This is a genomic window from Paraburkholderia sp. FW306-2-2C-D06C, assembly GCF_058781505.1.
Genome location: NZ_JBYSWU010000010.1, coordinates 1 through 173,485, shown reverse-complemented (window position 1 = coordinate 173,485; position 173,485 = coordinate 1). Strand labels below are relative to the sequence as shown.

Here is a 173,485-nt window from a genome sequence, read left to right as displayed (position 1 = left end):
CTGGAAAACTCGACTTCTCACGCTTTAATGAGCATGCCCGATGAGCCCCGTTACCCACTCCGTTTTCAAAAGAGCCTCTATTTTGTTTGTCTCTCGATCGAGTTGATGATCGATCGCCGGTTTTTATTGTTCGACGTACCACCTCGGTTTCGCACTTACCGCACGTAATTCCGCGAAGTCGAAACCCGTATGTCGCCCCTAATTTCTTTCGGTTTCCGTACCGAATTTGTGGATCAGGTATGCATCCGATTCTATGGCGTGGTTGCAGTCCCAATCTATCTCTCAGCTTTATTGAGTGCGTTAAATATCGTTGATGCAACGAGGTGGTGACAGCGCTGGGTCACGTCAGGCCGCGCGCGCAGGGGTGCGCGACGCGCATATAAATGTCAGGAATACCTGTGTATCAACCCACACGCATGGAGTCTTTCTCTCCTTCGTCAAACAATTGGTCCGAACTAGTGCGCTTGCGGCTCGGCATCGACACAGATTGATTCCGACGCTTCCGCAAAACGAAAACAATGGAGGATTGACATGAGTCGTGGTGGCCGTCTCGATGGAAAGGTTTGCATCATCACCGGAACGGGTGGAAGCATGGGGCGTGCTTCGGCGCTGGCATTTGCGCGTGAAGGCGCAAAGATTGTGGGCTGCGACACGGTTGCCGAGGCCGCTCGGCAAACCGTGAGCGCTGTTCACGACGTTGGGGGGGAGATGGTATCGATGCACCCCTGCAACCTCACGCGCAAGGAACATTGTCACGATCTGGTCCAACTCGCGATTGAAACGTTCGGAAGAGTCGACGTCCTATTCAACAACGCGGCGATGGCCTATTTCGGTTGGGTTGACGAGATCAGTGACGATGACTGGTACAGGACCATCGACAACGAACTGCATCTCGTCTTTCAGATGACCAGAGCAGCATGGCCGGAGCTAATCAGGCAGGCTGGCTCAATCATCAACACGGCATCGGTTTCTGCCTGGTCGACATACCGGGTCCTGCCGGGTATTGCGCATTCGGCGGCCAAAGGTGCGATCGTATCGATGACGCGCCAACTTGCGCTTGAGGGACGTAGTCACGGACTCAGGGCAAACACTATTTCGCCCGGACTGATCGAGACAAATCAAACACGCCCTTTGCTTGCTGATCCTGCATGGTCCGAAGCGATGCTCGGAAAAATCATGCTCGGACGAATGGGTCAACCCGAAGAAGTAGCGGCGACCGCCGTATTCCTCGCGTCTGACGAAAGCTCTTTTATTACAGGGACCGATATCAAGATCGATGGCGGTACAACCGCGTGGTAAGACCGGCGCGCAGCCTCTGCCAACACGGTGCCTGACGTTCAACAATTCTTAAGCAAACTTCACGATGATCATCGAACAACGAACTTATCAACTCAAACCCGGCTCTTTGCACGAATTCCTCAAGACCTACGAGGCAGAAGGCCTGGAAATTCAAACTGCAGCATTCGGCGAACTTGTCGGGTATTTTATTTCGGAGGTAGGCGAGCTCAATCGGATCATTCAGCTCTGGAAATTTGAATCCTTCGAGGATCGCCAGCAGAGGCGTGCTCGCCTCGCCTCCATGCCAGAATGGAGAGCATTGCTGGCGAAAATCGGGCCACTACTTGTTAGTCAGCGCAACGAGATTTTGACACCCGCAGCCTTCTCGCCGATCAAGTAAAGCATGATGTTTCTTTCGAAACAGCGTGAGCAGGCGCCGCCCCGCGCAGGGGCGGCTATCTCTCACCGAGGGGATTCCTCATAGTGCTCGCTAGTGCTTATGTAGTAGCCCAATGCGTGCACTACACAGGTAATGAACAGGCGGAATGCTCCCCTTCCAATTTCGCCCCTTCATGGTGGACTAACAGTCCGTCGAGGATCGCTTCGCTCGTTGCGTTTAAAAAGAGTTCATTGATGAGGCAGCGGAACCACATGTTGCTGGGCTCTTTGTGATATCGATCATGCCAATATAGAGCGATTTCGAACGGTTCAATGTGCAGCGGCTCAGGCTTGAACGTTAGCGGGTAGTATCGACTGAGTGTCATCGCCAGCATTTCCGGTACCGTCCAGATCAGGTCTGAGCCCAGCAGACAGTGCGGAGCGGCAAGATATTGCGGCACCCTGATTTTGATCTTCTCGCGCGCGCCGGCGTCAATCAGCGCACGCTCGAGTATCCGATGGCCGCTTCCACTATTTTCGACCAGCAGGTGGTCGTGTTCGAGGAAGGTCTTTTTGTCGATGCTTCGACCGTCCAGCGGGTGGCCCTTTCGCATCACGCATACGTAGCGTTGGGTGAACAGTACTTTGCGATGAATATCCTGCTCAAGTGCAGGAAGGTACCCAAGAGCGACATCGATCCGGCCGCTGGAAAGCCCCGCCACCGTTTCTTCAATAGGCTCGAATACAGTATGCAAAGAGGTATGCGGCGCCAATCTCTGCAATTCGCGATGAAGCGTCGGCAAGAAAGCAACCTCGCCGATATCACGCGTGCGGATCGTAAAGGTCCGTCGTGCTAGCGCGGGAGAAAACGGCGGCGGCGTGCCGGTCGTGCCTCGTACAAGATGCAACGACTCAATGAGTGCCGTCGCAATGCTGGCGGCGAGTGGAGTCGGCTCCATTCGTCGCCCGACCAGCATGAATAACTTGTCGCCATATGCGTTGCGCAACCTCTTCAACGCACTGCTCACCGCGGCTTGAGTCAGACCCAAATTCTCGGCGGCCACGGTAACTGATCTATCCCGCCACAGTGCTTCGAAAACATAGAGCAGGTTCAAGTCTTTCATGCTGTCTCCTCGACCGGCTTCGCAGCTTCCTGGAGTGCGCGCCGTGGCCCTCGAACGAGGAAACGACAACGCGCACAGCCAATTCCTGCATAACCAGTATTTATACTTGTAATGATGCCGGCTGGCACTTGGAGTTAACGCTATCGAATATTCGATAATCGGCGTGCACGCCGATTTTTCATGGAGGCAGGCTGAGCCCGGTCCTGCACGCCACGGTCAGCCACGTCGATTAAGCGCGTAGAACCGAGCGCTGCTCACGGTTCAAGCGACCGACTCATTCCGTTTCAATAGGTGCGCCGTGACGCATCACCGCGTCTCGAGCGGAGCAGAGGGGATTCGACGGTCTCCCGCTCGCTTGTTCGCCTGGGCGTTGTGGGTTTTATATTTCTACTTACACCCTGGCCCCAGGGAAGCCAGGCGCTGGCGAAGCTTGACGCAAAGCATCGTTCGATGCATTGCATCAAGCCGGCATGCGACACGACGACACTTTTCTAGATGGCCAGATAACCGCCATCTACTGCGATTTCCGCACCGTGAACAAACGAGGAGCTGTCGGAGAGCAGCCAGACCACCGCATCTGCCACTTCAGATGGCATGCCGAGCCGCCCAATTGGATGCCTTGCTTCCAATGCCGGCAGCAATGCTGAGAACTGCGGCTGTGCGATAAGTGACTCAATCATTGGCGTTCGAATCACGCCGGGCAGGACTGCGTTCACCCTGATATTGTTGACGCCGTAATCGAGCGCGGCGCCTTTGGTCAGACCGAGCACGCCCCCCTTTGAAGCGCAATACTCGGATGCGTTGGGAATACCGACACGCCCCAAAGACGACGAAGCGTTAACGATCGATCCGCCCCCACTCTGCAACATGGCTGCGATCTGGTGTTTCATGCAGAAAAACACGCCCTTCAGGTTGATATTGATTACGAAATCCCACTGTTCTTCCGAAAGCTCATGCAATGGCGTATTGCGTTGCTCTACACCCGCATTGTTAAACGCGCCGTCAAGGCGTCCATACCGCTCGACGGTGGTTCCTACGACTCGTGCAACGTCCTCCTCGCGCGCCACATCGCCCGGGATGCCGATCGCTCGCCCCCCAAAATTCACGACTTCGGCCGCAACTTCGAGCACCGCACCTTCATCTCGATCGGTCAGCGCCACCGATGCTCCCGCCTTCGCGACTGCCAAGGCCGCCGCTCGTCCAATTCCTCGCGCGGCGCCCGTCACGATAACAACCTTTCCGTCCAGCAAATGATCCATGGTCAGCTCCTCGCCGTTATGCCGCAGCCGTGGCGGGAGCCGCTACCGCGTTAGCAAAAACGGGCGCCAGATCAATGTAAATACGGTAATCGTCGACCAGGTCAGTCGTATCGTGGTGTAAGACCACTGCACAGGGGACGGATACTTCGATTCCATCGAGTCGTAGGTAATAGGTCATGAAGCGCCGAATAGAAAAGTCGCCGACGTCCCAACCACCTGTCGGGACGTGCCGCAGCCCCGCTATAACGTTAAAGAAGTCCGTCACGCCACCAGCGACCGCCTTGCGACCGCTCAATTCAGGGGCATTGCCGAACTGAAAGATTACGTTTTCAGAAAGGTGGGCGACGAATCCCTCAACGTCCTTCTTGTCGACCGCCGTAAACATCTGTTCAAGATTACGCATCTTTGTCTCCGTGTTATTAAGAATTGGGTGAACTCGGTTAATCTGAAACAGCAAACCTGGAGCACGTCGACGGCTCGCTGGAACTGAGCGGGGCCGGCCCGAAGGTGGCAAGATAAAGAAGGCCGCCGAGAATCGCCAGATTCTTGAGGAAGTGATTTAGGTGATTCTGGAAATCGTGGGGCGGAGACGCCCCTAATGGATAGGACAGAAACACGCCACCGATCATCAGCCATTCTGCAAGGGTGGAATGTTCTCCTGTTCTCGGTGACTTCTTCATTTCCTGCCTCCATCGCCTCTGCGCCCGCGGACGTTGCTTGCGCAAGTGACCCGAATCGGGGGCTCACCCCCCCTCTCGTCAGCGCTCGTCCGCTGGCATTGGCATCGACCATCTCGAAGTTCATTGTGTGTCGACCACCTTCGCCTGTCGATGCAGCCAGCGTTATGCCTTTCTATAAATGAAATTTATTCACAGGATTTATATTTCTGATTTATTACATAATTCATACAGAATTATCTGGATAAATGGGCTCGCTTCGTCTCCTCGTATATGGATCGCCCGGATCCGTGACATTGTTGCCGTAGCCGGAAACAGATCCGGCTGCGCTGCGCAGCTTCCAGCCGCGGCGATTGTTCCGACGTCTACATCAGCGGCGCCATACATCCACTGACATAGAGCATTCGGCCAGCTTCGGGCGAAGCCTGGCACAACGCACTACGAACGCTGACAGGCTTTCGTGTAGGCCGGATCCACCTATTCAGAAAAGTGATGCGCAGGAACAAACACGACTAATGGCGAACGCGCGCGGCAACTCCTAGAATTCAGATCCGCACCATATCGGGCACGCGGACCGCCAAACAAACTATCCAATAGGAGACAAACGTGATTAGTGTCAGCCGTAAACTTGAAGTCAATCCCAACGATGGCTCGGGACCCGTAAATCTCAACCGTCAGCAGGTATGGGAAGGACTGGTTCGCAAGGCGGAAAATGCCGTCCCTTTTGTCGCAGCGATCACTCGTTGTTCAATCGTTGAACAGCATCCGGATCGCTTGATCCGCGAGATCGTGCTGCATGGAGAGACGATGCGTGAAATGATTCTGTTCTTCCCTGAAGAGCGCGTCGAATTCATCCGTCTCTCTGGGAAAGCGAAAGGACAAATCAAGAACATCCTTGAAGAGGATGCGACCGGAAAGCTGTACCTGCGTTTTACGTTCGATCTGGTGCTTGATGGCGTGAAAGGCGGCAGCGCAGAAGAAGTCGAGTTTGCCGAAGGTATGGAAGTGGCTTATCTGGATGCCGTGAATACGACGTTACGCAGGATTCGCGAAGAAGCGGTAGCAAAGGCCTCGTGAGTTTGCGGAGGCGGCGGGCAAGGCGGAACTCATGTTCTCGCATGTGTCGCGATGGAGGCAAGAGCTACAGGTACTGCCCTCTTTGAACCGCTGGGCCGTTGAAAATGGCAGTTGGCAAAGCTGCCATTCGCGCAACGGCGGCGGACCTTGGAGGGACGGGAAGCAGCTTCCGGACTACCACGGCTCCAAAAAGGGGCGCACCTCAATCTCGAAGCTCCAACCGCGACGATCCTGAGTGGTGAGGCCATGCACCGCCTCAGCCAGCGCTGCGGGTGAAACGAAAGCATCTACGGGTCTGTCGGGCATCTGCTTGCGCGAATTCGGAAGGTCAACGACACCATCAACGATGACGAGAGCGACATGGATACCCTTTGGCCAGAGCTTCCGTGCCATCGATTCGGCCAGGCTGCGCTGCGCGGCTTTGGCTGGGGCGAATGCCGCTGTCTGGATGCCGCCTCGTCGCGACGCCGTCGCACCGATGAAAACGATACTGCCCCGTCCGCGCTGGACCATCGAAGGAATGACCTCTTTCGAACAGAGGAATGCGCCCAAAGCGTTCACCCGCCAGGCAGCTTCGAACTGCTCTGCCGTAATAGCCTCGATATCGGCAAACACGCCTGAACCCGCGTTAAACAGAAGCGCGTCAACCTCTCCGAGATCGGAGCGAATGCTCGAAAACGCGGCTGCCACTGATGCCGCATCGCCTACATCGCAAGCGTACGCACGAGAAGATGGAACCTGCGTCGCGAGCGCTTCGACCTTGCCAGCGTCGCGGCCCAAGAGAGCCACGGCGTAGCCAGCGGCAGCGAAGCGTTGTGCGAGCGCCAGACCATTACCGGGTCCGGCGCCCGCTACCACCGCGACAGGACGCGTGTTCAGAATCTCAGTCATTTGCCTGTTTTCCTAACAATGTTTTCGTATGCGAAGTTGACGCCGCACCCCAGCGACGCGGTCCACTGCGAGCACTGGATGGCGTATGCCGCCCCCCTCGACGCTGTGTTATCTCGTCGGCAAGCCGTGGCTGCGCCCACTCCAAAGTCTACCCCTCAGCTCCCCGGTAGACCCCGTCTCATTGCGCCATCAATGGAACATTGTTTTCCAAAATTGCGGGTATAACTCGCCAGGAAATTAATCGAAGATATCTTCAGCGCACTCGCTGAGTTCTTTTGCCCGTCTGCGTTTTGGTCGCCAGAATTGATGTGCGCTCTAGTCACAGCGGTCGAGCCGACGATTCTGTTCACTATCACCGCAACAGAGATTGCCAGCGGCGAAGCCGGTGACCAAGACGGAAGAATTCAAGTTGTTGCGTTTGCAGATGCCACCAACCGTCCGTTTCACAGTGCAGAGCTCGCCTTCTATCATTTGGCTGCTCGGTGGCTGGTCAACAAAGAGGTCGTCAATCAGTTGGCTCCTGTCGTTGGAGAAAGCACACAGGCGCTTCGCCTGTGAGAACTATTTTCGGATACTTCGGAGTGAATTCGCTCGAAGGTTCTGGCTATGAGCTCAACGAATCCACGGTTCGGCTCGTATAACCCGAAACAAGCCGTTCATAGACTCTTAAGCCCCGGCACAACTAACCAGGAGACAGTATGAACCCCTATCCGGAAACGACCATGTGGACCGCCAACGTGCGGCGACTCTCATTTGCCCAGCAAATAGAAGCGACCGTTGAAGCCGGGTTTGACACGCTCACGGTGACTCCTCTCCAATACACCCAGGCGTTGGCAGCAGGCATGTCAAGTGCCGACCTACTAGCTATGGCGTCCGATTCTGGAATTAGACTGACTCAGTTGGACCCGCTGGCTCGATGGTCGGAAAGATGGCGCCCACAAAACATTGACCCCGCTGTCTTTTCTATCGGGTACTTTGCATTCGCAGTCGAGGATTTTCTCAGCATAGCGCGCGCTTTGCGGCTCGAGTCGATTACTGCCATATCGATAGCTCCTCCCGAAGTAACCTCGGTTGAGCAGCTCACCGAAGACTTCGCAAAGCTATGCGATCGGGCAGCCGACGATGGTATTCGCTGCGACCTCGAGTTCATTCCCCTCGATTGGAGTATCCCAGACCTCGACGTCGCCTGGAGAATCGTGCGGGACGCAGATAAGCCTAATAGCGGGATTGCATTCGATGTGTGGCACTTCTGCAGAAGCGGGTCGTCGCTCGAGACCCTTCGAACGATTCCTGGAGACAAAATCTCCTACGTGCAATTGTGCGATGGTGTCGAGCGCGTACCTGCGCACCGTTCACTCTTCCAGGATTGTCTCGAGGATAGAAGGCTTCCTGGGGATGGCGATCTGCCAGTCCGCGACATCCTCGGCGTGTTAAAAGATATCAATGGTCTGACCCGAGTCGGGCCCGAGATTTTTTCGCGCACCTTCGACTCAATGTCTGCGAAAAATATTGGCCGCGCGTGCGGTCAGTCTTTGGCGACGACACTCGAGCAGTTGGGGATTGCTCGAGGCGCGCCCAGCCAGATGGGTACTACTCCCCGAGATGCTCTCGCAAAAATTCAATGAAGCGCTGTGTCTTCGCTGGCAACAACCGCGTCTCGGTGATGGCGTAGACAGGAACGGGCGGGGCCTGCCAGTCTGGCAACACCCGACGCAACAGCCCCGCGGCAACGTCATCGGCCACGATTTCTTCCGCCAGCACAGCGATGCCGAGATCGAGCGTCGCCAGTCGCCGGATCATGCCGACGCTGTTCAGCAGGAACCGGCCGCCTACATCGATCTCAACCGTTTCCTTTTCCTTGTGAAGGGTCCATCCATTGACTTCCGCCGGGCTGAGACGCATGCACTCGTGTCGCAAGAGGTCAGCCGGCTCGCCGGGCTCGCCATAGAGTTCGATATAACGCGGCGATGCATAGAGATACCGCGGCAAACGGGCAAGTTGTCGTGCGATCAGACTCGAGTCCGGCGGCTCGCCCATGCGGATCGCGACATCGACGTGCTCGGTGACCAGATCGACGCGGCGCGGTGTCAGGTCAAACTCGAAGCTGATGCCGGGATAGCGTCGAGCGAATTCCGCAAGCAAAGGTGCGAGAAAGATATTCGCAAAGTCCACCGGCAACGACGCATGTAAAACGCCAACCGGCTGGGCCAGCATCTCGCCGAGTTGCTCGTGCGCAAGGCGCGCCTCTTCCACGATGCGCCTCGATCGCTCGAAATAGAGCTGACCGGCTTCGGTCAGCTCGATCTTGCGCGTAGTGCGATGAAGGAGGCGCAATCCGATTGCCTTTTCCAGCGCACTGATCCGGCGCGACAGCGTCGAGTTCGGCACCCCAATCGCCTCGGCCGCGCGGCGGAAGCTTTTCGCCTTGACCACCTCGACGAACAACGCCATGTCGTTCAGAAACTCCATCTCACTGCTCCATAAATGGCCCAATGATTTCCATTTTGCCATCTTTATCCCGAATACGGTTTACCGGATGATGACCCCATCTGATAAGCACATCACCGCCGAGGAGCACAACATGAGTCAGCTTTTCACCCCTGTCCGCATTGGCAGCCTGTCCCTTCCAAACCGTATGGTCATGGCTCCGATGACCCGCTCGCGCGCTGACGACGCAGGCGTTCCCGACGATGTCGTCGTCACCTACTACGCCCAGCGCAGCAGCGCCGGTCTGATCATTACCGAGGGCGTGTTTCCGTCTGCGGCCGGTAAGGGCTACGTGCGTACGCCCGGCATCCACAGCGATGCCCAGGTGGCAGCATGGAAGCAGATCACCGAAGCCGTGCATGCCCGCGGCGGACGTATCTTCATGCAGCTGATGCACAGCGGGCGCATCTCGCACCCGTCGCTGCAGCCGGATGGCGCGCTGCCGGTGGCACCGTCGGCCATCAAGCCGGCGGGACAGACCTGGACCGGCAACGGCATGGAAGAATTCGTGACGCCGCGAGCGCTGCGTCTGGATGAGATCGCCGGTGTCGTCGACGAGTACCGTATGGCGACGCGTCGCGCTCTCGAAGCAGGCTTCGATGGCGTCGAGTTGCATGCTGCTTCGGGCTATCTGCCTGAACAGTTCCTCTCGTCCGGCAGCAACCAGCGTGAGGATGAATACGGCGGTTCCGTTGCGAACCGTGCCCGCTTCGTTCTCGAAGTGCTGGAGGCGATGGTGGCAGAGGCCGGTGGTGAGCGCGTCGGCATCAAGATCTCGCCGGAAATGAACTTCAACGACATTTCCGACGCTGCACCGCAGGAAACCTACACCTATCTCGTCGAGCACCTGCGCGGCCTCAATCTCGCGTACCTGCACGTCGCCCTGTTCGGTACGAGCGTCGATTACCACGCCATGTTGCGCCCGCGTTTCGATGGTGCCTATCTGGTCGGAGGAGGACTCGACCAGGCCGCTGCTGAAAACGTGCTGGCCGAGGGTCGCGCCGACGCCACGGTGTTCGGCGGCGCATTCCTCGCCAATCCGGACCTGCCTGAGCGGTTTCGCGTGGGTGCGCCGCTCAACGCCCCCGACAAGAACACGTTCTACTCGCCCGGCGCACAGGGCTATATCGATTACCCCGCGCTCAGTGCGTCCGGTAACGTTTAAGGAGTAAGCCATGTCAACAACCACCGTCCGCATGCAGCGCGCCAACCGCGGAAGCCAATTCCGCGCATACAGCCTGCATGGTTCCGATCCCTCGCAGCTCGATCCTTTTATGGGAGTCGACCATGCCTGGATGAGCGCGCCCACGTTCCCGCCGCATCCGCACGCCGGCTTCTCCGCGGTGACCTACCTGTTCCTCGACTCGGAGACGGGCATTGCCAACCGCGATTCGCAGGGCAACAGCACGCTGATCGAGCCGGGCGGCCTGCATTGGACCGCTGGAGGAAGGGGTGTGGTCCATGAAGAGAATCCCGCGGTGCCGGGAAGTACCACCCACCTGCTGCAAATCTTCGTCAATCTCCCCCGGGAAAAGCAGAATGCGGCGCCGTTCGCGCTGAGCCTGGCCCCGCAGGACGTGCCGGTGGTGCAGCGCCCCGGTGTCCGGGTCCGCGTCCCCCTGGGCAGCTTTGACGGCGTGCGCTCCCCGCTGACACCGCCGACCGAGGTCACCTTGCTGGACATCACACTGGAAGCCGGCGCTGAGCTGGTGCTGTCGGTGGCCGCAGGCAAGCGCGCCTTCTTCATGCCGATCTTCGGCAGCGCTGAGCTCGATGGCGAAGGCTTTGGTCTCGACGACCTGCGTGTCCCGATCCTGCCGACCGCGACCGATGCGGTGATGCACAAGCTCGCTGCCAAAGCCGGCGGTGCCAAGGTCGCCGTGTTCATCGGCGAACCGTTGCGCCAACCCGTGTTTTCAAACGGACCGATGACTTTTGCGAGCCAGGAAAGCCTGATCGCGGCAACCGCCGCTTACCACCGTGGCGAAATGGGAACGCTGTAACAGGCCGCCACACACCCCGGGGCGTGCGCCCCATCACTACTTAGGAGCCGCATCATGAAGGTTGAACGATTCACTGCCGACAACACCGCCTTGCTGCTGATTGACCATCAGGTTGGCACGATGCAGCTGATCAAGAATATTGACCAGAAACTTGCCGCAAGTCAGTCGATTGCGCTGGCCAAGATGGCGAAGATCCTGAATCTGCCGGTCGTGATCACGTCCAGTCAGGAAGATCGCGCCCAAGGCCCGATTCTTCCGGAAATTGCCGAGATCCTGCCCGAAGCGCACGCGGCGCGAATCAAGCGCCCCGGCGTCGTCAACGCCTGGGCCTATCCCGACTTCCGCAATGCGGTGCTCGCCACGGGGCGCAAGAACCTGATCATGGCGGGCGTGACCACCGACGTTTGCCTCATCTTCCCGGCCATTGACGCTGCCCTCGAAGGCTTTGCCGTCCAGGCAGTGATGGATGCGTCGGGATCGCCCAGCGATCTTTCCGAAGAGTTTTCGCGTCAACGGATGCACGATGCGGGCGTGGTGCTCACCGCCACCAACACGCTCATGGCGGAAATCGCGCAGGACTGGTCCACCCCGGCCGGACAACAGCTGATCACCTTGCTGTTCACCGATGTCTTCCCGGCCCTCGGCGCCGGCATCGCTTAAACCCGAAACCACATCCTGTTGACTGAAGCGCATGGCGCTTCGGTCAACAGATCAATTCATGTTGGCCGACCGTGTAGGGATCGGGCGCGCGCGACTCTGAGGCTGGAAAACTCCCGCTGGCTGGTCCCCCATCCGGCTCGCGCGTTCCGGGTCATGAACTTCACGGGTAACGAAACTCCATGAACGCTCGCACTCGATGAGTACCACACACCCACAGATCGTTATCGTCGGCGGTTCTCTGGCCGGGCTCACGCTAGCGCTGGCTTGTGTAACAAGAGACGTGCCCGTTCGTGTTGTTGAGCGCTCTGCCCGGCGTGTGCAAGGTGGCGACAGCCTGAGCATCGATCTCGCGGCACTTGCAGCGACTGTCGGTCACGATCCGCGCGCGCATCCGATACTGCCCGTAGTACCCGCTTATCGTGATTTGACAACCTGGCCAGCGCTGTACGCCTGGTTGCATGAGCGGGCTGCCGGGACACCCGGCATCATCCTCGATGAAGGCAAGACCGTCACATCGGTCAAGGACCTTGGCGATCGGGCACAACTCTCCTTTTCGGACGGAACGGAGAGGTTTGCCGATGCGGTGATCGGCGCAGACGGATATCAAAGCATTGTTCGCCGGACGATTGCGCCAGACGCTCCGTTTGCCAGCTATGCGGGCTATCTCGTGTGGCGCGGGCTGATTGACGAACAAACGCTGGAGCGTCCTGTCCCCTGGCCGTCAAACGGTGGGTTATGGATAGAGTTTGTTGACGGATATCGCCTGGTCGCCGCGGTGCTTCCCGGTCGCGATGGGTCGGTGGAAATCGGACGGCGCCAGGTCACATTCGCCTGGTTCGATGTGCACCGGGAGGGGTTACTTCGTCACACTAACCGTCTGACGGCGGACGGTCACGTAGTGGGAACACTCGGACGCGGCAAGATTGGCGCAGATGTCCGTGCAGAATTGCTTGCGCTCATTCCACAGCTTTGGCCGGATACATGGGCGGAGGCGGTGGCCGTCGGGGTGCGCTCGGCAGACGCACTGAGTGGCGCCCCAATCGCAGAATACAAACCGGAGCGCTTAGCGCGTGGCGCGTTGGCGATCGTGGGTGACGCTGCCCATGTCGTTTCCCCGATGACGGGACGAGGCTTCGCGACCGGGGTGGAGGATGCGGCGGTGTTGGCGCAAATGCTGGCAGACCGGCGCGCAAATGAAACCGTTTCTGCCACTCTGGCCCGCTACGAGGCGGCGCGATTGCCCTACATCCGCGCGCTGGTCACTCACTCGAGGCGGATCAGCGCCGACTATCTTCGTTATGCACTAGCCACCTGATCAGGTTTCGTGAAATTCCGTTTCCGAGGACGCCCTTCGACCTGTTTTATCTTAAGTCAGCGTTGCGCAAGAGATCAGGCACGAAAGTTCCAGAACGCGGGCTCGCTGCACCGCGTCCAGCGGCAAAAGACGTGGCGACGGATAACGCGCATCGAGATAGTCGATGATCGCAAACGACTGGCCGAGCTGGAAGTCACCGTCAACGAGCGCCGGAACCGCGGCCGACAGGTTGACGCGATTCATGAACACGTCGGCACGATGTTCGCCGGTGCGAATATTGACCGGCACATACTCGTACGCGACTCCCTTCAGCGCAAGCGCAATCCGCACACGATATGACGTTGAGCTATTGAAGAAATTGTGAAGTTGCATGACCATTCCTCCGTGTGTCCCGTCGCTCAGACCACCCGCACGGTCAGCTCACCGCGGCGCTCAACGCCGACGGTCATCAAATCGCCCGACTTCACCGCGCCGACTCCCTCAGGGGTGCCGGTATAGATCACGTCGCCCGGCTCGAGACGGAAGAACTTCGACAGGTCCGTGACCGTTTCCGCGACCGACCGGATCAAATGCGTCAGGTCGCTCTTCTGCTTCGTCTCGCCATTTACGGTGAGCTACACGCTTCCCTGGTCGAAATGACCCACATCGCTGACGCGATGGATCGGGCCGATCGGCGCGGAGCGGTCGAAGGCCTTGCCGATCTCCCACGGCCTCCCCATCTCGCGCATCTTCATCTGCAGATCGCGGCGCGTCATGTCGTGATCTCGGACCTTCAGGAGATCCCAGGTACCTGCCCGAACAGTTCGCGTCTCCTTCAATTAAGGCACCAGGTATCGCGACTGCCGTCGCGGGCCACCGCTCCGCAACGGAACCGGTCACAAGACTTTGTTCGCTGTCTCAAACGGCCGGTTGATCCGATCGCGGGGCTAGATCAGTGTTACTTTGCGGTCGGCATCGCGAATTCAGCGCCCTTTTCGGTGCTCTCGGGCCAACGTTGCATGACCGACTTCTGGCGCGTGTAGAAGCGAACGCCTTCTTCCCCGTACGCGTGCATGTCGCCGAAAAGACTGCGCTTCCAGCCACCGAAACCATGCCACGCCATCGGCACAGGAATCGGGACATTGATGCCGACCATCCCCACTTCGATACGACGGCCGAACTCGCGCGCGGTGTTGCCGTCCCGGGTGTAACACGCGACACCGTTCCCGAATTCGTGCGCGTTGATCAAGTCCACCGCCTCGCTGAAGTCCTTGGCGCGCACGCACGCAAGCACGGGGCCGAAGATCTCTTCCTTATAGATGCGCATGTCGCGCGTCACATTGTCGAACAGGGTGCCGCCGGTGAAATAGCCGTTTTCGTGCCCTTTCACTTTCAGTCCGCGCCCGTCGACCACCAGCGTGGCACCTTCCGCGGCGCCAACGGCGATATAGCCTTCGATGCGCTCCAGCGCTTCGCGGGTAACAACCGGCCCCATTTCGGAAGCCGGCTCCATGCCGTTACCGATCTTCAGCGCACGGGCGCGTTCCGCCAGCCGGGGCATCAGCTTGTCCGCGACGTCTCCGACGAGCACCGCAACGGAGATCGCCATACAACGCTCGCCTGCGGAACCATATCCGGCGCCGATCAGGGCGTCGACGGCCTGATCGATATCCGCATCCGGCATCACGACCATGTGATTCTTGGCTCCGCCCAATGCCTGAACGCGCTTGCCGTTCTTCGCGCCGGTTGCGTAGATGTAGTTCGCGATCGGTGTCGAGCCGACAAAGCTGATTGCCTTGACGTCGCGGTGCTCCAGCAAGGCGTCGACCACTTCCTTGTCGCCCTGGACAACGCTGAACACGCCATCCGGCAGACCCGCTTCCTGCAGCAATCCGGCCATGAAAAGCGCCGCCGACGGATCACGTTCGCTCGGCTTCAGGATGAACGAGTTGCCCGCTGCAATCGCGACAGGAAACATCCAGCAGGGCACCATGCACGGGAAATTGAACGGCGTGATGCCTGCAACGACGCCCAGTGCCTGGCGCGTGGTCCAGTTGTCGATACCGGTCGACACCTGCTCCGTATAGTCGCCCTTCAGCAGTTGCGGGATACCGCACGCAAATTCGATCACGTCGATGCCGCGCGAGACCTCGCCCTGGGCATCGCTGAACACCTTGCCGTGCTCCGCCGTGATGATTGCGGCAAGCTCGTCGCGATGCCGGTTCATCAACTCCAGGAAACGCAGCATCACACGTGCGCGACGGATCGGCGGCGTATTGCTCCAGTTCACGAAAGCTTTTTTTGCGCTGGCCACGGCACCATCGACATCGCTCGCGTCGCCAAGATGAAGCGTGCGAGTAGCCTCTCCCGTCGCGGGATTGAAAACCTGTTGCGTGCGCTTGCCGTTGCCGACGACCCGCTGGCCGTTGATGAAGTGTCCGACGTCCGCGCGATCCGTATAGCTTTTCATGTCATCTCCCGAATAAGTTGTCAGTGCGTGCAGTGTAGAAGGCGGACACTTCGCTGAATATGCCTTATCATTGAAATCATTGTTTAGTAATGTGAACAATCATTGGAATTCAATGCAAAATATAGAAAATCTCTGGTCTCATCTTCACTGGCTGACCGTGCTCGCGAGTCAGGGCAATTACACGCGCGCGGCCAACCGGCTCGGTGTCAGCAAGGCAGCTGTGAGCCAGAGAATCGCGGAACTGGAGCGCGCTGCGGGTGTCTCGCTCGTTCAGCGCACCACGCGCAGCGTGCGGCTGACCGAAGCCGGTGTGCAACTGGTCGAGGAAACGAGAAGTCACTATGATCAGATCGCGCAAAGTTTCGCCGGCGTGCGCGACTCCGCCGACGTCGTGCGAGGAAGTATCAGGGTGACGGCGCCGGTCGCGTTCGCACGTCAGCAGTTGGTGCCACGGCTGTCGGAGTTTCTCCGGCGTTATCCGGAAGTGCGGGTGCAACTCGATTTGTCCGATCGATTGGCGTCGCTTGCGACCGAAGGCTTCGATCTCGCGATCCGGCATACCGCGTCCGCGCCGGAAACGCACGTAGCATGGAAGCTTTGCAAGACCACCACGGTCATCGTGGCCACGCCGGCCTATCTGCGCAAGCACGGCACGCCGGCACATCCCGATGAACTGGGCACGCACGACTGCCTCTTCTATCCACGCGCGCACGACACGGCCGGGTGGTCCTTCGAGCGTACAGGCGCACGCCGAACGGGTACCACGCGCCTGACAGTCCCCATTTCAGGCCCGTTCTGCGCAAACAATAGTGAAGCCTTGCGGGACGCCGCGCTCGACGATCTCGGCATCGCGCTCCTCCCGGACTTTAGCGCGGCGTCTTCGTTGCGCTCGGGCAAGCTGGCGCGCGTGCTATCGGAATGGCAACCCGTTGGCGTTTTTGCGGATCAGCTATTTGCGGTCCGGCCGTATGCAACCCATGTGCCGCGCGCGGTGCACGAATTCGTCGCTTATCTTCGCGAGACTTTCAAGGGCGGCTTTCTGGAGTGAAGCGCCGGCCAACACCGGGTTGCTGGCCTCACGCTGACAGCAGTCGTATGCACGCGGGCCCAAACTAGAAGCAGGACGAAAAGCGCGGTGCGCCCAAACGTGCGCGCCGCGAGGAGATCACAAACGATCAGAACTGCGTCGCGATACCTGCGAACACGCCGAACTGGCCGTGTCCGTAGTTCGGATTAGAGTTTGACGAGCTGGCATTGACCGGATCGTTGTTGACGTTTGCGCCATACAGGCCGCTATCGAGGCCCAGATTCGACGTCGAACTGTTCCGAACGTAGCCCACCTCAGAGTACAGGCGGGTGCGCTTGGACAGCAGGTAGGCGCCGGAGACCGTGTACAGCGTCGCGTTACCATTACCCTTGTTCGCGTTTGCGTGATACACGGCGCCTGTCAGCGTCACATCCGGCCTAACGGTCCAATGTGCACCGGCCCATTCCTGATCGACCGCCGTGGGCAACGAAGCGCCCGCGGGCAAGGCCGTCGGCGTACTGCTGCCGAAGTAACCCGCATTGGACGCATCCGGCGCGCTCAGATGCTGGTAACCGGCGAACAGCTTGACCGGGCCGAGTGCGTAAGCCCCACCGGTAAAGATCGAGCGCGATGCCAGATAGACGTTGCTGAACTTGCCATTCGGATCACGGATCTCGTCATAGATCGCTTGCAGTTCGAGATTGCTCGCGTTGTATTGCAATTTCACGCCGTCCGCGCGGCCCTGCGCACTGCCGAGCCCCGTCGAGGTGCCGATCTGGCTCGGCGCGCTGCCCGGCTTACCCGCATTCCATGTGGACGAGTTCGTCAGGTTATATTGGCCCTTCACCGTGAACCCGCCGATGCGTGGCGACGTGTATTCGAGTCCGTTTGCCGCCTGAGTCCAGATGCGGCCGCGCACAAGCGTGCCGATCGAATATTTCTGAGCCTGCTGCGGATCGGAATCCCCAGCATCCTGCAGCAATTCGCTCGCCCCGAAATTGCCGGCCCGGAACGCACCGAACCTATCGTTCCTCATGCCCACGGTCGCCTGGCCTTCGAAGAACGAACCGTTCGCATAAGAGCCGTTCTGCGTATTGAGTCTGGCCTCAAGGTGAAAGGTAGCCTGGGTGCCACCGCCCAGATCCTCAGCACCGAGAAAACCGAGCCGCGATTCGGCCCAGTTGCCGGTCTCAGCCGAAAACCGGTTCCCTTTGGGGATACCCGTTTCGTATTGCAGGCCGTTGTCCACGATACCGTACATCGTTACGTTGCTCTGTGCGGCCGCTGCGGCCGAACTCGCCATCAGTACTGCCCCGACTATAGACATCTTCATTGTCGTCTCCGTTATGTAATATGTACAACTTATTTAATTTAATATGGTTTGAGAAATGATTCTGCGAGACAGCCAGGCTGCATACGCCCGACTTACGAGCGATGGGTTCGCGTTCCGAAGTCAACGCACTTCATATCCGATCGCCACCCGTCCGAGGTCCCGGCAACCTGGTTCCCGCCCGCGACGTGGCGGCTTGCGCAACAGGTTTCCGGACCTGCAGACATCCATTACTCGCCTGCTAACTACTTCAGGTAATTGCTGAGGTTGTCCTTCGTGATCGATGCGAACGGCACAATCACCTCGGGCGGAGGCGCGCTGCCACCCTTGATCGACTCGACAACCTGATAGGCCGCGGCAGCCTGTCCTTGGGCGTTCTGAAAGATCGTTTGTGACATCTCGCCAGCCTTGATCGCGTTCAACGCGTCAGCAGTGCCGTCGATCCCTGAAATCATCACTCCCTTCAGCCGTCCTGCCGTTTTCAGCGCCTCGAGTGCGCCCAAGGCCATCTGGTCATTCGCTGCGATGACGGCATCGAACTTCGGGAAGCGCTCTATCCAGTCCTCGGTGATTTGCATTCCCTGGCCGCGATCATAGTTACCTGGCAAACTGGCCAGCAACTTGACATCTGGCCGCTTGTCCAGACATGCCTTGGTAAATCCTTCGAGACGTTCCTTGGAATGGTAGAGACCGGGCGTGCCCTGCAGATACAGAATCTGCGCGTTCTTCGGTAGCTTCGCGGCCATCAGTTCGCCCTGGAGTCGGCCTGCATCGAAGTTCTTCGAACCGACGAAGGTGTACTTGCCGCCTGCCGATTGAATGCCGAGTGCGATCACGGGGATGCCCGCCTTGTTCGCTCGTTCCACGCCGGGCACGATCCCCTGGTAATCGACGGGAACGACCACGATCAGGTTAACCTTCTGGGCAATGAAGTTGTCGATCTGATCGAGTTGCTTGCTGATGTCCCCGTTGGCGTCTGCGAAGCGCACGTCGAGATTGGAGTCGGCCTTGGTCGCCTGACCAAATGCCGTTTTGACTCTATTCGGGAAAATATCTGAATCCAACATATTGGTGTAGCCGACGACGAACTTCTTGTCTGCAGCTTGCGCACCACCTGGAACGACCATCACGCCAATGAGCAACGTGACTAATAGATTTACAAATATTTTCATGTACTCCTCCTGTCGAACTGCGTTGTAAAAAAACCAGGGCAAACAAATGAACCACGAAGCGCACGGTCGTGTGCGCCTCATCAGTTCATTGCCGCCCCTTTTTCCCCTGCATTTTTCTTGTGCCGACGTTTTTTGTCTTCACGTCCAGAATGACCGCAGCGGCGATGATCAGCCCCTTCGCAATCTGTTGCCAGTACGAGCTCACGTTCAGCAGATTCAGAATGTTGTTGATTACGCCGATAATCATTGAGCCGATCATCGTGCCCATGATCGTTCCCGTGCCGCCCATGAGGCTCGTTCCACCGACCACCACCGCTGTGATCGCGTCGAACTCATAGCCGACGCCCCCCGCGGGTTGTCCTGAGTTTATGCGGGACATCAGGACGATCCCCCCAATGGCAGTCAGAATGCCGCTGTACACAAACGCCCTTGTCGTCACCTTTTTCGTGTCGATGCCGGAGGCGAGCGCCGCCTTACTGTTGCCGCCCACTGCATAAACGTAGCGGCCGAACCTGGTCCGGTTCAGCAGGACCCAAGAAACCAGCAGCGCAGCGAGCAGGATCAATACGGAGATCGGTACGGGTCCGATAGCGCCCTGCCCGATCACGCCGAAATTGCCCAGATTGCTGACTGGAATACCCCCTGTGTAGAGCAGCACTGCCCCGCGCGCTACGGTCGTCATCGCCAGAGTCGTGATGAAGGACGGAATGCCAAAGCGGGTCACTACAAAGCCGTTCACGAGACCGACCAGGATGCCAATTGCGACGCCGGCCAGCACGGCCAACGTGATGCTTCCCGTCATTGACATCACGCTCGCGGCGAGCGTGCCTGTCAGCGCGACGACTGCTCCAAGCGAGACATCGATCTGCCCGAGAATAATGATGAAGGTGACGCCGCAAGCAAGCAGGCTGACCACGACGACCTGGCGCAGCACGTTGGTCAAATTCGTCACGGTCAGGAATGCATCACTGACGAGCGATGCAAGCAGGACGATACCGACGAAAATCAGGATGGTTCCGTATTTTCTATAGATGGCGGCGAATCCCATGTTGCGGAACTTCGAGAGCGCACCTTCCTGTGTAGTGAGAGCCTTTTCAGGCATGCTGTTGAACATCATTTACCTCCTGTAGCCAGTTTCATGATCCCTTCCTGGGACGCGTCGAGACGACCGATTTCGCCGGTCACTTCTCCCTCGCGCATCACGATCACGCGATCGCTCATACCCAATATCTCCGGTAGCTCGGACGAAATCATGATGATGGCGAGACCCTGTTGTGCGAGTTGCGACATGAGCTTGTGAATTTCCGACTTGGATCCCACGTCGATGCCGCGGGTCGGTTCGTCGAGAATCAGCACCTTCAGATCGCCAAGAAGCCACTTCGCAATGACGATCTTTTGCTGGTTGCCACCGCTGAGATTGCCTGACGTCGTCTGGAGGTCCTTCGTCTTGATTTTCAACATCTCCTTCATCTGCAGCGCGGCGACGCGTTCGCGCTTGACGTCGAGAAAAATGCCCGAAGTGAACTTCTCGAGGTTGGCGAGCGCAATGTTTTCCTGAACGGACCGGCAGAGCACGAGTCCCTCGCTCTTGCGATCCTCGGACACCATTGCAATGCCGCGTTTGATCGCGCTCGCGCTGTCCTTCAAGCGCAGTGAAACCCCTTCCAGAACGATGCTCCCTTCGTCGAGCCGATCAAGTCCGAAGATGGCTCGTGCCACCTCAGTACGGCCGGCACCAATCAGGCCAGCAAGACCGAGTATCTCGCCGCGCCTGACCTTGAAACTGACGTTGTTGAACACGCCATAGCGCGTGGCATTTTTGACCTCCAGAACCGTTTCGCCAATTTGCGCTTCACCTTTGGGGAAGATGCTCGAAATCGTCCTGCCCACCATCAGCGAAATCAGTTTGCCTTCGTCGTAGGCGCTGGCCGGCCCAGCATCCACGTATTGCCCGTCCCGAATGATGGTGATGTCATCGGCGATCTGGAAGATCTCGTCCATCTTGTGCGTGATATAGATGATCGCCACGCCGCGTGTTTTCAGGTCCTGAATCTGCCTGAAAAGCATGGCGACCTCGGTATCGCTGATGGCGGAGGTCGGTTCATCCATGATGATGAGCGAGGCACCGCGGGAAATCGCCTTCGTGATCTCGATGAGCTGCATGCCGGCAATACTCAATTCCCGCATTTTCTGACGCGCGTCGTATTTCAGGCCGAGCGTGTCAAACAGCATCCGGGTGTCTTCATACATACGTCGGAAATCCACGAAACTGCCGAGGCAAGACAGCACACCGGGTGCCTCGATTACAGGCTCGCGGCCGAGGAAAATGTTCTCAGCCAGAGTCATGTCCAGCACGGGACTGAGTTCCTGGTGGATCATGGAAATACCGATCTCCAATGCCGACCTGGTATCCTGGTGCTTCAACCTCTCGCCCTTGAAATAGATCTCGCCAGCGTCGATGCTGTGCTCGCCGCTCAGGATCTTCATCAGCGTGGACTTGCCAGCGCCGTTCTCACCGACCAGTACGTGTACCGTGCCCTCGCGCACCTTCAGACTGACCTTGTCGAGAGCCAGGACGCCTGGAAATGCCTTGGTGACATTGCGCATTTCCAGAACATAGTTGCCTTGCATTGAAACCATAAACCAACTCCTTTCATGACAAGCCGAAACACGTCATGCGCGAGCACTCATCGTGTCGGCCCGCGGATCGCACCGGTGCTTGACAGATCGCTGGATTCCCAGCGGACGCATCGTGATGATGCGAACCGTCCGGATCCTGACTTGCAGCGTCAGGATGCTGATACTAGGAGGATGGGCGTGAAGCTGCGCTGGGTCGCGACAATGAGCAAAGCCGATAGCGCTGTTGTCGCTGCACCGAGGAATGGGGAGTCGTGCCGGATGCCACACGAACGCAGTTGATTTGCTCCAAGCAATTCATCGAATGTCTCCATTGATCTTTTATAGTTCTTCGTACGTGGGCGACTGCGTCGCCGGAACAGGTGCCTACCCATTGCCGGCGGTGCAGCCTCGCTACCATTTGCCGCGAGATACTTCAACTTCAACTCGTCACGTTTGACCAGTCGGCAGAGCGCTCCGTCACTGACTGATGCTCTGTTTCAAAGCATTGATCGAAGTCCTGATGCCAGCGTCAACAGGCATCGTCAGATCTTCCATTTCGAGCGAAACCCAGTCGTTGTAGCCCATCATCCGGACCACGGAGAAGAACTCCTTCCACCACTGGAGATCCTGGCCACATCCCACTGCTACGTAGTTCCAGGCGCGGTTGGCGACGTCCTCGACTGGCTTGGTTTCCAGCAGGCCGTTGACGTTGACCAGTCCACGTTCCAGACGAACGTCCTTGCCATGCACGTGATGAATCGCTTCGCCCAGCGCACGTGCTGAGGCGATCGGATCGGCACCCATCCAGATGAGATGGCTAGGATCCAGGTTCAAGCCGACCATGGGACCCACCGCATCGCGTAGCCGGAAGAGGGTTTCCGGATTCCACACCAGCATCGAACTGAAGTTTTCCAGGGCGAACTTCTCAACCCCGCACTCCTTGGCCTTGGCGACGAGCTGCCGCCAGTACGGGATCGCGACTTCGTTCCACTGATAGTCGAGGCAGTCCTTCAAGGTTGCCGGCCAGCTGACTGTGTACGTAATCCAGTTAGGGATCCGATCTTCAGGGCTTGCCGGCGGCAGACCGCTCATCATCACAATCTTCTTCACGCCGAGCAGGCCAGCCAACTGGATAGTCTTGTCCGTGTCGGCCTTGTGTTTTGCCCCCAACTGACCTGGATCCAGCGGGTTTCCCGAGACATTGAGTGCTGCGATCTCCATGCCGCGGCTCTCGAGCGCGGCCCTTAAGGCCTGACGTTTGCCCGCGTCAGCCAGAAGCTCGTCGGCTCGCAGGTGCGGTGCGGATGACCAGCCACCGGCGGTCATCTCAACACCGAAAACACCCATCTCACATAGTTTGTCCAGCATTTGCTCAAAGGGCAGATTGCCCAGGCTGTCAGTGAAGAATGAAAGTTTCATTTCTGTTTCCGGTCTCGATTGAATTTTCGCGAATTCGCGGGGTGTTGGCTTGTTACTCGAACGGGACCCAGGTCGCGCCGTTGTTGGCAGACCTCACGCAGTTTTCCAACCAGCGCACGCCCTCGAGGCCGGCATCAATGTCCGGATAAACCAGATTGGCGAGCGTCCTTTCGTCATTCCGGTTCTTCGCATCGATGGCAATCGCAAACTTGAGATAAATGTTCGCCCAGGATTCGGTCAGGCCTTCGGTGTGCAGGGCACCGAGACGCTCGTCTGCGTTGCAACTGTCGTCCAGATATGGCATGCCGCGATGCAGCGTCTGACTCGGCTGCCCCTGGACCTCATAACGCAACTCGCTGGGATTGGAGTCCGACCACACGAGGCTGGCCTTCGAACCGACGATGCGGATGCGCTGGCTGTCCATGCAGCCGGCATTGACCGATGAGGCCCACATTCTGCCGACTGCACCATTCTCGTAACGCATCAGGACAAAAGCGTTGTCCTCCAGCGGCGCGCGAGAGGGAATGAAGCTCTGGCGGTCGCACATCAATTCCTTGATCTTCATGTGCGGCATGATCAACTGGGACATGTAGTACGTATGGGTCGAAAGATCCCCAAGTACAAAAGTCGGCCCAGCTACCTTGGGGTCGACGCGCCATTTCTGCGCATCGCTGATTTTGTCGCCATCGTCAGTTGCGTTGAAACCATGGGTATATTGCAGATCCACCATCCGCACCTGACCGATCTCGCCGTTGGCAACCATGGCGCGCATCTGCAGCAGGAGCGGATGCCCCGAAAAGCCATAAGTGACGCCGACAATCCGGTTCTTTTCTTTGGCCAGCGCCTTGATTTCGCGTACTTCCTGCGTCGTGAAAAAGAGCGGCTTCTCGCAGATCACATGGAGACCCGCGTTCAGGGCTGCCCGAGTGATCTCAAAGTGTGTCCCATTGGGTGTCGCGATCGAGACAACCTCGATGCCGTCCTTGCGCTTCGCCTCTTCCTGGAACAGGGCGTCGTAGTTAGCGTAACAGCGCTGGGGATCAACACCGAGATTGGTGCCGAAGTCGCGGCCCCGCTCAGCATCGATATCGAAAGCGGCGGCGACCAGCTGAAACGCCGTGTTGTCCCGCAACGCGCCGCAGCGGTGCTTGTAGCCGACCTGGCCGAGACGGCCGCCGCCGACCATGGCCCAGCGCAATGGGCGCGCAATCTTTCTTTCACCGTTCAACAAGATTCAACCCTTCCTATTGTTCAGCCGTTGTCGTCGGAGACGTCAGTCCCATCAGACGATCACGGATGTCATTAATGTCGTGCAACCGGGTGCAAACCGGTGCAAAAAAGAGCCCAGCTCGAACTGGACTTGCAACCGGGTGCAAAGTTGCACTTAAAAAATGGCGTCTATGCACCCGGTTGCAAATAACAGTAGACTCCTGAACAGATGAAGTCAACATGGGAAATCCCGACATGGCAAAAAAAATAGCTGGGAGCGGCCAGCGCAAAGTTACTGCGAGCGATGTTGCTCGACGAATCGGTGTGTCCAAATGGACGGTGTCCCGGGCTTTCACAGAGGGTGCATCGATATCGCCCGATGCCCGTGAGCGCGTGCTTCAGGTAGCGGCGGAACTGGGCTACCGGCCGAATCTTCTCGCGCGTAGTCTGACAAAGCGGCGAACCGGAATTGTTGGCCTCGTGGTCGACGAGCTCGCGAACCCGAACCTGTTCCCGGTGCTCGACGAGGTAACCAGTCAATTGCAGCGCAAAGGCTATATGTCCTTGTTGCTCAACATCAGCTCAGAGCACAGTCATGGTCCGACGCTCTCATTGGCTGACCAGTTCCAGGTGGACGGTCTGATCTTTCTTGGCACGATCCTGACCGACGAACTGGTACGACTGGCGCAGGATATCCGCAACATCCCTCTGATCGTGCTTTATCGCAACAGCGACACGCCGAACATCCAGGTCGTGACAACCGACGGCTATCGGGCCGGCGGCGAAATAGCGACGCTTCTAGTCGAGCAGGGTTTTCAGCGGATTGGCTACATGGCGGGGCCGCCCTCGCAATCGACCCAGGTAAGGCGACTGGACGGATTCGCTGATGCTCTGGCTGCGCGGGGGTTAAAGGTCGAAACTATTCTTGAAGCCGGGCATTACGCGCGCGATCGCGGATTTCAGACGCTTACCCGCTATCTCGATGAGACGTCTTCCGACACCCGGATCGAGGCACTGTTTTGCGAGAACGATATTCTGGCGATAGGCGCACTGGATGCGTTGCGCGCACGGGACGAGGCAGTCCCCATGGCCATCGTCGGGTTTGACGATATCGAGTTGGCGGCGTCCCCCTGCTACGGGCTGACAAGCTATCGCCAACCGATGGAACTGCTGATCACCGAAGCTATCCGCCGTCTCACTATCGAGGGCGAACGCGAGCCCAATTTCCTCGCACCAGGTAGTCTGGTGAGACGATCGTCACACCTCAGGGAACGATAAGCACAGGGTCCACATGCCGGCATTCTCCTGAGAAGCATGCACACGACTCGCCCGCTCAGGTTCGCGGGTTGCCGGTAATGCTTCTCGGCAGACTTCCCAGGTTGACACGTCTCAGCCGGCGGTCTACTGTATTGCAACCGGGTGCACAGAAACCCGGTTTTTTTGACCCAGTTTTGCACCCGGTTGCAAAACTGGGCATAAACCTAACAGGATCGGACGCGGGCCATGGATTACGCCTCAACTTCCTATCGGAACGCAATGCACGGGCGGCGGCCTGTTTATTGTCGGTTTGAGGCCGCACGCGCAAGCACCCGAACGGCCTCGTGGGGCGCACTTTTCATCCGCAGGCACGCCTCGATATTCCGCAATGCAATCTGATGAGCTGTACTGAATCAAGCAAACGATCCTGATACAAAGTCCCCGAAAGAAAGGGCTGGGTCGTTCATAAAAGGAGGAGTCAACGATGCACAACGCTTACGAGACGCACGTCGTCCGCAATACGGCCGTCCCGGTTGGATCGGACAGCGGTGAACGGGCCACACGATACATCAGGCTCATCACGGTCATTTCAACCTTTGGCGGGCTGCTTTTTGGGTACGACACCGGTGTGATCAACGGTGCATTGACTTATATGAAGCAGGACCTCGGGCTGACCCCCGTCACAGAAGGGATGGTCACGAGCTTCCTGCTGCTTGGGGCTGCAATCGGCGCAGTGGCCGGCGGACGCTTGTCCGATCGTAACGGCAGGCGAAAAAACATCATGTTGCTCGCCCTGCTGTTCCTGATTGGCGCACTGGCATGCACGCTGGCACCCAACGTTCCTGTGATGGTGGCGTCGCGGTTCGTACTGGGTCTTGCAGTAGGTGGCGCGTCCGTATCGGTACCTACCTATCTTGCGGAGATAGCACCGTCCGATCGGCGTGGTCAGATCGTCACGCAAAACGAGCTGATGATCGTCTGCGGCCAGATGCTGGCGTTTGTTTTCAATGCGGTCATCGGGAATGCATGGGGCGCGGAGCACGGCGTCTGGCGGTGGATGCTGGCGCTTGCCACGCTGCCTGCGGTCGTGCTGTGGCTGGGCATGCTCGCAATGCCCGAAACACCCCGCTGGCTTGCGATGAAGGGACGCTTCGGCGACGCGCTGCGCGTCCTCAAGCAGGTGCGAGACGAACGTTTTGCGGCTGCAGAACTCGCCGACATCCGACTGATAAGTGAACAGGATGCCCGTACGACGCGCGGCGGCTGGTCCGATCTCTCTACTCCGTGGATGCGCCGCGTGTTCCTGATCGGCGTCGGCGTCGCAGTAGTGCAACAGGCAACCGGCGTGAACTCAATTATGTACTACGGCACCCAGATTCTGACCACGTCGGGATTCGGAAAGGAGACGGCCTTGTTCGCCAATATCGCGAACGGCGTGATATCAGTGGCTGCGGTGTTTTTCGGCATCTTTCTGCTCGGCAAGGTCGGCCGCAGACCCATGTTCCTCACCGGCTTGACGGGAACGACAGCATCGTTGCTGCTCATCGGCCTTTTTTCGGAACTGCTGCCGGTATCGGAAATGCGCGCATATCTGATCCTGTCGTCGATGGTGATGTTTCTTGGCTTCATGCAAGGGTTCATCGCGCCGGTGAGCTGGGTCATGCTCTCCGAAGTGTTTCCGCTCAGAATTCGGGGATTTGCGACAGGCTTCTCCGGCTTCGCGTTGTGGATGGTCAACTTCACTATCAGCCTGCTTTTCCCGTCACTAGTCGAATACGCTGGAATTTCCACGACGTTCTTTATCTTCTTCGCGCTTGGCCTGCTTTCACTCACGTTCGTGAATCGTTACTTGCCCGAAACGAAAGGGCGAAGCCTGGAAGCCATAGAGGCCGATTTCCGCCGGAAATACGCGAACACCTGATAGTCATCGCGCGAGGTACGAGCCTCGATTGGCCGACTGGCATTCTCTTCAACATCTGGATAAATTCATGGGTCACATCAGACTGACAATGGCGCAGGCGCTCGTCCGGTTTCTCGACAATCAGTATGTCGAGTTCGACGGTGTGCAGACGAAGTTCGTCAAGGGCGTGTTCACGATCTTCGGACACGGCAACGTGCTGGGTCTCGGGCAGGCGCTGGAACAGGATCCCGGCGAGTTGCTCGTGCATCAGGGCCGAAACGAACAGGGTATGGCGCACGCGGCAATCGGCTTCGCGAAGCAGAACCGTCGCAGGCAGATCTACGCCTGCACGTCATCGGTCGGACCTGGCTCGGCGAATATGGTGACCGCTGCGGCGACGGCCACGGCAAACCGCATCCCCGTGCTGTTCCTGCCAGGCGATGTACATGCAAGCCGTCAACCGGATCCGGTCCTGCAGCAGATCGAACAGGCGCACGACCTGACGATCAGCACGAACGATGCCTTCCGGCCAGTGAGTAAATATTGGGACCGCATTGTGCGGCCGGAACAATTGATGAGCGCGTGCATCAGTGCGATGCGTGTGCTGACCGATCCGGCCGACACGGGCGCGGTGACGCTCGCCTTGCCTCAGGACGTCCAGGCGCAGGCCTATGACTATCCCGACTATTTCTTCGCGAAACGGGTGCATTGTGTCGACCGGCGGCCGCCGGCCGCCAATGCGATCGCCCGGGCGGCTGCCTTGATCACGCGCAAGTCGAGGCCGTTGCTGATATGCGGCGGCGGGGTGAAATACTCCGACGCTGCAGCGGCGCTGAAGCAGTTTGCCGAGCAGTTCAACATTCCGTTCGCGGAGACACAGGCGGGCAAGGGGGTGATCACATGGGACCATTCGCTGAATCTTGGCGGTATCGGCGAAACGGGTTCGCTGGCTGCCAACACGATTGCTCCCGCAGCCGATCTCGTTATCGGCATCGGCACGCGGTATACCGACTTCACGACGTCGTCCAAGTGGCTGTTCCAGAATCCCGACGTTGAGTTCATCAATATCAATGTCAGCACGTTCGATGCCGGCAAGCTCGATGCAGTACCGATCGTCGCGGACGCAAGGGCTGCGCTGGAGCAACTGGGTGATGAACTGAAACGCATCGGCTTCAAGTCCGCCTGGACGAGCGAGGTGGAGATCGCGCGCGCCCGGTTGCACACGGAGGTGAGCCGCGTCTATGGCGTGGCGTACTCGCCGGACGACTTCGTCCCGGAGATCGATGACCGTCTGGACCGGGGCGTTCTCGACGAATTCATCCGCGTAACCGGCTCGTCCCTGACGCAAAGCCAAGTGCTCGGCTTCCTCAATTCGGCGCTAGCGGATGACGACGTGATCGTCGCGGCCGCAGGCAGTCTGCCCGGTGATCTGCAGCGCGTGTGGCGCGCAAAGGGCGTGGACAACTACCACGTCGAATACGGCTATTCATGCATGGGTTACGAAGTCAACGCGGCGCTGGGCGTGAAGCTCGCCCAGCCGGAGAAGGAAGTGTTTGCATTCGTCGGCGACGGCTCGTACATGATGCTGCACTCCGAGCTGGTGACGTCGATCCAGGAGCGCAAGAAGATCAACGTCGTGCTGTTCGACAACATGACGTTCGGTTGTATCAACAACCTGCAGATGGAACACGGCATGGGCAGCTTCGGCACCGAATTCAGATACCGTGACGATGCAACGGGCCGGCTCGCAGGCAGGTTCGTGCCGGTCGACTTCGCCGCGAACGCCGCGGCCTATGGTTGCAAGACATACACGGTCACGTCGATGGACGCGTTGCGCACAGCGCTCGACGATGCGAGAAAGCAGAGCGTCTCCACGCTCATCGACATCAAGGTCCTGCCGAAGACGATGGTTCACAAGTACGCGTCGTGGTGGCACGTGGGCGTGCCAGAAGTATCGGACAACCCGCGCGTCGACGAGGCCTCGAAACTGATGAAGCAGGCACTGTCCCACGCAAGGCGTTATTGAACGCTCCAGTACATCCAATAGATGGTACCCGCGCCGTCGCCGCTGCGCGAAGGCGGGCCCGACATCACGCACTTTAACGAAAACCTTATCAGGAGCAGACATGCGAATCGCCCTTGACCCCTACATGTATCGCCATCTTCCAATTCCGAAAATGGTCGAGAAGGTTGCCGAACTCGGTTACGAGTACATCGAACTGTCGCCGCGGGAAGACTTCCTGCCGTTCTACAAGTATCCGCGCGTCGACAAGGCTCGTGTGCACGAGTTCAAACAGGCACTGCGCGACAACGGCGTGAAGCTTTCGTCGTTGCTGCCGCTCTATCACTGGTCGCATCCCGACGAAGCGATGCGCGAAGCGGCCGTACGCAACTGGAAGCGCGCGATCGAGGTCGCCGTGGAGATGGAGTGCGATCTGATGAACACCGAGTTCAGCGGCCAGTCCGACAATGCGCTGGTGTGCGAGAACCAGTTCATGCGCTCGATGGAAGAACTGCTGCCGGTGTTCGAACGCGAGGGCATCAAGCTGGACATCCAGGCGCACCCGTACGACTTCTGCGAACGCAATAACGAGTCGGTAGACATCATCCGCGGCCTCGACAAGCCGTGGCTCAACTATCTATATGCGGTGCCACATACGTTCTTCTATGACGACGGCAAGGGCGATATCGCCGCGATGCTCGACTATGCGAAGCCCAAGCTGACCCACCTGATCATCGCCGATACGTACAACCACCGGGCATCCTCGAATCTTCGCTATATCGTGAACCCGCCTGGTGTGACGGCGACCGTGCATCAGCATCTCGATATCGGGCAAGGCGAAATCGACTGGGACACGTTCTTCAAATCGGTACGCGATATCGGCTTCGACGGTATCGCCACGGTCGCCGTATTCGCGTGGGAAGACCGGGCGGACGAGTCGAGCCGGATGATGCTCGAAGCCGTGAAAGAAGGGCTGTGCCTCACCTGACCTCCACGCGCGAAAAATACGCCCCGGCGGACTACGATCGCCGCCCGCCGGACGGACAGGAACCATGGAGACGAAGAGATGTTCATCAATCGATGAACGTCTTCAAACAACACAGGAATACATATCGTGCAAAAACTGAGAACCATGACCGAGCGCAAGTTCGATCTGATTTGCCTGGGTCGGCTCGCAGTCGACCTTTACGCGCAGCAGATCGGCGCACGCCTCGAAGACGTCACGAGCTTCGCCCGCTATCTGGGTGGGTCGTCGGCGAACATTGCTTTCGGTTGTGCCCGGCTGGGACTGAAATCCGCGATGCTCGCGCGGGTCGGCAACGATCACATGGGACGGTTTCTCGTCGATGCGCTCGAGCGTGAAGGATGCGACGTAAGCCACGTCAAGACCGATCTGCAACGGCTGACCGCGCTAGTGCTACTCGGACTGAAAGACCGCGATACATTTCCGCTGGTGTTCCACCGCGAGAATTGCGCGGACATGGCAATCGACGAAACGGATTTCGACGAATCGTTTATCGCATCCAGCCGGGCACTGCTGATCACCGGCACCCATTTCTCGACCGAGCAGGTACATCGCGCCAGCACGAAGGCGCTGGAGCATGCACGGCGTAACGACGTGCGCACCGTGCTCGATATCGACTACCGCCCGGTGCTGTGGGGCCTCACCGGCAAGGCTGACGGCGAGACCCGCTTCATCGCCGACGGCAGCGTCAGCGCTCACCTGCGCGGGATCTTGCCGCTGTTCGACCTCATCGTCGGAACCGAAGAAGAGTTTCGCATCGCAGGCGGCCGCGACGATCTGGCCGATGCGTTGCGATCCGTGCGCGACGTGACGTCCGCCACGCTTGTCGTCAAACGCGGGCCGCTCGGCTGTACCGTCATTGACGGTCCTATCCCGGACAGTCTCGATGGCGATCGTCACTATCGCGGCGTGCAGGTCGAGGTTCTCAATGTGCTGGGCGCGGGCGATGCGTTTATTTCCGGCTTTCTCAAAGGCTGGCTGACGGGCGCCGACTATGCAACCTGCTGCGCCTATGCAAACGCCTGTGGCGCGCTGGTCGTATCGAGGCACGCATGTGCGCCTGCGATGCCTACGCCCGCGGAACTCGATTATTTCCTCGCCAACGCGTCGCGCATGCAGCGCCCGGATCGCGACACCACCCTCGCCCGCCTGCATCGCGTAAGCACGCCGCGCCCGCAATGGGACGAAGTGCTCGGCTTTGCATTCGATCATCGCGACCAGTTCTTCGCGCTCGCGCAGCAGGCCGGCGCGGACGAAGACCGCATTGCGACACTCAAGCAACTGTTCGTCAAGGCGGTAGCGGAAACGGAAGAGCACGCGGACTACAAGGGGAAAATGGCCGTGCTGATCGACGACCGCTACGGCCAGGATGCGCTGAATGCCGCAACCGGGCGCGGCTGGTGGATCGGCCGCCCCGTCGAATTGCCGGGCTCGAACCCGCTCCAGTTCGAGCATGGCCGCTCGATCGGTACGGCGCTCGTCGCATGGCCGCGCGAACATATCGTCAAGTGTCTCGTGCAATATCACCCGGACGACGAGCCCGCCCATCGCATCGAACAGGAAAACCAGTTGCGCGCGCTGTACGACGCGGTTCAGGCGAGCGGCCACGAGCTGCTGCTCGAAGTCATTCCGCCGAAGGACCGTCCACAGACGCCTGATCTCATTCCCCGCGCACTCGACCGGCTGTATGACCTCGGCATCTATCCGGAATGGTGGAAGCTGGAAGCGATGAGCGCCAGCACGTGGCGTGAGGTCGACGCGTTGATCGAAAGGCGCGACCCGTATTGCCGTGGCGTGGTGCTGCTCGGCCTGAGCGCACCGATCGAGAAGCTGGCGGAAGGATTCGCCGCCGCAGGCGCCAGCAGGACCTGCCGCGGGTTCACCGTGGGGCGGACCATTTTTCATGAGCCGAGCCGTGCGTGGTTCGCCGGCGAGATCGACGATCGCGCACTCATCGACCAGGTGCGCAGCAGCTTCGAGACGCTGATCCGTATCTGGCGGCAAGCGCGCCAGCAAAAGGAGGCCGCATGACGAACCTGCTCGTCAAGGGACAATCCACCGGGCCCGACATCGCCACCGTGACGCCCGAGTCCGCCGGCTGGCGCTATGTGGGTTTCGCCGCGAAACGCCTTGGCCGCGGCGAACGGCTCACGTTCGACACGGGCGGGACCGAACTATGTCTCGTCGTATTGACCGGCGTCGTGACGGTATCGACACCATCGCAAACGTGGCGCGAGATCGGCGAGCGGCGCAGCGTATTCGAAGAACGCTCGCCGTATGCCGTCTACGCGCCGCCTCGTACTACCGTATCGATCGAAGCATGCGACGACGCCGAAGTGGCGCTGGCCACCGCCCCGGCGAGCGGCCAATATGAAGCGAGGCTGATCGAACCGTCGACGATTGCTCGCTCGGTGCGTGGCACTGGAACCAACACACGCTATGTGTGCGACATCCTTCCGCAAACCGAGCCGGCGGAGTCGCTTCTCGTCGTCGAAGTCCTGACGCCGGCCGGGCATGCATCGAGCTATCCGCCGCATAAACACGACGTCGACGACGCGCCCGTCGAGAGCATGCTCGAAGAGACTTACTACCACCGTCTCGATCCGCCGCAAGGGTTCGCGTTCCAGCGCGTCTATACGGATTCACGTGATATCGACGTTTCTCATGCGGTCGAAAATCACGACGTCGTAATGGTACCGCGCGGCTATCACCCGGTCGTCGTGCCGCACGGCTACAACAGCTACTACCTGAATGTGATGGCCGGTCCGAAGCGCGTATGGCACTTCAAGAACGATCCGGCGCACGAATGGATGCTGTCACGGTAGTCGAAACCACACGCGCGCGACGCGAGGCTGCCGGTATGCCATCGGCCATGCGCACGGACGTCCGGCGGCAGGACGAAGATCGCATCGACAGCGATCATTCAACCGGCGACGCGCCGGCCGTCGTCACTCGCGACATGCTGCTGCAGCGTATCGCCGCCGCATATCCGACTCTGTCGCACCAGTTGCAGCGGATTGCCCGCGACGTCGAGCGCCATGCTTCAACGCTCGCGTTCGACCGCGTACAGGACATCGCGACGCGGTGTGCGGTCCAGCCCTCAGCGGTGATCCGGTTTGCAGGGCAATTGGGCTTCAGCGGGTTTCGCGAACTGCGCGGGGTGTTTCGCGCACATGCGGGAGCCCGCACCTCAAACCCACCCGCGCGACAGGATCATTCGGACGGTACGTGCAAAGCACTGCTCGCCGAACGTATCGAGCACACGCGCGCGGCCTGGCTCACGTGGCAGGCAGACATCGACTACGACGCGTTGGCGCGTGCCGGACGACGGCTCGCCGAGGCCCGCAGCGTGCGCATCGCGTGTACGCCACGAGGGTACGCGGCGGCATGCTACTGCCTTCTCGCATTGCTTGAGACCGGCAAGCCGGCGGAGCTAACCACGTCCATGTGGCCTACACCGCTATTCGGACATGGGGACACTGCGCACGACGAGGCGTGGCTCCTGGTCGATCTCCAGGCCGACAGTTCCTTCTTGCAGCGTGTTGCGAACAAGGCCGTCCGAACGGGAACGTCCCTCGTCCTCATCACGGACGATGCGACGTATCCGTTGGCTCTCGGCGCATGCGACGTGCTAACCGTTGCGCCGGCCGGCGGGCTCGACTTCGATTCGGCGGCCAGCACGATGACGCTGTGCGCGGCGATGCTGAATGCGCTCGCGCCTTGACGCGTACCCTTGCCGACGGCGCCGAACTCCATGAGGGGCGCCTCGATACCGGCCGCCCCAAGCCTCAATAACCGCTGTTATAGATGCCGCCGAGATCGCCCTGCACTGACCGGCACATCCTGCGGTGCAACAGGGAAAACCCCTGGGTGACGAGGTCTTACCCTCTTGAACAGTCCAGTCACGGTCTTAGCTATCAGATCAAAAGATCATTACCCTTGGGATAACGGACTCGCCCCGAACGTGATTGAACCGATACCCCTCGCTCCATAGACTCATCTCATGTCCAGAGCGAGAGCACACATGTCCAGTCAGAGTCCGTCCCATTGGGCCACGCGGCGTGCGGAAAAACATCGCCGCCTCGCGCGCGTCGCATCGATCGCGGATGGCGTGGTATTGCCCACCGAGCGCATCGTCGACGTCCTTCAAAACCTGATCGCGCCGGGCGACCGGGTTGTCGTCGAGGGCAACAACCAGAAACAGGCCGATTTTCTGTCGCGCGCGCTCGCCAGGGTCGATCCGGGCATCGTCAACGGCCTGCACCTGATCATCCCGAGCGTGAGCCGCGCCGAACATCTGGATCTCTTCGAGCGCGGCATCGCCAGAAAGCTCGACTTCGCCTACGCCGGTACGCAAAGCCTGCGCATCTCGCAGTTCCTTCAGGACGGCATTCTCGAAATCGGCGCGATCCATACCTACATCGAACTGTACGCGCGGCTCTACGTTGATCTGACGCCCAACGTCGTACTCGTGGCCGGCTACAAGGCCGACCGGCAAGGCAATCTCTACACCGGCCCGAGCACCGAAGATACGCCCGCGCTCGTCGAAGCCGCCGCGTTTCGTGACGGCATCGTGATCGCGCAGGCCAATGAAATCGTCGACGACCCGAAGGACCTGCCGCGTGTGGATATCCCCGGTTCGTGGATCGACTACGTCGTCCAATCCGACAAGCCGTTTTTCATCGAGCCGCTTTTCACGCGCGATCCGCGTCTCATTACGCCTATCCACGTGCTGATGGCAATGATGGCGATTCGCGGCATCTACGAGCGGCATCAGGTGCAGTCACTCAATCACGGCATCGGTTTCAACACAGCGGCAATCGAACTGATCCTTCCGACCTACGGCGAAAAGCTCGGCCTCAAGGGCAAGATCTGCAAACACTGGACCTTGAACCCACATCCGACCTTGATTCCGGCAATCGAAACCGGCTGGGTCGAGAGCGTGCACTGCTTTGGCGGCGAACTGGGCATGGAAGCTTATGTCGCGGAACGCCCGGACATCTTCTTCACGGGCCGGGACGGGTCGATGCGCTCCAATCGCGCGCTGTGCCAGCTCGCGGGGCAATACGCAGTCGACATGTTCATCGGCTCAACCCTGCAGATGGATGGTCTCGGCAACTCATCGACGGTGACGCACGGTCGGCTGACCGGCTTCGGCGGCGCACCGAACATGGGACACGACCCGCACGGCCGCCGCCACGCGTCCCCCGCCTGGCTCGATCTGCTGCAAACCGACAGCCCGCTCGAACGTGGCCGCAAGCTGGTCGTCCAGATGGTCGAGACGTTCCAGGCGGGCGGGCAGCCGACCATCGTCGAATCAATCGATGCGGTCGAAGTGGGCCGCGAAGCCGGCATGCCACTCGCGCCGGTCATGATCTATGGCGACGACGTCACCCATGTGCTGACGGAAGAAGGCATCGCCTACCTCTATAAGGCTCGCTCCATTGAACACCGCAAGGAGATGATCGCCGCCGTCGCCGGTGTCACGCCGGTTGGCCTGACGAGCAACGCAGACAGTCTTGCAGCGCTGCGGCGCGATGGGTTTGTCGCGCTGCCCGAGGATCTCGGCATTCACCGCAATGAAGCCAATCGCTCGCTGCTGGCCGCAAAGAGCATGGCGGATCTCGTCGACTGGTCCGATGGGCTGTATGCCCCACCCGCACGCTTCAGGAGCTGGTGATGCGCGACAGTCTTGCAACGGCTTCGACTCCGAGCATCCTCCCGCAGCTGCAAACCGCCGGGAAGGAACGGCTCGCCGAACGCCTGGGTGGGCACGTGGTCGCGGCACTCATCGAGGAAGTCACGCTCGCGCCGAAGCCTGGTCTCGTCGATATTCGCAGCCGCGGCGCGCACGACGACCTCGACTGGCACCTGATGTGCGCGTCGGCCCATGCGTTGGAGCCGACCTTTGTGGAACTGGCCCACGCGGCCATCGAAACCCGGCCGATGCTGGCGCTTCGCGAGCGCATCGGTGCGATCGGACGCAACGGCGAAGTCCGGATGCTGCACGCGACCGGTGGCGTCAACACCCATCGCGGCGCGATCTGGGCGCTCGGGCTGCTCGTGACCGCTGCAGCGCGCGAGCCGACGGATCTCACGCCGCATGGCGTTACCTCGCGCGCCGGATCGATCGCGCGTCTGCCCGACCGCCACGCGCCCACGCTGACCGGTCACAAGGGCGAGCAGGCGTGTCTCGACTATGACGTCGGCGGCGCACGTGGTCAGGCGCAGGCAGGCTTTCCGCACGTGGTTGAGGTTGCCTTGCCGGAACTCGCGAGTTCGCGCCTTCGAGGCGACAGTGAAACGGCAGCCCGGCTGAACGCGTTGCTCGCCGTGATGGCGAGTCTCGACGACACCTGTGTGCTCGCACGAGGCGGACGCGGCGCCCTCGCCGAGACGCAAGGCGGAGCACGACGCGTACTGGAGCACGGCGGAGCCGCCATGCTTGCGGGCCGCCGTCACCTGAAGGCACTGGACCGGCGGCTCATCGAACTTCATGTGTCACCCGGCGGTGCCGCCGATCTGCTCGCCGCCGCACTCTTTCTCGACAGGCTTCAAAACGAAGCCCCTCACACGACGAAGGCATAGGAAAGCAAATGGAAACCATCGTCCTTGATTTCCCGGCGGGCGCCCCCGCCCGAGGCCGCGCACTTGCAGGCGTCGTCGCGTCCGGGGACCTCGAAGTACTGCTCGAAACGAACGACGGGAACCGCACTGTCGTGAACATCACCACTTCGGTGGATGGCATGAGCCGCGTCTGGGAAGCCGTACTCGAGCGCATCTTCAGTGACGGCTCGTTGCCTGCCGCAAAGCTCGAAATCAACGATTTCGGCGCGACGCCGGGCGTTGTGCGCATACGCGTCGGGCAGGTGTTCGAAGCACTGACTCAAACCGGTGGAGCGTGAAGAACATGGATGCACAGGAACTGCTCGCGCGTGAAAGCTTCATTGAACTCAATGCGCGCAGCCGCGCGAAGAAGCTGCTCGACGAAGGTACCTTCAGCGAATTGCTTGATCCATTCGAGCGCGTGAGCTCGCCATGGCTCGCGCGTCAGGGCATCGTGACCCAGGCCGACGACGGCACCGTAGTCGCCAGGGGAACCATCGACGGACTGCCCGCCGTCGTGCTAGGCATCGATGGCGGCTTCCAGGGCGGCAGCATGGGCGAAGTGTCGGCGGCGAAGATCGCCGGCAGCCTGGAACTCGCTGCCGAGGATAACCGCAACGGCATCCCGACGCGCGCCGTCATTCTCTTCGAAACCGGCGGCGTCCGGTTGCAGGAGGCGAACCTCGGGCTCGCGGCGATCGCGGAGATCCACGCGGCCATCGTCGATTTGCGGCGCTACCAGCCCGTAATAGGGATCACGGCGGGCCCGATCGGCTGCTATGGCGGCATGTCGATCGCAGCCGGCCTGTGCAGCTATCTGATCGCGACCCGCGAAGCGCGCCTCGGTCTTAACGGACCGGCCGTCATCGAGCAGGAAGCGGGGATCGCGGAATTCGACTCACGCGACCGTCCGATGATCTGGAGCTTCACGGGTGGCGAACAACGGTATCGCACGGGTCTGATCGATGTGTACGTCGACGACGCCGCCGATACGATCCGGACCGCTGTGATCGAACGCTTCCGCGCTGGGCGTCCCGAAGCGTGCCGCAGCGAACGTGTCGCGGGCTTTCTGCAGCGGCTTTCCGAAATCGATCCGAGCGAGCAGAGCAGCCCGGAAAATGCGGTCGCCATCTACGGCAAGGGGTTCCAGTCATGAACACAGGCGAGTTTTCGAAGCGCGGCGCCGTCTGGCTGGATGCGCTTACTTACAGCACGCCGTTGCAGCCGGGCTACCGGCCTTCGGTGCGTGTCGCCGACGCACGGCTGGGCGACCATCCGGCGCGCTTCATTGCCGTGGTGCCGGACCCCGATAATCTCTTTCCGCGTGCGCGCAGCGGCGAGATCGGTCTCGTCGAGGCATGGGAGGTCGCTCGGGCGGTGCGCGAAGTGGTCGACGCCGATGCGAAACAGGACGACAAGCGCCGCGAGAAGCGCGCGATTGTCGCGGTCATTGACGTCGCGAGCCAGGCGTATGGCCGACGAGAGGAAGCCTATGGCATCCATCAGGCCCTGGCCGGCGCCGCCGATGCCTACGCGAGCGCGCGCCTCGCCGGCCATCCGGTGATCGGTCTGATTGTGGGGCGTGCGATGTCGGGTGCATTTCTCGCGCATGGCTATCAGGCAAACCGCCTGGTAGCGCTTGCGGATTCACAGGTCATGGTTCACGCGATGGGCAAGGAATCCGCCGCGCGGGTCACGCTGCGCTCGGTTGCCGATCTCGAAGCATTCACGGCCCGCGTGCCGCCGATGGCCTATGACATCGACAGCTACGCCTCGCTCGGATTGCTGTGGAAGCTACTCAGCGTGAGCAACGCCGATGCACCGACGGGCGCCGATCAATCCATCGTAGAACAGACGCTGCAAGCCGCACTCGACGACATCCGCGCCGACCCGTCGCGCGGCCTGGGCGGTCGGCTCGGCAGCGTACACCGCGCGGCCTCGGTGAAGGTGCGTCGGAGGCTGCGCGAACAATGGCGCTGAACACGCAGCGATACCAGTGTTGATGCGCCCCCGCGGCGCAAACAAATCCGGCCGACTTCGAGCCGATAAAGCTACTACAGGAGACGCAACATGATCATCTATGGAACTGCACTGCTCGCGTTCTGCCATCTGGCGGGACTCTTTCTCGGCGACCTGCTCGGGGTCGCGATCGGCGTGAAGACGAATGTCGGCGGGGTCGGCATCGCCATGCTGCTGCTGATTTTCCTGCGCCTCTATCTGCACAAGAAGGGGCTGCTGCCGCAGGAAACTGAAGCGGGCGTGGGCTTCTGGGGTGCGATGTATATCCCCGTGGTGGTCGCCATGGCCGCCAACCAGAACGTCGTTGCCGCGCTCAAGGGCGGTCCGGTCGCGCTCCTTTCGGCATTGGGCGCCGCAGCCCTCTGCGCATGCTGCATCGCCGTTCTTTCCCGCACCGGTCACGACAGCACGTCGTTCGTGAACGCTCCGCAACTTGAAGAAATCTGAAGCAGGAGTGCGTCATGTTCCATATGCTCGATAAAGTATTGATCCAGAACGGCCTTGTTACCTCGTTTGCGCTGGTCGGCCTCATCATGTGGGTGTCGTCACTGATTTCACGCAAGCTGACGTTCGGGCGCGTGCACGGCTCGGCCATCGCTATCGTGATCGGCCTCGCACTGGCCTGGTTGGGCGGCGCCTTCACCGGCGGACAAAAAGGTCTCGCCGACCTGCCGCTCTTCACCGGCGTCGGTCTGATGGGCGGTGCGATGCTGCGGGACTTCGCCATCGTCGCGACAGCGTTCGAGGTGCAGGCCACCGAGGCGCGCAAGGCCGGGCTCATCGGCGTAGTGTCGCTGCTGCTCGGAACCGTGTTGCCGTTTATCGTCGGCGCGAGCATCGCGCATGCGTTCGGTTACACCGACGCGGTCAGTATGACGACCATCGGCGCGGGCGCGGTCACCTACATCGTGGGGCCGGTGACCGGCGCAGCGATTGGCGCAAGCTCCGACGTGATGGCGCTCAGCATCGCCGCAGGGCTGATCAAGGCGATCATCGTCATGATCGGCACGCCGCTCGCAGCCGGCTTCATGGGATTGAAGACGCCGCGCTCGGCGATGATCTTCGGCGGACTGGCGGGTACCGTCAGCGGCGTGAGCGCGGGGCTCGCCGCGACCGACCGGCGCCTCGTCCCCTACGGCGCGCTGATCGCAACGTTTCACACGGGCGTCGGCTGCCTGCTCGGACCGTCAGTCCTGTTCTTCGCGACGAAAGCGTTGATGGGCACCTAAAACGCTAAGCCCTGCATGTGCTGCGTGAAGGAGAATCGCTTGTCTATCCCTGAAACCATCGACGGCGTGCTCCAGCCGCACGATCTCCTGCTGGTAGCGGACCCGTGGGCCGCCGGTGCATCGTGAGCGTGCTATTCACGTTCCCTGGCCAGGGCGCGCAGCGCAGCGGCATGCTGCACGCGTTGCCGGATCACGCCGAGGTTGCTCACGCACTCGAAGAAGCCAGCGACGCGCTGGGCTACGACGCCCTGTCGCTTGACGACACGAACTCGCTGCGCTCCACCGTCGCGGTCCAACTTTGCCTGCTGATCGCGGGCGTCGCCCAGGCGCGCGTCATCAGCGCCTTCGGCCACAAACCCGACATGGTCACGGGCCTTTCGATCGGCGCCTATCCAGCCGCCGTGATCGCAGGCGCTCTGCGCTACGCCGACGCCGTCAGGCTCGTCGCATTGCGCGGCCAGTTGATGGAACGAGCCTTCCCGCACGGCTACGGCATGACCGCGATCATCGGCATGACACAGCGTGCGCTCGAACGATTGATCGCGGAAGTGAACAGCCCGGCCATGCCGGTCTTTCTGGCAAACATCAACGCCCAGACGCAGATGGTGGTCGCGGGCAGCGATGCCGCCATGCAACGCCTTGCAACACTTGCTGGTGAGCACGGAGCGCAACGCTATGAGCGTCTCGACGTGGCGGTCCCTTCGCATTGCGCCTTGCTCGACGCGTCCGCGACTGCGCTCGCCGATGCCTTCGGCCAGGTCTCCGTGCGCGCGCCTCGCCTTGTGTATCTGAGCAGCAGCATTGCACGCCCGCTTTTCGACGGCCCGCGCATCGCGGCCGATCTTGCCGGCAACATGGCGCGGCAGGTGCGATGGGACGATACAGTGAGGCTCGCGTGGGAGCGAGGCGCGCGCCTCGCGATCGAGATGCCGCCATCCAGCGTGCTGACCCGGCTGAGCAGCGCGATTTTCACGGAGGGGATCGCGGTATGCAGCGCGACCTCACTTCCGGACCTTGGCACGCTCATTGAGCGGGAACAGGCGCGCCAGTAATGGCAGCCTGAGGAGTGGCGGTCAGTCGACGCTTCTCGTGCGAAGGCGGCAGACGGCCATGAGCGCGAGCAGGTTCGGATCCCGTTCGCGTGCACGCAGAAAGCTCACGCCAATGGTCTGGCGCATCAGGTATCGCGGCTGCAGCGGAATGAATTGCACCTTGTCGCCGAATACACCGCGTACACGCCCCGGCAAAAGCGTATAACCGACCCCGCCGCTCACAAGGTTCATCAGCGAAAATATATCGCCGACTCTCATGGTGACGTTCGGCGTGAAGTCCGCGACGCGAAAGGCCTCCAGAAAGCCATGATACGTCGCGAAGCCCTCGCCTAACGAAACGAATGTCTCGTCGCGACAGTCCCTCAAATCGACGGCTTGCTGATTAGCGTAGGGCGATCCGGCGGGCGCTGCGAAAAAGATGTCATCTTCGAACAGCGGAATGGATTCAACTTCAGGCTCGGCGTCGGGCACCGCCATCAGGGCGGCATCGATGACGCCCAGCTTCAACTTCTCCAACAGTTCGGCATTCGGCCCAAGCACGAGCTCGACCTGAAGCGTCGGCCGCCGCACCTTGATATCGATGACGATGCCGGGCACGGTCTTGATGGTCAGCGAGTACAGGGAGCCAATCTTCAGACGATGCGACGAGTAACCCGCGGCCTCACGCGTCGCGCGAATGCCATCGGACATCAGCGTGATCACCTCCTGTGCTACATCGGCAAGCATCTGCGCGGCTTCCGTCGACTTCAGGTTGCGGCCCTCGTGCCGGAACAGCGCACACCGCACGCCTTGTTCGAGCGAATGCAGCGCCCGGTGCACGCTGACCGTGCTCACATTCAGAGCCTCCGCTGCCTTCGACAGATTGCCGGTGTCCATGAATGCGAGCAGCACTTCCAGCTTTCGAAAGGTGATTTCGTCGTCGATTCGGTCGCGCATCTTGAACTGTTAAATGATCTGATTCGACGATTATCGGCTCGCCTCCGCTTCTGACATATAGCGTTAATCCCGCATTCACTAGAACGCCTCTTCGTCAGAGCGCCCGCCTCACGAAAAGCTCGTTAGCCGTGAAGCACTGTGGTCCATTCCGGTCGCGCGTCGTCGACGCTCATGCAGAACCACTGCTCGCATTGTCGAGCGACGCCACTCTCAAAGGGCCCCGACTCCCGCCGCTGCACCCTGGCTTGAGCCGCCGACGCACACTGCGTTCCGGGCGACCTCAGGTGGCCGGGATCTGGACGCCCGATAGCGCTCCAGCCCCGGCTATATTGATCGCCCGCTTGCCGTGCTGCTATCGGGCGGCAAACACCGATACCCCTCCGTTGACAAACCCGTTCGATGCGCAGTCAGGACAACCCGCCGGTGCGGCAGCAGAAGAGTAGGGAACAAAGACGAGCCCAGTTGCGGGATCAATCGCGACCGAATGCGCATTGTTGCCGGTGTTCAGCCGCGCCGTAACGCTACGCGAGCCAGCGTCGACGATCGTGAGCATCGGTTTGCACGGCGACGCCGCGGTGCACGTTCCGTTCGTTGAAGCGTTGCCCGATGCAGTCCACCGGCTTGTCGCGTTGTAGTATCGGTTCGTCGCGGCGTCGTATTCGAGTTGATCGCCGCCGCCCGCGTTAAGTGAAGCGACGAGCGCGCCGCTTGCCCGGTTGAAGATTTGCATCAACAGTGGCGAGCCTGTAGTCGCCTCGCGGCACCCAACGGCGATGTCGGTGCCCGGCCCCAGCGCAAGACCGGTCGGATCGCAATTGCCTTCCGCGTACATCGCTACACCCGCAAGGGCCGTGTAATTCTGCGTCGTCCCGGACGGTATCGCGCGAATCGCTGCGCCGGGCAGCTTGACCAGTTCACCATGCGGATTTGCAGTGCTTCCATCGACGTTGACATAGAAGTTGTCACTCGCCGCGTCGTACACGCACGCCTCCAGCCCCGCAGTGGGTTGACCGGCCGCGTCCGTGAAGGTGACTTTCGCGATCACACTTTGAGTGGTTGTGCTGATGAACGTCGCGAAGGGCGTCGGCTCTTCGGGACTGGAGATCATGAAGATGCCGTGCGTCGAGTCGAGACAACCCTCGTCCGCCCGCACGCCGGTGGCGCTGACAGGGATGTTGGTGAGCACGGCGCCCGCAGCAGGATCGACGATTTTCACGGAGTTGACGTCACCGGTATAGATGAGGTTGCCGACCGGCGTTGCGCCATCGGGCCCGGACGTCGAATTCGAGCCCGACCTAAGACCTGCGAATGCGAGATTCCCGCTGCCCTGGATCGACTTGACAAAGGTCTTGGTCGGAATATCTATCACGTCCAGAGCGGCGTTATTGCGATCGGTGAAATAGTAGCGGTTGCCGTTCGTGGTGCCGATATCGAACGAAAAATTGCTCCCTGCTTTCACGTTCGGTACCGCAATGTCGGCGACAAAGTGTGGTCCTGTTTCCAACTTATCATTGCCGCCACAACCGGCCAGCGCAAACACCGCGCATACGACCGAAGCCTTTACCCATGCTGACCTGCGCATCTTATATCTCCTATATTCTCGTTACTCACTGGATGACCGCACGCGCGGTGCGCGTCCGGAGCAAGCGCGGAACCTTGCCTACGGATACGAGATATGCAACGTATCCATGTGCTCACTACTGTCGCTTTCCTGGGTCGGCGTTCGCGATAATGGCCGAAGCTGCCGACACGTATCCGCTTTTCGGCGACAAATTTCAACTTCCATATGTCTGCTATGGGTGCCCCGAAGCAGACACCGGCGAGGCGGCGTTAGAGAAGACCGGGGAGGCTGATGTAGCAAGAATTCGCTGGCATTTTGTGATCTGGCGAACTCCCATATCGCCCGGCGAAATCAGGTTTCGAACGACACCCACGATTCAGTCGATCGGCAATACCACGTCATCCGTGATCGAATCGATGGGCGGCAGTCGGCGATGTTTTTCCGCGAGGCGGGTGGCCGAGCCGGAATGGGACGGACTTTGATGGGACATACCACTCTCGCTGGAAACTTGAATCGAGTCTATGGTGCGAGCAGCATCGGTTCAATTACGCCCGGCGGGAATTCGTTATCTCCGAGCTAATGATCTTGTTAAGGTGAAGGAAGAAACCGTGACAGGATGGGCAAGACGGTCATCGGCGTGCGCCTTAGGGGTTATCCCGCGTTCGATCGCTGCGCCTTGTTCGACGGATCAATCACTTCATGGCGGTCCATCAGCGACTTGACCTGCGCATCGGTAACGGCGATCGATCTGAATGTCGGTTCGAGGCCGCTATCGAAATCGATGGCCACATCCTTTTTTGAGGTGGCGCCGGCCGCACATCCGCCGCCGGACAGTTCACCGTCCAGCGGCGGCATGCTGGCTTTACCGCGCCTGCACCTGCACCGGTGCACCCGGCTTGCCCGCCACTTGCGGGGCGATCACGAGGTAACGACGGGTGTCGCCCGTCGTGCTCATGCCCGTCCGGGTTTTCTCTTCGAAAGTCTTGCCGTCGAGACCTACGGTTTTCCATTAATCGCCGTCAGATACTGTGCGATCTGATCAATCTGATCGGCAGCCAGCGGCGCGCCGTAGACCGCGCGCATCTTGCTCACCTCCGCCTTCCACTCCTGAAACGACAGCGGTGGCTGCCGGGTGATCATTCCAGCGGAGTGACAGATCACGCATTGCGAGTTCGCGAGATCTGACCCATTGCCAGGCGGAAACGTCGCTGCCCCATTGGGCAGCCGGACGTCGACGGTCCGGATCGCCGTGCTGCCGACCGTGTCCGGCCCGGCCAAGGCGGACGCCCACGCACAACTTACCCATATCAGCAGGACCGCAGCAGACGCTTTCATGATGCCCTCCTCATGCGGCGACCACGGTCGCTGATTCGACGACATTGCGCATGTAGCCGCCGCCGTTCCAGTTGGGGGTGTCGGGCTGTTCGATTCCATCGCTGTTCACGGCCTTCACCTTCAGTACATACTGGCCAGCGCGACGCGGCGTAAACGGCGCGTCCCAGCGGCGGAAACTGTATTTTCCAAAGTTCTTTTCGAGGCGCGCCGACGCCCAGGAAGCACCGCCGTCGGCGGAAAACAGCACCCTCCGCACACCCGTGTCGCCGCCGAACGCGATGCCCCTGACCGTCGTCATTTGCGCCATAGGCAGCACTGAGCCGTCACCGAGATTGGTGAAGAATGACCGCGGCACCATCCGGTTGATGGGAACTGTCTTCACACCAGTCTGCCCGGGCTCGACATTCGCGTGAGGTGTATCGGGAATCTGGTAGGCCTTGGCCATCCAGAAGTTCTCGTCCGGCCGGTCAATGACCTCGATGTCGTTCAGCATCTTCATCCAGTATGTCGAATACCAGCCGGGCACCACGAGCCGCAGGGGAAATCCGTTCAGGAGCGGCAGCGGCTGGCCGTTCATCCCATACGCGACAATAACTTCGCCGTCGCGGGCATGGTCAACATTGAGTGTTTTGATGAAGTCGGGCGTCGCGGCGATCACCCCCTCGTCGAGACCGTTGAAGCGGACCTGAACGGCGCCCGCCTTGACCCCGGCCCGATCGAGGATATCCTTGAGCCGCACGCCGGTCCACAATGCATTGCCCATTGCGCCGTTGCCCCACTCTCCGCCTGCGACGCGCGGCTTGAAGAAGCCTCGGGAGTTGCCCGCGCACTGGTTCACCGCAGCCACTTCGACGCGCGGAAAGCCGCGCATGATGTCGCTGAGGCTCAGGCGGAGTTCGCGGCCGACCAATCCGTGGACCACCAGCCGGAAGGCCGCGCCATCGACGCGGGTCGGAATGCTGGACAGATGCCAGCGCACGAAGAACCGGTCGTTCGGCGTGAACACGCCGTCGTCGAACACGGAAAACGGTGTCTCGAGCAACGGCGGCCGGCTTCGCAGGAGCAGCATCTCGCCCTTCTGCGGAAAAGCGCTCGTCAACTCCCGCAAACCATTTTCGAATGGCAGCGTCACGGCGTTGGCGGCCCAGGAGCGGTACGCCCAGCTCCCGCCCAACCCCATCAGGCCGCTTGCCGACAGCGCACGCATCAACTGCCGGCGCTTCGCACCGTATTCGTCGCTCATTGTGGTCTCCTGCGCTACCTGTTGAAGCGCGCCCGCCCGGCCAGCATGCCCGTCACGCCACCCACTGCAGTGCCTCGTGCAAGCGCGGGCAGCAGGTCGCTGCGCTGCACAAGGGTCGCTTCCGGCAGGTCTTCGAGCGGTAAGCCGGGACGGGCAAGCACATGGATGTGTCGCCACTCGATCCGTTTGAGCAACAGTTCGTCGATGATGTCCTTCGCACTCTGCACGTTAGGCAACAGGAAATATATGCGCCGCATCTCGCGCCTCCTATCGGGGATACCCACAACGCTGGCCGCCGCGTCGCCGGTCACTGCGCATCACGTCCCCGCCAGCGAGGTGCGACGGCGTTGCGTTATTCAATATAGTCGCAATCCGGTCCGAATTCCTGAGGCGCGCCGACCCGGCTCGAACCCGCTGTCAGCCGTGGTACGGAAAAGCTGAGCGAGAGACGGGAGCGGGTAATGAGGATCTGCCTCCCGATCTATCAGGGGGTCTGTCTTGCGCTTCCTGGCGCAGCGAGCCTGACTACGTGCGCAGTGGACGTCAAACAATCCGACGCAGCAGCGCCGACTCCGCAGGATCCACGTTTTGCTGGGTCGGTCGAGGCAACTCGTGCGAAATGCCATGACTCGCCACATTCGATGTATGGCCAGACGGTCAACGGACAGGTGCTGGGAAGCCCGTAGACTATGCCGCCCGCCCCCAGCGGAATGATTTCGCGTAGGCGATCGCCGCGATGACAACAGCCCGACCACAAGCCTGATGGTGTCAGAGCGCGTTCAACGGAATCTTGAGGTAACTGACTTCGTTATCCTCCGGTGCGGGCATCGCCCCTGCCCGGATATTGATCTGGATTGCCGGCAGGATCAGCGTGGGCATTGCCAACGTGCGATCCCGTGCAGTGCGCATGGCGACGAAATCCGCTTCTGACACGCCATCGTGCAGATGAACGTTGCTGTGGCGCTGCTCCGCCACGGTAGTCTGCCATTGTGGGCCGCGCGATTCCGGCGGGTAATCGTGGCACATGAAAAGACGCGTGTCCGGCGCCAATGCAAGCAGCTTGCGAACCGACCCATAAAGCACATGCGCATCGCCGCCAGGAAAATCGCAGCGGGCCGAGCCAACGTCCGGCATGAACAGCGTGTCGCCGACGAATACCGCATCGCCGACCTGATAGGCCATATCGGCTGGCGTATGACCCGGCACGTGCAAGGCACGCGCGGTCAGCGCGCCGATGGAGAACGTTTCGCCGGCCGCAAACAGATGATCAAACTGTCGGCCGTCGGGAGGCAGCTCCACACCGATATTGAAGATCCGCTTGAATACACTCTGCACGAGCCGGATATTCTCTCCGATTGCGATCTTTCCACCGATTAGCCCTTTCAGATACGGTGCTGCCGACAGGTGATCGGCGTGCGCGTGCGTCTCAAGCAGCCATTCCGGCCGAAGTCCATGCGCCCTTACAAACGCAACCACGCGATCCGCAGACGCAGTGGATGTGTGTCCGGATCTCGGATCGTAGTCGAGCACCGGATCGATTACCGCGCAAGCCGAGCCCTCACCCGCGTGGACGACATAGCTCACGGTAGACGTGGCCGGATCAAAGAAGGGTTCTACGAGGGGTTGCATCACGGACTCCAATCCATATCTTGAAACACATATTATTTTTTTATATACTGTTTGTCAATGCATCGTTACCCTTAACATATGAGCGAATCTCTCACCCCTCGAGCCCGCGCCGCTTTGCGGGAATCTGCGACCAAAGCGTGCGCGCTTCTGAAGGCGCTCGCCCAGGAGGATCGCCTGCTGCTGTTGTGCCAACTGACTGAGGGCGAATGCAATGTCGGCGAACTTGAAGAACTGGTCGGCGTGCATCAACCAAGCCTGTCGCAACACCTTGGCGTGCTTCGGGAAGAAGGTCTGGTCGCGACCCGGCGCGAGGGCAAGTACATCTATTACAGCCTCGCCAGCGACGAAGTCATTCAGATCATGCAGACGCTCTCGGGTCTCTACTGCGGAAAGCTCAGGATGCGTGGCAAATGACCCTTGACCTCGCGCATTTCAGCCCGGCCACTGCATTGGCCGGCGGTCTCGTCATTGGCCTCGCTTCCGCGCTATTTGTACTCGGTAGCGGTCGCATTGCCGGGATCAGCGGGATCCTGGGTGGTCTGTTACACGCAGGCCGCGGCGAACGGGCATGGCGTGTTGCATTCACGGGCGGCATGTTTCTCGCCCCCTGGGCGTTCCGACTCGTGGCCCCCTTGCCGGCAGCCACCGTCAGTGCCTCACCGCCGATATTGGTACTTGCCGGACTGCTTGTCGGCATCGGCACGCGATACGCGTCGGGCTGCACGAGCGGTCATGGCGTATGTGGCATCTCCCGTGGCTCTGTGCGCTCCGTCGTCGCCACGATTGCATTTGTGGCCGCGGGATTCTTGACGGTGCTGGTCAGCCGTCATTTAGTGAAAATTTGACATGCTGATTGTTAACGCATTGATCACCGGTCTCTTGTTTGGTATCGGTCTGATTGTTTCCGGGATGTCGAACCCGGCGAAAGTATTGGGTTTTCTGGACCTCGCAGGCCGCTGGGACCCCTCCCTCGCCTTCGTGATGGCTGGGGCGATCCTCGTGGGCAGCATGGCATTTGGCATCGCTCGCCGCCGCAGGCACAGCGTGCTCGGCATGCCGATGCAATTGCCTGCGGTAAAGCAGATAGACCGCCGTCTGATCGGCGGCAGCCTGCTATTCGGCGCCGGTTGGGGGCTGGCGGGCTTCTGTCCCGGTCCCGCACTGGTCAGCGCCGGCAGCGGGCAGCCTGAGGCGTGGCTGTTTGTCGCCGCGATGCTGCTGGGCATGGCGATTTTCACGCTGCTAGAGCAGCGCAACCTCAAGCGAAACTGATCAGGAGACGCCAACGTCCGTTCAAATCGTGCGGCACGACGCGCAATGCTCAAGCGCGGGACAGGTGATGCCGGATGATCTGCCCGTAATAGCGGCGGCGGGTTACCGTTCGATTATGTTCAGGCAAAGCCACACCGCCCCGACCGACGCTGCGGCTTTGCCGTCGGCGAGACCGCCCTGTCACCTCAACCTCGAGCGCGGAAAACTCGACTGGACTGCACCGTGCGCGCGAGCCCCGACACTGTCCAGAGTCATGCGGACAGCGAACATATTGCGGTTAATTGACCAACATCAAGCGCATTGCGCCGGACAACCCCAGAATCAAGCATACATAGTGCGGTATTGATACAGGGATCCACGATGTCCACATCTTTCTCCAGCCTGTCGAGGGCCGCGCTGCTCGCACTCGCATGCGTTGCATCGACGGCGGTCTTTGACACACAGGCGCAGCCCGCTCCGGGAATGCGCGGCATGATGCCCTACCAGTTGTTCAGCGCCGACGAACGTGTCGAATTCTGCACGCAGATGCGCAGCGCCGCGACACCTGCGGAGCGCCAGGCCATCGCGCAACGCATGCACGATACGATGGTCAACCGTGCGAAGGAGCAAGGTATCGTGCTGCCGCACGGTATGCAAAACGGCAATCCAATGATGGGGCGCGGCGGCGCTGAAATGGGCATGCGCGGCATGGGTTGCGGACCGGGCAGCGCTGACCCGGACGGACGCGCCGCTGCGCCGGCCGGCGACGTGCCCGTTGGATACGACCACGGTATCGCATTCGTCACGGGCGGGGTCGGCGACGATGAAGCTGCTGCGCTGCGTGGCGCCGCATCCCGCTACAGCATGGCGGCAACCTTCGCTTCCAGTTCCGGTGAGTACCTGTCGGGTGTGGCCGTCCAGGTGCTAAAACCGGATGGTGCGCTCGTCTTCACCGCCGTTTCGGAAGGCCCTTATCTATTTGCGCAGATTCCGCCCGGTCACTATCGCCTGGTCGCAACCTCCGATGGCCTGAAACGCACGCGGACAATCGTCGTGCCGGCGCACCGCGGCGTCCGCCTCACACTGAATTGGCCGGCGGCACGGCCGGCCTCCTCCCAGTGACCTCGCGCATACTGGCCTGTACCGGTCCCGCATCGGCCCTGCGCACGCTCCCGGCCGATCTGGCCGTTATGCAACGTCCGGCTCGATGGCGGCTGCTGCTTGCCGCATGCTGCATGCTTGCTTCGACATCCGCTTGTGCCGAAGGGCTATCCACGGCCGTCGTTGAAACTGCGCCGGTCCATGACGAATTTGTCGCCGATGCAGTAGTCGAATCGATGCGGCAAACAGCGATTGCCGTCCAGGTTCTGGGCCGCATAACGGCTTTGAACGTGAAGGCAGGCGATCGCGTAAAGGCCGGACAAACGTTGCTCGCGATCGATCAGCGTGCGGCGGACCAACAGCTGCAGGCAGTTCGCGCACAGGTCGAGGCGGCGCGCGCCGAACGCGAGGTCGCGCAGCGAGATCTCGATCTCAAGCGCGCCGAACTGAGCGATCTGACGGGCGATCCCGACACCGCGTTACGGCACCTCTCCGCGTCATCCGCACTCGAATCCGTCGCGGCAGGCGATTTCGCCGACTGGCAGGAACGCGCGATGGCAACCAACCCGTTGATTGAACTGCGCAGGCTCGACGTCGAGATCGCGCATGAAGAGACTTCCCGCTATCGCCAGGGCGGCGGCACGACGGTCGAGGCGTTCGCGTCGTATATCGGCGACCGGATGAACGGCGCAGGTTACGGCGGCAACAGTTCAATGCGTAGCAACAGTGCAGTGATCGGCATCATGGTAACGATACCGCTCTATACAGGCGGGTTGCGCAGCGCGAAGCACGACGAAAGCATCGCGCTGCTCAGGAAGGCGGATCTCGACCAGGATGCCGCCCGTGTCATGGTCGCGCGCCAGGTTCAACAGGCATTCCTCGGTCTGCGCAGCACCCAGGCGCAGGTGATCGCGCTGACGCAGGCGGCCCATTCGGCCGACTTGCAACTGGATGCGAATCGGACCGGCTTCGAAGCGGGCGATCGGCCGTCGATCGACGTACTGAACGCACAGCAGGCGCTGTTCAGCACCCGGCGCGATCTCGCCGCGGCACGCTATCAGGTTGCGATGAGCCGATTGCGACTCGTAGCCGCGGCGGGCGAACTCGATGAACAGCAGTTGGCGCAGATCAATGCCTTTCTTCACTAGCGCTGCAGGCCACGTCCGGCATGCTATTCCACTGGCGATTCGGGCATGCGCAGCACTGGTTGCGATATCGATCGTTGGGGCCAGCGTGCGTCATCCTGCCAGCGCGGCAGACGCTTCGGCACAGCGCCGGGCGCAGGTCAGGCAGTTCGGCGCAACCGTAATGCCTTTCGATCTCGAGCGGGCATTGGGTCATGGATTGGCTTCTCCAGCCATTGAGCAACTGTCAGCACAAGCGATAGCTCAAACTGACGTTCACACTGTTGCGCCGGTTTTCGTTCGGGCCAGCGTCTCGCTCATACGTATCGCGGCAATCACGCCGGACAAGCCAGTGAGGCCGGCCACCAGCCATAGTGCCGACGCCAGGCCAAACAAGTCAGCGGTAATGCCGGCCAGTAGCGCGCCGATCGCGTAGCCGAGATCGCGCCATAGCCGGTAGACGCCCACGGCGGAAGCCCGCCAGTTCGGCTGGGCGATATCGCCGATGGCGGCCAGCAGGGTCGGATAGACCATCGCCGTACCGATGCCGAGCAGGACGCCTCCCAATCCGAAACCTACGAAACGCGCCGTCGATGCCGTGATGGCGATGCCTGCCGCCTGCACCCACATCCCGCCAGCGATAAGCCATTTGCGGCCGATCCGATCGGATAGCGCGCCGGTGAATATTTGTGTGCAGCCCCAGACGGCCGGATAGATCGCGGCGAGGATGCCGATCTGGGCGAGCGTCATGCCAGCGACGGCGAATACCAAGGGGAACAAGCCCCAAGCCATGCCATCATTCAGGTTGTTGACCAGCCCCGCCTGGCTGACGCTGGAGAGGTTGCGATCACTCAGCGACGTACGGCGGAAGATCTCCCCCTGGCTAAGGCGTTCCCCGTTCGCAGCAGCCTGATGCATGCGCAGTTCCTGCGCGACGTAATGCCGGGTCTCCCGAATGCTCAGCGCAGACAATAGAAGACCGGCCACGACATAGCCGACGCCGAGATAGAAGGGTTCCGGCCGGAGCCCGAAACGCGCGGCCATCCAGCCGGTTGCCAGGGCGCTGCCGGCAACAGCGACGTAGCCGGAGAATTCGTTGAGCCCCATTGCCAGCCCGCGCTGCTTCGGCCCCACCAGGTCGATTTTCATGATCACCGTGGTGGACCACGTCAACCCCTGGCTGATGCCCAGCAGCACGTTGGCGGCGACGACCCAATCCCACGCCGGAGCCCACATCAACACGAACGGCACCGGGATGGCGATCAACCACCCTGCCACCAGTATGTGCTTGCGACCGAAGCGGTCGGACAGACGTCCCGCCAGATAGTTGGTCAGTGCCTTGGTGACGCCGAAGACGACGATAAAGGACAGGATCGCCGCCTTCGCCGCAATGTGAAAATCGTGTTCCGCGATGGCCGGCAGGATGCTGCGCTCCAGCCCGACCATGGCGCCGACAAACGCATTGACGATGACCAGCAGCGAGAACTGGCCGAGATTCTCACGCAGCCCGAGATGGATCGATGCGGTGTCCACGCCTCAAGCCTCCGCGCCCAGATTGGCTCGCGCGCGAACTTCGTTGTGCTCCCGCTTCGCGAGCGCATTGGCGAGGCGCAATGCGTTGTAGGTCAGCTCGCTACCGTAGGGCGGGCCGTTCAGGATGAAGAGTGCTTTCATGGCTGATGCTCCGTCTGATAAAACAAAACGGTTTGCTGCCCGAGGACACGAAGGTTCGGTCCCCGAAGTGCCACAACAAACTAATCGGGCAAGGCCGACGTTTCAACAATGGCGCTCGCAAGCTCTGCAGCGCCAGCTCGGAGAACGCTCACGCACGAAGACTCGCGCCGATCTCATGCAGCGCCGGTCACCGGATCTCTATCGCGCGATGACGTGACATGCTGCTTGGCCGCTTCGTTGCTGTGGGACAACGCACGCAGCGCAAGGGAGAGCGCCAGTTGCGTCTCATGAGCGACTGCGCCACGGTCTTGATCGAAGTGCCTGGCGGCGCTGCGCAGATGCAGCGCCGCCTGCTCGTGCAGCTCCGCCGCCATTGCGTGATGCTGGGCCGCGGTCGTGCTGCTTTCGGCGGAACCCGGAGGTGGGGGCACTACCAGCGGCGCACTGGCGTTGTGTTTGGCGGCGTCGTTCGTCCGGTCGATGGCGTGCAACGCATGACCGTGCGCCATCATCGCCTGATGTGCGGCGTGGGCGAAGTCTTTGCCCGCCTCGAAATGCCGCGACGCCTCGCGGTGGAAGCGCCCTGCCTGCTCGTGATGCGACGCTGCGGCTTCGAGGTGTCCCTTTTTACTGTGCTTAGTGTTCATGGCTGCTCCAGACGAGTCACATGATTGATTGTTCGCGCGTCCGGCGGCGGCGGATTGATCTAACTCAACCGCGGATAGCATGCCCGGACGAGCGCCACCGAACGCGGTGTGTGGTGGCGCACGGGGCTGTTGCCATAACAGATCAGTTCCGCGTGGACTTTGCGCTGCAACACAAACGGCCGATCAATTCCCGAGTCGAGCGCGCCACCACTCAGGCTAGAGCTGGCGCCTGCACGATGGCCGCTCGTTGCCATTCTCCGGTAATGCGTCGAACCAATTGGAGACGTGGCTGAAGCCGTCAAGGGGGCCGGCGCCGCAGGCAATTCCGACCAGGCGAGCGCAGTTGTATGGGTCGACTGCGAGCGCCTGGTTTTTTGATAGCGGCCATTCGCTGCGACTAGGGTAGCAGTTCCTTGAGTGACTGTTCCAGCAGGATCTCCGCGCACTGATGCCGCAGTGGATTGACCTGTATCAGTCCTTCTCGGGTTGCAACCAGTAGCATTTCAATTGCACTGATCGCGCTGGGCGCTGTCGACCGCGCTACAAGGAATGCATTTGCGCTTTGGTCCAGACGGTCTATCGTGTACTTGATCCATTTCAATGGAGCACGCCATGGCCGACCCACTTGCCGTATGGCACACCGAGCACATTAATTTCGCCCGGCTACTCGACATTCTGGAAGAACAGGTAGCTGAGCTCCGCCGGGGCGAGAACCCGAATTACGCTCTCATCGGCGATATCCTTTACTACATGCGGAATTTTTCCGATCGCGTTCATCATCCGCGGGAGGATGTTGCGTACGCGCGGCTTGCTGAACGGGATCCCGGGACTCAAATGGTGGTGAACCGCCTTCTGCAGGAGCATCGCGTGATCGCCACGGCCGGCGATGAACTCCTGATTCGCATCAATGAAGCCGCGGGAGATGTTGTAATCCCGCGCACGGCTCTGGAGGCGGCCACGGCGACGTATCTTGTGTATTATCGTCAGCACATTTCCACTGAGGAGCGAGACCTGATGCCTCGCGCTGCGCAGGTGCTGACAGAACAGGACTGGGCTGCAGTCGATGCGGCCGTACCGGCTAGCCCCGATCCGCTTTTCGGAGACAATCTGCTGGAGCGCTTCGAGGCGCTTCGCAGGCAGATCGCTCTAGACGCGCAGGTGTCAAAGGACCTGGCCCAGCCACCGGACGCTCATTGATTGACGCCGGCCACAGGGTGCTGTTCACGCGCATCAGCGATGCAACAGCATCGGGCCCACCCGTCCGTGGAATAATGTTCTGGCGCAGGCCGTCGACTTGGAAGCTGTTGCGAAATCAGTTAAACCAGGGTTTTTGGCATCTCGTCATACGGAAGTATCGTACCCGTCGCGCAGGATCTGGATGGTTATCGCCGCATCCATGCCGTGATGGATGCGGCGGGATCGCCCAGCGATCTTTCCGAAGAGTTTTCGCGTCAACGGATGCACGATGCGGGCGTGGTGCTCACCGCCACCAACACGCTCATGGCGGAAATCGCGCAGGACTGGTCCACCCCGGCCGGACAACAGCTGATCACGTTGCTGTTCACCGATGTCTTCCCGGCCCTTGGCGCCGGCATCGCTTAAACCCGAAACCCCATCCTGTTGACTGAAGCGCATGACGCTTCAGTCAACAGTTCCGCTCATGTCTTCCGGGTCATGAACTTCACGGGTAACGAAACTCCATGAACGCTCGCACTCGATGAGTACCACACACCCGCAGATCGTTATCGTCGGCGGTTCTCTGGCCGGGCTCACGCTAGCGCTGGCTTGTGCAACAAGAGACGTGCCCGTTCGCGTTGTTGAGCGCTCTGCCCGGCCGCTCAAGCAGGAATTAGACCGTCCGCTTCGCGGTTGACAAGAGACGATTGCAGAACCTTCGATTTAGCGCCCCCTGTGCCCCATTCATATGAGCGACGAGCGATAACTCCCGGGAATCGCTTCATCCAAAATATTCAATGGCCGGTCATGCCGAATTTCCCGATACTTCGTTCAAGCTGTAGCGCAGTCATCGGGGAAGGTCTTCGACCTTCCCCGTTCCGCGCGCATTACAACAACATGCGAGCTGTATCAGGAGACAGACATGCAATCGCGACTCACGGCAGTTCTGGTGGAAAAATTCGGCCACGCGTTCAGTGGCTACGATCTCATCACAGGAGAACGGCGCTTTAGCGTCGCGTTGCCACACTATCCACACGAGTTCGTCGTGGATCGCGATGGACGTTTTGGCTACGTCGGCCACTACGGGGTTCAGACCTTCGCGCACGCCGGCGTTGGCGGCCACGAGGTGTTCGTGATCGACATCGAGCGCGGCGAGCACGTGCTGACGCTCGATTGCGAGCCTTATTCGCGCATCCATGGCTTACAGATCGACAGCCGGAACCGCGTATACGCTCTGAGCGAGCACGGCAATACGCTTCTGGTATTCGAAGACCCGCATACTCGGCAAGTACCGGACCGCGCCGTTCCGACGGGCGGTATCAAGAGCCATCTTTTCGTCGTCTCACGGGACGGCGAGCGTGCCTATATCAGCAACCTGCTCTCTCATACGGTGACACGCGTGCATCCCTACGATGCATGCGAGTCGCCCGTCGCTGTCAATGCGGGAGGCCGTCCGGAAGGCTGCTGTCTCAATCGCGATGAAACCGTTTTGTACATAGCGAGCCGCGACCACCACTGCCTGTCGACGATCGACACCGGGAGCATGAAGGTGATGCGAACGGTGCGCACCGGTGAAGATCCGACGCGCATCTACCTCACACCGGACAACCGGCTGCTGGTCGTCAATTACGGCGAGCGCAGCATCCGCGTTTTCGATCCCGATTCGCTCGAAGCGCTGGGGCGCGTCGATACAGTGGCGAAGCCCATCGCCGTCTCGATTCATCCGGATGGGCAGAGCGCCTACGTCGCGTTGAACGATAACAGCGTAGGAATACTGGATCTTTCGAGTTTGACTCTGCGGCACGGGTTTTCAACCGGCCAGGAGCCCGACGGACTCGCAATACTCGCGTTGTAATTCGACAGACAGCGTCGCCGGTGCCAAGACGAACAACAAGGACGGCGCAAAGAAGGAGACAAAATGGACACGTTGAGCAGTGCCGTACCGGTACAACACGCGCAGGCGAGCATCCCCAGCAAGCGCTGGTTGCGGATCATTCCGCCGATCCTCATGGCTTGCGTCATTTCGTATATGGACCGCGTCAACATCGGCTTCGCCATGCCTGGCGGGATGGGCGCCGAACTCGGGATGAGCGCGAGCATGGCCGGGCTGGCCGGAGGCATCTTCTTTATTGGCTACCTGTTTCTGCAGATTCCGGCTGGACGGCTCGCCGTGCATGGGAGCGGAAAGAAATTCATCGCCGGTTCGCTGGTGGCGTGGGCGGTGCTTTCCGTGCTGACCGGCTTCGTCAGGAACGACACGCAACTGCTGATCCTGCGCTTTTTGCTCGGCGTCTCTGAAGGCGGCATGCTGCCCGTTGTGCTGACCATGGTGAGCAACTGGTTCCCGGACAAGGAACGCGGACGCGCCAATGCACTCGTGATCCTTTTTGTGCCGATAGCGGGCATCATCACCGCGCCGCTGTCAGGCTTCCTGATCGCGGCGCTGAACTGGCGCTACCTGTTCATCATCGAGGGCGTTCTATCGCTGGTGTTTCTGCTCGCGTGGTGGACCCTCGCCAGCGATCGCCCCGCCGACGCGAAATGGATTTCCGGTGCAGAGCGCGAACATATCCTTCGTGAGCTTCGGGCCGAGCAGGAACAAGTGAGTTCCGCGAGGGTGAAAAGCGCGTCCCTGAGCCAGGTGCTCGCCGACAGCGTGATGTGGCGGCTGATCGGTCTGAATTTTTTCTATCAGATGGGCATCTACGGTTATACCCTCTGGCTACCCACGATTCTGAAAAACCTGACGCACGGCGGCATGGCCAAAGTCGGCATGCTCGCGGTTCTGCCGTATATTGGGACCATGATCGGCATGCTGGCGGTATCGAATCTCTCGGACAGGTTAGGCAGACGCAAGGTTTTTGTCGTCGGACCCATCGTCGCCTTTGCGCTTTGCATGTTCTGTTCCGTCTGGTTTCAGAGCAGTGCCTGGATTTCGTACTGTTTCCTGATCGGCAGCGGCGTCTTTCTGCAAGCAGCGGCTGGCGTATTCTGGACCATTCCGCCAAAGCTCTTCAGCGCGGAAGTGGCGGGCGGGGCGCGCGGCGTGATCAACGCGCTGGGTAATCTTGGCGGCTTCTGCGGCCCATATCTTGTTGGCGTGCTGATTCAGAAATACGACGCAAGCATTGGTGTCTATAGCCTTGCGGCCGCACTCCTGCTCGCGGGGGGAATCGCCGCCACGCTACCCCGAAAGTGCGACCTGTAGACGATCATGCATACCTTGCCCTCGCTGCATGACCGAACAAAGCTGGCCATCGTCGACGCGCACCATCATCTTTGGGATCTCGCGGCTGGCCATTACCCGTGGCTTCAGGACGAGTATCAAGGAGACGCATTCTTCGTTGGGGAATATCAGACCCTGCGTCGTGACTATCGGGTAACGGAATACCTGCGCGACACGTCGGGCTATAACGTGATCGCAAGCGTGCACATCGAGGCGGAGCGCTCGCGAAGTGAGCAGGTCGACGAAACACAGTGGCTGCATGAGGTACGGAACAGGACGGGGTTGCCGTCCGTTGCGGTACCGCACGTGTCGTTCATACAGGCTGACCGGGACGAAATTCTGGCATCCCACGCCAGCTATCCGGAGGTACGCGGCATTCGGTCGAAACCCGTGACCGCACGATCACCACAGGACAGCGTTCGGGGCCAGGTGGGTACGATGCAGGATCCCCAGTGGCTCGAAGGATTATCGGCGCTTGAACGATACGGCTACTCGTGGGATCTGCGCGTACCCTTCTGGCATCTGGCGGAAGCGGCGGAAGTCGCCGCCGCCTTCCCGCGCATCCGGATCGCTGTCAATCACACCGGTCTGCCGTGGGATCGCTCCGACGAGGGGCTAGCGCAGTGGCGATCGGGTCTCGAAGCGCTCGCCGCAAATCCGAACGTGTACATCAAGTTGTCCGAGTTCGGTCTGGCGGGCGGCCGATGGGACGACCGGAGCAACCGTCGCGTGATTCGCGATGCGGTTTCGATTTTCGGCCCGGATCGCGCGATGTTCGCGAGCAACTTGCCCGTTTCATCGATCAGCGCGAGTTTTGGCGTCATCGTCGAAACGGTGCTCGACGCGTTGGCGGACTACGACGATCCGGCGATCGCAAGAATTTTTTCGCAGAACGCTATTGCCTTCTACCGGATCGACGCCTGAGCGAATCGCTCGCGCACCGCACCGATAGAAGTCGGCATCTTTCGTCAGCCCAAGCGATCACTTGCCATTTGCGTGACGATGTCGAAAGCCTTCTGCGTGGCGCCGACATCTGCCTTACCCTGCCCTTGAATGTCGAAGGCGGTTCCGTGCGCCGGTGTCGCGATCGGAATCGGCAAACCACCGTGCACGGTCACGCCGCGCCAGAAACCCATTAACTTCATCGCAATCTGTCCTTGATCGTGATACATCGTGACGACGCCGTCGAACGCCTTCTGATCGCGGGCGCGCACGAAGATCGTATCGGCGGGGAACGGGCCTTGAGCGTCGTAACCGAGCTGACGTGCTACTTCCACGGCGGGCGCAATCACGTCGATCTCCTCCCTGCCGAACGCACCGTTGTCGCCGTTATGCGGGTTGAATCCACACACCGCGATGCGCGGGCTTGCAATGCCAGCACGCTTGAGACCGTCATGGATCAGTTGCACAGCGCCGACGATACGTTCCGACGTCAGCTTTTCGCTCACGTCTTTCAGCGCCATGTGCGAAGTCACCCGCGAGGTCCACAGTTCGTCCAGCACGTTGAACTCACAAAAGCTGCCTGTGTAGCCCAGTTGCTGGGCAAACCACTCCATTTCATCGCCTGTTTCCATGCCGGCCATGTGCAGTGACGTCTTGTTCACCGGCGCAAATAGCATGCCCTGCGTCCAGTTTTCCTGGGTCAACGCGAGCGCTTGCCGGAATACGTCGAGACTGTAGCGTCCCCCCCGCCCGGTCGAGGTTGCACGCTCGTAAGGTACGTCGTCCGGAAGCCGGAAGTCGATAAGCGACGGTACGCCGTGATTTGTGAACGCGGCTTCGACGTTGTCGACCACGTGGTAGTCGAAACGCTGACCGGCAATGTCCATCCCCGTTTCAAGCTCGCGACGGTCGCCGATGATAAGCAGATCCGCACGTGCACGGTTCTCGGCATTTGCGAGCAGACGTGCGATCAGTTCAGGACCAATGCCGGCGGGATCGCCAAGCAGGACTGCGATACGAGGTTTCATGATGTTCACCATTTTTTTCAGGCAGCTAATGTGTACGACGCAGATCGATGACGATCGATCCAATGATATAGACCAGCGCGCACGCGCTGTAAAAATACGGGACCACGTCGAACGACCTTGACTATTTACTCAATGATATTGAAATCGCCCAGATGCTTGTCGCTCAACTTGATGCCAAGACCGGGTGTTTCGTCGGACAGCTGCAGGAACCCATTTTGCGGCTGCGGCTCACCTTCGAAGATGTAATAAAACAGCTCATTGCCGACCTCTACGTCGAACACCGGGAAGAACTCGGACATCGGGCTTGCCGTGCTCGCCATCGTCAGGTGGTAGTTATGCATCTGGCCCGCGTGCGGAATCACCGGCACCGACCACGCTTCGGCCATCGCATTGATCTTGCGTGCCGCCGTCAGTCCGCCGACGCGATTCGTGTCGTACTGGATCACGTCGACCGCGCGGCGCTCGAGCAGATCCTTGAAGCCATAGCTGGTGAATTCATGCTCGCCACCCGACACCGGCACGATGTTCATCTTCTTCAGTTCCTGATATCCCTCGATGTCATCGCCGATCACCGGCTCTTCGATCCAGCGCGGGTTGAATTCAGCAAGCCGCGGAAGCATCCGTCGTGCGTATTCGAGCGTCCATCCCATGTAGCATTCGAGCATGATGTCGACCTCGTCGCCGACCAGTTCGCGCAGCAGCCGCACTTGCTCAATGTTCTTCGCCATTCCCTGCGGGCCATCCTTTGGGCCATATCCGAAGCGCATTTTCATCGCGGTGAAGCCCTCTTCCAGATAGCCCTTTGCCTCTCCTAGAAACGCTTCACGATCGTCGTTGTTGTAGAGCTTCGACGCATAGCACCAGATCTTCTCTTTCGTGCGGCCACCCAGCAGCTTGAACACGGGTTTGTTCACAGCCTTGCCCATGATGTCCCACAGCGCGATGTCGATGGCCGAGATCGCCGCCATGCCGATGCCCTTTCGCCCCCATGCGAGCGTGCGGCGATACATCTTCTGCCAGATGTATTCATTGTCGAATGGGTCTTCACCGATCGCGATCGGTGCGAGGTACTCATCGATGATCTGCTTGGCGACGCGCGGTGCGAGCGCGCAATTGCCGATCCCCACGGTGCCGTCATCGCACTCCACTTCAACGACGAGCCACCCGTGGAAGCGGAACGAACCCATTGCATCACCGCGCTCGTACAGAATGTCCACCGCGTTCGTGCAGAAATGCGCTTGCGGCGGTACGACCTTGCCTTTCCATTCAAAGACGCGCGTGCGGATGTGCTTGATCTTCATGATTCAAATCTCCTGGAAGAAGTTAGTGGCTCGGGCGGTTGCCGAGCGTTGCGGCAAAGTTGTCCGGTTTGCCGGATTGCAACGGATTGGGTCTGAAGGCAAGGAGCAGCGCGGCGCCAATGACACCGACCGCCGCGAGCATGAGCATGCCGGCCGACGGCCCGGCCATGCGTTCGGCGATTCCTTTGAGATTCGGCGCAACGAAGCCCCCCAGATTGCCGATGGAATTGATTAGCGCGATACCGCCTGCGGCGGCCACACCGCCGAGATAGTTGGTGGGCAGTGTCCAGAACAGCGGCTGCACGGAGACGAAGCCCGTTGCGGCAATGCAGAACGCGATGACAGCCAATGGAACTGACGCCGTGAGCGCGGACGCCGCTATCCCGGCTGCCGCGAGTGTGAGCATCGCGGCAGCCCAGATGCGATGGTGGCCAACGCGATCAGCCAGCCGCGTCACGACGAAGGTGCCGATGATTGCCGCGATCCAGGGGATAGCGGTAATGAGGCCGACTTTCGTCCCGACATGGCCGCCCGTCAGCCCGGCAATTCGCGTGGGAAGATAAAACACGACGCCATACACGCTCATCTGGACTGTGAAGTAGATCATGCTGCAGGCGAGGACGCGACGGTCGCGCAATGCACCGGGAACGGAGGCCGGCCCATGTGCCCGCTTGTGGTCGTCTTCAGCACGTAACGCGGCTACTAGCGCGGCTCTTTGTTCTTCAGGGAGCCAACGAGCTTGAGATGGACGATCCGTCAGATAAAACCATGCAATCACACCCACGATCGAAGCTGCCAGACCCTCGACCACAAACAGCCATTGCCACGAAAGGAGATGAAACGGGTTCGACATATCCAGCAGCATCCCTGATATCGGACTGCCCAGAAGCAGCGCGAGGGGAAAGCCGAAATAGAACGCACCCATGGTCTGCGAGCGCGTGCGTGCCGGAAACCAGCTGGAGAGAAACAGGATAATGCCGGGAAAAAAGCCGGCCTCTGCGATGCCGAGCAGAATGCGCAGCGTATAAAAACCTGTCGGACTGTGAACGAGAGCGGTACAGGCCGATACGATTCCCCATGTCACCATGATGCGGCTCATCCACGCGCGGGCGCCGAACCGGTACATCAAGAGATTGCTCGGAACCTCGAAGATGGCATAGCCGATGAAGAAGATGCCCGCGCCGAACGCGAATGCGGCGTCGCCGAGCCCGGTGTCTGCCTGAAGCACGTTCTTGGCAAAACCGACGTTCGCGCGGTCAATGAAGGCCAGCACGTACATCAGTATCAGAAACGGCAGCAGTCTGCCGCGCGCTTTCCTGATGGCGCCATGCAGCGCAGGGCTGGCGTTCACGTCCATGAAGTCGTCTCCTGAATATTTGTCCATACGTCGGCTCGTTTCACCCGTCTCGAGCATGTTTTTAAGTACCACTAGTGTGCGAAACTATGCGATAACTGACCATTGAATTAATCGTATCAGCCGATTCCCAGGAGTTATTGCTCAAATGATCGCCCCAGCATCCACCATCCGCAAACGTCTGCGCCTGCGTCACCTGCAACTGATGGTCGCGCTGTCGGAGACGGAGTCGCTCAGGCGTGCCGCCGACGAACTTGCGATGACACAGCCGGCGGCGACGAAGGCATTACAGGAACTCGAAGACACCGTCGGCGTTTCGCTTTTCGTCAGGCACGCTCGCGGCATGGAGCCGACCATCTACGGCGAGGCGGTGATGCGCTACGCGCGCGTGGTCTTCGAGGATCTGGATGAACTACGGGAAGAACTCGCCGCGATCGAGGCCGGCGATATCGGAAAGGTGCGCATCGGAGCCGTGATGGCGCCGTCGCCCGAGCTGCTGACGCAGACTATTGTGTCCCTCAAGGCCGCGCATCCGCGCCTTCAGATCACCGTTCAGATCGATACGAGTGATGTTCTGGTGCAGGCGCTGCAGCAAGACCAGCTGGATATCGTCATAGGCCGCATTCCAGACGGGTTTCCGGCGCTCGATTTAAGTTTCGAGACGTTGGCTGAAGAGGCACTGTCGATCGTCGCGCGGCCCGGCCATCCGGCTACCGGCGCGGCGCGCCCCCGCCTTGCGGAGCTTGCGCAATATCCGTGGATCGTGCAGCCGCATCCGAGTCCGATGCGGCAAATCATCGACCAGACCTTTCGTGAGTCGCGGGTCGCGCCACCCACGAGCACGGTGGAGACGTCGTCGATCCTCACGACGCTTTCTCTACTGCGCGACTCAGACATGCTGGCCGTGCTGCCGAGTTCAGTCGCTCAGTATTACGTCGCGCTCAGCGCGATTGCGTCGATCTCCACACCACTGCGAGGACGGCTTGCCCCTTATGGCCTGATCCTGCGGAAAAACCGTCGGATCAGGCCGGCAACCCAACTCGTGATCGATTCGATCCGCGGAGCATGACGGGCACCTATTGACCCGGGCGTTCGGCAAGCTGCAGATGCCCGTCGGTCGTTGTGCCTGCCGGTTCCAGACCGTCATCGAGCGGTATGTCCGGCCGCATGAAGAACGTCATGACAATACCTACCGCCAACAGCGCGAGCGAGCCTGCAAACGGTAGCGTCGATCAGAGGTCGGCCAGTTGAAGCTTGCCTTCAATGCGGCGGTTCAAGCCAAGGGGATTGGCTGTTTTCAATGCGTCGGGCAGCAAGGCTTCGGGCACGTCCTGGTAGCTCACAGGTCGAAGGAATCGCTCTATCGCGAGACTTCCAACTGAGGTGGATCGTCCATCCGCGGTTGACGGATAAGGGCCGCCATGCACCATCGCATGTCCAACTTCGACCCCGGTACCGAAGCCATTCACCAGAATGCGACCCGTACGACGCTCCAGAGCCGGCAAGAAGGCGCGAACGTCCGCATGATCGGCTTCGTCGATATGCAGCGACGAAGTCAGTTGGCCCTCCAGCGATTCGATCACTTCCAGCATCGTTGCAAGATCGGGACAGCGCACCACCATCGATGAGGCACCGAAGATTTCCTCCTGCAATTCGGCGTGCCGGAGAAACGCCTCGGCGGTGGTCGCAAACAGCGCTGATTGACCTTCGGTTGCGTCAACGGGTGCCTTGCCGCGTGCGAGCATCGCCACTTCCGGGTGATCAGCAGCCTTGGCAACCGCCCGCTGATACGCGTCGCGGATGTTTGGCGTGAGCATTGTCGCCGCCGGCATATCAAACAGCGCGGTTGAGGCGGCGTCGATAAAACGGTCGAGATGTGGACCGTCAATCCCGAGGATCAGCCCTGGATTCGTACAGAACTGGCCAGCCCCAAGTACGAGCGACGCGGCAAAAGCGCGGCCGACGGCCTCCGCACGGTTTTTTAGTGCTGCCGGAAACAGCAGCACCGGATTGATACTGCTCATTTCGGCATACACGGGAATGGGTTCCTTGCGGGCTGCCGCAAGCTTCATCAGCGCCGTGCCGCCGCCTCGCGAGCCAGTAAAGCCCGCCGCCTTGATCCGATGGTCGCTCACCAGTTTCTGGCCGATCTCGCGGCCACTGTCGAACAGCAACGAGAATGTCCCTTCGGGCATGCCACAATTCTTCACCGCTTTCTGCACGGCCATGCCCACCATCTCGGAGGTCCCTGGATGCGCCGAATGGGCTTTGACAATCACCGGGCACCCTGCGGCGAGCGCCGAAGCCGTATCGCCGCCTGCCACCGAGAATGCCAGCGGAAAGTTGCTCGCGCCGAATACCGCCACCGGGCCCACACCGACATACCTCAACCGCAAATCAACGCGAGGCAACGGTTTGCGCTCCGGCTGCGCGGGGTCGATGCGAACGCCCAGAAAATCGCCTGAGCGAACGACGCTTGCGAACATCCGCAACTGGCCCACCGTACGGCCGCGTTCGCCCTCGATACGGACACGCGGCAGGCCGCTCTCCATGACGCAACGCTCGATCAGATCATCGCCGAGGTCGAGGATATTTTGCCCGATCGCTTCGAGAAAGCGTGCTCGGGCTTCAAGCGCGCTCTCGCGATAGGAATCGAACGCGGCCCACGCGAGCGCGCATGCGGCGTCGAGGTCGGCTAAAGTCGCACCGCCAAACGAAGGCTCCAGCAAAGCGCCAGTGGACGCATTGACGGCCCTGATCGAACCATTCGAACCGCGCACGGTATGTTGGCCAATGAGTAGATTGCCCGAAATCTGCATGATGGAAGCAGTCTCCTTTATTCGAATTGAGCCAACTATACGTGCGCGATAGCCGGTTTGAATAATGAAACCTTTCCATGAGGTGATAACTTTTACGACTCACTGATAACCTCGCGGCGAGGCCGCACGCTCGAGATATGGTCGCCTGAAGACAAGGCGTTCTGGGCACGTGAAGGCGAGGCGATTGCCAGACTCAACCGCCTTCGTCTGGGTGCCATGGATCGCGCTGGCGCCATCACCTTTCACGCCGTTGACATGCGTGTGTTACACGGCCCCAGCGCGAACAGAAGCATCATTTCAATAATACTTGAAATATAGAAATGAATGACCTATCGTTCCGGACATGGACTCGAATCTCGTTGTACGCGCCCTGGGCGCGCTCGCCCATGAATCGCGCCTCGCGATCTTTCGCGCCCTTGTCGTGGCCGGACGTGGCGGTATGGCTGCCGGTGAAATCGCACAACAGTTGGGGCTGTCCCCTTCAAGCCTGTCGTTTCATCTCAAGGATCTGTCATACGCTGACCTGGTAAAGCCGCGACAGGAGGGGCGTTTCGTCGTCTACACGGCGAACTTCGATGCCATGACCGGCCTGATCGGCTTCTTGACGGAGAACTGCTGCGCTGGTGCCGCGTGTGCCGCGAGCGATCTCCCCAACTGCTGAGGAGACATACCATGAAGCGCATGCATATCCATGTCGCTGTTGAAAACCTGAGCGACAGCATCCAGTTCTACAGCGCCCTGTTCGGCAACGCCGAGCCCACCGTTCTCAAGAACGACTACTGCAAATGGGAACTGTCGGATCCTGCAGTGAATTTCGCGATCTCGCAGCGCGGCGCAAAACCAGGTGTCGATCACATCGGCATTCAGGTCGACACCGACGCGGAGCTGGCTGAGATGAATGCGCGTTTCAGCGCGGCACAACTGCCAGTCGCGGCGCAGATAGGCACGACCTGCTGCTATGCCAGGTCAAACAAGGCGTGGACGATTGATCCACAAGGCGTCGCCTGGGAAACTTTTCGAACACTCGATGCAGCGCCGGTCTATGGCCACTCGCGCGAGCAAACGCAAACGCACCAGCGATCGTCGGCTGCATGCTGCGCGCCGTCTGAACCTGCCGTGACTTTCTCGAGCCGCCCGTGAGCGACAAACCTTACTCGATTCTCATTCTCTGCACGGGCAACAGCGCGCGCAGCATCATGGCCGAAGCACTCTTCAACGTACTGGGAAAGGGGAAGTTCCGGGCGTATAGCGCGGGCGGTCATCCATCCGGCACCGTCAATCCGTTCGCGATTGAGCGGTGCGAAACGCTCGGCTATGACACGTCGCAATTACGGAGCAAGAGCTGGGATGAGTTCGCGACACCCGACGCTCCGCACATGGATTTCGTTATCACGGTTTGCGACCAGGCCGCGGGCGAAGTCTGTCCGATCTGGCCCGGCAAACCGATGACAGCTCATTGGGGGTTTGAAGATCCGGCCGCTTTCGAGGGCAGCGACGAAGATAAGCGCAAGGTCTTCAGCAAGGTCTATCGGCAGATCATGAACCGGGTGAGCCAGTTCGTGAACCTGCCGCTGCATGTGCTGGACCATAACGCGATCCAGCGAGAAATGCGCGCCATCGGCGAGAAGCCCGCAGAGGAATCAAATCAAGTGCGAGCGAGCATGCGGCCATGAAAATAAGAACGACCAGCGACGCTGATCTGAACGAAATCCGAAAGCTTCTACTCGTCAATGGCTTATTGGTGGAAGACGTTTCGGCGTCGCTCATCGAAGGATTTCTGGTCGCAGAAGATGCGAGCGGATCTGTCATCGGCAGCATCGGACTTGAGCGACTTGGCTCCAGTGTGCTGTTGAGATCGCTCGCTGTCGCGTCACACGTGCGCGGAACGGGCATTGCACGGCAACTGGTCGTACGGCTCGAAGAGATGGCGCGCTCGTGCGGCCAACTGGATGTCTGGTTACTGACAACAACCGCGGAGCGTTTTTTTGAGCGAGCCGGGTATAAGCAGGTAACCCGAAACGGAGTGCCGGGCGAAGTGCAGCTATGCAGGCAATTCGCCGCTCTGTGTCCTTCGACGGCTACCTGCATGCGAAAGCGGCTTTGCCCGATGCACTCCTGAAGCCTCGGCTTAGAGGATGCTGCTCGTTCAGAGGACCAGCAGAATCCGAGGGCCGCCACCGCGCCTGAGCGCGCGGCAGCCCAGCCAACGATGCGATCACCCTCGGTACCGCAACAACAGCACAGGGAGCGCAGAAGCTCAATGCGAGGCTCTGCTCCAGTCCCGCCAGTAGCGACGGTAATCCAGCTCTCTGAGCTGTCTCCGGCGCATTTGCTCCCGGTGATAGTGAGCGGCGACGAACACGGCTGCCATCGCCAGCACGAATGAACCTACGACAATTGTCACTGTTTCACTCATCGGAACCTCCATGGCTGCTCTCTCCGGTTCATTGCAGGTGCTGCCCTCCGTTGATCGCAATGTTGGCTCCAGTCACGAAGCCCGCTTCGCGCGAACACAGGTACAGCACAAGTGCGGCGACTTCGTCGGGCTGCCCGAGCCGGCCGACCGGAATCTGCGGAATGATCTTCGTCTCGCGGATTTCCTCGGGCACCGCCATCACCATCTTCGTCGCGATATAGCCAGGCGAGATCGTGTTGACGGTGACGCCTTTCTTTGCCACCTCGAGCGCCAGCGATTTCGTGAAGCCGTGCATGCCGGCCTTCGCCGCGGCATAGTTGGTCTGACCGAACCCGCCCTTGGAGCCGATGATCGACGACACGTTGATGATGCGGCCCCAGCCACGCTCGACCATGCTGTCGCACACCGGCTTAGTCATGTTGAACACCGAATCGAGGTTGGTCCGGATGACCGCGTCCCAATTGACCTTGTCGAGCTTCTTGAAGCTGGCGTCGCGCGTAATGCCGGCGTTGTTGATCAGGATGTCGACCGGCCCGACTTCCGCTTTGATCTGCGCCATGCATTTTTCGCACGAGTCGTAGTCGGCGACGTCGACCGCATACCCGCGGAACTGTCGTCCCTCGGCTTCCATGCGTGCGAGCCACTCGTTCGCACCGGTGTTGCCGGGCGAATGGGTGACTACGACCGCATAACCGGCGTCGTGCAGCTTGATGCTGATCGCTTCGCCAAGTCCGCCCATTCCCCCCGTCACCACCGCGATCTGCTTTGCCATCGAATCGTCCTCGCAAAAGCTGGCCTCATGCTCATCTGGAGCAATACGGCATTCAGTCCAGGAATTGGATGTGCTGGAAACTGGAATCCCTTACCCATAAGGAATCCTTCATACACCACATAAACCGCACCGTGGGCATCGCTGCCCACGTCAGTCCTATCGCTTCGCGCCCTCGGCTACGGGCGCCCGCTCGGAGTTGCCTCGCACGGCCTTTGACGCTGTGGCCGTGACTGCATCAAAATTACTCCCGGCAACCTGCACGGCCTGCTGCGCCGTTTTCTGCAGCGATTCGCACAGGGTCGTGGTGGCGGCAATCGCAGATTTCCACGCAGCGATCGCTGCTTCGGAACCTGCGGGAGCACTCTTCGCCGCTTCCTCGACGAGTGTCTGCACGCGACCGTTATACCGTTCGTAATGCGCCTGTGCGAGTTGTGTGACCTCAGCCTGCGTGGTCGACGCGATGTCGAACACTTGCCGGCCATATGACAGCGATTTTTCTGCGAAGGGCCCGGTGAAACCTGCTTGCAGCGCGAACCACTGCTGCGGGTCCGTCGTGCCGGGCGCCTTCGTCAATTTCTCCTGCGTCTCGGCCAGCGTGGACTTGACGACCTGCAGGTTCAACGCGACCAGTTTTTCGACGCCTTCAAAGACCTTCCCGCCCAACTCGAAGAATGCGTCGAGGTTGGCCTTCGCGGCAGCGACTTGCTCAGTGTTCGATAGAGCCATTATTGAATTCCTCAAAATTCGGTCCGGCGCGCGAAACCCCGTTCGGACGGGTGTGTTGCGGCGGATCGCGATGATAGATAAACCGAAGTGCAAGGACGCTTGCCATGCAGCACGCGTCGCGATGACTTCGGACGGTCGTTACATCAACAGGCACTACAAACCAAACCCCAACTGAGAACCCAACCCCAACAGCGACGCTTCGTTCATGACTGTTGCTTCGCCGCGCTCGCCGTGTGGTGCAGCAGCGCTCGCGTCGAACATGGGGACAGCAAACGCCGCAGTTTCATTCAGGACCGCGAGGTAGACGCCGCAGATGTCTAGCGCATCCGGGCGACGGCCTTGAGAATGGAATCGCCGTCGCTTGTGACATGAGGACGCGAGCGTCCCGACGCGAGGTTTTCCAGTGATATGAGTTGCCGCTCGAACAGCGTGTCGAGCTCGGCGCGGCCTAGATCAATCTGATCCGGCGCGGCCTTGATGAGCATTAAGGTAGCGAATTCATGGGGACTCAGCATATCGTCTCCTCGATTTAGTCTGTCTGTGCAGCGGGTATTAATTACGCTCTCCAGCGTTTTCCCGGCAAATATTCCTGCCGTCTCCGTAAAGCGATCATTCGAGAAATCGAATCACGGAGACGCCATCATAACCGCTCAATTTTCGAATGCAATATGTGAAATGCTTTTATTGGTTCAGCCATTATGTATGATGAATACATTTGCGCCGCATAGCTGCACATTGCCTCCCACAATGCAACTGTGGATGCCAGCGAGTGCCCGACTGGCAAGGCCCGCGAGTTGGTATGGACCACACGTCAATTTTTTAACAAGTTACTTAATTAATTATTCCAATTCATTCGACATAATTGAGTGAGTTCATATTTGAATATTGTATTTATAGGTCAGCGCCTTCTTGAAGGAGGCGGCAATCCATAGTCCGAAATTGCGAAATATTTATTACAGCGCGCGTGAATTTTCCTTGCCTCCCGAATTTCAATCAGCGCAAAGACTCGACAACCGTTGACTTCTGCCGCTGTAGCGAAGGAACGGGAGAAGAAAACTGTACGATCGGCAAAACCGCCGGGCATACCCAGGCATACGGCTCTCACCAGAAGGCCGGATAGATCCGGCCCGCCCATGCAAGGTGACGCAGCGATCCTTTATCGAACAGCCTTCACAATCGAGTTGACTTGATCGGCACACAGTCGTGTCAGCTTCGTGATGTACATGCGTGGAATCCTGAATGGTGCCGGTCGCAGCGTAGCGTGCCCAGCAGGATAGCGATATTCGTTCGCCCGCTCCTCGCTGGACAGAAGTCTTCGGTTTCGCTGAACGTAGTCAGATACCAGGCTTGGGGGCGGTACGTTCCGCGTCTCCGAGAGAGGTATGATGGTCGTTACTGGTCACGTCAGCGTAGGAGGAAATCATGCCCTCAAACCCGACCACACGACCGAGTCACCGGCCAGGACTTCCGAACCACCCCATCCACGGAGTGATGCCAGACACCGGGTCGCCGGCTCCTAAACCTGCGCCGGGCACTCCGGATGACGTTCCTGATGCCGCAGAAGCGGAGCCGGTCCCGCACGAGCATCTACCGAGCAGGTCAGACGACAATTGAACTACCCGCATGTTTAGCCTGACATGACACGGCCCGGCCGTGTTCCGTGCGGCCTGCCTGGACGAGCACGAGAAGCTCGACGGTATTTACAACGTGGCAAGTGAAACGAAGGACTGGCGGCGGCGCTGTGCAAACGCAACCTGAGCGCAACCTGACCGGCCGAATGTTTCGTTGCCGGTACGCTGCCTGGAATAACAGGCCGTACGACGCTTTGTTCTGGCTGGACCGTGCGAACGCTTCGGCCCATCTGTCTGGACGGGCATTTTTTTGATTGTCGATGTGCAGAAGCACCGGCGCGTCGCGCCGGAGGACCTATATATAACAATATGGCGGCACGAGGTCGACGTGCTGCCCGCTCGCCGACGCCGAAGTCGGCAACTCAACCTTGGAGGTTTAGCGAATACGACCTGACGAATCCATGCTTTGTCTGTTCGAAATCGCGACTAGCCAAGTATCGGAGGTAATCATGGAGTACGAGTACCGCGGCTGGGTCATTGACGCAACCCCGGATTTCTCGCTGGGTCAGTTCTTTGCGCACGCGCGGCTGATCCGCGCGTCATCTGACGATGACGCGGACGCTGAAATGCACATCGAGCGCAATCTTGCCTGGTTCGATAATGCAGACGAGGCAATCGAGGTTGCACGCGAATGGGCAATTGCGTGGATTGATGCGCGCAACGGCGACATCGCCGGCACGGACACTGATTCATCGACACGGCACAGCGATATGCCAGCCAGAACGCCGGCCAAATGACAGTCCGGGACCATCATCCTGGCACCGGACGACCGGCCCTGTGGCCATTCTGCAACGCCTGCGTCCACGATCGAAATAAGGCCGCCCCACAGCAGATGCGGCAGTCCGGCTTCTTGCGAATATTCAGACGAGATACCTGATTGCTTAAGAAACGCCGATGTGTAGGATGGAACCAACGTCAGCGCCCCTTGCGCGACGTGTGTGTTCAGGCCGCAGCCATGTCTGCGGCCTCTTTTTATATATTCGGAATCTCTCCAGCGTTGGCGCGAGCCATCCGGTGTCGCCGCACAAACAACCCGCGCAAACTCACCGAAGGGAGAACGGCGGCTTCGGGTGTCGCCGGCCGTCGATATGGGCCTTTGCGTATTCAACGGCAAACATGCACGCCGCGCTCTCGGAAGCGAAATAACCAAGAATGCCAAACGTTTCGCGTTTGCCGTTCCGGTGCGTGACTATCGCTGTTGCTGCATAGCCTGGCATCGAAATTGGGGCTAGGGGCATGATCGTCGATGTCTTGTACTCCACGGAATCAGCGTGCATGGCATGTCGCTCCTTGTGGTCGCTCGGCGCACCGGCAGTGGCGCCTCGAGATTTCTATCCTAGGACAATTGCGTGCCGATCAAAAGGTGCAGGGCCGAACTGACCACGAGGGCCGGCCTCGGCCGGACCGATAAGCTCAGGCAGTCGGACTGCCGCCGCTCTGGGGATGCATCAGCGCGGAAGATAAGCGTTGCCTCACGACAGTCTGTTCATCATCATGCAGTCGGGGTCGCGTGTCCGCTATCGCCCATCGCCCGCGGATCGTCGTATTCCCGCGAGATGTCCTTGTTCGTGTAATCGCCTAGCCGCGAAGCGGCGATCAGGCTGAGCACCGCGCACGCCAGGACATAGCCCGCGATTGCATAGCCCGAATGGTAGTAAGCGAAGAGCGCGGTCGCAATCAGCGGCGCAGGGCCGCCTGCAATGACCGAAGCCAACTGATAGCCCAGGGAGGCACCGCTGTAACGCAGCCGCCCCGTGAAGGATTCAGCGATCAAAGCGGCCTGGGGACCGTACATCATCGAATGCGGCACCAGCGAGAGCACGATGGCCGCAAAGATCCACATCGGATCCTTGGTGCCGACCATCGCAAAATAGAGGAAGCCGAATACGCCGACGGTGGCGGCACCGATCATGTACATCCGCCGCCGCCCAATCAGATCGGACACGTGACCAAAGAGCGGGATGGTGCCGAATTCCAGCACCGAAGCCGCCAGCACCGCCGTCAGCAACAGGTTGCGTGTCACGCCCAGCGTCGAGACGCCATAGGTGAAGACGAAGGCCGTGAAAATATAGAAAGGCGCCTGTTCGGCCATGCGCGCAAAAGCCGAGAGAAGGATGTCTTTCGGCTGGCGGCGCAACACCTCGAGCATCGGCGCCTTCTCGATCTTGCGCTCAGCCAGGAGCCGCGCGAAGATCGGCGTCTCGAGAATATTCAAGCGGATATAGAGGCCGATCGCGACCAGTACGATACTGAACAGGAACGGCACTCGCCAGCCCCACGTGAGGAAACCGCTGCCGGAGATCTCGCTCGTGGCCAGCACGGCCAGGTTGGCCATGAACAGTCCCGCCGGCACCCCGAACTGCGGCCAGGAGGCGACGAAGCCGCGATGCGCGTTGGTACGCGCCCATTCCATCGACATCAGGACCGAGCCACCCCATTCTCCGCCGACGCCCACACCCTGGATGAAGCGCAGCACCGTGAGCGCGACGGCGCCCCAGATGCCGATCGCCGCATAGGTGGGGACAAAGGCCACGGCAAACGTGGCGAGCCCCATCAGTAACAGCGTCACGATCAACGTGGCCTTGCGTCCGATGCGATCGCCGTAGTGGCCGAAAATGGCCGCGCCAACCGGCCTCGCTACAAAGCCGACGGCGTAGATCAGAAAAGCCTGCAGTGTGCCGACGAGCGGGTCCGACTCTGGAAAATACAGCTTCGCGAAAACCAGGCCGGTCACCGTACTGTAGAGGAAGAAGTCATACCATTCGATCGTGGTACCAATCGTGCTGGCGATGACAGCGCGGCGCAACTGGCGCCGAGCGTCCTCCTCGGTGAGGGGCATCGCCCCTGATTGCGTGGCAGCCATTTTGAATCCCCCGGAAAAAAGGGCGATGTCGTGTATAGACCATTGGCGCAATGAGAGGTTCCGGCGGCGCAAGGCCGGTTCCAGTCGACGATTTCCGTGGACCCGGCCGCGCAGTTGGGGGTGTCCGATCTCGCTTGATGCACATCTCGCCGGGGTCGGCGCGGCGCGCGCGCGATTCTTTCAAAGACTCGCACCGGGAAAACCATCGCTCTCGACGTCTAGTGCAACACGCAAAATGCGCCTGTCCGCACGTCGATCCACATCATTCGACCATCAGTTTTGTGGCTATACACAAGCGCGCGGGACTCGCGCTGACTATCGAGAAAACCCAATACGGCGTGCAAGGTATGTTTGCCGCGGTAACGCAAGGATCGCGTCGCGCCACCGCTCCCGCTAACGATCACAATTGGGTTGATACGCACCATACGGGCGATCTGATCCGGCGTTGCAGCTGACATTTCATCCTCCGTGTCGAGTGGTTACGTGAGGAATAACGTCGCGATTGCCGGGATCTTGAGACAAGGAAAGGTTACGTAAGATCATCGCGCTTCAGGACGCGCTAACCATTGGTAAGGACTCCGCGATGTACGTCCTTTTTTCCGGGTATTCGCCCGGTGTCGAATGAGGATAATTCGAAACGTACCACGGCTTGTCCCGCAGGAAAGCAGCGGTCCGCCTCCCTACAAACAACGGGCGCCTGAATATTCCATGCGGCGCCACACATCCGGCAAAGGAAACGATAAATGCGGCGAGTCATCATCCTGGCAGCACTGGCGGTGCTGTCCCAGCTTCAGGGTTGCGCGACGTCGTTGGAAACGTTCCTTGTAGGTACGCTGGCTGGAACGGCGGTCGGCATTGGCGCTGTCACCTGCCTGGTCGCCTGTCATTGAATCTGATCGTCGCGCGAGACTCAAGCAGCAAGGCTCGTTCAATCCAGGCGCCAGTGAGATCGTCGAGCCGGATTTCCGGCAGATCAAATCCGCAATCCCACATGGTGCTAAGCAGCGGTGATATATCCGGCAATTCGATCGCGCAAAATATCACGAAAATTCAATCGCTTATCAAAATCGATAGAACAATCGTCTTTTGCCAAAACTTCAGCGCTGCTGCACAGTCGTTTCGCGCCACGAGACTTCGTAGTTTTCAATCAGACGAATGCCCAGCACACTGCGAAAACTACGAGAGCCTCAATTGTCAGAGGATTTATTCGCTCCTAGAATTGACGCACTCCTTGGCGCTCGATTGCCCGCATCCGGCGCGAGCGCGAGCCGGTTCCGCTCAGGCCCACGAGGCGCCTCCTGAGCCGGCAAAAAAGGAACACGGCGTTCCAGCGGAAAATCAATCAATGAGCGAAACGGGCGAAGAGCAAACCGCTTTATTCACCTTCGGCGACACCCAGCTCGATCACGAGGGCACACAGCCGGCGCTCGACGCAACGCTGACTGCCGGGGGGCAGGGGTTGGCCGGCATCGGCCGCAGCCTGCTCGAAGCGCCCGGCAGCGAGGCACGGCAAGCCCTGATGCGCGAAGCGATCCAGCACGCGGGATTCGACACGCTCTGCTATTGCCGCGTCGTGCGGATCGGCGAATTCGTCAGCCGCGCCGCCTGGTTCGATACTTATTCGCCGCCGGGCTGGGCCGAGCGCTACGGGCGCGAGCAGTTCTTCGCGATCGATCCGCGCGTGACCTACGCATGCCGTTTCGAATGGCCGTTCGCGTGGGACATCGAGTCGATGTTTTCAACGCCGATGGCCGAGCGCTGCGAGACCTTCGCGCGCCGTTTCAGCACCGCCGCCAGGCAGGCGGGCTTGCATAGCGGCGTGAGTTTCGGCCTCGCCACAGGCAACGCGCTCGAGCACTGCATCATCACGCTGTCGAGCGCGCAAACAGGCCGCAGCTGGATCGCCGACACCACGCTCGGCGAAGCCTATGCGATCGGCGTGGGCCTGCATGCGTTCATCGAGGCACGCGGGCGCAGTCTGATGCCGTCGCTGACGGCGGCCAGTCTGAACGGCGTGCAGCGCTCGATCCTGCGTTTCGTGACTCAAGGCCTGAGCGACCGTGAAATGGCCGAATCCCTGTCGATGTCGGCGCACAACATCGGCTATCACTTGCGGCAACTGAAGAAAATCTATAACGCGCAGAACCGGGTACAGCTCGCGTATATCGCGGGCTGCATCCTCGGCGACTGACGCTGTACGCTCGCGGCCCCTGCCACGCAGACGGCCGCACCACCACCTGGCTACGGGAAATCCAGCGGTACGGTTCGCCGCGGCCGAGGTGTGTCCACAACGACAACAGGGGGGAGCGTATGACCTATGGAATGGACGTTTTAAACGAGCCTGCGGGCGTTGCGGTCTGCCGCATGGCGACGGGCGGCTACGACAGCAAGCGGTCGCCGGCCGCCGCGGCGCCGGCTTGCGAGACGGCCGACGCCGCGCAAGCCGCCGATACGCCGGACATCTGCTACTACGACGAAGCGGAGTTGCTGGGCACGATCCGCCGCGACGAGCTGGGCGGCGAAACCCATATCGCCGCCGATCTCGGCGCCGCCCGCAACACCGACGAACGGATGCGGCTCGTGCGCGGCATGCTGCGCCTCGTCGGCTTCAGCGAACTCGGCTATCTGACGGTGAAGCTCGATACGCAGGGCCGCCCGGAACGGCTGTACTTCCCGCGCAGCTATCTATCGTCGAATCTCGCGCCGCACTATTTCGAAGCCGGTTATCACCGGCACGATCCGCGTTTCGCCGCGGCGTTGGCGGGCAACACGCCGCATGTGTGGGATCTTCGGCGGCTCGTCGAAGCGTGGCGCCGCGCGGGCTCACCGCCAGGCATGCGCACCCTGTTCGACGAAATGCGCGACGGAGGCGCCGGCAGCGGCCTGATTTTTGGCCTGCCGATTCCGCACACGCGGCTGCGCTCGATCATCAGCTTCGCTGCGCCGAGCGAACAGGCGGGCTGGATCACCGACAGCGTGGTGGTGCAGTCGCTGACGCTGGGTTTGTCGATTCATCAGCGCTTTTCGGCGTATGTGCGGGCGATCAACCGGCGCGAGTCGGCGGCCGAATTGTCGGAGCTGCAAATGCGGATTCTCGGCTTTCTGGCGGCCGGCCTGTCGGACAAGGAAATCGCGTTGCGCATGCACACGACCGCGCACAACGTCGACTACCATCTGCGGCGTCTGCGTCAGAAGTGCGGCGTGACCAATCGCACCCAGCTGGCGTTTCTCGCGGGGCAGCTGCCGACCTCGTGATGTCGTGATGTCGTGATGTCGTGATGTCCGCGAGGTCCGCGAGGTCGTGCACCAGCAGCTCGGCCGGCGCTCCCCTTGCACACCGCTTACGCCGGTGACCGCCCCGCGCGCCACTCGTCACGTGTCGTCGCCGGTCGCCCACTTCAGCAGTTCCGCCACCTCGCGGAAGTGCGCGCGGTCGATGAAATGGCCGAGCGCCACCTGCTCGTACAACGTTTCAGCCAGCCCCGCATTCGCCACCGCCGGGCGCAGCAGTTCCTGCGCGAGCGCCCGAATTCTCTGCGCGGCTTCGCCCTCGCCGCGCGCCACCACCGTCGGCAGCGACGGCGCGCCGGTATAGCGCAGCGCCACCGCCACGCGCGCCGAATACACCACTGCCGACGCGCTGCCCACCACGTCCTGCAGCGAATTGAATTGCAACTCGCGCGCCAGTTGCGTGCGGCGCGAGCCCAGATGCGGATCGCCTTCGGTCTCGCGATATTCGCGGCGGATTTCGTCGGTGCTCATTCTGAGCTGGCGCATGTACTGCCAGCGCTGATGGGCGTAATCGAACGCGGCGAGCGCCGCATACACCACCGCGGCCCAGCCGAACAGCAGCGCGAGCAATTTACCGGCTACGCCGAGTATCCGTGCAGGCTCGGTAAAACCTGCCTCGATCACCGTGCCGAGCGAGCCGCGAATCACCACGTAGAGAATCGCGGCAAGCGCGAGCGTCTTGAGCGCCTGCTTCGCGAGGTCGATCAGATTGCGCAGCGAGAACATCCGCGCGAGTCCCGCCGCCGGATTGAGGCGGTTCAGGTCAGGCCTGATCCGTTCCCACGCCATCAGTCCGCCGACTTGCGCGAGCGCGGCCGCCGCTGCGGCGATCCCGGCTAGCGCGCTCACCGCGAGTATCAGCATCGCCAGCGCACGGACCGCCGCGCTCACCAGCGGTACGAGCAACGCGCCGGGATCACGCGCGGCAATCAACTGCGCGGCGGCATCGAGCAGCGAGTGCAGCACCCGCAGGCCGATCGGCCCCGCGCCGATCAGAAGCGCCAGCAGCGCGATGAACTGCACCGCCGCGACGACATCGGCGCTTCTCGCAACCTCGCCCTTGCGGCGCGCTTCGCGCAGCTTGCGCGCGGTGGGCTGATGGGATTTTTCGGCCATGATGGCGTGGCGGTCAGCTCATGCGGCGCCGCTACAAGGCCGCGCGCAATAGCGCAAAAAGCGGGCTATCCGGCGCGAGAAACGCCTGCAACGAGCCGTACACGAAATAGAGGAAGAGCGCCATCATCAACAGCGCCAGCGAACTCTTGACCGGCTGCGAGAGCATGAACACGTTCATCTGCGGCACCGCGCGGCCGATCAGCCCGATGCCGAGTTCGGCGAGCACCAGCACCAGAATCACCGGCGTGGCGAGCTTGACGGTCGCGCGCATCACCGAGTCGGTTGCGCGGATCGCGAACTGGTCGAGTAACCGGTGCGCGTTCGGCGTCAGCGAGTCGACCGGCCACAGCCGGTACGACTCCAGGAACAACGTCAGCATCAGATGCAAACCGCCCCCGGTGACGAACAGCGTGATCGCGAGGAAGTTCAGGAACGCGCCGGTCGGACCGCCCTCGCTGCCTGAGATCGGGTCGAAGAACGCCGCGTTGCCGGAGCCGGTCTGAAAGTCGATCAGGTGGCCAACGCTTTCGATCGCCCACAACACTGCACTGAACGTGAAGCCGAGCAGCACGCCGAGCAGCGCCTCCTTCGCGAGGATCAGCATCCACACGAGCGGCGCGATCGTGGCCAGCTCCGGCACGTCGACCATCGGCGACGCGAACAGCGCGATCACCACGATCAGCCCGTTGCGCACGAGGCCGGTCAGCACGCGTTCGCCGAATACCGGCACGATCAGCATCATCGGCAAGAGGCGCGGCATGACGAGCAGCAGCGGATGCAGCGCGGCCTGAATCGCCGCGAAGCTGTTATCGCCCATCGTCCAGCAAGCTCGCCGCCGACGCGCCATGCCGGCGCAATGCCGCCTCGTCCGCTTCGTCGTCCTCGCGCGCCTGCTGCGCGAGCCGCGCGCCGCGGCCCGCATCGCTCGCCACGCGCTCGAGCTTGTCGAGATTCGCCTGCGCGCGATTGAGCCGCGTCTGCAGTTCCGCGAGCCGCCCCTCTTCCTGCCGATGCTGCTCGCCCGCGCGCTCTGCATCCTCATGAGCGAGACCGGCCGCTCGCATCCGCGAGAGGTCCTCGAATACCGTGTCCTGCAACGCGCGCGGCGACATGCGCGCCGCGCCGGCGTCGTTCGTCACGCGCTGCGCGAGCGCATGACGGGCGGCGAGTTCATTCAGCATCCGCGCGCGGGCGTCGGCGACCGACTGCGCCGTCTGTTCGGTCACGCGATGCTGGCGCATCTTGTCGAGCGCCGCCTTGCGATGACGAACCTCGCGCACACGGCGCAACGCATCGAGCGTGGACTTAATGGCGTCGGGCGATGTCATGGAGCGTTGCCAGGGTTTCGTTGAACGGCGCAAGCGCGTCGGCACGCTGCGAGAAAAAAGCATCGAGCGGCGCCTTGGCGCGCAACGCGGCGTCGGCGAGCGGATCGGCGCCTTCGCGGTATTCGCCGATCTGCACCAGCAACTCGATGTCCTGATACTTCGACAGCAGCGCACGCACGCGCGCCGCCGCAGCCACATGCGCTGCGTCCGCCACCTGCGACATCACGCGCGACAGGCTCGCGAGCACGTCGATCGCCGGATAACGGTTAGCGGTCGCGACCTTGCGCGACAGCACGATATGGCCATCGAGAATCGAACGGACTTCTTCGGCAATCGGATCGGTTTCCTCGTCGCCTTCCACCAGCACCGTGTAGAACGCGGTGATCGAGCCGCGTTCGCCCTGCCCGGCGCGCTCGAGCAATTGCGGCAGCACCGAGAAAGTGGACGGCGGAAAACTGCGCCGCGTCGGCGGCTCGCCGGAGGCGAGACCGACTTCGCGCTGCGCGCGCGCAAAACGCGTCAGCGAATCGACCAGCAACAGCACGCGCTTGCCCTGATCGCGGAAGTACTCGGCGATCGCGGTCGCGACATGTGCGGACTTCACGCGCTCCATCGCCGGACGATCCGATGTCGACGCAACGATCACGGCCTTGCCGCGCGCCTCGGGCGACAGGCTGTGCTCGAGAAACTCGCGCACTTCACGGCCGCGTTCGCCGACCAGCGCGATCACGATCACGTCGCATTCGGTGCCGCGCGCGATCATGCCGAGCAGCGTGCTCTTGCCGACGCCGGACGGCGCGAACACGCCGATGCGCTGCCCGACGCCCACCGTCAACAGCGAATCGATCGCGCGCACGCCGGTGGCGAGCGGCGTGTCGATGTTTTGCCGCAGCAGCGGATTGACCGGCTCGTTATGCGCCGACACCAGCGTGCCGCCGGCAATCGCGCCGCGGCCGTCGAGCGGCGCGCCGAGGCCGTTCAGCACGCGCCCGCGCAAACTCGCGCCGACTGCGAAGCGATGGCCGCGTCCCGATGGAATCACTTCCGTCGAAGGCGACAAACCGTCGGTTGCACCGAGCGGCGTCAGCAAGGTGGTTTGACGCGCGAAGCCGACCACTTCCGCGAGCATGGGCGCGGCGCCCGGCGTGCGTAACTCGCAGATTTCGCCGAGCCTCGCATGCACGCCGGATGCGTTGACCAGCAGGCCGACAGCACGGCTCACACGGCCGCGCATGCGCACCGGGTTGAACTGATCGAGGCCGTGCTCGAGTTCGCTGGCGAGCGCGTTACGGTCGAGGCCGAGGTTCGAGCCGAAACCGTCGAGCGCGAGTTCGCCTAACGCGTCGGCGAAACTATCGAGCGACGGCGCCGCTTCGCTATCGGCGGCGCCGGCGCGTTCAAACGGAGCATCGCTCATGACGTACGCTGCCGGATCGCGGCGCGCAATGCGTCGATCTGCGCGTCGAGACCGACATCGAGCGTGCCGGACGGCGTTTCGACAATGCATTGCTCTTCGTTCAGGCGGCTATCGGTGACGATGCGAACAGGAAGCGCCGCGGCCGTGGCCATGACCGATGCCATCCGCTCCGGCCACACCTGCTGCAACGCCGCCGCCACCGCCTCACGGCACGCGGGCGCCACCCGCACCACCAGAAACGCCTCCTCGCGCACCAGCGCATCGATGCGCCGCAACGCCGTTTCGTACAGCGCGCGCGGATCGCTTTCGCCGACTATCGTGCGTACCGCCTTCACGACGATCCCGGCGATAGTCTCGCGCAAGCCGTCGAGCGTACGCGCCGCATCGAGCGCGGCGCCGCAGGCCTGCTGCGCGTATTCGCGCTTGCCCTGTTCGACGCCTTGCGCATGTCCCTCGCGCAATCTGCGTTCGTAGCCCTGCTGCGCTTCGTCGAGAATCCGCTGACGTTCGGTCTGCGCGGTCGACAGCAGCGAACCGGCGTCGAGCAGCGCCGCATACTCGCTCTGCTTGAGCACCTTGCGCTCGGAAAGGATCTGCAGGTTTTCGCTGGTGATCAGAAAAGCCAGTCCCATTGTGCGAGCCTCTCAGGTATCAGGCAAAGAAAGATCAGTTCGGCCAGATGCTGCCGGTGCACCGCGCTCAGTCCATACGCCGGCTGGCCGCTGACGCCGCGCGCGAATTTCAGGCGCATCCGCTCGACGATCGCATCGCCCTCCGGCGCGACGAAGTCCAGCAGCAGCCGCGCACCGCGCTGGCGGATCGCGTCGACCGCGGCGCGCGGCGTCTGGCGAAACGGTTCGAGGCTTTCGCCGATCGCGTCGAACGGCGGCGCACGCTCGAGCACGAAGGGCATCGCGTTGTAGCCGAACGCGTCGACGAGCGCCGTATGCGTGCGCCAGTTCGGCGCGTCCAGCAGCCACGCGCGATGCAGCATCAACCCGCAGTAAGCGGCCAGCGTCGTCAAGGCGCTGCGTTCGATCAGCGCGATGCGCGCCACCAGACTGCCGAAGCCGAACGCATAACGTTCCGCCAACCCGCTTCGCACCAGCAGATGGCGCGCGAGCACCGCACGGCCACGCGGGCCAAAACTCGCGAAATCGCGGTAACGGGTGGGCCAATCCTGCGGCAACCAGCTTGGATCGATATAACGGTCGGGCCGCAGATTGAACTCGACGGCGAGCCGGTAGCGCCGCGCCGCACGCGCCGGGTCTTCGGCGCGCGCTGCGTCGCGGGCGCCGCCATGGGCGCCATGGCCGTCGCGCGCGGCTTCGTGCGCCGAATCGTGCGACATCGCGGCCTCCATCTCACTCGCCTCGCGCCGACGCACCCGCCGCCAGCGACGAGCGCGCGCCCATTGCATTGGCGATGCGGGAACCGAACACGCCGCGCCGCGCGCCGATCAGCCCGACCACGCCGAGCGTGAGCAGAAGCAGTAACGACGCGAGCCACGCGAACGGCGTGCGCAGCATCAGCAGGTTCGCCAGACTGTCGCCGCCCAGGCCCGCCGCGCGCTGGCTCGCCGCGCTATCGGCTTGCAGGAACAGCGACACGTTGTCGTACGCGAGCCCTTCGATGCTATGCGCGACGAGGTCCTTGACCATCGGCGCGGTAGCGTGCAAATCGATGCCCGGCCGGTACTTGATGTACACCGCCGCCGACGACGGCTTGATCTTGTCCGACAGCGGATCGTTCTCCGGAATCACCACCTGCACATGCGCGACCACCACGCCGTCGACGTCCTCGAGCGTGCGCGCGAGTTCCTGCTGCACGCCGTAGATATAGCGCACGCGTTCTTCGGCGGGCGTCGCCACCAGCCCCTGCTGCTGGAACACCTGGCCGAGACTCGCGAGTCGCTGGCGCGGCAGGCCGTGCGCGCGCAGCACCTTCAGCGCGTCGCCCATCGCGCCGCCGTCCACGCTCACCTGCCACGCCGCCGCGCCGTCGCGGCTCTCCACGTTTTCCTTCGACGCGCCGATACCCGCGTCGGCCAGCACTGAGACGATCTGGTTGGCGTCTCTTTCGTCGAGGCCGGACACCAGTTCCTGCTCGCAGCCGGCCAGACACAGCAGCAACACGGCCGCGCCGAACCATCCGACAATTCTCGTCATCGCTTTCTCATCCTGTGCGCCTCGCGGGCGGTGGCGTGGGTGGCGGCGTAGGGGGCAGATTTCCGCTCGCCGCCGGCACGCGCCTGACCTCACGTTTAGCCGCTGCGATCAGCCTTTATCCGGCGTCAACACCGAGCGCGAGCAATTGTTCGCCGCCTGCGCGGCCGACAGCGCGAACTGGCAACCATTGGCCGTCATCGACAGGTCCCAGTTGTATTCCATCATCCGCGCCATATCCATGCCCCAGTCGCCGGTGGGGCGCAACGCCTCGTGACGAACGTTGGCGAGGTCGCTGAAATGCCGCCCGAGGCCGTCGAGGTAATTCACCACGCCGCTATTCGAGACCGGCGCCGATGCCGTCGTGGCCGCTTCGACACTGCGCGCGCCGCCCATCTGCGCGGCGAATTCCTGACCCTGTCCGGCGGGCGGCGGTCCGGCCTGCGGCTGCGTGGACGCGGTCCATTGCGCCTGCTGCACCGACTCGGCGGCCGACTTCTGCACTACGGCTTCTGCGCCGACCGGCGCTATCGCTGATCCAGTCATGATTCAGCTCCGTGCTTGAAAACTGCGCTTGAAAACTGCATTACAGGTCCTGCAAGTGCTGCGCCTGCATCACCGACACCACCGCGCGCGAGGGCGGCTTCGTCACAGCGGGCCCGCGACCCGCGTGAACGAAGCGCCGCCGCAAACCGCCGCCGCTTAGCCCAACCGGCCTGCGCTCGAATTGGCGCCCCCTTCTGCCGAACTCATGTTGTTCAACACGCTGACGGTCTGCGCATGCGACTGACCGACCATCCCGATCGACTGCATCTGCATCTGCTGCTCGAACAGTTTTTCTTCGAACGCCTGCATCTGCGCCGTGTTGTCCGGCAAATTCGACGAAGGGTTCGTTCCTGTGCTGGTTACGTTTGACGTGGTCATGATCGACTCCTTGGACTAATGAAATGCCGCTCACGCGGCGCCTTGCCCTCGCACGCCCGACTTGCGGCCTGCAAGACACTCCTTGAATTCCCTGTTCCCTGCACGGCTGCGGCTACGAACCCGGCATGGCGACGCCCGCCGCGGCGGGCGCCGCCGCAGGCGGTACTGAAGGCGCCGCCGACGCCGCCGCATCCGACGCCAGCGCCGGCGCAGCGCCGTGCGGCCCCAGCGCCACCACATAGCGCGCGCCGTTGCGCTCGAACGTGACGCTGCCCGAATCGATCGACGCGATCATCAAGCCGCCCGGCAAGGTCGCGCCTTCGAAGAAATGCCGTCCGTCGCGCGTCACCACGTAACGCGTGCCGCTGTCGTCGCCATACACGCCCGCGATATCCACCGGCACCGCGCCGCCGCCCGCCGCGATCAGCGGACCGCCGGCGTTGTCGTCATAGACAACCTTGTCGGTCACTTCGACCGCCGGCTTCGCGTCGCGCTTGAAGTTCTGCACGCGCTGCCACACCGCCCGCGTCGCGACGCCGCTGATCGTCACGCGGCCACGGCCCGTGTAGGCCACTTTCAGTGGCGTGTCGCTCAACGTCTGCTGCGCGGTCGCCAGCAATTCGTTGACGCTGTACACCTCGCCGAGCGTCACGCCGTCGAAACCGTTGACGATCGCCGCGACCCGCGCGCGTTCGTTGGCGTCGCGCACGTAACCGTCCACCACGATGCCGTTGCCCTGCCCCGGCTCGACCGTCAGCTCGGGAAACTGCCGCAACGCGCCTTCCACATCGCGCATCCGTTCGAAGCGGCTTTGATGCGACCACCAGAACGAACCGCGCGTCGCCACCGCCACATAGCTGCCCGCCGCGATCGCGAACGCGCTCCACAGCGCCAGCAGCGCGAACATCAGACGGCGGCTGCCGAGCCCGCCGAGCCACGCCGGCAACGCCACCGCGAGCCAGCGGTGCGATTCGCCGCGACGCTTCGCGCCGCTCGCGCTTGCCGCGCCCGCCGGCATGACCTGCACGCCTGCCAGCCGCTCGATGCCGAACTTCACGTGCGCGAGCGTCACCGTGTCGCCGGGCATCAACGCGCGGCGCATCTGCGCGAGCGGCGTGCCGTTCAGCAGCACCGGCGCGCCGCCCTGGTTCTGGATCGATACCGCAATCGAGCCGACATGCAGACACAGTTGCCGCGCGGCAATCTCGCGATCCGGCAGAATCACTTCGCAATCGGCGCCGGTGCCGACCCAATTCTCACCGAGCTTCAGCCACAGCGTGCGGCCCGACATCGGACCGTTCAAAAAACACAGTTGCCAGCCGGACGCATCAGGGCCGCTGCTGACCATTGCTGTCTCCTGCAGCGGGAGCGGCCGGCGGCGTCGCGGACGGAGTCGCAACCGGCGCGCTCGTCGCCGGCGCGGCATTCGCGGCAGCGGCCGAACTTGCCGGCGCCGGCGGCGGCGCGATCGTCTGCGCACGCGCGGTCAGCGAGTCGTTCGACGGCGGCACCACCACGTTCTGCATCAGATCCGACGTGTAGTTCTCCACGCCGCCTGTCGACGCATATTCCGCCGACGGCGTGACCACGCGCGGCGTGATCATGTAGAAGCGCTCCATGTGCTGCCCGTTCTTGTTGGTGTACTTGAACAGGTGGCCGATCCAGGGAATATCGGACAGAAGCGGAATGCCGGTCTTGTCGAAGCTCTGCGCATCGCTGTTGAAGCCCGCGATCAGGAGGCTCTTGCCTTCGTCGATCATCGCCTTGGTGACGATGTTCCGCTGCAGGATCACCGGCACGTTCGACACCTGCTGATTCGTGACCTCGCCGTCCTGAATGTCGAGCGACATCATCACGCGCTGCGTGCCGTCTTCGACGATCAGCGGCGTCACCTTCACGCTTTGCCCAGTCGTGATGCCGTACAGCGACGAGTCCTGGAAGCCCTGGACCTGCACGTAGAACTCGGTGAGGTTTTCGAGCACGGCTTCGGTGTTGTCGAGCGTCAGCACTTTCGGCTTCGAATACAGCTTGGCGTCGCCGGTGCGGGCGAGCGCGTTGATCCGCGCGAGCAGATAGTCGCGCAGCGACCCGCCGATCGACGCGGTCAGCGCGAGGCCCACCGGCGTGGTGGTGCCGGTCTGCCCGGCTTCGGTCGTGCCGGCCGCGAAGGTCAGCGGCGGATTCGCGCCGTTGCCGAACTGGAAGTCGCCGTGACTCGTATGCAGCCGCCAGTCCACGCCCAGCTGATCGAGCGACTGCAAGCTGATATCCATGATCGTCAGATTGATTTCGACGATGCGCGGCTTCACGTCGAGCTGCTGGATCAGCGATGCGTAGCGTCCCATGTGATCGGGCGTGTCGCGAATCAGCACGGCGTTGATCGCCGGGTCGGCTTCGATTTGCGGCAACGAGTCGGCGCCGCCGAACGCGTTCAGGTCGCCGCCCGGACCCTGGCCGCCGCCGTAACCACCGTAACCGCCACCATAGCCACCACCACCGCCGCCGGACGCGACGCCGTTGCCGCCGCTCGTGCCGGCCAGCGGAATCTCGATGCGCGGCACGTTGATCGTGTCGCCCGAACTGAGCTTGACTTCGCGGGTGGGGCCGCCGAGGCGCATCGCGCCCGCGCTCGGCGCGTTGTTGCTCGCGCCGCGCAGGTACAGCTTGCGCAGAATCGTCGCCACGCCGGGAATCGTCACCTCTTTGCCCGAGCGATTGATCACGAAGTCCGCGGCCCAGTTGTACTTGAGCCGGAATGCGCGGATATCCGCGTGGTCGGTGTTCGCCGCGCCGTTGCCGACCGAGTCGATCGCCTGGCGCACCAGTTCCACATAGCGGCGCGGCCCGGATACATAGGCCGTGCTGTCGCGGTCGCTGATCTGCAGCGGATAGCGCTTGTCGGTGATCTGCATCGACTGCAGCGCCTGAGCGAGATTCGACGCCGAACCGCGCGGAATCGGAAACACCTGGGTTTGCGCGTCGGCCGCGCGTTCGATGTACAGAAACGAGCCGTCGTAGTACCACGTCAAGCCGTAGGTCGAGCACACGCTATTGAGCGTACGCACCGGCGTGTCGTTGAAGCGCCCGCTGATGCTGCCTTCCACCTTGCCGTCGATTACCGCCGTGGTGCCCTGCGAAGCGGCCAGTTCGCGCAGGAAATCGGCCAGCGGCCGGCCGTTCGCGACGATTTCGAAACTGCGGTTGCGCCATTGCAATTCCGCCGCATGCGCGCGCGACAGCGGCACCAGCATGCAGAGCGCGAACATCAGCAGCAGCGTGCCGCGCATGCGTATCAACAGAACGGGATGAACTATTTTTTTCAAGTGAAAGCCCTGTGGCGAGTTGATCACGACATCCCTGGCAAGACGACGAACACCCGCTCGAGCGCCTGCCGCGCGAAGATCAGCAATTCGCGGCCGGCCCAGCCCGCCAGCACGATCACCGTCACCATCACGACGATCATTCGCACCGACGTGCCGATACTCGAGTCCTGCACCTGCGTGACGGCCTGCGCGATCGCAACGAACAGCGCCGTGCCGGTCGCCACCAGCACTACCGGCAACGACAGCATCAACACCAGCAACAACGCCTGGCGCGTGATGTCGAGAAGCGCGGCTGCGGTCATGCGGTTTCTCCATGGTTGGGGCGTGGGTTCGTCATGCGCTTCATGCCGGGTTCGTACCGGGTTCGTACCGGGTTCATGCAGGGTTTTTCACCCAGCCGATCGTATGCAGCCGCACGTCCTCCTCGATCTCCTGATACGACAGCACCGGCACATCGGGCAGCACCGGCTCGAGCACGGACTTCACATAGAAGCGCACCGCCATCGGCACCAGCACGCCGACGCGCCGTTCACGCCCCTCGCGCGCGCCGCTGCGCAGCGACTCCATCACCGCGCGGGTCTGTTCGCCGACGTTGTCCTTCACGTCGCGCGCGAGGCCGAGAAACACGCCTTGCGGCGTCTTCGTGATCGCCGCCTGCACGCGGTCCTGCAAGCTCTGCTCGAACAGCACGACATCGAGGCTGCGGCTCACGCCGCAATAGCGGTCGGTGATCATCCGTTTGAGGTCGACGCGCACCTGCTCGACCAGCGCGATGGTGTCGTCGGGTTCTTTCGGCGCCCACGTAATGAGGCTTTCGAAAATCACCCGCAGATTGCGGATCGGAATGTGTTCGAGCAACAAGCGCCGCAGCACTTCGGTAATCCGCTGCAAGGGCACGATGCGCGTGAGTTCGGCGATCAGTTCCGGATGGTCGCGGCGCGCCAGATGCACCAGTGCCTGCGTCTCCTGAATCCCGATCAGCGCGGCAGGATTCGCGCGTACGATCGACTCCAGATGCTGCGCGAGCACCTGTTCGTGCGTGAGATTCCCCCTGTGGGACACGTGCGCCGCGCGGCCGCCCGGTGGCGACCCGTGAGCGGCAATCCACACCGGCTGCGTGAACGGCCCGAACGGCTCACCCGCTTCGCGTTCGAGATCGGCCGGCAGCGGCGATGTGCCGTCCCATAACAGCAGACCGGGACGCAGATAGCCCGTCGACGCAATCACGTCCTGCAACAGAATCCGATAGCTGTGCTGCGCGAGCACCGGATCGAAACGCAGGTTCATGCGCGGAAACACCGGGCCCAGATCGACGTCGACGCGCGCTTTCGCTTCGGAGAGCGCCGCCTGCAATTGCACGAGATTCAGATGCGCGCGCAGATCGCGGGCGAACACCACCGCGAGCAGCGCCGTCATGCCGAGCGGATGCACCAGCGAGCCGCCCGCGCCAATGCCCGCTTCGCTGTCGGCGGGCGCATCCGCGAGCGTGATCAGATTCAGTGCGGGCACCGTCTTGCGCCGCCGCATCAGGAATACGCCGCCCGAGATCATGCCGCCCGCCAGCAGCAGAAACGACCACTTCGGAAAACCCGCCACCGGCACGAAGGCGAGAACGATCACACCGGCGATCAGCATCGCGCGCGGATGATTGGTGATCTGCGTGCCGATCTGTTCACCGAGGTGCCGCTCCTGCGCGTCGCGCGACGCAACCCGTGTGGTCACCACACCCGCTGCGATCGACACCAGCAGCGACGGAATTTGCGAAGCCATGCCGTCGCCGACGGTCAGCACCGCATACCGGTGCAAAGCCTGCGACACGCTCATGTCGTGCATCAGCGTGCCGACCGCGATGCCCGCCAGAATATTGATGAACGCGATGATGATGCCCGCGATCGCATCGCCCTTGACGAACTTCATCGCGCCGTCCATTGCGCCATGCAGTTGCGATTCCTGTTCGAGCAATTCGCGGCGCCGCTTCGCTTCGTCCGACGTGATGATGCCGGCGCGCAGATCGGCGTCGATACTCATCTGTTTGCCGGGCATCGCATCGAGCGAGAAACGCGCGCCCACTTCCGCGACGCGCTCGGAGCCCTTCGCGATCACGATGAACTGCACGATTGCGATCACCAGAAACACCACGCCGCCGACCACGAAGTTATTACCGACGATCAGACGCCCGAAGGTATCAATGACATGTCCTGCATTCGCCTGTAACAGAATCAGCTTGCACGAAGCGATGTTCAGTGCGAGCCGCAGCAGCGTGGTGAACAGCAGCAGCGCGGGAAACGATGAAAAGCTCACGGCGGACGGCAGGTACGTCGACACCGTCAGGAGCAGGATGCTCAACGCCAGGTTCAGCGAAATCAGGCCGTCGAGCACCACGGTCGGCAACGGCAGCACGAATAGCGCGACCACCGCCGCGACGAACAGCGCCAGCAGCAAGTCGTAGTTGCGCGCGAGCGAGAAGCGGGCGCCGCGTTCGCGCCACCCCACTCCCAGCGTGCCGCGCCAGAGCTTGTTGACCGTATCGAAAGGCATGAACGTGTGTCCTTCGCAGCCGCCTTCGGCGAGTTGCGGAACAGCGCTCCATGAAAGCCAATGGTGCAGTCAGTTTAGAGAAACCCTGTCGTGGCAGTGCCTGGAAAACTCGTGGGATCCGGTGGTTTGAACGCGTTCATTTCACGCCGCACTACGAAACGCTGTAGTGTTCCGCGTCCGCGTTCGACATTACATTGGGGTCACGCATCCGGACCTGGAGGAAAGCTTGAAATCGAGCCAACGCGCCGAAGATAGCTACGTGATGCTGGACGGCAGGCAGCGCTGTATCGCCGACCTCGCCAGCAAGCCGTTGCCGGCCGCACGCTCGGCAGTCGCCGACGAACTGAGCGGCGCGCGCAGCCCGGCGCAACGGCGCCTGCTGATCGGCACGATGCTCGGCGCGATCGGCTTCGACTGGCTGTGCTACTGGCGGCTCGCGCGAGCCGGCGACCTCATCACACGCGCGCTGTATGTACGCGAATACGCCGCGCCCGGCTGGCCCGACCGCTATGTCGCACAGCGCTATATCGAAGTGGATCCGCGCATCGCCTTCGCGTGCCGCTACGAATGGCCGCTGGTGTGGGACCTCACGTCGCTCGCGCAAGCGCCTTATGGCGATGCGCTGCAAACCGTCGAACCGCGTCTGCGGCATCTGCTCGACGACGCGCATGAAGCCGGATTGCGCAGCGGCATCACGTTCGGGCTCGCGAGTCCGTCGAGTCCGCACCAGAGCGTGATCAATTTCAGTTGCGCCAATCTGTCGAAGCACTGGATCGGCGACCGTGTCATTGGCCAGGCCTATGCGCTGGGCCTCGCGCTGCACGAATATCTGTTGAGCCATGCGGCCTCGCTCGACGAAGCACCGCCGCGCAACAAGCCGATTTCGCACGTGCAGCGCCGCATCCTGACCGCGCTGACCCAAGGCATGAGCGACAAACAGATCGCCGATCAATTGCAGATGTCGACGCATAACGTCGATTATCACTTGCGACTGCTGAAGAAACGCTATGGCGCGCAGAACCGCGTGCATCTCGCGTATCTGGCCGGTCAGCACGACGCGCGATGAACGGTCCCGCGACGATGCGCGAACCGCAGGCGTTCGATAGCGATGCCGCGCCGCTGCACACGCCGCTGCACGCGCCGTTGCACACGCCGTTATCCGCCGCTGTGCACGCGAAGACGCCCCCCGCTTCATCCGTCGGCGCGCTCGGCGATAGCACGCTGCTGCCGCGGCTCGCGCCCGAGGCCGCGCGCGCATTGCGGCGCGCCTATGCATGGCCGCGCCCGTTCGCACTCGAAGCCGGCGGCGCCGCTTACGCGCTGCGCTGGGACTTCAACGCGCGGCTCGCCGAAGGCGCGCCGCGCCGCTACCGCTTTCGCCTCGGCCCGGCATCCGGCTGGCTGCTGCTGGAGGCGCTCGCCGAGCCCGAGCTGATCGGCGACGCGGCCGATCCGGCCGTGCCCGAGGCAATTCGCTGCGCGCTGGTTGCCGATGCGTTGGCGCCCGTCTGCAACGCGCTCGCGCGGCTGACGCGGCACGACGCGGTGCTGTTCGCGCCCGAACACGGCGAAGCGCCCGGCGCAACCGACGCTGGCGCCGAACTCCGTTTTTCGGTCAGCAAGGTTAGCCCGGGCGCCGCCGACTGGCGCACGCACGGCGCACTGCAATTCGACGACGCCCGCTTTCTCGCGCTCGCCTGCCCCGCCGATCCGCCGCCGCCCGCGCTCGGCCCGCACGATTTCGACATGCTCCCGGTGCCGCTGTCGTTTTGCATCGGCACGACGCGCCTCGCGCAACAGGAACTGAACGGCTTGCAGCAAGGCGACATCATCGCGATCGAGCGCTGGAAGTCGGCCGGCACGGGTTTGACCTGCCACGCCAGAACACGCGGTTCGCCGGGCATCACGTTAAACGCACGCGTGCTGGGCGCCACCATCACCATCGAACAGATTCAGGGGAACGCCGTGACCGCAACCACGCCAACGCCGGATCAGCACGCCGCGCCGGCCGGCGCTACCAATGACACTAGCGGCACTAGCGGCACTAGCGGCGCCAAAGCCGCCGCCGCGCTGCCGCTCGACTCGCTCGAAGTCACCACGAGCTTCGAGCTCGAGCGGCGCACGCTGACGCTCGCGCAGCTCAAGGCGTTGCGGCCGGGCTTCGTGCTCGAGCTCGAGCAGCCGCTGAACCAGGGCGTGATCCGCATCCTCGCGAACGGCATGCTGGTCGGACACGGGCATCTGATCGCGGTCGGCAACAAGCTCGGCGTGCGGGTCGCGGAACTCGCGCCGGGGACCGCGCAAACGCCAACGCAAACGCCAACGCACGCACCAACGCATGCAAAAACGCCGGACCAGCGCCACGATGGGTAATCTGCCGAATCCCATCGCGATGGTGGCGCTGCTCGCCGCGCTCGGCATCGCTCCGTTCGCGGCGTTGATGGTGACGAGCTACACCAAGCTCGTCGTCGTGTTCGGCTTGTTGCGCAGCGCGCTCGGCATCCAGCAGGTGCCGCCGAATATCGTGCTGAACGGCATTGCGCTGATTCTGTCGGTGTACATCATGGCGCCGGTCGGCATGGATATCGGCGACAACCTGAAGCAGCAGAATTTCTCGGTCGGCAGCCAGATGAACGTGCAGGACGTGCTGCAATTGTTCGACGCCGCCGCGCCGCCCATCAAGACTTTCATGATGCAGCACACGCAGGAGCGCGAACGCAGCTTCTTCGTGCGCTCGGCCACTAGCGTATGGCCCGCGGCGCGCGCGAAGAATCTGCAACAGGACGACCTGCTGGTGCTGGTGCCGAGCTTCACGCTGAGCGAGTTGATGAAGGCGTTCCAGATCGGCTTCGTGCTGTATCTGGTGTTCGTGGTGGTGGATCTGGTGGTAGCCAATGTACTGCTCGCGCTCGGCATGCAGATGATCGCGCCGACCACCATTTCCGTGCCGTTCAAGCTGCTGCTGTTCGTCACGCTCGACGGCTGGTCCGTGCTGATTCACGGGCTGATCCTGTCGTATCGCTGAGGCCGCGATGAGTGCCGTGCGCGGGTTCGTGTGGCTAGCCGCAACGGTGCTCGCCGCCGCTGCGCTGCCGCTCGCCGCGGCCGCACAGCAGAACGGTGCGGCGTCGGCGAGCTTCGCCGAACTCGCGCGGACCTGCGCGCCGCATGTCGACACGCAGACGCTGGCGGCGATCGTGCGTGTCGAGTCGAGTTTCAATCCGTATGCGATCGGCGTGGTCGGCGGCCATCTGAAACGCCAGCCGCGCGACTACGACGAAGCCGTGGCGACCGCACATGCGCTCGCGGCGCGCGGCTTCGATTTCAGTCTCGGGCTCGCACAGATCAACGTGCGCAATTTGCAGCGCTTCGGCGAAACCATCGAAACGATTTTCGAGCCGTGCCGCAATCTGCGCGCGAGCGGCGCAATTCTGGCGCAATGCTTCGCGCGTTCGGCGGGGCAGACACGCGACGAGCAAGGCGCATTGCGCGGGGCGTTTTCCTGCTACTACAGCGGCAATTTTTCGACCGGGTATCGGGAAGGTTACGTGGCGCGCGTGATTGCCGGCGCTTATACGAATGCGCGGCAAGCGGCACGCGGGCCGGACTCGGCGGCGCAACCTGTCGAGGCGGTGCGCACCGCCGCGCCCGATGCAGCCGAAGCATCCATCGCGCAAGCCGCCCCGCCGCGCAAAACCGCCCAACGCGCACCGGTCCGGCAGCCATGCCGCACGCCGGACGCACGGCAGTTCATCACGGTACGTTGCGCCGACGATCCCAACCGCTGGTGCACGCGCTGCCTGAGCGAGACGACGCTTGCCGCGCATTAGATCGCGCCGGCAAGCGGCCACCGCATGCATCAATGCAGGCTGTCAATTCAGCCGCAGACGTCCCGCCAGATACGCAAGTTCCGCACGATTGCCGACACCGTACGTTTTGCGCAGCAGCCGCAAGTGATAGTCGACGTTGTGCACGCTCGTATGCAGCCGCAACGCGATCTGCTTGTCCGACAGGCCGGACGCGATGCACAGCAGAATCTCCCGCTGCCTTTCCGACACCGCCGTCGCCACGAACTGCTGCGCAAGCGTGCGCCGGTATCCGGCGGCAAGCTGATGAAGCGACAGGCCGAGCCCAAGCGTCTGAGCGAGAATGCTGCTGTCGATCCACGCGAGTTTCGGGTTCATCGACGTGAAACTGACGATCACCTGAAGATCGGTCGAGGGAACCGGCAGGCCGAGCATGATGCCCGAACGCATGCCGTCGGCGTCCATTTCCTGCAGAAAGCGATTCGCGCGCGGATCGCGTCCGCGGCTGCGGCATGCCTTGTTCAGCTGCGAAAGGTCCCACACGACCGGCGGCGTATGCACACGGCCGATAACGAGCCGCGGATCGACTTCGAAGTAGCGTTCGTGGAAGTAGTTGCCGCGAAATTGCGCCGGTACCAGCCCCTCCACCATGAAGGCGCGTGCCACGCGCTCATTGACGACCTGCAACGTCACGTAGGCCACCGTGTTGAAGCCGATGATGCGCAGCAAACCCGCGAACAGCCGGATGCGCTCCGCCGGCGTGGCCGCGGATGCGAGTTCGCGGATCAGATGCGACTGCGCGCCCGAGCGGCGCGCGGCGGAATCGGCCGCGAGATCGCGGTCCTTGTGCCAGATCAGCTCCGGCGGGTCGCCGGCGCCCGTTACGGCGGGCTGCTCGCCGGCCGGATAGCGTTCCATATCGATCGACGGTACCGAAAAGCCATGCATTTGACTGCTCCGGTGAACGTGAGAGAAAAGCGGCAACCGAAGGCGGCGTGAACATGACGCATGCCGACGAACCGCTATCGTTGCACGACTGCCTTGCGCCTTCATCGACCCGACGCTCTAGTCACACTATCTCAACATATTCTCGTCGATTTGAAAACAAAGTAATACCGTCGGACTCCCAAAGACCTCTTCGAACGAATTATGTTTGACACCATTCTGCTCCGATCTTTCGTTAGCGTCGCTCAAGAGGGCGGCTTTCACGCGCGCAGCGAGCCGTTTGCATCTGACTCAATTCGCGATCAGTGCGCACCTTCGGCGGCTTGAAAGGCGGGCCGGAAAGGATCTGGAGCCGGTGATTGGCGGCCGTTGCCACGACGAACGGCCCGCACGCCCAGATGTCGGGCGTCGGGCTGGGAAAGGAGACAGCATGCCTGCCTCAATACGTCACTTCGTTCGAACTTCGTCGCCGATCCCGATCATGTTGAAGTCCGCACGGAATTGCGGATTCAGATTGAGGATCTGGTCAAAGAGCAGATGATGGTCCGCACCGATGCTCGCCAGCGAGTCGCCCGGCTGCGCATCGACAAATTTCCATTCGCTCGGCGCGGTGTCCGGTGCCTGCCAGGGCAACAGCGAGCCCTGAGGGTCGGCATAGCCGACAGTCAGCGTGTCGCCAGTTACCGGATCCGTGTCCGGATTGGCCGGCACTGTCGAATTCAATTCGAGCAGCCGCATCAGGGCGAGATGTTCTTTCTGCCGCATCGACAGAGAGGTGTCCTTACCCTCCGCTCGAGTCAATAAGCCGCCCTGGTAACTATCGGCCACCATCGTCAATGTTTCACTGGCTCCGACCCGATGTGTGACGGCAGTCGGATGCGCCGGAGATTGCGAGGGCTGCGCGGACGGCCTGCCTGGCTTCGGGGTCGGGGTCGACGGCGGTGCAGATGCCGTTTGCGTAGGCGCTGGGCTCGCCGTCGGGTTGGGATTGGGCGTCGACGGCGGTGTGCCGCCCTGCCCCGGCTGCTGCTGATTATTCTGGTTCGTGCCCGGCGCCTGAGAAGGCTGCGCACTGGACGGCGCACCGCCGGATCCATACGCCAATTGCATGACCATCCGCGCGATCAGCGCGGCGGCGAACAGATATTGCGGCTTGGCGAGCGCGCCCGGACCCGCGACCGGACTGCGCCATGCGCCTTTGTTGCCGGTATTCTTCGCGGCGTCGTAGGTGAATTTGCCGAAGGCGAGATCGAGCGCCGCATCGAACGCGGCCACGGCGATATTCGGCAGAGTCGGGTTCATCAGGGCATGATTGATCACATCGTTGCCTGCCCAGAACGCCGAAGCCACTGGCAACCCCATCATCGACCCCGTCTGCAGCCAGCGCAGCGGCGCCTTCGTCGTCGTCATGTTGTCGCCGATGAAACCGCTGCCAAGCTCGGTGAAGTTATGCACGGCGAGGCCCGCATTGGCGAGGCCGAAGATCCCGTTGAAACCTAGCCCCGCAATCGCGGCCGCAGCGTGCGCAGGCGTATCGAAGTGCAGCGGCAGTGTTTCCAGCGAGTGGACGGTCGAGATCAGATTGCCGGTGAAGGTCGCGCCAATCGCGCCGCGATACAGCTTGCCGGGCCATGTGCGGCCGTCGGCGAGCGGACTCGCCGACGAGGCCTGGAAGCCGAGCGTGCGGTCAACGTTGATCTGATACAGGCCGACCGCGGCCATGATCGCGTTGAAGCGTTGCTGTTCGAGCCCGCTGCTCGTGGGTTGCTCACCGGGTTTGCTGCCGGGCGCGTCGAACCTGTCCGCGTCCAGGCTGTACAGATAAGCCAGGTTGGCGCGGAATTGTTCGGTGATCTCGGCGAGCTTGACCAATTGTTCGTCATTGATCTTGAGGCCGCCCGCGTACTGTTTGAAGTAGGTGGCGAAGCGGTTCAGGCTGGCGTCGCTGAAATGGCCCTGCTCGAAGCCGCTCTCCCAGTCGAGACGATCCAGTTCGCCCTTGTAGGTCTTGAGTGCCGTCAGGCCACCGCGCGTGATGAACGCCAGCGTGCTCGCAAGCGATGCATCGTAAGCCTGCTGATGGGCGAGATTTTCGCCGCCGACTACAGCGGCGCTTGCGCCCGTCGTGAACAGTCCTGAAAGCAAGCCACCGAGGATTTGCCCCTTCAGGTCGCCAGGCTTGCCATGCGAGGTGGACGAACCGCCCGGACTGCCGCCGGGCGCGGGGCGCGTCTTCGAACCTTCGATCGGCGACTGATACGCCGAATATCTCACCGGCTGATTGGCTCCGCCAGGCTGCGCTTGCGCATTCGCCTTCGACTGCAGTTTCGCGACCCATTCGTCGTAGCGCGCGCGTGCCTGCGCGAGGTTCTGCTCACGCAAGGGCCGCAGTGTGTCGTGCATAGCGCGCATCGCCTGCACGTCGGCGGCGCGGCCGTCGGCGATCAGTTGCCCTTCGGTCCAATCGGCGACTTGCGCTTGCGCCTGGTTGAAGAGCGTTTCGCTGGCGCCGCGCAGGAATTGCCAGGCGGCTTCCGGATCGCGCAGGGCAACCCGCGCGATCAGCGGCGAGGTGGTGGTCAGCGACTGGTTGTACTGCCCGGCGTTGACCGGCTTGACCGTATCCGAGCCGTTATGAACGCGTCCCGAGTAGTCGACCAGCAGATCCGCGGCTGCTTCGATCATGTCGGGATGCGTGATCGCCTCACCAACGTCGTTCCATGACAGGTCGATATGCGCGTTCGGCAGCGTGTCGAGAATGTAGCGGCAGACCGCCATATGGTTCGGCATCGGCTTGTCGCTGACGAACTCATGGCGCATGCCGCCGGGCACACTGTCGTCAGGGAACATCGCGTGAGTCGTCATGCGCATGTCGGGACGGACAAAGCGGCCAAGGCCCGAGTGCGCCAGCTCCAGATTCAGGTTGGGATAAGGACTGAACTGGTCCAGCAGCGGCTTGACGAATTCATAGCCGGTCTCTACCGGGGCCGGCCGCGCGTTCCCCGCGGCCTCGCCATGGTGACCCCAGTCGTTATGGATCAGCTCGATCAAGCCGATCTTTTCGGCCAGCTCGAAATTGGCGTGGGCTTCCGGTGTGCCGAGCTTGAACCGGTTCATTCCCATCATCTTCGAGACGGCTTCCTTGTTGAAGGTTTTTTCGCCCTCGGAGATGAAATAGCCGGGGTATTTCTTCAGCAACGTGGTGAGGAAGCCGATCGAACCCGGCTTCGACAAATCGATCCCGGTCGACGACAGATACGCGCGCGCGGCCTGGCCTCGCGTAGCTGGATTGTCGTACAGCTTCTTGAAATTCTCCGCAACACGTTCGTCCATCGCCGCCGCGTCGTGCATGGTCAGCGTCGGTGCATTCAGACTCGAATAATGGCTCTCGCCACAGAATTGCGGAATCGATCCAAACAGGATCGTTGCATGGTCACCGGCCACGTTCAGCAGCGATTCCAGCACGATACCGTCTCGATGGTCGTAGCCTCGCCAATGCGCATGAATGTCGGCGATCACATGTTCGAGGCCGCCCGGAATATCGACCAGACTCAACGTCAGCGGGTCGGCCGCGAACGTCTTAGGGCTCGTGATCGTGCCCGCCTTGACCAGCATCTGGTACAGGCTGCCGGGGTCGTGCCGCGCCATCAGGTCTAGCACCAACTGGTAAGGACGCGCCACGACCGGCCTGCCGGCCGGGTTCGGCCACTGCCCGTCTCCCAGGTTTTGCGGTTGCGCTGGTGCAGATTGCTCTGGCAGCAGCGGCTGAGCTGGCCGGGACGGAGCGCCGGCGTTCGCCGCGGCAGGCTGCGGCGCCAGATTCGCCGCTGGTTGCCCGGTCGGGCTGTTGGTCCGGGCCGAAGCCGGTGCGATAAGCTGCGGCGGCGCGGCCTGTGAACCTGTCCCGCCGGTTTGCAGCGAAGCCGGCAAGATCAGTTGCGGCAATGTGGGGCCGGCTTGCGGGTCAGGTGCGGTTGCCAGCGCTTGCGTCATGGAGGTCGCCACGATGATCCGCGGCGTAGGCGCCGGCGCCGGGGTATCGGGCACCAGCAAACCACTCGCGGTACGCGTGAAGCCCGGCACTTCGGGCACCGCAAGCGTGCCCGCTGGCGGCACCATCAGGTTCGCCGGCGTGAGGCGCCAGCCCTTGGGCAGTGCGGCACGGGCCGCGGCACGCTTCTGGACCGGCTCGTCGCCGATTCCCGCCCCCCGGCCGCGGCTCACACCGATACCGACGCCGGCCAGACCCGCCGACGTGACAAATTGCAGCCAGTCTGTCGCGCTTGCCTGGCCGTTCGAATTCAGCAACTGATAACCCTGATAGCCCAAGGAAGCCACGTTGGTGGTCACCGCGCCCATGCCGACAGCGCGCATCGGCATGCCCTCCGTGACCCGCGAGATCGCCCGCACGAGGCTCGCCGTGTCGGCCGCCGCCTCAGGCGAGCCGACCAGCGCACGGCGCGCCAGCAACTCCGGCAGCGTATGTTTGAACTCGCTGAGCGGTTTTGCGCCGCCGTTGACGATGCTCGCATACGCCTTGTCTTCGGCACTCGCGCCGCGCGCCACGCGTGTCAGCCCGGTTGCATCGGTGAACACCTTATCGGTCACACCGATCCGGCTGATCGCCGTCGTGGTGCGGCCGGCCAACCCGCCCACACCCGCCGCGCCACCCAGCACATTGGCGGCCAGACTGAGCCAGTTCCAGCCGTTGCGATATCCGTGGTCGGTATTCAACGCCTTGATCGACTGCATCGCGCCCTGCGCCGCGCTCACCGCGAAGTACGCGTCGGCCAGATCCGACAGCACCACGAGCCACAATGCCGCCGTTTCCGGTTGCACGAGGGTCGTCAGCAGACCGGCGGCGACCGTGCCGGCAATCTCCAGATCAGTCTTCAGATGGTCCCAGTCGTACCAGTGATCGTCGGGCTTGTAGGTGGTCCAGTAGGACTCGCCGGTCAGCAGCGAGCCGTTGCCGCCGAGCACCCAGTGCGGCTGCGCCATCAGGAGGCCCTTGTCGAGCCCGGTATGCGATTGCCAATCCGAATAGCCGTAACGCGCGGTCGTATCGGCCGGCCCGACTTCGATTTCGTTGCCCTTCGCGTCGATGCCTTCCATCACCGCGGCCTGGAGCGCCGGATTGCCCTGGCCTTCGCGGTTGTCCCACCACTGCATCGACAGCGACGTGAGCGCGATGGGTGCGTGTCCGCTCGGCTGGGTGACGCCCTCCCCCTTCATCAGACTGTCGACGATCTGGCCGAGCGTAGTCTTGCGGCCGTGGTCGTACACCACCTCGTTCGGGTCGTATTCGGCGAACTGGCCGAGCGCGAGCGCCTGCTCGTCCTGCAGCGAGCCTGGCGTGTAAGCGGGACCCTTGCTGCTTTCCGCCGCGCCGACCGCGTTGAGCACCGCGTCGTAACTGGTCACGACCTGCATGCCGTCCTGCGCGCCGAGACCGGCAACATGGCCGTCCGAGGTCACGACGGTGGTGATGTCCGGGCTGGACGGCCACGGCGCGTTGGGCTGCAGCTTCAGTTCCGGATGAGCCTTGATGTCGATCGGCGTGACCGGTTTGCCGGCGTCCTTGAAGCCGGTCTCGCGCGCGATTTCCTTGCCTACCTTGCTGTTCGGATCGTCGTCGAGCATGTCCTGCGCGAGCTGCGCCGAGCCGTCTTTCTTGTCCTTGACGTCGCCGAGCCCGAAACCCTGACCTCTGACAAGCGCGACTCTCCCCGTCGCGATCACGGTCTGGTTGTACTGCGACGAACTATCGACGGTGCCGAAGCCGCCCTTGCCGAGCGGCTTGCCCATCAGCCCCTCGATGCTTTTGCGCAACGCCGTCATCTGCGGATTGGCAGCGCCGCCGCCGGCCGCATAGATGCGCGACACCGCGTCGAGATCGTTGGCCCTGGCGGTCCATTGCAGCACGCCGTCCTGCTTGCCGTCGCCGGCGAACTTCGCCTGGTAGAGCGCCGCGGCGAGGTCGGCGCTCGTCGAAGCGTGCATGAAGTCGGCGATCGTGTTCAGCTTGTCTTTCGGATCGTTCTTGCCGCGCACCAGCGAATCGATCTCCGTGAAGAGCTGCTGGGTCTGCGGATCTTGCACCGCGCCGTCGAGCAGTTGCGGATAAAACACCGTGCCGGCGTACGCCGCCAGTTGCTTGCCTTCAGCAGCGAAGCGCGCCTTTGCGTCGTCGATGCCGTTGTGGCCGGCAATGCACGGGAGCAGCGCCCCCGCATCGACGATCGACTGCAGCGCTTCGCTTCGCAGGCCGGTAATCGTCGCGTCGCCCATCACCTGGTCGTAGAGCGGATCGCCCGGCTTCATGCCGCCGATCAGGCGGCTCAGTGCCTGAGCGGCAGCCGCATCGCCCGGACCCGCGCCGCCGTTCTGCTGCTGCGCATAGCGCGTCTGCTGGATCACCTGTTGCGCGCTGAGCGCGAGCTGCAACTGGTTGAACGCGTCATTGAGCGCCTTGCTTTCCGGCGAATCCTTGCCGGTGTTTTGCGCTGCCTGGATTTGCGGCGCCAGCACTTGGCCTTCGAGCGCGAACTGCGCTTTCCACATCGTGTCGACGTAGTTCGGATCCGTTTGCCACGCGCTGTCGTTGGGTTGGCGGCCGGCGGCGGCGTTCAGCGCGACTGTCAGGTCATCGTGATAGGTCTGCAACGCTTTCGCGACGGCTTGCTGCAAAGCCGGGTTCTTCGAGTCTTTGGCCAGGTCGGCCTGCGCCTGCTGGACCTTCTGGTAATCGTCGTTCACCTTGCCGGCGGCGCTCGCCAACGCCTTGTCGTCCGGCTTCGGATCCTGCGTCATCGCCTGGGTGGCCGTGTTGAGCGCATCGGGCTGCAGCACGCCGAGCGCCGCCAGATCCTTCGACGCCGCCTGGATCGGATCGTTGTCCTTGTTGGTGGGGTCCTGGTAGTAGGCCGACAGGTATTTCGGCGCATCCGCCGTAAGCGCCGCTTGCGCGAGCGCGTAATCGTCCTTGGCCTGACCGCCGAGATAGGCGCGCGTCGCGACGAGCGCCGCCTTCATGCTCATGCCTTCGCTGAGCAGTTGCGACAGGTAGTCGGACGCCGAGGTCGGACCGGGCGCCGGATCGCCCTTCGACGGCGGCGCATCGGCGGCGGCGGCCACCGTGCCGCCCTGCACCGCATCGGTCGCGCCGGCGAGCGTGCGGGCATCGAACAATTGCATCTTCGACAGTTCGTCTGACGCCTGCGCGACCGGGTCGATCGTATCGACCTTGGCGCCGGCCTTCAGCTGGGCGGCGTTAGCGGTGAGCCATTGCCGGCCGTCGGCCTGCGCTTTCTGCAGCAGCGCGGCCTGCGCCCAGGTGCCGTCGGTGATCGCCGGATTGTCCTTGCGTCCGGCCGCCAGTGCCTTGTCGAGGCTTTGCTGATCGACCGGACCGTTGCCGAGCTGAGCGCTCAATGCCTGCTGCGCTTTCGCCAGTTGCTGCGCGTCCTGCGGCGCGGCTTGCACCGGCGCGGGCGTCGGCTTCAGTTCGGTGGGGCCTTCGAGCGTTTTCGCCAGTTCGCTGTTGGGGTCCTGGTCGATGATCGCCTGATAGGGCGCGAGCGACGCGCCATCGATGCGCGCGAAGCCGAGCGTATCGAAGCGCGTTTGCCCGTACGCCACGTCCGCCTGGCGTTCGCGGTCGATCTCGTTCTGTTGCGCGGTCAGTTGCGTTTTCAGCGCCTGCATCACCGGCTGCGCGTCGGCGCTCTTCGGGCCGCCGAGCGCGTCGACGATCGTGCCGATCGGACCGTAGTAGTTGTCGCGATCCTTGATGGTCTGAGTGGTCGATGCATAGTCGAGCGGCGCGCCGTTCTTGATCAGGCCGTCGAGCTTGCCTTGCAGATTCTGCTTGTACAGCGCGACGGCGAGTTCGGGCGAAGCCTGCTTGACGGCGGCGAGCAGGTTGGCGATATCCGCGAGATTGCCGGGCGTGCCGACCTGCTGGAGGTTGTGCTGCGTGACCGGCGAACTGAGCGCCGCGCTGAGCAGATCCTTGTACAGGAAGGTGTTCCGGTAGCCGGACAACGCGTTGCCTTCGGCCTTCAGCGTGTCGGTCGCGTTGCCGCCATGCGCGCCTTCGATGTCCTGCAAGGCGGCGGCTTGCAGCGCCTGGGTGCGCGCGTCGCCGGTCACATCGGTGTACAGCGGATCGTCGGTCTTGAGACCCTGCAAACTTTGCGTCAGCGACTGAGCGGCCTTCAGGTTGCCGGCCGGATCGCCGGAACCGCGCGCCGCCTGGGCGGCGTCGAGGATCTCGGTCGCTTTCAACTCGCTGCGCACATCGGCAGATGGCGACGCATCGGCGACGCCCTTCGCCGTATTCGCATCCGTTACCGCCTGTTCGGCCTGCCAGCGCCGGTCGATCTGCAGCAGATCGCCGCGCCAGTCGTTGCCGGTCTCGCCGGCGGCCGCGTTCAGTTCGCCGGAGAGCGCCTGATGGTAGGCCTCTTCGTCCTGCGCGATCTGCTGGGCCGACGCATGGCTTGCCTTGTCCTTCTGCAAGGCCGCATAGGCGCTTTGCGCCTGCTGCGCGGCGGCGGGCAGATCGGCGGCCGGTTTGACGTCGACGGTCAGCGCCTTGAGCGCCGCGTCCTGCACCGGGCTCGCGAAAATCTTCAGGTCCGCCAGCTGCTGCGCGGCGGTTTTCAGCGGATCGTCACCGGCCTTGTGATTCGGATCGGCAACGATCTGGTCGCCCTTGATCGCCAGCGCCGCTTCGTCGAGCGCCGTTTCGTCCTGTTCGTTGCCGCCGAGCTGCACGCGCGCCGCGTTGACCGCTTCGGTCAGCGTCATGCCGCCGTCGAGCCCCTTCTGGATCGCCACCCGTGCGTTCGCCGCGGTGACCGGCGCGTTGCTGGTGCTGCTATCGATGACGAGCGGGCCGTCGCTGAGCGCTTTGGCCGCGGCATCGAGCGTGGCATTGTCGAATTGGTGCGTGAGACCGATCTGGCTGGCCGCCTCGGTGATCGCATCGACCTTCGGGTCCTGCGCATTCTGCGCCTGCTGATGCGCGGCGTTGTACTGCGCCTGCAGCAGGATCACGGCGCGCGCGAGCGCGTCGCGGGTCAATTGCGCGTCGGCTTGCTCTGCCTTCTTGACGGCGTCCTGCAAAGCGGAAGCATCGCTGGGCGACTTGTCGCCCAGCGCCTTTTGCACCGCCTGCTGGGCGGCGGACACGTCGTGAGCCGAAGGCGGGGGTGGCGGATTGGGCGAGACGCTGCCACCTCCATCTATTGCCATGAGCATCGTGGTTCTCCCGTGTCGATCGGAGTTGGCGCTTTAGCGCTTACTCCGGTCCCATGCAAAGCTGTCGATCGGAGTTGGCGCTTTAGCGCTTACTCCGGTCCCATGCAAAGCTGTCGAGCGGCCCTGCCGCGCCATGCCGGGCGCCCACGCAGCAGCCAGCTGCCGGACGGGCGCCTTCAGGAGTCTCAGGCTAGGGGATGCGTCAGGCGGCGTCCATACAGGAGATTCGTAGTTCCAGCGCGAAAGACCGGCGCGCGCTGAAAGCGGGTTGCGAGCCGGCACGGAGCGCGACGGCCGGCTCAAGCCTGCGTGCTCTCGCCCTTCGGCCCTTTGACCGGTAAGCCGAAGCCGATCGCGCGGCCCGCAAAGGTGGCCGGCGGCAGCGCGGCATGCGCGTCGGCCAGCTCCCGCACGCGCGCTTCGACGTCCGGGTCGAACGGCGCCGCGCGCGGTCCGCTCGTATCCACGTGCAGCAGCATCTGCTCGCCGGCGGCGACCGGCTCGGCGCCGTCATCGGCGAACATTTCCAGGTACAGATGCAAGCGCTTCGCATCGTGCGCGAGCACCCGCATGTCGACGCGCACCTGCGCGCCCTCCTTGATCTCGTGCAGATAGTTGATGTGCGCTTCGAGCGTATAGATCGAGCGGCTGCGCGCTTTACGCACCGCGTCGGGCAAACCGATCTGATCGATCAGCGCGTCGGTGGCGAAGCTGAAAACCAGCATGTAGAACGCGTCGCGCAAATGGCCGTTGTAGTCGACCCATTCGGCGCGCACCGTGTCGCGATAGCTGGGCAACGTGGCGGTGTTCGGCATGTGCAATGGTGTCCTTTATCTGTGCAGGCTGCATCGGCCTGCGGCGAGGCTCGGCCGATGCATGGTGCGCTTAGGTGCGCTCAAGTACGCTGACGTGTGTTTCTTGCCGCCACGCGACACGTGTAACGCGTCATTCATCCGGATGCAAACCGTGCCGCGCTTTCGCCTCATTGATCGCCGTCAGCACGCTCGTGATGCAGTCGTCGCGATAACGCTCGAGCTGCTTGATCGAGCGCGGACCGACCTGTTCGGCGGTGCCGTCCACGACGCGATCGATCAGTTCGTCGGTGAGCTTCGGCGCCACCAGTTTAGTCCATGGCAACGCCAGCGCCGGGCCAAACTGCTGCATGAAGTGACGCATGCCGGCGTCGCCGCCTGCCAGCGTGTAGGTCAGGAACGTGCCCATGAACGACCAGCGGATGCCCGCGCCGAAGCGGATCGCATCGTCGATTTCGCCGGTGGTCGCCACGCCCTCGTTGACCAGATGCAAGGCCTCGCGCCACAGCGCTTCGAGCAGACGGTCGGCGATAAAGCCGGGCACTTCCTTGCGCACCCGCAGCGGCCGCATCGAAAGCGAACGATAAATGTGCAGCGCGGCGTCGATCGTTTCCGGCGCCGTGCGCGCGCCGCCGAGCACTTCGACGAGCGGCAGCAAATACACCGGATTGAACGGATGTCCGACGATGCAGCGCTGCGGATCGACAGCGCGCGCATAGAAATCGCTCGGCAACAGCCCCGAGGTCGACGATGCAATGATCGCATCGGGTTTCGCCGCGCGGCTGATCTGCTCGTGCAACGTGAGCTTCAATTCTTCGCGCTCCGGCGCGCTCTCCTGAATAAAATCCGCCTCCGCCACACACGCTTCGATCGTGCTGACGCAACGCAGGCGCGCTTGCGAAGCGCCTTGCGCCAATCCCGCACGTTCGAGCGCCGGCCATGCATTCGCGACGTTCTCGCGCAACTGCTTCTCCGCGCCGGGCGCCGGGTCCCAGGCGAGCACATCGAGACCATGCGCGAGCGCGCGCGCCACCCAGCCGCTGCCGATCACGCCCGCCCCGATCGCTGCAAATGTTTTGATATCGACGATCACTGCCATTGCTGACGATCCTTTGCCTTACAGGTTTTCAGATTCAGGGTTTCAGATACTGAACACGCTGGACATTGCATTGCTTCAGGCGCATTGATTCAGGCGCACTGATTCAAGCGTACTGTTCGGCCGCGCGACGCTCCAGCTGCCGCTCGCCGCGTGCGGGCAGGCCGAGTTTCCTGCGTCCTTCCGCAGGCGTCAGCGGGCGTCCGCCGAGGCGTTCGATGATCTCTACCGCGCGCTGCACCAGCGTGCCGTTCGTCGCATGCACGCCTTTATCGAGCCAGATGTTGTCTTCGAGGCCGACGCGCACGTGGCCGCCGAGCAGCATCGCCTGCGCGACCATCGGCATCTGCATGCGGCCGATGCCGAAGCCGGCCCACTGCGCGCCGGGCGGCAGGTTGTCGGCCATCGCCTTCATCGTCGTCGTGTCGGCGGGCGCGCCCCATGGAATGCCGAGGCAGATCTGAAACAGCGGCGGAGCGTCGAGCAAGCCTTCCTTGAGAAGCTGCCTGGCGAACCACAGGTGTCCCGTGTCGAAGATTTCCAGCTCCGGCTTCACGCCGAGTTCCTGGATCCGTTTCGCACCGGCGCGCAATTGCGCCGGTGTCGATACATAGATGTAGTCGCCGTCGCCGAAATTGAGCGTGCCGCAATCGAGCGTGCAGATTTCCGGCAGCAGTTCCTCGACATGAGCGAGCCGCGTCAGGCCGCCCACCAGATCCGTGTTGGCGCCGAAGCGCATCGGCTCTTCGCCGGGGCCGATCTCCAGATCGCCGCCCATGCCGGCGGTTAGATTGATGATCACATCGGTGCCCGACGAGCGAATCCGGTCGACCACTTCGCGATACAGATGCGGATCGCGGCTGCCGCGCCCGGTCTTCGGGTCGCGTACGTGGCAATGGGCGACTGTGGCGCCGGCTTTGGCCGCTTCGATCGCGGCTTCGGCGATCTGCTTCGGCGTGACGGGAATGGCCGGGTGCTTGCCGACCGTATCGCCCGCGCCGGTGACCGCGCAGGTCACGATGACTTCATGATTCATGCGTGCTAAATCCTGTGAATTGAAAATGCGCGTTTCAAAGTGACCTGGTGACTTGGTGGCTGAGCGGCTCAGAGACCGAGATATGCCTTCACCGCGGGCAGGCCGTCCTTGTCGTCGTAGGTCTTCACACCGGCAAGCCATGCATCGAGTACTTGCGGGTTCTTCTTCAGATACGCTTTCGCGGCCTCGGTGGGCTTTTCCTTGTTCATCACCGACTGCATCACGACGTTTTCCAGTTGCGTCGTAAAGCGCAGATTGCTCACGAGCTTGCCCGCGTTCGGGCAACGCGTCAGAAAATCGGGGGACGTCAGCGTATAAACGCGCGCTTCGCCGTCGTTGGGACCGAACACGCCCTCGCTGCCGGTCAGATACTTCATGTCGACCTGGATGTTCATCGGATGCGGTTCCCAGCCGAAAAACACCACCCACTTCTTCTCGCGGATCGCGCGGTCCACCGACACCAGCATGCCGGCTTCACTCGATTCGATCAGCTTGAAACCGCCGAGGCCGAACTGATTGGTCGCGATCATTTTCTGAATCGCCGCATTCGCGCTGCTGCCCGGCTCGATACCGTAGATCTTGCCGTCGAGTTCCGCGCGGTGTTTGGCGATGTCGGCGAAGGTCTTGAGACCCGCGTCGTATTCATAGGTCGGCACCGCGAAGGTCGCCTTGGCGCCGGTCAGGTTCGGCGGTTGCAGCACCTGAATGGACTTCGAGTCGACGAACGGCGCGATGGCTTTTTCCTGCACGGGCCACCAGTAGCCGAGCGACACGTCGAGCTGCTTGCTCTTGAGCCCCGCGAACGAGATCGGCACCGAAGCGACGCTGGTGACCGGCTGATAGCCGAGCCCTTCGAAGACCGCCGAGGCGAGCGCCGTTGTCGACGTGATGTCGGTCCAGCCGATGTCGGCGAAGTGGACGGCCCGGCAGGCGGCCGGATCCTGTGCGAACGCCGGCGCAGCGGTGACGGCAGCGGCAGCCACGCAAGCAAGGCGGACAAAGCGGACAAAGCGGGCAAGCAAGGTTTTGACGCGTAACTTCATGACGTTCCCCCTAACGGACACGTTTTGCAGCGTGTTTCGAATCAGGCCGCGGACGGGCGGCCCACCAGACATGCGTGATACGGCTCGAGGTGCTGAATGAATCCAAGAGTGACCTAAAGGTAATGCCCCATTTTCCCGCCGAAGCGACCGCCAGCGACCCGTTCTTGTCCGCGTGCGACCATGAGGGAAACCCAGCATTGCGTGCGATGCGGCGCAACATCGGCGCCGCCGTGTTTTTTGGCGTGTCTTGCCGGTCCGCGCGCGGCTTGCTACGCTCGCCGGAGAACCGAGGAGGCCGGCCATCCGGAGTTCGGCCATCCGGCAGGCCGGTCATCCGGAGATGGCCATCCGGGTTTCCGGCCACCCGGGTCCGGCAACCCCGCGCCCGCCTGCGTCTTTCCTCTATCGAGTTCCCGCACGATGCCCGAAGATATTTCGTTTCTGCTGCTGCCGGGCTTTTCGGCGCTCGGCTTCATGTCGGCGGTCGAGCCTTTGCGGGTCGCGAACCGCTTTCGCGGCGATCTCTACCGCTGGCACATTTTGAGCCTCGACGGCGCGCCGGTGGCGGCCAGCAACGGCATTTCGATGAACGCCGAGGCGGCGATCGGCGACGTCAAGGACGTGCAGACGCTCTTCGTCGTGGCGGGCTTCGACCCGCTCGCCTGCTATGCGCGCACGCTGGGCGATTGCCTCAAGCGCCTCGACCGCGCCGGCGCGACGCTAGGCGGCATCGATACCGGCAGTTTCATTCTCGCGGAAGCCGGCCTCTTTAGCGGCTCGGACAGCCTGACCGTGCATTGGGAAGCGCTGTCGGCGTTCCATGAGCGTTATCCCGCGCTGGACGCGAGCCAGGAGTTGTTCGAAATCGGCGCGCGGCGCATCACCTGTGCGGGCGGCACCGCGTCGATCGACATGATGCTCGATCTGATCGGCCGCAAGCACGGCGCGGCGCTGGCCTCGGCGGTGTCGGAGCAGTTTGTCGTGAGCCGGATCCGGCAACGCTCGGATCATCAGCGGATGGAGATCGCGGCGCGCTACGGCGTGCACAACCGCAAGCTGATTCAGGTGATCGGCGTGATGGAACAGCATATGGAAGAGCCGCTCACGTCGGATCGGCTCGCGCAGGAAATCGGCGTGACACGGCGGCAACTGGAGCGGCTGTTCTGTGCGTCGCTCAAGGACACGCCAACGCATTTCTATCTCCAGTTGCGGCTCGACCGCGCGCGCGAGTTGCTGCAACAGACCGATATGTCGATCACGTCGATTTGCGTCGCCTGCGGATTCGAGTCGCCATCGCATTTCTCGCGGACTTATCGCGCGCGGTTCGGCGCGAGTCCGAGAAGCGACCGGCATCCGATGAGCGGCCGCGGCGGCGCGCCGTCAAACACTACGGCGAACCTGGCGGCTGCCGCATTTTCGGAAAACTGATACGAACCGACGCGCTAACGTCCCTCCGCCACCGCGCGGCAATGCAGCGCGTCGACCCGCTCACCGCAAGCCGCCCACACTTCGCCCGTTGAAACTGGGCAACGTGCTGTTCATCGGATTGACCGCGACGCGCGAGCGCCGGCCCGTAACCAAACGTTAAAGCGACATGCCCAGGTGCGTGATTTGGCCCCTTGTGAGGGGAGCCTATCCAAACGCCCGCATCGCCCCTTTCGCTGGCATACACGCGGTCCTTGGCGGGGCTAGAGGCTCACGATTAGTTACTAAAGTTAAATCTAGTTACAGAAACGCCAATTTTTCCCCGTTAAAGTCTCTTTCAATTTATTTCAAATTGTCTGATTTATATGGATTTCAAATTGTCTGATTTATATAGATTGATATGATTTAAGCAAAATCATACTTTCAATCGGATACATCGTTGCTGGCGCACCAAGCTGCCGCAGCGATGTGGACTTGGCGGAATCATGTGCGCCGTGCGTTAAACGGCGGTTGAGCAGACACCCCGTCGACAGTTTTCATTCCCTTGAGTTCAACGAAGGACATCCTCCGTCTATTGGCGGACAGCCTTTCATTGCCAGCGAACAACGAGTGGAAGATGGCAGCGCTATGGCAACAACCAACCTCTAACCTGGAACAACCGATGCGACGTATTTCCACACTTGCACTATCCCTGATCTTTCCCGTGATCCTTAGCGCCTGCGGCGGCGGAAGCGGTAGCGACGCCAGCACTCAGGCTGTCGCCAACAAATCGAGGGGCTCGTCGACGAGTTCCACGTCCACTACGACAACCAGCTCGACTACGTCCACGAGTTCGACCACGTCCACGGCGTCGAGCGGTCCCGGGTTCCCGGTCGCGGGGCCGTGGATGTCATATTACGGTGACGCCCCCAGCCTCGGCGATCTCTCGCGTGTCGCGAACACCTTTCGGGTAATGGATATCGACCTGGACCCCGACAGTGGCAATTTCACCCCGGACAATGTTGTCACGCTGAAGGCCAACGGCCAGAACAAGGTCCTGAGCTACCTCAACGTCGGTTCATGTGAGCACTGGCGCAACTACTGGAACCAGGCGCCTGCCGGCTTCGTATCGTGCGGCGCAAATCAAGCCGCTCAACTCGGCGCGTATCAAGGTTACTCGGACGAAACGTGGATGAACCCGTCCAACCCGGATTACCAGAACCTGATTCTCAACTACGTCGCGCCCAGGCTCGTTGCTCAAGGCGCGGATGGCTTCTACCTCGACAACCTGGAGATCGTGGAACATGGCACGTCCACGACTAACGGTCCCTGTGACGCAAAGTGCAGCCAAGGCGGACTCGACCTGGTCCGCATGTTGCGACAGAAGTATCCGAACCTCCTGATCGTGATGCAGAACGCGACGAGCGATGTGACCCGGCTCGGAACCACGGGCGGCGTGTCATTCAGCAGCCTGCTCGACGGCGTTGCCCACGAGGAGGTCTATCAACCGAGCTATGACAGCACCGCCGAGACTGAATTGCTGAACTGGCAAGGTCTTGGACTGCATCCGGGCGGAAACCCCTTCTGGATTGCGACGCTCGACTACGCCGGCTCATGCTCCAACACGACCGCCGCCTGGAGCGCATACAGCCAGAGCCGGTCGCATAAATTCTCGCCTTATGCGTCGGATGCCAGCTCGGGACAGAAAGTCGTGTGCTATTGGGGCTTCTAAGTACCCGTGTGACTAACAGCGGGGTACAGTGGCCGAGTGGCGGGGAGGCTTCCCGCCACTCCCATGGCTTCCGTATGCACGATGGCCGCACACACATGAACCGTCCGCATCATGACGATGATCTGTTCGATGCAGGTCCCACAACCGGTGCAAGCAACTGTTTCACGAGGTCCTGCGCGACCGCTGCGGCCGCGTCGCGACTCCAGCCTGTCTTGCTCGCCAGACCTGTCCAAATGACGGTGTCGGTGTCGAGGTCGATGACCTGCAACGCGATGCCGATTGCCGGTTCGCCGTCGACACCCACCTTGTAGCGCCACTCGTTCACCGCGCCGGCCAAAGCGTAGTGCAGCTTGTTGTGCTGCGCCCACTGCTTCGCTTTCGCCAACTCGTCTTCATTGCCGGCTTCGAATAGCGCGTCATCGCCGTTTGGGGCTGGATACTGCCGCACGTTCTTGAAGCCTTGGGAATAGAGAAAGCTCGTGACGATCGATGCGGCACGCTGACCGGCGTTCATCGTCTCAGTATGATTCTCGATTGGAAGCACAGCCCAAGGGGCATCGGCTTTGCGAAGCTCGCTATAGTTGCCGTTGCCTTCGAACCGCGAGGTCGGACCGCCATCGATCCTCGCGCACGCTGTCATCAGCATGCTCGATACGGCCAATGAGGCAAGCCAATAGCGGACGGTCAGGCGTGCCCGCCCGGACTGCGTCGACTTCCGTGCCTCATGTGGCGATGTGAACGCTTTCATCTCTTTCCCCTTCGATTCAGTTTCAATACATCCAGCGATAGCGAACCCCGACCTCCGTGACCGGTGTTGAGTGGTTTTGCGAGGCGCTAGAGTGGGTCACGTAAAAGCCTAGCTGGTCCGTTCCTAGCACACTGCCGACGATTCCGGCAGTCACACGCTCCCCCCACCCGGCGCGGGAATCACGCAATGGCCCGGCCTCGATGAACGGCCTCCATGCGCGGGAGTAGCCGTCCATGATGCCGTTGCCGAATCCGACGAGAAGCGCCGCCTGGGTGAATGTGTTCGGCACGAACTGCTGCGCAGAAAACGGCGAGCCGCCTGGCACCAGTTGTCGAAGGAGCGCGCCGGGCGCACCGTTTGCGCTGTACTGACCGTGCGTGAACGCAACCCGGATCGTGTAATCCGGATAGTCGCTACGCAGTTTGTACCCTGCATCTATGTCGAACACGGTCCCGTGGCCGAGGAACGAGCGATCCTGGCCGTAGAAGCGGTCGTACTCGACGCGAGCACGCGAGAATATGTGTGGATCCGGACGGAAAGATGCGGCAACGATCAGATTGTCCTTGACGCCGCCGACTTGCAGTTGTGCCGTTTCGGTAGCCTCCTGGTTGCGTCCCAACGCGAAACTGAAGCTCAGAGGATGCCTGTCGAAAAACGAGCCTTCGAAGCGCAAGCTCGTCACATCCGCAAGCGCGCTGCGGCGCCCCGCCACCAGCGTTTCGCGATCGTCGGCGCCAAAGCGACGCAATACCGCGTCGATCGTTCGATCGTGCCCAGGAACGCCCGGCAACGAATCGTCGCCGTGCTGAGCGCGATCGTTGTAGCGCAACGCAAACGATAGCGTGGGCGTAACCCGGATTCCTGCGGCGAGACTACCTTCGATGAACGACAGCGGTCCTTCACGTACGAACCGAAACCCCGGCGCGATCGCCTGTGCTGTCGGCAACATGGCGTCGACCAGCGTGGCATGCATCTGATCGTTATCGGGCAGCAAGTCCTGCGCGTAGAACGCATCCCGTTGCGCAGCCTCAATGCGGCCCGTCTGTAGCTCTGCGGCAATTCTGGTCTGCAGCGGCAGATGCTCAGACGGGTCGTCGAGGAGCCGCGATAATTCTGCGGTGTCGTTCTCCGCGAGCGCGATCGCGACGTTGGCATACGCCGGCTGCGAGAGACGTTGCGCGTATTGCCATTCGAGCCAGTCGCGCTCGAACCCGTATCCATTGTGAGATTGGGTCCAGGTAAGCACGGCCTCTCGCGCTGCGGCGGAATAGTGCCGTGTGCGTTGAGTCAACTGCGCGGCGGTCGCGGGCGGGAGCATCGAGAGATCACCCAGCTCCGAGGCGACCTGCTCGGATGAGGCCGAATTCGCTTGCGTATCTTCGCGTAAGAGTTCGATCAGCAGTTGCCTCGACGCATCACTGCCCGCAAAATGATCGGTCAGTCCAATGAAGCGCGCCCGCAGCATGGTGTATTCGTCAGGCGTATATTGGGACGGACTCGTCCGATTGATTTTTTGGCGATGTAGCGCGGTCCACACGCTGCGACGCACTCTCCATGCTTCGTCAATCTGTCCATTGAGTTCGAGGGCGTCAGCAACGGAAAGTCGCCACAGCGGATCACTGCGGCGTGATGGCGCGCTCAACCGGAGGTAATGCAAGGCTGCGCGCGCGTCGCCGAGCCTCAAGTAAGCGGCAGCAAACGCACCCGTCAGCGCCGAGTCGCTGGTTGCCTGAAAACGGTACGCACGCAACGCCGCGCGCAGCTCGGTATCGCTGCCCTGGTCGTTCAGTAACCACACGAAAGCCGTGCGCGCTTCGGTATTGTCCGGATCACGCCGTAATGCCGCGCGCACATCCTGCAGCGCTCGCGTTGGTTCGTCGACAGATCGCCAATACTGCGATCGCGCCAGCAGGAACGCCGGCTCGCGCTCCGCCGCAGCACGTTGCTCCGGCGTCAATGAATCGAGGAGCGCCGCGATTCGCCCGAAGGCATGCGCCCGCGTGTAGTGGTATACCGCCAGTTGCAATTCGCGCTGCTCGCCATTGCGCCGGAACGCGAATTCAGCAACGCGTCCGGCATCGAGCGGCTGTGCGTCCAATGCGTCGATCATCCGGTCAAGATCGCCCGATGTCTCGCGACCTCCCGCCAGCAAACGCCTGGAAGCCTCGACGACCACCGGCGGGCGTTGAACAATCCCGCCAAGTAGAGCATAGAAGCGCCAGAAGTCATCGTTGCCTTTTGGCTGGGCGGCGGCAACAGTTTTCGCTGATTCGAGCGTCGCCGTCGCTTCGTCAAAGCGACCTTGCCCGTATAGCGTTGTCGCAATCTTCAACGCATACGCGGGATCAGGGCCGAAGTCTTGCTCGAGCGTCTGCCAGGTCTGCAATGCGAGTCCATCGTCGCCCATTCGCCCTGCAAGCGTCGCATAGCGTTCCAACACCGGCCGCCGCAGCGCGCCGTGCGCACGCGCGGCGAGAAACTGCAGGCCGGCGCGCGGATCGGCCAGCCATTCTTCGGTGGCGACGAATTTGTCGACCCATTCGAGTTGCCGCTGCCTGTCTGCAGCGGTGCCACCATTTGCCTGTTCTGCTTCGTGGCGCAATGCGGCGAGCAACGCACGATCGTCATGCAGCGCGGGTGCGAACTTTAACACCTGCTGCCACGACGCTTCATCGTTGCGCGTTCGGGCAAGCCAGAAGTATGCGTCGAGCGCGACACGCGGTTGGTTGTTCCATATCGCCACCTGGGCCAACCTCTCATGCCACAGGATCGAATCCGGCTCGCGCGCCAACGCTGCCCGGGCAACGTCCGCTGCTTCACGCAAACGGCCGTTCGACACGAACACCCGGAACGCGAGGTCGTCATCCCCATTGCCAGCACGGCTCACGGCAGTCTCATCGCCAGATCCATCGCCTGGGGGCGTACCTGGGCTAACTATGTCGCCTTGTTGCGCGACTCGGATCAAGCTTGGTCGATCGCCGGCACGCCAGGTTGCGAAGCCGAAACCAAATTGCCTCTGGCTGCGCCAATGCGCGAACTCGAAGGCTGCCGCACCCTGCTTGTCAGCGACGCCCGAACGCGCCTTCAACAGCTGGTTTGCATACTCGGCAGCCAGATCCGGTCGGCCGGCGGCAAGCGCGAACTGGATCAGGAAGCGCAGCGTGCGCGAGTCGTTCGCGAGCGGGCCGATATGCGCGCGCGCGGCTTTCAGCGCATCGGCCAACAAGTTACCACCTTGCAATGCTCGCAGCCCGGCGAGAAAGAATTCGCGCTTGTCATTCAGTGAACGCGTGGCCGCCTCGGCGGCGAACGCCGCATCGGCCGCTTCGCGGTAATGGCCGCCGGCAAGCTGGATGGCCGACTCTTTGCCCAACCAGTAGGATGCGCGCGCGGGTTCGAGCATCGCGAGACGATGGTAGTAACGCCCGGCGAGCGCGCCATCGTTCAGCGCGGCGGCTTTTTTCGCAAGCATTTGGAGTTGTTCCGGTGACCAGGCACGACTGGCGGCGTCACTCAGCAACCCGTCCAGTTGCTCGATCCGGTGCGCGCGTTGCATGTCGCCGTCCGGCAGCGCGTAAACGCGCCGCTCGGCAATATCGATGTCGAGCAACAAGGCGTGTTGCCTGACGTCAGCATCCGGTGACGTACGTTGCTTGGCCACCAAGCGCTCAGCGTCGTCGAAGCGCTGCTCGCTCAGATACTCGCGCGTCAGGTGATAGACCACGTTGACGTTATTCGGGTCGGCCCGCAGCCATGCCTCCAGGTAGGCGACCGTCAACGCGTCACCTCCTCCCCCCTCGAGCAGCCGAAGTTCGAGTGTGCCGCGCGGAAACACGGCGACGAGAGCAAAAGCGACCACCGCGCCGAAGCCCAGGATGCGCAAGGGCGAAATGAGTCTTTGCCGGTCAGATTGCACAGTCGACATCCACATGGACGAGTTGCTCTGAACTGGTGGCCGCAACGGTGGACCGCCCAACGCCATAGCTGCTTAACTGCCCGCTTGTCTGGCCCGCCATCATCGCCGCGCGTTCACCGGTCGCCCGCAGGCCGGCTGGCGCGGATTGCTCCGCGTGGGCGGCGCGCGGGTTTGCACCGGCGGAATGGTCCGGCGTCAGCGAGTGCCCATCCGCGGTCACCCGACAGCTGCGCACATTCACCAGCCGAAACGCCGGCGCCACATGGGCGCGCAAATCAAATGACAGCCCCTGTGCAAAACGCGCGAACCTTTCTACGCGCCCGTTCGCGTCAGCGAGGTACGGCAGCGAAGCGTTTGCGTGCGTCGCTGCTGCACCATGCAGCACGTTGATGCGCGCCTCGCTGCCGACGAGGTGCACATAGACGCCGGCTGGACCCGGCGTATAGCCGGCAATGCCGGTGCTGGTTGCAAGATCCGGCACGTCTCCCGGTGCAAGCCGCACGGTGCGCAATTGACCGCTGTCGCGCACCACCCACGTATCGCCATCGCGGGCAATCGAAAAGTTGTAGAAGTCGAGCACCTTCTGCGCATACTCGGACGCGAACACCGGGTTGAGAGGCTGGCTAGCGAGCGCCGCATACACGTGGTCGAGTGCGACAAGCGACGCGTATTTGGTAACAGCGTACATGTGGTAGTGAACGTCGATCGGCTTGAAGCGCATCGGACGGTCCGTCATGTCGAACGTTTCAAGCACACGCTCGAATCCGTAGTACGGCCCCTGCCAGTAGTGGGTGTAGCGTTCTTCGCTCTGATCCGGTGCAAAGACCTGGTAGTAACCTTCTCTCGTCACGCCAAGTGGTGAGATCGCCGTCCAGCTCGGGTATCTTTTCGTGATCACAGTCTCTCCGCCGTTCATGTTCAGCAGGCGCGCGTCATACGTCGCCTTAAGCACCGCGGCAGGCACGGCGCAGTCGCCGCTCCACAGCAACATCTTGACTGGCTTTCCTGCCGGCGCGAGTTCACGGCCGATAAAGGCAGCGGAACCGGCGATCTCGCGATCGATGCTGAAGCGATAGCCGGGAATATTGACCGCTAGCCAGTTCGGCTTGGCACCGCTGCCGCTGCCGGGCTCGTTTGCTTCAGATACGGAACGCATCCATTGCGATGGCTGTGTATAGCTGTGGCTAGCGATCTCTACATTTGCCAATGCGAAGATCCGCCGCGCGATTGCACGCAAGGTTCGCGCATACGCACGATAGGGCCCGCCATCCGACAGCTCGCCCTCGGTGACGGACACAGTCGTCGGCCATCCGTACTTGCGCAGGATGCCGAGTACCAGGTCCCCCGCGTGTGCGCCCTGCTGCGCGCTGCCGGACTCGGCCGGCAGTCCGAATCCGTCGCCGTCGACATGGGTCATCAGAAGGCGCCGGCCGGCTTCCGTCGTCGTGTCCGGGACAGGCATCGCCGGCAGACGTAACGCCTGTTGCAGGAACGTGAGCGGCTGCACCACCCAGCGTGCCTGATTCGTTTCGGCCATCTGGACCACCACAAACGGCCGCATCACGTAGCCGCCCCATCGGGTGATCGCCGCCGCGTCGACCTCGAAATCGCCCGCGTTGAGCCGCAACAGCGATCGACCTGATGCACCGGCCCGAACCGCGACATAGTCGTGCGAGTCAGGCTGTGGCGCCATCTCGAATCCGATTAGCGACGGGTCGAATGCTCTGACCCGCAGCACGCCCTGCGGCGACCCGCCCACCTGCTGCAAGTCCAGCTTCTCGAGCAGCTTGCGATCAAGTGCCATGCCGAAGCGTGCGATTACAGCGACGTGCATACCTGCGTCGATCTGCTTCGCGAGCCAGGCACGCAGCTCTCGCGGCTGCGGATGATCTCGATTCATCCACAACACGATTCCGGCATATCGGTCGTTGAGCGGCTGTTGTGGCAGGGAATCGGCTACGTTGATGTAGTCGGCGTCGTAACCGAGATAGTTGATCGGCATGCCGAGATACCGAACACCATCGGATTGTGCAAGGTCGGCACGCGGATCGCTGTCTTGCAGCACCAGGATGCGCCGCGGCTCCACTTCGATCGCGCCGACGCCCACTATGTCGAGTGCAGGTCCCGTCACGTAAGGAATCACGCCCAGCGCGCGGATCTTCGCGGCAGTCTCTCGCGCACACTGCGTGTCGGCTGGCGGGCAGTAGTCGATCGACACAACGGGCAAACCATAGGCTTTCGTCGCCTGCACCTGCATAAGCAGCCACGAGCGGTCTGCCGGTGTGACTTCCTCATAGCGCTGTTGCACCTGATTCCAGCTTCGGTAAAGCGACTCGAATGCGACGGCGTACACCAGATCGTGAACTTGAGGCAGCAGCTCGAAGCCGCGATTCAGAATCAACTGGGCGGACGGGAAGCGTGACTTGATTGTCTTTATGACAGCGACGATGCCGGCTTGCTGACGGGCGCGCTCGACATCGGTTTTGGCTTCGAGCTGGTAGGAATCGAGCGTATCGAGAAAGAAGCCACGAAATCCGCGAGCCCAAAGCGGCGCGATCACGTGATCGACAAAGAATTCCGGCCATTGCGGTACGGCCTGGTCGACGATGACCGAGCCCCACGCTTTGTTTTCGCCGCGCAGCCACGCTTTCGGAATCTCTTTGAAGTAGGCTCGGTCCCGAGTCACCTCGGCGACGCTCACATACGCCAGCCATGCGGTGTGAGGCGTGTCCGCTGCTTTCGGATCGAAGCCGCTGCCCGGTTCGACCACGACGGCATCGAACGCGGACAACTCGGGTACCGGAACATGGGCACCGTAGTAAAACGCGATGTTGGGCCCATGCGATTCAGCCGGGGAGTTGCTCACGTCGGTTGGGCTTTTCATGGACGAATCCGGCAATGCGTTCGCCTGCTCGTGGAGCGGCGTACGGGACGTTGTGGAAGAAGGGGGGGCGACGGTGCCAGGGTCGACCGGTGCGGCGAGCGCGTCCGCCGAAAGCAGCGTGAGAGACGCTATGAAGGCACAACGGACCACCACGCTAGTTACGCGGCGCCTGCCCGCCCTCAAGACCATGCCTCCCGGGCCCGTCAACTGTAGGCTCTGCACGGCTTACCCCTTTTATGTCCTGACAAAACCACCCACTGGCTTCGACTCGCACGCCGCTGCCCATGCGGGATGACGGGCCGCGGTGGAAATCCGCGGACGATGTTTTGTTACGTCGACGACACTGAAAATACTGTGATGGCCGACCGATGTTTTTCTCAGCGGCGCATGCCACGTTTTTTTCTGACGATCGGCGACATCGGACTCTCTGCAGTACCAAATTACTTTCGCAGAGAATTCTCGCCTTCTCTGCATGAGAGCAATAACCGAAGACCCAACGAAAATCAAGCGAGTGACGACAAAAATTTAGCGGCTTGTTCGCTCGCGCACCATACCGATGATTAGTTATACATATATGGCGTTACATTTTTGATACGCCGCAGCATTACCGCTGCCAGCGGCGTCGATATGCTCCGCCACCATCAGGCGAAGGCACATCGCACCTTGCGGATGCCAGCAAATATTCGATGCCACACGATCTGACGTATCAGCGGTGAAACAATTTCCCTCTTTTTGACAGTCCATTTATGTTCGGATGCCGACACACCTAGTCTCATCAAGGAGCGAACAACACTGGTACGGTCCTTGCGAAAAGATGACACCGCCTGATGTCGACGCCGTCCGAGATCGGACGACCGGTGTCGGCAAAACGACTTCCTGGAGGGGGTATTCATTATGGCCTCAAGAGTTTCCCTAACGCCGGCGCAAAAATCGGCGCTCGTCCTTGGCACGGGTCTGATGCTATTGACCGGACAGGTGCACCTGTCCGCGCAGACCTCTCCCGCATCGCCTGCGAGCGGAACGAGCGCGACTAGCGCGATATTCAAGGTTCATCGCCCGGTGCTACATGGACCCGTGCGGCCTACCAGTTACCCGACGCGCCCCCAGCAAGAGGTACACAAGCTCAAATGAATGTGCCAACAGGCGCCATTGCTATATCGCTTTTCCCGTATTCCTTGCGTCGAGGTTCAAATCATGCGTTCTTTCCAGGCTTCGCGCTGTCTGCGTGTATTTCCCAAACCCGACTCGGTGTTCCCGGCCAAATTAGTGTGGCTCTCCCGGACTATGCCGCCCACCATGCATCGCGGCCCGCTGTCGCGATTTGCAATGTTCCTTGCAATGCTGATAGAAGTCATTGTTCTGTCGTTTGCGACGATGCCGGGGCAAGCATTCGCGGAAACTCCAGTCTCGATCAGCATGAAGCTTCTCGTCGTATCGGCAGACGGACACGAACCGAGTTTTGCCGCGATCAAGTCTGTGCTGAATCAAGTTGGCGTGCCGTACGACACCTTGATTGCGACGCAAACACCGCTTACGGCAAGCATGTTGTCGGATGGCGTTGGCAACGGGCATTATCAGGGGATTCTGCTTAGCACGGGTAACCTGGGCTACTTCGACTCCACCCTCGGCTCTTACCAGAGCGCCTTTAGCGCCGCGCAATGGCAGACGTTATGGAACTACGAGTTGTCCTTCCGCGTCCGCCAGTCGACGTTGTACACCTACCCCGCTGGACTTCCCGATAACTATGGATTGACGCTTATCAACGGCGTCGACACGACGACCAGCCAGATTGCGGCGAGCCTGACTTCGGCCGGCCGTGGCTTGTTCAACTACGTCAACGGCGCGTATCCGATCGTTATCACGAACGCGTGGACTTACCTCGCGACGCCAGCTGGAAGCAACGTGGTGCCGCTCCTGTCGACCCCGGACGGCTATGCGATCGCTTCGATCTATACAGCCTCGGACGGCCGCCAAAATCTGACGATAACGGCCGATGAAAACCCTGACCTGAGGCATTCGCTGCAACTGGCGTACGGCATCATTAACTGGGTATCCAAGGGCTTCTTTCTCGGCCAGCGTCACGTTTACATGAACCCGCAACCGGATGACGTTCTGATCGACGACGACATCTGGGACACGATTTCGCTGACCGATTCGACAGGGATCACCTATCGTATGACCGGCGCCGACTTCACAAACGCAGTCACGTGGCAGACCGCCTTGAATGCAACGGTGCCGAATGCTGGAAAAATCAAGCTCCAATGGCCTTTTGTCGGACAGGGTGCCACCGGAATCTATCCGAACGACACACTCACGCCTGCAGTAAAACTGTTGCAAGGTGCGTTCAAATGGACCAGTCACACCTACACCCACGCAAATCTCGACAATATCAGCTACTCCGATGCGAATACGGAGTTGCAGCAGAACAATAAGATTGCCAAGCAACTCGGTCTGACGCTCTATAGCAAGAACAACATGGTGCAGCCAGATGTATCAGGGCTCAACAATCCGAATTTCCTGAGCGCCGCGTATGATTTTGGCATCCGCTACCTGATTTCGGATACGTCTCAGCCAGTCTGGAACAATCCGAGTCCCAACGCTGGCTTCTACAGCAATGACCAACCGGCCATCCTCATCATTCCACGGCATCCGACAAACCTTTACTACAACGTGTCGACACCGGCGGAATGGGTCTCCGAATACAACCACTTCTATGCGCCGGGCGGTGTGTGGCCGACGTGGGATCACGCATTGAGCTACAAGGAGGTCCTCGACAAGGAGTCCGAGATCTGGTTGCGCTATCTGCTGAAATACGACATCGACCCGATCATGTTCCACCAGCCCAACCTGCGTGTGTATGCGACCGGGAGCACCGCAACCCTGCTCGGCGACCTGATCGCGGAGACGTTGAACAAGTACAACACGCTGTTCGCACTGCCGATCCTCAGCCCAAGCGAGGCGGATGCCGGGGTCGCGATGGCGGCGCGCATGGCCTATAACAACTCCGGCGTGGCAGGTACGCTGTTGCTCGGTTCGTCGAAGAACAGCATCAGGCTCACGACCACGAATGCTGTCACGGTTCCGCTCACCGGCATCAACTACGGCAACAGGCTAGAGACGTACGGCGGCCAGTCGATCTCGAGCATTACGATGTCAGCGGGCAGCACGGTGACAATCCCCGGCCCAGCGTGGTAAGCATCGCGAGGTACGGCTGCGAGAAAACGACGCGGTTGCCACATGCGAGGCAATCGCGTCGGGGAAAATTCACCAGGTCGCTTGAGGTTAAAGATGGCCACTGACACCAAGACACCGCAGTTCGACGCGCGGACCGGTACCAAACCCTCTGAGACCGAGCGTATTCAGCATGCCCGTTTTGGATCACGTCTTGCTCACCTGACCCAGTCGGCGCGCTTCGCATCGCTGCTGCCCCAGGAGCATTCCGCGCTTCACGTGGCACTGGAAACAATACTTTTATCAGCCATCGTGATCGCCGCATGCAGAGCAGCAGTGCCGTCCGATCCGTTGCTCCTGACGATGGAGTTTCCATGGCTGTGGCTGATGCCGATATTCGTCGCACTGCGCTATGGCACGGTTGGCGGGGTCGGCTGCAGCATGATCCTGCTCGGTGCATGGGTGACATTTTATGGCGCGTTGCCCGTGTCGCAATCATTCCCGCGTGGCTACTATTTCGGTGGATTGGTCGCCGTGCTGTTATCGGGCCAGTTCAGCGACACATGGACTAGCCGTCTTCGCCAGGCGCGCGTGTCGAACGATTACCTAAGCGAGCGGTTGTCGATACTGACGAACAATCAATTCCTCCTGCGACTGTCGCATGAGCGGCTCGAACAGGACCTTCTGGTCCGGCCTGTCACGCTGCGCGATACGCTGATCCGGTTGCGCGACCTCACACTGCAGGGATCCGCGTGGCCCGCGCACATCGTCGGCGACGTGTCGCTCGCCGGCGCGCAACGTTTCCTCGAAACCGTCGCACAGTCATGCCAAATCGAATCGGCTCAGGTCTATGAAGTTCGCCAGGGAAGGTTGTCTGACCAACCGGTGGCGAGCGTCGGGCTACCGTTCGAACTCGAAGCGAGCGATCCGTTGATTGCGCATGCACTCGACGAATCGGCACTCGCCCATCTGCAGTCCATAGACGTGCGTACGGGCGCGCCTTCGAGATATATCGTCTGCGCGCCGTTGGTCGCGGCCGGAAAGGAGACCGTTGGAATTTTGCTGGTATCGAAACTACCGTTTCTTGCACTGACCAACGACAACCTTCGGTTCATGTTCGCCTTGTGCAGTTACTATGCGAATGGCACCCGGCATGCTTCGATCACGTGCGACTTGCTGAGCGATTTTCCCGACTGTCCGTACGACTTCGCACTCGAATATGCCCGTCTTCTGTATTTGGAGCGCGAGGGCGGAATCGAGTCGTCGGTCGTCGCCCTGCTGTTCGACGCAAGCAGACAGGCACAAGCGCTGTTTGACTATATCGTGCAGGCAAACCGTGGACGTCATATGCAGTGGACCCTGCGCGGCGACGGCGCGTGGGCGCTGATATTCCTGATGCCACTGTCCGGTGACGTCGCCGTCGAAAGCCGATTGCAGCTGATCGAAAGCGACGTGCGCGCCCAGTTCGGCATCGACTTCGAACGCGCGCGCGTCGTCGCTCACTGGGCGCATCTGAGTGCCGGCGCGCCTGCCGACCCATTGAAACAGCTAATGGCGAACTGCGATGGGGCAACTTGATACTTCGTACGAACAACCGCAAGCGCTCGCGAATGGCGCGTGCGAGGCGCCTGCTTGTGGTGACCGTCGCGTCTCACCACAGAGACCTTCGCCAGTGCTTCGCGGCGCGCACAATGTATGCCGATCGATCGCAGCAACGATCGGCCGAAACATGGCGACGCTCCGCTCAGCTGCTCTTCCGAGACTCGACGAGCAAGCGCTTATCGCGTTTATCCGCGAACCGCAATTCTCGTCGCATCTGCTCTCGAACGTTTCCTATACGCAGGGAAGCCAAGTCAAGGAAGACCTGCTGAACCGTCGGGCCACCACATGGCGCCGGGTAACTGCACTGTTCGCCCTGCAGTCCATGCCTCCTCGGACGGCGAGTCCGATATTGCATGTAATGCTCAACGACCCGGTCGACGACATCCGGCTGCTCGCATACGGAATGCTCGACAGGCTGGAGAAAGCGCTGACGCAGCGCATCCTTCTCGAACGGCATAAGCTTGCATCGCCGCTGTCCGACGAAGAACGCTTCCGGATCGACAAGACGCTTGCGGAGCTCTACAGCGAACTGGTTTATGCCCGCCTCGTGGAAGGCGATGTCTATCGCAATGCGCTCGAGCAGGCCAATTGCCACGCGACAAATGCACTGCGAACGCATCCAGGCGACGCGGCACTGTGGCGACTACGCGGACGACTGGAATTCGAGATGCGATGCCTCGACGACGCCGAGGTCATGTTCGCGAAGTCGATCGACTGCGGCTTTCCGCGCAAGCGGATCCTTCCGTACCTCGCCGAGCTTGCTTATCTGCGCGGCGACTATGCACGAGTGCGGAGTTTGCTCAACGAGGTGACTGCGACTCCCCCACCTCTGCTCGATGCGGTTGTCGCGTACTGGATTACATGACGAGGGACACTAACTATGAAGCGCGATGCCGGCTTCAATCTGGCACATCACGGGACTTCTGCCAAAGCGACCGACGCACTCGGCAACGTGTTACCGCGCGCGGCATCGGCCGATGTGGCGCTGCTGCTCGAAGGGACATTTCCGTATGTCAGCGGCGGCGTGTCGACTTGGGTGAATCACATCATTCGAGCGTTTCCCGAGTATACGTTCGCATTGTGCTTCCTCGGCAGCAAACCCGAGGACTACGCGAAGATGTCGTACGAACTGCCGGATAACGTCGTTCATCTGGAAAATCACTATTTATACTCGTTCACACCGCCGCCCGCGGTCCGCGCAGTACGTGCCAAACGCGATGCCTTCGCGCGCATGGCGGAGCTGCACGAACAATTCCGTCATCCTGCCGGCGAGGGGCTCCCGGACACGCTGCTAAGAAGCGTTTTCGACGACCTGAAGCCAGGCCATCCTCTTAGCGAGGGTAAGTTCCTATACAGCCGCGAAGCCTGGGATTTTCTTACAGACCAATACCGCGCCCATTGCAGCGACCCGTCTTTCACTGATTACTTCTGGACTGTGCGCATCATGCACAAGCCGCTGTGGCAACTCGCGCGGATCGCCGAGCAGTTGATCCCGGTGCGCACCTACCATGCAATATCAACCGGGTACGCTGGTTTTCTCGGAGCGCTGCTGCACTATCGACGCGGCCGCCCATTGCTGATATCGGAACATGGCATCTATACGAAGGAGCGCAAGATTGATTTGTTCCAGAGCCGATGGATTCACGACAACCGTAGCCTGATCGAGTACGACGCGTCGCGCGTCGGCTACTTCCATGAGATGTGGGCGCGCTTCTTCGAAGCGCTGGGACGCGTGAGCTACTCCGCGGCCGAAGACATCGTCGCATTGTATGAAGACAACCGGCGTCGGCAAGTTATCGACGGCGCGCCCGCGCGGAAGACCCATACAATCCCGAACGGCGTCGACCTGCAACGCCTGGCGCCACTACGCGCGCAGCGCTCCGCCGGGGTGCCGAAGGTCCTGTGCCTGATAGGTCGTGTTGTGCCGATCAAGGATGTAAAGACTTTCATCCGCGCGATGCTCACGGTTGTCAAACAGATGCCGGAAGCCGAAGCCTGGATCGCGGGACCGGAAAGCGAGGACGAATCGTATGCAGCCGAGTGTCACGGTTTGGCTGAAAGCCTTGGCCTCGCCAACAAAGTGAAGCTTCTAGGCCTCCAACGGATCGAAGATGTGTTGCCAAAGATCGGCGTGCTGGTTCTGAGCTCCATCTCCGAAGCTCTGCCGCTAGTCATCCTCGAGGCCTTCGCTGCGGGAGTGCCGGCGGTCACGACTGATGTCGGAGCATGCCGCGAGTTGATTTATGGTCTCGATGGCGATGACGCAGCCTTAGGAGCCGCGGGCCGTGTCGTCCCGATCGCCGATCCTGCGGCACTGGCACACGAGGCGCTAGGCTTGATCTCCAACGAGAGCAATTGGCGCGCGGCGCAGCAGGCAGGCATTGCGCGCGTTGAACGCTATTACACCCAGGAGCGCATGATCAGTTCGTACCACGATCTCTACACAAGACTGATCGCACTGCCCGACGAACAGGACCCGAGCCGCGTTCCATTGTGGGGTGCGGGCCAGACATGCCCGCATGCCGCGCAAAGATAAGCGAGGAACCGTCGATGGCAGCAATCGGTATTAAACTGCGTAGGTTGATCCGGCGCAACACGGTGCTCGGGCTCATGCAGGCATATACCTACGCCGGACTCGCGGGCGCTGGGCCGTGGATATGGTCGATTGTGGGCATCTTGCTGGTAGGGTTGCTTTCTGCCTCGTCCATGCTGCCCAACGCGATCGTTTCGGAGTTTCAGGTATCCGCCACGTATCTGATTGCCGCGAGCCTGATCGCGACCGGGCCGATGCAACTTGCGCTCACCCGGTTCACCAGCGATCGTCTATTCGATAAACACGCTGAAGCGATATTGCCAAATTTCAGCGGTGTCGTGCTGGCGGTGACAACCGCCGCGATCGCCATCGGCGCCATGCTGATCGCCCGTTTTTTTCGCGATCAGAGCCCCCTCTACTGCATACTGATGCTTACCGGGTTTGTCGTGCTGTGCAACATTTGGCTTGCAACAACTTTTCTATCGGGCCTTAAGCAATATGGTGCGATTCTGTGGACTTTCTTCCTCGGCTATTTGCTGACCACTGTCGCAGCACTTGGCCTTAGGCGCTTCGGCATAGAAGGATTGGTCCTCGGCTTTGTAATCGGACAGAGTGTGCTCCTTGCCCTCCTGTTGTTACGTATCTACCGCGGTTTTTCCGCCAGACGAGTGATCGCATTCGATCTATTCAGGAGAGGCTACCGGTATCCATCGCTGATGCTGATCGGCATCCTGTACAACATCGCGGTTTGGACCGACAAGATTATGTTCTGGTATGCGCCTGGCACCGGACAGGTCGTGATCGGCCCGCTTCACGCTTCGATCATCTATGACATTCCGGTATTCCTGGCCTATCTCGCAATCACGCCCGGCATGGCGGTATTCATGCTTCGCATGGAGACGGAATTCGCGGGGCACTATGAAGCGTTTAACGCCGCGGTACGAGAAGGCGAGTCGCTGCAACAAATTGAATACGCGCGCGATGCAATGATCCACGCGCTCCGCAGTGCGCTATTCGACATTGTCAAGATCCAATCAGTCACTGCACTGGTGCTTTTTGCCGGCAGTGCAACGCTGCTCGCCCAATTGGGAATCTCAAAGATGTACCTGCCGCTTCTGTACGTGCAGGTCATCGCGACGAGTTTGCAAATGCTGTTCCTGGCGATGATGAACAGCTTTCTCTACCTTGACCGGCGGCGATCCGCGCTCGTTCTGATCGGAACATTCAGCATCCTTAACGGACTGTTAACAGCATTCACGCTGATGTCCGGTCCTGTCTTCTATGGCTATGGTTTTGCTCTGTCGCTGCTCGTCGCCGTGCTGCTCGGGCTATGGATGCTCGATCGCAAGCTCGAGTTGCTTGAATACGAAATGTTCATGTTGCAGTAATCCATCGGCTCATTGCGTCGTTACTACGGTCACCGGGCACCCGCTTTCCGTGGCGTATATTCGGCGGCGACTACGGCACGGGCGTGCGAGACTACATTCACGTCGTCGATCTTGCGCGCGGACACCTCGCCGCGCTCGACACGCTGTCCGCGAAGGGCGAGAGCTTCACGGTGAATCTCGGCACGGGCAAAGGCTATAGCGTGCTCGACGTGGTACGCGCATTCGAGCAGGCATCGGGCAGGCCGGTGCCGTACGAAATGGTCGCTCGGCGTCCTGGCGATATCGGCATCTGTTATGCGAATCCTTCGGCGGCCGAGCAGATTATCGGATGGCGCGCGCAATGCGGCATCGAGCGGATGTGCGACGACCACTGGTGCTGGCAATCGAACAATCCGGACGGCTTCACATCACTATCGCAGCAGGTTCGGATGGCAGCCGCCTGACTTCTTTCCAGCAGCAGAGATCATTTTCGTCGGGCGTTGGCGTTGGTGCACGTCGGTGTCTGAACGGTGTAGTTAAGACGGCGTCCCATTTCGTTTGACCGGTCGCCCCCGATGCTGCAAAAGTACAACGCTGATTGCCGTCACCACATTCCCAAGATGTCGTTCGAGGTGCGGAGCTGGCAGGAATGTGAGGCGGGGGTGCGCCGGCGGGGCCGCCTCACGTCGTGGATCGAGGATGGCGCGCTGGAGCGCTGGCAGTCCTCAGCCGGATGCGAGAACTGCAAACGCCCGCGGTACGTACTGCTGGCGGGCGTTCGTCGTGGCTCACGTAGACCGAAGCCACTCAAGCGGCTACTGCAAGGCGGGTGGCCATGCGGGTGCCGGTGTCACCTGGGTCGTATAGGCGGTCGCCGAAACGAGCGTTATGTAGGAAACATGCTGACCACCATACGTTTCGGTCGACGTGCCAAAGGTAATTCCTGTGACGGGAACCACGACGGACTGCCCATCGCTTCGCGTTGCACTCAGCACGATCGACTTGCCAGGTGTGAGCACGCCCGTAACACTGGACGTGCTGTAGATGAGGCGCTGTTTCGCGAGATCGCCAATGTTGGCCAGGTAGGGACTGACGATGGCAAGGCCCTTGTAGTACGTGTTGAACTTGACCAGCGTTTCAGTCAGCAGATCACCCAGAAGAAAACTTGTCCCACTGTAGGCGCGCAGGTTTGACTGATGGAACATCAGCGGCCGCAGGTCATAAGTGAGCAGGTAAGAAAGCAGCGTGTCCGACGTCTTGCCCACCACCTGCGCGTAGGTCAGGTCATAGCCCCACCGCGTGGGATCTGTTCCGTTAGCCCCATAGAAGAAGTTGTACTCGTTAACCCATTCCTGCTGCGTCGACACGTTGTAGAACAGTGCCGTCGGGTAGCGGGGAATCTCGAAGATGCCCGGGTTGACGCAGTTGTACTTGCCACTATTGAAAGTCGGCAGCTGCCAGTTGGTACCCTGGTTGGTTGTGGGGCATCCAGGCGTGCCGGACGGCGGTGTCGGCCTCGATACATCGGAAACCACATATTTCGTACCGAACGCGACCATCGCTTGCAACGGAGCCGTGGCGTAAAGTCCGGAGATCTCCGGCGTGACGAGGGGTACCTTGCTGTAATTTTCGAATCCGAAATTCCCGGCAACCGCGTCATTCGACTGCAGTTCGGTGAGCACCTGGCTGTATGTCAATGGATCCAGGAGTTCATGGTCATACGTGTGGCTGATCCACTTGAAATTAAACTCGTTTGCGTTGACCTGAGCGCTCAGGGTGTCCGTGCCGACGGTCGGGTATCCGCCCCGGCCCCCGTAAGCGGTGCCGAATCCCACACCATTGAAAGCCATGCTGAACTTCAGCGCGCCTGCGCCTGCGGTATTGGCGTTCACGTTGTCCTGCCAGGCCATCACGTTGTTGAAATCCGAGCCGATGATTCGGTATTCGCAAGCCGTGGTGCCCGTGTTCGGATCGACGGATCCCGGCGGATTGCCGAGAGGACATGTGCCAAGGAACGTCCACGGATTCGTTCTCACGTCATACCAGCCGTTTGGCAATTCCGCATAGGGAAAGATTTCGTCAGAGATACCGACGTCGTCCACCTGCGGGTCCATGTACACGTGCCGGTTGCCGAGAAAAATGCCTCTCGTGAGCCAATTGATCACGCCATAGGAGAGCGTCATCGAGTGGATCAGATATGGATTGTTATCGAACGTGAGCGCGAGGATCTCGCGCGACGTGCTGTCTCCCGCGAGCGGTGCGGTATTGCTGAACAGGCACGTAGCGGCTAACGAGTACGTCACATTGTCCGACGCCACCGCCTGAAGCACGGGTGTCACGCTAGCGCCTGTCGGCAGGGGACTCGCCGGGGACACAAAATAAGTCCAGGCATTTTGCACGGTCAACGGGTTTGCACTGCTGGTACCCGCATTCATGTAGGGGAACATCGCCTTGCCGGCCGTAGTCAGCGTAGAGGCCAGCGGGGAAGCGGTCGTATCCCGGTAACCGGAATATTGCAGGCAAGCTGTGTCACCCGGCCAGGTGTAAAAGCTTGCCACTCTGACGTTATATTTGAACTGATAGCGCGCGATGGTTTGGGCGATAGCGCCCCCCGAAAACGGATTCATGTACCTGTAGTCGCTCACGGGCAGGATGATGCCCTGGTACATGGCGTGATCGCCAGTTTCAAGGGTAGGCGGGATCGGGCTCGGACTGTTGCTGTCGTAACGATAAATGTCGTACGGCGTGCCGACTCGGTCGAGAATCGCCAGGGTCGCTTGCAACTCGGGCCGCTTTTCATCAAAGGCCTGCTGGCTGGTTATGACCAGGATTTTGAGGTCGATTTGCGCATCGGCTGGCACAGCCAGACTGACGTTCGCCGCGGCACAGAGCCATAGCACAGCCAGGCTGTGCGCAAAGAACCTCGGGAAACGAAACATTCGCATTGCACTCATGACAAGCCTCGCACGTCGGTTGTCTAATTGATTGACGTTCCCCCGGGGTGATGAAGTACAGCGCTATTTCTGTTCAGGCTTTACTTTGTTCTTGTCCATTGCCTCGCTCGGGTGAGGGCCCGTGGGAAGCGTCTGGAGCCTGATGGGTATCCGTTCGTATGGCGGAAGTACGTCATGGCCGGGCTTCTTCCCGCCCGCGAAAGCATTCGGCGCATTCGGCGTTGCGGCCACCCCAACCAGCGCCAGGCATAGGCAAGGGAGCACCGCACCCCATACCAACAAAGATCTGTACGATCTTCTCGCTTTCATGGTTGCCTCCTGAAGGGCTAGCGTCGTTCGAAACGTTACAAATTTGGCGCATTTACGTCCTGCGGGGAGCGCCTCCCCTTCAACCTTACCCATTGACCGGGTCACCTTCGGGTTCAAGGATGCTTTACTCTTACGCAAGCCGGGTTGCCTGATTCTTCGCGCCATGGCGGGAACAGCACCTTTCAGCAATAGATGGGTCGCAATATGATCAGGGTTCTGGCCGCGCCCGCGTGCGATCCCGGTTGTCGCTAAGAGAGTCACAGCAAATATCGAACCACAGCCCTGCGCTCGCCGTGGCGTGGGTGAGTGTCATTGCAACCGAAGGAGAGTGATGAGAGGCGCAAACAGAAAACGTTTCAGTTTTGTTCGTGCATGTATGGCATCTATTTGCGAGAATCGGCCATCGCCAGCCGCGCGCGGACCCGGAGACGTTCGACGCACACGATCGCAATGACATTGAGACGGTGTGTCAATTGACGGAGAAAGACATACCGATATAGAGGCATAGCGTTGAACCGTGCGGGTCTGCGCCTACTGTCTGGAGATTTCCGCGCAACAAGAGACTGGTTCCGTGCGGAGCTCATTGCGTGGAATACTTCTCGTCGCAAGTGATGCAATGAGCCACGATCTAGATTGCAGAGAAATGTAGCAGAAGTGAAACGCACGCGTCTCTGGGCCTGCTGGCGTGACGTATGAATGTATTTCACGTAGCGGCGCGCTGCATAAGTGAATCGCCATCACTTCGTTGACGGCTTGGCTGTCGTATCGTCGGGTGATTGTCCGCTGATGAGAAGCGAATATGTATACGTTTGCAATGCCAAATAAAGCACTTCGAGTCGCTAGCCCAACCCTGAAGTCAATCCGCATTACTGGCGGTGCAATGACTTTTCACGAATGTAACAAATCCGGCAGCCCGAAGCTGTCAGATCATTTCAGCGTTTCAGGTGACGCCTTGGGGCCCGACCTGAACCGCAGGAAGCGTACCGGAAAGGAAACGCTTGGGTCTATAGCTTTTCCGACGCGAGCGACGGATGTATTGCGCGACGCGGTGCTGCACAAACGGATCGGCATCGCTTCCTTGAAAACGTGGTTGTCGCATCGTTCGGTGATTTCCTGTTTGCAGTTCACGAATAGATAAATGTTTACCGCGCTAGATGACGCGCATCAGGTATTCAAGCCTGACTCTGGAGGCTATTTTGGACGCGGGCCGTGCGATGACGCGTTTCACGAATGAAACAGATCAGATCGCCTGAAGCCGTCATCCGCAACACGCGTTAAGGTAACCAAAATAAACAGGGCGACACGCGGTCATGGCGCAACACTTGCTGAATGCGATGGCAACAATGCGTCGTACTCTTTTTCTGACGTGTTGCAACTACTAAGCCCGGATAGAGGAGCGCCAATGGCGCTCCCGACGCCGTTATCGGACGTGAGATGGATGCTGTAGGACCACCTTTGTCGTCTGGGTCAGGTGTCTGGGGTGCAGGCTTCGTTACGAAACGTTTTGCTGCACCGATCCTGGGCCACGCACGTGCGTGGGCTGCAGACGCGAGGAGCAGGTGAGAAATATGCGTACCGCGCTAGCCATTGCCAAACGCGCGCTTTTGCTTCTCGAGCTCACGGTCGCGTTAAGCGGCCGAGATACCGTAAGTCTTGCCGCGGTTCTGGAGCCAGTTCACAAGACTGGCATCGGCCGGCGGTCCGAGAATGCAACGGTGTCGCAGAGGCAATCGTTCATGACCGGGTCAGGGCACCTGCTCGCCACGTGCGCTCCGGCTTCGCCGTAGCGCACATCATTCCGAGGGCTCACACCATGTGCGGCATTGTCGGCGCGATCGCGCAACGTAACATTATTCCGGTTCTGCTCGAGGGTCTGAGGCGCCTCGAATACAGGGGCTACGACTCGTGCGGCGTGGCGGCGCTGGTCGACGGACAGGCGAAGCGCGTGCGCAGCGTGTCGCGCGTTGCGGACCTCGATGCCCAGGTGCACAGCATGCGCTTCGAAGGCGTGACCGGCATTGCACATACGCGATGGGCGACGCATGGCGCGCCACTCGTGCACAACGCGCACCCGATCTTCTCGCGCGACGCGATCGTGCTGGTCCATAACGGAATCATCGAAAATCACGAATCGCTGCGAGGGCAGCTGCACGCGAATGGCTACGAGTTTGTCAGCGAGACCGACACTGAGGTCATCGCGCACCTGATCCACAGCGTGTACCAGGGCGATCTGTTCGCGGCGGTTCAGCAGGCGACGAGGCGACTGCACGGCGCGTATGCGATCGCGGTCTTCAGCAAGGACGAGCCGCATCGCGTCGTCGGCGCACGTGCTGGCTCGCCGCTGGTGGTCGGCATCGCCGAGGGCGAAAACTTCCTCGCGTCGGACGCGCTCGCGCTTGCCGGCAATACCGATCGATTCATGTTCCTCGAAGAAGGTGACGTGGTCGATTTAACGGTGGACGGCGTGAACGTCGTCGATCGGAGCGGCGCCGCTGTGCGGCGCGACGTGCGCACGGTTGCCGCATACGGAGGCGAGATCGAACTCGGGCCGTATCGTCACTTCATGCAGAAGGAAATCTTTGAGCAGCCGCAGGCAATTTCCGACACGATTGCGCCAACCGGGTCATTCGATGCCGCGCTGTTCGGCCAGCAAGCGCAAGCGGTATTCAACAGTATCGACAGCGTGCTCATGCTCGCGTGCGGCACGAGCCACCACGCGGGGCTCATTGCCAGATACTGGCTTGAATCGGTCGCAAGGATCCCCGCGCAAGTCGAGATTGCCAGTGAATACCGTTACCGTGAATCGGTACCGAATCCGCGCGCGCTTGTTGTCGTGGTCTCACAATCCGGCGAAACCGCTGACACGCTCGCCGCGCTCAGGCACGCGCAGGCGCTCGGCCACCAACACACCCTGGCGGTCTGCAACGTCGCCGCGAGCGCGATGGTGCGGCAGACCTCGCTGTCTTTCCTGACGAGCGCTGGCACCGAAATCGGCGTCGCGTCGACCAAGGCATTCACGACGCAACTGGTCGCTTTGTTCATGCTGGTCGTTACGCTAGGGCGTCTGCGTGGACGTGTCGACGCGCAACAGGAAAAGCAATATCTGGAACAACTGCACCACTTGCCGGCTGCGGTGAGCAGCGTGCTGGCGCTCGAGCCGCAGATCGTCGCGTGGGCCGAAGAGTTCTCGCGCCATGAAAACGCGCTGTTTCTCGGCCGCGGCCTGCATTACCCGATCGCGCTCGAAGGCGCGCTGAAGCTGAAGGAAATTTCGTATATCCACGCGGAAGCGTATCCGGCGGGCGAACTGAAGCATGGGCCGCTTGCGCTCGTCACCGACGCGATGCCGGTGGTGACCATTGCGCCGAATGATGCGTTGCTCGAGAAGCTGAAGTCGAACATGCAGGAAGTGCGCGCGCGCGGCGGCGAGCTATACGTCTTCGCGGATGCCGACACTCGCATCGTCACTGAGCCAGGCGTGCATGTGATCCGGATGCCAGGTCATTACGGCGTGCTGTCGCCCATTCTGCATGCGGTTTCGTTGCAGTTGCTGGCGTATCACACCGCGTGCGCGCGCGGCACGGACGTGGACAAGCCGCGCAACCTGGCCAAGTCGGTGACGGTCGAGTGATGGGCGGGGACGGTAACGCAGCGCCCCCGACAAGCCTGATCCGACGACGCTCATCGTCGCGACGTTTTCTGTGCTTATGCGGCGGCAGGCATGTTGGTCGATACGGCCGCAGTGCCACCGCTCTTCGGCGCGGCGTTATCGCCGCCACAACCTGCAAGCATCGCCGTCAGCGCCATCGCAGCCGCCAACAAAGCAGTCGATAAAATTTTGTACATGACTGGCTACCTTCCTTCTTTAACTTTATGTCGGCGTCACCCGGCACCGCACATTCCAGATACGAGTGACGCCATCCTCGAAAACTGTCGTTGCGACATCTGTTTGCAATTTATGCGCCACCTCCCGGCCCGCGTGGCAGAGGTGGCGAGAAAATGCGCCGAGGAGTTTGCGAACGCGGAGAATCGAGCAGAAGCGTTTCGACAATGAAACGCCGTGTTTGAATGGACCTTGCTTGCTGTCAAACGAATCGCGGTAGGAATGCTCATTGCTGAACACCCCTAAGGGGTTATCGTACTTTCAGTGCAAAATCTGGCCCTTTGATCCTGGAAATCCATATTGATCAAGAACTTGCGAAATCGCTGATTGCGCGGAAAACACCGCCTTGCTGCAAGCGGGTCTGCGCACGGCTACCGCCAGATTTTGCGCGGAAAGTACGATAACCCCAGTTACGCAGCCGCGACTTATGCCTGATCGGCCCGCTGGCGGATGTCGACAGCCGTCGCGATCGGCAACGCAATGAACGCACGCTCCGGCATTTCAGCGTAGGTGCGCAGGAACGGCAGATACAGTTCCACATTCCACTGTGTCCCGTCTTTCCGGCCCGCGTACGGATGGAGGATTTCGCCGTCTGGACGCCGCCGGTCAAACCGCAGGACGCCCTTGTGCGGGTAACGGGCTTCAGGGCCTTTCCACCGCGCGTCCATCATGTGCGTGACGACCTCGTGTGGGAAACCTGGATGTCCGGACGTTTCATGTTTATGGATGGCGGCCTTGATCGCCTCCTCCTCCGTCAGATGACAGGCAGCGATTTCGTGCTCGTCAAACACCACCTCCTTTGCGATATAGGGCGGCCCGCGAAACCAGTCAGGATCGTCGCGATCAAGCTGGATGGCAACAATGGTCCGCGTGCCGACATCGGTACAACGCCACCAGAAGCCGGCGATGCCAATGAATTCGAGGCCGATATGGAAATCCGAATGTTTCATGCTGAGTCCGGTGATGTACCCGGGCAGCGTATCGGCTTGTCGGGTTTTCATTGACATACGTCGCGGTCGCCGATGAGTGACCAGACCAGTGTGGCAATTCAGCCGAGGTCCGATGGCCGCTCAAAGCCCCTGACAGGAGGTTGTATTCGACTGCAACCTCCGCATCGCATGACTGAGGGGCACGTCGTGCTAATGTCGCATTCAACCGGGCCAATGCGCCGTTCGGAATCGCACATTTCGAACCACCATCCCACGGATCGACAGGGTGCAGAGCATGGGGTTCCCTCTGTTTTTCGTGTTCCAGGAGGTGAGCATCATGCTGCCAGATTTAAGGCTGACGAGCCGCGGATCAAACAGACAACCTCGACGGACAACCCCAACCCATCATCGTGGCGTGGACACGCGCCGCGTGTCCACGGCATCGCTGCCGGCCTCAGCCTAGCAGGCTATCGGGTGCGACGTACGCGTAGTTCAGATCCCTTGCGACCGCTTTGTAGGTCACCTGCCCTTCGCACACGTTCAAGCCGGCTTTCAGATGCGCATCGTCCTTGAGCGCGCGTTTCCAGCCCTTGTCCGCAAGCGCGATCGCGTGACGAATCGTCGCATTGTTCAGCGCGAAAGTAGAGGTTCTGGCCACTGCGCCGGGCATGTTCGCCACGCAATAGTGGATGACGCCGTCGACCAGATAGGTCGGCTTGGCGTGCGTAGTCGGATGCGAAGTTTCGAAGCAGCCGCCCTGATCGATCGCCACGTCGACGACAACCGCGCCCGCCTTCATCCCCGCAATCATGTTCCGCGTGACGAGCTTGGGCGCCGCCGCCCCCGGTATCAGCACGCCGCCTATCACGAGGTCGGCGTCGAGCACGGACTCTTCGATGCTCTGGCCATTCGAGTAGAGGGTCGTGATGCGATTGCCGAAAACCAGATCCAGTTGACGCAGGCGATCCACGTTGGTGTCGAGACTCGTGACCTTCGCGCCCATTCCCACCGCGATCTGCAGCGCATTGGTTCCGACGACGCCCGCGCCGATGATCACCACATGCGCCGGTGCAACACCCGGCACGCCGCCGAGCAACAAGCCGATGCCGCCCTTCGATTTTTCCAGATGCGCCGCTCCGGCCTGGATCGACATGCGGCCCGCCACTTCGCTCATGGGCGCAAGCAACGGCAGCCCGCCGCCCGGACCGGTGATCGTCTCGTAAGCGATGCAGACCGCGCCGGACTTCACCAATGCGGCGGTCTGCACAGGATCGGGCGCGAGATGCAGGTACGTATAGAGGATCTGTCCCGCCCGCAACATCGCGCACTCGGCAGGCTGCGGCTCCTTGACCTTGACGATCATGCCGGCCTGCGCAAAGATTTCCGCCGCAGTACTACACAACGTTGCTCCGGCCGCCGCGTAGGCCTCGTCGGATAGACCGATCTCGGCGCCCGCCCCGCACTGCACCATCACCTGATGACCACGGCTGGTCAATTCGCGCACGCTCGCCGGCGTCAAACCCACGCGATATTCATGGTTCTTGATTTCCTTCGGTACGCCGATCAACATGTGTCGCCTCCATATAGTTTGTTGTTATCGCACCGCGGCCGGCTTCATGCTTTGCTTCGCTCTTCGACGCGTAGCGCCGGCGTCACTGCGCAAGTCTCCGCGAGCGGTGGCTGGCCGCCCGCGAGAAGTCGTTTGTCACCAGCATACTCTGCTAATTGGCCGGAACGAGATTGGTGATCGCCATATCGCTGAATGCCGCCGTGCCGCCGTCGGCGAAGACCGAAACCCGGTTATCGTTTGCGGCCGGAAAGACGAGATCCGTGATGACGGTACGGCCGTGGTCGGCAAATACTTCCACGGAATTCCTGTCGACCACCACGGTGAGATGCAACTTCCCGTTCACGAGTGGCAGGTTGACAATGTGCTGCTTGCTGAAGGCATTCGAGAAACCGGTCTCGCCTGACTTCGAACGGTCGAGCGTCAACGTCTGATTCGCGGTGTCGTAGAAGATGCGGGTGCCGACATCGCCATTCGCCGAGCCTCGCACGATGAGACCGGCACGCTCAGCCGAATGCGGGCTCAACGTCACCTCGATATTCTGCACGACGCCTCGGGTGAGCCGGCCGAGCTCCTGTACGCGCGAGGACACACTGAGTTCTTTTATGCGCGTGGTCGAGCCTTCACCGACCAGCGACGCATATTGCTGCACCGGCTCGAATGTCAGTTGCGGTACGCCGTCGACGGTCTTCAGCGCGAGCACGCGAGGGAGCGCCGTTGCGCCCTTCCAGGGCGTGGTCGGTATGCGTTCGGCGTAGTCCCAGTTGCTCATCCAGCCGATCGTGACCGCCTTGCCGTCCGGCGCGTTGGCGAAGGTTCCGGCTGCGTAGTAATCGGCGCCGTGATCGAGCCACTGGTAGCGCGAAGGATCCGAACCTGGCGGCGCCACGTTCTCCGGTGTGAACGTCCTGCCGTCGAAGTGGCCGACGAAATACATCGCGCCGGATCCGCCGGCAATCGACCACGGATTGACGTTGACGATCATCACCCACTTCTGCTTGCGGCTGTCTCCATCGAGAGGCAGCGGGAACAGATCGGGCATCTCCCAGAGCGTCCCTTGATGAGGAACGCCGGGAAGACTGAAGTCGCTGAGGAAGTCCCAGTCGATGAGATTGTTCGAGCGGTACATCTTGACGACGTGCGCATCGGCGACGACGGTGGTCATCAGCCAATAACCTCCCGGCGCATACCATGACACCTTCGGATCGCGAAAATTTTGCGATTCCGGGTCGAGCGTCAGCACCGGATTGCGTGCGTATTGACGCCACGTCTTGCCCTCATCCGTGCTGTAGGCAAGCGATTGCGCCTGAGTGCCCGGCTGATGTCCAGAGCCGGCCTTGTATACGCTCGTATAGAGCGCGATCAGCGGCGGCGAATTCGCCGTTCCCAGGCCCGACGTATTGTGTGCGTCCACGACGATGGAGCCGGAAAAAATCTCCTCGGTTTCATTGACGTGCATGGCGACAGGCTGCTCGCTCCAGTGAAGAAGATCGTGGCTGGTGGCATGTCCCCACGACATGTTGCCCCACGTGTTTCCTTCCGGATTGTGTTGATAGAACAGGTGATACAGGCCCTTGTAGAAGACGAGCCCGTTGGGGTCGTTCATCCAGTTGCGTTGCGGCGTGTAGTGAAGCGCCGATCGCCATTGCGCTGTACCTGCATCGGCCTCGCCCGGCGATGCCGATGGCGCCGCGTATACCGTGCTCGAAACGCTCAGCAAGGCGAACAGCCAGGCCGTCAGCGAGCGCAGTTTGGACATGTTGGGACGTTGCGGGTCGTGCATGAATTGCCTTTTTCCTGCTTGCGCGCGCGTGAACGGGGAGGCCGCCACGCCCCGCGAGCGCAGTGAATGAATACTCGTCGGGTCGACCGACGATCAGGCGGAGAGCCTGAGAATGACCGTGCCTCTGCGCCGGCTGCCGACTGTCAAGCCAAGGCGCGACGTCTCGCGCATGGCGCGATTGACGGTGTTCACGTGCAAGCCGAGAAAGTCCGCCAGCATCCGCTGCGGAGGCAAGGTATCGCCGGGCTTGAGGTGGCCGGATCCCACTGCCGCTTCAATCGCATTCACCACCGCGCGGTACGCGGGACCGTCGTACGAAGACAAATCTGGAATCCAAGCTTTCATCGCTGCGTTCTCACTACTGGCGCTTGCCGTTCGGGCACGGCCATGACCGGACGCTCGTCCAGTGCCGTGCCATGGTCGAATGGCCGGTGCGGGCAACGAACTGACTCGTCACCCGCCCGGCCTTCGTCAGACTGCTTTACTGCATTGGACGTTATTGAGCGTTCCCGCCTGAATTGCCCGGGCTGGCGTCGGCGTTAGCCGGAATGTCGCCGTAGCCGCCCAGACCACCCTTGCCGTAGCTCCGGTCGAGGTCGGTCGAATCGCCGTGAATATTGAGCTTCACGGTCGGCGCCAGGGTGCCGCCGCGGCGCGGACCGACCGCGTCGATGAACGATTCGACGAGGCCGCCCGGCATCACGTAATGCGAGTACGACTGGAAGGCCCGCGGATTCTGATTCGGGTCCAGCGCGTACGGCGCACCGATCGGCTGATCGAGATCGGTCGGATTGCCGAGCACCAGGCCGCTGCCCTTGTTCAACGGCAGGAAGTCGCTGCGAATGCCGTTGCCGACGAAACCATACACGCCGTCAGGACCGGTGACGCCGGCTGCATAGGTCGGCCGGTGACTGATCGTGAACAGGTAGTACTTGCCGTCCTTGATGTAGATCTGCGGCCGCTCGGTCTGATCGTTGACGCAATTGGCCGACAGAAGCGGCGGCAGGAACTTCCACTGCGTGAGCTGCGGGTTGGTCGCCACAGCCAGACCGACGTTCGCCTTCTGATAGGTCGCGCCGGAATCCATCACCGCATTGAGGTCTTCCTTGTACGGATCGTTGGGCGCGTAACCCAGATCGGCCTCGGTACAGGTGCGGGCGCCGCGCGGGCCTGCCGTGTTGCCTTCGAACACCATGAAGGTCTTGCCCGGGTGCGCCGGGTCGACGAACACGAACGGATCGCGGAACGAGTAGTACACGTTCTGATCGCGCGACTGGTACAGCTTGCCGTCCGGTTCGAGCAGCGCGTTGTGCTGGTCGAAGCCGTCGAACCACACGTGCTTGTCATCCGCGTGAATGTGCCCGTCCGTGCGCGTGATGATCGCGATCGGCGGCGTGATGTCCTGACCGCCCTCAGCCGTACGGTTGAACGACAGCGCGGTGTAGTAGAGGCTGACGTTGTTGCCGTTCAGCATTCGCGCGGAGCCCGACCATTCCGCGTTCTGCGTCATCGGCGCGGTGCCGAAGACCTTCACGCTCGAGCCATCCGGGAACAGATGCCCACCGTAGGTCCATCCGCCGTTCGCCGGACGCTGCGCTGCCGGAATCCCGGCACGGCGATAGAAGAAACCGATGCGCGCGTGCACGTGACGGTCGTCGAACACATAGCCCGCGTGCGGATCGGCGGTCAGCGAGAAGATCACTTCCCAGCCCTTGAAGCTCAGATTGTTCGCCTTGACGTCGGACAACGGCCAGGTGTCCCACACCCAGACGTTCGAGTTGATCTGCGGGAAGTCCGCCGGAATGTCCGGCATGGTCAGCGCCGCCGGCAGCGAATTCTTGTCCGCCGCCGTCGCGGTATGCGATTGCGCCTTGATCTGCCGGGCATCCGCGCGCGTCCAGCGCATCGTGAAATTGCTCTCGGGGTCATACGCCTGCTGCGAGTGCGGGGTAGGCGCCGGAAATCCGTCTACCGCGTGAGCAAGCGTGGGCATCGCCGCGACGGCAAGCAGGGAACCGGAAACCAAGCCGGCGCGCAGGCGGGCGCGGGCTAACGTCGCTGGTGGAAGTGGGAGGCATTTCATTGTGACCGCGTCCTTATGGGTGAGGGGGAAACGTGTAAGATTTCGCAACAAAACCGGTTCGGATGCTAAGCCAAACCGGTTTGGAAGTCAAACGTTTGCGCGATCCATGTAACATGCCGTGTGTTTCGGCACGGGGCGGCCTGCCAGGCCTTGCTGGCAGCCGGAAACGCGGGGTCACGGGGGTGTCACGGGGGTGTCACGGTGAAGGTGAATTTAAAAACGCTATCCAGCTCGCTCGGTCTTTCGCGCACCACCGTCAGCCGGGCGCTGAACGGCTACGACGATGTCAGCGAAGCGACCCGCGAACGGGTCAGAAAGGCCGCCGAAGAGCTGGGCTATCACGCGGACCCGACGGCGCGCCGCCTCGCAACCGGCCGCGCGGAGGCCGTGGGCATCATCTATCCGTTTGGGGCGGGCGATCTCGGCGATCCCCGGTTTGGCGAAGTGGTCGCCGGCATGACGGAAAGTCTTGGCGCGAAGGGGCTCGATCTCTTCATCATCTCCGCACGGCCGAATGCGGAACTCGAGACGTACCGGCGCCTCGTCGAGGGCAAGCTGGTGGACGGCCTGATCGTGGCGCGCACGCTGATGGACGATCCGCGCATCCGCTTCCTCCAGGAACAGAATTTCCCGTTTATCGCGTACGGCCGCACCAACAGCCCGGTGCCCTACGGATGGTTCGACTTCGACAATGAAGCGGGCGCCCGTGCGGCGACCCAACGCCTGATCGATTTCGGGCACCGCAGAATCGCCATGGTCAGCGCGCCGCAGATCATCAGCTTTGCAGCGCAACGGCGCGCCGGTTTCCTGAGCGCGTTGCGCGGCGCGAATATCGAGCCGGAGGCCTCGCTGATCGTCGAATGCCCGTTTGACAGGACGGGAGGCTACGAAGCAACGCGCGCACTGCTGAGCCGCGCCGATCCGCCGTCAGCCGTGCTGATCGACAACAACATTGCGGGCACGGGTGCATTCCGCGCCATTGCCGACAGCGGCAGACAGATCGGCACGGACATCTCCCTGATCGTCTACGACGGCGTGCCGCCCGACGTTGCTTTCCCGTACACGGTGACCTCCGTCGTGCAGCCTACCGGGCATGCGTCGGGCAAGGTCATCGCCGAGCTGATCATGAGCGCGATTGCCGACAGGGAGCATTGCGAGCAGCGCCTCGCGCAACCCTTGATCGAGCCGGGCGACACAGACGGCCCGCCCCGCTGACAGCGCGAGTCGACCCACGACGCGACTGCAATCACTGCAATCAAAAGGCGCTCAAAGGTTCTCTTTGGTGACCAGTTGCAGCGGCGTTTCGATGAAGCGCGACAACTCGCTTTGTTTTTTCCCTTCGGCGATGGCCTTGAGCGCGACGTCGATGCCGAACACGGCCTGCCTGTCGGCGAACTGGTTCATCGTCGCGAGCACCCGGCCGTCGGCGAGCAGCGGTTTGACGGCGTCGATATTGTTGTAACCGGTGACGTAGACGCTGCCGGTTCTGCCCGCATCGCGCACGGCCTCGACCGCGCCTATCGCCATGTTGTCGTTGCCGCACAGCAGCGCGCGGAGCCGCGGATGTTCGCTCAACATCCTGGATGCCGCTGCTTTGCCTTTGCCGGTGTCCCAGTCGCCGGAACGGATGGCGACGATCTTCATGCCTGCCGCGCGCATCGCCTCTTTGCTGCCTGCTGTGCGCTGCTGCGCGTTGCGGTCGGCGGAAATGCCTTCGATGATCCCGACCTCGTCGCCCGCCTTGAGTCTGCGGGCCAGATAGTTTCCCACCTCCAACGCGCCTTTCCGGTTGTTCGGACCGACGAACGGCACGGAGATGCCCGCGGCATCCTGGGACGCTTCATCGAGTGAGTTGTCGATGGTGACCATGATGATGCCCGCTTTGACGCCCTGCGCGACGACGGGCGTCAGCGCTTTCGAATCAGTCGGTGCGATCACGATCGCGTTCATCCTGGCACGGATCATTTCGTCGACGATGCGGATCTGGGCTGACGTATCGGTTTCCGCTGCGGTTCCTCGAACCGTCAGATCGAACTGCGATGCGAAGTGCTTCTGGTAATTCTGCGCGGCGCGCGCCATCGCCACGGCGTACGGGTCAGCGAGAGACTTCAACACGAGCGCAACCGTCAACTTGCCGCCCTGCATCGCATCGGCGCGAGCCGCGCCTGCCAGGCCGGCCGCTGCAAGCGTGCCGGCAACCAGCACACGGCGGCGCATCCTCTGAGTCATGGGTTCTCTTTCCTCCTTGCCGAGGCGTGCGAACGATCGCCGCGCCTTCACATAAAAACTCCGCGTTATTGTACTGACTCAACTGAAGGAGCCATGCACTACAGCGTTTCGGTAGCACCCGCCAGTGCCGACAGACTGGAGGCGATCTCATCGAACAACGGCCGGCTGCCCACGTCCTCACCCAGGCACTCCGCCTTCAGCGTCTCGAGCTTCGATACGATGCCCTGCGCCTCCTCCCGCAAATCGCATCGATCGATCAATTCCTCGAGCAGACAGCCATACGCCCGCACTTCCAGCCGCTGAAGCGCAAGCCCAAGCGCCCGATCTTCAGGCGCATGGAAAGAGGCCGCGCCAAAATCGCCCAGCAATGCCCGGCCTTGCCCGCCATGCAGAACATTGTGGGCATACAGGTCTCCGTGCATGACGCCTTGCCGATGCAAGTGACAAGCTGCCGAAGCGATGCCATGTGCGATGCGTAACGCGGAAGTCAGATCGAAACGGGTGTCGGGACCGTAGACGTCGCGCGTACACGATTCCAGACTCGGCGGCCCGGCAAGGTTGCTGTATTGCGGATCGATCAATTCCATGACGAGCCCGTGCGCGCCCGCCGGATGGTCCTTCACCTTGCCCACCACCGGAATCAGATTCGGATGATCGCCGGCGCGGATGCAAGCCGCCATCTCGCAGTCCGGCAAACCATCGCTCGTCACCGCGCCTTTGAACAACTTGACGGCCACGGGTCGGGACGCGTCCCTCGCCGTCCGCAGAAGCGACGCACGGTAGATGACGCCGGAAGCGCCCTCGCCCAGTGGGTCCTCGAGCCTCAAGGTGTCCCAGTGAATATCGGCGATCGGCGTGCCGGTCAGCGCCGCGGTCTCCCGCGCTGCGCCGAAAGGATTGCCGGCATACGCGAGCCAGGAAAGCCGCGGCAGACGCAGCAGCCACGCGGGCAACTCGCTCAGCTGGTTGGCCGCGAGGCGCAGGAGTTCGAGCCGCGTGCAGGCGGCCAGCGTCTCGGGTAAGGTCTGCAACCGGTTGCCGGCAAGCATCAGCTTCTGTAGCTGCGTACAGTTGCCGATTTCGGCGGGCAGCGCTTCGATCTCGTTGTCGGTCAGGATCAGCCAGCGCAGTTGAGCGGGAAGCGATCTGCCGGACACCTCGCGTAGGCGGTTTGCCTTGAAGCCGATCATGCTCAATTGCGCGCATTGCCCGAGGACTTCCGGCAGTTCGGTGAACAGGTTGTCGGAGGCGAAGACGATGCGCAGCTTGCTCAGTCGCGGCAAATCCGCGGGCAGCGTCGAGAGCGCATTGCCGGACAGGTCGAGGATTTCCAGCGTGTCGGACAGATCGAAAATCTCGCGTGGAAATTCGGTCAGTCCGCAAGCCAGTTTGAGTCGCCTGGTACCCGCCAGTTGGCCGGCCCGCAGTTGTTCAAGTGTGGTTGTCACAATCGTAGAGAAGATATCCGGGTTGCCGGTGGGCATCGTGCCCTGGGTATCGATTCTAATCTGCGGCGCGCGCGGCCATGGCGACAACGCGAGGTGGCCAGCCGAGGTGACCAGGATCCGCTGGTCACCTCGGCTGGTCACCTCGCGTTAGTATCCGGACACGCGCTGAAGACAGACGCGAAGAATTGAATAGCAAGATCCGGAGCGCCTCCAGACAATCCGCAGGTTAAGTTATCGGCTATCGGCGCTATTCCATGGCGGGTTCACGAACCCGCGTGGGCGGCCCCGCCATCTGTGCCGCTAACCCGCCAGGAGTTGAGCAAAATGATCTACGCGTACAAGTTGATGGACTCGCCCGTCGGCAAGCTGAAGCTCGTTGCAAAAGGCGACCGGTTGACCGCGATTTTGTGGGAGAACGACAAGCCGAACCGGGTGCGTCTGCACGAGATGGTCGAAGCAGACGATCGTCCGATCCTGATCGACGCCGAGCGGCAACTGAACGAATATTTCGCCGGCACGAGAAACCAGTTCGACCTGGCACTCGATTTTGAAGGGACCGGTTTCCAGAAGAAGGTTTGGGACGCGTTGTTGACGATTCCGTTCGGCGAAACGCGCAGCTATAAGGACATCGCCGCGCAGATCGGGGACCTCAAAGCCGTGCGGGCGGTCGGTGCGGCAAACGGCAAAAATCCGCTCTCCATCGTCGCGCCCTGCCATCGCGTGATCGGCGCTTCCGGCGATCTGACGGGTTTCGCCGGCGGGTTGGCGACCAAGCAATTTCTGCTGTCGCTCGAATCCGCAAATGCGCCCATTTCTTCGCTAACCTGAACAGCCCGCGCGGTGCCGACGCCATGCGACGCAATTAACACCTCAGCGCCTCGTTTACAACCTCTTCCAGCCCCAGAAACAAAAATGCCGTTCGGCTCTTAACTGAACGGCATTAGGCGCTATGCGCCCTTGTCAGACGGTACAGAAAACGGTCGTTTTGTTTACGGCTTTGCCAGTTCGGCAAGGCAGGCTTTTTTAACCTCCTGCAACGAGGAGTCACGGACCTTGGTTAAGGCCACCTTGGCGCGCTTGATGTAGGCGGGAATGTCTTTCACTGTATCTTCGATGAAGGGCGCAGAGCAAACGCGACTAACCCCCAGCACCGGCCCATTGTTCGGATCGATGGCCAACAGAACAGCCTTGGCATTTTTGGGGAGCGCGTAGGCCAATCCAATTCCGAGGTCTTCCGAATTTCCGCCGTCCGTCCCTTCTGCCAGCTTTGGCACAAGCGCGACCCATGCAGCATTCCCCGAGTCGATATGGGTAAGAACGCTGTCCCATTCTGACTCTGACATTTTATTTACCGTCGCCTTCGCGCCTTCATCGTCAATTTGTTTGGCTAAGGCGGAAGGATTTAACGGTGCGCTTGCATTTGCCGTCGAGCAAGCCAAGGCGAGTACAAGGGCGAAACCGGATGCGCGTTTCATTGAATAACCTCTAACCGACGATCACGTGCTTCATGATGTCTTTCTGGATTAGCGTCACGGGCCTCACTCCGGCTGGCGCAGGTTGCACATGACCAGTGTGTTGAGCATCAGCGAGATCTGTTGCAGATCGAATGCGTAATCCTGCAGTTGCGTATCGCTGGGCGCCGGCCCGCCATGCGCGGCATCGCCACGCTCCGACGCGGCCAGCAGCAGTGCGTCGGTTGCAATCGACACGTAACCCGCTGCCGCATTCGCACTGTCCGCAAGCATCAGTGCGCGAAGCGCCGGCGACGTAACGGCAGGGATGGTGCCGATCTGCCGCGTCGCGCGGTCAAGATACCGCCCCGCCAGCCAGACGTGGTAGAGCGGCCTGCGAACGGTCGCGATGGCATCGGGCATCGCTGCGGCGTTCTCCCGCTCAAAGGCAGCGGCATCCCGCACTGGCACCCTGGGCAGTTTCGCCGTGAGCGTGAGCACGGCTTTCGCGATGTCGGTCGGACCGGTGGCCCGGAGGTGCTGACACAGGCGAGTCCCGTCATCGGGTGCGCCTGCTGTCTGTCCCATGGCCGCCACTGCTGCCTGCGCAGCCAGCAGCGCAACGGCCACGATGCGTAGGTACGGGATGTTCATCGGTGCTCCGAATCGATTTCCAGATTGCGGTCTGCCGCCACCAGCCTCACCGGGTCGGTCTTCTTCCACTGCGATTTCGGCACCAGCACGGACCATTCGGCGTTGGCGGTGTCACGGAAGAACGCCGCCACGCCCACTTAGTTCGCCTCGTCGCCGATGGGTTCGGATATCTTCCGCGTCTGGTCCGGCCCCAGCGTGATGTCCTTGCGCCAGACGGTCGCAGCCTTGAGCGCATCGTTACCATCGAGCAGTTGCGCGTAGGTCGCCGTCACAAAGGGCCGGTCATCCCTGAGCTGCCAGATGCGCAGCACGACCGGCAGCGACGCGCCGCGCGCGTCCTGGTTCAGCGCGCTGCGCGCCGTGACGACGAGATTCATCTGCTTGACCTTCGTCTCGAATACCGCCCGCGTGGCATCCAGGGTTCCGTCCTTCACCGACTGCCACATACCGCACGCAGAAAGCGCCAGCACGAGGCCAATGCCGACCGTGCATCGCATGATCCATGTTGTCATCAGAAAGGCGCCCCCTCGTGCTCCATGCGTGGATACACCGTCTCCTTGCCGTCGACGCTCAGCACCAGCCGCATCGAATGGTGGAAGCTCGCGTAACGGCCCACGAAGCGGCTGAGCACATCGCCGAACAGCATTGCGTCGCCCGGCCCGTCAAATGCCGTCGCATCGAGCTGGACGTGCACGCGAATCTCACGATGCACATACGCCCGCTCCACCGTCCGATGCTCGGCCAGCCGCACGTGTTCGATCGCATCGATGCGCCGCTCGATCGCGTCGTCAGCCGCCCAGTCGTAGAGCTCGAGTACCTCGCGCAGCGCTGGCGCACCGGCCATCCGGATCGAGTTCAGTTCGTTCGCACCGCCTGCCGTAAAGTGGCCCAGCACACGCCAGTCGTATTCCGGGTGGTAGCGCGGCGGATAGAGCGGCAGGGTGGGACCCGTCAGGTTGCGCACGGATGCGATGCCGGTGAAGCCCGACACCGTTTCGGTGATCGTCGCCTCGGCGAGCGCCATGCGCGGCAGGCGGCCATTGTTCGCGAGCGCACGCACCGTCAGGTAGCGATCCGGCTCGGCAGCCCCGTCCTCCGTGGCGTCGTAATCCACGCCTCGCTGCTCCCACAGCTGGCCCGCCAGCGTCACCCAGAGTTCCCGCCCCAGCGCGCCGAAGCGCATCGAGTTATGGAAATACCGCTCCGGCTTCTCATAGCGCAGCGTCCAGCCGCGATGCCGGAAACTCGTGAATGCGCGGTAGGCATGGCGAGCGCTGTCCTCCGGATCGGCGGCGGTCACCGCGAGCACGTCATACGGCTCGACATGACCGGCCACGCCGGGCTGCGCGCGGATGCAGTGCTCCCGGTCATGCCAGTCCGTGGGCTGCAGCGGCAGCGCGTCCACTTCGAACAGGTTGATCACGGGCGTGCAGAAAAGACGGAAGCTCTCGCGGCTGACCGGATGATCGCCCGGCACCCGCCCATCCAGTTCGATCTCGAAGGTCATCTGCGATTCACCCGCCGGCAGCACCGAGGCATCGAAGCCGCACAGGTCGACGAAATGGCATTTCTGCGGGAACACGAAATATTCCAGCAGCGTCTGCTCGCGGTCCAGGCTCCGGTCACGCTCGGGTTCCATGACCCGCCACAGCCGCGTCGACTGCCCGAAGCCCGCCGCCTCAAAGCGCACATCTTCGAGCGGCTGCAGCGCGCCATTGCGCATCGACGGCAGGCGCAGGCTGATTGACGCGACCTGGTGCGTGAGCGCCGCATACAGCGCGGCCGCAGCGGGCCGGTCGCCGTGCAGATACAGGCGGATGCGCGACAGGTCCGTGCGCTCGCGTTGTTCGGCCAGCCAGAGCCTGAGCGTGAGACGGATGACCGTGCGCCCGTCGGCGCGTACTGCGACCACCGCATCCTCCACCGAGAGCGGCAGCAGCTGGACTGCCTGCGTCGTCCGGTAGAGACACCGCACCTCGTCGGGACCGACCGGCGCCGAGCGCACCACGGCGCCTGCGGGGATCTGTGCGCCGGTCGTGGCCGCGCTGCTGATGGGCAGGCATTCGATGATCGAAAGGGAGGGAATCGCTCGCCCCGCATGTTCGTACAGGTTGTCGACCAGCGGCTCGGTGATCTCCGGCCCACCGTCGTCGAGCTTCATGCGCAGGCGCGCCGCAAGCAGCGCGAAGCCCTCGAAGGTCGCACGAACGCTATCGCCCACATCGCCATAGAGCATCCCCATGCGGCGCACGGCGTCGGGATGGGCCTTTGCAAACTCGCCGCCTGCGGCGCGCAGATAGCGCATTTCCTCATCGAAATATTTGAGGAACGGATTCTCGTGCCCGAGCGGGAACTTCTTCCACGGTGCCGTCATGGCTGTATCTCCGGTGGCAACGGTGGCAGGGATGGCAGTCCGGACAGCACGCCCGCGCGCCCCGTCACGAAGATGCGCTGCGGCATCCGGAAGCCGCGCAGCTTCAGCAGGTCCAGCGGCCCGGCCCCCGCCTGCACGCGCAGCACGTAGTGCAGCGGCGCCACCGTGTCGCCATTCGTGTCGCCGGTCGTGGCGGAGGCTGCCTTCGTATCGTTGCTGGCCGCGCCGCCATTCCAGACCAGTTCATAGCGCGTATCGTCGAGCGGCTTCACCTGGACTTTCTCCAGCATCCGCAGGAACGCCCAGTCGCCCGTGGCATCGAATGCGACACGCAACCCGGCGTTCAGGGTCTGCCAGGTCAGCGACGCATGACCGTTCAGACCATTGCCTGGCCACGCAAGCGGCGTCCAGGTGTCCTGCTGGTTGAAGTAGACGACCTGACGTCCGTCCACCGTCATTTCCGTGCGAGTCACGTCCGACGTCGGCAGCGGCATCATCTCGAAGTGATAGCCGGCTTCGCCCTGCGCATAGAGGTGCGCACCCATCGGCCCGATGAGCCGCAGCATGGCAAGGAACTTCGGATCGAACTGCAGCGACTGCGGTGCGAGTTCGTTCGGCACCCACTGGTCGCCCTGACGCTTGAGCACGCCGGACAGCTCGCTTTCGATGAAGCGGTTGACCAGCCCCGTGTCGGGCCGCACATAACGACCGAACTCGGCGAAGGACGCGTCAGCCGTCGTCGGCGAAAACGGATACCGTGAGGCGAACAACGACTGGAAGGGTGCCGCCACGCCCGCGCGCCACGCATCGTTCAGGCTGGCAGCGGCGGGCTGGAGGACGGCCTGCCAGGCTGCGTCGAGCGGCTGCACGAACAGGGTCTGTCCGAAACCCGCCCACTGTGCGCCCAGGCTTGCAGCGGTCAGCGCCGCGTCGTCACGTGCCTGCGACAGATCCGAAAGCTTGCCCTGGAACACCGCCTGCGCGAGGGCGCGCGCCATCGACTGCGCGTCCGGACTGGACTGGATCTGCCGCAGCTTCAGACGCACGGTCGTATCGGCAGTCAGCACACGTGAAAGGCTGACGCCGTTGAGCGCGGCGGCATTCGCCGGATTGCCATTGCCCGCCTTGCTGCTGCCCGCAGCCGGGTTTGCGTCACCGAGCAGCGCCAGCAGCGGGCCGAACGACTTGTCCAGCGGGTTGACCGCAAGCGTCTGGGCCGGGTCACTGTCGCCGCCCCCGAGCAGCCCCTGCGCCTTGCGCACCAGCGTGTCGGTCAGTGCCTGTGAGGGGCGGCCTGCCTCGCCCTGGTACTGAACGGACTTCATGACCGCCAGCAGCGGCGAAGTCTGCGCATCGGTCAGGCGCGTAAGCTGGTCGATCACGCCGGAGAAACTGGTCGCCGGAATCCACTGGAAGCTGTTGAGCATGCTCGCCCAGGCGGCTGTGTAACCGGTGAAGTAACGTGTGCGCAACCGCTCCCTGAGATCGTCGATGTCGTGCTGCGTATCGAGGGCGGCATGCGCTGCACCGATCGCCCCTTGAACCGTGGTCGCGTTCACCTGTACAGCCGGTCCGTCATCGCTCAGCACCCAGTCACCTTCGACGTGCCGCGCCTTCGCGGCGTCATCGATGGCATGCTCGATGACGCCTTCCCACGCAGCACGGGTGAAGATGCCCGGCACCGTCTGCGTGGTCGTGAAAAGACCATGCGCATCAGCACCGGCGAGCAGCGTGGCCAGCGACACGTCTGCGTATTTGCCGCGCGCCGCATCGAGAACCCGCTGGTACAGCACATCGTCGCTGCCCGCCAGCCCGATCTGATTAACGAGCGTCGAACGCATCTGGGTGACAAGCGGCATCGATGCGTTGATCCGCCAGGCAGGATGCGCCTTGAGGTGGCCGGCCCAGAAGCCCGCCAGTTGCTGCGAAGTGTCGAGCCACTCCCCGGCGCGCATGCCGGCGGGCGCGGGCCACACATCCAGCAGCTGGGTCTTGAGAAAAGGCGCTTCGGCTCGCCATGGGGCAGCCAGCATCAGGTACGCCTTGAGGCGGTTGTAGGCCTGCTGCTGCGCGTCGTGGCTCTGCTGTTCGTCGGCGCGAACCTGCGAGAGCTGGGCGAGCTGGCCTTCCAGCGCCTGCACGACCGGTTGCCGCAGGTTACGTGCGGCCACAGTCTGGTACGGCTGCCGCAACGTATCGAGCAGTTCATCATTGCGCGACAGGCCCGCACGCAGGTACCACGGCACACCGCGCTGCTGGCGGTATTCGAGCACGTCGATCTGTTTCTGCAGCACGAGCTGCGCGCGCAGGGCCTGCGGTGAGCCGGGCGTGGCGGCAAGCGCCGCACCGGCTGCCGTTTGTGCGTCCTGAACCAGGGCGCGGTTGCCGAGGCCGGAGTTCACCAGCATCGCTGTCCACCCGATCGCCGTAACCAGGGCGCACACCGCAAGCACATTTGGCCAGTAAAGACCCATCCGGCGGCCACGATAATGGAGAGCGGCTGCCGCAATCTTCTGCCAGACAGGCAGCAGTGCGGGTGGCTGTTCACGCGCGACCACGTTCAGCGCCGCCGCCGGGGCAGGCTGGCCCTGTGTCTCATCCCCGCTGGCGACCGGCACCGGCACGGTGGGCGCGCCCGGAAAGACCGGCGCGAACATGACGCCCGCCAGCGGTGCGCGCAGCCAGTTCGACGAAGCGAGCGAGCGCACGCTCACGGTCATCCGTTCGCAATGGTCGCCAACGTACTTCGAGATTTCCAGCAGCCAGGTCATCCAGTGTGGCTCACCGCACTGGCGCACGCCCGCGTCCGCCGTCCTCTGTTCCAGCTCGTTCAGCATGTCCGGCAGCATGGCTGCGGTAGCCTGCGCCTCCTCGCGCGAACCGTCCGGCATGAATGCGCCAACCGGTCCGAAACGTTCGGACTGGCGGCCTTTCGCCGCGACCGGATGCAGAAAGGCAATGGGTGCAGCCCAGCCCAGCGCGGTAGCAATTCCCGAGAGCGTGCGCGGCAGATCGGGATCGGGATCGTCAGCGCGGGCAACCTGCACCAGGCCATCGACCGGGCGGCGGCGGCGCAGCTGCCGGATCTGGCCCAGCCACTTCGCCGCTTCGATCCCGTCCGGCGACGCATGGACCAGAACGGTTTCGCCCACGTGCATGACGCCCGCCTGTTTCAGACCGGGCGCGACCTGATCGACGCGTTCGTCCGTGCCGTTCACCAGCAGCCAGCGCAGGCGGCGGCGCCAGAACCAGCCATGCGAGATGCGCAGCTCCTCGTACATGCGCTGCAGCCGCGCGTCGCGCCTGAGCGGTTTCGCGGCCTTCGTACGGTCGCCGGTTTCCCTGCGAAACAACCGCCCGGCGAATGCGTAGGCACCCGTGGCAATCAGGATGAGGTGGACAGTTACCAACAGTACCAAGGTGACGAGTATCGCAATCACCGCCCACATACGCGCCTCGCCGGGCGGCAGCCGCACCAGGTCGCCCCGGATCGACACAATGCCAATCGCGAGAAGGGCCAGGACCAGCAGCACGACCGGCAGCCCCCATATCGCAAGACGGCTGGATGAACCGGATTCCGCCGGGGTTGTAGTGGGCTCAAGCGAGCGCAGGGTGAGCCTGGGATCTGTCATCTGAAACCGTATGGTTATCTGTTTGATTATTCGCTGTCACGGATGTCACGCGCAGGATCGCGGACTGTACGCCGTCGATGATGAGTTGCGGGCCATCTGCCGCGCCTGATTCAATGGCCGCTGCAACGGACAGCCAGCCGCTTGCGTCCCCCAGGTCACCGACGATGAGATCCGCCCGCCGCTGGGCGCTGTCTTTCGCAATCGTGTCCATATGGGCCGCACGCAGTGCCTTGCTGCATCCTTCGCCGGCGCGTGTAATCCACGCGCGCACAATGGATGCAAAGTCAGCCTTTCCCCAGATCGCGGCGTTGGCAAAACCGTATTCGACTTCGGTTGCGACGCCTGCGACCGGCCTGTGCAGCAATGCAGCCACATGCACGGATTCGGGCAACCGGAAGAAGCCCGGCGCGAGTAACACGGCGACGCAACCTTCGGCGCTCCCTTCGGGTGGGCCGTCTTCATGCCAGGCTGTCGCAACCACGAGCAGTGGACGCTGCTCCCTGGCATCGAGCCATGCATCGGCCACCAGCAACCCGTCCGATGTGGATGTGGCCTGCACAGTGAGGGGTGGCAGGCCCGCAATACGCAGGGCATCGCCGACCTGCGCCACGTAGGCCTGCTCCTTGCCGGGCGCGGCCAGCACGCGAACCTGCGGCCACCAGACACGCTCGTAGCGCGTGAATGCGCGCAGGTTCTCTGCAAGCGGCTCAAGCGCCTCGGCAATCTTGAGAGTAAGCAGCGAAACCTGCTTCGTCGCCTTTTCTGCAGCAATCTCCCCTTCGCTGCCCTCAAGAGGATCGCCGATACCGGGTTCGTCGACCATCCAGTCTGCATCCTCAAAGCGGGCGTGCCCGACGAGACCCGAGCCTGCGCGTGGCACCTGTGAAGCGGGCAGACGCGCACCGGCAGCGATCGCGCTGGAAAGCGACTGGCCGCCAAGCGGCAGACAGTATCCGATGCCGAGCACCTGCAAGGGTTTCCGGGCCTCGTGCAGGCGCTCCGCCAGCCATCCGCCGCGATGCTGGTTGCGGTAGTACGCCCGGTACCAGAACCCTTCGTACCCAGCACGCTCGATGCCGAAAAGGATCAGAAACACACCGTTGGGTACCGCAACGAAGCAGAACCAGAACCATGCGCCACTCGCAGGCTGCCCCTTCGGCCAAAGCAGTAGCGCAATGGTCGCGCCGAACACGTTGCAGCCAAGCCAGATGCAGAACCACCACGGCCAGAACCGGGGACGGCGCGGATAGGCGCTGGGGCGCCCCGCTGGAGAAAGGTCGACCGGCATTACGCGATGTTGACGTTCTGCAGCGACGAAATCAGCCTGCAACCGCATACACAACGATGGTCATGCATTGCAAACCATTTGCCGTCACGATCGGGAAAGCTGGCGAGCCCCTCGTCAATGGAGGTCGGTCCGTGCAGGTCACAGATCGCCTCGTCGCCCTTGCGGGCAAGCGGCCTGCCCATGAATTCGGCCCAGGGAGAACCACCGGTGACTTCGCCACCGTGTTCGAGTTTGTCGCCTTTGCGGCTGGGGGACTTTGCATTCATGTCACTGGGCCTGAATTTGCCTATTCATTACTTGATAGTCGACAAACGAGTAGTGCAAAGTTTAGGAGTATTTTGATCATAATAGGTGCTGATAAGACGGCGCCCCTTTTTATCGATACGAAGGTTATTAAACTCATCGCCACATGACGGAAATCGCTCCACAAACTCATTAGTCAGGGGAGAGAATGTAAAAACCCTAGAAATCGTGTACGTCCCCATTCCATCGTCTATGTACCACACCGAAAACCCAAGTCGCCCACTAAAATCATAGCTATCCACCTCGACATGAGGAGTCTTTTCCGTATCAAGATTTATAATCCCTTGCTTACTTCCATTTTTGCCATCTACCCTCCACATCAAATCGCCACCTTTAACCTCAACCAGCGCCTTAGTTCCTGCGGAAGGTGAAAAAACTTTACAGCCATCGGCGGCTCGCGTCGAAAATGACACAGCAAATAGCACGACAACCAGGAAAATCCTGATAATTCTCATAAATTACTCCGGCTTAAGCATATTTGCTAAAATTGAGTTTTTTGGGTGAGGAGGATTAATCAACATTGTCTCGCTCACGTCTACCCCGTCACCCAGCATGCGCAACATAAACATTGAATATGCCTGCCTTTCGTAGTATCCGTTACCACCCCCATTGACCAGTCGATTTATAAAGCCGAGATCCGACGCCGAAAAATTCTTATCGGCGACTCTATTAATACTCAACCCTTGAGAAAAAGCTTTCGACACCCAATAGAACCCACCAGAATCACATGCGTACTCCGCATCTTCTGCAATGATATCCGGATCATAACGCGGAAACCAAAGCATCAAATGTCCACCATCGCCTGGATTCGCCGAATAATGGCGTGAAGTCGTCGTGATACGATGAGCCACACCCGGTAGCCGCTCAACGTAAGAACCACTATTGTTATCAGGAATAGCTCGATACTTCCCATACGCCTCAAAATTACTGGCCCACGTGAGCTGCACAATTCCACGGCCATAAAATGGACCATAGTATTGGGTTGCAGGGTTGGCAGCAGAATGCTGACCAAATCCCCATTCGTGCATAAGACGTCTTGTGCCACCAAGATTACGCCATTGAGCCGTCTCCAAAAGCACTTGAGCCAAAAACACAGCGATTCGTTTTGAGTCGTCCCCAATATACTTCCTAAGACACTTGTTCAGCGCAACCACATGATTTTGGACACGCTGGCGTGCGATTGCCAGTGTCACCCTATATGTATCGTTATCGGTAGTAATGGCTCTCCGAGGACTACCGCTTTGCGTGTAGAACGGATAGCGAGGGAATGTGGCGGCTAATTCGTCTTGGTTCAGCCACCCGCATTTCCTGAAATGCCTGATAAACGCAAGCGGGTGGAAGAACCAGAGCTTCTGGCCGGCTGTCAGACCGGTCGCGTCCCACAACTGGATTTCCTTAAGGTAATTGAGGAACTTGTTGTAGCCTTGCGTATTACCGTGATAGAAGCCGCCTTCATCGAGCAGCTTCGTGTAGCGCGTCTGATTGTTCGTGCTGTCCCATTCACTGGGTGCGTTGCAGATAAACCCGCGCAGCGCCTGGCGTACGCCATCGTGGCCCTTGACGTAGCTTGAAAGCGCGTCCGCCTTCTGCACTTCTGTCGTTTCCGCCGACACCGTAGGCTGTTCGTTATCCCCAGCGTCCTTGACGAGTTTCTTGAGCGTATCGATATCGCACATCCCGTCGCTGCTGAATAGCGCATTGCCTTCGCTGATCTTCTGCCAGCCCATGAAGAACGGGAAATCTGCATCCGAGAGCTTCTTGATGTTCGGATCGTTGATGTCGATATAGCCGAACTGCCCGGTCGCATAGGGTACGCGTACCCATGTCACACGCTGGCTGGGTACGTCTACTGGATGCGGGTTGCCAGGTAATGCTCCGTCAACGGGAGGCGGCGAGTGGGCGGCCTGGTCCGTCAACGTGGCCGGTGTCGAAAGAATACGCCCGAAGCGCAGAAGCTCATACCCGTCACTCGGACACGCCTGATAAAGCGCCGTGGCACGTTGGTAAAGGTTGTATTCGTAGTCCTTCTCCTCGTCGGCCTGCGGCGTGAGCAGTGTGCAGGTCCCGTCAGTTGCGACGCTCCAGACATTGGTGTATTTCGCCCCCTTGCTGAAATAGGTCTCCACAGCCAGCGGCAACGCGTTTGTGCCCACGTGGCCCGGACGAAAATCGATGCCGTGCAGATTGTTGTCCGCACCCGTTCCTGTGGGCCGCGCATAGAACTGCTGACCGGCGGGAATCGTGTAATAGGTGTGTCCCCAGCAGTCCGATGTCGCCGGCGTGTCCGGTGAGGTATTGCCAAGCTGCGTTTGGCCGAAGTACGTATCGAAATCCCCCGGCATCATGAAGATTTCGAAGTGCATGTACGTCAGGCCCTGGTAGCGTCCGAGAAAACCCACGATGTCCTTGCGCTTGACCTTGTTTACGCCGCCCGACACGGCAGGCGTCACCTGTCCCGTGGAAGCGGCACCGGAAGGCATACGCAGAAATTCAGGTATCTGCGCCGCATCATGTCCAAATGACTGGTACTCCCCCAGCGGCAACAGATGCATGTAGAGCGAATAGAACGTCAGCGTGCGGCCATCGCCCGTTGCGGTCGAGTGTTTGAGCAGGACGAAGCCCACATTGCTGTTGCCGGAATCGATTGCATGCTGGCAAACCCGGTATGCCACTACCTCGCCATCTGCAATGGCATACACCGGGCTGTGCATCTCTGGCGCCAGATGCACCCCGCAATGCCAGCGCCGGTCGAATGCCACCGGATAGATGCCGTGAGCCAGTTCGAACCGGTCGACGGCGTCCATCATGGGATCCGACTTCGAGGCGTCGGTCGAGGTCAGGCCCGATTCGGGCAGAAAGGGAGGGCTGATAATCATGGCGTTCTAGTGCGTATGCGGGTACCGGTCGTCGAGTTGCAGGTCGCTTTTCGGCAGGACAGGTAACGTGGCGGCGACGTTGTCCGGCCCCTGGAAGGTGAATGAGGCCGCCTTGATGACGAATGCACCGGGGCAGTGGAAGGTCATGCCGCCGTTCTCGATCACGAGCGAAGCTCCGCCGCTGTTGAGCGTGATCTTCGATTTGGCTGCCACCTGGACGTCCGCGCTTTCGCTCGCGACACGTAGCTGCTTCTGCGCGAAGAGATCCATCCCGCCCGTTTGCGCCACGACCGAGACCTTCCCCTTCGCCGCGGTCAGGCTCAGCCCGAGCTTGTGTGCACACAGCGAAATCATGTCACCCGCCACCATGCGCAGCCGCTTCACGATGCTCACATCCATGTTCTGGCCTGCGGTGACGATCACGTTCTCGCCTGCCGAATGCTGCGCCGATTTCGGTGTCACGAACGCCATGCCGCCCGGGGCGCTGGCGAGCAGCCCCGCGTCGCGAAGCTGGTTCAGCCCGTCCAGCAGCGCCGACTGCGCGGCGCGGTCGGCCGGGTCGGCCCCGGCCTGCGTGGTCGCCGCCGCCAGATCCGTCACGCGCTGTAGCGCGGCCCTCAGCTGCGCGACGGCCGCAGGCATGTCCAGGTGCGGGCTATCGGCTCCGGCCGCCGCGTCCGCCGAGAAGAACAGCCCCCTGGCCGCGCGCATCGTGCCCCACGCCTGGGTCGTAATCTCGAACCCTTCACCCCGTTTCAGTTTTTTGCTGTCGAGCAGGTAGCCCTGGTTCACCGCCGACTGGCTGTACACCGTGGCGATGCGCGCGCTTTCCTTGCCCTGCAGGTCGTTGAACACGATCTCCGCGCCGCGCAGCGGCGAACGCCAGATCGCATAGCTGAACATCGCCTGCGCACCATGCACTACGTCCGGGTGCGAATAGTCGTGCAGTGCTCCCGATATGTGAATGCGGTCCACATCGTTATGGGCCGCTTCGAGAAGAACCTCAGTGCGCGGCAGCAGGGGCGAATGGCAGCCGCCCTGCCAGGACGAGGACGGACGCAGCAGGCGCAGGTTGAGCAGTTGCTTGTCGGTGCTGTCCGACCCCTGCAGGAATTTGGGGAGAACTGAATAGCGTCCGTGCTCATCCATGCACCCGTAAGGCGTGCTGTCAAACGTCGTGACCACGCCGACGACGGGGCCACCCAGAAAACGCCAATGCTTCTCGTAGTCGAATCTGGGCCGATACACCAGGTGCGCGGGCATTGCCTTGAACCGGTTGTGCGCCGGTTTTGTGCGGCTGCCTTCCATCTCCATCGAGGTGATCACGAACCCGTATTCCGCGCTGGGCATCTTCGTGTTGGTCAGCTTCACCACCACACCCGGCATGAGGCCCTTCACGTTGCTCGTACCGGACAGCGTCGCCTGACGTGCTACCTGCTCCTCGCGCCGCGTCTGCGCCAGCGCTTCGCCCGCGTCCTGCGTCAGATGAAATTCCGCGCTTCGGTTGATCTGGCCGAACACCGAGCGGTCGCCGTCCTCATCAGAGACGCTCGCCGTTGCCCGCAGTGGATCCTCCGGGGTGCGATAGTTACGCTCCCACAACTCGACCGTGGCCGGTACCAGTGTGCGTTCTTCGTTGACCGAAAGCGCCGCCTCGTGCCAGTTGCCCGTGAGACCGGAATCCGGCATCAGCGGCACGTCAATCGAACGCACATAGGCGCGCGGATTGTCCGCGAACACGATGGTGTCGAGTTGCCCCTGCTTGCCGCGCCCCTGTTTGTAGAACCAGAAAAGGCCCTTGCGCCGGCAATGACGTGCGATGAAGTTCCATACGGATTCCTCATACATCACCACCTGTTCGAACTTCTCCTGCGCCCCCTCCAGATTGAATTCGACATCGAACGCGTCGAAATTCTTCCGGTCGACCATCAGCTCCGTGATAATTTCCTGAAGGGTCTTGTCCTTAAATGTCCGAGACCCCTGTATTCGCTTGAGCAGCGCGGAAAACCGTGGTTCGATGCGCAGCCTGTAGGCGGCCTCATCGCGGCTCGTGCGGATACGCTTCCAGCGCGTGACAACGCCATTGAAGGTGGCCGCCGCGTGGTCGACGGGATCGATGTAGCCCGCGGAGGGAACCGCCACACGCTCGTCAATCTGCAGGCCCGCGCGCCGCCCGACACAGAGCTTGCCATCGATGTCCAGGCGCGCAGACGTGACCGTGACATCAACCCTGTAGTCCTTGCAGAACCCCGCACGCACCTTGAAGTCGAGCACGTCGAGGCCGAGATCAAGCGTGCCGATCCAGATCCCCAGATGCTGGCTGAGGCGCGCGCTCGGATGCCGCAGCGCATCCGTCAGGGTCTTCGTCACAGCATTCATACCCATCCCTGTTCTGATGAAAAGAACGATGCGATATCGTTGAAGTCGCAACTTTTGTGGGTGATATTTAGGGGCAGCAACAGGAAAACGTCAATTGAGCGGAGTGAAGGATGTCTGAATTTTTCAACAATTAAGTCACATATCAATCAATCAGATTTCTCCTATTTTTTGAGATGAATTGAGCGTCTTGTGCCAAATGCCGTTCAGGTCTTAACTGAACGGCATTACCGCAAACGCGGACTTTTCTGCTGACTGCTATACCGGCCGCCTAGAAGCGGTGACGGATACCCACCGTGCCGACAACCTGCGCGTCGGTCGACGAGCGGCTTACGCCGACGATATCCGCGGTGATGCCGGAGTTACCCGTGCTGCTGACGTGCTGGTATGCCGCTTCGGCGTACACGTCAGTACGCTTGGACAGCGCATAGTCGGTCTGCACCGTGATCTGGTGGTACTTCGGGCTCGCGCCGTCGAGGCGCGCGTCGGTGAACGTGTAAGCGCCCGACAGCGTCCATGCCGGCGTGAACGCGTAACGGCCGTTCACTTCGTAGTTCGTGAATCGGGCGCTGCCGCTCGTCAAGGCCAGCGCGCTCGAGGTGCCCGCAGCCGATGCTGCCGATCGACGTCGCGTTATTCAGTTGCGTTTGCGTGAACACGAAGCCTGCGTTCGCCGCGCCGAATGCACCACGCCCTTCCTGATAGCCGGATAATGGGGCTTCCGTTTACCGATCGAGAGGAGATTGCTGCGATGTCTGCCTATGAATCCAAAGTGCCGCGGGTCCTGTTGACGAACGACGACGGTATCGACGCACCCGGTCTCGCCGTGCTCGAAGCGGTTGCCGCCGAACTCGCACACGAAGTCTGGGTGGTCGCGCCCGAACATGATCAGAGCGGCACGTCGCACTCGATCAGTCTGCATTCGCCGCTGCGGGTCAGCCGCCAAGGCGAGCGGCGTTTCGGCGTCGTGGGCACGCCCGGCGATTGCGTCGTGATGGGCGTGCGGCATCTGATGCGCGACGCGCCGCCCGCACTCGTTCTCTCCGGCGTCAATCGCGGCGGCAATCTCGGCGTGGAGACGATGTTCTCCGGCACGGTCGGCGCGGCCATGACGGGTCTGTTGCTCGGCCTGCCGTCGTTCGCATTGAGCCAGACTTTCAGCGATCGCGACAAGGTGCGCTGGGACACCGCGCGAACACTTGCGCCGGACGTGATCCGTCAGTTGCTCGCGATCGAACACGATGTCCCGACCTGCCTGAACGTCAATTTCCCCGATGTCGACGCCGCCGCTGCCGGCCCGCTCACGCCGACGAAGCAAGGCGTCGGACTCGTCGAGGATATCGACGTGCTGCCGCAGGTCGATCCGCGTGGCTTTGCCTATCACTGGTTGCGTTTCCAGCGCGGTGCGCGCGCGAACGACCCCGATAGCGAAACGGCTGTCGTGGCCTCGGGCCGTGTGTCGGTGACGCCGCTGGCCTTCGATCGCACGGATGAACGCACGTTCGCGAAGCTCGCCGCGTCGTTGCGCTGATGGCCGGCTCGCGTGCCGCGCTCACGGCCTATGCTGCCTATGCTGCCTATGCTGCCTATGCTGCCTATGCTGCCTATGCTGCCAGCTTACGTTGCCGGTTACGGTATCCCGTTGCTGCAATAGGCGGCAAAACCCGGGCGTTCCGCCAGGCGTTCGAAATAGTCGGACACCGCCGGGAAATGAGGATGTTCTAGCGGCGTGCTGAACCAACGGTTCACGGATAGCCCCACCGGAATGTCGGCGAGCGAGAATCGCTCGCCGGCAACGAATGCCCCGGTAGCTTGAAGCTGCCCATTCAGTATGCCCATGTGTCTCGCCCAATTCCCGCACGACAGACCGATCTCGTTGCGGTCCTGATGAGCGGGCGATTTCCTGACCAGACCGAGAAACGCATAGCTCCATGAACGATTCAGGTCCGTTGCCTGCCAGTCCATCCACTGATCGATGCGGGCGCGCGCCAGCGGATCGGCCGGATAAAGATGCGCGCCGCCGTAGCGGGACACAAGGTAGCGAATGATCGAGTTGGATTCCCAGAGAACGAGGTCCTCGTCCCTGATGACGGGCACGAGGCCATTGGGATTCAGGGAAAGAAATTCAGGCGTATCGGTCGATCTGAACCCCACGCCCCAATTCTCCTGTTCGAAGGGAAGTTGCAGCTCGGCACACGCCCAAAGAACTTTGCGGACATTGATGGAGGATGCCTTCCCGAGTATTTTTAGCATGCAAAGTCCTTGCAGTTGAGCGCTCGACCATTCTAGAAAAGCGCAAAAGTCGTTGAAATGTACAGTTCCATGCGCATGGCCCGGTCCACTTCTGGACAGCTCCAGATGTCCGTCGATGATCTGAAAACCACGCTAGCAAGCTACTGGAACCAAGCTGCGGTGCACGAGTGCGGCGGCGCATCATGACAATAGCGTGTCAGGCGGCTACGCCTCGCCGAATGTCATGCTCGAGCGCTACGCGAAAAATTCACCTACTCTCTCTACGAAGCATGGTAGCTTCGCGATCAGCCTTCACGGCTGGCGGCGAAGACCGGCGATATGCCGCCCGCATATGCCGTCCGCTCAAGACAAACCGATTTGAAATCGATCCACGGTGGAGTCCGACATGACAATACTGATCCTGGGATTGCTGATCTTCTTAGGCGTGCATTCAGTGCGCATTGTCGCCGAAGACTGGCGCGGCGCGCAGATCGAACGTATCGGCGAGAAGCGCTGGAAGGCCATCTACTCCATCGCTTCGGGCATCGGGCTGGTGCTGATCATCTGGGGCTACGGACTGGCGCGCGCGCATCCCGTGTCCGTATGGATTCCGCCGACGTGGGCGCGGCACGTGGCGCTACCGTTGGTCGCCATCGCGTTCATCCTGTTGCCTGCCGCGCATGTCCCGAACAATCACTTCAAGACACTGCTCGGTCATCCAATGGTTCTGGGCGTGCTGCTGTGGGCCTTCGCGCATTTGCTGGCGACCGGCACGCTGTCGGCAATCGTGCTGTTCGGCGCATTCCTGCTGTGGGCAATCGTCGATTTCATCGCCTCGCGGCGACGCGACCTGCTCGCGGGAACAACCTATCCGCCGGCCAACGTGGCGCGCGACGGCATCGTTATCGTCTCCGGACTTATCGCATGGGCGTTGTTTGCATTCGTACTGCACGGATGGTTGTTCGGCGTGCGCCCGATGGTGTAGGCAACGCCATGCTCCTTCGGGGCGATCCGGCAGGTGCTCCGTCCTCGCCACGGGGTTGAGACGCCACGGAGCGCGATTGCGCGGAAACATTGGCCAACCGCGATGAATGCGATCGCTATCCGGCGCAGCCGTGCGCCGCGAACCAGAAACGTCCTGAATCGGGTTCGCCAGCCGGCCAGCAAGGTCATTGCAAGCGCAACAATCGCGCAGCACATCGCTCAGTCTATGTATGAGCGCCGCAAGCGCATGCCGGAGCATGATAGCGGCCGTTGACTTCGACGACTCCACCCTGGCCATACATGTTGTGCGGCCGGGCCCAGTCGCACAAAGAGTGAGCCGGACCGTTCTCGTTGCGGCCCTTCGGCAACACGTCCAGTAGCCCGTAAATCCCAAGGAACTGCTCGCCGCCACGGCCAAATGTCGAATAGGTCAGGAAGATCTCGCCAGATGCGTTCCTGAAGAAAACGCTGTCGCCCGAGAGATCCTGCAGTCCCGCGGCCCAGTCCGGCGCCGGCTGAAAGTTATAGAGCGCTTTGCCTGAAGCGATCTGCTCGGCCGTAAAAGAAACATGGAAATCGTAGTTGAAGTCGCTGCGCGAGGAAGACACCCACCGGAAGCGCCATCCCATACGCTGGCGCACCGCCTCTATTTCGGCAATCGGCGCCCGCGCGACGGCGACATAGCTCACGTCATGGTTCTCGAGGTGCGGCAGCAGCGGATCGATATGATCCACCTCGAGCGAACACCCCACGCACTGATGCTCGACGCCTGGTCCCATCATGAAGTGCTTGATGAAGAGCTGGCTGCGTCCGTCGAACAGGTCCGACAGCGTAACCTGCCCATCTGGCGCGTCGAATACATACTCCTTTTCAATTTTCATCCAGGGCAGCTCGCGCCGCTCGGCGGCGAGCGCGTCCCTGCGATGCGTCAGTTCCTTTTCCCTGGCGAGGAATGCGACCCGCGCCTTGATCCATTCATCAGGCGACACAACGCTGTGCGTTTCCATGTTTCAATCCTTTCCGAAGTGTGGGCGGAGTTAGGAGCAGCCCGGCAGAAACTCACGCGCTTACCGCCGTTCTCGCCGGAAACGGCTCCCGCCATGCGTCGATTGCGTTGAGCTGATCATGCCAGCGCTGGACCTCCGGAAACTCGTCCAGAGGCATCGCCGCCCGTTTCGCGTAGGGAAGCGTCACTGCGACGGAAAAGTCGGCAACCGTGAGGTCATCGCCGACAAGCCACTTGCGGCCCTTGAGATGCTGATCGAGCACACCGGCAAACTTGCGAAACATGCCCTGCGCTTGAGCTACCGCTGACGGATCAGGGTCGCCGAGTCCGATCTGCGGCTTGATAAGGTATTCGAAGTAAAGCGACCCGCCATGCCGATAAAAATGCTGGCTGTTCCAACTGAGCCAACGCACGACATCGATCTGGCGTGCGCCCTCCGGCCAGAGACCTGAACCCGTGCGTTGCGCCAGATGGCAGATGATGGCGTCGGCCTCCCAGATGCGCCTGTCGCCGTCAACCAGACAGGGGACCTTGCCGTTCGGGTTGATCGCCAGATAGCCAGGCGCGTTCTGTTCGCCTTTCCGCAGGTCGACAAAGACATACTCCATCGGCACGCCGAGATACTTGGCGACAGCGCATGCTTTCCGGGGAGCCAGGGTTTCAGCGTAATAGAGCTTCATCATCGACCTCTGCATGAGTTGCATCTGATTTGACGATCATGTCTTGCGGCCTCCCGAAGCACCGCATGGGACGCGCTTGCAGCACCGGTCTCTTCCAGTCAGGCGAAGAGCGCTTCGAGCTTGTCGAACGCGCCGTTCCAGCCGACGTAGTGGTTGTCGCGCGCGACTTCGTCGAAGAACTGGGCATGGGTAAAGTCGAGCTCGGTGCCTTCCGCGACAGGACGCAGCCGGATCGTCACGAGGGACCGGCGTTCGGGCATGGTGACCCACTCCCACGTGAAGACGAGCTTGCGGTCCGCTTCGACTTCCCTGTATTCCCCGCGGCAATCGTGCGTTTCGCCGTCCAGCGTCTGAAACACGACGCGGAAGCGGCCACCGACGCGCGGGTCGGCTTCGGCGCTCAACACCGGTCCGCCGTCAGGCCCCCACCACCGCGCCATCAGTTCGGGCTGGGTCCATGCTGCGTAGACCTTCGCCGGCGACGCCTTGATGCGCCGGACAATGGTCAGGCTCGGCTGCTCCTTGATCATTCCTCATCCTCCTCAACAAAGCCGGCGAGTCGATCGAGGCTGGCGGACCAGAACCGCTCGTAGCGCTTCAGCCAGGCCATCGCCTCTTCCATCGGGCCCGCGATCAATTCCACCGAAACAGTTCGTCCACGCTTGGTGCGCGACACCAGGCCCGCGTCGCTCAGCACATCGAGGTGCTTCATGACACCGGGGAGCTTGAGCGGCAGCGGACGGGCGATCTCCGTGATCGACAAGCCGGGCTCCCGCTCGAGACGCGCGAGAATCGCCCTGCGTGTGGGGTCCACAAGGGCGGAAAAAGTACGATCGAGTTGACTGACTGGAAACTTCACCATGTGGCGAACTATAGGCGATGATTTTCCGCTGTCAAGACGTCGTTCAGGTTTTCATGCGTCATTCATGAATCTCGCTCATGTGGGTTTGCCGATTCCGCCGTCTAGTCACGTGTCTTCGCGGCCGGTAAATTTGCGGCTTGGACAATCGAACCGATAAAGGGCGAATAGCGCCCGCGGGGCGCCGTCAATGGTCTGACGCCAGGTGCGTCCTCGAGGACCGCGAGGCTCGACGAGCCGGATCGACTTTTGGGGCAATTTCAATCTCAGGCGCAGCCTGAACGGAGTACGCGTGATGGATTATCGATATTTGGGCCGCAGCGCCCTCAAGGTCTCGCCCTTGTGTCTGGGCGCGATGATGTTCGGCGGTGAGACCGACGAGGCAACCTCGAAACGCATCATCGACAAAGCGTACGATCAAGGCGTCAATTTCATCGACACAGCCGACGTCTATCACGCAGGGCGTTCGGAAGAGATCGTGGGGCGCGCCATTGCGGATCGGCGCGACAACTGGGTCGTCGCGACGAAGTTCGGCTTTCCGACCGCTCAAGGTCCGAACGAGCAGGGTCAGTCGCGCAAGTGGATCATCCAGTCGGTGGAAGCGAGCCTGAAGCGGCTCGGCACCGACTACATCGACATTCTGTACTTCCACCGGGCGCTCACCGACGCGCCGCTGGAAGAAGGCGTGCGCGCGATCGGCGATCTGATCCGTCAGGGCAAGATCCGTTACTTCGGCGTGTCCAATTTCCGCGGCTGGCGCATTGCGGAAATCGCGCGTCTCGCCGATCAGCTTGGCATCGGCCGGCCGGTCGCCAGCGAGCCGCTCTATAACCTCGTCGATCGCACGGCGGAAGTCGAGCAACTGCCGGCGGCGCACCACTACGGCCTGGGCGTCGTGTCGTACAGCCCGCTGGCGCGTGGCGTGCTCAGCGGCAAATACGCCGTGGATGCGCCGCCACCCGCCGACTCGCGCGCGGGCCGCGGCGACAAGCGGATCCAGCAGACCGAGTGGCGGCCGGAATCGCTCAAGATCGCGCAAACGATCGCCGAGCATGCAGCGAAGCGCGGTACGACTTCAATTGCCTTCGCTCTCACATGGGTACTGAAGAACCGGCTGGTCAGCAGCACCATCGCGGGTCCACGTACTGAAGCGCACTGGGACAGCTACGTCGACGCGCTGAAGCTGCAGCTCGGACCGGACGACGAGAAGCTGGTCGACAGCCTCGTCGCACCGGGCCACGCATCGACGCTGGGCTATACCGATCCCGGCTATCCGATCGAGGGGCGCCGCACGGTTTAACACGCGCAACACTACACCCCGCTGCCGCCCACCGTCTTCACGCTCTTCCATTGTCCCTGCTGGACCTGGAACAGTGTGTAAGGCGGCTTGATCAGGTCGCCGTACGGATCGAACGTGATCTTGCCCGTCACGCCCGTCACGCTGACTTTCGACAGGTTATCGACGATCTTCGCGCGGTCGAGCGAATCGGCGCCGTGAATCGCCTTGATCATCGCCAGCGCGGCGTCATACGCAAACGGCGCGTACAGTTCGACATCCTGATTGAAGCGCGCCTTGTAACGCTTGCCGAACTCCTGCGCGGCCGGCAGCTTGTCCAGCGCCGGACCCGGCTCCAGATCCTGCGTACCGTCTCCCGCCGTGCCGGAAATCTGCAGGAAAGCATTGCTCTTCAACGCACCCGCGCCGAACAACTGGGCGGGCATGCCGAGCGAGCGCATCTGCTTGACGAGCATCGCGCCCTGTTCATCCAGGCCGCCGAAGAAAATCAGATCGACGTTCTTGCTCTTGAGCGTCGTCAGGATCGCGCGGAAATCGACGGCTTTGTCGTTGGTGAATTCACGGTCCACGATGTTGCCATTCGCTTCTTTCGCGCCTTTTTCGAACGCGTCCGCGAGTCCTTGCCCGAATGCCGTGCGATCGTCGATGATGCCGATGCGCTTCGCCTTCATCTGCTCGACCACGAAGTGCCCCGCCACCACGCCGCCGATGCCGTCGTGCCCCATCGTGCGAAACACGTTCTTGTAACCCTGCTTCGTCAGCTGCGGATTGGTCGAACCCGGCGTAATCATCGCGACGTTCGCCTGATGGTAGACCGTCGAGGCTGGAATGCTGCACCCCGAGTTGTAGTGGCCGATCACGCCGACCACGCCGTCATCCACCAGTTTCTGCGCGACCTGAATCGCCACGCGCGGATCCGCCTGGTCATCCTGAACGTCGAGCACGAACTTGACCGGCTTGGCGCCGATCGTGGGATGCCTGGCGTTCTCTTCATCGAGCGCCAGTTGCGCGCCGTACTGCAAATCCTTGCCGACCCGGGCAACCGGGCCGGTCAACGGTCCGACAAAACCAATCTTGACGACTTCCGGATCGGCAGCCCACGAAATCGGCACGTGCGTGCCGAGTGCGCAGACGGCCAGAGTCAAAAGCCAATAGCGGCGATTCATGATGCGCTCCTTGCGAGATGTCACGTCGCGCGTTGTGTCGATCGACCGGTTCGATGCGCGACGCGTCGAAACCGTCCTGCGATGCCTACGGTGAAACTTGAACCTGTGCTGCGAAACCCTCCGCGAAATCTAGAAACGTGTGGCCGCGTACGGCGCGAGATCGAGTGGAGGCTCGCGCTGCGCGATCAGATCGGCGACGATACGCCCGCTCACGCCGGCCAGCGTCAACCCAAGATGCTGGTGGCCGAATGCGTAGATCACACGTTCGCTTGCACGCGAACGTCCGAGCACCGGCAAGCCGTCCGGCAAGGTCGGGCGAAAACCAAGCCAACTGCTGTCGGGCGTATCGAGCGCGGGCAACGCGCGCTTCGACGAGAACGTCAGCAGGTCGAGCAGCGAGCGATTACGCGTGTCGCTGAAGCCGCCGAGTTCGACCGTGCCCGCGACACGAATGCCGTCGCTCATCGGCGTCATGTAAAAGCCGCGCTCGGCCCAGCCGACCGGCCGTGAAATCAGCTGCTGCGCGCCTCTATAGCGCACGTGATAACCGCGCTCGGTATCGAGCGGCACCACATCGCCGCATTGTTTGGCGAACTGCGCGGAGCGCGCGCCGGTCGCGATCACGACGTGGCTGAAAGGCCGCGCGGCGCCGTTGACCATCAGACTCACGCCATCGGCCGACGGCTGCACGACGCTGACCGCCGAGTGATGCAACGCCAGCCCTTGCGCGGCAAGCCGCTCATAAAGCGCCTGCAAAAAGCCCCGCGGATCGGAAAAATGCCAGCTGTCGCTGAACAGCACGCCGCGCTCGAAAATAGGCGCCAGCGACGGTTCGAGCCCGCGGATGTCCGCGCCGGCAAGCACGTCGAACGCCACGCCGAGCTTGCGGCGCAGATCGAGTGCGGCACGCGCGGCGTCGAACGAAGCCGCATTCGAATACAGATAAAGACACTCGCGCGGCCGGACGAAACGCGCGAGTTCCGGATCCGCCAGCAGCGGCGCGTAACCGTCCTGCGCGTGAGCGAGCAATGCGGCGAGTGCGCCGGCGCTCGCTTCATAGCGGCGCGGCAGCGAACTCACCATGAAGCGCACGAGCCACGGCGCCAGATGCGGCAAATACTGCCAACGCAGCCTGAACGGACTGTTCTTCGACAACAGGAAGCGCGGCAAATCGCGGAACACGGACGGGTTGTTGACCGGGATGCACGCGTAGTGCGCGAACGTCCCGGCATTGCCGAACGACGCGCCCTGCCCCACGCCGGACGGATCGAACAGCGTGACGTGATGACCGTCGCGCATCAGCGCCGCGGCGCTCGCGAGGCCGATGAATCCCGCTCCGACGATGGCGATATCCGGCATTACTTGCGCCCTTCCAACGCTGGTGCGCCGATCCGCGACAGATATCCGGTGGCGGCGCCGGGGTTCGGGGCGGCCTCGGGTACGGCGAACGGCGCAAAGCTCATGGGAAAACTCCAGCTGACAGTTCCAGGACACCGCCCGGCGATGCCTCAAAGCACCCTAACCGGACAAACTCTGGCATCTAGAATCACACAATATTTTTTTGTGTGCAATTAAAACGAGCCTTGTGTGGTCCTGGCATTTTCCCTGGATGGTGATTGGCGCACTCCTTGCGGCGTGTCGCGGTGCGGCAGCCACCTGCCGGGAACCCCATCGACTGAGGCTTGCAGTCGGGCTTGTGTGGTATAGAATCGGCACACATCCGCAAAACTGCGGACAAAGACGATTTTGTATGGAGACATCTGACTCATGGCTTCTGGCAAAGACGCGGCGCAGCGCGCCAACGGTGCGCCGGCGCGGGCGAAGCGCTCCACGTATGTCGAGGTGTCCAGTTCGATCGAGCACGAGATTCGCAGCGGCGTTTATCCGCCCGGCAGCCGTCTGCCGCCACAGCGGCAACTCGCGACTGAGCTGGGCATCAACGTGTCGACGGTGTCGCGCGCGTACAAGGAATTGCAGTTGCGCGGGCTGGTGATCGGCAGCAAACGGCGCGGCTCGCTCGTCACCGGCGGCGCGATGCCGAGCGTCGAGCCCGCGCAGGCGGCAAACAACGCGGCGATCGATCTGACCGTCAACCGGCCGGCCACCGGCGAATTTCTCACCTGCCTCGCGCGCACGCTCGCGGACTTGCCGCAGGATCCGCGCTACCCGCAACTGCAGGAATACCAGCCGCCACAAGGGCCGGCATGGGCGCGCGCCGCCGGCGCTCGCTGGATCGCCGCGCCAGGCTTTGCGCCGACGCCCGATCACGTGGTCGTGACAAGCGGCGCGCAGCACGGCCTGTATGCCGTGCTGAACAGCCTGATCGGTACGGACGGCGTGATCCTCGCCGATCAACTCACCTACTACGGCCTGAAAGCGCTCGCGCCGGTTTTCCAGTTCGAAATCGTCGGCATTCCGAGCGACCGCGATGGCTTGTTGACCGACGCAGTCGAAGCCGCCTGCCGGCGTATGCCGGTAAAGGCCATCTTCACGGTGCCGAATCTGCAGAACCCGACTGTCACGACGATGAGTCTCGAGCGCCGCATGGCGCTCCTCGACATTGCCCGACGGCACGGCGTGGCGATCATCGAGGACGACGTCTATGGACCGCTGGTGTCGCAGCGGTTGCCGACGATCGCGAGTCTTTGTCCGGAACTGACGTTCCATATCGGCGCCACCTCGAAGATCCTCGCGCCTGGACTGCGGCTCGGCTATCTGCTCAGTCCGCCGGACAGTTCCGCTCTCTGCGCGGAAGCGGTGCGCACCACCGCATGGATGCCCGCGCCGATGTCCATGCTGATCGCGTCGATCTGGATCGAGGACGGCACTGCGCGCCATATCATGGACGCGCAGCTCGCCGAAATTCGCGCGCGCCAGGATCTCGCGCGCGAGCTGCTGCCGCAGGAGCTGCTGCAAACCGATCCGGCGTGCATGTTCGTGTGGCTCAAGTTGCCGCCGCCGTGGCGTGCGGATGATTTCGCTGCGAATGCGAAGGCGCGCGGCGTGGTGGTGATGCCGTCGTCGGCGTTTGCCGTCGACCGTTCCGAAATCGAACACGGCGTGCGGATCAACCTCGCGTGCGCGACGAGCCGCGATCAACTGGTGAGCGCGCTACGGCTGTTGACGGGAACGCTCAAGGACCGTCCGCGAGCGCTGTTCGGGACGATTTGATCCCGCCAGACCATTGAACCGCTAAGCCATTCAACCGCCAAACCGCTATGGCGAAGGACGGCTACATGCTGCCGTTCTCGACGGCGCGGCCTTCCGCGCGCCAGCGAAGCATGCCGCCGGCGAGATTGGCGACGGCTTCGAATCCTGCCTGCCGCAGGATCGCCGTGGCTTGCGCCGACCGTCCGCCGGCCCGGCAGACCGTCACGATCGGGCGCTCCCGCGCGAGTTCGCTGGCGCGTGCCGCCAGCTCGCCAAGTGAAATGAGCCGGGCATCAGGAATGCGCCCTAGCGGCCCGTCGAACTCGGCAGGCTCGCGCACATCGACGATCTGGACTGAACCGGGATTGTCCTCGAGCCATTGCGGATCGATTTCCCAGATGCCCGCAAAGGTGTAGGTCAGCGGCGCCCAACCGGGCTCGGCCATTTGCGTGGGATCGCCCGCGGCGACTCCGCATTTCAGGTTCGCCGGCACCGCAACGTCGATCTGCCTGGGATGCGGCAGACCCAGATTCGTCATGTAGACAGCGAAGTCGTCCTCGCAGAGCGCACCGCCCAGGCGCGGATTGAAGCGCCGCTCCTCGCCCACGCTCGTGACGGTCAGACCGCGATAGTCGTGGGCCGGGTAGAGCAGGCACGTGTCGGGCAGCGTGAAAATCTGCTCGTGGACAGCCCGGAACAGCGCGCGCGCATCGCCGTGCTGGAAATCCGTCCGGCCGGTTCCGCGAATCAACAGGCAATCGCCGGTCAACGCCATGCTCTCGTCGTCGAGCACGAGGCTGATGCAGCCATTCGTATGACCAGGCGTGGCACGCACCGTCAGATACCGTGCGCCGAATCCGCATCTGTCGCCATGGCTCAGGTAGCGGTCCGCGCCCTCGGCGCCGCTCGCGGCCGATATCGCAATCCGGCTGCCCGTGCGCTGCTTGTGCAGCCACGCGCCGGTCACGTGATCGGCGTGAACGTGGGTGTCGATTGTATAAAGCAGGTGCAATTGCAGCTCGTCGATCAGTGCCGTATCGCGGCGTACCTGCTCGAATACCGGATCGATCAGCACGGCTTCCGCGGTTGCGCTATCGGCAAGAAGATAGGTGTAGGTGGACGACTGCTGGTCGAACAATTGCCGGAAGATCAGCACGATTGCGCTCCGTCGCCCACGCTTACGGGCCCATGAGAATGGCGGCAGAACCAGCGCCGCCGAACCGCCCTGCAAACCGCAGGATTCACGGCGGGCGCCGGCCCGGATTGGCCGGCACTCGCCGCGCGGTTTCAGCCGCCCCCGTTACATCGGTTGCTGCACGTACCGCAGATACGGCTTCAAGGTTTTGAATCCCTGCGGATATTTCTTCTTCGCGTCATCGTCCGAGACGGATGTCGGAATGATGACGTCGTCACCCGGTTTCCAGTTCACCGGCGTCGCCACCGTGTGTTTTGCGTTCAGTTGCAGTGAATCGAGCAGGCGCAGCACCTCGTCGAAATTACGGCCCGCGCTCATCGGATACACGAGCATAGCCTTGACCTTCTTGTCGGGTCCGATGAGGAAAACTGAGCGTACCGTCGCGTTGTCCACGGCGGTGCGCGGGCCGCCGCTCGCGTTCGGGTGAATCATGTCGTAGAGCTTCGCGACGCTCAGATCCGCGTCGCCGATCAACGGGTAGTTGATGGCATGTCCCTGCGTTTCTTCGATGTCCTTCACCCACTTCTGGTGGTCGCTGACGGGGTCCACACTGAGTCCGATGATTTTCGTGTTGCGCTTGTCGAACTCCGGCTTGAGCCCCGCCATGTATCCCAGCTCAGTGGTGCAAACGGGCGTGAAGTCCTTCGGATGCGAGAACAGGATCACCCACTGGTTGCCAATCCACTCATGAAAATGGATCGTCCCCTCGGTAGTTTCGGCGGTGAAATCGGGAGCTTCTTCTCCTAATCGAATCGACATCTTCATCTCCATGGAACGGGTGCGCCAAGGTACCGCCGCGGCTGTCGAAGCGGCGGCGCCCGGCTACCTGGGTTGTAGTCAGACGAATGGTTGATTGACGATCGGCCGCCGGCTCATTGGACTGCTTATGGGACTCTGCTCATTGGCCTGCACTGCGGGGAGAACCTTCCGCGAACGCAGCAGATTCAGAGGCCCCTTTCAATAGCCGTAATGCGGGAGGTCGCGTCTATAGCGTAGAACAAAATAAGGCTTTCACTATGGCCATCATGCAGTGCAAACCCGCAGGCCGTTGCGGCGACGGGATGCTCGCTGTGGTGCCGGCGTGGCACCGGCGGT

The 173,485-nt window shown here is 61.6% G+C and carries 149 protein-coding genes and 6 pseudogenes; 68 read left to right on the top strand and 87 right to left on the bottom strand.

The window, feature by feature from the left end; genetic code table 11:
* The first annotated feature begins 531 nt into the window (after window positions 1–531).
* Together AC3WLT_RS10530 and AC3WLT_RS10525 are read left to right on the top strand one after the other, a co-directional pair.
* Window positions 532–1,299, top strand: a complete 768-nt coding sequence (locus tag AC3WLT_RS10530; RefSeq protein ID WP_492591819.1) for an SDR family NAD(P)-dependent oxidoreductase — start codon at window positions 532–534, stop codon at window positions 1,297–1,299.
* Between the two features lie 64 nt (window positions 1,300–1,363).
* Window positions 1,364–1,678 carry an NIPSNAP family protein gene (locus AC3WLT_RS10525; protein WP_492591818.1) on the top strand — a complete coding sequence of 105 codons (315 nt, stop codon included), beginning with the start codon at window positions 1,364–1,366 and terminating at the stop codon, window positions 1,676–1,678.
* 121 nt (window positions 1,679–1,799) lie between these two features.
* Here the strand turns inward: AC3WLT_RS10525 and AC3WLT_RS10520 are convergent, their stop codons facing one another.
* From AC3WLT_RS10520 to AC3WLT_RS10505, 4 genes are all read right to left on the bottom strand, one after another.
* Window positions 1,800–2,780 carry a LysR family transcriptional regulator gene (locus AC3WLT_RS10520; RefSeq protein ID WP_492591817.1) on the bottom strand — a complete coding sequence of 327 codons (981 nt, stop codon included), beginning with the start codon at window positions 2,778–2,780 and terminating at the stop codon, window positions 1,800–1,802.
* Between the two features lie 491 nt (window positions 2,781–3,271).
* Window positions 3,272–4,039, bottom strand: a complete 768-nt coding sequence (locus AC3WLT_RS10515) for an SDR family NAD(P)-dependent oxidoreductase (protein ID WP_492591816.1) — start codon at window positions 4,037–4,039, stop codon at window positions 3,272–3,274.
* Window positions 4,040–4,055: 16 nt separating this feature from the next.
* Window positions 4,056–4,442, bottom strand: coding sequence for a nuclear transport factor 2 family protein (locus AC3WLT_RS10510; RefSeq protein WP_492591815.1), 387 nt, complete (start codon window positions 4,440–4,442; stop codon window positions 4,056–4,058).
* A gap of 37 nt (window positions 4,443–4,479) precedes the next feature.
* A complete protein-coding gene (locus tag AC3WLT_RS10505; protein WP_492591814.1) occupies window positions 4,480–4,719 on the bottom strand; it encodes a hypothetical protein in 240 nt (79 codons plus the stop codon).
* Window positions 4,720–5,322: 603 nt separating this feature from the next.
* On the opposite strand from AC3WLT_RS10505, the gene AC3WLT_RS10500 reads away from it, so the two are divergent.
* Window positions 5,323–5,793 carry an SRPBCC family protein gene (locus tag AC3WLT_RS10500; protein ID WP_492591813.1) on the top strand — a complete coding sequence of 157 codons (471 nt, stop codon included), beginning with the start codon at window positions 5,323–5,325 and terminating at the stop codon, window positions 5,791–5,793.
* Between the two features lie 174 nt (window positions 5,794–5,967).
* Here the strand turns inward: AC3WLT_RS10500 and AC3WLT_RS10495 are convergent, their stop codons facing one another.
* Window positions 5,968–6,684 (bottom strand): SDR family NAD(P)-dependent oxidoreductase, encoded by a 717-nt coding sequence (locus AC3WLT_RS10495; RefSeq protein WP_492591812.1) that lies wholly within the window; start codon window positions 6,682–6,684, stop codon window positions 5,968–5,970.
* Between the two features lie 306 nt (window positions 6,685–6,990).
* Here AC3WLT_RS10495 and AC3WLT_RS10490 point away from each other — a divergent pair, with 306 nt between their 5' ends.
* Complete coding sequence (locus tag AC3WLT_RS10490) at window positions 6,991–7,242, top strand: hypothetical protein (protein ID WP_492591811.1); 252 nt, start codon at window positions 6,991–6,993, stop codon at window positions 7,240–7,242.
* A 140-nt stretch (window positions 7,243–7,382) separates the two neighbouring features.
* Window positions 7,383–8,309 carry a sugar phosphate isomerase/epimerase family protein gene (locus tag AC3WLT_RS10485; protein WP_492591810.1) on the top strand — a complete coding sequence of 309 codons (927 nt, stop codon included), beginning with the start codon at window positions 7,383–7,385 and terminating at the stop codon, window positions 8,307–8,309.
* Here AC3WLT_RS10485 and AC3WLT_RS10480 read toward each other — a convergent pair.
* Window positions 8,275–9,153: a LysR family transcriptional regulator gene (locus AC3WLT_RS10480; protein ID WP_492591809.1), complete on the bottom strand. Its 879-nt coding sequence runs from the start codon at window positions 9,151–9,153 to the stop codon at window positions 8,275–8,277. The two genes, AC3WLT_RS10485 and AC3WLT_RS10480, sit on opposite strands and share 35 nt — an antisense overlap.
* A 112-nt stretch (window positions 9,154–9,265) precedes the next feature.
* Here AC3WLT_RS10480 and AC3WLT_RS10475 point away from each other — a divergent pair, with 112 nt between their 5' ends.
* The 4 genes from AC3WLT_RS10475 (at window position 9,266) to AC3WLT_RS10460 (ending at window position 13,149) form a co-directional block, all read left to right on the top strand.
* Window positions 9,266–10,336: an alkene reductase gene (locus AC3WLT_RS10475; RefSeq protein WP_492591826.1), complete on the top strand. Its 1,071-nt coding sequence runs from the start codon at window positions 9,266–9,268 to the stop codon at window positions 10,334–10,336.
* Window positions 10,337–10,346: 10 nt separating this feature from the next.
* A complete protein-coding gene (locus tag AC3WLT_RS10470) occupies window positions 10,347–11,174 on the top strand; it encodes a pirin family protein (protein ID WP_492591808.1) in 828 nt (275 codons plus the stop codon).
* Between the two features lie 54 nt (window positions 11,175–11,228).
* The gene (locus tag AC3WLT_RS10465) at window positions 11,229–11,834 is read left to right on the top strand and encodes an isochorismatase family protein (RefSeq protein ID WP_492591807.1); all 606 of its coding nucleotides are present in this window, start codon (window positions 11,229–11,231) and stop codon (window positions 11,832–11,834) included.
* A gap of 196 nt (window positions 11,835–12,030) precedes the next feature.
* Window positions 12,031–13,149, top strand: coding sequence for an FAD-dependent monooxygenase (locus AC3WLT_RS10460; protein WP_492591806.1), 1,119 nt, complete (start codon window positions 12,031–12,033; stop codon window positions 13,147–13,149).
* Window positions 13,150–13,215: 66 nt separating this feature from the next.
* On the opposite strand, the pseudogene AC3WLT_RS10455 reads toward AC3WLT_RS10460, so the two are convergent.
* The 3 genes and pseudogenes from AC3WLT_RS10455 to AC3WLT_RS10445 form a co-directional block, all read right to left on the bottom strand.
* Window positions 13,216–13,521: pseudogene (locus tag AC3WLT_RS10455) on the bottom strand (glutathione S-transferase N-terminal domain-containing protein); the annotation flags it as partial.
* Between the two features lie 26 nt (window positions 13,522–13,547).
* Window positions 13,548–13,907, bottom strand: a pseudogene (locus AC3WLT_RS10450) (fumarylacetoacetate hydrolase family protein); the annotation flags it as partial.
* Window positions 13,908–14,086: 179 nt separating this feature from the next.
* On the bottom strand, window positions 14,087–15,598 hold the full coding sequence (locus tag AC3WLT_RS10445; protein ID WP_492591805.1) for a CoA-acylating methylmalonate-semialdehyde dehydrogenase: 1,512 nt from the start codon (window positions 15,596–15,598) through the stop codon (window positions 14,087–14,089).
* Window positions 15,599–15,710: 112 nt separating this feature from the next.
* On the opposite strand from AC3WLT_RS10445, the gene AC3WLT_RS10440 reads away from it, so the two are divergent.
* Window positions 15,711–16,646, top strand: a complete 936-nt coding sequence (locus AC3WLT_RS10440) for a LysR family transcriptional regulator (protein ID WP_492591804.1) — start codon at window positions 15,711–15,713, stop codon at window positions 16,644–16,646.
* 127 nt (window positions 16,647–16,773) lie between these two features.
* Here the strand turns inward: AC3WLT_RS10440 and AC3WLT_RS10435 are convergent, their stop codons facing one another.
* From AC3WLT_RS10435 to AC3WLT_RS10410, 6 genes are all read right to left on the bottom strand, one after another.
* On the bottom strand, window positions 16,774–17,958 hold the full coding sequence (locus AC3WLT_RS10435; RefSeq protein WP_492591803.1) for a porin: 1,185 nt from the start codon (window positions 17,956–17,958) through the stop codon (window positions 16,774–16,776).
* 242 nt (window positions 17,959–18,200) lie between these two features.
* Window positions 18,201–19,127 carry a sugar ABC transporter substrate-binding protein gene (locus AC3WLT_RS10430; protein ID WP_492591802.1) on the bottom strand — a complete coding sequence of 309 codons (927 nt, stop codon included), beginning with the start codon at window positions 19,125–19,127 and terminating at the stop codon, window positions 18,201–18,203.
* A gap of 85 nt (window positions 19,128–19,212) precedes the next feature.
* Window positions 19,213–20,244, bottom strand: coding sequence for an ABC transporter permease (locus AC3WLT_RS10425; RefSeq protein ID WP_492591801.1), 1,032 nt, complete (start codon window positions 20,242–20,244; stop codon window positions 19,213–19,215).
* The gene (locus tag AC3WLT_RS10420; protein WP_492591800.1) at window positions 20,241–21,767 is read right to left on the bottom strand and encodes a sugar ABC transporter ATP-binding protein; all 1,527 of its coding nucleotides are present in this window, start codon (window positions 21,765–21,767) and stop codon (window positions 20,241–20,243) included. The genes AC3WLT_RS10425 and AC3WLT_RS10420 overlap by 4 nt, the downstream gene beginning before the upstream one ends.
* Before the next feature lie 456 nt (window positions 21,768–22,223).
* A complete protein-coding gene (locus AC3WLT_RS10415) occupies window positions 22,224–23,165 on the bottom strand; it encodes a sugar phosphate isomerase/epimerase family protein (protein WP_492591799.1) in 942 nt (313 codons plus the stop codon).
* Window positions 23,166–23,217: 52 nt separating this feature from the next.
* Entirely contained in the window at window positions 23,218–24,396 is a 1,179-nt protein-coding gene (locus tag AC3WLT_RS10410; protein WP_492591798.1) for a Gfo/Idh/MocA family protein, read from the bottom strand.
* A gap of 218 nt (window positions 24,397–24,614) precedes the next feature.
* Between AC3WLT_RS10410 and AC3WLT_RS10405 the strand changes: the two genes are divergently transcribed.
* The 15 genes from AC3WLT_RS10405 (at window position 24,615) to mdcH (ending at window position 41,463) form a co-directional block, all read left to right on the top strand.
* Window positions 24,615–25,652 carry a LacI family DNA-binding transcriptional regulator gene (locus tag AC3WLT_RS10405; protein WP_492591797.1) on the top strand — a complete coding sequence of 346 codons (1,038 nt, stop codon included), beginning with the start codon at window positions 24,615–24,617 and terminating at the stop codon, window positions 25,650–25,652.
* Between the two features lie 463 nt (window positions 25,653–26,115).
* Window positions 26,116–27,552, top strand: a complete 1,437-nt coding sequence (locus AC3WLT_RS10400) for a sugar porter family MFS transporter (protein WP_492591796.1) — start codon at window positions 26,116–26,118, stop codon at window positions 27,550–27,552.
* A gap of 67 nt (window positions 27,553–27,619) precedes the next feature.
* Complete coding sequence (iolD, locus tag AC3WLT_RS10395; protein WP_492591795.1) at window positions 27,620–29,557, top strand: 3D-(3,5/4)-trihydroxycyclohexane-1,2-dione acylhydrolase (decyclizing); 1,938 nt, start codon at window positions 27,620–27,622, stop codon at window positions 29,555–29,557.
* A 100-nt stretch (window positions 29,558–29,657) separates the two neighbouring features.
* Window positions 29,658–30,521, top strand: coding sequence for a sugar phosphate isomerase/epimerase family protein (locus AC3WLT_RS10390; protein WP_492591794.1), 864 nt, complete (start codon window positions 29,658–29,660; stop codon window positions 30,519–30,521).
* A gap of 144 nt (window positions 30,522–30,665) precedes the next feature.
* Window positions 30,666–32,588: a bifunctional 5-dehydro-2-deoxygluconokinase/5-dehydro-2-deoxyphosphogluconate aldolase gene (locus AC3WLT_RS10385; protein ID WP_492591825.1), complete on the top strand. Its 1,923-nt coding sequence runs from the start codon at window positions 30,666–30,668 to the stop codon at window positions 32,586–32,588.
* Window positions 32,585–33,382 carry a 5-deoxy-glucuronate isomerase gene (gene iolB, locus AC3WLT_RS10380; protein WP_492591793.1) on the top strand — a complete coding sequence of 266 codons (798 nt, stop codon included), beginning with the start codon at window positions 32,585–32,587 and terminating at the stop codon, window positions 33,380–33,382. Before AC3WLT_RS10385 ends, iolB begins: the two co-directional genes overlap by 4 nt.
* Window positions 33,364–34,281, top strand: coding sequence for a MurR/RpiR family transcriptional regulator (locus tag AC3WLT_RS10375; RefSeq protein ID WP_492591792.1), 918 nt, complete (start codon window positions 33,364–33,366; stop codon window positions 34,279–34,281). Before iolB ends, AC3WLT_RS10375 begins: the two co-directional genes overlap by 19 nt.
* 300 nt (window positions 34,282–34,581) lie before the next feature.
* Entirely contained in the window at window positions 34,582–36,237 is a 1,656-nt protein-coding gene (mdcA, locus tag AC3WLT_RS10370; RefSeq protein WP_492591791.1) for a malonate decarboxylase subunit alpha, read from the top strand.
* Complete coding sequence (locus AC3WLT_RS10365) at window positions 36,237–37,145, top strand: triphosphoribosyl-dephospho-CoA synthase (RefSeq protein ID WP_492591790.1); 909 nt, start codon at window positions 36,237–36,239, stop codon at window positions 37,143–37,145. Before mdcA ends, AC3WLT_RS10365 begins: the two co-directional genes overlap by 1 nt.
* Before the next feature lie 8 nt (window positions 37,146–37,153).
* Window positions 37,154–37,462: a malonate decarboxylase subunit delta gene (locus AC3WLT_RS10360; protein WP_492591789.1), complete on the top strand. Its 309-nt coding sequence runs from the start codon at window positions 37,154–37,156 to the stop codon at window positions 37,460–37,462.
* 5 nt (window positions 37,463–37,467) lie between these two features.
* On the top strand, window positions 37,468–38,319 hold the full coding sequence (locus AC3WLT_RS10355) for a biotin-independent malonate decarboxylase subunit beta (protein WP_492591788.1): 852 nt from the start codon (window positions 37,468–37,470) through the stop codon (window positions 38,317–38,319).
* Window positions 38,316–39,143, top strand: a complete 828-nt coding sequence (mdcE, locus tag AC3WLT_RS10350; protein WP_492591787.1) for a biotin-independent malonate decarboxylase subunit gamma — start codon at window positions 38,316–38,318, stop codon at window positions 39,141–39,143. Before AC3WLT_RS10355 ends, mdcE begins: the two co-directional genes overlap by 4 nt.
* Before the next feature lie 90 nt (window positions 39,144–39,233).
* On the top strand, window positions 39,234–39,629 hold the full coding sequence (gene madL / locus AC3WLT_RS10345; RefSeq protein ID WP_492591786.1) for a malonate transporter subunit MadL: 396 nt from the start codon (window positions 39,234–39,236) through the stop codon (window positions 39,627–39,629).
* Window positions 39,630–39,643: 14 nt separating this feature from the next.
* Window positions 39,644–40,411: a malonate transporter subunit MadM gene (gene madM, locus AC3WLT_RS10340; RefSeq protein ID WP_492591785.1), complete on the top strand. Its 768-nt coding sequence runs from the start codon at window positions 39,644–39,646 to the stop codon at window positions 40,409–40,411.
* A gap of 122 nt (window positions 40,412–40,533) precedes the next feature.
* Window positions 40,534–41,463, top strand: coding sequence for a malonate decarboxylase subunit epsilon (gene mdcH / locus AC3WLT_RS10335; protein WP_492591784.1), 930 nt, complete (start codon window positions 40,534–40,536; stop codon window positions 41,461–41,463).
* A 21-nt stretch (window positions 41,464–41,484) separates the two neighbouring features.
* Here mdcH and AC3WLT_RS10330 read toward each other — a convergent pair whose 3' ends face one another.
* Both AC3WLT_RS10330 and AC3WLT_RS10325 read right to left on the bottom strand, forming a co-directional pair.
* Window positions 41,485–42,399 carry a LysR family transcriptional regulator gene (locus AC3WLT_RS10330; RefSeq protein ID WP_492591783.1) on the bottom strand — a complete coding sequence of 305 codons (915 nt, stop codon included), beginning with the start codon at window positions 42,397–42,399 and terminating at the stop codon, window positions 41,485–41,487.
* A 352-nt stretch (window positions 42,400–42,751) separates the two neighbouring features.
* Window positions 42,752–43,981 carry a hypothetical protein gene (locus AC3WLT_RS10325; protein WP_492591782.1) on the bottom strand — a complete coding sequence of 410 codons (1,230 nt, stop codon included), beginning with the start codon at window positions 43,979–43,981 and terminating at the stop codon, window positions 42,752–42,754.
* 149 nt (window positions 43,982–44,130) lie between these two features.
* Here AC3WLT_RS10325 and AC3WLT_RS10320 point away from each other — a divergent pair, with 149 nt between their 5' ends.
* Window positions 44,131–44,442, top strand: a complete 312-nt coding sequence (locus AC3WLT_RS10320) for a hypothetical protein (protein ID WP_492591781.1) — start codon at window positions 44,131–44,133, stop codon at window positions 44,440–44,442.
* 169 nt (window positions 44,443–44,611) lie between these two features.
* Here AC3WLT_RS10320 and AC3WLT_RS10315 read toward each other — a convergent pair whose 3' ends face one another.
* The 5 genes and pseudogenes from AC3WLT_RS10315 to AC3WLT_RS10295 form a co-directional block, all read right to left on the bottom strand.
* The gene (locus AC3WLT_RS10315; protein ID WP_492591780.1) at window positions 44,612–44,815 is read right to left on the bottom strand and encodes a hypothetical protein; all 204 of its coding nucleotides are present in this window, start codon (window positions 44,813–44,815) and stop codon (window positions 44,612–44,614) included.
* Between the two features lie 141 nt (window positions 44,816–44,956).
* Entirely contained in the window at window positions 44,957–45,295 is a 339-nt protein-coding gene (locus tag AC3WLT_RS10310) for a c-type cytochrome (protein WP_492591779.1), read from the bottom strand.
* Window positions 45,296–45,305: 10 nt separating this feature from the next.
* The gene (locus AC3WLT_RS10305) at window positions 45,306–46,538 is read right to left on the bottom strand and encodes a molybdopterin-dependent oxidoreductase (RefSeq protein ID WP_492591778.1); all 1,233 of its coding nucleotides are present in this window, start codon (window positions 46,536–46,538) and stop codon (window positions 45,306–45,308) included.
* Window positions 46,539–46,567: 29 nt separating this feature from the next.
* A pseudogene (locus AC3WLT_RS10300) lies at window positions 46,568–46,795 on the bottom strand (DUF1269 domain-containing protein); the annotation flags it as partial.
* A 511-nt stretch (window positions 46,796–47,306) separates the two neighbouring features.
* The gene (locus AC3WLT_RS10295) at window positions 47,307–48,167 is read right to left on the bottom strand and encodes an MBL fold metallo-hydrolase (RefSeq protein ID WP_492591777.1); all 861 of its coding nucleotides are present in this window, start codon (window positions 48,165–48,167) and stop codon (window positions 47,307–47,309) included.
* 78 nt (window positions 48,168–48,245) lie between these two features.
* On the opposite strand from AC3WLT_RS10295, the gene AC3WLT_RS10290 reads away from it, so the two are divergent.
* From AC3WLT_RS10290 to AC3WLT_RS10270, 5 genes are all read left to right on the top strand, one after another.
* Window positions 48,246–48,581 carry a metalloregulator ArsR/SmtB family transcription factor gene (locus AC3WLT_RS10290; RefSeq protein WP_492591776.1) on the top strand — a complete coding sequence of 112 codons (336 nt, stop codon included), beginning with the start codon at window positions 48,246–48,248 and terminating at the stop codon, window positions 48,579–48,581.
* On the top strand, window positions 48,578–49,012 hold the full coding sequence (locus AC3WLT_RS10285) for a YeeE/YedE family protein (RefSeq protein WP_492591775.1): 435 nt from the start codon (window positions 48,578–48,580) through the stop codon (window positions 49,010–49,012). Before AC3WLT_RS10290 ends, AC3WLT_RS10285 begins: the two co-directional genes overlap by 4 nt.
* A 1-nt stretch (window position 49,013) precedes the next feature.
* Window positions 49,014–49,439 carry a DUF6691 family protein gene (locus tag AC3WLT_RS10280; protein WP_492591774.1) on the top strand — a complete coding sequence of 142 codons (426 nt, stop codon included), beginning with the start codon at window positions 49,014–49,016 and terminating at the stop codon, window positions 49,437–49,439.
* Window positions 49,440–49,799: 360 nt separating this feature from the next.
* Window positions 49,800–50,540 carry a carboxypeptidase-like regulatory domain-containing protein gene (locus AC3WLT_RS10275; RefSeq protein ID WP_492591773.1) on the top strand — a complete coding sequence of 247 codons (741 nt, stop codon included), beginning with the start codon at window positions 49,800–49,802 and terminating at the stop codon, window positions 50,538–50,540.
* Window positions 50,541–50,653: 113 nt separating this feature from the next.
* On the top strand, window positions 50,654–51,667 hold the full coding sequence (locus AC3WLT_RS10270) for a TolC family protein (protein ID WP_492591772.1): 1,014 nt from the start codon (window positions 50,654–50,656) through the stop codon (window positions 51,665–51,667).
* A gap of 252 nt (window positions 51,668–51,919) precedes the next feature.
* Here the strand turns inward: AC3WLT_RS10270 and AC3WLT_RS10265 are convergent, their stop codons facing one another.
* The 3 genes from AC3WLT_RS10265 to AC3WLT_RS10255 all read right to left on the bottom strand — a co-directional run bounded on the left by AC3WLT_RS10265 (window position 51,920) and on the right by AC3WLT_RS10255 (window position 53,964).
* Complete coding sequence (locus AC3WLT_RS10265) at window positions 51,920–53,176, bottom strand: MFS transporter (RefSeq protein WP_492591771.1); 1,257 nt, start codon at window positions 53,174–53,176, stop codon at window positions 51,920–51,922.
* 3 nt (window positions 53,177–53,179) lie between these two features.
* A complete protein-coding gene (locus tag AC3WLT_RS10260; protein ID WP_492591770.1) occupies window positions 53,180–53,317 on the bottom strand; it encodes a hypothetical protein in 138 nt (45 codons plus the stop codon).
* 173 nt (window positions 53,318–53,490) lie between these two features.
* The gene (locus tag AC3WLT_RS10255; RefSeq protein WP_492591769.1) at window positions 53,491–53,964 is read right to left on the bottom strand and encodes a hypothetical protein; all 474 of its coding nucleotides are present in this window, start codon (window positions 53,962–53,964) and stop codon (window positions 53,491–53,493) included.
* Window positions 53,965–54,576: 612 nt separating this feature from the next.
* On the opposite strand from AC3WLT_RS10255, the gene AC3WLT_RS10250 reads away from it, so the two are divergent.
* From AC3WLT_RS10250 to AC3WLT_RS10225, 6 genes are all read left to right on the top strand, one after another.
* Entirely contained in the window at window positions 54,577–55,161 is a 585-nt protein-coding gene (locus AC3WLT_RS10250) for a hemerythrin domain-containing protein (RefSeq protein ID WP_492591768.1), read from the top strand.
* A 204-nt stretch (window positions 55,162–55,365) separates the two neighbouring features.
* Window positions 55,366–55,566: a hypothetical protein gene (locus tag AC3WLT_RS10245; protein WP_492591767.1), complete on the top strand. Its 201-nt coding sequence runs from the start codon at window positions 55,366–55,368 to the stop codon at window positions 55,564–55,566.
* 115 nt (window positions 55,567–55,681) lie between these two features.
* Window positions 55,682–55,837: an NAD-binding protein gene (locus AC3WLT_RS10240; RefSeq protein ID WP_492591766.1), complete on the top strand. Its 156-nt coding sequence runs from the start codon at window positions 55,682–55,684 to the stop codon at window positions 55,835–55,837.
* A 225-nt stretch (window positions 55,838–56,062) separates the two neighbouring features.
* Complete coding sequence (locus AC3WLT_RS10235; RefSeq protein ID WP_492591765.1) at window positions 56,063–56,995, top strand: YncE family protein; 933 nt, start codon at window positions 56,063–56,065, stop codon at window positions 56,993–56,995.
* Window positions 56,996–57,058: 63 nt separating this feature from the next.
* Window positions 57,059–58,348 carry an MFS transporter gene (locus AC3WLT_RS10230; RefSeq protein ID WP_492591764.1) on the top strand — a complete coding sequence of 430 codons (1,290 nt, stop codon included), beginning with the start codon at window positions 57,059–57,061 and terminating at the stop codon, window positions 58,346–58,348.
* A gap of 6 nt (window positions 58,349–58,354) precedes the next feature.
* Window positions 58,355–59,290, top strand: a complete 936-nt coding sequence (locus tag AC3WLT_RS10225) for an amidohydrolase family protein (protein ID WP_492591763.1) — start codon at window positions 58,355–58,357, stop codon at window positions 59,288–59,290.
* Window positions 59,291–59,334: 44 nt separating this feature from the next.
* Here the strand turns inward: AC3WLT_RS10225 and AC3WLT_RS10220 are convergent, their stop codons facing one another.
* From AC3WLT_RS10220 to AC3WLT_RS10210, 3 genes are all read right to left on the bottom strand, one after another.
* Complete coding sequence (locus tag AC3WLT_RS10220) at window positions 59,335–60,336, bottom strand: 4-hydroxythreonine-4-phosphate dehydrogenase PdxA (protein WP_492591762.1); 1,002 nt, start codon at window positions 60,334–60,336, stop codon at window positions 59,335–59,337.
* Between the two features lie 125 nt (window positions 60,337–60,461).
* Window positions 60,462–61,637, bottom strand: a complete 1,176-nt coding sequence (locus tag AC3WLT_RS10215) for an L-rhamnonate dehydratase (protein ID WP_492591761.1) — start codon at window positions 61,635–61,637, stop codon at window positions 60,462–60,464.
* A 22-nt stretch (window positions 61,638–61,659) separates the two neighbouring features.
* Window positions 61,660–63,021 carry an MFS transporter gene (locus tag AC3WLT_RS10210; protein WP_492591760.1) on the bottom strand — a complete coding sequence of 454 codons (1,362 nt, stop codon included), beginning with the start codon at window positions 63,019–63,021 and terminating at the stop codon, window positions 61,660–61,662.
* Between the two features lie 118 nt (window positions 63,022–63,139).
* On the opposite strand from AC3WLT_RS10210, the gene AC3WLT_RS10205 reads away from it, so the two are divergent.
* Window positions 63,140–64,060: a LysR family transcriptional regulator gene (locus tag AC3WLT_RS10205; protein ID WP_492591759.1), complete on the top strand. Its 921-nt coding sequence runs from the start codon at window positions 63,140–63,142 to the stop codon at window positions 64,058–64,060.
* A 163-nt stretch (window positions 64,061–64,223) separates the two neighbouring features.
* Here the strand turns inward: AC3WLT_RS10205 and AC3WLT_RS10200 are convergent, their stop codons facing one another.
* Window positions 64,224–65,810: an aldehyde dehydrogenase (NADP(+)) gene (locus AC3WLT_RS10200; RefSeq protein ID WP_492591758.1), complete on the bottom strand. Its 1,587-nt coding sequence runs from the start codon at window positions 65,808–65,810 to the stop codon at window positions 64,224–64,226.
* Between the two features lie 343 nt (window positions 65,811–66,153).
* Between AC3WLT_RS10200 and AC3WLT_RS10195 the strand changes: the two genes are divergently transcribed.
* Genes AC3WLT_RS10195 through arsN2 form a run of 4 tightly spaced genes read left to right on the top strand, consistent with a single transcriptional unit; the run spans window position 66,154 to window position 67,929 of the window.
* Window positions 66,154–66,471 (top strand): ArsR/SmtB family transcription factor, encoded by a 318-nt coding sequence (locus AC3WLT_RS10195; RefSeq protein ID WP_492591757.1) that lies wholly within the window; start codon window positions 66,154–66,156, stop codon window positions 66,469–66,471.
* An 11-nt stretch (window positions 66,472–66,482) separates the two neighbouring features.
* Entirely contained in the window at window positions 66,483–66,950 is a 468-nt protein-coding gene (locus AC3WLT_RS10190) for an ArsI/CadI family heavy metal resistance metalloenzyme (RefSeq protein WP_492591756.1), read from the top strand.
* Entirely contained in the window at window positions 66,947–67,483 is a 537-nt protein-coding gene (locus AC3WLT_RS10185) for an arsenate reductase ArsC (RefSeq protein WP_492591755.1), read from the top strand. The genes AC3WLT_RS10190 and AC3WLT_RS10185 overlap by 4 nt, the downstream gene beginning before the upstream one ends.
* The gene (gene arsN2, locus AC3WLT_RS10180; protein WP_492591754.1) at window positions 67,480–67,929 is read left to right on the top strand and encodes an arsenic resistance N-acetyltransferase ArsN2; all 450 of its coding nucleotides are present in this window, start codon (window positions 67,480–67,482) and stop codon (window positions 67,927–67,929) included. The genes AC3WLT_RS10185 and arsN2 overlap by 4 nt, the downstream gene beginning before the upstream one ends.
* A gap of 138 nt (window positions 67,930–68,067) precedes the next feature.
* Here arsN2 and AC3WLT_RS10175 read toward each other — a convergent pair whose 3' ends face one another.
* The 4 genes from AC3WLT_RS10175 to AC3WLT_RS10160 form a co-directional block, all read right to left on the bottom strand.
* Window positions 68,068–68,226, bottom strand: coding sequence for a hypothetical protein (locus AC3WLT_RS10175; protein ID WP_492591753.1), 159 nt, complete (start codon window positions 68,224–68,226; stop codon window positions 68,068–68,070).
* 28 nt (window positions 68,227–68,254) lie between these two features.
* Complete coding sequence (gene phbB / locus AC3WLT_RS10170; protein ID WP_492591752.1) at window positions 68,255–68,998, bottom strand: acetoacetyl-CoA reductase; 744 nt, start codon at window positions 68,996–68,998, stop codon at window positions 68,255–68,257.
* Window positions 68,999–69,154: 156 nt separating this feature from the next.
* The gene (locus AC3WLT_RS10165; protein ID WP_492591751.1) at window positions 69,155–69,724 is read right to left on the bottom strand and encodes a phasin family protein; all 570 of its coding nucleotides are present in this window, start codon (window positions 69,722–69,724) and stop codon (window positions 69,155–69,157) included.
* Window positions 69,725–70,041: 317 nt separating this feature from the next.
* A complete protein-coding gene (locus AC3WLT_RS10160) occupies window positions 70,042–70,239 on the bottom strand; it encodes a hypothetical protein (protein WP_492591750.1) in 198 nt (65 codons plus the stop codon).
* Between the two features lie 1,517 nt (window positions 70,240–71,756).
* Between AC3WLT_RS10160 and AC3WLT_RS10155 the strand changes: the two genes are divergently transcribed.
* Window positions 71,757–72,092, top strand: coding sequence for a hypothetical protein (locus tag AC3WLT_RS10155; RefSeq protein WP_492591749.1), 336 nt, complete (start codon window positions 71,757–71,759; stop codon window positions 72,090–72,092).
* Between the two features lie 306 nt (window positions 72,093–72,398).
* Here the strand turns inward: AC3WLT_RS10155 and AC3WLT_RS10150 are convergent, their stop codons facing one another.
* The 3 genes from AC3WLT_RS10150 to AC3WLT_RS10140 all read right to left on the bottom strand — a co-directional run bounded on the left by AC3WLT_RS10150 (window position 72,399) and on the right by AC3WLT_RS10140 (window position 74,676).
* A complete protein-coding gene (locus AC3WLT_RS10150) occupies window positions 72,399–72,632 on the bottom strand; it encodes a hypothetical protein (protein WP_492591748.1) in 234 nt (77 codons plus the stop codon).
* 215 nt (window positions 72,633–72,847) lie between these two features.
* Complete coding sequence (locus tag AC3WLT_RS10145; protein WP_492591824.1) at window positions 72,848–74,218, bottom strand: MFS transporter; 1,371 nt, start codon at window positions 74,216–74,218, stop codon at window positions 72,848–72,850.
* A gap of 218 nt (window positions 74,219–74,436) precedes the next feature.
* Window positions 74,437–74,676 carry a hypothetical protein gene (locus AC3WLT_RS10140; protein ID WP_492591747.1) on the bottom strand — a complete coding sequence of 80 codons (240 nt, stop codon included), beginning with the start codon at window positions 74,674–74,676 and terminating at the stop codon, window positions 74,437–74,439.
* Window positions 74,677–74,961: 285 nt separating this feature from the next.
* On the opposite strand from AC3WLT_RS10140, the gene AC3WLT_RS10135 reads away from it, so the two are divergent.
* The 3 genes from AC3WLT_RS10135 to AC3WLT_RS10125 all read left to right on the top strand — a co-directional run bounded on the left by AC3WLT_RS10135 (window position 74,962) and on the right by AC3WLT_RS10125 (window position 77,473).
* Complete coding sequence (locus AC3WLT_RS10135; RefSeq protein WP_492591746.1) at window positions 74,962–75,108, top strand: hypothetical protein; 147 nt, start codon at window positions 74,962–74,964, stop codon at window positions 75,106–75,108.
* 455 nt (window positions 75,109–75,563) lie between these two features.
* Complete coding sequence (locus tag AC3WLT_RS10130) at window positions 75,564–76,409, top strand: autoinducer binding domain-containing protein (RefSeq protein ID WP_492591745.1); 846 nt, start codon at window positions 75,564–75,566, stop codon at window positions 76,407–76,409.
* A gap of 131 nt (window positions 76,410–76,540) precedes the next feature.
* Window positions 76,541–77,473: a helix-turn-helix transcriptional regulator gene (locus tag AC3WLT_RS10125; protein WP_492591744.1), complete on the top strand. Its 933-nt coding sequence runs from the start codon at window positions 76,541–76,543 to the stop codon at window positions 77,471–77,473.
* A 117-nt stretch (window positions 77,474–77,590) separates the two neighbouring features.
* Here AC3WLT_RS10125 and AC3WLT_RS10120 read toward each other — a convergent pair whose 3' ends face one another.
* The 13 genes from AC3WLT_RS10120 to sctV all read right to left on the bottom strand — a co-directional run bounded on the left by AC3WLT_RS10120 (window position 77,591) and on the right by sctV (window position 90,320).
* Window positions 77,591–78,625, bottom strand: coding sequence for an EscU/YscU/HrcU family type III secretion system export apparatus switch protein (locus AC3WLT_RS10120; protein WP_492591743.1), 1,035 nt, complete (start codon window positions 78,623–78,625; stop codon window positions 77,591–77,593).
* Window positions 78,626–78,656: 31 nt separating this feature from the next.
* Entirely contained in the window at window positions 78,657–79,442 is a 786-nt protein-coding gene (gene sctT / locus AC3WLT_RS10115) for a type III secretion system export apparatus subunit SctT (protein WP_492591742.1), read from the bottom strand.
* Complete coding sequence (locus AC3WLT_RS10110) at window positions 79,432–79,953, bottom strand: hypothetical protein (RefSeq protein ID WP_492591741.1); 522 nt, start codon at window positions 79,951–79,953, stop codon at window positions 79,432–79,434. The genes sctT and AC3WLT_RS10110 overlap by 11 nt, the downstream gene beginning before the upstream one ends.
* Window positions 79,931–81,370 (bottom strand): FliI/YscN family ATPase, encoded by a 1,440-nt coding sequence (locus AC3WLT_RS10105; RefSeq protein ID WP_492591740.1) that lies wholly within the window; start codon window positions 81,368–81,370, stop codon window positions 79,931–79,933. The genes AC3WLT_RS10110 and AC3WLT_RS10105 overlap by 23 nt, the downstream gene beginning before the upstream one ends.
* Window positions 81,367–82,002, bottom strand: a complete 636-nt coding sequence (gene sctL, locus AC3WLT_RS10100; protein ID WP_492591739.1) for a type III secretion system stator protein SctL — start codon at window positions 82,000–82,002, stop codon at window positions 81,367–81,369. Before sctL ends, AC3WLT_RS10105 begins: the two co-directional genes overlap by 4 nt.
* Entirely contained in the window at window positions 81,984–82,721 is a 738-nt protein-coding gene (locus AC3WLT_RS10095) for a SctK family type III secretion system sorting platform protein (RefSeq protein ID WP_492591738.1), read from the bottom strand. The genes sctL and AC3WLT_RS10095 overlap by 19 nt, the downstream gene beginning before the upstream one ends.
* A gap of 13 nt (window positions 82,722–82,734) precedes the next feature.
* Entirely contained in the window at window positions 82,735–83,538 is an 804-nt protein-coding gene (gene sctJ, locus AC3WLT_RS10090) for a type III secretion system inner membrane ring lipoprotein SctJ (RefSeq protein ID WP_492591737.1), read from the bottom strand.
* Window positions 83,539–83,646: 108 nt separating this feature from the next.
* On the bottom strand, window positions 83,647–84,081 hold the full coding sequence (locus tag AC3WLT_RS10085; RefSeq protein ID WP_492591736.1) for a hypothetical protein: 435 nt from the start codon (window positions 84,079–84,081) through the stop codon (window positions 83,647–83,649).
* A 156-nt stretch (window positions 84,082–84,237) separates the two neighbouring features.
* Window positions 84,238–84,459 carry a hypothetical protein gene (locus AC3WLT_RS10080; RefSeq protein ID WP_492591735.1) on the bottom strand — a complete coding sequence of 74 codons (222 nt, stop codon included), beginning with the start codon at window positions 84,457–84,459 and terminating at the stop codon, window positions 84,238–84,240.
* 112 nt (window positions 84,460–84,571) lie between these two features.
* The gene (locus AC3WLT_RS10075) at window positions 84,572–85,807 is read right to left on the bottom strand and encodes an FHA domain-containing protein (protein WP_492591734.1); all 1,236 of its coding nucleotides are present in this window, start codon (window positions 85,805–85,807) and stop codon (window positions 84,572–84,574) included.
* Window positions 85,788–87,746 (bottom strand): type III secretion system outer membrane ring subunit SctC, encoded by a 1,959-nt coding sequence (gene sctC / locus AC3WLT_RS10070; RefSeq protein WP_492591823.1) that lies wholly within the window; start codon window positions 87,744–87,746, stop codon window positions 85,788–85,790. Before sctC ends, AC3WLT_RS10075 begins: the two co-directional genes overlap by 20 nt.
* Window positions 87,747–87,805: 59 nt before the next feature.
* Window positions 87,806–88,084, bottom strand: coding sequence for a flagellar biosynthetic protein FliQ (locus AC3WLT_RS10065; protein ID WP_492591733.1), 279 nt, complete (start codon window positions 88,082–88,084; stop codon window positions 87,806–87,808).
* Window positions 88,085–88,157: 73 nt separating this feature from the next.
* On the bottom strand, window positions 88,158–90,320 hold the full coding sequence (gene sctV, locus AC3WLT_RS10060; RefSeq protein WP_492591732.1) for a type III secretion system export apparatus subunit SctV: 2,163 nt from the start codon (window positions 90,318–90,320) through the stop codon (window positions 88,158–88,160).
* A 226-nt stretch (window positions 90,321–90,546) separates the two neighbouring features.
* On the opposite strand from sctV, the gene AC3WLT_RS10055 reads away from it, so the two are divergent.
* Genes AC3WLT_RS10055 through AC3WLT_RS10040 form a run of 4 tightly spaced genes read left to right on the top strand, consistent with a single transcriptional unit; the run spans window position 90,547 to window position 94,150 of the window.
* Window positions 90,547–91,386, top strand: coding sequence for a helix-turn-helix transcriptional regulator (locus tag AC3WLT_RS10055; protein ID WP_492591731.1), 840 nt, complete (start codon window positions 90,547–90,549; stop codon window positions 91,384–91,386).
* The gene (sctQ, locus tag AC3WLT_RS10050) at window positions 91,383–92,693 is read left to right on the top strand and encodes a type III secretion system cytoplasmic ring protein SctQ (RefSeq protein WP_492591730.1); all 1,311 of its coding nucleotides are present in this window, start codon (window positions 91,383–91,385) and stop codon (window positions 92,691–92,693) included. Before AC3WLT_RS10055 ends, sctQ begins: the two co-directional genes overlap by 4 nt.
* Complete coding sequence (gene sctR / locus AC3WLT_RS10045; protein WP_492591822.1) at window positions 92,686–93,345, top strand: type III secretion system export apparatus subunit SctR; 660 nt, start codon at window positions 92,686–92,688, stop codon at window positions 93,343–93,345. The genes sctQ and sctR overlap by 8 nt, the downstream gene beginning before the upstream one ends.
* 7 nt (window positions 93,346–93,352) lie before the next feature.
* Window positions 93,353–94,150 carry a lytic transglycosylase domain-containing protein gene (locus AC3WLT_RS10040; RefSeq protein ID WP_492591729.1) on the top strand — a complete coding sequence of 266 codons (798 nt, stop codon included), beginning with the start codon at window positions 93,353–93,355 and terminating at the stop codon, window positions 94,148–94,150.
* A 42-nt stretch (window positions 94,151–94,192) separates the two neighbouring features.
* On the opposite strand, the gene AC3WLT_RS10035 is transcribed toward AC3WLT_RS10040, so the two are convergent.
* Window positions 94,193–95,074 (bottom strand): helix-turn-helix transcriptional regulator, encoded by an 882-nt coding sequence (locus tag AC3WLT_RS10035; protein WP_492591728.1) that lies wholly within the window; start codon window positions 95,072–95,074, stop codon window positions 94,193–94,195.
* Between the two features lie 205 nt (window positions 95,075–95,279).
* On the opposite strand from AC3WLT_RS10035, the gene AC3WLT_RS10030 reads away from it, so the two are divergent.
* Entirely contained in the window at window positions 95,280–95,612 is a 333-nt protein-coding gene (locus AC3WLT_RS10030; RefSeq protein WP_492591727.1) for a helix-turn-helix domain-containing protein, read from the top strand.
* Here AC3WLT_RS10030 and AC3WLT_RS10025 read toward each other — a convergent pair.
* The 5 genes from AC3WLT_RS10025 to AC3WLT_RS10005 all read right to left on the bottom strand — a co-directional run bounded on the left by AC3WLT_RS10025 (window position 95,519) and on the right by AC3WLT_RS10005 (window position 108,325).
* On the bottom strand, window positions 95,519–104,338 hold the full coding sequence (locus AC3WLT_RS10025) for a hypothetical protein (protein ID WP_492591726.1): 8,820 nt from the start codon (window positions 104,336–104,338) through the stop codon (window positions 95,519–95,521). The two genes, AC3WLT_RS10030 and AC3WLT_RS10025, sit on opposite strands and share 94 nt — an antisense overlap.
* 299 nt (window positions 104,339–104,637) lie before the next feature.
* Window positions 104,638–105,153: a thioesterase family protein gene (locus tag AC3WLT_RS10020; RefSeq protein WP_492591725.1), complete on the bottom strand. Its 516-nt coding sequence runs from the start codon at window positions 105,151–105,153 to the stop codon at window positions 104,638–104,640.
* 130 nt (window positions 105,154–105,283) lie between these two features.
* A complete protein-coding gene (locus tag AC3WLT_RS10015) occupies window positions 105,284–106,249 on the bottom strand; it encodes an L-carnitine dehydrogenase (RefSeq protein ID WP_492591724.1) in 966 nt (321 codons plus the stop codon).
* 103 nt (window positions 106,250–106,352) lie between these two features.
* Window positions 106,353–107,282 (bottom strand): 3-dehydrocarnitine:acetyl-CoA trimethylamine transferase CdhC, encoded by a 930-nt coding sequence (gene cdhC / locus AC3WLT_RS10010; RefSeq protein ID WP_492591723.1) that lies wholly within the window; start codon window positions 107,280–107,282, stop codon window positions 106,353–106,355.
* Window positions 107,283–107,350: 68 nt separating this feature from the next.
* A complete protein-coding gene (locus AC3WLT_RS10005) occupies window positions 107,351–108,325 on the bottom strand; it encodes a choline ABC transporter substrate-binding protein (RefSeq protein ID WP_492591722.1) in 975 nt (324 codons plus the stop codon).
* 420 nt (window positions 108,326–108,745) lie between these two features.
* Here AC3WLT_RS10005 and AC3WLT_RS10000 point away from each other — a divergent pair, with 420 nt between their 5' ends.
* Together AC3WLT_RS10000 and AC3WLT_RS09995 are read left to right on the top strand one after the other, a co-directional pair.
* Window positions 108,746–109,753 (top strand): GlxA family transcriptional regulator, encoded by a 1,008-nt coding sequence (locus tag AC3WLT_RS10000; RefSeq protein ID WP_492591721.1) that lies wholly within the window; start codon window positions 108,746–108,748, stop codon window positions 109,751–109,753.
* Window positions 109,754–110,411: 658 nt separating this feature from the next.
* The gene (locus tag AC3WLT_RS09995; protein ID WP_492591720.1) at window positions 110,412–111,461 is read left to right on the top strand and encodes a glycoside hydrolase family 191 protein; all 1,050 of its coding nucleotides are present in this window, start codon (window positions 110,412–110,414) and stop codon (window positions 111,459–111,461) included.
* 109 nt (window positions 111,462–111,570) lie between these two features.
* Here AC3WLT_RS09995 and AC3WLT_RS09990 read toward each other — a convergent pair whose 3' ends face one another.
* Genes AC3WLT_RS09990 through AC3WLT_RS09980 form a run of 3 tightly spaced genes read right to left on the bottom strand, consistent with a single transcriptional unit; the run spans window position 111,571 to window position 119,009 of the window.
* Complete coding sequence (locus AC3WLT_RS09990) at window positions 111,571–112,209, bottom strand: hypothetical protein (protein ID WP_492591719.1); 639 nt, start codon at window positions 112,207–112,209, stop codon at window positions 111,571–111,573.
* 22 nt (window positions 112,210–112,231) lie between these two features.
* Complete coding sequence (locus tag AC3WLT_RS09985; RefSeq protein ID WP_492591718.1) at window positions 112,232–116,140, bottom strand: tetratricopeptide repeat protein; 3,909 nt, start codon at window positions 116,138–116,140, stop codon at window positions 112,232–112,234.
* Window positions 116,115–119,009, bottom strand: coding sequence for a bifunctional glycoside hydrolase/polysaccharide deacetylase family protein (locus tag AC3WLT_RS09980; protein WP_492591717.1), 2,895 nt, complete (start codon window positions 119,007–119,009; stop codon window positions 116,115–116,117). Before AC3WLT_RS09980 ends, AC3WLT_RS09985 begins: the two co-directional genes overlap by 26 nt.
* 1,194 nt (window positions 119,010–120,203) lie before the next feature.
* Here AC3WLT_RS09980 and AC3WLT_RS09975 point away from each other — a divergent pair.
* The 6 genes and pseudogenes from AC3WLT_RS09975 to AC3WLT_RS09950 all read left to right on the top strand — a co-directional run.
* Complete coding sequence (locus tag AC3WLT_RS09975; protein WP_492591716.1) at window positions 120,204–122,204, top strand: Agd3-related carbohydrate deacetylase; 2,001 nt, start codon at window positions 120,204–120,206, stop codon at window positions 122,202–122,204.
* A gap of 93 nt (window positions 122,205–122,297) precedes the next feature.
* Complete coding sequence (locus tag AC3WLT_RS09970; RefSeq protein ID WP_492591715.1) at window positions 122,298–123,758, top strand: PelD GGDEF domain-containing protein; 1,461 nt, start codon at window positions 122,298–122,300, stop codon at window positions 123,756–123,758.
* A gap of 151 nt (window positions 123,759–123,909) precedes the next feature.
* A complete protein-coding gene (locus AC3WLT_RS09965; protein ID WP_492591714.1) occupies window positions 123,910–124,647 on the top strand; it encodes a tetratricopeptide repeat protein in 738 nt (245 codons plus the stop codon).
* A gap of 15 nt (window positions 124,648–124,662) precedes the next feature.
* Window positions 124,663–126,318 (top strand): GT4 family glycosyltransferase PelF, encoded by a 1,656-nt coding sequence (gene pelF / locus AC3WLT_RS09960; protein WP_492591713.1) that lies wholly within the window; start codon window positions 124,663–124,665, stop codon window positions 126,316–126,318.
* A 14-nt stretch (window positions 126,319–126,332) separates the two neighbouring features.
* Window positions 126,333–127,703 (top strand): exopolysaccharide Pel transporter PelG, encoded by a 1,371-nt coding sequence (gene pelG, locus AC3WLT_RS09955; protein WP_492591712.1) that lies wholly within the window; start codon window positions 126,333–126,335, stop codon window positions 127,701–127,703.
* A 53-nt stretch (window positions 127,704–127,756) separates the two neighbouring features.
* Window positions 127,757–128,146 (top strand): annotated as a pseudogene (locus tag AC3WLT_RS09950) (GDP-mannose 4,6-dehydratase); the annotation flags it as partial.
* A gap of 351 nt (window positions 128,147–128,497) precedes the next feature.
* Here AC3WLT_RS09950 and AC3WLT_RS09945 read toward each other — a convergent pair.
* Window positions 128,498–130,636 carry an Agd3-related carbohydrate deacetylase gene (locus AC3WLT_RS09945; RefSeq protein ID WP_492591711.1) on the bottom strand — a complete coding sequence of 713 codons (2,139 nt, stop codon included), beginning with the start codon at window positions 130,634–130,636 and terminating at the stop codon, window positions 128,498–128,500.
* A gap of 1,108 nt (window positions 130,637–131,744) precedes the next feature.
* On the opposite strand from AC3WLT_RS09945, the gene AC3WLT_RS09940 reads away from it, so the two are divergent.
* The 3 genes from AC3WLT_RS09940 to AC3WLT_RS09930 all read left to right on the top strand — a co-directional run bounded on the left by AC3WLT_RS09940 (window position 131,745) and on the right by AC3WLT_RS09930 (window position 134,999).
* Window positions 131,745–132,083, top strand: coding sequence for a hypothetical protein (locus AC3WLT_RS09940; RefSeq protein WP_492591710.1), 339 nt, complete (start codon window positions 131,745–131,747; stop codon window positions 132,081–132,083).
* 675 nt (window positions 132,084–132,758) lie between these two features.
* The gene (glmS, locus tag AC3WLT_RS09935; protein WP_492591709.1) at window positions 132,759–134,576 is read left to right on the top strand and encodes a glutamine--fructose-6-phosphate transaminase (isomerizing); all 1,818 of its coding nucleotides are present in this window, start codon (window positions 132,759–132,761) and stop codon (window positions 134,574–134,576) included.
* A gap of 90 nt (window positions 134,577–134,666) precedes the next feature.
* Window positions 134,667–134,999 carry a hypothetical protein gene (locus AC3WLT_RS09930; protein WP_492591708.1) on the top strand — a complete coding sequence of 111 codons (333 nt, stop codon included), beginning with the start codon at window positions 134,667–134,669 and terminating at the stop codon, window positions 134,997–134,999.
* Window positions 135,000–135,253: 254 nt separating this feature from the next.
* Here the strand turns inward: AC3WLT_RS09930 and AC3WLT_RS09925 are convergent, their stop codons facing one another.
* From AC3WLT_RS09925 to AC3WLT_RS09905, 5 genes are all read right to left on the bottom strand, one after another.
* Window positions 135,254–135,829, bottom strand: a complete 576-nt coding sequence (locus AC3WLT_RS09925) for a hypothetical protein (RefSeq protein WP_492591707.1) — start codon at window positions 135,827–135,829, stop codon at window positions 135,254–135,256.
* A gap of 382 nt (window positions 135,830–136,211) precedes the next feature.
* Window positions 136,212–137,327: an alanine dehydrogenase gene (gene ald / locus AC3WLT_RS09920; RefSeq protein WP_492591706.1), complete on the bottom strand. Its 1,116-nt coding sequence runs from the start codon at window positions 137,325–137,327 to the stop codon at window positions 136,212–136,214.
* A 151-nt stretch (window positions 137,328–137,478) separates the two neighbouring features.
* Complete coding sequence (locus tag AC3WLT_RS09915) at window positions 137,479–139,107, bottom strand: glycoside hydrolase family 32 protein (RefSeq protein WP_492591705.1); 1,629 nt, start codon at window positions 139,105–139,107, stop codon at window positions 137,479–137,481.
* A 93-nt stretch (window positions 139,108–139,200) separates the two neighbouring features.
* Window positions 139,201–139,431, bottom strand: a complete 231-nt coding sequence (locus AC3WLT_RS09910; protein ID WP_492591704.1) for a GntR family transcriptional regulator — start codon at window positions 139,429–139,431, stop codon at window positions 139,201–139,203.
* Between the two features lie 172 nt (window positions 139,432–139,603).
* Window positions 139,604–141,190: a glycoside hydrolase family 68 protein gene (locus AC3WLT_RS09905; RefSeq protein WP_492591703.1), complete on the bottom strand. Its 1,587-nt coding sequence runs from the start codon at window positions 141,188–141,190 to the stop codon at window positions 139,604–139,606.
* A 201-nt stretch (window positions 141,191–141,391) separates the two neighbouring features.
* Between AC3WLT_RS09905 and AC3WLT_RS09900 the strand changes: the two genes are divergently transcribed.
* Window positions 141,392–142,405 (top strand): substrate-binding domain-containing protein, encoded by a 1,014-nt coding sequence (locus tag AC3WLT_RS09900; protein ID WP_492591702.1) that lies wholly within the window; start codon window positions 141,392–141,394, stop codon window positions 142,403–142,405.
* 51 nt (window positions 142,406–142,456) lie between these two features.
* Here AC3WLT_RS09900 and AC3WLT_RS09895 read toward each other — a convergent pair whose 3' ends face one another.
* Window positions 142,457–143,419 (bottom strand): substrate-binding domain-containing protein, encoded by a 963-nt coding sequence (locus tag AC3WLT_RS09895; RefSeq protein ID WP_492591701.1) that lies wholly within the window; start codon window positions 143,417–143,419, stop codon window positions 142,457–142,459.
* 98 nt (window positions 143,420–143,517) lie between these two features.
* Window positions 143,518–144,867, bottom strand: a complete 1,350-nt coding sequence (locus AC3WLT_RS09890; RefSeq protein WP_492591821.1) for a protein kinase — start codon at window positions 144,865–144,867, stop codon at window positions 143,518–143,520.
* Between the two features lie 324 nt (window positions 144,868–145,191).
* On the opposite strand from AC3WLT_RS09890, the pseudogene AC3WLT_RS09885 reads away from it, so the two are divergent.
* Window positions 145,192–145,686 (top strand): annotated as a pseudogene (locus tag AC3WLT_RS09885) (methylated-DNA--[protein]-cysteine S-methyltransferase); the annotation flags it as partial.
* A 170-nt stretch (window positions 145,687–145,856) separates the two neighbouring features.
* On the opposite strand, the gene AC3WLT_RS09880 reads toward AC3WLT_RS09885, so the two are convergent.
* The 12 genes and pseudogenes from AC3WLT_RS09880 to AC3WLT_RS09825 form a co-directional block, all read right to left on the bottom strand.
* Window positions 145,857–146,342: a hypothetical protein gene (locus AC3WLT_RS09880; RefSeq protein WP_492591700.1), complete on the bottom strand. Its 486-nt coding sequence runs from the start codon at window positions 146,340–146,342 to the stop codon at window positions 145,857–145,859.
* Between the two features lie 63 nt (window positions 146,343–146,405).
* On the bottom strand, window positions 146,406–146,972 hold the full coding sequence (locus tag AC3WLT_RS09875) for a hypothetical protein (protein WP_492591699.1): 567 nt from the start codon (window positions 146,970–146,972) through the stop codon (window positions 146,406–146,408).
* On the bottom strand, window positions 146,969–147,109 hold the full coding sequence (locus tag AC3WLT_RS09870; protein ID WP_492591698.1) for a hypothetical protein: 141 nt from the start codon (window positions 147,107–147,109) through the stop codon (window positions 146,969–146,971). Before AC3WLT_RS09870 ends, AC3WLT_RS09875 begins: the two co-directional genes overlap by 4 nt.
* Complete coding sequence (gene tssJ, locus AC3WLT_RS09865; RefSeq protein WP_492591697.1) at window positions 147,110–147,484, bottom strand: type VI secretion system lipoprotein TssJ; 375 nt, start codon at window positions 147,482–147,484, stop codon at window positions 147,110–147,112.
* The gene (tssF, locus tag AC3WLT_RS09860; protein WP_492591696.1) at window positions 147,484–149,346 is read right to left on the bottom strand and encodes a type VI secretion system baseplate subunit TssF; all 1,863 of its coding nucleotides are present in this window, start codon (window positions 149,344–149,346) and stop codon (window positions 147,484–147,486) included. The genes tssJ and tssF overlap by 1 nt, the downstream gene beginning before the upstream one ends.
* Complete coding sequence (locus tag AC3WLT_RS09855; protein ID WP_492591695.1) at window positions 149,343–152,978, bottom strand: ImcF-related family protein; 3,636 nt, start codon at window positions 152,976–152,978, stop codon at window positions 149,343–149,345. The genes tssF and AC3WLT_RS09855 overlap by 4 nt, the downstream gene beginning before the upstream one ends.
* A complete protein-coding gene (locus tag AC3WLT_RS09850) occupies window positions 152,944–154,266 on the bottom strand; it encodes a hypothetical protein (protein WP_492591694.1) in 1,323 nt (440 codons plus the stop codon). The genes AC3WLT_RS09855 and AC3WLT_RS09850 overlap by 35 nt, the downstream gene beginning before the upstream one ends.
* Window positions 154,266–154,532, bottom strand: a complete 267-nt coding sequence (locus AC3WLT_RS09845) for a PAAR domain-containing protein (protein WP_492591693.1) — start codon at window positions 154,530–154,532, stop codon at window positions 154,266–154,268. The genes AC3WLT_RS09850 and AC3WLT_RS09845 overlap by 1 nt, the downstream gene beginning before the upstream one ends.
* A gap of 27 nt (window positions 154,533–154,559) precedes the next feature.
* Window positions 154,560–155,024 (bottom strand): hypothetical protein, encoded by a 465-nt coding sequence (locus tag AC3WLT_RS09840; protein ID WP_492591692.1) that lies wholly within the window; start codon window positions 155,022–155,024, stop codon window positions 154,560–154,562.
* A gap of 3 nt (window positions 155,025–155,027) precedes the next feature.
* On the bottom strand, window positions 155,028–157,445 hold the full coding sequence (locus AC3WLT_RS09835) for a peptidase M23 (RefSeq protein WP_492591691.1): 2,418 nt from the start codon (window positions 157,443–157,445) through the stop codon (window positions 155,028–155,030).
* A 6-nt stretch (window positions 157,446–157,451) separates the two neighbouring features.
* A complete protein-coding gene (locus AC3WLT_RS09830) occupies window positions 157,452–159,824 on the bottom strand; it encodes a type VI secretion system Vgr family protein (protein WP_492591690.1) in 2,373 nt (790 codons plus the stop codon).
* Window positions 159,825–160,092: 268 nt separating this feature from the next.
* A pseudogene (locus AC3WLT_RS09825) lies at window positions 160,093–160,507 on the bottom strand (porin); the annotation flags it as partial.
* A gap of 65 nt (window positions 160,508–160,572) precedes the next feature.
* On the opposite strand from AC3WLT_RS09825, the gene surE reads away from it, so the two are divergent.
* Entirely contained in the window at window positions 160,573–161,352 is a 780-nt protein-coding gene (surE, locus tag AC3WLT_RS09820; RefSeq protein WP_492591689.1) for a 5'/3'-nucleotidase SurE, read from the top strand.
* Window positions 161,353–161,450: 98 nt separating this feature from the next.
* Here surE and AC3WLT_RS09815 read toward each other — a convergent pair whose 3' ends face one another.
* Window positions 161,451–162,074: a glutathione S-transferase family protein gene (locus tag AC3WLT_RS09815; protein ID WP_492591688.1), complete on the bottom strand. Its 624-nt coding sequence runs from the start codon at window positions 162,072–162,074 to the stop codon at window positions 161,451–161,453.
* A gap of 385 nt (window positions 162,075–162,459) precedes the next feature.
* On the opposite strand from AC3WLT_RS09815, the gene AC3WLT_RS09810 reads away from it, so the two are divergent.
* Complete coding sequence (locus tag AC3WLT_RS09810; protein ID WP_492591687.1) at window positions 162,460–163,038, top strand: NnrU family protein; 579 nt, start codon at window positions 162,460–162,462, stop codon at window positions 163,036–163,038.
* A 223-nt stretch (window positions 163,039–163,261) separates the two neighbouring features.
* Here the strand turns inward: AC3WLT_RS09810 and AC3WLT_RS09805 are convergent, their stop codons facing one another.
* The 4 genes from AC3WLT_RS09805 to AC3WLT_RS09790 all read right to left on the bottom strand — a co-directional run bounded on the left by AC3WLT_RS09805 (window position 163,262) and on the right by AC3WLT_RS09790 (window position 165,585).
* Window positions 163,262–164,044, bottom strand: a complete 783-nt coding sequence (locus AC3WLT_RS09805; protein ID WP_492591686.1) for a DUF899 domain-containing protein — start codon at window positions 164,042–164,044, stop codon at window positions 163,262–163,264.
* A gap of 52 nt (window positions 164,045–164,096) precedes the next feature.
* Window positions 164,097–164,726 (bottom strand): glutathione S-transferase family protein, encoded by a 630-nt coding sequence (locus AC3WLT_RS09800; protein ID WP_492591685.1) that lies wholly within the window; start codon window positions 164,724–164,726, stop codon window positions 164,097–164,099.
* A 95-nt stretch (window positions 164,727–164,821) separates the two neighbouring features.
* The gene (locus tag AC3WLT_RS09795) at window positions 164,822–165,253 is read right to left on the bottom strand and encodes an SRPBCC family protein (protein WP_492591684.1); all 432 of its coding nucleotides are present in this window, start codon (window positions 165,251–165,253) and stop codon (window positions 164,822–164,824) included.
* A complete protein-coding gene (locus AC3WLT_RS09790) occupies window positions 165,250–165,585 on the bottom strand; it encodes an ArsR/SmtB family transcription factor (RefSeq protein ID WP_492591683.1) in 336 nt (111 codons plus the stop codon). Before AC3WLT_RS09790 ends, AC3WLT_RS09795 begins: the two co-directional genes overlap by 4 nt.
* 292 nt (window positions 165,586–165,877) lie before the next feature.
* On the opposite strand from AC3WLT_RS09790, the gene AC3WLT_RS09785 reads away from it, so the two are divergent.
* Entirely contained in the window at window positions 165,878–166,882 is a 1,005-nt protein-coding gene (locus tag AC3WLT_RS09785) for an aldo/keto reductase (RefSeq protein ID WP_492591682.1), read from the top strand.
* 11 nt (window positions 166,883–166,893) lie between these two features.
* On the opposite strand, the gene AC3WLT_RS09780 is transcribed toward AC3WLT_RS09785, so the two are convergent.
* Window positions 166,894–168,045: a branched-chain amino acid ABC transporter substrate-binding protein gene (locus AC3WLT_RS09780; protein ID WP_492591681.1), complete on the bottom strand. Its 1,152-nt coding sequence runs from the start codon at window positions 168,043–168,045 to the stop codon at window positions 166,894–166,896.
* A 129-nt stretch (window positions 168,046–168,174) separates the two neighbouring features.
* Window positions 168,175–169,404, bottom strand: a complete 1,230-nt coding sequence (locus AC3WLT_RS09775) for an NAD(P)/FAD-dependent oxidoreductase (protein ID WP_492591680.1) — start codon at window positions 169,402–169,404, stop codon at window positions 168,175–168,177.
* 408 nt (window positions 169,405–169,812) lie between these two features.
* Here AC3WLT_RS09775 and AC3WLT_RS09770 point away from each other — a divergent pair, with 408 nt between their 5' ends.
* Window positions 169,813–171,216, top strand: coding sequence for an aminotransferase-like domain-containing protein (locus tag AC3WLT_RS09770; RefSeq protein ID WP_492591679.1), 1,404 nt, complete (start codon window positions 169,813–169,815; stop codon window positions 171,214–171,216).
* Window positions 171,217–171,277: 61 nt separating this feature from the next.
* Here the strand turns inward: AC3WLT_RS09770 and AC3WLT_RS09765 are convergent, their stop codons facing one another.
* Window positions 171,278–172,348 carry a rhodanese-like domain-containing protein gene (locus AC3WLT_RS09765; RefSeq protein WP_492591820.1) on the bottom strand — a complete coding sequence of 357 codons (1,071 nt, stop codon included), beginning with the start codon at window positions 172,346–172,348 and terminating at the stop codon, window positions 171,278–171,280.
* Window positions 172,349–172,495: 147 nt separating this feature from the next.
* Entirely contained in the window at window positions 172,496–173,149 is a 654-nt protein-coding gene (locus tag AC3WLT_RS09760) for a peroxiredoxin (protein ID WP_492591678.1), read from the bottom strand.
* Window positions 173,150–173,485 lie beyond the last annotated feature (336 nt).

Coding starts and splice junctions, on each gene's coding strand:
- AC3WLT_RS10530 (WP_492591819.1), top strand. CDS start 532: ATGAGTCGTGGTGGCCGTCTCGATGGAAAGGTTTGCATCATCACCGGA.
- AC3WLT_RS10525 (WP_492591818.1), top strand. CDS start 1,364: ATGATCATCGAACAACGAACTTATCAACTCAAACCCGGCTCTTTGCAC.
- AC3WLT_RS10520 (WP_492591817.1), bottom strand. CDS start 2,780: ATGAAAGACTTGAACCTGCTCTATGTTTTCGAAGCACTGTGGCGGGAT.
- AC3WLT_RS10515 (WP_492591816.1), bottom strand. CDS start 4,039: ATGGATCATTTGCTGGACGGAAAGGTTGTTATCGTGACGGGCGCCGCG.
- AC3WLT_RS10510 (WP_492591815.1), bottom strand. CDS start 4,442: ATGCGTAATCTTGAACAGATGTTTACGGCGGTCGACAAGAAGGACGTT.
- AC3WLT_RS10505 (WP_492591814.1), bottom strand. CDS start 4,719: ATGAAGAAGTCACCGAGAACAGGAGAACATTCCACCCTTGCAGAATGG.
- AC3WLT_RS10495 (WP_492591812.1), bottom strand. CDS start 6,684: ATGACTGAGATTCTGAACACGCGTCCTGTCGCGGTGGTAGCGGGCGCC.
- AC3WLT_RS10490 (WP_492591811.1), top strand. CDS start 6,991: ATGTGCGCTCTAGTCACAGCGGTCGAGCCGACGATTCTGTTCACTATC.
- AC3WLT_RS10485 (WP_492591810.1), top strand. CDS start 7,383: ATGAACCCCTATCCGGAAACGACCATGTGGACCGCCAACGTGCGGCGA.
- AC3WLT_RS10480 (WP_492591809.1), bottom strand. CDS start 9,153: ATGGAGTTTCTGAACGACATGGCGTTGTTCGTCGAGGTGGTCAAGGCG.
- AC3WLT_RS10475 (WP_492591826.1), top strand. CDS start 9,266: ATGAGTCAGCTTTTCACCCCTGTCCGCATTGGCAGCCTGTCCCTTCCA.
- AC3WLT_RS10470 (WP_492591808.1), top strand. CDS start 10,347: ATGTCAACAACCACCGTCCGCATGCAGCGCGCCAACCGCGGAAGCCAA.
- AC3WLT_RS10465 (WP_492591807.1), top strand. CDS start 11,229: ATGAAGGTTGAACGATTCACTGCCGACAACACCGCCTTGCTGCTGATT.
- AC3WLT_RS10460 (WP_492591806.1), top strand. CDS start 12,031: ATGAGTACCACACACCCACAGATCGTTATCGTCGGCGGTTCTCTGGCC.
- AC3WLT_RS10445 (WP_492591805.1), bottom strand. CDS start 15,598: ATGAAAAGCTATACGGATCGCGCGGACGTCGGACACTTCATCAACGGC.
- AC3WLT_RS10440 (WP_492591804.1), top strand. CDS start 15,711: ATGCAAAATATAGAAAATCTCTGGTCTCATCTTCACTGGCTGACCGTG.
- AC3WLT_RS10435 (WP_492591803.1), bottom strand. CDS start 17,958: ATGAAGATGTCTATAGTCGGGGCAGTACTGATGGCGAGTTCGGCCGCA.
- AC3WLT_RS10430 (WP_492591802.1), bottom strand. CDS start 19,127: ATGAAAATATTTGTAAATCTATTAGTCACGTTGCTCATTGGCGTGATG.
- AC3WLT_RS10425 (WP_492591801.1), bottom strand. CDS start 20,244: ATGATGTTCAACAGCATGCCTGAAAAGGCTCTCACTACACAGGAAGGT.
- AC3WLT_RS10420 (WP_492591800.1), bottom strand. CDS start 21,767: ATGGTTTCAATGCAAGGCAACTATGTTCTGGAAATGCGCAATGTCACC.
- AC3WLT_RS10415 (WP_492591799.1), bottom strand. CDS start 23,165: ATGAAACTTTCATTCTTCACTGACAGCCTGGGCAATCTGCCCTTTGAG.
- AC3WLT_RS10405 (WP_492591797.1), top strand. CDS start 24,615: ATGGGAAATCCCGACATGGCAAAAAAAATAGCTGGGAGCGGCCAGCGC.
- AC3WLT_RS10400 (WP_492591796.1), top strand. CDS start 26,116: ATGCACAACGCTTACGAGACGCACGTCGTCCGCAATACGGCCGTCCCG.
- iolD (WP_492591795.1), top strand. CDS start 27,620: ATGGGTCACATCAGACTGACAATGGCGCAGGCGCTCGTCCGGTTTCTC.
- AC3WLT_RS10390 (WP_492591794.1), top strand. CDS start 29,658: ATGCGAATCGCCCTTGACCCCTACATGTATCGCCATCTTCCAATTCCG.
- AC3WLT_RS10385 (WP_492591825.1), top strand. CDS start 30,666: ATGACCGAGCGCAAGTTCGATCTGATTTGCCTGGGTCGGCTCGCAGTC.
- iolB (WP_492591793.1), top strand. CDS start 32,585: ATGACGAACCTGCTCGTCAAGGGACAATCCACCGGGCCCGACATCGCC.
- AC3WLT_RS10375 (WP_492591792.1), top strand. CDS start 33,364: ATGGATGCTGTCACGGTAGTCGAAACCACACGCGCGCGACGCGAGGCT.
- mdcA (WP_492591791.1), top strand. CDS start 34,582: ATGTCCAGTCAGAGTCCGTCCCATTGGGCCACGCGGCGTGCGGAAAAA.
- AC3WLT_RS10365 (WP_492591790.1), top strand. CDS start 36,237: ATGCGCGACAGTCTTGCAACGGCTTCGACTCCGAGCATCCTCCCGCAG.
- AC3WLT_RS10360 (WP_492591789.1), top strand. CDS start 37,154: ATGGAAACCATCGTCCTTGATTTCCCGGCGGGCGCCCCCGCCCGAGGC.
- AC3WLT_RS10355 (WP_492591788.1), top strand. CDS start 37,468: ATGGATGCACAGGAACTGCTCGCGCGTGAAAGCTTCATTGAACTCAAT.
- mdcE (WP_492591787.1), top strand. CDS start 38,316: ATGAACACAGGCGAGTTTTCGAAGCGCGGCGCCGTCTGGCTGGATGCG.
- madL (WP_492591786.1), top strand. CDS start 39,234: ATGATCATCTATGGAACTGCACTGCTCGCGTTCTGCCATCTGGCGGGA.
- madM (WP_492591785.1), top strand. CDS start 39,644: ATGTTCCATATGCTCGATAAAGTATTGATCCAGAACGGCCTTGTTACC.
- AC3WLT_RS10330 (WP_492591783.1), bottom strand. CDS start 42,399: ATGCGCGACCGAATCGACGACGAAATCACCTTTCGAAAGCTGGAAGTG.
- AC3WLT_RS10325 (WP_492591782.1), bottom strand. CDS start 43,981: ATGCGCAGGTCAGCATGGGTAAAGGCTTCGGTCGTATGCGCGGTGTTT.
- AC3WLT_RS10320 (WP_492591781.1), top strand. CDS start 44,131: ATGGCCGAAGCTGCCGACACGTATCCGCTTTTCGGCGACAAATTTCAA.
- AC3WLT_RS10315 (WP_492591780.1), bottom strand. CDS start 44,815: ATGCCGCCGCTGGACGGTGAACTGTCCGGCGGCGGATGTGCGGCCGGC.
- AC3WLT_RS10310 (WP_492591779.1), bottom strand. CDS start 45,295: ATGAAAGCGTCTGCTGCGGTCCTGCTGATATGGGTAAGTTGTGCGTGG.
- AC3WLT_RS10305 (WP_492591778.1), bottom strand. CDS start 46,538: ATGAGCGACGAATACGGTGCGAAGCGCCGGCAGTTGATGCGTGCGCTG.
- AC3WLT_RS10295 (WP_492591777.1), bottom strand. CDS start 48,167: ATGCAACCCCTCGTAGAACCCTTCTTTGATCCGGCCACGTCTACCGTG.
- AC3WLT_RS10290 (WP_492591776.1), top strand. CDS start 48,246: ATGAGCGAATCTCTCACCCCTCGAGCCCGCGCCGCTTTGCGGGAATCT.
- AC3WLT_RS10285 (WP_492591775.1), top strand. CDS start 48,578: ATGACCCTTGACCTCGCGCATTTCAGCCCGGCCACTGCATTGGCCGGC.
- AC3WLT_RS10280 (WP_492591774.1), top strand. CDS start 49,014: ATGCTGATTGTTAACGCATTGATCACCGGTCTCTTGTTTGGTATCGGT.
- AC3WLT_RS10275 (WP_492591773.1), top strand. CDS start 49,800: ATGTCCACATCTTTCTCCAGCCTGTCGAGGGCCGCGCTGCTCGCACTC.
- AC3WLT_RS10270 (WP_492591772.1), top strand. CDS start 50,654: ATGCTTGCTTCGACATCCGCTTGTGCCGAAGGGCTATCCACGGCCGTC.
- AC3WLT_RS10260 (WP_492591770.1), bottom strand. CDS start 53,317: ATGAAAGCACTCTTCATCCTGAACGGCCCGCCCTACGGTAGCGAGCTG.
- AC3WLT_RS10255 (WP_492591769.1), bottom strand. CDS start 53,964: ATGAACACTAAGCACAGTAAAAAGGGACACCTCGAAGCCGCAGCGTCG.
- AC3WLT_RS10250 (WP_492591768.1), top strand. CDS start 54,577: ATGGCCGACCCACTTGCCGTATGGCACACCGAGCACATTAATTTCGCC.
- AC3WLT_RS10240 (WP_492591766.1), top strand. CDS start 55,682: ATGAGTACCACACACCCGCAGATCGTTATCGTCGGCGGTTCTCTGGCC.
- AC3WLT_RS10235 (WP_492591765.1), top strand. CDS start 56,063: ATGCAATCGCGACTCACGGCAGTTCTGGTGGAAAAATTCGGCCACGCG.
- AC3WLT_RS10230 (WP_492591764.1), top strand. CDS start 57,059: ATGGACACGTTGAGCAGTGCCGTACCGGTACAACACGCGCAGGCGAGC.
- AC3WLT_RS10225 (WP_492591763.1), top strand. CDS start 58,355: ATGCATACCTTGCCCTCGCTGCATGACCGAACAAAGCTGGCCATCGTC.
- AC3WLT_RS10220 (WP_492591762.1), bottom strand. CDS start 60,336: ATGAAACCTCGTATCGCAGTCCTGCTTGGCGATCCCGCCGGCATTGGT.
- AC3WLT_RS10215 (WP_492591761.1), bottom strand. CDS start 61,637: ATGAAGATCAAGCACATCCGCACGCGCGTCTTTGAATGGAAAGGCAAG.
- AC3WLT_RS10210 (WP_492591760.1), bottom strand. CDS start 63,021: ATGGACAAATATTCAGGAGACGACTTCATGGACGTGAACGCCAGCCCT.
- AC3WLT_RS10205 (WP_492591759.1), top strand. CDS start 63,140: ATGATCGCCCCAGCATCCACCATCCGCAAACGTCTGCGCCTGCGTCAC.
- AC3WLT_RS10200 (WP_492591758.1), bottom strand. CDS start 65,810: ATGCAGATTTCGGGCAATCTACTCATTGGCCAACATACCGTGCGCGGT.
- AC3WLT_RS10195 (WP_492591757.1), top strand. CDS start 66,154: ATGGACTCGAATCTCGTTGTACGCGCCCTGGGCGCGCTCGCCCATGAA.
- AC3WLT_RS10190 (WP_492591756.1), top strand. CDS start 66,483: ATGAAGCGCATGCATATCCATGTCGCTGTTGAAAACCTGAGCGACAGC.
- arsN2 (WP_492591754.1), top strand. CDS start 67,480: ATGAAAATAAGAACGACCAGCGACGCTGATCTGAACGAAATCCGAAAG.
- AC3WLT_RS10175 (WP_492591753.1), bottom strand. CDS start 68,226: ATGAGTGAAACAGTGACAATTGTCGTAGGTTCATTCGTGCTGGCGATG.
- phbB (WP_492591752.1), bottom strand. CDS start 68,998: ATGGCAAAGCAGATCGCGGTGGTGACGGGGGGAATGGGCGGACTTGGC.
- AC3WLT_RS10165 (WP_492591751.1), bottom strand. CDS start 69,724: ATGGCTCTATCGAACACTGAGCAAGTCGCTGCCGCGAAGGCCAACCTC.
- AC3WLT_RS10160 (WP_492591750.1), bottom strand. CDS start 70,239: ATGCTGAGTCCCCATGAATTCGCTACCTTAATGCTCATCAAGGCCGCG.
- AC3WLT_RS10155 (WP_492591749.1), top strand. CDS start 71,757: ATGCTTTGTCTGTTCGAAATCGCGACTAGCCAAGTATCGGAGGTAATC.
- AC3WLT_RS10150 (WP_492591748.1), bottom strand. CDS start 72,632: ATGCACGCTGATTCCGTGGAGTACAAGACATCGACGATCATGCCCCTA.
- AC3WLT_RS10145 (WP_492591824.1), bottom strand. CDS start 74,218: ATGGCTGCCACGCAATCAGGGGCGATGCCCCTCACCGAGGAGGACGCT.
- AC3WLT_RS10140 (WP_492591747.1), bottom strand. CDS start 74,676: ATGTCAGCTGCAACGCCGGATCAGATCGCCCGTATGGTGCGTATCAAC.
- AC3WLT_RS10135 (WP_492591746.1), top strand. CDS start 74,962: ATGCGGCGAGTCATCATCCTGGCAGCACTGGCGGTGCTGTCCCAGCTT.
- AC3WLT_RS10130 (WP_492591745.1), top strand. CDS start 75,564: ATGAGCGAAACGGGCGAAGAGCAAACCGCTTTATTCACCTTCGGCGAC.
- AC3WLT_RS10125 (WP_492591744.1), top strand. CDS start 76,541: ATGGACGTTTTAAACGAGCCTGCGGGCGTTGCGGTCTGCCGCATGGCG.
- AC3WLT_RS10120 (WP_492591743.1), bottom strand. CDS start 78,625: ATGGCCGAAAAATCCCATCAGCCCACCGCGCGCAAGCTGCGCGAAGCG.
- sctT (WP_492591742.1), bottom strand. CDS start 79,442: ATGGGCGATAACAGCTTCGCGGCGATTCAGGCCGCGCTGCATCCGCTG.
- AC3WLT_RS10110 (WP_492591741.1), bottom strand. CDS start 79,953: ATGACATCGCCCGACGCCATTAAGTCCACGCTCGATGCGTTGCGCCGT.
- AC3WLT_RS10105 (WP_492591740.1), bottom strand. CDS start 81,370: ATGAGCGATGCTCCGTTTGAACGCGCCGGCGCCGCCGATAGCGAAGCG.
- sctL (WP_492591739.1), bottom strand. CDS start 82,002: ATGGGACTGGCTTTTCTGATCACCAGCGAAAACCTGCAGATCCTTTCC.
- AC3WLT_RS10095 (WP_492591738.1), bottom strand. CDS start 82,721: ATGTCGCACGATTCGGCGCACGAAGCCGCGCGCGACGGCCATGGCGCC.
- sctJ (WP_492591737.1), bottom strand. CDS start 83,538: ATGACGAGAATTGTCGGATGGTTCGGCGCGGCCGTGTTGCTGCTGTGT.
- AC3WLT_RS10085 (WP_492591736.1), bottom strand. CDS start 84,081: ATGACTGGATCAGCGATAGCGCCGGTCGGCGCAGAAGCCGTAGTGCAG.
- AC3WLT_RS10080 (WP_492591735.1), bottom strand. CDS start 84,459: ATGACCACGTCAAACGTAACCAGCACAGGAACGAACCCTTCGTCGAAT.
- AC3WLT_RS10075 (WP_492591734.1), bottom strand. CDS start 85,807: ATGGTCAGCAGCGGCCCTGATGCGTCCGGCTGGCAACTGTGTTTTTTG.
- sctC (WP_492591823.1), bottom strand. CDS start 87,746: ATGCGCGGCACGCTGCTGCTGATGTTCGCGCTCTGCATGCTGGTGCCG.
- AC3WLT_RS10065 (WP_492591733.1), bottom strand. CDS start 88,084: ATGACCGCAGCCGCGCTTCTCGACATCACGCGCCAGGCGTTGTTGCTG.
- sctV (WP_492591732.1), bottom strand. CDS start 90,320: ATGCCTTTCGATACGGTCAACAAGCTCTGGCGCGGCACGCTGGGAGTG.
- sctQ (WP_492591730.1), top strand. CDS start 91,383: ATGAACGGTCCCGCGACGATGCGCGAACCGCAGGCGTTCGATAGCGAT.
- sctR (WP_492591822.1), top strand. CDS start 92,686: ATGGGTAATCTGCCGAATCCCATCGCGATGGTGGCGCTGCTCGCCGCG.
- AC3WLT_RS10040 (WP_492591729.1), top strand. CDS start 93,353: ATGAGTGCCGTGCGCGGGTTCGTGTGGCTAGCCGCAACGGTGCTCGCC.
- AC3WLT_RS10035 (WP_492591728.1), bottom strand. CDS start 95,074: ATGCATGGCTTTTCGGTACCGTCGATCGATATGGAACGCTATCCGGCC.
- AC3WLT_RS10025 (WP_492591726.1), bottom strand. CDS start 104,338: ATGCTCATGGCAATAGATGGAGGTGGCAGCGTCTCGCCCAATCCGCCA.
- AC3WLT_RS10020 (WP_492591725.1), bottom strand. CDS start 105,153: ATGCCGAACACCGCCACGTTGCCCAGCTATCGCGACACGGTGCGCGCC.
- AC3WLT_RS10015 (WP_492591724.1), bottom strand. CDS start 106,249: ATGGCAGTGATCGTCGATATCAAAACATTTGCAGCGATCGGGGCGGGC.
- cdhC (WP_492591723.1), bottom strand. CDS start 107,282: ATGAATCATGAAGTCATCGTGACCTGCGCGGTCACCGGCGCGGGCGAT.
- AC3WLT_RS10005 (WP_492591722.1), bottom strand. CDS start 108,325: ATGAAGTTACGCGTCAAAACCTTGCTTGCCCGCTTTGTCCGCTTTGTC.
- AC3WLT_RS10000 (WP_492591721.1), top strand. CDS start 108,746: ATGCCCGAAGATATTTCGTTTCTGCTGCTGCCGGGCTTTTCGGCGCTC.
- AC3WLT_RS09995 (WP_492591720.1), top strand. CDS start 110,412: ATGCGACGTATTTCCACACTTGCACTATCCCTGATCTTTCCCGTGATC.
- AC3WLT_RS09990 (WP_492591719.1), bottom strand. CDS start 112,209: ATGAAAGCGTTCACATCGCCACATGAGGCACGGAAGTCGACGCAGTCC.
- AC3WLT_RS09985 (WP_492591718.1), bottom strand. CDS start 116,140: ATGTGGATGTCGACTGTGCAATCTGACCGGCAAAGACTCATTTCGCCC.
- AC3WLT_RS09980 (WP_492591717.1), bottom strand. CDS start 119,009: ATGAAAAGCCCAACCGACGTGAGCAACTCCCCGGCTGAATCGCATGGG.
- AC3WLT_RS09975 (WP_492591716.1), top strand. CDS start 120,204: ATGCGTTCTTTCCAGGCTTCGCGCTGTCTGCGTGTATTTCCCAAACCC.
- AC3WLT_RS09970 (WP_492591715.1), top strand. CDS start 122,298: ATGGCCACTGACACCAAGACACCGCAGTTCGACGCGCGGACCGGTACC.
- AC3WLT_RS09965 (WP_492591714.1), top strand. CDS start 123,910: ATGGCGACGCTCCGCTCAGCTGCTCTTCCGAGACTCGACGAGCAAGCG.
- pelF (WP_492591713.1), top strand. CDS start 124,663: ATGAAGCGCGATGCCGGCTTCAATCTGGCACATCACGGGACTTCTGCC.
- pelG (WP_492591712.1), top strand. CDS start 126,333: ATGGCAGCAATCGGTATTAAACTGCGTAGGTTGATCCGGCGCAACACG.
- AC3WLT_RS09945 (WP_492591711.1), bottom strand. CDS start 130,636: ATGAGTGCAATGCGAATGTTTCGTTTCCCGAGGTTCTTTGCGCACAGC.
- AC3WLT_RS09940 (WP_492591710.1), top strand. CDS start 131,745: ATGTATACGTTTGCAATGCCAAATAAAGCACTTCGAGTCGCTAGCCCA.
- glmS (WP_492591709.1), top strand. CDS start 132,759: ATGTGCGGCATTGTCGGCGCGATCGCGCAACGTAACATTATTCCGGTT.
- AC3WLT_RS09930 (WP_492591708.1), top strand. CDS start 134,667: ATGTTGGTCGATACGGCCGCAGTGCCACCGCTCTTCGGCGCGGCGTTA.
- AC3WLT_RS09925 (WP_492591707.1), bottom strand. CDS start 135,829: ATGAAAACCCGACAAGCCGATACGCTGCCCGGGTACATCACCGGACTC.
- ald (WP_492591706.1), bottom strand. CDS start 137,327: ATGTTGATCGGCGTACCGAAGGAAATCAAGAACCATGAATATCGCGTG.
- AC3WLT_RS09915 (WP_492591705.1), bottom strand. CDS start 139,107: ATGCACGACCCGCAACGTCCCAACATGTCCAAACTGCGCTCGCTGACG.
- AC3WLT_RS09905 (WP_492591703.1), bottom strand. CDS start 141,190: ATGAAATGCCTCCCACTTCCACCAGCGACGTTAGCCCGCGCCCGCCTG.
- AC3WLT_RS09895 (WP_492591701.1), bottom strand. CDS start 143,419: ATGACTCAGAGGATGCGCCGCCGTGTGCTGGTTGCCGGCACGCTTGCA.
- AC3WLT_RS09880 (WP_492591700.1), bottom strand. CDS start 146,342: ATGAAACGCGCATCCGGTTTCGCCCTTGTACTCGCCTTGGCTTGCTCG.
- AC3WLT_RS09875 (WP_492591699.1), bottom strand. CDS start 146,972: ATGAACATCCCGTACCTACGCATCGTGGCCGTTGCGCTGCTGGCTGCG.
- tssJ (WP_492591697.1), bottom strand. CDS start 147,484: ATGACAACATGGATCATGCGATGCACGGTCGGCATTGGCCTCGTGCTG.
- tssF (WP_492591696.1), bottom strand. CDS start 149,346: ATGACGGCACCGTGGAAGAAGTTCCCGCTCGGGCACGAGAATCCGTTC.
- AC3WLT_RS09855 (WP_492591695.1), bottom strand. CDS start 152,978: ATGACAGATCCCAGGCTCACCCTGCGCTCGCTTGAGCCCACTACAACC.
- AC3WLT_RS09850 (WP_492591694.1), bottom strand. CDS start 154,266: ATGCCGGTCGACCTTTCTCCAGCGGGGCGCCCCAGCGCCTATCCGCGC.
- AC3WLT_RS09845 (WP_492591693.1), bottom strand. CDS start 154,532: ATGAATGCAAAGTCCCCCAGCCGCAAAGGCGACAAACTCGAACACGGT.
- AC3WLT_RS09840 (WP_492591692.1), bottom strand. CDS start 155,024: ATGAGAATTATCAGGATTTTCCTGGTTGTCGTGCTATTTGCTGTGTCA.
- AC3WLT_RS09835 (WP_492591691.1), bottom strand. CDS start 157,445: ATGATTATCAGCCCTCCCTTTCTGCCCGAATCGGGCCTGACCTCGACC.
- AC3WLT_RS09830 (WP_492591690.1), bottom strand. CDS start 159,824: ATGAATGCTGTGACGAAGACCCTGACGGATGCGCTGCGGCATCCGAGC.
- surE (WP_492591689.1), top strand. CDS start 160,573: ATGTCTGCCTATGAATCCAAAGTGCCGCGGGTCCTGTTGACGAACGAC.
- AC3WLT_RS09815 (WP_492591688.1), bottom strand. CDS start 162,074: ATGCTAAAAATACTCGGGAAGGCATCCTCCATCAATGTCCGCAAAGTT.
- AC3WLT_RS09810 (WP_492591687.1), top strand. CDS start 162,460: ATGACAATACTGATCCTGGGATTGCTGATCTTCTTAGGCGTGCATTCA.
- AC3WLT_RS09805 (WP_492591686.1), bottom strand. CDS start 164,044: ATGGAAACGCACAGCGTTGTGTCGCCTGATGAATGGATCAAGGCGCGG.
- AC3WLT_RS09800 (WP_492591685.1), bottom strand. CDS start 164,726: ATGATGAAGCTCTATTACGCTGAAACCCTGGCTCCCCGGAAAGCATGC.
- AC3WLT_RS09795 (WP_492591684.1), bottom strand. CDS start 165,253: ATGATCAAGGAGCAGCCGAGCCTGACCATTGTCCGGCGCATCAAGGCG.
- AC3WLT_RS09790 (WP_492591683.1), bottom strand. CDS start 165,585: ATGGTGAAGTTTCCAGTCAGTCAACTCGATCGTACTTTTTCCGCCCTT.
- AC3WLT_RS09785 (WP_492591682.1), top strand. CDS start 165,878: ATGGATTATCGATATTTGGGCCGCAGCGCCCTCAAGGTCTCGCCCTTG.
- AC3WLT_RS09780 (WP_492591681.1), bottom strand. CDS start 168,045: ATGAATCGCCGCTATTGGCTTTTGACTCTGGCCGTCTGCGCACTCGGC.
- AC3WLT_RS09775 (WP_492591680.1), bottom strand. CDS start 169,404: ATGCCGGATATCGCCATCGTCGGAGCGGGATTCATCGGCCTCGCGAGC.
- AC3WLT_RS09770 (WP_492591679.1), top strand. CDS start 169,813: ATGGCTTCTGGCAAAGACGCGGCGCAGCGCGCCAACGGTGCGCCGGCG.
- AC3WLT_RS09760 (WP_492591678.1), bottom strand. CDS start 173,149: ATGTCGATTCGATTAGGAGAAGAAGCTCCCGATTTCACCGCCGAAACT.